Annotated in this window: 210 protein-coding genes, 4 tRNA genes, 1 other RNA gene and 2 pseudogenes (1 of these 217 only partly in view); 69 read left to right on the forward strand and 148 right to left on the reverse strand. The window is 65.4% G+C overall.

The annotated features are described in order from the left end of the window. Positions 1-227: 227 nt before the first annotated feature. The 4 genes from QM590_RS00915 to ftsY all read right to left on the reverse strand — a co-directional run bounded on the left by QM590_RS00915 (position 228) and on the right by ftsY (position 6061). Positions 228-2759 carry a [protein-PII] uridylyltransferase gene (locus QM590_RS00915; RefSeq protein ID WP_269593616.1) on the reverse strand — a complete coding sequence of 844 codons (2532 nt, stop codon included), beginning with the start codon at positions 2757-2759 and terminating at the stop codon, positions 228-230. Continuing rightward, entirely contained in the window at positions 2749-3087 is a 339-nt protein-coding gene (locus tag QM590_RS00920; protein ID WP_019664269.1) for a P-II family nitrogen regulator, read from the reverse strand. The genes QM590_RS00915 and QM590_RS00920 overlap by 11 nt, the downstream gene beginning before the upstream one ends. A gap of 72 nt (positions 3088-3159) precedes the next feature. Beyond that, positions 3160-4449, reverse strand: a complete 1290-nt coding sequence (locus tag QM590_RS00925; protein ID WP_269593726.1) for an ammonium transporter — start codon at positions 4447-4449, stop codon at positions 3160-3162. Between the two features lie 202 nt (positions 4450-4651). Beyond that, complete coding sequence (gene ftsY, locus QM590_RS00930) at positions 4652-6061, reverse strand: signal recognition particle-docking protein FtsY (protein ID WP_411567292.1); 1410 nt, start codon at positions 6059-6061, stop codon at positions 4652-4654. 104 nt (positions 6062-6165) lie between these two features. Here ftsY and QM590_RS00935 point away from each other — a divergent pair, with 104 nt between their 5' ends. Then, positions 6166-6798, forward strand: coding sequence for an MSMEG_1061 family FMN-dependent PPOX-type flavoprotein (locus QM590_RS00935; RefSeq protein WP_269593614.1), 633 nt, complete (start codon positions 6166-6168; stop codon positions 6796-6798). 16 nt (positions 6799-6814) lie between these two features. Here QM590_RS00935 and smc read toward each other — a convergent pair whose 3' ends face one another. From smc to QM590_RS01005, 14 genes are all read right to left on the reverse strand, one after another. Then, the gene (smc, locus tag QM590_RS00940) at positions 6815-10477 is read right to left on the reverse strand and encodes a chromosome segregation protein SMC (protein WP_269593613.1); all 3663 of its coding nucleotides are present in this window, start codon (positions 10475-10477) and stop codon (positions 6815-6817) included. Between the two features lie 60 nt (positions 10478-10537). After that, entirely contained in the window at positions 10538-10813 is a 276-nt protein-coding gene (locus QM590_RS00945) for an acylphosphatase (RefSeq protein ID WP_149405555.1), read from the reverse strand. Then, the gene (locus QM590_RS00950) at positions 10810-11709 is read right to left on the reverse strand and encodes an SMP-30/gluconolactonase/LRE family protein (protein ID WP_269593612.1); all 900 of its coding nucleotides are present in this window, start codon (positions 11707-11709) and stop codon (positions 10810-10812) included. The genes QM590_RS00945 and QM590_RS00950 overlap by 4 nt, the downstream gene beginning before the upstream one ends. After that, positions 11709-12137: an OsmC family protein gene (locus QM590_RS00955; RefSeq protein WP_269593611.1), complete on the reverse strand. Its 429-nt coding sequence runs from the start codon at positions 12135-12137 to the stop codon at positions 11709-11711. Before QM590_RS00955 ends, QM590_RS00950 begins: the two co-directional genes overlap by 1 nt. A 91-nt stretch (positions 12138-12228) precedes the next feature. Then, on the reverse strand, positions 12229-13095 hold the full coding sequence (gene mutM, locus QM590_RS00960) for a bifunctional DNA-formamidopyrimidine glycosylase/DNA-(apurinic or apyrimidinic site) lyase (protein WP_243593391.1): 867 nt from the start codon (positions 13093-13095) through the stop codon (positions 12229-12231). Continuing rightward, positions 13095-13877: a ribonuclease III gene (rnc, locus tag QM590_RS00965; RefSeq protein ID WP_149405658.1), complete on the reverse strand. Its 783-nt coding sequence runs from the start codon at positions 13875-13877 to the stop codon at positions 13095-13097. Before rnc ends, mutM begins: the two co-directional genes overlap by 1 nt. A gap of 26 nt (positions 13878-13903) precedes the next feature. Further along, positions 13904-14086 (reverse strand): 50S ribosomal protein L32, encoded by a 183-nt coding sequence (gene rpmF / locus QM590_RS00970; RefSeq protein ID WP_032397784.1) that lies wholly within the window; start codon positions 14084-14086, stop codon positions 13904-13906. Then, positions 14087-14695, reverse strand: coding sequence for a YceD family protein (locus tag QM590_RS00975; protein WP_176460482.1), 609 nt, complete (start codon positions 14693-14695; stop codon positions 14087-14089). Positions 14696-14786: 91 nt separating this feature from the next. Beyond that, the gene (locus QM590_RS00980) at positions 14787-15578 is read right to left on the reverse strand and encodes a DivIVA domain-containing protein (protein ID WP_094642222.1); all 792 of its coding nucleotides are present in this window, start codon (positions 15576-15578) and stop codon (positions 14787-14789) included. A gap of 119 nt (positions 15579-15697) precedes the next feature. After that, entirely contained in the window at positions 15698-16186 is a 489-nt protein-coding gene (gene coaD / locus QM590_RS00985) for a pantetheine-phosphate adenylyltransferase (RefSeq protein WP_094642224.1), read from the reverse strand. Between the two features lie 36 nt (positions 16187-16222). Next, the gene (gene rsmD / locus QM590_RS00990) at positions 16223-16777 is read right to left on the reverse strand and encodes a 16S rRNA (guanine(966)-N(2))-methyltransferase RsmD (protein WP_149405552.1); all 555 of its coding nucleotides are present in this window, start codon (positions 16775-16777) and stop codon (positions 16223-16225) included. After that, on the reverse strand, positions 16774-20190 hold the full coding sequence (locus tag QM590_RS00995; RefSeq protein ID WP_068049552.1) for a pyruvate carboxylase: 3417 nt from the start codon (positions 20188-20190) through the stop codon (positions 16774-16776). Before QM590_RS00995 ends, rsmD begins: the two co-directional genes overlap by 4 nt. Positions 20191-20376: 186 nt before the next feature. Beyond that, the gene (gene recG / locus QM590_RS01000; protein ID WP_269593609.1) at positions 20377-22653 is read right to left on the reverse strand and encodes an ATP-dependent DNA helicase RecG; all 2277 of its coding nucleotides are present in this window, start codon (positions 22651-22653) and stop codon (positions 20377-20379) included. A 13-nt stretch (positions 22654-22666) separates the two neighbouring features. After that, a complete protein-coding gene (locus QM590_RS01005) occupies positions 22667-24346 on the reverse strand; it encodes a DAK2 domain-containing protein (RefSeq protein WP_269593608.1) in 1680 nt (559 codons plus the stop codon). 276 nt (positions 24347-24622) lie between these two features. Here QM590_RS01005 and rpmB point away from each other — a divergent pair, with 276 nt between their 5' ends. Both rpmB and QM590_RS01015 read left to right on the forward strand, forming a co-directional pair. After that, complete coding sequence (gene rpmB, locus QM590_RS01010) at positions 24623-24814, forward strand: 50S ribosomal protein L28 (protein ID WP_269593607.1); 192 nt, start codon at positions 24623-24625, stop codon at positions 24812-24814. Positions 24815-25033: 219 nt separating this feature from the next. Beyond that, entirely contained in the window at positions 25034-25828 is a 795-nt protein-coding gene (locus QM590_RS01015; RefSeq protein ID WP_269593606.1) for an enoyl-CoA hydratase/isomerase family protein, read from the forward strand. 5 nt (positions 25829-25833) lie between these two features. Here QM590_RS01015 and QM590_RS01020 read toward each other — a convergent pair whose 3' ends face one another. Genes QM590_RS01020 through QM590_RS01030 form a run of 3 tightly spaced genes read right to left on the reverse strand, consistent with a single transcriptional unit; the run spans position 25834 to position 28092 of the window. Further along, a complete protein-coding gene (locus tag QM590_RS01020; protein WP_269593605.1) occupies positions 25834-26526 on the reverse strand; it encodes a uracil-DNA glycosylase in 693 nt (230 codons plus the stop codon). After that, a complete protein-coding gene (locus QM590_RS01025; protein ID WP_094669801.1) occupies positions 26523-27047 on the reverse strand; it encodes a gamma carbonic anhydrase family protein in 525 nt (174 codons plus the stop codon). The genes QM590_RS01020 and QM590_RS01025 overlap by 4 nt, the downstream gene beginning before the upstream one ends. Positions 27048-27084: 37 nt before the next feature. Then, a complete protein-coding gene (locus tag QM590_RS01030) occupies positions 27085-28092 on the reverse strand; it encodes a thiamine-phosphate kinase (protein ID WP_269593725.1) in 1008 nt (335 codons plus the stop codon). 173 nt (positions 28093-28265) lie between these two features. On the opposite strand from QM590_RS01030, the gene QM590_RS01035 reads away from it, so the two are divergent. Further along, a complete protein-coding gene (locus QM590_RS01035; protein ID WP_037189711.1) occupies positions 28266-28514 on the forward strand; it encodes an Lrp/AsnC ligand binding domain-containing protein in 249 nt (82 codons plus the stop codon). Between the two features lie 3 nt (positions 28515-28517). After that, positions 28518-29123 carry a DUF3515 domain-containing protein gene (locus QM590_RS01040; RefSeq protein WP_269593604.1) on the forward strand — a complete coding sequence of 202 codons (606 nt, stop codon included), beginning with the start codon at positions 28518-28520 and terminating at the stop codon, positions 29121-29123. Between the two features lie 18 nt (positions 29124-29141). Here the strand turns inward: QM590_RS01040 and QM590_RS01045 are convergent, their stop codons facing one another. Together QM590_RS01045 and QM590_RS01050 are read right to left on the reverse strand one after the other, a co-directional pair. Beyond that, entirely contained in the window at positions 29142-30248 is a 1107-nt protein-coding gene (locus tag QM590_RS01045; protein WP_269593603.1) for a D-alanine--D-alanine ligase family protein, read from the reverse strand. A gap of 73 nt (positions 30249-30321) precedes the next feature. Next, positions 30322-31320: an NAD(P)H-dependent glycerol-3-phosphate dehydrogenase gene (locus QM590_RS01050; RefSeq protein WP_094642242.1), complete on the reverse strand. Its 999-nt coding sequence runs from the start codon at positions 31318-31320 to the stop codon at positions 30322-30324. 102 nt (positions 31321-31422) lie between these two features. Here QM590_RS01050 and QM590_RS01055 point away from each other — a divergent pair, with 102 nt between their 5' ends. From QM590_RS01055 to QM590_RS01065, 3 genes are all read left to right on the forward strand, one after another. Further along, the gene (locus QM590_RS01055) at positions 31423-32199 is read left to right on the forward strand and encodes a CofC family guanylyltransferase (RefSeq protein ID WP_411741277.1); all 777 of its coding nucleotides are present in this window, start codon (positions 31423-31425) and stop codon (positions 32197-32199) included. A gap of 193 nt (positions 32200-32392) precedes the next feature. Beyond that, positions 32393-34513, forward strand: coding sequence for an RNA degradosome polyphosphate kinase (locus QM590_RS01060; RefSeq protein WP_255183299.1), 2121 nt, complete (start codon positions 32393-32395; stop codon positions 34511-34513). Then, positions 34513-35448 carry an NUDIX hydrolase gene (locus QM590_RS01065; RefSeq protein WP_149405544.1) on the forward strand — a complete coding sequence of 312 codons (936 nt, stop codon included), beginning with the start codon at positions 34513-34515 and terminating at the stop codon, positions 35446-35448. The genes QM590_RS01060 and QM590_RS01065 overlap by 1 nt, the downstream gene beginning before the upstream one ends. 127 nt (positions 35449-35575) lie before the next feature. Here QM590_RS01065 and QM590_RS01070 read toward each other — a convergent pair whose 3' ends face one another. The 3 genes from QM590_RS01070 to leuC form a co-directional block, all read right to left on the reverse strand. Further along, positions 35576-36271 (reverse strand): HU family DNA-binding protein, encoded by a 696-nt coding sequence (locus tag QM590_RS01070; RefSeq protein WP_027496655.1) that lies wholly within the window; start codon positions 36269-36271, stop codon positions 35576-35578. A 149-nt stretch (positions 36272-36420) separates the two neighbouring features. Next, entirely contained in the window at positions 36421-37038 is a 618-nt protein-coding gene (gene leuD, locus QM590_RS01075) for a 3-isopropylmalate dehydratase small subunit (protein WP_269593600.1), read from the reverse strand. A gap of 45 nt (positions 37039-37083) precedes the next feature. After that, positions 37084-38508: a 3-isopropylmalate dehydratase large subunit gene (leuC, locus tag QM590_RS01080; RefSeq protein ID WP_269593599.1), complete on the reverse strand. Its 1425-nt coding sequence runs from the start codon at positions 38506-38508 to the stop codon at positions 37084-37086. Positions 38509-38657: 149 nt separating this feature from the next. Between leuC and QM590_RS01085 the strand changes: the two genes are divergently transcribed. Further along, positions 38658-39386 (forward strand): IclR family transcriptional regulator, encoded by a 729-nt coding sequence (locus tag QM590_RS01085; RefSeq protein ID WP_094688811.1) that lies wholly within the window; start codon positions 38658-38660, stop codon positions 39384-39386. Between the two features lie 114 nt (positions 39387-39500). Then, on the forward strand, positions 39501-39668 hold the full coding sequence (locus QM590_RS01090; RefSeq protein WP_176460484.1) for a DUF5302 domain-containing protein: 168 nt from the start codon (positions 39501-39503) through the stop codon (positions 39666-39668). Positions 39669-39730: 62 nt separating this feature from the next. Here QM590_RS01090 and QM590_RS01095 read toward each other — a convergent pair. Then, positions 39731-39803, reverse strand: a tRNA-Glu gene (locus QM590_RS01095). A gap of 91 nt (positions 39804-39894) precedes the next feature. Continuing rightward, positions 39895-39966 (reverse strand) — tRNA-Gln (locus QM590_RS01100). Between the two features lie 245 nt (positions 39967-40211). Between QM590_RS01100 and QM590_RS01105 the strand changes: the two genes are divergently transcribed. Continuing rightward, positions 40212-41837, forward strand: a complete 1626-nt coding sequence (locus QM590_RS01105; RefSeq protein ID WP_269593598.1) for a bifunctional 3'-5' exonuclease/DNA polymerase — start codon at positions 40212-40214, stop codon at positions 41835-41837. Here the strand turns inward: QM590_RS01105 and QM590_RS01110 are convergent. From QM590_RS01110 to QM590_RS01120, 3 genes and pseudogenes are all read right to left on the reverse strand, one after another. After that, a complete protein-coding gene (locus QM590_RS01110; RefSeq protein ID WP_188078580.1) occupies positions 41795-42799 on the reverse strand; it encodes a YihY/virulence factor BrkB family protein in 1005 nt (334 codons plus the stop codon). The genes QM590_RS01105 and QM590_RS01110 overlap by 43 nt on opposite strands. Before the next feature lie 46 nt (positions 42800-42845). Further along, a complete protein-coding gene (gltX, locus tag QM590_RS01115) occupies positions 42846-44321 on the reverse strand; it encodes a glutamate--tRNA ligase (RefSeq protein WP_269593597.1) in 1476 nt (491 codons plus the stop codon). A 7-nt stretch (positions 44322-44328) separates the two neighbouring features. Beyond that, positions 44329-45100, reverse strand: a pseudogene (locus QM590_RS01120) (fumarylacetoacetate hydrolase family protein). Between the two features lie 130 nt (positions 45101-45230). Here QM590_RS01120 and QM590_RS01125 point away from each other — a divergent pair. Then, positions 45231-46475 carry an MFS transporter gene (locus QM590_RS01125; protein ID WP_188078579.1) on the forward strand — a complete coding sequence of 415 codons (1245 nt, stop codon included), beginning with the start codon at positions 45231-45233 and terminating at the stop codon, positions 46473-46475. A 79-nt stretch (positions 46476-46554) separates the two neighbouring features. On the opposite strand, the gene QM590_RS01130 is transcribed toward QM590_RS01125, so the two are convergent. The 5 genes from QM590_RS01130 to QM590_RS01150 all read right to left on the reverse strand — a co-directional run bounded on the left by QM590_RS01130 (position 46555) and on the right by QM590_RS01150 (position 52913). Further along, complete coding sequence (locus tag QM590_RS01130) at positions 46555-47565, reverse strand: 3-isopropylmalate dehydrogenase (RefSeq protein WP_149405538.1); 1011 nt, start codon at positions 47563-47565, stop codon at positions 46555-46557. Positions 47566-47614: 49 nt separating this feature from the next. Then, positions 47615-49210, reverse strand: coding sequence for a phosphoglycerate dehydrogenase (serA, locus tag QM590_RS01135; protein WP_269593596.1), 1596 nt, complete (start codon positions 49208-49210; stop codon positions 47615-47617). 185 nt (positions 49211-49395) lie between these two features. Continuing rightward, entirely contained in the window at positions 49396-50397 is a 1002-nt protein-coding gene (gene ilvC, locus QM590_RS01140) for a ketol-acid reductoisomerase (protein WP_269593724.1), read from the reverse strand. A 60-nt stretch (positions 50398-50457) separates the two neighbouring features. Next, positions 50458-50961 (reverse strand): acetolactate synthase small subunit, encoded by a 504-nt coding sequence (ilvN, locus tag QM590_RS01145; protein WP_032397758.1) that lies wholly within the window; start codon positions 50959-50961, stop codon positions 50458-50460. Next, on the reverse strand, positions 50958-52913 hold the full coding sequence (locus QM590_RS01150) for an acetolactate synthase large subunit (RefSeq protein ID WP_269593595.1): 1956 nt from the start codon (positions 52911-52913) through the stop codon (positions 50958-50960). Before QM590_RS01150 ends, ilvN begins: the two co-directional genes overlap by 4 nt. A 257-nt stretch (positions 52914-53170) precedes the next feature. Between QM590_RS01150 and QM590_RS01155 the strand changes: the two genes are divergently transcribed. Both QM590_RS01155 and ilvD read left to right on the forward strand, forming a co-directional pair. Further along, entirely contained in the window at positions 53171-53740 is a 570-nt protein-coding gene (locus tag QM590_RS01155; protein ID WP_269593594.1) for a PH domain-containing protein, read from the forward strand. Positions 53741-53800: 60 nt separating this feature from the next. Further along, positions 53801-55642 carry a dihydroxy-acid dehydratase gene (gene ilvD / locus QM590_RS01160; protein WP_094642255.1) on the forward strand — a complete coding sequence of 614 codons (1842 nt, stop codon included), beginning with the start codon at positions 53801-53803 and terminating at the stop codon, positions 55640-55642. Between the two features lie 75 nt (positions 55643-55717). Here ilvD and QM590_RS01165 read toward each other — a convergent pair whose 3' ends face one another. Continuing rightward, the gene (locus tag QM590_RS01165) at positions 55718-56692 is read right to left on the reverse strand and encodes a DoxX family protein (RefSeq protein ID WP_269593593.1); all 975 of its coding nucleotides are present in this window, start codon (positions 56690-56692) and stop codon (positions 55718-55720) included. A gap of 93 nt (positions 56693-56785) precedes the next feature. On the opposite strand from QM590_RS01165, the gene QM590_RS01170 reads away from it, so the two are divergent. Next, positions 56786-57934 carry a PQQ-dependent sugar dehydrogenase gene (locus tag QM590_RS01170; protein ID WP_269593592.1) on the forward strand — a complete coding sequence of 383 codons (1149 nt, stop codon included), beginning with the start codon at positions 56786-56788 and terminating at the stop codon, positions 57932-57934. 61 nt (positions 57935-57995) lie between these two features. Here QM590_RS01170 and gatB read toward each other — a convergent pair whose 3' ends face one another. Further along, positions 57996-59507 carry an Asp-tRNA(Asn)/Glu-tRNA(Gln) amidotransferase subunit GatB gene (gatB, locus tag QM590_RS01175; protein ID WP_269593591.1) on the reverse strand — a complete coding sequence of 504 codons (1512 nt, stop codon included), beginning with the start codon at positions 59505-59507 and terminating at the stop codon, positions 57996-57998. 94 nt (positions 59508-59601) lie between these two features. On the opposite strand from gatB, the gene QM590_RS01180 reads away from it, so the two are divergent. Further along, complete coding sequence (locus tag QM590_RS01180) at positions 59602-60066, forward strand: acyl-CoA thioesterase (RefSeq protein ID WP_262498317.1); 465 nt, start codon at positions 59602-59604, stop codon at positions 60064-60066. Positions 60067-60089: 23 nt separating this feature from the next. Here QM590_RS01180 and QM590_RS01185 read toward each other — a convergent pair whose 3' ends face one another. The 4 genes from QM590_RS01185 to gatC form a co-directional block, all read right to left on the reverse strand. Further along, positions 60090-61121, reverse strand: coding sequence for an ATP-dependent 6-phosphofructokinase (locus QM590_RS01185; RefSeq protein ID WP_094642260.1), 1032 nt, complete (start codon positions 61119-61121; stop codon positions 60090-60092). 127 nt (positions 61122-61248) lie between these two features. Beyond that, positions 61249-62328, reverse strand: a complete 1080-nt coding sequence (locus QM590_RS01190; protein WP_269593590.1) for an alpha/beta hydrolase — start codon at positions 62326-62328, stop codon at positions 61249-61251. 6 nt (positions 62329-62334) lie between these two features. Then, the gene (gene gatA, locus QM590_RS01195; RefSeq protein ID WP_094642261.1) at positions 62335-63807 is read right to left on the reverse strand and encodes an Asp-tRNA(Asn)/Glu-tRNA(Gln) amidotransferase subunit GatA; all 1473 of its coding nucleotides are present in this window, start codon (positions 63805-63807) and stop codon (positions 62335-62337) included. Further along, positions 63804-64103 carry an Asp-tRNA(Asn)/Glu-tRNA(Gln) amidotransferase subunit GatC gene (gene gatC, locus QM590_RS01200; RefSeq protein WP_068045762.1) on the reverse strand — a complete coding sequence of 100 codons (300 nt, stop codon included), beginning with the start codon at positions 64101-64103 and terminating at the stop codon, positions 63804-63806. Before gatC ends, gatA begins: the two co-directional genes overlap by 4 nt. A gap of 307 nt (positions 64104-64410) precedes the next feature. Between gatC and QM590_RS01205 the strand changes: the two genes are divergently transcribed. Next, entirely contained in the window at positions 64411-65061 is a 651-nt protein-coding gene (locus tag QM590_RS01205) for an ACT domain-containing protein (protein ID WP_068045765.1), read from the forward strand. Between the two features lie 57 nt (positions 65062-65118). Here QM590_RS01205 and ligA read toward each other — a convergent pair whose 3' ends face one another. The 10 genes from ligA to QM590_RS01255 form a co-directional block, all read right to left on the reverse strand. Then, a complete protein-coding gene (ligA, locus tag QM590_RS01210) occupies positions 65119-67269 on the reverse strand; it encodes an NAD-dependent DNA ligase LigA (protein WP_269593589.1) in 2151 nt (716 codons plus the stop codon). A gap of 55 nt (positions 67270-67324) precedes the next feature. After that, positions 67325-67507 (reverse strand): hypothetical protein, encoded by a 183-nt coding sequence (locus QM590_RS01215; RefSeq protein ID WP_068045768.1) that lies wholly within the window; start codon positions 67505-67507, stop codon positions 67325-67327. A 64-nt stretch (positions 67508-67571) separates the two neighbouring features. Next, positions 67572-68759 carry a GGDEF domain-containing protein gene (locus QM590_RS01220; RefSeq protein WP_149405530.1) on the reverse strand — a complete coding sequence of 396 codons (1188 nt, stop codon included), beginning with the start codon at positions 68757-68759 and terminating at the stop codon, positions 67572-67574. A gap of 131 nt (positions 68760-68890) precedes the next feature. Next, positions 68891-69910 carry a methionine synthase gene (locus tag QM590_RS01225; RefSeq protein ID WP_269593588.1) on the reverse strand — a complete coding sequence of 340 codons (1020 nt, stop codon included), beginning with the start codon at positions 69908-69910 and terminating at the stop codon, positions 68891-68893. Next, positions 69907-70995, reverse strand: a complete 1089-nt coding sequence (gene mnmA / locus QM590_RS01230) for a tRNA 2-thiouridine(34) synthase MnmA (protein ID WP_269593587.1) — start codon at positions 70993-70995, stop codon at positions 69907-69909. The genes QM590_RS01225 and mnmA overlap by 4 nt, the downstream gene beginning before the upstream one ends. Then, positions 70995-72233: a cysteine desulfurase family protein gene (locus QM590_RS01235; RefSeq protein ID WP_269593586.1), complete on the reverse strand. Its 1239-nt coding sequence runs from the start codon at positions 72231-72233 to the stop codon at positions 70995-70997. The genes mnmA and QM590_RS01235 overlap by 1 nt, the downstream gene beginning before the upstream one ends. An 82-nt stretch (positions 72234-72315) precedes the next feature. Then, on the reverse strand, positions 72316-73206 hold the full coding sequence (locus tag QM590_RS01240; RefSeq protein WP_269593585.1) for a lysophospholipid acyltransferase family protein: 891 nt from the start codon (positions 73204-73206) through the stop codon (positions 72316-72318). Next, a complete protein-coding gene (locus tag QM590_RS01245; protein ID WP_269593584.1) occupies positions 73203-74021 on the reverse strand; it encodes a GNAT family N-acetyltransferase in 819 nt (272 codons plus the stop codon). The genes QM590_RS01240 and QM590_RS01245 overlap by 4 nt, the downstream gene beginning before the upstream one ends. 146 nt (positions 74022-74167) lie before the next feature. After that, complete coding sequence (locus QM590_RS01250) at positions 74168-75124, reverse strand: electron transfer flavoprotein subunit alpha/FixB family protein (RefSeq protein WP_149405527.1); 957 nt, start codon at positions 75122-75124, stop codon at positions 74168-74170. A 42-nt stretch (positions 75125-75166) separates the two neighbouring features. Continuing rightward, positions 75167-75967, reverse strand: coding sequence for an electron transfer flavoprotein subunit beta/FixA family protein (locus QM590_RS01255; RefSeq protein WP_068045787.1), 801 nt, complete (start codon positions 75965-75967; stop codon positions 75167-75169). 170 nt (positions 75968-76137) lie between these two features. Between QM590_RS01255 and QM590_RS01260 the strand changes: the two genes are divergently transcribed. Genes QM590_RS01260 through QM590_RS01270 form a run of 3 tightly spaced genes read left to right on the forward strand, consistent with a single transcriptional unit; the run spans position 76138 to position 79777 of the window. Further along, complete coding sequence (locus tag QM590_RS01260; RefSeq protein WP_269593583.1) at positions 76138-76977, forward strand: class I SAM-dependent methyltransferase; 840 nt, start codon at positions 76138-76140, stop codon at positions 76975-76977. A 23-nt stretch (positions 76978-77000) separates the two neighbouring features. Then, a complete protein-coding gene (locus tag QM590_RS01265; protein ID WP_269593723.1) occupies positions 77001-78533 on the forward strand; it encodes a 1,4-alpha-glucan branching protein domain-containing protein in 1533 nt (510 codons plus the stop codon). Then, a complete protein-coding gene (locus tag QM590_RS01270) occupies positions 78530-79777 on the forward strand; it encodes a glycosyltransferase family 4 protein (protein WP_269593582.1) in 1248 nt (415 codons plus the stop codon). Before QM590_RS01265 ends, QM590_RS01270 begins: the two co-directional genes overlap by 4 nt. Before the next feature lie 11 nt (positions 79778-79788). On the opposite strand, the gene QM590_RS01275 is transcribed toward QM590_RS01270, so the two are convergent. Continuing rightward, positions 79789-80550, reverse strand: coding sequence for an acyltransferase (locus QM590_RS01275; protein WP_068045796.1), 762 nt, complete (start codon positions 80548-80550; stop codon positions 79789-79791). Between the two features lie 149 nt (positions 80551-80699). On the opposite strand from QM590_RS01275, the gene QM590_RS01280 reads away from it, so the two are divergent. Further along, positions 80700-82022 (forward strand): outer membrane protein assembly factor BamB family protein, encoded by a 1323-nt coding sequence (locus QM590_RS01280; protein WP_269593581.1) that lies wholly within the window; start codon positions 80700-80702, stop codon positions 82020-82022. Here QM590_RS01280 and QM590_RS01285 read toward each other — a convergent pair. From QM590_RS01285 to QM590_RS01305, 5 genes are read right to left on the reverse strand one after another with little or no spacing between them, the layout of a single operon-like run. Then, on the reverse strand, positions 82010-83182 hold the full coding sequence (locus QM590_RS01285; protein ID WP_269593580.1) for a THUMP-like domain-containing protein: 1173 nt from the start codon (positions 83180-83182) through the stop codon (positions 82010-82012). The genes QM590_RS01280 and QM590_RS01285 overlap by 13 nt on opposite strands. 40 nt (positions 83183-83222) lie before the next feature. Continuing rightward, entirely contained in the window at positions 83223-84281 is a 1059-nt protein-coding gene (locus QM590_RS01290) for a class I SAM-dependent methyltransferase (RefSeq protein ID WP_269593579.1), read from the reverse strand. Positions 84282-84338: 57 nt separating this feature from the next. After that, positions 84339-85118 (reverse strand): enoyl-CoA hydratase/isomerase family protein, encoded by a 780-nt coding sequence (locus tag QM590_RS01295; RefSeq protein ID WP_068045804.1) that lies wholly within the window; start codon positions 85116-85118, stop codon positions 84339-84341. A 26-nt stretch (positions 85119-85144) separates the two neighbouring features. Further along, positions 85145-85960: an NUDIX hydrolase gene (locus QM590_RS01300; RefSeq protein ID WP_149405520.1), complete on the reverse strand. Its 816-nt coding sequence runs from the start codon at positions 85958-85960 to the stop codon at positions 85145-85147. A 48-nt stretch (positions 85961-86008) separates the two neighbouring features. Further along, a complete protein-coding gene (locus QM590_RS01305) occupies positions 86009-86851 on the reverse strand; it encodes an ABC transporter ATP-binding protein (RefSeq protein ID WP_269593578.1) in 843 nt (280 codons plus the stop codon). Between the two features lie 31 nt (positions 86852-86882). Between QM590_RS01305 and glgX the strand changes: the two genes are divergently transcribed. Then, positions 86883-89048: a glycogen debranching protein GlgX gene (gene glgX, locus QM590_RS01310; RefSeq protein WP_411741266.1), complete on the forward strand. Its 2166-nt coding sequence runs from the start codon at positions 86883-86885 to the stop codon at positions 89046-89048. Here the strand turns inward: glgX and yczE are convergent. From yczE to ctaD, 4 genes and pseudogenes are all read right to left on the reverse strand, one after another. Continuing rightward, positions 89039-89646: pseudogene (gene yczE / locus QM590_RS01315) on the reverse strand (membrane protein YczE); the annotation flags it as partial. The gene glgX and the pseudogene yczE sit on opposite strands and share 10 nt — an antisense overlap. Positions 89647-89711: 65 nt before the next feature. Further along, positions 89712-90518: a peptidyl-tRNA hydrolase gene (locus QM590_RS01320; RefSeq protein ID WP_269593577.1), complete on the reverse strand. Its 807-nt coding sequence runs from the start codon at positions 90516-90518 to the stop codon at positions 89712-89714. Continuing rightward, the gene (serB, locus tag QM590_RS01325; RefSeq protein WP_068045812.1) at positions 90515-91741 is read right to left on the reverse strand and encodes a phosphoserine phosphatase SerB; all 1227 of its coding nucleotides are present in this window, start codon (positions 91739-91741) and stop codon (positions 90515-90517) included. Before serB ends, QM590_RS01320 begins: the two co-directional genes overlap by 4 nt. A gap of 146 nt (positions 91742-91887) precedes the next feature. Then, complete coding sequence (ctaD, locus tag QM590_RS01330; RefSeq protein ID WP_269593576.1) at positions 91888-93678, reverse strand: aa3-type cytochrome oxidase subunit I; 1791 nt, start codon at positions 93676-93678, stop codon at positions 91888-91890. Positions 93679-93980: 302 nt separating this feature from the next. Between ctaD and QM590_RS01335 the strand changes: the two genes are divergently transcribed. From QM590_RS01335 to QM590_RS01350, 4 genes are all read left to right on the forward strand, one after another. Continuing rightward, entirely contained in the window at positions 93981-95066 is a 1086-nt protein-coding gene (locus tag QM590_RS01335) for an ABC transporter substrate-binding protein (protein ID WP_269593575.1), read from the forward strand. A 4-nt stretch (positions 95067-95070) separates the two neighbouring features. Next, positions 95071-95544: an NUDIX hydrolase gene (locus QM590_RS01340; protein ID WP_269593574.1), complete on the forward strand. Its 474-nt coding sequence runs from the start codon at positions 95071-95073 to the stop codon at positions 95542-95544. Between the two features lie 97 nt (positions 95545-95641). Beyond that, positions 95642-96559: an SPFH domain-containing protein gene (locus tag QM590_RS01345; protein ID WP_269593573.1), complete on the forward strand. Its 918-nt coding sequence runs from the start codon at positions 95642-95644 to the stop codon at positions 96557-96559. A 3-nt stretch (positions 96560-96562) separates the two neighbouring features. Then, on the forward strand, positions 96563-96760 hold the full coding sequence (locus QM590_RS01350) for a type II toxin-antitoxin system antitoxin (protein ID WP_037189794.1): 198 nt from the start codon (positions 96563-96565) through the stop codon (positions 96758-96760). 23 nt (positions 96761-96783) lie between these two features. On the opposite strand, the gene nrdF is transcribed toward QM590_RS01350, so the two are convergent. The 7 genes from nrdF to QM590_RS01385 form a co-directional block, all read right to left on the reverse strand. Beyond that, the gene (nrdF, locus tag QM590_RS01355) at positions 96784-97749 is read right to left on the reverse strand and encodes a class 1b ribonucleoside-diphosphate reductase subunit beta (protein WP_008717549.1); all 966 of its coding nucleotides are present in this window, start codon (positions 97747-97749) and stop codon (positions 96784-96786) included. Positions 97750-97909: 160 nt separating this feature from the next. Further along, positions 97910-99130, reverse strand: a complete 1221-nt coding sequence (locus QM590_RS01360) for a DUF2252 domain-containing protein (RefSeq protein WP_269593572.1) — start codon at positions 99128-99130, stop codon at positions 97910-97912. 240 nt (positions 99131-99370) lie between these two features. Next, complete coding sequence (gene nrdE / locus QM590_RS01365; protein ID WP_068045844.1) at positions 99371-101536, reverse strand: class 1b ribonucleoside-diphosphate reductase subunit alpha; 2166 nt, start codon at positions 101534-101536, stop codon at positions 99371-99373. Between the two features lie 36 nt (positions 101537-101572). Further along, positions 101573-102034 carry a class Ib ribonucleoside-diphosphate reductase assembly flavoprotein NrdI gene (gene nrdI, locus QM590_RS01370; protein ID WP_269593571.1) on the reverse strand — a complete coding sequence of 154 codons (462 nt, stop codon included), beginning with the start codon at positions 102032-102034 and terminating at the stop codon, positions 101573-101575. A 24-nt stretch (positions 102035-102058) separates the two neighbouring features. Further along, entirely contained in the window at positions 102059-102292 is a 234-nt protein-coding gene (locus tag QM590_RS01375; RefSeq protein WP_269593570.1) for a redoxin NrdH, read from the reverse strand. Positions 102293-102702: 410 nt separating this feature from the next. Beyond that, complete coding sequence (ykgO, locus tag QM590_RS01380) at positions 102703-102825, reverse strand: type B 50S ribosomal protein L36 (RefSeq protein ID WP_037189801.1); 123 nt, start codon at positions 102823-102825, stop codon at positions 102703-102705. Positions 102826-102866: 41 nt separating this feature from the next. Then, complete coding sequence (locus QM590_RS01385; RefSeq protein WP_149405514.1) at positions 102867-103433, reverse strand: NAD(P)H-dependent oxidoreductase; 567 nt, start codon at positions 103431-103433, stop codon at positions 102867-102869. A gap of 104 nt (positions 103434-103537) precedes the next feature. On the opposite strand from QM590_RS01385, the gene QM590_RS01390 reads away from it, so the two are divergent. Then, the gene (locus tag QM590_RS01390; RefSeq protein WP_094642277.1) at positions 103538-104137 is read left to right on the forward strand and encodes a TetR/AcrR family transcriptional regulator; all 600 of its coding nucleotides are present in this window, start codon (positions 103538-103540) and stop codon (positions 104135-104137) included. 35 nt (positions 104138-104172) lie between these two features. Here QM590_RS01390 and QM590_RS01395 read toward each other — a convergent pair whose 3' ends face one another. Continuing rightward, entirely contained in the window at positions 104173-105003 is an 831-nt protein-coding gene (locus QM590_RS01395; protein WP_411741264.1) for a fructosamine kinase family protein, read from the reverse strand. A 12-nt stretch (positions 105004-105015) separates the two neighbouring features. Here QM590_RS01395 and nadE point away from each other — a divergent pair, with 12 nt between their 5' ends. Continuing rightward, positions 105016-105861, forward strand: a complete 846-nt coding sequence (gene nadE, locus QM590_RS01400; protein WP_149405511.1) for an NAD(+) synthase — start codon at positions 105016-105018, stop codon at positions 105859-105861. 33 nt (positions 105862-105894) lie between these two features. Here nadE and QM590_RS01405 read toward each other — a convergent pair whose 3' ends face one another. Both QM590_RS01405 and moaA read right to left on the reverse strand, forming a co-directional pair. After that, positions 105895-106149 (reverse strand): ubiquitin family protein, encoded by a 255-nt coding sequence (locus QM590_RS01405; RefSeq protein ID WP_269593569.1) that lies wholly within the window; start codon positions 106147-106149, stop codon positions 105895-105897. Continuing rightward, on the reverse strand, positions 106142-107230 hold the full coding sequence (gene moaA, locus QM590_RS01410; protein ID WP_373455156.1) for a GTP 3',8-cyclase MoaA: 1089 nt from the start codon (positions 107228-107230) through the stop codon (positions 106142-106144). Before moaA ends, QM590_RS01405 begins: the two co-directional genes overlap by 8 nt. A 147-nt stretch (positions 107231-107377) precedes the next feature. On the opposite strand from moaA, the gene QM590_RS01415 reads away from it, so the two are divergent. The 3 genes from QM590_RS01415 to QM590_RS01425 are packed head-to-tail and all read left to right on the forward strand — an operon-like array spanning position 107378 to position 109981. Then, positions 107378-108568, forward strand: coding sequence for a molybdopterin molybdotransferase MoeA (locus QM590_RS01415; RefSeq protein ID WP_269593568.1), 1191 nt, complete (start codon positions 107378-107380; stop codon positions 108566-108568). Further along, the gene (moaCB, locus tag QM590_RS01420) at positions 108565-109575 is read left to right on the forward strand and encodes a bifunctional molybdenum cofactor biosynthesis protein MoaC/MoaB (protein ID WP_149405508.1); all 1011 of its coding nucleotides are present in this window, start codon (positions 108565-108567) and stop codon (positions 109573-109575) included. Before QM590_RS01415 ends, moaCB begins: the two co-directional genes overlap by 4 nt. After that, a complete protein-coding gene (locus QM590_RS01425; RefSeq protein WP_269593567.1) occupies positions 109568-109981 on the forward strand; it encodes a molybdenum cofactor biosynthesis protein MoaE in 414 nt (137 codons plus the stop codon). The genes moaCB and QM590_RS01425 overlap by 8 nt, the downstream gene beginning before the upstream one ends. A gap of 4 nt (positions 109982-109985) precedes the next feature. On the opposite strand, the gene QM590_RS01430 is transcribed toward QM590_RS01425, so the two are convergent. Both QM590_RS01430 and QM590_RS01435 read right to left on the reverse strand, forming a co-directional pair. Next, positions 109986-111026 (reverse strand): CobW family GTP-binding protein, encoded by a 1041-nt coding sequence (locus QM590_RS01430; protein WP_269593566.1) that lies wholly within the window; start codon positions 111024-111026, stop codon positions 109986-109988. A gap of 11 nt (positions 111027-111037) precedes the next feature. Next, positions 111038-112105, reverse strand: coding sequence for an N-acetylmuramoyl-L-alanine amidase (locus QM590_RS01435; RefSeq protein ID WP_269593565.1), 1068 nt, complete (start codon positions 112103-112105; stop codon positions 111038-111040). 528 nt (positions 112106-112633) lie between these two features. Between QM590_RS01435 and QM590_RS01440 the strand changes: the two genes are divergently transcribed. After that, positions 112634-112978, forward strand: a complete 345-nt coding sequence (locus QM590_RS01440; RefSeq protein ID WP_037190211.1) for a histone-like nucleoid-structuring protein Lsr2 — start codon at positions 112634-112636, stop codon at positions 112976-112978. Positions 112979-113114: 136 nt separating this feature from the next. Here QM590_RS01440 and QM590_RS01445 read toward each other — a convergent pair. The 19 genes from QM590_RS01445 to prfB all read right to left on the reverse strand — a co-directional run bounded on the left by QM590_RS01445 (position 113115) and on the right by prfB (position 130854). After that, positions 113115-113187, reverse strand: a tRNA-Ala gene (locus tag QM590_RS01445). A 126-nt stretch (positions 113188-113313) separates the two neighbouring features. After that, a complete protein-coding gene (locus QM590_RS01450; protein ID WP_269593564.1) occupies positions 113314-114060 on the reverse strand; it encodes a DsbA family protein in 747 nt (248 codons plus the stop codon). 25 nt (positions 114061-114085) lie between these two features. After that, positions 114086-115243: an MFS transporter gene (locus tag QM590_RS01455; protein WP_094642463.1), complete on the reverse strand. Its 1158-nt coding sequence runs from the start codon at positions 115241-115243 to the stop codon at positions 114086-114088. 77 nt (positions 115244-115320) lie between these two features. Next, complete coding sequence (gene pgm, locus QM590_RS01460; RefSeq protein WP_269593563.1) at positions 115321-116961, reverse strand: phosphoglucomutase (alpha-D-glucose-1,6-bisphosphate-dependent); 1641 nt, start codon at positions 116959-116961, stop codon at positions 115321-115323. 70 nt (positions 116962-117031) lie between these two features. Beyond that, entirely contained in the window at positions 117032-117763 is a 732-nt protein-coding gene (locus QM590_RS01465) for a DUF1295 domain-containing protein (RefSeq protein WP_411741275.1), read from the reverse strand. A 56-nt stretch (positions 117764-117819) separates the two neighbouring features. Continuing rightward, the gene (locus QM590_RS01470) at positions 117820-119145 is read right to left on the reverse strand and encodes an SAM-dependent methyltransferase (protein WP_269593561.1); all 1326 of its coding nucleotides are present in this window, start codon (positions 119143-119145) and stop codon (positions 117820-117822) included. Next, on the reverse strand, positions 119142-120455 hold the full coding sequence (locus tag QM590_RS01475) for an SAM-dependent methyltransferase (protein WP_269593560.1): 1314 nt from the start codon (positions 120453-120455) through the stop codon (positions 119142-119144). The genes QM590_RS01470 and QM590_RS01475 overlap by 4 nt, the downstream gene beginning before the upstream one ends. Further along, a complete protein-coding gene (locus tag QM590_RS01480) occupies positions 120452-121231 on the reverse strand; it encodes a DUF1365 domain-containing protein (RefSeq protein ID WP_269593559.1) in 780 nt (259 codons plus the stop codon). The genes QM590_RS01475 and QM590_RS01480 overlap by 4 nt, the downstream gene beginning before the upstream one ends. Beyond that, positions 121222-122493, reverse strand: a complete 1272-nt coding sequence (locus QM590_RS01485; protein WP_269593558.1) for an NAD(P)/FAD-dependent oxidoreductase — start codon at positions 122491-122493, stop codon at positions 121222-121224. Before QM590_RS01485 ends, QM590_RS01480 begins: the two co-directional genes overlap by 10 nt. Then, complete coding sequence (locus QM590_RS01490) at positions 122490-123149, reverse strand: alpha/beta hydrolase family protein (RefSeq protein WP_269593557.1); 660 nt, start codon at positions 123147-123149, stop codon at positions 122490-122492. The genes QM590_RS01485 and QM590_RS01490 overlap by 4 nt, the downstream gene beginning before the upstream one ends. Positions 123150-123267: 118 nt before the next feature. Continuing rightward, positions 123268-123638, reverse strand: a transfer-messenger RNA (tmRNA) gene (gene ssrA, locus QM590_RS01495). A 65-nt stretch (positions 123639-123703) separates the two neighbouring features. Further along, positions 123704-125164: an SDR family NAD(P)-dependent oxidoreductase gene (locus QM590_RS01500; RefSeq protein WP_269593556.1), complete on the reverse strand. Its 1461-nt coding sequence runs from the start codon at positions 125162-125164 to the stop codon at positions 123704-123706. 31 nt (positions 125165-125195) lie between these two features. Then, entirely contained in the window at positions 125196-126062 is an 867-nt protein-coding gene (locus QM590_RS01505; RefSeq protein WP_502942406.1) for an EamA family transporter, read from the reverse strand. Continuing rightward, positions 126059-126532 carry an SsrA-binding protein SmpB gene (gene smpB / locus QM590_RS01510; protein ID WP_269593555.1) on the reverse strand — a complete coding sequence of 158 codons (474 nt, stop codon included), beginning with the start codon at positions 126530-126532 and terminating at the stop codon, positions 126059-126061. The genes QM590_RS01505 and smpB overlap by 4 nt, the downstream gene beginning before the upstream one ends. Positions 126533-126615: 83 nt before the next feature. Next, complete coding sequence (gene ftsX, locus QM590_RS01515; protein ID WP_068045894.1) at positions 126616-127521, reverse strand: permease-like cell division protein FtsX; 906 nt, start codon at positions 127519-127521, stop codon at positions 126616-126618. Positions 127522-127584: 63 nt separating this feature from the next. Further along, positions 127585-128274, reverse strand: a complete 690-nt coding sequence (gene ftsE, locus QM590_RS01520; protein ID WP_027496574.1) for a cell division ATP-binding protein FtsE — start codon at positions 128272-128274, stop codon at positions 127585-127587. A gap of 86 nt (positions 128275-128360) precedes the next feature. Further along, complete coding sequence (locus QM590_RS01525) at positions 128361-128807, reverse strand: Rv3103c transmembrane domain-containing protein (RefSeq protein WP_269593554.1); 447 nt, start codon at positions 128805-128807, stop codon at positions 128361-128363. Further along, positions 128804-129703: a mechanosensitive ion channel family protein gene (locus QM590_RS01530; RefSeq protein WP_269593553.1), complete on the reverse strand. Its 900-nt coding sequence runs from the start codon at positions 129701-129703 to the stop codon at positions 128804-128806. Before QM590_RS01530 ends, QM590_RS01525 begins: the two co-directional genes overlap by 4 nt. 38 nt (positions 129704-129741) lie before the next feature. Then, positions 129742-130854 carry a peptide chain release factor 2 gene (gene prfB, locus QM590_RS01535; RefSeq protein WP_068045939.1) on the reverse strand — a complete coding sequence of 371 codons (1113 nt, stop codon included), beginning with the start codon at positions 130852-130854 and terminating at the stop codon, positions 129742-129744. Positions 130855-130946: 92 nt separating this feature from the next. Here prfB and QM590_RS01540 point away from each other — a divergent pair, with 92 nt between their 5' ends. Beyond that, on the forward strand, positions 130947-131738 hold the full coding sequence (locus tag QM590_RS01540) for an inositol monophosphatase family protein (protein ID WP_269593552.1): 792 nt from the start codon (positions 130947-130949) through the stop codon (positions 131736-131738). 1 nt (position 131739) lies between these two features. Here the strand turns inward: QM590_RS01540 and QM590_RS01545 are convergent, their stop codons facing one another. After that, positions 131740-132114, reverse strand: a complete 375-nt coding sequence (locus QM590_RS01545; RefSeq protein ID WP_269593551.1) for a DUF1304 domain-containing protein — start codon at positions 132112-132114, stop codon at positions 131740-131742. Between the two features lie 142 nt (positions 132115-132256). Between QM590_RS01545 and QM590_RS01550 the strand changes: the two genes are divergently transcribed. From QM590_RS01550 to QM590_RS01565, 4 genes are all read left to right on the forward strand, one after another. Continuing rightward, entirely contained in the window at positions 132257-133666 is a 1410-nt protein-coding gene (locus QM590_RS01550; RefSeq protein ID WP_149405644.1) for an acyl-CoA dehydrogenase family protein, read from the forward strand. Positions 133667-133711: 45 nt separating this feature from the next. Next, positions 133712-134932, forward strand: coding sequence for an acyl-CoA dehydrogenase family protein (locus tag QM590_RS01555; RefSeq protein ID WP_068045941.1), 1221 nt, complete (start codon positions 133712-133714; stop codon positions 134930-134932). A gap of 185 nt (positions 134933-135117) precedes the next feature. Beyond that, positions 135118-135462 (forward strand): YciI family protein, encoded by a 345-nt coding sequence (locus QM590_RS01560; RefSeq protein ID WP_149405493.1) that lies wholly within the window; start codon positions 135118-135120, stop codon positions 135460-135462. A gap of 31 nt (positions 135463-135493) precedes the next feature. Then, positions 135494-136774: an RNA polymerase sigma factor gene (locus tag QM590_RS01565; protein WP_269593550.1), complete on the forward strand. Its 1281-nt coding sequence runs from the start codon at positions 135494-135496 to the stop codon at positions 136772-136774. Here QM590_RS01565 and QM590_RS01570 read toward each other — a convergent pair. Then, the gene (locus QM590_RS01570; protein ID WP_269593549.1) at positions 136747-137292 is read right to left on the reverse strand and encodes a GNAT family N-acetyltransferase; all 546 of its coding nucleotides are present in this window, start codon (positions 137290-137292) and stop codon (positions 136747-136749) included. The two genes, QM590_RS01565 and QM590_RS01570, sit on opposite strands and share 28 nt — an antisense overlap. A gap of 16 nt (positions 137293-137308) precedes the next feature. On the opposite strand from QM590_RS01570, the gene QM590_RS01575 reads away from it, so the two are divergent. After that, positions 137309-137551 (forward strand): hypothetical protein, encoded by a 243-nt coding sequence (locus QM590_RS01575; RefSeq protein WP_269593548.1) that lies wholly within the window; start codon positions 137309-137311, stop codon positions 137549-137551. A 42-nt stretch (positions 137552-137593) separates the two neighbouring features. Here the strand turns inward: QM590_RS01575 and QM590_RS01580 are convergent, their stop codons facing one another. Continuing rightward, on the reverse strand, positions 137594-138109 hold the full coding sequence (locus QM590_RS01580; protein WP_269593547.1) for a putative immunity protein: 516 nt from the start codon (positions 138107-138109) through the stop codon (positions 137594-137596). A 109-nt stretch (positions 138110-138218) separates the two neighbouring features. Then, a tRNA-Met gene (locus QM590_RS01585) sits at positions 138219-138295 on the reverse strand. 502 nt (positions 138296-138797) lie between these two features. On the opposite strand from QM590_RS01585, the gene QM590_RS01590 reads away from it, so the two are divergent. Further along, complete coding sequence (locus tag QM590_RS01590; RefSeq protein WP_269593546.1) at positions 138798-139361, forward strand: transglycosylase family protein; 564 nt, start codon at positions 138798-138800, stop codon at positions 139359-139361. A 147-nt stretch (positions 139362-139508) separates the two neighbouring features. Here QM590_RS01590 and QM590_RS01595 read toward each other — a convergent pair whose 3' ends face one another. Beyond that, positions 139509-142469 carry a UPF0182 family protein gene (locus QM590_RS01595; protein ID WP_188078571.1) on the reverse strand — a complete coding sequence of 987 codons (2961 nt, stop codon included), beginning with the start codon at positions 142467-142469 and terminating at the stop codon, positions 139509-139511. Between the two features lie 276 nt (positions 142470-142745). Here QM590_RS01595 and QM590_RS01600 point away from each other — a divergent pair, with 276 nt between their 5' ends. After that, positions 142746-143324 (forward strand): PPA1309 family protein, encoded by a 579-nt coding sequence (locus QM590_RS01600; RefSeq protein ID WP_176460511.1) that lies wholly within the window; start codon positions 142746-142748, stop codon positions 143322-143324. Positions 143325-143337: 13 nt separating this feature from the next. Here the strand turns inward: QM590_RS01600 and QM590_RS01605 are convergent, their stop codons facing one another. Beyond that, the gene (locus QM590_RS01605) at positions 143338-144363 is read right to left on the reverse strand and encodes a YlbL family protein (RefSeq protein ID WP_269593545.1); all 1026 of its coding nucleotides are present in this window, start codon (positions 144361-144363) and stop codon (positions 143338-143340) included. A gap of 146 nt (positions 144364-144509) precedes the next feature. Here QM590_RS01605 and QM590_RS01610 point away from each other — a divergent pair, with 146 nt between their 5' ends. From QM590_RS01610 to QM590_RS01620, 3 genes are all read left to right on the forward strand, one after another. Next, positions 144510-145907, forward strand: a complete 1398-nt coding sequence (locus tag QM590_RS01610) for a zinc-dependent metalloprotease (RefSeq protein ID WP_269593544.1) — start codon at positions 144510-144512, stop codon at positions 145905-145907. Positions 145908-146029: 122 nt separating this feature from the next. Further along, on the forward strand, positions 146030-146923 hold the full coding sequence (locus QM590_RS01615; protein WP_269593543.1) for a hypothetical protein: 894 nt from the start codon (positions 146030-146032) through the stop codon (positions 146921-146923). A gap of 91 nt (positions 146924-147014) precedes the next feature. Next, positions 147015-148325, forward strand: coding sequence for an ABC1 kinase family protein (locus tag QM590_RS01620; RefSeq protein WP_269593542.1), 1311 nt, complete (start codon positions 147015-147017; stop codon positions 148323-148325). A 34-nt stretch (positions 148326-148359) separates the two neighbouring features. On the opposite strand, the gene QM590_RS01625 is transcribed toward QM590_RS01620, so the two are convergent. Further along, positions 148360-148680, reverse strand: a complete 321-nt coding sequence (locus tag QM590_RS01625; protein ID WP_068045970.1) for a WhiB family transcriptional regulator — start codon at positions 148678-148680, stop codon at positions 148360-148362. Positions 148681-149284: 604 nt separating this feature from the next. Beyond that, a complete protein-coding gene (locus tag QM590_RS01630; RefSeq protein ID WP_411741263.1) occupies positions 149285-151399 on the reverse strand; it encodes an ATP-dependent DNA helicase UvrD2 in 2115 nt (704 codons plus the stop codon). Between the two features lie 116 nt (positions 151400-151515). Between QM590_RS01630 and QM590_RS01635 the strand changes: the two genes are divergently transcribed. Then, entirely contained in the window at positions 151516-151785 is a 270-nt protein-coding gene (locus QM590_RS01635; protein ID WP_032398313.1) for a mycoredoxin, read from the forward strand. A 7-nt stretch (positions 151786-151792) separates the two neighbouring features. On the opposite strand, the gene nudC is transcribed toward QM590_RS01635, so the two are convergent. Both nudC and QM590_RS01645 read right to left on the reverse strand, forming a co-directional pair. Next, complete coding sequence (gene nudC, locus QM590_RS01640) at positions 151793-152695, reverse strand: NAD(+) diphosphatase (RefSeq protein ID WP_269593540.1); 903 nt, start codon at positions 152693-152695, stop codon at positions 151793-151795. Between the two features lie 24 nt (positions 152696-152719). Further along, a complete protein-coding gene (locus tag QM590_RS01645) occupies positions 152720-153787 on the reverse strand; it encodes a potassium channel family protein (protein WP_094670884.1) in 1068 nt (355 codons plus the stop codon). Positions 153788-153892: 105 nt separating this feature from the next. Between QM590_RS01645 and QM590_RS01650 the strand changes: the two genes are divergently transcribed. Then, positions 153893-154279: a DoxX family protein gene (locus QM590_RS01650; protein ID WP_269593539.1), complete on the forward strand. Its 387-nt coding sequence runs from the start codon at positions 153893-153895 to the stop codon at positions 154277-154279. Here the strand turns inward: QM590_RS01650 and QM590_RS01655 are convergent. From QM590_RS01655 to QM590_RS01670, 4 genes are all read right to left on the reverse strand, one after another. Next, positions 154242-157658, reverse strand: a complete 3417-nt coding sequence (locus QM590_RS01655; RefSeq protein WP_269593538.1) for an ATP-dependent helicase — start codon at positions 157656-157658, stop codon at positions 154242-154244. The genes QM590_RS01650 and QM590_RS01655 overlap by 38 nt on opposite strands. Beyond that, positions 157655-160972, reverse strand: a complete 3318-nt coding sequence (locus QM590_RS01660; RefSeq protein WP_269593537.1) for an ATP-dependent helicase — start codon at positions 160970-160972, stop codon at positions 157655-157657. Before QM590_RS01660 ends, QM590_RS01655 begins: the two co-directional genes overlap by 4 nt. 63 nt (positions 160973-161035) lie before the next feature. After that, positions 161036-161680, reverse strand: a complete 645-nt coding sequence (locus QM590_RS01665; RefSeq protein ID WP_269593536.1) for a response regulator — start codon at positions 161678-161680, stop codon at positions 161036-161038. Beyond that, positions 161677-162798: a histidine kinase gene (locus tag QM590_RS01670; RefSeq protein ID WP_269593535.1), complete on the reverse strand. Its 1122-nt coding sequence runs from the start codon at positions 162796-162798 to the stop codon at positions 161677-161679. Before QM590_RS01670 ends, QM590_RS01665 begins: the two co-directional genes overlap by 4 nt. A gap of 136 nt (positions 162799-162934) precedes the next feature. On the opposite strand from QM590_RS01670, the gene QM590_RS01675 reads away from it, so the two are divergent. The 6 genes from QM590_RS01675 to QM590_RS01700 are packed head-to-tail and all read left to right on the forward strand — an operon-like array spanning position 162935 to position 167819. Continuing rightward, positions 162935-163666, forward strand: coding sequence for an ABC transporter ATP-binding protein (locus QM590_RS01675; RefSeq protein WP_269593534.1), 732 nt, complete (start codon positions 162935-162937; stop codon positions 163664-163666). Then, positions 163663-164439 (forward strand): ABC transporter permease, encoded by a 777-nt coding sequence (locus tag QM590_RS01680; protein ID WP_269593533.1) that lies wholly within the window; start codon positions 163663-163665, stop codon positions 164437-164439. Before QM590_RS01675 ends, QM590_RS01680 begins: the two co-directional genes overlap by 4 nt. A gap of 23 nt (positions 164440-164462) precedes the next feature. Further along, the gene (locus QM590_RS01685) at positions 164463-165239 is read left to right on the forward strand and encodes an alpha/beta hydrolase (protein ID WP_411741262.1); all 777 of its coding nucleotides are present in this window, start codon (positions 164463-164465) and stop codon (positions 165237-165239) included. Then, on the forward strand, positions 165240-165581 hold the full coding sequence (locus QM590_RS01690) for an MGMT family protein (RefSeq protein WP_269593531.1): 342 nt from the start codon (positions 165240-165242) through the stop codon (positions 165579-165581). Continuing rightward, positions 165578-166024, forward strand: coding sequence for a PaaI family thioesterase (locus tag QM590_RS01695; protein ID WP_269593530.1), 447 nt, complete (start codon positions 165578-165580; stop codon positions 166022-166024). The genes QM590_RS01690 and QM590_RS01695 overlap by 4 nt, the downstream gene beginning before the upstream one ends. A 13-nt stretch (positions 166025-166037) precedes the next feature. Further along, positions 166038-167819: an NTP transferase domain-containing protein gene (locus tag QM590_RS01700; protein WP_269593529.1), complete on the forward strand. Its 1782-nt coding sequence runs from the start codon at positions 166038-166040 to the stop codon at positions 167817-167819. Here QM590_RS01700 and QM590_RS01705 read toward each other — a convergent pair. The 6 genes from QM590_RS01705 to QM590_RS01730 all read right to left on the reverse strand — a co-directional run bounded on the left by QM590_RS01705 (position 167773) and on the right by QM590_RS01730 (position 175644). After that, positions 167773-168501, reverse strand: a complete 729-nt coding sequence (locus QM590_RS01705; protein ID WP_269593528.1) for a sirohydrochlorin chelatase — start codon at positions 168499-168501, stop codon at positions 167773-167775. The genes QM590_RS01700 and QM590_RS01705 overlap by 47 nt on opposite strands. Continuing rightward, complete coding sequence (locus QM590_RS01710) at positions 168501-169682, reverse strand: uroporphyrinogen-III synthase (RefSeq protein ID WP_269593719.1); 1182 nt, start codon at positions 169680-169682, stop codon at positions 168501-168503. Before QM590_RS01710 ends, QM590_RS01705 begins: the two co-directional genes overlap by 1 nt. A gap of 20 nt (positions 169683-169702) precedes the next feature. After that, positions 169703-170095 (reverse strand): nitrite reductase small subunit NirD, encoded by a 393-nt coding sequence (nirD, locus tag QM590_RS01715; protein ID WP_094642301.1) that lies wholly within the window; start codon positions 170093-170095, stop codon positions 169703-169705. 121 nt (positions 170096-170216) lie between these two features. Beyond that, a complete protein-coding gene (nirB, locus tag QM590_RS01720) occupies positions 170217-172712 on the reverse strand; it encodes a nitrite reductase large subunit NirB (protein WP_094642302.1) in 2496 nt (831 codons plus the stop codon). Between the two features lie 61 nt (positions 172713-172773). Further along, entirely contained in the window at positions 172774-174165 is a 1392-nt protein-coding gene (locus QM590_RS01725) for a nitrate/nitrite transporter (RefSeq protein WP_094642478.1), read from the reverse strand. A 237-nt stretch (positions 174166-174402) separates the two neighbouring features. Beyond that, positions 174403-175644 carry an MFS transporter gene (locus QM590_RS01730; RefSeq protein ID WP_269593527.1) on the reverse strand — a complete coding sequence of 414 codons (1242 nt, stop codon included), beginning with the start codon at positions 175642-175644 and terminating at the stop codon, positions 174403-174405. 81 nt (positions 175645-175725) lie between these two features. On the opposite strand from QM590_RS01730, the gene QM590_RS01735 reads away from it, so the two are divergent. Next, a complete protein-coding gene (locus QM590_RS01735; RefSeq protein ID WP_037189870.1) occupies positions 175726-176436 on the forward strand; it encodes a FadR/GntR family transcriptional regulator in 711 nt (236 codons plus the stop codon). Here QM590_RS01735 and QM590_RS01740 read toward each other — a convergent pair. The 3 genes from QM590_RS01740 to QM590_RS01750 form a co-directional block, all read right to left on the reverse strand. Next, positions 176426-177280 (reverse strand): TIGR02569 family protein, encoded by an 855-nt coding sequence (locus tag QM590_RS01740; protein WP_037190242.1) that lies wholly within the window; start codon positions 177278-177280, stop codon positions 176426-176428. The genes QM590_RS01735 and QM590_RS01740 overlap by 11 nt on opposite strands. A 60-nt stretch (positions 177281-177340) precedes the next feature. Beyond that, entirely contained in the window at positions 177341-178507 is a 1167-nt protein-coding gene (gene moeZ / locus QM590_RS01745) for an adenylyltransferase/sulfurtransferase MoeZ (protein WP_269593526.1), read from the reverse strand. A 93-nt stretch (positions 178508-178600) separates the two neighbouring features. After that, positions 178601-179584, reverse strand: coding sequence for a DUF3152 domain-containing protein (locus tag QM590_RS01750; protein WP_269593718.1), 984 nt, complete (start codon positions 179582-179584; stop codon positions 178601-178603). 396 nt (positions 179585-179980) lie between these two features. On the opposite strand from QM590_RS01750, the gene fasR reads away from it, so the two are divergent. Then, a complete protein-coding gene (gene fasR / locus QM590_RS01755; RefSeq protein WP_068046045.1) occupies positions 179981-180634 on the forward strand; it encodes an HTH-type transcriptional activator FasR in 654 nt (217 codons plus the stop codon). A gap of 73 nt (positions 180635-180707) precedes the next feature. Here the strand turns inward: fasR and QM590_RS01760 are convergent, their stop codons facing one another. Next, a complete protein-coding gene (locus QM590_RS01760; RefSeq protein ID WP_269593717.1) occupies positions 180708-180935 on the reverse strand; it encodes a DUF3107 domain-containing protein in 228 nt (75 codons plus the stop codon). Positions 180936-181041: 106 nt separating this feature from the next. Next, the gene (locus QM590_RS01765) at positions 181042-181773 is read right to left on the reverse strand and encodes a ferritin-like fold-containing protein (RefSeq protein WP_262498296.1); all 732 of its coding nucleotides are present in this window, start codon (positions 181771-181773) and stop codon (positions 181042-181044) included. 286 nt (positions 181774-182059) lie between these two features. On the opposite strand from QM590_RS01765, the gene QM590_RS01770 reads away from it, so the two are divergent. Then, positions 182060-183733, forward strand: coding sequence for a DEAD/DEAH box helicase (locus QM590_RS01770; protein ID WP_269593716.1), 1674 nt, complete (start codon positions 182060-182062; stop codon positions 183731-183733). Positions 183734-183742: 9 nt separating this feature from the next. After that, on the forward strand, positions 183743-184987 hold the full coding sequence (locus QM590_RS01775) for an Rv3212 family protein (RefSeq protein ID WP_269593525.1): 1245 nt from the start codon (positions 183743-183745) through the stop codon (positions 184985-184987). A gap of 21 nt (positions 184988-185008) precedes the next feature. Here QM590_RS01775 and QM590_RS01780 read toward each other — a convergent pair whose 3' ends face one another. Both QM590_RS01780 and QM590_RS01785 read right to left on the reverse strand, forming a co-directional pair. Further along, the gene (locus QM590_RS01780) at positions 185009-185803 is read right to left on the reverse strand and encodes a ParA family protein (RefSeq protein ID WP_269593524.1); all 795 of its coding nucleotides are present in this window, start codon (positions 185801-185803) and stop codon (positions 185009-185011) included. Positions 185804-185862: 59 nt separating this feature from the next. Continuing rightward, the gene (locus tag QM590_RS01785) at positions 185863-187329 is read right to left on the reverse strand and encodes a DHA2 family efflux MFS transporter permease subunit (protein WP_269593523.1); all 1467 of its coding nucleotides are present in this window, start codon (positions 187327-187329) and stop codon (positions 185863-185865) included. Positions 187330-187510: 181 nt separating this feature from the next. On the opposite strand from QM590_RS01785, the gene QM590_RS01790 reads away from it, so the two are divergent. Together QM590_RS01790 and QM590_RS01795 are read left to right on the forward strand one after the other, a co-directional pair. Beyond that, on the forward strand, positions 187511-188152 hold the full coding sequence (locus tag QM590_RS01790) for an acid phosphatase (RefSeq protein WP_269593522.1): 642 nt from the start codon (positions 187511-187513) through the stop codon (positions 188150-188152). Beyond that, complete coding sequence (locus tag QM590_RS01795) at positions 188149-188625, forward strand: GNAT family N-acetyltransferase (protein WP_149405465.1); 477 nt, start codon at positions 188149-188151, stop codon at positions 188623-188625. The genes QM590_RS01790 and QM590_RS01795 overlap by 4 nt, the downstream gene beginning before the upstream one ends. Positions 188626-188635: 10 nt before the next feature. On the opposite strand, the gene QM590_RS01800 is transcribed toward QM590_RS01795, so the two are convergent. Continuing rightward, the gene (locus QM590_RS01800; protein ID WP_149405464.1) at positions 188636-189064 is read right to left on the reverse strand and encodes a hypothetical protein; all 429 of its coding nucleotides are present in this window, start codon (positions 189062-189064) and stop codon (positions 188636-188638) included. A 93-nt stretch (positions 189065-189157) separates the two neighbouring features. Here QM590_RS01800 and QM590_RS01805 point away from each other — a divergent pair, with 93 nt between their 5' ends. Then, positions 189158-190111 carry a diacylglycerol/lipid kinase family protein gene (locus QM590_RS01805; RefSeq protein ID WP_068045641.1) on the forward strand — a complete coding sequence of 318 codons (954 nt, stop codon included), beginning with the start codon at positions 189158-189160 and terminating at the stop codon, positions 190109-190111. Positions 190112-190376: 265 nt separating this feature from the next. After that, positions 190377-190631: a WhiB family transcriptional regulator gene (locus QM590_RS01810; RefSeq protein ID WP_032366305.1), complete on the forward strand. Its 255-nt coding sequence runs from the start codon at positions 190377-190379 to the stop codon at positions 190629-190631. Positions 190632-190761: 130 nt separating this feature from the next. On the opposite strand, the gene QM590_RS01815 is transcribed toward QM590_RS01810, so the two are convergent. Next, entirely contained in the window at positions 190762-192240 is a 1479-nt protein-coding gene (locus tag QM590_RS01815; RefSeq protein ID WP_068045643.1) for a sensor histidine kinase, read from the reverse strand. Between the two features lie 21 nt (positions 192241-192261). Further along, positions 192262-192477, reverse strand: a complete 216-nt coding sequence (locus QM590_RS01820) for a biotin/lipoyl-binding carrier protein (protein WP_008717734.1) — start codon at positions 192475-192477, stop codon at positions 192262-192264. Between the two features lie 119 nt (positions 192478-192596). On the opposite strand from QM590_RS01820, the gene QM590_RS25910 reads away from it, so the two are divergent. Next, on the forward strand, positions 192597-192671 hold the full coding sequence (locus QM590_RS25910; RefSeq protein WP_370878772.1) for a 50S ribosomal protein bL37: 75 nt from the start codon (positions 192597-192599) through the stop codon (positions 192669-192671). A 76-nt stretch (positions 192672-192747) separates the two neighbouring features. On the opposite strand, the gene rsrA is transcribed toward QM590_RS25910, so the two are convergent. Next, positions 192748-193056: a mycothiol system anti-sigma-R factor gene (gene rsrA, locus QM590_RS01825; RefSeq protein WP_262498294.1), complete on the reverse strand. Its 309-nt coding sequence runs from the start codon at positions 193054-193056 to the stop codon at positions 192748-192750. Further along, positions 193053-193835: a sigma-70 family RNA polymerase sigma factor gene (locus QM590_RS01830; RefSeq protein WP_094642309.1), complete on the reverse strand. Its 783-nt coding sequence runs from the start codon at positions 193833-193835 to the stop codon at positions 193053-193055. The genes rsrA and QM590_RS01830 overlap by 4 nt, the downstream gene beginning before the upstream one ends. Positions 193836-193925: 90 nt before the next feature. On the opposite strand from QM590_RS01830, the gene ybaK reads away from it, so the two are divergent. The 3 genes from ybaK to rsgA are packed head-to-tail and all read left to right on the forward strand — an operon-like array spanning position 193926 to position 196726. After that, a complete protein-coding gene (ybaK, locus tag QM590_RS01835) occupies positions 193926-194417 on the forward strand; it encodes a Cys-tRNA(Pro) deacylase (protein ID WP_269593521.1) in 492 nt (163 codons plus the stop codon). Positions 194418-194423: 6 nt separating this feature from the next. Then, complete coding sequence (gene aroA, locus QM590_RS01840) at positions 194424-195740, forward strand: 3-phosphoshikimate 1-carboxyvinyltransferase (protein WP_269593520.1); 1317 nt, start codon at positions 194424-194426, stop codon at positions 195738-195740. Beyond that, positions 195692-196726, forward strand: a complete 1035-nt coding sequence (rsgA, locus tag QM590_RS01845) for a ribosome small subunit-dependent GTPase A (RefSeq protein WP_269593519.1) — start codon at positions 195692-195694, stop codon at positions 196724-196726. The genes aroA and rsgA overlap by 49 nt, the downstream gene beginning before the upstream one ends. Here the strand turns inward: rsgA and QM590_RS01850 are convergent. Both QM590_RS01850 and QM590_RS01855 read right to left on the reverse strand, forming a co-directional pair. Further along, on the reverse strand, positions 196650-197804 hold the full coding sequence (locus QM590_RS01850; protein ID WP_269593517.1) for a Brp/Blh family beta-carotene 15,15'-dioxygenase: 1155 nt from the start codon (positions 197802-197804) through the stop codon (positions 196650-196652). The two genes, rsgA and QM590_RS01850, sit on opposite strands and share 77 nt — an antisense overlap. A gap of 9 nt (positions 197805-197813) precedes the next feature. Next, a complete protein-coding gene (locus QM590_RS01855) occupies positions 197814-198608 on the reverse strand; it encodes a bacteriorhodopsin-like (protein ID WP_223145633.1) in 795 nt (264 codons plus the stop codon). Positions 198609-198815: 207 nt separating this feature from the next. On the opposite strand from QM590_RS01855, the gene QM590_RS01860 reads away from it, so the two are divergent. Beyond that, positions 198816-199385, forward strand: coding sequence for a TetR/AcrR family transcriptional regulator (locus QM590_RS01860; protein ID WP_269593516.1), 570 nt, complete (start codon positions 198816-198818; stop codon positions 199383-199385). 236 nt (positions 199386-199621) lie between these two features. On the opposite strand, the gene QM590_RS01865 is transcribed toward QM590_RS01860, so the two are convergent. From QM590_RS01865 to QM590_RS01885, 5 genes are all read right to left on the reverse strand, one after another. Next, positions 199622-200872 (reverse strand): fatty acid desaturase family protein, encoded by a 1251-nt coding sequence (locus QM590_RS01865; RefSeq protein ID WP_269593515.1) that lies wholly within the window; start codon positions 200870-200872, stop codon positions 199622-199624. A gap of 123 nt (positions 200873-200995) precedes the next feature. Further along, positions 200996-202297 carry a fatty acid desaturase family protein gene (locus tag QM590_RS01870; RefSeq protein ID WP_149405456.1) on the reverse strand — a complete coding sequence of 434 codons (1302 nt, stop codon included), beginning with the start codon at positions 202295-202297 and terminating at the stop codon, positions 200996-200998. A gap of 108 nt (positions 202298-202405) precedes the next feature. Beyond that, on the reverse strand, positions 202406-203521 hold the full coding sequence (locus QM590_RS01875; RefSeq protein WP_094642485.1) for a ferredoxin reductase: 1116 nt from the start codon (positions 203519-203521) through the stop codon (positions 202406-202408). 124 nt (positions 203522-203645) lie between these two features. Continuing rightward, positions 203646-204170 (reverse strand): DUF6912 family protein, encoded by a 525-nt coding sequence (locus tag QM590_RS01880; protein ID WP_068045663.1) that lies wholly within the window; start codon positions 204168-204170, stop codon positions 203646-203648. 11 nt (positions 204171-204181) lie between these two features. Next, positions 204182-205627 (reverse strand): WS/DGAT/MGAT family O-acyltransferase, encoded by a 1446-nt coding sequence (locus tag QM590_RS01885; RefSeq protein ID WP_269593514.1) that lies wholly within the window; start codon positions 205625-205627, stop codon positions 204182-204184. 185 nt (positions 205628-205812) lie between these two features. Between QM590_RS01885 and QM590_RS01890 the strand changes: the two genes are divergently transcribed. Then, positions 205813-206388: an Rv3235 family protein gene (locus tag QM590_RS01890; protein ID WP_141215337.1), complete on the forward strand. Its 576-nt coding sequence runs from the start codon at positions 205813-205815 to the stop codon at positions 206386-206388. Between the two features lie 37 nt (positions 206389-206425). Here QM590_RS01890 and secA read toward each other — a convergent pair whose 3' ends face one another. The 14 genes from secA to QM590_RS01960 form a co-directional block, all read right to left on the reverse strand. Then, positions 206426-209347: a preprotein translocase subunit SecA gene (gene secA, locus QM590_RS01895; protein WP_269593513.1), complete on the reverse strand. Its 2922-nt coding sequence runs from the start codon at positions 209345-209347 to the stop codon at positions 206426-206428. Between the two features lie 307 nt (positions 209348-209654). Beyond that, positions 209655-210323 (reverse strand): ribosome hibernation-promoting factor, HPF/YfiA family, encoded by a 669-nt coding sequence (gene hpf / locus QM590_RS01900; protein WP_068045673.1) that lies wholly within the window; start codon positions 210321-210323, stop codon positions 209655-209657. 200 nt (positions 210324-210523) lie between these two features. Next, a complete protein-coding gene (locus tag QM590_RS01905) occupies positions 210524-211207 on the reverse strand; it encodes a ComF family protein (RefSeq protein ID WP_269593512.1) in 684 nt (227 codons plus the stop codon). A gap of 47 nt (positions 211208-211254) precedes the next feature. Beyond that, the gene (gene lpqB / locus QM590_RS01910; protein WP_269593511.1) at positions 211255-213033 is read right to left on the reverse strand and encodes an MtrAB system accessory lipoprotein LpqB; all 1779 of its coding nucleotides are present in this window, start codon (positions 213031-213033) and stop codon (positions 211255-211257) included. Continuing rightward, a complete protein-coding gene (gene mtrB, locus QM590_RS01915; RefSeq protein WP_149405450.1) occupies positions 213030-214715 on the reverse strand; it encodes an MtrAB system histidine kinase MtrB in 1686 nt (561 codons plus the stop codon). Before mtrB ends, lpqB begins: the two co-directional genes overlap by 4 nt. After that, positions 214712-215389, reverse strand: a complete 678-nt coding sequence (gene mtrA / locus QM590_RS01920; RefSeq protein WP_027496508.1) for an MtrAB system response regulator MtrA — start codon at positions 215387-215389, stop codon at positions 214712-214714. Before mtrA ends, mtrB begins: the two co-directional genes overlap by 4 nt. A 4-nt stretch (positions 215390-215393) precedes the next feature. Beyond that, a complete protein-coding gene (locus tag QM590_RS01925; protein ID WP_269593510.1) occupies positions 215394-216059 on the reverse strand; it encodes a dTMP kinase in 666 nt (221 codons plus the stop codon). A gap of 11 nt (positions 216060-216070) precedes the next feature. Beyond that, a complete protein-coding gene (ahcY, locus tag QM590_RS01930; protein WP_149405448.1) occupies positions 216071-217555 on the reverse strand; it encodes an adenosylhomocysteinase in 1485 nt (494 codons plus the stop codon). A 124-nt stretch (positions 217556-217679) separates the two neighbouring features. Then, positions 217680-218783, reverse strand: a complete 1104-nt coding sequence (locus QM590_RS01935) for an alkane 1-monooxygenase (RefSeq protein ID WP_149405447.1) — start codon at positions 218781-218783, stop codon at positions 217680-217682. Positions 218784-219052: 269 nt separating this feature from the next. Beyond that, entirely contained in the window at positions 219053-220570 is a 1518-nt protein-coding gene (locus QM590_RS01940) for an amino acid permease (RefSeq protein ID WP_269593509.1), read from the reverse strand. A 159-nt stretch (positions 220571-220729) separates the two neighbouring features. Beyond that, entirely contained in the window at positions 220730-221959 is a 1230-nt protein-coding gene (gene manA, locus QM590_RS01945) for a mannose-6-phosphate isomerase, class I (RefSeq protein ID WP_094642319.1), read from the reverse strand. Continuing rightward, the gene (locus tag QM590_RS01950; RefSeq protein ID WP_068045700.1) at positions 221959-223101 is read right to left on the reverse strand and encodes a tobH protein; all 1143 of its coding nucleotides are present in this window, start codon (positions 223099-223101) and stop codon (positions 221959-221961) included. The genes manA and QM590_RS01950 overlap by 1 nt, the downstream gene beginning before the upstream one ends. A 72-nt stretch (positions 223102-223173) precedes the next feature. Continuing rightward, positions 223174-224556, reverse strand: coding sequence for a phosphomannomutase/phosphoglucomutase (locus tag QM590_RS01955; RefSeq protein WP_269593508.1), 1383 nt, complete (start codon positions 224554-224556; stop codon positions 223174-223176). A gap of 196 nt (positions 224557-224752) precedes the next feature. Further along, entirely contained in the window at positions 224753-225163 is a 411-nt protein-coding gene (locus QM590_RS01960; protein ID WP_176460497.1) for a DUF3499 domain-containing protein, read from the reverse strand. 72 nt (positions 225164-225235) lie between these two features. On the opposite strand from QM590_RS01960, the gene QM590_RS01965 reads away from it, so the two are divergent. Then, positions 225236-225715 carry a metallopeptidase family protein gene (locus QM590_RS01965; RefSeq protein WP_094642321.1) on the forward strand — a complete coding sequence of 160 codons (480 nt, stop codon included), beginning with the start codon at positions 225236-225238 and terminating at the stop codon, positions 225713-225715. Between the two features lie 42 nt (positions 225716-225757). Here QM590_RS01965 and QM590_RS01970 read toward each other — a convergent pair whose 3' ends face one another. Further along, positions 225758-225991, reverse strand: a complete 234-nt coding sequence (locus QM590_RS01970) for a WhiB family transcriptional regulator (RefSeq protein ID WP_027496498.1) — start codon at positions 225989-225991, stop codon at positions 225758-225760. Positions 225992-226723: 732 nt separating this feature from the next. Between QM590_RS01970 and cofD the strand changes: the two genes are divergently transcribed. The 3 genes from cofD to QM590_RS01985 all read left to right on the forward strand — a co-directional run bounded on the left by cofD (position 226724) and on the right by QM590_RS01985 (position 229642). Beyond that, the gene (gene cofD, locus QM590_RS01975) at positions 226724-227698 is read left to right on the forward strand and encodes a 2-phospho-L-lactate transferase (protein ID WP_269593507.1); all 975 of its coding nucleotides are present in this window, start codon (positions 226724-226726) and stop codon (positions 227696-227698) included. Then, entirely contained in the window at positions 227695-229074 is a 1380-nt protein-coding gene (locus QM590_RS01980) for a coenzyme F420-0:L-glutamate ligase (RefSeq protein ID WP_269593506.1), read from the forward strand. The genes cofD and QM590_RS01980 overlap by 4 nt, the downstream gene beginning before the upstream one ends. 106 nt (positions 229075-229180) lie before the next feature. Next, positions 229181-229642 carry an NUDIX hydrolase gene (locus tag QM590_RS01985; RefSeq protein WP_269593715.1) on the forward strand — a complete coding sequence of 154 codons (462 nt, stop codon included), beginning with the start codon at positions 229181-229183 and terminating at the stop codon, positions 229640-229642. Between the two features lie 12 nt (positions 229643-229654). Here the strand turns inward: QM590_RS01985 and manB are convergent, their stop codons facing one another. After that, on the reverse strand, positions 229655-230686 hold the 3' portion of the coding sequence (gene manB / locus QM590_RS01990; RefSeq protein ID WP_068045714.1) for a mannose-1-phosphate guanylyltransferase. 63 nt of this gene lie beyond the right edge of the window; the window shows 1032 of its 1095 coding nt (coding positions 64-1095); the start codon falls outside the window, past its right edge; its stop codon occupies positions 229655-229657.

The following is a 230686-nucleotide window of genomic DNA, read 5'->3' on the forward strand; positions in this document are numbered from 1 at the left end:
CGTGGTTCGAGCAGTGTGGAGCCTGCAGGAACGACGTGGTTCGAGCAGTGTGGAGCCTGCAGGAACGACGTGGTTCGAGCAGTGTGGAGGTCGCTCGAACGGTCGAGAGTGTCGTTTCTGCGTCTGGGACGAATGTAACAAATCGGCATCGGCGGCAGGCCCGGTGGCCGGAAGTTCGTGAATAGTCACCAGCGCGAGTCGGTCTGCTCTCGCATTCCGACCCGCGGTCAGGTGCCTTCGGGCTTTTCCGGGGGCTTGGGTGGTTCCGGGGCAGGCACCACCGCGAGGATCGCGCGCTCGAGGTCCTCGCGAACCGCCCTGCTGTCGGCTCCCGCAAGGTCGATGCAGAAGGAGTCGACCACCGAGCTACCCAGGGTCGAGACGCGGGCCCACCGGATGTCCGATCCTTGCTGTTCGATCGCGCTGGCCAGTCGGCAGAGCAGACCGAGCCGGTCCTCTGCTCGTAGCTCGAGCACCACCTGACCCGGTTCGTTGTCGTCGAACCACAGCACCCGAGGCGGGGCTTGGGCGTAGAGAACCGGGACTGCAGAATCCTCGGAATCGTCGTCGACGGTTTCGGCTCTGGCGTCGCGTTCCTTGGCGTCGAGCACGGCGACGAGGTCGAGTTCGCCGGCCTGGGCTCGGATGATTTCCTGCCGCAGGAGACCGGCCTGTGGCGGGGATCCGAAGAGCGGCGCGACGTCGAACGAGTTGATCGCCGATCCCTCGTGACTTCCGAGGGAGGCCGAAAGAACGCGAAGCGAATGCAGTGCGAGAACTCCCGCGGCGTCGGAGAGCAGCCCGGGTGTGTCGGGGGCGATGACGGTGACGACGAAGGTGTGCAGCCCGTCGGTCGGCGCGATGTCGACATGGACGCCTCCCCGCGACGCGAGTTCGACGTGCGCAGGGTCGAGTGGATCCGGAGAGGGCAGACTCTCCCCCGCCATCACCAATCGGCAACGGCGCACGAGCTCGCGGATGAGCGAGGCCTTCCAATCGCCCCACACCCCCGGTCCGGTGGCGAGCGAATCCGCCTCTGCCAGTGCGTGGAGGAGCTCGAGCAGGATGGTGTCGGCACCGAGAGCGTCGACGACGGCTTGCACGGTTGCGGGGTCGTCGAGGTCGCGTCTGGTAGCGGTCTCCGGCAGCAGCAGGTGGTATCTCACCATCGACGTCAGCAGTGCCACGTCGGACGGCCACAGTCCGAGCCTGTTGCCGATCTGGATGGCCAGATCGGCTCCGACGACGCTGTGGTCGCCGCCGCGTCCCTTGCCGATGTCGTGGATCAGCGCGCCGAGCACCAACAGGTCCGGACGCGCAACTCGGGTGGTCAATGCGCTTGCGTAGGCGGCAGTTTCGACCAGGTGCCGATCGACTGTCCACGTGTGCACGGCATCTCGTGGCGGCAGATCGCGGACCGCACCCCATTCCGGAATGAGCCTGCCCCACAGACCGGTTCGATCGAGAGCTTCGATCGCCGCGATGGCTTTGCGACCCGATCCGAGCAACACGAGCAGATCGTTGAGGGCTTCCTTCGGCCAGGGCTCGCGGAGCTCGGGAGCACTGTCGGACAGTCGGTTCAGGGTCGAGGCCGACATCGGCATTCCGGTCTGCGCCGAGGCGGCGGCGACGCGCATGATCAGGCCGGGGTCCTTGTTGGGTCGAGCGTCGCGGGCGAGAACGACTTCGCCGGCATGTTCGACGACCCCCTCGTCGAGGGGCCGCCGGACCGGAACTCGACGGAGGCGTGAAAGACCCTTTCGAGGAAGCGAATTGCCGGCAGTGCGCAGTCCGACGTCGACCGAGTAGCTGATGGTGCGGGCCGAATCACTCAGTACGCGAGCGAGATCGAAGCGGTCACCGATCCGCAGCGCGGCACCGATCTCGTCGGCATCCTGGGCGCGCAGTTGATCCCGTGCCCGACCGGCTACGCGGTGCAGTTCGGTGCGCACGTCCAACAGACGTCCGTGTGCGAAAGCCAAACCGCCACCGGGCGATTCGGGTCCGAGACCGGGCATGCCGTCGGTCAATTGTGCGATGGAGAGGGCGTCGAGCAACTGAACATCACGCAGCCCTCCGCGGCCGCTCTTGAGATCGGGTTCGGCGCGGTGTGCAATCTCACCGCTGCGCGACCACCGCCCGCGGGTCTGCTCGATCAGCTCGTCGAAGCGCCCTCGAATACCGTTGCGCCACTGGCGACGTACGCCGCCGATGAGGAGGTTGCTCAATTCGACGTCGCCGGCGATGTGCCGCGCCTCGAGCATTCCGAGAGATGCCGTCATGTCGGCCGCCGCCACCTGCAGAGCCTGCGGCACCGTTCGCACGCTGTGGTCGAGCTTGATGTGTGCGTCCCACAACGGGTACCAGAGCTTGTCGGCGACATCGGAGACGATGCGTGGTTCGAGATCGTCGTGCAGCAGTATCAGGTCCAGATCCGAGTACGGCAGCAGTTCGCGTCGAGCAAGACCGCCCACGGCGACGATCGCGAAACCGGAGTCCGGTTTGATCCCGAGCTCTGCACCTTTGGTGGTCAGCCAGAACTCGTGGAGATCGACCAGAGCCTGCCGAAGCGAGGGTGCATCGAGTCGACGATTGCGCGTTCCGCCGTCGAGCAATTGTTTTCTGGCCCGAGCGAGATCTGCTGCAGCATCGCTCGTGCCCTTCGATGCGGAGCCCATGGAGACCGAAGGCCCCGATCCTGACGCTTTCGCGCCAGAACCGGGGCCCACGGCCCGAGACCCTTTGGGGTCAGAGTGCATCAGCGCCACGTTCTCCGGTGCGGACTCGGATGACCGAGTCGACCGGGGAAACCCAGACCTTGCCGTCACCGATCTTGCCGGTGCGTGCAGCCTCGACGATGACCTCGACGACCTTCTCCACAGCGGCGTCGTCGACGACTACCTCGACACGGACCTTCGGGACGAAGTCGACGGAGTACTCCGCACCTCGGTACACCTCGGTGTGGCCCTTCTGGCGGCCGTATCCCTGAACTTCACTGACTGTCATTCCGAGTACGCCGGCCTGCTCCAGCCCCGTCTTGACGTCCTCCAGGGTGAACGGTTTGACGATTGCCGTGATCAGCTTCATTTTTGCTTCCCTTCACAAGACCTCGAGTGCCCGTTGTCGTACGGTGCAGCGTTCACGTCTATCTCTACCTTGTCAGGCGAAATCATATGCAGTCTCAGCGTGCTCGGCTTCGTCGATGCCGTTCGCCTCCTCTTCGTCGGAGACGCGCCAGCCGAGGGGCTTGAGCGCGAACGCGACGACCGCGGTGACGATGGCGGTGAAGACCAGCGCGAACAGTGCGATGACGATCTGCACGACGAGCTGCTTGTAGTCGCCGCCGTAGAACAGGCCGGTCTCGGATGCGAGGAAGCCGATTCCGATCGTTCCCCAGAGTCCTGCGACGAGGTGAACGCCCACGACGTCGAGCGAGTCGTCGTAGCCGAATTTGAACTTCAGTCCGACAGCGAGTGCGGAGAGCACACCGGCGATGACGCCGAGGATCATGGCACCGACCGGCGTCAGTGCGCCTGCGGCCGGAGTGATGGCGACCAGACCGGCGACGATGCCCGAGGCAGCGCCGAGGCTGGTGGCATGACCGTCGCGGATACGCTCGGTGATGAGCCAGCCCACGATCGCCGCTGCCGTGGCGGCGGTGGTGTTGACCCAGGCCACGCCGGCGATGCCGTCGGCGGCGAAGGCGGATCCTGCGTTGAATCCGAACCAGCCGAACCACAGCAGTGCTGCGCCGAGCATGACGAACGGAAGGTTGTGCGGGCGGTAGGCGACCTTGCCGAAGCCTGCGCGCTTGCCGATGATGATCGCCAGAATCAGGCCGGCGATACCGGCGTTGATGTGCACGACCGTGCCACCGGCGAAGTCGATCGGAGCGACGTTGGCTACGAGCCCGCCCTCACCGTCGTCGGTAGTTCCGAAGATCATCGCCGCCAGACCGTTCTCGGATCCGGAGAGCAGTCCGCCGCCCCAGACCATGTGGGCCAGCGGGAAGTACGCGAGGGTGACCCAGATGCCGGCGAAGGCGAGCCAGGTGCCGTACTTGACGCGACCGGCGATCGAGCCGCTGATCAGTGCGACCGTGATGATGGCGAAGGTGACCTGGAATGCCACGTCGATGACGTTGGCGTAGCCCCATGCGCCGGCGATGTAGTTACCGTCGGCATCGGTGATCGAATCCTTGAGTCCGAAGAACTCGAACGGGTTGGCGAAGACACCGCCGATGTCCTGGGTTCCGTAGGACATCGACCATCCCCACAGGAAGTAGATGATCGAGACGACGGCCATTGCTCCGAACGACATCATCATCATGTTCAACACGGACTTCGACTGCGACATACCGCCGTAGAAGAACGCCAAGCCCGGCGTCATCAGCAGTACCAGCGATGCTGCCATCAGCATCCACGCGGCGTTGCCGGAGTTGGCCAACATATCCTCGGGACTCACGTACACCCTCCATTCTCCTGCACACCGGTTGGCGCGCCGTTACGCAAGAAGAGTGGTTTCACGAAGTTTCATCCGTGACACTCGGGTGTTTCGGGCATGTGAACGCATGACCGAATTCTGTTGCAAAAAGGTTTCGTGCTGGCGTTTGTGCTTTTGCCCCGGTTCGGGAACTACCCCCGAGTCGAGATCAACCCAGCAACGCGTCGACGAAGGCACCCGGCTCGAACGGTGCCAGATCGTCGGCACCCTCGCCGAGACCGACGAGCTTGACGGGCACTCCGAGTTCACGCTGCACCTGAAAAACGATGCCACCCTTCGCGGTTCCGTCGAGCTTGGTCAGCACGACTCCCGTGATGTTCACGATTTCGGCGAAGACACGGGCCTGCGTCAGTCCGTTCTGGCCCACGGTTGCGTCGAGAACGAGCAGAACGTCGTCCACGTGGGCCCGCTTCTCGACGACTCGCTTGACCTTGCTCAGTTCGTCCATCAGACCCGATTTGGTGTGCAATCGTCCCGCTGTGTCGATCAGAACCACATCGACACCGTTCTCGATCCCCTTGCTCACCGCGTCGAACGCGACAGCGGCCGGATCCGCGGCCTCCTTGCCGCGAACCACCTCTGCACCCACTCGCTCGGCCCAGGTCTGCAGCTGATCGGCCGCAGCTGCGCGGAACGTGTCGGCGGCACCGAGCAACACCCGCCGCCCGTCCGCGACCAGCACGCGAGCCAGTTTGCCGGTAGTCGTGGTCTTGCCGGTTCCGTTGACCCCCACCACCAGCAACACCGCGGGCGCGCCGTCGTGCGGCAGCGCGCGAATCGAACGATCGAACTCGGGGTGCAGCTGCGCCACGAGGATCTCGCGCAGCAGAGCCCTGGCGTCGGCTTCGGTGCGAATACTGCGCGCCGCCATCTGCTCACGCAGCGTCCGCATGATCTCCGCGGTGGTGGCAGAACCTATATCGGCGATCAGGAGGGTGTCCTCGACCTCTTCCCACGAGTCCTCGTCCAGATCGCCGCCGCCGAGAAGGCCGAGCAGGCTCTTGCCAACCGCCGACTGAGATCGTGCCAGCCGGCCACGGAGACGGTCGAGTCGTCCCTCGGTCGGTTCGATGGTGTCCAAGCGGCGAGGCGCGGGAGCAACGGTGTCGGCCACCGACCGCTCGGGCGCAACGGGATCTTCGACGGTGGCATCGGTTGCCGGGGCCTCCGGCTCGGACACCTCCGGTTCGATCCAGACGGTCTCCGATTCGACCGGTTCAGGCGTGGGTACCACCGGCGGCCGCTCGACCGGCGTGGACTCGACGGGGATGTTCTCGACCGGCTTCGGCTCGGCAGGCTTCGGCACGACCGGCTTCGGCTCGGGCTCGGGGGCCTTCGGGGCAACAGGCTCGGCTGTCGCCGTTCCCTGACTGAACGAAAAGCCGCTGCCCGCGGTGTACCCACCGGATTTGTCCTTGGTGGCCGCGCCCTCGATTCGCGCTGCCTCGTCCGACTTGAGGGACACTCTCCGGCGACGGGAGAGAACCAGCCCGACGACGAGGACGACGAGCAGGACGGCAGCGATCGCCGCGACGATGATCCACGCTTGGTTACTCACGTGGAACATCCTCTCAGGCGATCGCGTCCGTTCGTCACCGGTGGTGCACCGACCGTGAAAATGCGCTTCCCGCCCGCAAGTCCGTGTCGATAACATTCACGGTCATGGAGTGGACCACGGTGCGCGACGCCGCCGAACTGACCGAGATGTTCGGAGAGCCGAGCTTCCGAGCCGCCAACAAGGACCGGCGCACGCTGCACCCTCTGGACGTGCAGTGGCTCGCTACCTCACCGTTCTGCCTCATCGGGACCTCGGACGCGAGCGGGCGATGCGACGTTTCGCCCAAGGGTGATCCGCCCGGGAGCCTGGTGCACGTCCTCGACGACGCCACGATCGCTCTCGCCGAACGGCCGGGCAACCGCCGGATGGACGGCTATCGCAACATCGTCGAGAACCCGTTCGTCGGGCTGAACTTCTTCGTCCCCGGTCGCGGTGACACCCTCCGCGTCAACGGTCGCGCTTCCCTGGTCACCGACGCCCCGTTCTTCGACGAACTGCAGGTCAAGGGCCACCGCCCGATCATGTGTCTGGTCGTCGACATCGAGCAGGTGTTCCATCACTGCGCGAAGGCGTTCATGCGGTCAAAGCTGTGGCAGCCCGAGTCCTGGGATGCCGACGCCATCCCCGACGTCGCGACGCTGACGAAAGCGTTGATTCCTCAGGCTCCCGAAACGGTGGAGGAACTGCGGGAGTACTACGGTCCGTCCTACGCCGAACAGCTCTACCCGAAGCAGTAGCCACGGAGGACGCTGCTCAGGAGACGGTGTCGGATTCAGCGACCGCATCCGGCTCGGTCGGGTCCGGCTGTACTGCGTCCACTGCGACGCGTTCTCGGTTCAATCGCTGCGAGATGACCGTGGTGATTCCGTCGCCGCGCATGCTGACGCCGTACAGCGCGTCGGCCACTTCCATCGTCGGTTTCTGGTGCGTGATGACGATCAACTGCGACTTCTCGCGGAGCTGCTCGAACAGTCCGATCAGTCGACGCAGGTTGGTGTCGTCCAGTGCTGCCTCGACCTCGTCCATGACGTAGAACGGTGACGGTCGGGCGCGGAAGATGGCCACCAGCATGGCCACTGCGGTCAGCGATTTCTCGCCACCGGAGAGCAGCGAGAGCCGCTTGACCTTCTTGCCGGGTGGGCGGGCCTCGACCTCGATTCCGGTGGTGAGCATGTCCGACGGGTCGGTCAGGATCAGTCGTCCTTCGCCGCCGGGGAAAAGTTTGGCGAACACCCCGGTGAATTCTCGTTCGACGTCGAGCCAGGCCTCCGTGAAGACCTGCAGAATCCGTTCGTCGACGTCGGCGACCACGCCGAGCAGGTCCTTGCGCGCGGACTTGACGTCTTCGAGCTGGGTGGACAGGAAGTTGTAGCGCTCCTCGAGGGCGGCGAACTCCTCGAGAGCGAGCGGATTCACCTTGCCGAGTGTCGCGAGGTCACGCTCGGCGCGTTTGGCGCGCTGCTCCTGAGTGGCGCGGTCGAACGGCATCGGAGCCGGTGCCACCACCTGCTCGCCCCGCTCCTTGGCCGCCTCGTACTCGGCCATCTCGAGTTCGGTGGGTGGCAGGGCCACATCGGGCCCGTACTCGGCCACCAGATCGTCGAGGCCGATGCCGTGTTGCTCGAGAATCGTCGTCTCGAGTTGTTCGATCCGCAGCGCGGCCTGGGCGCGGGCCACCTCGTCCCGGTGCACGGCGTCGGTGATCGACGCCAGCTGCCCCTGCAGGGCTCGAACCTGCTCCTTGACCTTGTCGAGTTCGATTGTGCGCGTTGCACGTTCGGCAGAAAGCTCGTCTCGCCTACGGGCAGCGGCTGCCACGACCGTGGCCAACCGCGCAGCGACTTCCTCGCCCGATTCTCCGACCGCCGCCGCCACTGCGGCCGCATGCCGACGCGCCGCGCTCTCACGCTCGGCTCGCGCCCTGGCCTCACGCTCGGCTCGCGCCGCCCGTCGAAGCGAATCCGCCTTGCCGCGCACGGACTGTGCGCGCTCTTCGGCGGTCCGCACGTTCAACCGAGCCTCGACCTCGACGGCACGCACTTCGGTCAGTGCCGCTGCCGCCATCTCCCGTTCCATCGTGGTCGCTGCGTCACTGCTCTCGCCGTCTCCCGCGAAACCCGACTGTTCGTCCTCGGCCGTCCGCAGACTTTCCTCGAGCTCGGCCAGCCGCGCAATCGCTTCTTCTCGGCTGGCCTCGGCAGAGCTACGCTGCGTCGTCAATCGCGCCGACTCGGCATGCGCCGAACGCGCCAGTTGACCCAATCGGCCCAACTGCTCGTACACCGCTGCCATGGCAGCATCGGATTCGTTGAGCGCCGCGAGCGCCTGCTCGGCCGATTCGCGCCGGTCCCGTTGTTCGTCCAACGCTCCCGACAGCGCTGCGTCGAGTTCCTCCGCGCGGCGGACTGCCGCCGCCAACTCCACGGTGGACGTGTCGATGGCCGACTGCACCTCGAGGGTGCTCGGACGACGATCCGAGCCGCCGGTGACCCAGCCGGGTTCGACGACGTCGCCGTCCTTGGTGACCGCGCGCAGATCACCGAAACGGGAGACGAGACGGTGTGCAGCGTCGAGCGATTCGACGGCGACCACACCGTCGAGCAGGGCCGCCATGGCTCCGGCCAACCGGTCCGGATACTCGATCAGGTCCAGCACCCATCGAGCGCCGTCCGGCAGTTCCGGACGTGAAAACGACTGCGCTGCAGCGACACTGCCGTGCACGATGGACGCGCGCCCGCCGTCGGCCGCACGCAGCGCCAGCACGGCATCCCGCGCGGCGTCGAACGATTCGGCGTGTGCGGCATCGGCGGCCGGACCCATGGCCACTGCCACCGCGACCTCGTATCCAGGCTCGACCGTGAGATGGCCGGCGAGCAGGCCGGACAGGCCGTCCTGCTGATTCTCCACCAGCCACCCGGCACCGTCCTTGCGTTCGAGGCCCATCGTGAGCGCCTCGATCCTGGCCTCGAACGACGCGACCCTCTTGCCCGCGATGCGTTCTTCTGCCTGCAGCTCCGTCACTCGGGCGTCGGCATGTCGCAGCGCGGCAACGGCGCGTTCGTAATGGGTGTCGAGGCTCAGTTCACTCGCGTCGAGCGTGCCGATCTGATCCTGCACGCTCTCGAACTCACGCTGAGCCGATTCGCCGCGCTCTCGGGCCTCGTCGATGGCCACCGACAAGCGCGCCACCTCCGAGTCGATCGACTCGACCTTGGTTCGGAAGGTGTCGACTCGGCCGGACAGGCGAGCGAACCCTTCGCGCCGGTCGGCCACCGCGCGTACAGCGGCGAGGTGGGCGCGCTCGGCGGCCGCAGCGGCAGCTTCGCGCTCGGCCAGCTGCTCGCGTGCCGCCTCGAGGGTTTCACGTGCCATCTCGACTGCTTCGACGAGTTCCATCTCTTCTTCGGCGACCCGCTCGGCCTGCGCTTCGAGCTCGTCCGGGTCCTGCCCTCGACCGGTGGATCGAACGGCGTCGAGATGCCGAGCCCGTTCGTGTGCGATGCGCACCGTCGCGTTGACGCGCTCGGCCAGGGCCGACAGGCGGAACCAGGTCTGCCCGGCCGCTTCGGCACTGGGGGTCAGCCGGGCGACGGCCTGCTCGTGTTCGCCGAGTGCCACCGAGCCGGCTTCGAGGGCGTCCTGCACCATCGCGTATTGCTCGCGGGCCGCTTCCTCGTCCTGGGTCTGGTTCGCGAATTCCTCGCGCCTGGCCACCAGATCGTCGGCCACCAGTCGCAATCGGGCATCGCGTAGGTCGGCCTGGACGGTCTGCGCGCGGCGCGCAACCTCGGCCTGCCTGCCGAGAGGCTTGAGTTGGCGGCGCAATTCGGTCGTCAGGTCGGTCAACCGCGCCAGGTTGGCCTGCATCGCGTCGAGCTTGCGGACGGCCTTTTCCTTGCGCTTGCGGTGCTTGAGTACCCCGGCTGCTTCCTCGATGAAGGCTCGCCGGTCCTCGGGCCGCGATTCCAGGATCGCTGCGAGCCGACCCTGCCCCACGATCACGTGCATCTCGCGGCCGATACCGGAGTCGCTGAGCAGTTCCTGGACGTCCATCAAACGGCACGAACTGCCGTTGATCTCGTACTCGCCCGCGCCGTCGCGGAACATACGCCGAGTGATGGAGACCTCGGAGTAATCGATCGGAAGTGCGCCATCGGAATTGTCGATCGTCAGAGTGACCTCTGCGCGGCCCAGCGGGGCCCGCCCCGAGGTGCCCGCGAAGATGACATCTTCCATCTTCCCGCCGCGCAACGCCTTGGCACCCTGTTCACCCATCACCCAGGTCAGGGCATCCACGACATTGGATTTACCCGAGCCGTTGGGGCCGACGACACAGGTGATTCCCGGCTCGAAACGCAGAGTCGTCGCCGAAGCAAAGGACTTGAAGCCCTTCAGCGTCAGACTCTTGAGATACATAGCGTCCGTACTTTACCGGTAGTACGCAGCGATGTGCGCCGAGCCGTCCGCAACGGGCGATCAGCGTTCGACGAAGCCCGTCAGATCCCCGCGGGCGGTGTCCCAACTCTCCACGACGAGCGTGACCGTGCCCGGCGTCCGATCGCCTCGGAGCAAGGCCAGCAGTGCCTCGAGACGCTCACGTGGGCCCTCCGCTATCACCAGGACCCGTCCGTCCGCGTGGTTGGTCGCGTGACCGACCAGTCCGAGTTCGAGGGCGCGCGAGCGCGTCCACCACCGGAACCCGACGCCCTGAACGAGCCCGTGCACCCACGCCGTCAGCCGTTCTTCGCTCACGAGCGAGCCAACTTTCGGACGGTTCCGTCGAAACTGGTGGCGTACAAAGCCGTCTCGTCGAATCCGACCCCGCCGAAGGCTACCGACGAGGTCAGCGGAACACCGGTGGCTATCACGCAGGACGCTCCGGATTCGGGATCGATACGAACTACCCTGCCGGCGAGATTCTGTGCGAGATAGACCGTTCCGTCGTCGCCGACGGTCAGGTCGTCCGACATCGTGAGCGGTCCGACGCCGTCGATGCGAATGCGCTCGGAGGGTCCGGACGGATTGTTCTCGTCGAGCACGGTGAGCGTCGTCTCGAGATCGAACGTGTTGGCCACGTACAACTTTCCGCCGCCGATGCCGATTCCGTTGGCCGTTCCCACGTCCGTACGTACCGTCGACACGGTGCGATCGGTCGCGATCCGGGTCAGTCCTGCGGCAGCACCCAGGTTCCGGGTGGTGAACAGATCGCCGGCCTCCGACCGCGCCAGCCCGTTGGGCATCGCCAGACCCGACGCGTACGTCGACCGAACCCCGGTACCGAGATCGATCGTGTCGACGGTGCCGGTTCGCGTATCGAAAAGCCCTGCTGCAGCGCTGTTTCCGGTCGTGAAATAGAGCGTGTCACCGTCGGTGACCAGTCCACCCGGCGAATCGACGTCGGCAACGAGTGTGCCCCGGTCACCGTTCGGAGCCACGGTACGCAGAGCGTCGGGTCCAATGGGAGAGATCTCGGAGACGATCATCGAACCGCGGCCGTCGAACTCCAGATTCTCGAGCATCCCGAATCCCGACGCCACCGTGCTCACCGACCACGGACTGCAGGTGCTCGACGCCTCCGCGGTGGGAGCCAAAGCGGTCGCCGCGCCGAGGAGCAGACCCGTGACGACCACGGCTGCTCTGGCTTTCATCAGGCGTCCACGTCGATGTCCAGGGTGACAGTCGTGCCGGCCTTCAGGGTTCGGCCTACCGTGCACACCTTGTCGATGGCGCGCTGGACGACCGTGAGCAGACGCTCCTGTGCCTCGGGGTCCATTTCGCTGAGGTCGACCCGAAGAATTTCGTTCAGTTCCGGGTACAGCTCGTTCTCCCGATCTGCGGTACCCGACACCTCGACGGTGGCGGAGTAGTCGTCTCCCAGTCGACGCGAAAGCGGTAGGTCCGAGCTCATCCCGGTGCACGCTGCGAGGGCGATCTTGAGCAGCTCGCCGGGGGTGAAGACGCCGTCGACCGACTCGGACCCGATGAGCACTTCGGCTCCTCGGGAGCTGCGGCCGGTGTAACGACGTGTGCCTGTGCGCTCGACCCAGAGGTTGGTCGGCGTGCTCTGTTCTGCCATGACCGAAATACTAGGCGGGCGGTTCAGGAGTGGAGCCTGCGGAACGACCCGTGCGCACAGGAGTGGAGCCTGCGGAACAATTTGTTCTCTGTCAGCCGCGCACGTGTCGGGGTCGCGGCTGACACGTGGGGCAGCTGAACGACGAGCGGTTCATGAACTTCTCGCGTCTGATCGGGGCTCCGCATCGCGAGCAGGGCAGGCCCTCCTGCCCGTAAGCGTCGAGGGATCGATCGAAGTAGCCGGATTGACCGTTGACGTTCACGTACAGCGCGTCGAACGACGTTCCGCCCTGCGCCAGGGCCTCGCCCATCACCGCGTGCACCGCGGTGAGAAGGCGCCGCAGCGCCGGCCGTGTCAGAGTCTCCGCGATTCGATTGCCGTGGATCTTCGCACGCCACAACGCCTCGTCGGCATAGATGTTGCCAACGCCCGACAGCACGGTCTGATCGAGCAGTGCCCGCTTGATCTCGGTGTGTTTGCCGCGCAACACGTTCACCACCGATTCGGCGTCGAACAGTGGATCGATCGGGTCGCGGGCAATGTGTGCGACCGGTTCGGGTACCTCTGTGCCGTCCACGGTGACGATCGGGGCGAGTGCCCAGCCGCCGAACGTGCGCTGATCCACGAAGCGCAGATCGGTGCCGTCGTCGAGTCGAGCACGAATCCGCAGGTGCTTCTCGTCCGGGGCGGACGGCGGCTGCACCAGCATCTGGCCGCTCATACCCAGATGCACGACGGTCGCGAAATCGCCGGGTTCCATCACCAGCCAGAGGTATTTTCCGCGCCGTCGAGCGGAGGAGATGCGTTGACCGCGCAACTGGCCGATCAGATCGAGACCACCGAGATCGTGACGCCGCACAGCGCGGGGGTGCAAGACCTCCACCGATCGCACCGTCCTACCGACGACATGAGATTCCAGACCGAGTCTGACGACCTCGACCTCGGGCAGTTCCGGCATCAGGAAGGGTCTGGGGCCGACTCGGCTGGAATCGCAGTGTCGTTGTCCGACAACGCATTCCACGCCAGACTGGCAGCCTTCTGTTCGGCTTCCTTCTTCGATCGGCCGATACCGACGCCGCGGGGGAATCCACCGACCAGCACCGTCGCGGTGAATTCCTTGTCGTGATCGGGCCCGGTGGACGAGATTTCGTACGCGGGAACGCCGAGTGCACGTTCGGCGGTCAATTCCTGCAGGCTCGTCTTCCAATCCAGTCCTGCACCGAGCTTGGGAGCCCGATCGAGGAGGCCTGCGAACAACGTCAAAACGACGGTGCGCGCAACGTCGATGCCGTGCTGCAGGTGGATTGCACCGAGCAACGACTCCATGCCGTCGGCAAGGATGCTCGGCTTGTCGCGTCCACCGGTCTGCTCCTCACCTTTGCCCAACAGCAGGTGGCGACCCAGGCCGCCGTCGCCGAGTCCACGCGCGACCTCGGCCAGGGCATGCATGTTGACCACGCTCGCCCTGATCTTGGCCAATTGACCTTCGGACTTCGCGGGGTGCACCGCGTAGAGATGCTCGGTCACAGCAAGACCGAGGACGGAGTCCCCCAGGAACTCGAGACGCTCGTTGGTGGGCAGACCACCGTGCTCGTACGCGAACGATCGGTGCGTCAGAGCCAAAGTCAACAACGGTTCCGACAGAGAGACACCGATAGCGGCGAGGAGCGACTCTCGGTCGTCCCCGCCGCTGGCGGCAGTGGAGCTATTCTTCTGTGAACCGCTGTTGTGCCGATCCACTACTTCGTGTGTCACGTAAGCGGAGATCAGACCGCTGCGACGACCTGGCGGCCCTTGTAGGTGCCGCACGAGGGGCACGCGATGTGGGGCAGAGTCTTCTCGCCACAACCGCGGTTGGGGCACGTCACGAGGGTGGGCGCAGTGGTTTTCCACTGTGCACGACGCGACCTCGTGTTGGAACGCGACATTTTGCGCTTCGGGACAGCCACTTACTTCTCCTCGGCTTCGTTGTTCACAAGTTCTGTGCTCGGTTCTGGATCCACGCCAAATTTGGCTGCAAGACCAGCCCAGCGAGGATCAATTGTATCGTGAGAGTGGCCGGATTCAGCAATCGCCAGGCGAACGCCGCATTCTGGGCACAATCCCTCGCACTCGTCACTGCAGACGGGGTGGAGTGGAAGCTCCAGACCGACCGCGTCGACGATGACGGGTTCGAGGTCTATCAGGTCGTCGGCGATGCGGTGAATCTCGTCCGCATCGGTGGTCTCCTCGGTGATGCTGTTCGGGTAAGCGAACAACTCGGTCAGGTAGACGTCGACGTTGCCACTGACCGGGTCGAGGCACCGTGTGCACTCTCCGGCCGTGGCTGCTCGTACGGAGCCGGTGACGAGAACGCCCTCCGAGACCGCCTGCAACTGCAGATCGAGCGAGACCGGTACACCGGCTTCGATGGCAATGGCATCGAGGCCGATTCGGGAAGGAGCCGGAACCGTCCGCTCGATGGCCTTCGTCGACCCGGGTCGACGACCGAGGTTGAGAATGTCCAGAACGAATCCGTCGTCCAATTCCGGACGGGTCGTTCTCTTGGGCGGGGGCACGGCTGATCTTCCTTACTGTCGGTATGCCTACTGTCGGTAAGCAACCCCACAACGATACGCATACACGCATACGAGGGCAAATTGCTGCCGTTCAGTGGCGGCTGCGACGCCCCTGCTCCGGGCTTCCGTACGCCGATTCACCGTACGGCTCGCTGCCGTATTCCGGTACACCCGAGCCGGTTCGCAGTTGCTGACGCCCACGGCCGACCGAACGGATGGTGCCGCTGAGGAACTCCTCGAACTCTGCCAGTTTGGTGTCGACGTAGACGTCGCACTCGCTGCGCATCCGATCCGATTCGGCGTGCGCGCTGTCGATCACGCGAGCCGACTCGGCGTGGGCCGCCTGAACGACCTCGGTTTCCGACACGAGACGGTTCTGTTCGGCGGTGCCGTCTGCGACCGACCGCTCGTACGACGCCGTACCGGACTCGATCATCCGATCGGCTTCGGTGCGGGCGCGAACGGTCAGTGCCTCGTACTCACGCTGGCCTTCCAGCACCGTGCGCTCTGCTTCTGCCTCGGCATCGGCCACGAGCTGGTCGGCGTGCGCCGACGCCTCGGACACCATGCGATCCGCCTGAGCCTTGGCGTCGGCAAGAATGCGATCGGCCGAATCCCTGGCGTTCTCGACGGTGTCCTGGGCCTCGGCATTGGCGGTGCTCACCGTCTTCTCTGCAGTGGCCCTGGCATCGCCGACGAGCTTGTCGCGATGATCCAGTACGTCCTGGGCGTCGTCCAGCTCGCCGGGGATGGCGTCTCGGACGTCGTCGAGCAGTTCCAGGACGTCGCCGCGAGGGACGACACACCCGGCAGTCATCGGAACGCCGCGCGCCTCCTCGACAATGGCGACGAGCTCGTCGAGCGCCTCGAATACGCGGTACACCGGTTACCCCAATCGTCGAATCTGCCACTGCGCGGTCTTCACTCGCAGTGCTGCGCTACCCAGTCTGCCCGCCGACGCGCGCGTCTGCGCTATACCGGCCCGGTGTGTCGCTCCTCGAACTAGTCTGCCGCCCGCTCGGCGATACGGGCCAGCAGTCGGTCCTGAACGAACGGCGGCAGCATGCCGGTGACGTCTCCCCCGAAGGTCGCGACCTCCTTGATCAACGAACTCGACAGGAAGCTGTGCGCAGGATTCGCCGGAAGAAACAGCGTGTCCACACCGGTCAACGTTCTGTTCATCTGCGCCATCTGCAACTCGTAATCGAAGTCGTTGGCACTGCGCAGACCTTTGACTATCGCCGAAAAGCCTTCTTGCCGAGCATAATCGACCAACAAGCCGTACCACGAACCGATTCTGACGTTGGGCAGATGCTCCGTGGCGACCTCGAGCATCTCGATCCGCTCGTCGATGCTGAACATGCCCTTCTTGCTCTTGTTCACCATCACCGTGACCACCACCTCGTCGAAGGCGGCGGCTGCGCGCTCGAAGATGTCGAGGTGACCGTTGGTCACCGGGTCGAAGGATCCAGGGCAGAGTGCGCCAGTCATGCCCGCGAACCTATCAGCCGATCCCGGGCTCACCCGTCACGCGCGTGCCGCGATCTCGATTCGACTCTCGCCGTACTTCTTCGACTTCTCCGGAACGAGTCCGGTCGGCCATCGGGTCTCCGGCGACCGCGACGAGCGCTCGAGGACGACGACCGCGTCGGGGGTGAGCCATCCCCCGGTGACGAGCCTGTCCAGCAGACCGGCGACGGCAGTGTCGGTGACGGCATACGGCGGGTCGGCCAACACCAGGTCGTACGCCGCATCCGCTGTCCCGGCCAGTACCGAGGCCACCGGGGCACACCGGACCGACGCACCGGGCAGACCCACGGATTCGATGTTCTTTCGCACCACCGCTGCCGCTCGGGCGTCCGACTCGACCAACACCGCCGACGACGCGCCACGCGAGAGTGCCTCGAGCCCCAGTGCCCCCGATCCCGCGAACAGATCCAGCACCGCGGCACCACCCAGTTCCATCCGACTCTCCAGAGAGCTGAACAGCGCCTCGCGCACACGCTCGGAGGTGGGGCGGGTGCCCTGGCCGGGTACCGACAATCGGCGACCGCCCGCGACACCCGCCACGATCCGCGTCATTCGCTGCCGGCCTCTTCGCCCGTCGACCCCCCACCGATGACGACGAGCAGATCGCCGCCCTCCACCTGCTGCACGCCCGAGATCGCCAGACGGGTCACGGTGCCGCCGCGAGGTGCGGTGATCGCGGCCTCCATCTTCATGGCCTCGATCGTGGCGACGGTGTCACCGGCCGAGATCTTCTGTCCCTCTTCGACGGAGAGCGTCACGACACCGGCGAACGGTGCCGGGATATGACCGGAATTCGATCGGTCTGCCTTCTCGACAGTGGGTGCCTCACTCGAGATGGACCGGTCACGCACCGAGACAGGACGCAACTGTCCGTTGAGAATGCACATCACGGTACGCATACCGCGCTCGTCGGGGTCGGAGATCGCCTCGAGACCGATGAGCAGTTCGACGCCCTTCTCCAGTGCCACGCGATGCTCCTCGCCCTGCCGCAGGCCGTAGAAGAACTGATTGGCCGACAGCCGCGTCGTATCGCCGTACTTCTCGCGATGAGCAGCGAGTTCGGCTGTGGGACCGGGGAACAGCAGACGGTTGAGAGTCTCGCGGCGCTGAGCCGACGTTCCGTCGAGGCTCTTCTCGTCCTCCTCGGTGAGTGGTGTCACCGGCTTGCCCTCACCGCGCCCCTCCAGCGCCTTCGTCCGCAACGGTTCCGGCCATCCGCCCGCGGGCGTACCCAGATCACCGCGCAGGAAGCCGATCACCGAATCGGGGATGTCGTAACGACCGGGGTTCTCGGCGAACTCCTCGGCGGACGCGCCTGCACCGACCAGAGCCAGAGCCAGGTCGCCGACGACCTTCGAGCTCGGGGTCACCTTGGTCAGGCGGCCCAACATACGGTCGGCTGCAGCGTAATTGGCCTCGACGGTCTCGAACCGATCACCGAGCCCGAGCGAAATCGCCTGCTGCCGTAGATTCGAGAGCTGTCCACCGGGAATCTCGTGGGTGTAGACGCGACCCGTCGGTGCAGGCAGCCCGGACTCGAACGGCGCGTACACCTTTCGCACGGCTTCCCAGTACGGCTCCAGGTCGCAGACGGCCTGCAGATTCAGACCGGTGTCGCGCTCGGTGTGTGCCGCCGCCGCAACGATCGCAGACAACGCGGGCTGGCTGGTGGTGCCTGCCATCGCCGCACTGGCACCGTCGACGGCGTCCGCCCCGGCCTCCCAAGCCGCAAGGTACGTCGCGAGCTGCCCACCGGGGGTGTCGTGCGTGTGGACGTGCACGGGTAGATCGAAATTCGAGCGCAGCGCCGTCACCAGGGTCTTGGCTGCAGGTGCGCGAAGCAGTCCTGCCATGTCCTTGATCGCGAGCACGTGCGCGCCCGCGTCGACGATCTGCTCGGCCAACTTCAGGTAGTAGTCGAGGGTGTAGAGGTTCTCGTTCGGGTTCGACAGATCACCGGTGTAGCTCAGTGCGACCTCGGCGAGCGCCGTGCCGGTCTCGCGCACGGCATCGATGGCCGGACGCATCTGATCGACGTTGTTGAGCGCGTCGAAGATTCGGAAGATGTCGATGCCGGTGTCGGTGGCCTCTGCAACGAAGCTGCGGGTCACCTTCTCCGGATACGGGGTGTAGCCGACGGTGTTCCTGCCGCGCAGCAACATCTGAATTGCGATGTTGGGCACGGCCTCTCGCAGGCTCGCCAGTCGCTCCCACGGATCCTCGTGCAGGAATCGCAGTGCCACGTCGTAGGTGGCACCGCCCCACGCCTCGATCGAGAGCAACTGCGGCGTCGTGCGCGCCACGTACGGGGCGACGCCGAGCAGTCCGCTCGTCCGCACTCGCGTCGCCAGCAACGACTGATGTGCGTCACGGAACGTGGTGTCGGTGACGCCGAGAGCCTTCTGGTTCCGCAGATCGCGAGCGAAGCCCTCGGGTCCGAGCGCCAGCAGACGCTGCCTCGAACCGTCGGGAATCGGTGCCGAGAAGTCGACCGGGGGAAGCTTGTCGTGCGGGTACACCGGAGACGGACGCTCGCCGTGCGGCTTGTTGACCGTCACATCGGCAAGGTAGGCGAGGATCTTCGTGCCGCGGTCGCCCGAGGATCGCGAGGTGAGCAGTTCGGGGCGCTCCTCGATGAACGAGGTGGTGACGCGACCGGCCGTGAAGTCGGGATCGACCAGAACCGCTTGCAGGAACGGAATGTTCGTGGCCACACCGCGAATCCTGAACTCCGCCAACGCTCGTCGAGCACGGGCCACAGCGGTGTCGAAATCACGGCCGCGGCAGGTGAGCTTGACGAGCATGGAGTCGAAATAGGCCCCGACCTCGGCACCCAACGTGGTTCCGCCGTCGAGACGTACTCCGGCACCGCCCGGCGTGCGGTATGCCGTGATGCGCCCGACGTCCGGACGGAATCCGTTCGCCGGATCCTCGGTGGTGATGCGGCACTGCAGCGCCGCACCGCGCAGCACGATGTTCTCCTGCTGCAGACCCAGATCCGCGAGCGTCTCTCCCGAGGCGATCCGCAGCTGGGACTGCACCAGATCCACATCGGTCACCTCTTCGGTGACGGTGTGCTCCACCTGGATTCGAGGGTTCATCTCGATGAAGACGTGATTGCCGCGGGTGTCGAGCAGGAACTCGACGGTACCGGCACACGAGTACTCGATCTGCTTCGCGAACGCCACGGCATCGGCGCAGATCTTCTCTCGCAATCCTTCGGGCAGATTGGGAGCCGGAGCGAGCTCGATGACCTTCTGATGCCGACGCTGCACACTGCAGTCGCGCTCGAACAGGTGCACCACGTTGCCCTGGCCGTCGGCGAGGATCTGAACCTCGATGTGCCGAGGATCGATCACGGCCTGTTCGAGGAACACCGTCGGATCACCGAAGGCCGATTCCGCCTCGCGCGCAGCAGCTTCGATGGATTCGCGTAGCTGCTCGGGCTCGGCCACCCGGCGCATCCCGCGACCGCCACCACCGGCGACCGCCTTGACGAACAACGGGAACGTCATGGTCTCGGACGCCGCGACCAGCTCGTCCACGTCGGACGACGGTTCCGACGACGCCAGCACCGGCAGTCCTGCGGCTTTGGCTGCCGCGATGGCCCGCGCCTTGTTGCCGGTCAGTTCGAGCACGTCGGCGGACGGGCCGACGAAGGTGATGCCGGCCTCGGCGCACGCTGCGGCCAGATCCGGGTTCTCGGAAAGGAATCCGTACCCGGGGTAGACCGCGTCCGCACCGCTGCGCTTGGCAGCGGCGACGATCTCGTCGACCGAGAGATACGCGCGAACGGGATGACCCTTCTCCCCGATCTGATACGCCTCGTCGGCCTTCGTCCGGTGCACCGAGTTCCGGTCCTCGAACGGGAACACCGCAACGGTCGAGGCCCCGAGTTCGTAGGAGGCGCGGAAGGCGCGGATGGCGATTTCGCCGCGGTTGGCAACCAAAACTTTGGAGAACATTGGCTCAACTTACCCGGCAGAGTGAGCCACCGAGGTGTACTGATCTCACCATTCGAGACGAATTGCTCGAATCGGCCGACTGAAACGGTGCAGTGCACGACGGCCGTTCCTGATCGTTCCCGGCCGTTCCTGCGGGCTCCACTCCTGACTTCCCCGGTCGTTCCTGCAGGCTCCACTCCTGCCCCGTCAGGACTTCTGCAGGTAGTCGACTCGATCCGATCTCCAGGCCGACCGCATCATCGACGCGATGCCGGGATCGTTCGCCAGCGACGGGTCCCGCGCGAACAGCGATCGTGCGCAGTCCTGCGCGTCGGCGATGATGTCCTCGTCGTCGATGAACGAGAGCAGTCGCAACCCGCTGACCGTGCCCGACTGTGCGGCACCGAGAACGTCGCCCTCGCGACGAGTGGCCAGATCCAGCTTGGCCAACTCGAAGCCGTCGTTGGTCGCTGCCACCGCCTCGAGCCGGGCGAAGGAGCCGCCCGCGGGGCTGAGATAGCTGATCATGATGCACAGGCCCTGGTGCCCGCCTCGGCCGATTCGGCCTCGCAACTGATGCAGTTGGCTCACGCCGAATCGGTCCGCGTCCATGATGACCAAGACCGTGGCATTGGGAACGTCCACTCCCACTTCGACCACCGTGGTGCAGACCAGGACGTCGATCTCGCCGGAGTTGAACTCGGACATGGTGATGTCCTTGTCGTCCCCCGACAATCGTCCGTGCAGCAGCCCCACGCGCAGATCGTGCATCGGTCCGGTGGAGAGGGTCTCGTACAGGTCCACCGCTGCAGTCGTCTCGGGGCCGTCCTCCGCGCTCGCGCTCTTCTTCTTCGCAGCGCTCTTCTTCCCGGTCTCGGTGTCCTCGTCGTCGCCGATGCGGGAGCACACCACGTACGCCTGCCGACCTGCTGCCACTTCCTCGCGAATACGCTGCCACGCTCGATCGACCCAGCCCGGTTTGCTCCGGGCGGGCACCACGTTGCTGACGATGGGCGATCTGCCGCGGGGCAGTTCGGTGAGCACCGACGTCTCGAGGTCGCCGAGGGTCGACATCGCGATGGTGCGTGGGATAGGGGTGGCGGTCATCACAAGCAAGTGCGGACTGGTGTTGTCGCGAGCCTTCGCGCGCAACGCATCTCGTTGCTCGACGCCGAACCTGTGCTGCTCGTCGACGACGACCATCGCGAGATCGAGGAACTCCACTCGGTCCTCGATCAGGGCGTGGGTACCGATCACGATGCCTGCATCACCGGTGACCGCATCGAGCAACGCGGACCGCTTGGCCGCAGTGGACATCGAGCCGGTCAACAAGGCGACCTTGGTAGCCAGCTCGTGCGATCCGAGTTCCCCACCGGCTGCGAGGCTTCCGAGCATCGAGCGAATCGAGCGCGCATGTTGGGAGGCGAGCACCTCCGTCGGTGCCAGCAACGCGCACTGGTGTCCAGCGTCGATGACCTGCAGCATCGCCCGCAACGCGACGATCGTCTTACCGGAGCCGACCTCACCCTGCAGCAGCCGCGACATCGGATGTGGTGCCGACAGATCGTGGGCGATCTCGGCCGCGACCTGGTGCTGACCGGCCGTCAACTCGAACGGCAGACGCCGATCGAACTCCGCCGCGATACCGTCGGTGATCGGTGGGCATCGCGCTGCCACCCGGGTGGATGCGTCGCGTCGGCGGTCGGCGAGAACGAGTTGAACGGCGAGCGCCTCGTCGAACTTGAGCCGCTCGCGCGCGGAGTCCTTGTCCTGTGCGGTGTCCGGGAAATGGATCGACCGCAGTGCGGTGTCGATGTCGACGAGACCGCGCTGCGCACGTACCGACTCGGGCAGCGGATCGACCACTGCGTCGAGTTGGTCGAGTACCTGCCGCACGCAGCGCATGAACGTCCAGCTCTCGACGTCCTTCGCGGCCGGGTAGATGGGCACGAATGCTCGATCGAACACCGACATGTCGACCGCTCCGGAGGAATCGACCGAGCCACGAGCGAGTCCGGCCAGGGTGCCGCCGCCGACGATTCGACCTGCGGGCACGACGGCACCGTCGTTGTCGTCGCCACCGAGAATCACGTAGCTGGGGTGCGTGAGATTCCACCGCTTGCCGAAATACTTGACCTTGCCGGAGAACATCCCGCGTCGACCCGGCACCACCACATGCTTGAGCTTGTGCGGACTGAAGAAGGTGGCTTCGATGCGCTGTCCGTCGGCGGCGAGTGTCACCGCGAGGAACTGGCCGTTGCGGTTCTTCATCGACCGCAACGTCGCGGACTCGACCGTCGCGACGATGGTGATGTGCTCGCCCTCGGGCGGCTCCTTCTCTCCCAGCTCCGAACCGTGCGTCATGTAGCGGTGCGGATAGTGCCGGAGCAGATCCTCGACGGTGTGAATACCGAAGACGTCGGCCAGCGGCGTCGCCGCCGCGGCTCCGAGGACGTGATCGAGCCGGTCCACCAACGTTGCCATTGTCCGAGATTCCCTATTCCACTCCGAATTGCACGAGATCCCCCGGCTGCCCACCTGTATAGACCACCACGTCGACTCCGGGGTGTGCGCCCGCCACGTATTCGGCCAACTGATCGCCGAAATCCTCCGACGCCTCGGCACCGACGAGCACTGTCACCATCTCCCCGCCCGTCGCAAGGAGCTGATCGATCAACCGACACCCCGCATCGAGCGGACGAGCGGCGACGATCACCACTTCCTGCCCCGCGAGCCCGATGCAGTCGCCCGGCTCACACGTGCCGACCCACGTCAGCGATCGCTCCCGCGCGATACGCAGAGATCCCCATCTCGTGCCCGCCGCCGCCTCGGACATCGTGAATGCATCGTCGACCGCAGCCCTGGCTGCATCGTGCACCGCGAGCGCGGCCAAACCCTGCACCATGGCCGAGCACGGCAACATCACCACGTCTTTGCCGTCCGCTCGGGCAGCTGCGCCGACGGCAACCAGTTCCTGCGCGGACAACGCGCCGTTCGGCAACACCAACACCTCGCGGTGCTTCATCCCAACGATCGCACGATGCAGCACCGAGGAGTCGATCGCCTCGTCGCACCGCACCACCGTCGCGCCTTCCTGAACGTGGAGATCCGCGGCACCCTCACCGGCCACCAGCGCCAAAATATCGCGACCCACCGACAACGCTGCTTCGTCGTGCGCTCGGGGGCTCACCGCCCCGTCGAACTCGGCGAATCCGAAACACGAGATGCGCACTCCGCGAACATCTCCGGCTGCGATGCCGAGATCGACGGCACTGCCGGGATCGGTGGTGTGCACATGTGCGGACCATGCCCCGGAACCGTCACCGGCGACCACGACAGAATCTCCGATGTCGGCCAGATCCCGTCGAAGTTCCATCGCCCTCGCGTCGTTCGGGCCGTGCACGACGTAGACCACCTCGTACCCGAGAGGGCGACTCGACCCGTGCCCCGACACACTCTCGGGTGCACCGCCGCACTCCGACGACACGTTCGACGCACCGGTCACCGCCCGGCGTTCGTGCTCAAGTGGACGACGGTAACGCCGGCGCGGCGGGGTGCGGCCGATCACCACCTCCACGAGGGCATCCATGATCACCGAGACACCGAGAGCGCCTGCGTCCACCACTCCCGCCTCGCGGAGTTCGGCGAGTTGATCGGTCGTGCTGTCGACAGCCCGAGCGGTGGCCTCGGCTATGTCGACCACCAGCGTCGAGAGGCCGACGTTGGCGTCGTGGGCGGAGGCCTCCCGATCGGCGGCGTCCAGAACGGTGAGCATCGTGCCCTCGACGGGAACGCTCACTGCGGCTGCGACCAGGACTTTCGCGCGTCGCAACATCGCCTGGATCGACACCGTGTCGAGCGGGCCGTCCGCTGAGGCCTCGGCAACAGCGCGCAACAACTGCGACACGATCACTCCCGAGTTGCCCCGCGCGCCCGCGACCGCCCCCACGGCCAGTGCACGCCCGATGGCGCGGGCGTCCGCAGTGGGCCCGGCTGCGCGCATCGACTCCACCGCGGCACGGAAGGTGAACATGAGATTGGTGCCGGTGTCCGAGTCGGGGATGGGGAACACGTTGAGTGCATCGATCTCGTCGCACCGCGCGGTCAAGGAATCGACACAGCGGTAGGCCCACCGTCGTAGGGCCGCCGCATCGATCGATTCGAGAACGTCGACCACGTCGAGCAGCCTCCCCCCGCGTCACATCCGCTACCTGGTCCGAACTCCCTCGCGGACAGTGCCCGAAGCTTAGTCGGGCATGATCGGTGGCGCGCCGTCCGTGAGCCCTCACGCAGCGTCTGCCGTGGCGGTTTGGTGATTGCGGGCCGCGCCGCTATTCTTGCAGGGTTGCCTCGAGGCGATCTTCACGCATTGCAATCCTTGCATCTGCTCGTAGTTCGTTTCGATGTCTTCGACCACATGTATCGATCAACATCTATCAAGGAGTTCGCGACTATGGCTGCCGTCTGCGACGTATGCGCCAAGGGGCCCGGCTTCGGTAAGTCGGTCTCGCACTCGCACCGACGGACCAACCGTCGTTGGAACCCGAATATCCAGACCGTTCACGCTCAGGTTGCGCCTGGTAACTCCAAGCGCATGGACGTGTGCACCTCCTGCTTGAAGGCAGGCAAGGTGGTCCGGGGCTGATTTCGGCCTCGCTCTTCGATTTCCTCCACGGCCTCGACTGCGTGCGAACGACTGTGCCCCGCCTCCGATTTTCGGAGGCGGGGCACAGTCGTTCGTGCATCCGGACCGTTCCGTTCCGTTCTGCTACACAGCCGGTAAGTGCCGGAAGCGGGATCGTGCATCCGTACCGAGGCACCGCGGCCCCACGACGGAATCACGACGTCGGTTAGAGTCCGGAACGTGACTTATTCGGACGCCGACATTTCCAGCAAGGTCCGCATCGAGGACGGTGTACTTCGCATCGTCGTCGCCACCGACGCCGGAGGTGCGTCGCTCGATCTGGAGGGTATCGCCGACGGCACCGCGGCTCTGCGCTCCGCCAACGACGGCACCACCGCGATCGGAAGCGTCCTGCTCATCGGTCGAGGGCCGAATTTCTGCGCAGGTGGCAATGTTCGCGACTTCGCCGGTGCGGCCGATCGCGGTGCCTTCGTGGGTTCTGTCGCCGACACGTTCCACGCCTTCGTTCGTGAATTGGCCGCCGTCACCGTCCCGGTCGTGGCCGGTGTGCACGGTTGGGCTGCCGGTGCAGGAATGAGCCTGGTCTGCCTCACCGACATCGCCATCGGCGGGCCCTCGACCAAGCTTCGCCCCGCGTATCCCTCGATCGGTTTCACTCCGGACGGTGGCATGTCGTGGACACTCCCCCGAATAGTCGGCTCGGGCCGCGCGATGGACATTCTGCTCAACGACTCGATCATCAACGGAGAGGAGGCCGTTCGTCTCGGGATTCTCAGCCGCCTGGTGGGCGACGACATCGTCGACAGCGAGGCCGAGCGCCTGGCGCGAACCCTTGCCGTCGGGCCGACATCGGCGTATCAGGGAGTCAAGACTCTGCTGCGGGCCGCCGAATCGGTCACGCTGACACAGCAGTTGGACGCCGAAGCCTCCTCGATCTCCGCAGCCGCGTCGTCACCTGCCGGACGTGAAGGCGTCGACGCGTTCGTCGAGAAGCGTCGGCCCGACTTCTCCTGATTCGATCACGGCAGCGTCCAGTCGATCGGTTCGTCTCCCCCCTCGACCAACAATTCGTTGACACGGCTGAAAGGCTTGGATCCGAAGAATCCGCGTGACGCGGACAGCGGAGACGGGTGCGCGGATTCGATGTAGGGCACCGATCCGAGCATCGGCTTCAGGCTAGCCGCGTCGCGTCCCCACAGAACGGCGACCAGTCCGGGCGCGTCGGGATTCTCGGCCCGGGCGACGAGTGCACGAATTGCTTGCTCGGTCACCGCTTCCCACCCCTTCTTCCGGTGCGACGCAGCCTGACCCGGCTCTACGGTGAGCACCCTGTTGAGCAACATCACCCCGCGGTCCGCCCAGGGTGTGAGATCACCGTTGCTGGGCGTGGGCAACCCCAGATCGGCCGAGTACTCCTTGAAGATGTTGCTCAGACTGCGCGGTACTGGTCGCACATCCGGGGCAACGGAAAAGCTCAGCCCCACTGCGTGTCCCGGCGTCGGATACGGATCCTGACCGACGATGAGAACGCGAACTCCATCGAAGGGGTGCCGAAAAGCGCGCAGTACGTTCTCGCCGGCGGGGAGGTAATGGCGTCCTGCGGCGAGTTCTGCCCGTAGGAAGTCGCCCATGGCAGCAACATTCGACTCGACCGGAGCAAGGGCGGCCGCCCACCCCGATTCGACGCTCTCGGCGAGCGGACGCGGCGTCACCGATCGATCCGGCGCAGCGCGTCGCGGTAGTACGCGGCATTGGCCGAGTACATCTGCACGTTGATGTCGACATGCCCTTCGGGAACCTGGTACCCCTCGCGAATTTTCGCCGGAACCCCCAGCGCCATGGAGCGTTCGGGAACGACGAACTTGAACGGCACCACTGCGCCTGCCCCTACGATCGAGCCGGCACCGATCTTCGAGCCGTTCAGTACCACCGAGCCCGAGGCGATGAGGCAGTTGTTCCCGATGGTCGCACCCTCGACGTGCGCGTTGTGGCCAAGTACGCAACCGGAACCGATGACCGTTGCGTCGATCGGGGTGCAGTGCACCACGGTCCCGTCCTGCACGTTGGTACCCTCGCCGATCGAAATGGTGCCGTAATCGGCCCGCAGAACGGCAGTGGGCCACACCGACGATCCGGCCGCCAGGGTCACCGCTCCGATGACGACGGCGTCGGGATGGACGTAGGCGTCGGGGTGGATGTCGGGTTCGCGATCACCGAGTGCGTAGATAGCCATCTCTGCAACTTAGCCGACCCGATGGACCCGACCGCGTTCACTCGCCCTCGAAACTCGACCATCCCGATCTACCCGAATGGGGGCGTCCGCCGACCGTCACTCGTGGGCTCTGTCCGTCACCGCCGTGCTGGACACGGCCGATCACCGTCCATCCCCGGGGAACGCCTGCGGTATCGGGGAAGGTGCCGACGAGAGCGTGATCCTCGCCTCCGGTGAGCACCCAGTCCAGCGGATCGTGACCCATCAGTGTTGCGGCCGAACGCACTTCGACCGGGATGTCCAGCAGGTCGGGATCGACGTCCAGCAGAACGCCCGACGCGTCGGCGATGTGGCCGAGATCGGCCAACAAGCCGTCGGAGACGTCGGTGAGCGAGGTCGCACCCGCCTCTGCCGCGTCGATCCCGGCGCGATATGGAGGAACGGGCACTCGGTGCGCGTCCACCACGGCGTCGTGGCCGGTTCTGTCCCTGTTGCCGAGCAGGAGGGCGAGTCCGGCCGCCGACCAGCCGAGCCGTCCCGCGTACGCGATCACATCACCGGCTCGCGCCCCCGATCGAAGAACCGGGGCCCGGCCCTGAAGGTCGCCGAGCGCGGTGATCGAGATCACCAGCTCCGGCGACTGCACCACATCGCCGCCGACGATGGCCGATCCAGCAGCGACCGCCTCGAGCCACATGCCCTCGTTGAGGCCGTCGGTCACGCTCACCGGCGTGTCGGCCGGGCACCCGAGCGAGACGAGAAAACCCGAGCACTGCGCGCCCATTGCGGCGATGTCCGCGCCGTTCTGCGCGATCGACTTGCGGCCGATCTGTATCGGACTCGACCAGTCGAGCCGAAAGTGCCTGCCGTGCACCAACATATCGGTGGACGCCGCGATCCGGCCGTCGGACGCGGCGACGACGGCTGCGTCGTCACCCGGCCCGACGATGGTCGACGGTGGCTGCACACGGTCTGCGATTGCGCGGGCGATCACGTCGAATTCACCGACCTGCGCGACGGTGCGCTCGCTGCCGGTGGACGAGTCGGTGACGGTGTCGTCGATGATGTTCCTCCCTGAGAACGCGGTGCGTGCGCGACGGTCTCACGCGGAGCGCGCGCCGAGCCTGCGGTACCTTTTAGCGGCGGTCGGGACAGTACCGATGCAGCAGGTTACGTGCGAAGAGAACGTAGTCGAACCAACCTACAGTCGAGAAGTCCGGCAGGGGAAAGGGACCACCGATGGTGCAAGCATTCGTTCTCGTTCAGACCGAGGTGGGCCGTGCGACGGCCGTCGCACAGCAGATCGAGGCCGTCGACGGTGTCGTGTCGGCGGAGGCCGTCGTCGGGCCCTACGACGTGATCGCGCGCGCCGACGGTGCCTCCGACGCCGAGATCGCCGAGATCGTCTCGCGCATCCAGAAGGTCGATGCCATCACTCGCACCCTCACCTGCCCCGTGGCCCCGCAGTCGACGACGTCCGTCGGATAGCTCGTGAATTCACCCGACACCGGCAACGACGCCGGCACCGAAGACAGCCCGGCCGAGACCGAGAGCACTCGCGAGCAGCGCCATCCCGCAGTCATCGCCACCGCGATCGCGTTACCGGTCGCGCTGGTAGTCGGAGTTCTGGTTGCCGCCATCGCGGTCAACCGCTCACCCGTCCGCGATCCGGTCGCACTGGGCCCGGTCGACTCCCCCGATGCCGCGAGCGCGCAGTGCACATCCCTGCTCGACGCCTTGCCCGAGAACCTCGGCGACTACACCGGAGCCGAGTTGGCCGACCCGGCCCCGGTCGGAGTCCGCGCGTGGGCCTCGGACGTGGAGAACGCCGAGCCGGTCGTGTTGCGGTGCGGCCTGCCCCGGCCCATCGGGTTCGATGTGGCCGCACCGCTGCAGGTGATCAACGGCGTTCAGTGGTTCGAGGTGTCCGGGGAAGGCGACGGGATCGATGCCAGCACATGGTTCGTCGTCGATCGCGGCGTCTATGTTGCCCTGACGATTCCGGGCGACTCGGGCCCCACCCCGTTGCAGGACGCGTCCTCGGCCGTGTCGGACGCGCTGCCCCAGCAACCTCTCGACCCGGCTCCGTTGCAGTAGCGCTGGGCCGCAACGGCTCTAGCGCAAGCCGGTGCCGCGGGCGAGGGCGGTGTCGATCAGAGTCGCGATGAGCGTCGGGTAGTCGACGCCCGATTCCGCCCACATCTTGGGGTACATCGAGATCGACGTGAACCCGGGCATCGTGTTGATCTCGTTGATGACCGGACCGTTCTCGGTGACGAAGAAATCCACGCGCGCCAGGCCTTGGCAGTCCAACGCCCGAAAGGCCGCGACGGCGAGTTCACGTATGCGGTCGCTGGTAGCGTCGTCGAGTGCCGCCGGGATGTCGAACTCACTGACATCGTCGAGGTACTTGGTGTCGAAGTCGTAGAAAGCATGATCGTCGATGTCCGCGTCGGGAATTCGGATCTCGGCGACGGCGCTCGCGCGTACGGTGCCGTCGGGAAATTCCAGCACCCCGCACTCGACCTCGCGGCCGTGGATCATGCCCTCGACGATCACCTTGGGGTCGTGTTCGCGTGCGATGGCGATCGCGGTGGGTAGTTGGTCCCACGCGGTGATGCGCGAGATTCCGATGGACGATCCACCTCGGGCCGGTTTGACGAATGCGGGCAGGCCGATTCGGTCACGCTCGGCAGCCGTCAGGTCGTCGACCGCGCGTCGGAGTACGACCTGGCGACCGATCGGCAGTCCTTCGGCACCGAGCAGCTTCTTGGTGAATTCCTTGTCCATGCCCGCAGCGCTGGCCAGCACGCCCGGCCCGACGTACGGAACGCCTGCCAGTTCGAGCAGACCCTGCAGCGTGCCGTCCTCGCCGTACGGTCCGTGCAGAACGGGGAACACGACGTCGACGGATGCAAGCACCGTCCCGCCTTCCCCCTCGCCGAGCGCGAGCAGAGCACCGGCGTGGCCGGGGTCGGTACTGAGCGCAAGCGCGGCTCCCGTCTTGTCGACGGTCGGCAGCACCCTGTCGTGAATCGCCAGCGCATCGATGTCGGAGGAGCCGAGTACCCAGGCACCGTCCGCGGTGATCCCCACCGGGACAACCTCGTACTTGGCCGGATCGAGGTTCTGCAGCACGCTACCTGCCGATACACAGGACACGGCATGCTCGCTGCTGCGGCCACCGAAGACGACGGCAACTTTGATGCGGGGAGTACTCACGATGAGAAACCGTACCGTCGCGGCTCATCGAACGCGGATTCGCCCTGTTCGTCGCGAGACCGCGATCACTGCCTCACTCGGGCTTGATACGACGTCCCAGCAGGTGCCCGACCGCATCCGGAACGGACATGCCGCCGTGACACACCCGATGCACCGCGTCGGTCAGTGGCATCTCGACGTCGTAACTCTCGGCGAGCGCTCGCACCGAGGTGCAGGATTTGACGCCCTCGGCCACCTGCCCGTGCGCTGCCTCCTGCGCACTCTCGAGGGAACCACCCGAACCCAGTCGCTCTCCGAACGTGCGATTGCGCGAGAGAGGCGACGAGCAGGTGGCGACCAGGTCGCCCACGCCGGCCAGGCCCGACAGCGTCGACGGCTTGGCACCGAGCGCCACTCCGAGTCGGATGATCTCGGCCAGACCCCTGGTCATGATCGACGCGAGGGTGTTCTCGCCGTATCCGACGCCTGCGGCCATCCCGCAGGCGAGGGCGATGACGTTCTTGCAGGCACCACCGATCTCGGCACCGATGACGTCACTGTTGGTGTAAGGCCTGAAATATCCGGTCGCGCAGGACTTCTGAATCTCGAGGGCTCGCTGGGAGTCGGAGCAGGCGATGACGGTGGCTGCGGGCTGCCCCTCGGCGATCGGGCGCGCAAGGTTCGGCCCGGACAGGCACGCCACCCGGCTGGGATCGGCACCGGTGACCTGAGAGATCACCTGACTCATCCGCATGAGCGTTCCGGTCTCGATTCCCTTCGCCAGGGAGAGCAGCGTTGCCTGCGGCGGGATCGAGTCGGTCCACGCCCCCAGATTGGCCCGCAGACTCTGCGACGGCACGGCGAGAACCACGATGTCGGCTCCGTCGAGGGCACGCACCGGATCACTCGTCGCGCGGATGGACGACGGTAGCTCGATTCCAGGAAGGTAGTCCTTGTTCTCGTGGTCGTCGGTGATGGATGCAGCGAGTTCCTCGCGGCGGGCCCACATGGTGACGTCCGTTCCGGCATCGGCCAACACCTTGGCGAATGCGGTCCCCCACGAACCCGACCCCAATACCGCTGCTCTGCTCATTCCGCCAACCCCTCGCCTACTTCGCCGATGCCCTGTCCACGCGCGCATCACCCTAACTCGCAGACCTGCTCGGGCGGTCGGAGTCGGCACAGATCGGTGACGCTGGCAGGATCGAGCACCATGGGTGCATCACGAGACGACGACGGCGACCGTGTCGTCAGGGTTCTCATCGCGGTGAAGGATCTCACCGCAGCGAAGTCGCGCTTGGCGGCGGAGTTCTCGGCACCCGATCGGACTCGATTGGTGCTCGCGATGCTCAGCGACACCGTTGCGGCCGCCGACGCCGTCTCGGTGGTCGATTCGGTCACGGTGGTCACCCCGGATCCTCTCGTCGCAGAGACGGCCCGGAGGATCGGCGCACTGGTGTTCGACGAACCGGTCCGCGATCCTGCGCTGCAACCGGACCAACGCCTGAACCACGCGTTCGCGGCCGCAGCGCACGTACTGCGTCACTGTGAAGTCGGTGTGGACGCCCGTGGGGACGTCCGTGGGGGCGAGCCTGTCGCCGCGCGCCGCGTCGACATCATCGCGTTGCAAGCAGACCTGCCTGCGATGCGTTCGGCAGAACTCGCGCAGGCCTACGCCAGTGCCCGCCGGGGAGGCAGATCGCTCGTGATCGACCATCACGGCACGGGGACCGCCGCCCTGATCCTCAAGGACTCCCCCGACGAGTTGGCACCACTGTTCGGACGGGACTCCGCGCGTCGCCACACCGTCTCGGGCGCACTGGAACTCGACGGCACCTGGCCGGGTCTTCGACTGGACGTGGACACCGCCGACGACGTCCGCGGAGCGCACCGTCTGGGAGTCGGGCCGGCGACGGCGGCCGTCCTACACTCGCTCGGGTGGAGTGACGAAGCATCGGCGACGACTGCCTGACGGCGCGTACCGCCTTGGGAGTCGAGTGAACGGAGACTCGAGTTCTGCCATCGGAGTTTCACCGACGCCCGGTATGGGGGATGATCGTGCGGTGAGCAAAGACGACGCGCAGTCAGCGAACCAGGATCCTCCGATCGATACCGGAAAGGCCACCGGTTCGGACCCGGCATGGAGCGCTCCGATCGCGGCGACGATGCCGAGTATTCCCTCCGCGCTTCCGGCCGCCACACCGGAATCCGTCGACGCTGCCACCGTGCTCCCCGAAAATCGCTATCTCAACCGGGAATTGAGCTGGCTCGATTTCAACTCGCGCGTTCTCGCACTCGCGGAGGACTCGTCGCTCCCCTTGCTCGAACGGGCGAAGTTCCTCGCGATCTACGCGTCGAATCTCGACGAGTTCTACATGGTTCGGGTTGCGGGCCTCAAGCGCCGTGACGAAACCGGACTGTCGGTCCGCTCCGCCGACGGCATGACCCCACGCGAGCAGCTCGCGGTGATCGGTCAACGCACCCAGGAGCTCGCGCTCAAACATGCGCGAGTACTGCTGGATTCGATCCTGCCCGAGCTCACCGCCGAGGGCATCGCGATCATCCGGTGGTCCGACCTGGACAGCGACGAGCGCTCCCGGCTGTCGGAGTACTTCACCGAGCAGGTCTTCCCGGTTCTCACACCGCTGGCCGTCGACCCGGCCCACCCCTTCCCGTACATCAGCGGGCTGAGCCTGAATCTCGCTGTGACAGTAAAGGATTACTCCACCACCGGTGAGCACTTCGCCCGCGTGAAGGTGCCCGACAACGTCGATCGCTTCGTGCGGGTCAAGCGCGGCGAGGGCAACCACCGCATCGACGCCTTCCTGTCGATGGAGGAGTTGATCTCGGCTCATCTGGACGTGCTCTTCCCCGGCATGGAGGTCGTCGAGTCTCACGCGTTCCGGATCACGCGCAACGCCGATTTCGAGGTCGAGGAAGACCGCGACGAGGATCTCCTCCAGGCACTTGAGCGAGAGCTCGCCCGTAGGCGTTTCGGCTCTCCGGTCCGCCTCGAGATCGCCGACGACATGACCGAGCACATGCTCGAATTGTTGCTTCGCGAACTCGATGTCGATCCAGGCGACGTCATTCAGGTTCCCGGACTGCTCGACCTGTCGTGCCTGTGGCAGGTCTACAGCGTCGACCGCCCCAACCTCAAGGACGCCCCCTTCGTTCCGGCCACCCACCCGGCATTCGGTGAGCGCGAGACCCCCAAGAGCGTCTTCTCCACCCTGCGCGACGGCGATGTCCTGGTCCATCATCCGTACGATTCCTTCTCCACCAGCGTTCAACGCTTCATCGAGCAGGCCGCGGCCGACCCGCAGGTGCTCGCCATCAAGCAGACGCTCTATCGGACCTCGGGAGATTCCCCGATCGTCAACGCGCTCGTCGATGCCGCAGGCGCGGGCAAGCAGGTGGTTGCGCTGGTCGAGATCAAGGCGCGTTTCGACGAACAGGCGAACATCGAGTGGGCACGCAAGCTCGAAAAGGCGGGCGTACACGTGGTGTACGGCCTCGTCGGGCTCAAGACGCACTGCAAGACGTGCCTCGTGGTGCGCCGAGAAGGATCCGTCATTCGCCGGTACTGCCACATCGGTACCGGCAACTACAACCCCAAGACAGCGCGAATCTACGAGGACGTGGGCCTGCTGACGTCGTCGCCCGAAATCGGGGCCGACCTCACCGATCTGTTCAACTCGCTGACCGGATACTCGCGAAAGTCCAAGTACCGCAATCTTCTCGTCGCACCGTACGGAGTTCGGCGCGGCATCGTCGAGCGCATCGAGGCAGAGGTCGAGCACCTCAAGGAGGGCCGCAGCGCCGGAATTCGCCTCAAGGCCAACGCCTTGGTGGACGAGCAGGTCATCGACGCGCTCTACCGAGCATCGATGGCAGGAGTACCGGTGAAGGTGGTGGTGCGCGGAATCTGTGCACTCAAGCCAGGCGTTCCCGGTCTGTCGGAGAACATCGAAGTGCGTTCCATCCTCGGCCGATTCCTCGAACACTCGCGTGTTCTGCACTTCCAGGGTGCGGACGAATTCTGGATCGGCAGCGCAGACATGATGCACCGCAACCTCGATCGCCGAGTCGAGGTGATGGCTCAGGTCAAGGATCCTCGATTGGCGAACCAGCTGAGCGACATCTTCGATTCTGCACTCGACCCCACCACTCGATGCTGGGAGCTGGGACCGGACGGCGGCTGGGTCGCGTCACCGGCTCGGGGTGAGAAAGTTCGTGAGCATCAGGTGGACCTGATGCGCAGTCGGAGGAATCAGGGCTCCTGATGGGCACTTCCGACGGCTCCCCCCGCGCCAACATCTTCGCGGCGGGCTCGATCCTGTGGCGACGCTCACCGAGCGGCGGCTCGGGTGTCGAGGTCGCCTTGGTGCACAGGCCGAAATACGACGACTGGTCGTTCCCCAAGGGAAAGCTCGATCCCGGTGAAACAGCTGTCGACGCAGCAGTCCGAGAGGTCAAGGAGGAGACCGGATTCGACTCGAGACTCGGACGGTCTCTGTCCTACGTCACGTACCCGATTCCGGGGCACCGTCGGGTCAAGAAAGTTCTGTACTGGGCAGCGGAGGTCACCGGGGGCGAGTTCGTCCCCAACGTCGAGGTGGACGAACTGCGCTGGGTAGCGCCCGAGGACGTCGGCCGCGAACTCTCGTATCCCATGGACCACAAGATCCTTCGCCGGTTCGTGGCCAAGCCTGCAGACACCTCCACAGTGCTGTTGGTTCGGCACGGCAGTGCCGGGTCGCGCTCACGGTTCAAGGGTAACGACGTCGACCGTCCACTCGACAGGATCGGACGCCGACAGGCCGAATCCTTGGTGTCGTTGCTTCGGGCCTTCGGCGGCGATGCCGTGTACGCAGCCGACCGTGCTCGGTGTGTGCAGACCGTTGCTCCATTCGCGGAATCGTTGGGGGTGGACATCACTCCCGAGCACCTCTTGTCCGAGGAAGGGTATGCCGACGACCCGCGCAAGGGCCGCCATCGCGCTCGCGACATCGCCGAACTGCCCGGCACCCCCGTTGTCTGCAGCCAGGGAAAAGTGATCCCGGACTTGATGCGTTGGTGGGCCGAGAAGGACGGAATCACGTTGCCGGCCAACAGAAATCGCAAGGGCAGCGTATGGGTGCTCTCACGCCGCGACGGCAGGCTCATCTCGGCCGATCACATCGCCAGTCCGTTGCCCACCCTCGCCGCCGACGGCTGAGCGGCCACACGACAAACAGAAGGCCCCCGACTCGATCTTCGAGTCGGGGGCCTTCTGCCGTTCACAACCTGCCTCACTCACGCTGCCGCTTCAGCGGCTGCGCCTCACGAGTGAAAACCTGCAGGCTCTACTTCTTCGCTGCGCGCTTCGCGGGTGCCTTCTTGGCCGGAGCCTTCTTGGCCGGGGCCTTCTTGGCGACGGTCTTCTTGGCCGCTGTCTTGGCCGGAGCCTTCTTGGCAGGAGCCGTCGTGGTTGCGGCCTTGCGAGCGGTCGTCTTGGCCGGAGCCTTCTTGGCAGCAGCCGTCGTGGTCTTGCGCGCGGTGGTCTTCGCGGGAGCTGCCTTCTTGGCGGCCGTCTTTGCGGGAGCTGCCTTCTTGGCGGCGGTCTTTGCCGGAGCTGCCTTCTTGGCTGCCGCGGTGGTGGCCTTGCGGGCGGTCGTCTTCACCGCTGCCTTCTTGGCGGCCGTCTTCTTCGCTGCCGCAGTCTTCTTGGCCGGAGCTGCAGCCGAACCGCGCTTGACGGCAGGTCCGGTTGCGGGCAACTTCTGTCCACCGGCGATGACGGCCTTGAACTGCGCGCCCGGACGGAATGCCGGAACGTTGGTCGGCTTCACGCGAACGGTCTCACCGGTGCGGGGGTTGCGGGCGACACGCGCTGCGCGACGACGCTGCTCGAACACGCCGAAGCCCGTGATCGTGACACTCTCGCCGCGGTGGACCGCGCGCACGATGGTGTCGACGATGTTCTCGACAGCCTCTGTGGCGCTCCGCCTATCAGACCCCAACTTCTCGGTCAGGGCGTCAATCAGCTCTGCCTTGTTCATGGATTTCCTCCGCTATATGGTGGTCCATCGTCGGACCGACTACTACAACGGTAAACCCCAAGTCGTCAAGAGTCTATGCGCCACGCCAATTTTCATTCCGGTGTCGCGGAATGGTTCACGGCCCCAAAGCGTGTCGGACCGGTGCCAGGTCAGCTTTCGGAGGGTGTCTCGATCCGCGCCGGGAGGGTCAGGGGTTTGTATGAAGGCCTTGACTTTTCGTACTCCGTAATGGCCTCTACCTGGCGTAACGTCAATCCGATGTCGTCGAGACCCTCCAGCAGACGCCACCGCGTGTAGTCGTCAATCGCGAAGCGCACCACCAACGTTCCAGCCGTTACGGTCTTGTCGACGAGGTCGACAATCAATTCCAGACCGGGCTGTTCTTCTAAGGCTTTCCACAGCAATTCGACGTCCGACTGATCGACTTCGGCGGCCAACAGCCCGGCTTTGCCCGAGTTTCCGCGAAAGATATCGGCGAAGCGAGAGGCGATCACAACCCGAAATCCGAAGTCCGAGAGTGCCCAGACGGCATGTTCGCGTGATGATCCCGTACCGAAATCGGGCCCGGCAACGAGCACCGAACCTCGGTTGTAGGGCTCGAGATTCAGGATGAAGTTCGGGTCCGAGCGCCAGGCCGCGAACAACCCGTCCTCGAATCCGGTGCGCGTGACGCGCTTGAGGTAGACCGCGGGGATTATCTGGTCGGTGTCGACGTTGGACCGCCGTAGCGGAACTCCGATACCGGTGTGTCGAGTGAAAGCTTCCATCGAATGTGCTCCTATGCGTTCGATCGATCCGAGCGAGGACGCGCGTTACGCGAGATCCGCCGGAGAGGACAGGGTTCCGCGGATTGCGGTAGCGGCGGCAACCAGAGGCGACACGAGATGAGTGCGACCGCCCTTGCCCTGCCTACCCTCGAAATTCCGGTTGGACGTCGACGCCGATCGCTCGCCCGCCGCCAGCTGATCCGGATTCATTCCCAGGCACATCGAGCAACCGGCCTGACGCCACTCCGCTCCTGCGGCCGTGAAGATCTCACCCAGGCCTTCCTCCTCCGCCTGCGCTCGCACCCGCATGGACCCGGGTACCACCAGCATTCGCACTCCGTCGGCAACCCGATGCCCTTCGAGAACGGACGCGACTGCCCGCAGATCCTCGATTCGACCGTTGGTGCACGAGCCCACGAACACGGTGTCGACAGCGATCTCGCGGATGGGTGTACCCGCTTCCAGGCCCATGTACTGCAAAGCCTTCTGGGCTGCCGCCCGCTCGCTCTCGTCGACCATCGCCTCCGGATCGGGCACCGTATCGCCCAGTGGCGCACCCTGACCCGGATTCGTTCCCCAGGTGACGAACGGCGTCAACGTGCCGGCATCGATGTGGACCTCGTTGTCGAACACTGCATCCGGATCGGTCGCCAGTTCGTCCCACGCCGCCACCGCCGCGTCCCAGTCGGCTCCTCGAGGAGCGTGCGGGCGTCCCTTCAGGTACTCGTACGTGATCTCGTCGGGTGCGATCATGCCTGCCCGTGCACCGGCCTCGATCGACATGTTGCAGATGGTCATTCGCGCTTCCATCGACAGCTTGCGAATGGCCTCACCGCGGTACTCGAGGACGTAGCCCTGGCCACCGCCGGTGCCGATCTGTGCGATGACGGCAAGGATCAGGTCCTTGCTCGTCACACCGGGGGCGAGCTCACCGTCGACGTTGATCGCCATCGTCTTGAAAGGACGCAGCGACAGTGTCTGCGTCGCCATGACGTGCTCGACCTCGCTGGTACCGATGCCCATTGCGATCGAGCCGAAGGCACCGTGCGTCGAGGTGTGGCTGTCTCCGCACACCACGGTCATGCCGGGCTGGGTCAGACCCAACTGCGGCCCGATGATGTGCACGATGCCCTGATCGAGATCGCCCATCGGGTAGAGCCGAACACCGAATTCCTCGCAGTTGCGGCGAAGAGTGTCGACCTGTGTGCGCGAGACCAGATCTGCGATGGGCGCGAAGATGTCGGCCGTCGGGACGTTGTGGTCCTCGGTCGCGATCGTCAGATCCGGACGTCGGAGTCCGCGGCCGGCCAGCCGAAGGCCGTCGAACGCCTGCGGGCTGGTGACCTCGTGCACCAGATGGAGATCGATGTAGATCAGATCCGGCTCACGCGCTCCGCCTTCTCCGCCGCCTCGGACCACCACGTGCTGGTCCCATACCTTCTCCGCCAAAGTCTTCGGTGTTTCGGACATCGCTGTCGCGGACCTCGTCTTCCCTGTCGTCGTCGCGCCGATGAACGGGCTGGTCCACCTCGCGTGATCGTCTCGACATCATGCCCCCGGCACGCACTGAAGATCTCGTAGTTGTGCAATCTCAGCATTCGGGAGGCTAATATCGTTCTATGAGACAGCATAGCCCCAATGGCCTCGTCGACAAATCGAGCGGTATCGGTGTCCTCGACAAGGCGATGACGGTGCTGCACGCGGTGGCGGAGACGCCCTGCAATCTCAACGACCTGTGCGCTCGAACGAGCCTGCCCCGGGCAACGGCCCACCGCCTCGCGGTAGGACTGGAGACCCACCGCCTTCTCGTACGGGATGCCGACGGCCTGTGGCGGACCGGCCCGGGATTGGGAGAGCTTGCGGCGAGCGCATCGGACACCCTGCTCGACGCTGCTGCCTCGGTCCTCCCACGCCTGCGCGAAATCACCGGTGAGAGTGTGCAGATCTATCGGCGCGAAGGGACAGTGCGGGTGTGCGTGGCATCCATGGAGCCGCCGACCGGACTTCGAGACACCGTACTCGTCGGCGCACGTCTGCCGATGACGGCTGGATCGGGTGCCAAAGTCCTTCTCGCATGGGCAGATTCGCAGACACAACGAACAGTTCTGCCGGATGCAGAATTCAGCGAGCGTGTTCTGCTCGAAGTTCGGCGGCGCGGATGGGCACAGAGCGCGGGCGAGCGCGAACCGGGCGTCGCGAGCGTCGCCGCGCCCGTGCGGGACGGCAACGACACTGTGGTGGCGGCGATCTCGGTATCCGGACCGATCGATCGAATCGGACGCAAGCCCGGAGCGCGGTGGGCCGCGGATCTTCTTGCCGCCGCGGACGCTCTGCACAAGCGACTCTGAGGTAAACCGCAGCCCCGTCGGCCCGAGAAAAACGAGCTGATCGAGCTGCGAGAGTGGGGTACCTTCGTCTCGAGCGGCCTACCCGGTCGGTCGACGACTGCGAGGAGTCACCCCATGCCCGAATCCGGCAGTGAAGAACTGAAGAAGAAGTTCCGCGAGGTTCTGGAACAGAAGAACAGCAAGTCCCACAATTCCGTCGAACACAAGGACGGTGGACCGAAGGTCAACAACGTCCACGGTCCGGCCGACCATCAGAAGATGTTCCGCCGCAAGAGCGTCTGAGACGCACGCACCGAAACGACAACACCCTCCCGATCCGCGGATCGAGAGGGTGCTGTCAGTTGTAGCCCCGACGGGATTCGAACCCGCGCTACCGCCTTGAGAGGGCGGCGTCCTAGGCCGCTAGACGACGGGGCCAGGAACTTCACCTGCATTGTGTTCGAGCTTGTACGTGCCGAGCCAGCTTAACTGCCTCGGCCTCGGCGACAAAATCGCCTTCACCTGCTCGCTGGGGTACCAGGACTCGAACCTAGAATGGCGGTACCAGAAACCGCTGTGTTGCCAATTACACCATACCCCAATGGGCTTGAATCGAATTGCTCATCACGATCGATGTGCACTGCGTTTCGAGCCGGGATAGAGACTATCAAAGGTGACTACCCATTCTCCAAATCGGCTGCTCAGAGCCACCGAAACCGCGCCGTGGACGCGTCGGGGGCGGCCGAGGCACCGTCGAGTGGAGACCGGAAGAGCCCCCTCCACACCTCGGCCGACGAGTGGAGCAGACTTGTTCTCCGTGACCGATCGCAGACCCGGCCGAGTCCGATGAAGGTTCTGCTCGTCCCTCAGGGCGAGCAGGCCGTGCTGACCCACCTCGCCGACGACGGCTCGATGCTGAGCGATCCCACCGTGGCCGAGGATCTCATCGCGGCCGTAGCCGAGCTCGAGCGCGACGAACGGCCGAGGTGGGTGTGGGAAGACACGAGCCGTATCTACCCTCGGCTGCTCGAACGAGGAGTCCGCGTACGCCGCTGTCACGATCTCGCACTGGTCGGTGCCATCCTGTCGATGCGGGCCGGCTCGGCGACTGTCCCGTCGGCTCCCGCCGACCTGAGGCCGGGTCTGTTCGACGCGAACCCGAACTCCGATCCGGCGGCGGTTCTCGCCGAGTATCGGCGTCAGCTCCGCGGCGTCGGTGACGATCGCGCACTGCACCTGCTGGCAGCGGCCGAGTCGGCCGGAGGACTGGCCGCAGCGGAGATGACCTTCGACGGGTTGCCGTTCTCGGCGTCGGCGCATCGCCGTCATCTCGAGACGATGCTCGGTACCCGGCCGCTCGATGGATCCCCTCCCCCGGCCCTCGTAGAGCTCGAGAATCAAATCTCCTCGGCGTTCGGCCGACGCGTCAATCCTGCCTCGCCCGTGGAGTTGGTCGCCGCGTTCGCGCGCGTCGGTATCGAACTGACATCGACTCGCGCGCATACCATCCGCGACATCGACCACCCGGCGGTTCCGTTACTGCTGCGGCACCGTGACCTCTCGAAGCTGCATGCCGCGAACGGGTGGGCGTGGCTCGACGCGTGGGTCCGCGACGATCGTTTCCGGCCTGTCTACGTTCCCGGCGCTGTGGTGTCGGGTCGGTGGGCCAGTCGCGGCGGGGGCGGCCTTCAGATCCCGAAACCCCTGCGCGCCAGTGTGATCGCCGATCCCGGCCACACCTTTGTGGCCGCCGACGCCGGCCAGCTCGAACCACGCATCCTCGCGGCGATGTCCGGCGATCCCCGTATGGTCGCCGCGGCAGGCACCGCGGATCTGTACGCACCGGTGGCCGCAGAATCGTTCGACGGCGATCGCAGCCACGCCAAGGTCGCCGTTCTCGGGGTGCTGTACGGCGCAACCTCGGGTGACGCGCGCTCTCTGCTGACGCGACTACGGGCCAAGTTCCCCGGTGCCGTTGCACTGGTGGAGGAGGCCGCCCGCGCCGGTGAACGGGGGGAGGTCGTTCGTTCCTGGCTGGGACGGGCCTGCCCACCGCCCTCGGCGCAGTGGTGGTCCACCGGTGACGCCCATGCGCGTGGCCGGTTCACCCGAAATTTCGTCGTGCAGGCCACCGCCGCCGAGTGGGCGCTGTGTTTGTTGGCCGATCTGCGCGGACGGTTGGCCGGGAGCGGAGCCCGCAGGAGCGACCGGAATTCCGACGAAGGGAGCGGAGCCCGCAGGAGCGACCGGAATTCCGGGAGCGGCAGCGAGTTGGTGTTCTTTCAGCACGACGAAGTGGTGGTGCATTGTGCGATCGCCGAGTCGGGTCGTGTCGCCGAAGCTGTTGCAGAATCGGCGTTGTCGGCCACCCGGCTGATGTTCGGTGACACGGCCGTCCGGTTTCCGATGGAAACCAGAGTCGACCGCTTCTACGGTGCCTCCGCTGCCGGTTCCGAGCTGGATTCGGACTGAGCTCGCGGCGGGTCGACGAACGTCACGTCGATGTCCTCGAACGGCTTGCTGCGTTGCGCTTCTGCCTGCCCGGTGTACGTGAGCTTGTCGCCCTGAGTCAGTTCGACGTCATCGGTGAACGGGGCCAGCAGCGCGCGCGGGAAGAGCCGATCGACGCGAACCACGTTGATCTCGATGCACATCACGATGGACACCGACGTCACGTACAGAAACGCCAGCAGTCCCAGAACGACAGCGAACACACCGTTGGTGACGGTCGCGTTGCTGACGACGTACTTCACGTACACACTGCCGAAGGTCTGCAGCAGCTGCCAGATCAGACCGGCAACGACGGCCCCGGGAAGAACCTGTGGGATCGACACCGACCTCGCGGTGGCGAGCCTGAACGCCACGACGAACACACCGACGTAGAAGAACGTGCCGACCACGAACACCACGAGGCCCGATTCCGGACCGAAATATCCTGCGGCACTGAGCACATTGAGTGCGGTGATGGCCAGGACGGCCAGACCGACCGTGCTCAGCAGACCCAAGCCGCGCACGCGGGCGCGGATGGGATCGGGCCGTAGGTTCTTCGGCACCGTCCACGCCGTGTTCATCGCGTTCTGGAGCGCCACGGCTACCCCGAGCCCGCCGTACAGGGAACCCAGGACACCCACCACCAGACCCACGGTGCCTCCACCGATGCGGTCGGGCCTGCCCAGTTCGTCCCCGATCACCGGGATCTGACCGAGTGCCGAGTTCAGGATCTGTTGCTGCAGTTCCGGGCTACCGGCCAATACGATTCCCAGAACCGTCGAGAACAGCAACAGTGCGGGAAACAGCGAGACGAAGGCGTAGTAGGTGATCAGGGCAGCGAGGTAGCCACCCTGATCGTCGACGAACTTGTACACCACCGCAATGGGGTATCCGAGAACCGGCCGCCTGCGCTGGAGTCGATCCAGTCGATCGGAAAAACTCATTCGAGGCTCTCCCCGAGGACCGGGGTGCGCCGGCGGCCGTGCGCCCTCACGCCACCTGGGCGCGTGCCGCAGCCAGGCGCGCCAAGGTCTTCTCGCGTCCGAGCAATTCCATGGACTCGTACAGCGGTGGGCTGATGTGCGACCCGGTCACTCCCACCCGGATCGGGGCGAAAGCCTTGCGCGGCTTGAGCTCCAGCTTCTCGATCAACACGTCCTTGAGAGTCGCCTCCAGGTCGGCCGTGGTCCAGGTCTGCAACGCCGTCAGTGCCTCGACAGTGGCGTCGAGAACGGGTGCGGCATCGGCACCGAGGTTCTTGGCCGCGGCTGCGGGGTCGATCTCGAAGTCCGCCTCGTCGACGAACAGGAACTTCAACAGTCCCCATGCGTCCGACAGGACGACGATGCGGGTCTGCACCAGATCGGCCGCGACAGCGAAGACCTTCTCGTCGACCGGCTCGGTGAGATGGCCCTGTGCGACGAGGTATTCGCGCAAACGCGCCGCGAAATCCTCCGCTGCCAGCATCCTGATGTGCTCGGCGTTGATCGCGTCGGCTTTCTTCTGATCGAAGCGCGCCGGATTGGAATTGACGGACGAGATCTCGAACGCCGCCACCATCTCGTCGAGCGTGAACACGTCGTGATCGTCCGAGATACCCCATCCGAGAAGCGCGAGGTAGTTCAGCAATCCCTCCGGCACGAAACCACGATCACGGTGGATGAAGAGGTTGGACTCGGGGTCACGCTTGGACAGCTTCTTGTTGCCTTGGCCCATGACGAACGGCAGGTGCCCGAACTCGGGGGTGCGTTCTGCGACACCGATCCGGATCAATGCCTCGTAGAGAGCGAGCTGACGAGGCGTCGACGACAGCAGATCCTCGCCGCGCAGGACGTGGGTGATCTTCATCAATGCGTCGTCGACCGGATTGACCAACGTGTACAACGGAACTCCGTTACCGCGGGTCAAAGCGAAGTCCGGCACCGTCCCCGCCTTGAACGTGGTCTCCCCGCGCACGAGGTCGTTCCATGTCAGATCGTGATCGGGCATCCGCAGTCGCACGACGGCGCCGCGCCCCTCGTCGAGAAATCCCTGTCGCTGCTCCGGCGTCAGATCGCGGTCGAAGTTGTCGTAGCCGAGTTTGGGGTCGCGTCCGGCTGCCTTGTGTCGGGCTTCCACTTCCTCCGGCGTGGAGAAGGACTCGTAGGCCTCCCCGGCGTCGAGCAACTGCTGCACGACGGCGAGGTGCTGGTCGCGACGCAACGACTGACGGTACGGCTCGTACGGGCCACCCACTTCGGGACCCTCGTCCCATTCGAGGCCGAGCCAGCGCAACGCGTCGAGCAGGGCGGCGTAGGACTCCTCGGAGTCGCGTGCGGCGTCGGTGTCCTCGATGCGAAAGACGAAGGTGCCGCCGTGATGCCTGGCGAACGCCCAGTTGAACAGTGCGGTGCGGACCAGGCCGACGTGCGGGGTACCGGTGGGCGACGGGCAGAACCGAACGCGGACATCTGTTGGTGTGGTCATGTTCGCCCTACTTCTTCGCTGCGACGGGGTTGGTGAGGGTACCGATTCCCTCGACGGTGATCGACACGCTGTCTCCGTCGGTGATGGGTCCGACTCCCTCGGGGGTTCCGGTGAGGATGACATCTCCGGGGAGCAGCGTCATCACCGCGGACACCCACTCGATGATCTTCGGAATGTCATGCAGCAGAAGCGAAGTGCGGCTCCGTTGCTTGACTACGCCGTCGACCTCGGTCTTGATCTCGAGATCGGTCGGGTCGAGTGAGGTCTCGATCCACGGCCCGAGCGGACAGAAGGTGTCGTGTCCCTTGGCGCGTCCACTGTCCGTCGTGCTTCTGGTGATCGCGGGCCGAGACGTCGTTGGCGACGGTGTATCCCAGCACCACCTCGTACGCCTTGGCGGCGGGGACGTCCTTGCACGGACGGCCGATGACGATCGCCAGTTCTCCTTCGAAGTGCACTTCGTTCGAGGACGGCGGCAACACGATGGACGCACCGGGGCCGACGATGGAGGTGTTCGGCTTGATGAAGATCACGGGGTCCTTCGGTGCTTCACCGCCCATCTCGGCCACGTGCGCGGCGTAGTTCTTACCGATGGCGATGACCTTGCTGGCGAGGATGGGCGCGAGCAGTCGCACGTCGGCCAGTGGCCACGACCGACCCGTGAACGTGGGTGTGCCGAAAGGATGTTCGGCGATTTCCTTCGCAGTCTGCGAGTCACCCTCACCTTCGATACTCACGAATGCCACACCATCAGGACTTGCAATTCGACCGAGACGCATGTCGGAAGTCTATCGACAAGCGTGGTGTGCACTCCGCCACCGTCCGTTCAGCGCGGTTCGGGCCGGTGTAGGGTCGAGCTTCGGTTCCATATTGCAAGAAACCACGTCCATATATTGAGATGGAGAATTGATGGACGCCACCGCGCAGCTGTCCGACATCGGCGAGTTCAGGCGATGGTTCATGCTTGCCCTCGGCATGCTCGCGCAGACCGCAGGCGCGGTGTTCATCAACGGCGCAGCGTTTCTCATTCCCGCCCTGCACGACGACCGCGGCCTGAGCCTGCCCGCCGCCGGACTCGTCGTCGCCATGCCCACCGTCGGCATCATGTTCACCCTGATCGCCTGGGGTGTGTTGGTCGATCGGATAGGCGAAAGACTGGTTCTCGCAGTCGGGCTCGGCCTGACGGCGCTCGCCGCTGTAGCCGCCGTGTTCACCACGTCCGTTGCTCTGCTGGCAATCCTGCTCCTGCTCGGCGGAATGGCAGCGGCGAGTGCGAACAGCGCCAGCGGACGTGTGGTGGTCGGCTGGTTTCCGCCGCAGCGTCGTGGATTGGCCATGGGAATCAGACAGATGTCGGTACCTCTGGGCGTCGCCATCGCAGCCCTGACCATCCCACCCATCGCCCGGGACCACGGCGTCGGAGCGGCACTGCTCGTACCCGCGGCCGTGTGCGCAACAGCCGCAGTGATGTGTCTGGCGGTCGTCGACCCCCCGCGTCCCAATCGCATCGATGCCGCGGAGCAGGGTCTGCTCGACAATCCGTACCGGGGCAGCAGGCAGCTGTGGCGCATTCACGCCACCTCGATCCTGTTGGTGGTGCCGCAGTACGTGGTCTGGACGTATGCGCTCGTATGGCTGATGACCGACCGAGGATGGACGGCAGCGGCGGCGGGCGTCCTCGTCACGGTGACGCAGATTCTCGGCGCACTGGGCCGGATGAGCGTCGGCGCGTTGTCCGATCGGGTCGGCAGCCGCATGCGGCCCCTCCGGTGGGTCGCGGTGACTGCCGCCGTCAGCATGCTCGGACTCGGAGTGGCCGACTGGTTCGACTCCCCCGTCGCGATCGTCATGCTCGTCGTCGCGTCGGTCGCCACCGTTGCCCCGAACGGGCTTGCCTTCACCGCTGTTGCCGAGATATCAGGACCGTATTGGAGCGGACGCGCCCTCGGCGTGCAGAACACGAGTCAATACGTGTTCGCGTCGGCCGTGCCGCCGGTGTTCGGGGCCCTCGCGGCGGTCAGCTTTCCCGTCGCATTCCTGGTGTCGGCGGTCTTCCCAGCACTCTCCGTGCCGATCGTCCCCGACGATCCACGTCCCGAGAGTCCCGACGAGAAGGCCGACAGTCCCGAAAAGAATTCCGACCGCGCCGGCTGATCCAGCACGGTGGGGATGTCCGGAAACACGAAATGCCACGGTGGCCGGTCGGCCTACCGTGGCATTCGTGTCGGTTCGGCTAGAGGCGAGCGGCGATTCGTGCGCCGATCTCTTTCGTCGACGCAGTCGTGGTTCCACGCTGCGCGAGGTCCGCTGCGACAGCGGCTTCCACTCGCGCCGCTCCCGCCGCGTCGCCGAGATGATCGAGTAGCAACGACACCGACAGGATGGCCGCCGTCGGATCGGCCTTCTGCTGCCCTGCGATGTCGGGAGCGCTGCCGTGCACGGGCTCGAACATGCTCGGATTGGTACCGGTGGCATCGATGTTTCCGCTTGCAGCCAAACCGATTCCACCGGTCACCGCTGCCGAGAGGTCGGTCACGATGTCGCCGAACAGATTGTCGGTGACGATGACATCGAACCGGCCCGGGTCGGTCACGAGGTGAATCATCGCGGCATCGATGTGCTGGTACGCGACCTCGACGTCCGGGAACTCCGTCGCGACCTCGTTCACAGTCCGAGCCCAGAGGCTGCCGGCGAACGTGAGCACGTTGGTCTTGTGCAGCAGCGTCAGGTGCTTGCGCCGTGTCAGAGCCCGCTCGAACCCGTTGCGCACCACCCGCTCGACGCCGTAGCGGGTGTTGACACTGACCTCGGTGGCCACCTCGTGCGGCGTGCCGACGCGAAGCGCTCCACCGTTTCCGGTGTACGGACCTTCGGTGCCCTCACGCACGACCACGACGTCGATCTGCTTGTCACCGGCCAACGGCCCGACCACTCCGGGGTACAGCTTGGCCGGACGCAGATTGATGTGGTGATCGAGCTCGAACCGAGCTCGCAACAACAGTCCACGCTCGAGCACGCCGCTGGGCACCGACGGATCTCCGATGGCTCCCAACAGAATTGCGTCGTGCTCACGCAGTTCCGCCAACACCGAGTCCGGCAGCAGTTCTCCGGTGGCGTTGTAGCGACGAGCACCGAGGTCGTACTCGGTCTTCTCGGCTCCGGGTGCAACCACGTCGAGCACGGCGAGCGCCTCGGTGACGACCTCGGGTCCGATTCCGTCCCCGGCGATGACGGCCAGCTTCATCTCACTCCTCGTGATTGTTCGACTTCGTTCGATCGACTGCGAGCGACGCTCAGGACAGGTCGACCAGCTCGATGGTGGACGCGCCGACCGCCGATGCGATGCTCGCGCTCAGCTCCTCCGGAACGTCCTTGTCGACGCGCAGCAGAATCGTTGCACCGTCGCCCTCGGAGTCCTGGCTCAGGGCGGCGGCCTGGATGTCGATGCCGGCGTCGCCGAGCAGGGTGCCGATCCGGCCGAGGCTGCCGGGCTGATCCGCGTAGTTGACGATAAGGTTCTTGCCCTCGGCACGGAGGTCGAAGTTGCGACCGTTGATGTTGACGATCTTCTCGACCTGCGTGGTACCGGTCAGCGTGCCCGCGACGTTGAGCACAGAACCGTCGCCGTAGACAGCGCGGATGTCGACGACACTGCGGTGGTTCTCGCTCTCGGAGGCTGTGGTGACCTCGGCGGTGACGCCACGCTCCTCGGCCAGCGAGGGGGCGTTGACGAACGTGACCGAGTCCTCGATGACGGCGGAGAAGAGTCCGCGCAGCGCCGAGAGCTTGAGGATCTCGACGTCCTCGGTGGCGAGTTCGCCGCGAACGTCGACCGACAGCGAGGTGGGAAGTTCGGTGGACAGAGCGCCGAGCAGCACACCCTGCTTGCGCACGATCTCGAGCCACGGCGAGACCTCCTCGCCCACGGCACCACCCTTGACGTTGACGGCGTCGGGCACGAATTCGCCTGCGAGAGCGAGTAGTACAGACTTGGCGACGTCGGTGCCCGCGCGATCCTGGGCCTCGGTCGTCGACGCGCCGAGGTGCGGGGTGACGACGACCTGAGGCAGCTCGAACAGCGGGCTGTCGGTGCACGGCTCGGAGGCGTACACGTCGATTCCCGCGGCGAAGACATGGCCACTGGTGATGGCGTCGGCCAGGGCCTGCTCGTCGACCAGTCCACCGCGAGCGGCGTTGACGACGATGACACCGGGCTTGGTCTTGGCGAGGGCTTCCTTGCCGATGATTCCCTTGGTCTCCGGGGTCTTCGGCAGGTGAACCGAGAACATGTCGGCGCGCTCGAGCAGCTCGTCCAGGCTCACCAGCTCGATGCCGAGCTGGGCGGCACGCGCGGCCGAGACGTAGGGGTCGTAGGCGATGACGTGGGTCTCGAATGCGGCCAGACGCTGCGCGAACAGCTGACCGATGCGGCCGAGTCCGACGACGCCGACGGTCTTGCCGAAGATCTCGACACCGTTGAACTTGCTGCGCTTCCACTCGTGCTGACGCAGGGTGGCGTCGGCAGCGGGAATCTGGCGCGCGGCCGACAGCAACAGCGTCACCGCATGCTCGGCAGCGGTGTGAATGTTGGACGTCGGGGCGTTGACGACGAGGACACCGCGCTCGGTGGCTGCAGGTACGTCGACGTTGTCCAGGCCGACACCGGCGCGGGCGACGATCTTGAGCTTGGTTCCGGCGGCCAGAACCTCGGCGTCGACCGTGGTCGCGGAACGCACCAGGATCGCGTCGGCCTCGGGAACCGCGGCGAGCAGCGCGGGGCGATCCGGGCCGTCGACCCAACGGACCTCGACGCCGTCGCCCAATGCCTCGACGGTGGACGGCGCAAGTTTGTCGGCGATCAGAACGACAGGACGGCCTGGCTGGCTCACGTGAAAAACTCCCTATGTCGGTTCGAGACTGTTGTCGATGAAAATTCGGAGCTGGTGCAGCAGAAACAGTTTAGAGGCCGGAGACGTCGAGCTGCGACGCCACCTGGTGCACGCACCGAAGGGCACCCCTACCGATGCAGGGGTGCCCTTCGATCAGCATGCGTGCGAACGTGATTCGATGAGAATCAAGCCGTTTCGGTGATCGGGCGATCGACCCAGCTCATCAGGTCGCGCAGCTTCTTGCCGGTGACCTCGATGGGGTGCTCGGCGTTGGCCTTGCGCAGGCCTTCGAGCTCGGTGTTGCCGTTCTCGACGTTGGCGACCAGGCGACGGGTGAACTCACCCGACTGGATGTCGGCCAGGATGGCCTTCATGCGCTCCTTGGTGCCTGCGTCGATCACGCGCGGGCCCGAGAGGTAGCCACCGAACTCCGCGGTGTCGGACACCGAGTAGTTCATCCGAGCGATGCCGCCCTCGTACATGAGGTCGACGATGAGCTTGAGCTCGTGCAGCACCTCGAAGTACGCCATCTCGGGCGCGTAGCCGGCCTCGACCATGACCTCGAAGCCCGTCTTGACGAGCTCCTCGGTGCCACCGCACAGCACGGCCTGCTCGCCGAAGAGGTCGGTCTCGGTCTCTTCCTTGAACGTGGTCTTGATGACGCCTGCGCGCGTTCCACCGATACCCTTGGCCCAGGACAGGGCCAGTGCCTGACCTTCGCCCTTGGGGTCCTGGTCGATGGCGATGAGCGCGGGAACACCCTTGCCGTCGACGAACTGGCGACGCACGAGGTGGCCGGGGCCCTTGGGTGCGACCATGCCGACGGTGACGAACTCCGGAGCCTTGATCAGGTCGAAGTGGATGTTGAGACCGTGGCCGAAGAACAGCGCGTCGCCGTCCTTCAGGTTGGGCTCGATCTCCTCGGAGAAGATCTTGGCCTGTGCGGTGTCCGGTGCGAGCACCATGATCACTTCGGCCCATTCGGACACCTCGGCGGGAGTGCCGACCTTCAGGCCCTGCTCCTCCGCCTTGGCGCGGGACTTCGAGCCCGCTGCCAGGCCGATGCGCACATCGACACCGGAGTCGCGCAGGCTCAGCGAGTGCGCGTGGCCCTGGCTTCCGTAACCGATCACAGCGACCTTGCGGCCCTGGATGATCGACAGATCAGCATCGTCGTCGTAGAACATCTCGACTGCCACTGTTTGTAACCTTTCCTCTTCGATTTCGCTGAAAATCACGTCCGCCGCTCAGCGCGACGCTGTGATCGATTTCGGTCCACGTCCGACGGCAACGACTCCCGACTGAACTATTTCTCGAATTCCATAGGGGTCCAACATCTTCAACAACGCATCGAGCTTCGAGCGGGTGCCCGTCGCCTCGACCGTCACGGCCTCGGGAGACACGTCGATCACCTTGGCGCGGAACAGGTTCACCGTTTCGATGACCTCACTGCGCACACTGGCGTCGGCGCGGACCTTGATCAGCACCAACTCGCGAGCCACCGAGGAGTCGTCGTCCTGCTCGACGATCTTGATGACGTTGATGAGCTTGTTGAGCTGCTTGGTCACCTGTTCGAGCGGGAATTCGTCGACGGTCACCACGATCGTCATTCGCGAGATCTCGGGAATCTCGGTGCCGCCGACGGCAAGCGAGGAGATGTTGAATCCACGGCGCGAGAACAGCGCGGCGACGCGGGCCAGCACACCTGGCTTGTCCTCGACGAGGACGCTGAGGGTATGGCTCGTGCTCACTTGTCGGTGCCTTTCACGTCGTCGATCTGCGGGTGCGGGGCCTGCTCGCGCTCCATGGCCTCGTCGAGGCCTGGCTCGCTGCCCACGGTCTCGTCCTCGTCGAACAGCGGACGGATTCCGCGGGCGGCCATGATCTCGTCGTTGCCCGTTCCGGCAGCGACCATCGGCCACACCTGCGCGTCGGCTCCGACGATGAAGTCGATGACGACCGGACGATCGTTGATCGCTCGTGCCTGCGCGATCACCGCATCGACGTCCTCGTCCCGCTCGCACCGCAGCCCGACGCAACCGAGCGCCTCGGCGAGCTTCACGAAATCGGGGATGCGGACGGCACCGTGGGTACCGAGATTGGTGTTGGAGTAGCGCTCCTCGTAGAACAGGGTCTGCCACTGGCGGACCATGCCGAGGTTGCCGTTGTTGATGAGGGCGACCTTGATCGGGATGCCCTCGACCGCACAGGTCGCGAGTTCCTGGTTGGTCATCTGGAAGCATCCGTCACCGTCGATGGCCCACACCTCGGCGTCGGGGAGGCCCCTCTTGGCACCCATTGCGGCCGGGACCGCGTACCCCATCGTGCCGAGGCCACCCGAGTTGAGCCACGTGCGCGGCTTCTCGTAGTTGATGAACTGCGCGGCCCACATCTGGTGCTGACCGACGCCGGCGCAGTAGATCGCGTCGGGTCCGGCGAACTTGCCGACCGAGCTGATGACGAACTCCGGGGACATCGATCCGTCGGCCGGGCGGTCGTAGCTCAGCGGGTAGGTCTTGCGGATGCCGTTCAGGTAGACCCACCACTGCTCGAGGTCGAGCGTGGTTCCGGTCGCGCGGTCCGCCCGCAGTGCCTCGATGAGCTCGGTGATGACCTCACGGCAGTCGCCGACGATCGGCACGTCCGCGTAGCGGTTCTTGCCGATCTCGGCCGGGTCGATGTCGGCGTGGATGACCTTGGCATCGGGGGCGAAGGACGAGAGCTGGCCGGTGACTCGGTCGTCGAACCGGGCACCGAGCGTGATCAGCAGATCGCTCCGCTGCAACGCGGCCACCGCGGCGACAGTGCCGTGCATACCCGGCATTCCCAGGTTCTGATTGTGCGAGTCGGGGAACGCGCCGCGAGCCATCAGAGTGGTCACGACCGGAATTCCGGTCAGTTCGGCGAGCTCGAGCAGCTCCGCCGAGGCGTCGGCCTTGATGACGCCGCCGCCCACGTACAGCACCGGCTGCTTGGCGTCGGCGATGTAGCGGGCCGCTTCGCGGACCTGCTTGCCGTGCGGCTTGGTGACCGGACGGTATCCGGGCAGACGCATCTCCGGCGGCCACGAAAACGTGGTCTGCGCCTGCAGCACGTCCTTGGGGATGTCGACGAGCACGGCACCGGGACGGCCGGAGGAGGCGATGTAGAACGCCTCGGCCATGATGCGCGGGATGTCGGCACCGTCGGTGATGAGGAAGTTGTGCTTGGTGACCGGCATCGTGATACCCGAGATGTCGGCTTCCTGGAAGCCGTCCGTCCCGATCAGACTGCGGGCGACCTGACCGGTGATCGCGACGACCGGAACCGAATCCATCTGAGCGTCGGCCAATGGGGTCACGAGGTTGGTCGCGCCGGGACCGGACGTCGCCATGCAGACGCCGACCTTGCCGGTCGCCTGGGCGTAGCCCGTCGCGGCGTGGCCCGCACCCTGCTCGTGGCGCACCAGAATGTGGCGCACCTTCACGGAGTCGAAGAGCGGGTCGTAGACCGGGAGAACCGCGCCACCGGGAATGCCGAATACGGTGTCGACGTCGAGTTCTTCGAGGGCCCGGACGACCGACTGTGCGCCGGTGACCTTCTCCGGTGCGACGTGGCGTCGCGAACCGTTGGTCGCCGCTTCTGCGGACGGGCTGGTCGACGGGCTGGAGGCTGTCCCCGACTTACGGGTCGTGGGCCCTGGGCGTGCGGTTGGTGCGCTCACTGATTGCTTCCTCAGGAATGTGAAATTGCTGGGCGATCTCTGGGCAAGAAAAAACCCCCGTCAGCATGAGCTGTACGAGGGTGGCGCGTCGATGCGAGTTTGAACAACCGGCTCAGGCGTTGACGCGCCGGCCGATTACGAGTATCCAATTCCGCTTCACGCGCTCGACGGTAGGCGCGCGCACAGGGAAGAGTCAAACTCGTCACGACGCAATCCCATTATGTGAGATCGCGTAGATGCAATGCGAAGATGAATGGGTGTCGTCTTCGCAGCAGTCCGAACCACCTCGGCCATCATCCCACACCGCACCCGAGTCACCGAACGGTGCCGAGGGAGCGCAACCATCGAGAACCCAGGTCATTCGAGTCCCGCGCCTCGCGCTCCTCGGCGTCGGCCTGCTGTTGTTCGGCACCGGACTGACTGCCGCCAGCTGGCCCGCGGCCATGGGATGGCTGCTGATCCTGCCGATCGTCGCGGGCATCTGGGTGTTTCGAGTGCGCACGGTCATCTCTCCCGAGGCGATCACGGCTCGACGGTTCGTGGGTTCGGATGTGATCGCGTGGGAATCGGTGGCGGGGCTGCACTTCCCGGATCGCCGCTGGGCGCGGGTGGTCCTGACCGACAAGAGCGAGAAGTCGTTGCCGCTGGTGCGATTCGATCTGCTCCCCCAACTCGCCGTGGCCAGCGGCGGCCGGATCACCGACCCCTATGCCGCTGCAGCAGCCGCGGCCGAAGCCGAAGCCGAGGCCGAAGCTCGAGACCTCGAGGACGGCGAGGACGGCGAGGACCGCGAGAACGGCGACGAACAGGCAGCGAAGGAGCAGTAGTCGGCGGCGAGTAACCTCGTCGATGCGAGAAACCGCTGCAACGAACGAGGACAACGCACTATGCCGCCGCTACGCTCACGGGTCACCACTGTCGGACGCAATGCCGCGGGCGCGCGCTCGCTGTGGCGCGCCACCGGAATGACCGATTCGGATTTCGGAAAGCCCATCGTCGCCATCGCGAACTCGTACACCCAGTTCGTCCCCGGCCACGTGCACCTGAAGAACGTCGGCGAGATCGTCGCCGACGCCGTCCGAGCGGCAGGCGGAGTCCCCCGGGAGTTCCACACCATCGCCGTCGACGACGGGATCGCCATGGGCCACGGCGGCATGCTGTACTCGCTGCCCAGCCGCGAGATCATCGCCGACTCCGTCGAGTACATGGCCAATGCGCACACCGCCGACGCGCTCGTCTGCATATCCAACTGCGACAAGATCACTCCCGGCATGCTCAATGCGGCGATGCGCCTGAACATTCCCGCCGTGTTCGTCTCCGGTGGACCGATGGAGGCGGGCAAGGCCGTGGTCGTCGACGGCGTCGCGCAGGCACCGACCGACCTGATCACCGCAATCTCCGCCAGTGCCAACGACGCCGTGTCCGAGGCAGGCCTCGATGAGGTCGAGCGCAGCGCGTGCCCCACGTGCGGCTCGTGCTCGGGCATGTTCACGGCGAACTCGATGAACTGCCTCACCGAGGCGCTCGGCCTGGCACTGCCCGGCAACGGCTCCACCCTGGCCACTCATCAGGCCCGTCGAGCACTGTTCACGCGTGCCGGCACCACTATCGTCGAGGCCGCTCTGAAGTACTACCGCGACGAGGACGAATCCGTACTCCCCCGCAACATCGCCACTCCGGCCGCGTTCCGCAATGCGATGGCCCTCGACGTGGCGATGGGAGGGTCAACCAATACGGTGCTGCACACCCTCGCCGCCGCACAGGAGGGCGAGGTCGACTTCGACCTCGACACCATCGACGCCATCAGCCGTAAGGTCCCGTGCCTGTCGAAGGTCTCCCCCAATTCCGATTACCACATGGAAGACGTGCACCGCGCAGGCGGAATCCCGGCTCTCCTCGGCGAACTGCGGCGCGCGAACCTGCTCGAAACCGACGTCTCGACCGTGCACACGAAGAGCTTCGACGAGTGGCTCGACACGTGGGACATCCGATCCGGCAAGGCGTCCGCCGAGGCCGTCGAGTTGTTCCACGCCGCCCCGGGCGGAGTCCGCACCGTCGAACCGTTCTCCACGGGAAACCGCTGGTCCTCGCTCGACACCGACGCCGCAGGCGGCTGCATCCGCGATCTCGAACATGCCTACACGGTCGAGGGTGGCCTGGTGGTACTGCGCGGCAACATCGCCGTCGACGGTGCGATCCTCAAGACCGCAGGCATCGACGAGGACCTGTTCTCCTTCCAGGGTCCGGCACTGGTCGTCGAGTCGCAGGAAGAAGCCGTCTCGGCCATCCTGCAGAAGAAGATTCAGCCCGGTGACGTGCTGGTCGTTCGCTACGAGGGCCCCAAGGGCGGTCCGGGCATGCAGGAGATGCTGCACCCGACGGCTTTCCTCAAGGGTGCCGGTCTGGGCAAGGTCTGCGCACTGATCACCGATGGCCGCTTCTCCGGCGGAACGTCGGGACTGTCCATCGGACACATTTCCCCCGAGGCCGCGGCCGGCGGTGTGATCGGACTCGTGGAGAACGGCGACCAGGTCCGGATCGACGTCGCGACCCGCACCCTCGAGATCCTCGTCGACGAGGAGACCCTCGAGACGCGGCGAGCGAAGATGAACGCGTCCGAGCGCCCCTGGCAGCCGGTCGACCGCCAGCGCACGGTCACCACCGCTCTGCGCGCCTACGCGGCGTTGGCGACATCGGCGGACAAGGGTGCAGTTCGCTACGTCCCCTGAGGGTGAAACGCACGTGAGCGGAACGTCGTAGCAGGCTACGAGGTTCCGCTCACGTGGTCGGGACAGCGTCCGGAGTCAGCGAACGACGGGGTTGGCCCCGTTGAGGAAGATCCAGATGCACACGCCCGCGGCGATACCGACGACGAGTGCGAGGAACGAACCGATCCGCGGACGGGTGGCCCATCCGCGTCGGCCGTCGAATGCGATCTTGCCCGGGCCCGTGAGAATGATCGCGGCAGCGGCGAAGCCGAGAACCGTCTCGTACTCCACGCCGCCGGTGCCCGAGAACTGCAGTCCGGGCTCGACGGCTTGCTTGAAGCACCAGGCGTTGATGATCGTGGCCAGCACAGCGGCACCCGCCAGTGGCGTTGCAAGACCCAGGATCAGCAGCGCGCCACCGAGTGTCTCGCCTGCCGCGGCCGCGATCGCGAGGATCTCCGAGTAGCGGAATCCGGAAGTCTCCAGCAGGTTCTGAAATCCGTCGAGGCCAGGGCCGTTCCACAGTCCCACGAGCTTCTGCAGTCCGTGACCGAGAAACACCGCGCCGATGGTGACGCGAAGGACGAACAGGCCCAGGTCAGTGCTGCCGCGGCGCGCGGGAACCTCGACGGTCTCCGTACGAATCTCCGGCTCGGACGCGACTGCTGCTACCGGAGCTGCGGCTGTGGTGGTGCCCAGATACTCGGTGGAGCGATCGGAGTACGCACTCGACGACGTCTTGTCGGAGGCCGACGGGCGATCGGTTGGCGAATCGGCGAAGGCCGACGGGCGATAGGCCTGCATCTTCTCCGTCGGCTGTGCATCGGCCGAGCGTGCATCGGACGAGGACGAGTGCGGAAAGTCGAGTTCGTCGTCGGTTCGCGGCAGTCGGTCCGAACGCTGAGCGCCAAACGCCGTGGTCGGCGCACCCGAGGTGTCGGTGCGGTCGGACGCCGGCGTCTCGGAGGTGGAGCGCGAGGGTGGAATCTTCTCCGTGGGGTTGTCGTACGGGCTCTCGGCCGGTTCGTACGGCGTATCCGGCCGGTTGGGGTCGCGCGGTGTATCGGTCACCTCTCCACACTAGAGCCGATGAGTGCTCCTCACCGACGTTGACGCTCACGGCCGCGTGGCGAGTCTTCCCCGGCGTTCCGTACCGTTCGAAGTATGAAGCCGGTCGGAGCGTCGCCACGAACTGCAACCGCTGCCGTCGTCGCCCTGTCGATGACCGCTGCCCTGCTCGCCGGGTGCGCCCGATTCGACGACTCGAATGCGTCGCCGTTCACTCCTGCGCCGGAGGTGGGCGCGGCCGAACTGGAGCCGACGACCCCCAGCGAGACGACGCCGCCGTCCGATCCCGATGCACCGCCACCGCCGTCCGGTCCGTGTGTCGACCCCGATCCGGCGGTCATCGCGACGTGCCTGGACACCACGGGCGGGCTGGTAGCGCTCCCCGACGGACAGTCGGCGCTGGTTGCCGAGCGTCGCACCGGTCGCATCATGGAGGTCACCGCCGGCCGGACGCCGGTCGAGGTGGCGCGAATCGATGTCGACGGCACCGGCGACGGCGGCCTTCTCGACATCGCGTTGTCTCCGACGTACATCGAGGACGGGTTGCTCTACGCCCTCATCACCACATCCGCGGACACCAGGGTGGTCCGCCTGGCCCAGGGCGATGTACCCAAGGACATCCTGACCGGTATCCCCCGCGGCACGACGGGCAATCGCGGGGCGATCGACTTCTACACGCCGAACGAATTGCTCGTCCTCACCGGCGACAACGGCGATCCGGGTGCGGCGGCCAGCCCGAACTCATTGTCCGGCAAGTTGTTACGGGTGACCTCACTGTCGCCGACAACGAACCCGCCGCGACCGCAGATCGCGCTCAGCGGTATCGGTACGGCGGGCGACGTCTGCACCGACGGCACCGGAAACATCTACGTCACCGACCGCACCGCGCTCGAGGATCGCCTGCAGCGCATCGACTCACTGGGCGCAGTGTTCAACCCGGTGTGGACGTGGCCGGACCGTCCGGGTGTTGCCGGATGCGCAGCGGGAGAAGGTGGCGTGGCGGTTGCACTCACAACGGCCAAAGCTGTTGCAGCACTGACCACGGACGCGAACACCGGAGCTGTCTCGGCCGAACCGACACTGCTGATCCAGGACGAGTACGGCCAGTTGAACGGCGCGACGAGCTCGGCCGATGGACAGATTCTGGTGGGCACCGTCAACAAGAACGGTGCGGAGCCCGGACCCACCGACGACCGCGTCGTCAAAGTGCCGTTCCCCGGCGGCGGCGGAGGCGGTTTCGACTGAACGAGAAACGACCGAGGCCGAGCGCTCGATTGCGCTCGGCCTCGGTCGTTTCCCGTCGTGATCAGGGCTGGCCGCAGGCCTCTAGTACGAGTTCCTTGACGCGAGCGGCATCGGCTTGGCCGCGTGTCGCCTTCATCACCGCACCGACGATGGCCCCGGCGGCCTGAACCTTGCCGCTGCGGATCTTCTCCACCACACCGGGATTCGCTGCGAGCGCCTCGTCCACGGCGGCCTGCAACTTGGTGTCGTCCTTCTCCAGTACGAGATTGCGCGCAGCCATCACCTCTGCAGGCTCACCCTCCCCCGCCAGCACCCCGTCCACGACCTGACGGGCACCGTTGTTGTTGAGCTTGCCGTCCGCGACCAACGCCGCCACCTCGGCGACCTGAGCCGGGGAGATGGACAGATCGGTCAGTTCGACTCCGGCGATGTTGGCCTGCTGCGCCAGGTACGACACCCACCACGACCGCGCCGCCTGCGCCGACGCACCCGCCTCGACCGTCGCCGCGACCAGCTCGAGCGCACCGGAATTCACCAGATCGCGCATCTCCTCGTCGGAGACACCCCACTCCTTCTGAATCCGACCGCGGCGCAACCACGGCAGCTCGGGCAACGTCGTCCGAAGCTCCTCGATCCAGGCCGCGGCGGGAGCGACGGGCGCAAGATCGGGCTCGGGGAAGTAGCGGTAGTCCTCGGCGGTCTCCTTCTTGCGGCCGGCGGTGGTGGTGCCGTCAGACTCCTGGAAGTGCCGAGTCTCCTGCGTCACCTCTCCGCCCGATTCGAGAACCGCTGCCTGACGCCGCATCTCGTACCGAACGGCAACCTCGACGCTCTTGAGCGAGTTGACGTTCTTCGTCTCGGTGCGCGTGCCGAATTCGGTTGCCGTCTTCTCCATCAGAGACACGTTGGCATCGCAGCGCAACGAGCCCTGATCCATCCGCACATCGGACACGTTCAGCGACTTCAACAGGTCGCGCAACGCGGTGACGTACGCCCGTGCGACCTCGGGCGCACGGGCACCGGTTCCGGTGATGGTCTTGGTCACGATCTCCACCAACGGAACCCCGGCACGGTTGTAATCGAGCAGCGAATGCGACGCCCCCTCGATACGGCCGGTCGCACCGCCCACGTGCGTCGACTTACCGGTGTCCTCCTCCATGTGCGCGCGCTCGATCTCGACTCGAAACGTACTGCCGTCGTCGAGCAGCACATCGAGGTAGCCCTCGGTGGCGATGGGCTCGTCGTACTGCGAGATCTGATAGTTCTTCGGCTGATCCGGGTAGAAGTAGTTCTTGCGAGCGAACCGTCCCCACGGGGTGATCGAGCAATTGAGCGCCAGCCCGATCCGAATCGCCGACTCCACCGCAGCCGAGTTCACCACCGGAAGCGCGCCGGGAAGGCTCAGGCACACCGGGCACACCTGGGTGTTCGGCTCGGCGCCGAATTCGGTGGGGCAGCCGCAGAACATCTTGGTCGCCGTGCCCAACTCCACGTGGACCTCCATGCCCAACACGGGGTCGAACTTGGCGAGCACATCGTCGTAATCGATCAGATCGACGGTTGCAGCAGTCATGGTCAGTAGTTTATGCATTGCACACGACGCGCGAGTAACCACGTGCACTCGTTACCGTGCACGGGTGACTCCCCCAGAGAAGCAGACACTGTCCATGACCGTGCTGATGACACCCGACATGGCCAACTTCTCGGGCAACGTCCACGGCGGCACGATTCTCAAGTTCCTGGACCAGGTGGCGTACGCCTGCGCCAGCCGCTACGCGGGGGCCTATGTCGTGACTCTGTCGGTCGATCGCGTCGTGTTTCGCGAACCCATCCACGTCGGAGAACTGGTCACGTTCTCCGCGTCGGTCAACTACACCGGCCGCACCTCCATGGAGGTCGGTATCCGCGTGGAAACCGAGAACATTCAGCGCGGTGAATTGCGCCACACCAACAGCTGCTACTTCACCATGGTCGCGATCGGCGACGACGGCAAGCCGAAGACATTGCCCCAGTTGACGCCGACCACCGAGGTCGGTGCTCAGCGCTTCGAGGCAGCGCGGCGACGGCGCGAACTACGCCGCGAGACCGAGGAACGCGAAGCCGAAATCCAGCAGGCCTCCGGTCGCATCTGACGGCTCACGACGCCACACCGAATTCAGCCGAAGAACGCAGCGGCGTCGTCGTATCGGGTCTGCGGTACCCGCTTGAGTTGCTTGGTGGCCTCGGCCAGAGACACCAGGCCGATCTCGGTGCCGCGCAACGAGACCATCTTGCCGAAGTCTCCCGAATGCGCCGCATCGGTCGCGTTGACGCCGAATCGTGTTGCGAGAACACGGTCGTACGGCGTCGGCGTTCCACCGCGCTGGACATGGCCCAGCACCGTGGTGCGTACTTCCTTGTTGATACGGCGCTCGATCTCGACGCCGAGCTGGTGGGCAACTCCGGTGAATCGAACGTGGCCGAACTCGTCGATTCCGCCGTCGAGAAGCTGCATCGAGCCCTCGATCGGCTTGGCACCCTCGGCGACGACACAGATGAAGTGCGAGTCTCCACGTTGAAAACGCTTGCGCACCAACGTGCACACCTCTTCGACGTCGAACGGCTGCTCTGGAATGAGCGTCATGTGCGAACCGGACGCCAGGCCGGCGTGCAGAGCGATCCACCCCGCGTGCCGACCCATCACCTCGACGAGCATCACGCGCTGATGGGATTCCGCGGTGCTGTGCAGTCGGTCGATCGCATCGGTGGCGATGGTCAGAGCCGTGTCGAAGCCGAATGTGACGTCGGTGCAATCGATGTCGTTGTCGATCGTCTTGGGCACACCGACCACCGGCACACCCTCTTCCGACAACCACGCGGCAGCGGTGAGGGTTCCTTCGCCGCCGATCGGGATCAACACGTCGATGCCGTTGTCCTCGAGAGTCTGCTTGACCCGATCGAGTCCGGCGCGCAACACATCCGGATTGGTGCGGGCGGTGCCGAGCATCGTTCCGCCCTTGGTGAGCAACCGGTCGTTGCGGTCGTCGTTACGCAGTTGCACTCGACGGTCTTCGAGAAGACCTCGCCATCCGTCCTGGAAACCGACGACGGTGGAGCCGTACCGGGCGTCCGCGGTGCGTACGACTGCGCGGATCACCGCATTGAGCCCTGGGCAATCGCCGCCTCCGGTCAGAACTCCGATGCGCATCGATTTTCGCCTCTCTGCTCGCAGGTCCGTGAAGCGGACCCGGTGACGGACGTCAGCCTAATCGGGCGTGGCATGCTGCGCGCGTCGGTACCGTTCGATGCTCACTTCGTCGAGGCGAGGCCGTGCGTCAGTCGAGCAGACCCACACGCTCGCCGAGCCAGTCCATCTCCTGTTCCAGCGCCGGGGCCCAGACCTGCATCGAGTGCCCGCCGGGCAGCTCGCTGTAGTGCACGTCGAGACCCGCGGTCTCTGCGGCCCTGTAGGTTCGCTCGGTCTGCGGCCGGAACTCTTCGTCGTCGGCTCCCACGACGAAGGCACCGGCCGAATCGGGAAAGCTGGTGCGCGAGAGTATGTTCAGCGGCGTCATGCGCTCGAAACGCTCCTCGTTCGCCGGGGTGTCCGTGCCGTATGCTGCTGCAACGGATTCGCTCCTCGTGCCCCGACGTTGCTCGTCCTCACCCGAGATGTCGAGAAAGGTGGGGTACACCGACGGTGCTGTCACCGCCAGCTGTAGCGCGCACGTTCCCCCGTAGGAATACCCGCCGACCGCCCAGGCCCTCGGATCCGAGGACACCCGAAAATTCGACCGAATCCAGTGCGGCACATCGACCGACAAGTACGTCGCGGCATTTCCGAGGTTCGAATCCATGCACATCGGATTCGCCTCGGTGTCACCCAGACCGTCGGCCACCACGACGATCGGAGCCGCACCGCCGTGCCGCGCCGCGAAGGCGTCCATCGTCTGGGCCAGACGACCACCCTCGATCCAGTCGACGACGTGGCCGGGTTGGCCGGTGAGCAGCACCAGCACCGGTAGATCGCTCGCTCCGGCGTCGTACGACGCCGGAACGTAGACGGTGGCGGGCCGCGCGGCGAAGTGCGACACAGTGCCGGGCACGTCCACATCGACCAACCTGCCGGTGCCCTCGGTCACGGCCGGACGGTGGCCCAGCGCCACGGCCACCGTCGGGTATCGAGTGACGGTCAGATTGGTGAGCACCGTCGCCGCCAACAGAAGCGACGCCACGAGCCCGAGAGCGCTCAGCGGACCGAACACCGCTCCCAGTGCTCGGCCTCGCCGGACCCGCAGCACGACAGCGACGGCCAGGACCGACGTCACGACAACGGCCGCCGTCGACGCGAGCACGGGCACTGCACCGGAGAGCAAGGGCAGATGAGCCAGATCGGCAGCCCACCGATGCAGCACCTCGAACTACCTCAGATCGCCGCGAGCGGCCTCGTATGCGGCACCGACGCGGTAGAGCCGCTCGTCCGCGAACGCCGGAGCCATGATCTGCAGACCCACGGGTAGTCCGTCCTCGGTGGCAAGACCCGACGGAACCGACATCGCGCAGTGACCGGCAAGATTGGTCGGCAGCGTGCAGAGGTCGTTGAGGTACATCGCCATCGGGTCGCCGACCTTGTCCCCCAACGGAAATGCCGTCGTCGGGGTCGTCGGCGACACCAGCACGTCGACCTTCTCGTATGCGGCATCGAAGTCACGTGCGATGAGCGTGCGCACCTTCAGAGCAGAGCCGTAGTAGGCGTCGTAATATCCCGCGGAGAGGGCGTACGTCCCGATCATGATGCGACGCTTGACTTCCGGCCCGAACCCCTGCGCGCGCGTGGTGGCCATGACCTGCTCGGCGCTGTGCTTGCCGTCGTCCCCCGCACGCAATCCGTACCGCATGCCATCGAACCGAGCCAGGTTGGACGACACCTCCGACGGAAGGATCAAGTAGTAAGCGGCCAGTGCATGCACGAAGTTGGGGCACGACACCTCGACCACCTCGGCACCGAGTTCGGTGAGTGCGGCGACCGCAGCATCGAACGACGAGATCACACCGGGCTGGTACTTGTCCGAGTGCAATTCCTTCACCACACCGACGCGCACGCCCGTCAGGTCACCACGAGCACCCTCTCGTGCCGCTGCGACGACCGGTCGAACAGCCGTGTCGACCGATGTGGAGTCCCGCGCGTCGTATCCGGCGATGACCTCGTGCAGCAACGCGGTGTCGAGCACGGTCCGACCACACGGGCCACCCTGATCGAGTGACGAGGCACAGGCGATCAGTCCGTAGCGCGAGACGCTGCCGTAGGTCGGCTTGGTTCCCACGGTGCCGGTCAGAGCCGCCGGCTGACGGATCGATCCACCGGTGTCGGTGCCGATGGCCAGCGGGGCCTGGTAAGACGCGAGCGCCGCAGCACTGCCGCCGCCGGAGCCGCCGGGGATCCGAGTGGTGTCCCAGGGGTTCTTCGTCGGACCGTACGCCGAGTTCTCGGTGGACGAGCCCATCGCGAACTCGTCCATGTTGGTCTTGCCCAGCACCGGAATGCCCGCAGCCCGCAGCTTCGTGGTCAGCGTCGCGTCGTAGGGCGACATCCACCCGTCGAGAATCTTCGATCCGGCCGTCGTCGGCATGTCGGTCGTGGTGAACACGTCCTTGAGAGCAAGCGGCACGCCGGCCAGAGCCGAGGCAGGTGCGTCTCCCGCCGACAATCCCGCATCGACGTCGGTCGCTGCTGCGAGTGCCTCGGACCCCGCGACGTGCAGAAATGCGTGCAGGTCACCATCGACCTCGGAGATCCGGTCGAGATGCGCCCGGGTCACCTCGACGGCGCTGATCTCACGCGCGTGGATGCGGGTCGCGAGCTCGGACGCGTCGAGCTTCGTCAGGTCGGTCATTCGCTCTCTCCCAGAATCTGCGGCACCGCGAAACGGCCCTCCTCGGCGTTCGGTGCACCGGACAGCGATTGCTCCGGCGTCAGGCCGGGAACGATCACGTCGGGACGCGTCACGTTCACGATGTCACTGGGGTTGGCCGTCGGCGGAACGTCGTCCGTCGCCACCTCCGCCACTGCCTTGACGTGATGAAGAATCGAATCCAACTGGCCGGCGAACTCGTCGAGTTCGGCGTCGCTGAGAGCCAAGCGCGACAGCCGGGCGAGGTGAGCGACCTCGTCGCGGGAGATGTCTGGCACCGCGTAGACCCCTTTCAGACGTGAGGAGCGGAGCCCGCAGAAGCGGCCCCGTATTCGTGCAGAGCGAACCTCACGGGTTCGCGAACGCGGTCCAGCCTAGTGCGCAGCATTACGCAGGCTTCACTCACGCCTCGTGGCTTGCGTCGAGTGTCGGAATTGTCACGGCCCGCGTTGCGCGACGTACCGGACAGGTCGAAGATGCAAGGATTGCTCGCGCCGGGGTGCACAGTGTTCCCTTCTGCCAGCCAGCAACGACCGCTGACGCTGGGGTGGCCGCAGTACGCCAGAAGTCGAAAGGGAGCGTGACATGTCCTACCTGCTCCGCGTCCAACTGCCGGATCGTCCGGGCAGCCTCGGATCGTTGGCCGTCGCGCTCGGGTCGGTCGGGGCGGACATCCTCTCCCTCGACGTCATCGAACGCGGCGACGGTTATGCGGTCGACGATCTGGTGGTCGACGTTGCTCCGGGTTCGCTGCCGGACACGCTGATCACTGCTGCCGAGAACCTCACCGATGTCCGGGTCGATTCCATCCGCCCGTACACCGGCGTCCTCGACACGCATCGCGAACTGGAACTGATCGATCGGGTCGCCGCGGCGTCCGACGATCGACTGCAGGTGCTCGTCGACGGAGCGCCCCGTGTCCTTCGAGTGGGGTGGAGCACCGTCGTTGCCACCAACGCGCACGGCCCGTTCCGGCTGGTGGGCAGCTCCGGTGCTCCCGAGACTCACGCCGCCGAGCTACCGTGGTTTCCGCTGAACGCCCCCGCTGCTCTGGACTCCGACGCCGAGTGGGTGCCCCAGGTATGGCGCGACATGGACACCAAGATCGCCGCTGCTCCCCTCGGTACCACCGGCACCGTGCTGATGCTGGGCAGGCCGGGCGGCCCGGAGTTCAGGCCCTCGGAGGTCGCCCGCCTCGGCTATCTCGCCGGCATCGTCGCGACGGTACTGAACTGACGCGACTGAACTGACGCGACCGAACCGACGCGACCGAACGGACGCGTCCCGACCCGATCAATCCGCCGAATCGGGTTCTGATTCGGTCGGAGCCACCGCATCGGGTCCCTCGGTCAACAGCAGGGTGAAACCCGCTTCGTCGAGTACCGGCACGCCGAGCTCGATTGCCTTGTCGTGCTTGGACCCCGGAGCCTCGCCGACGACCACGAACGCCGTCTTCTTGGACACCGAACCTGCAGCCTTGCCACCTCGCAACAGAATCGCTTCCTTGGCCTCGTCACGCGAGTAGGACGTCAGCGACCCGGTGACCACGATCGAGAGCCCCTCCAGGTTCCGCTCGATCGACGCATCACGCTCGTCTTCCATCCGCACGCCCGCTGCCTGCCACTTGTCGACGATGGCGCGGTGCCAGTCGACCTCGAACCACTCGGAGACTGCGGCCGCAATGGTGCCGCCCACCCCGTCGACCGCCGAGAGCTCCTCGACCGACGCCGCCCGTATCCGCTCGAGGCTGCCGAACTCCCCTGCCAGTGCCCTGGCTGCCGACGGCCCCACGTGCCGAATGGACAGACTGACCAGCACCCGCCACAGCGGCTGATTCCGTGCGGTGGCCAAGTTGTCGAGCAACTTTCGACCGGTGGCGGACAACGACCCGGATTTGGTGCGAAAGATCGCCGTCTTCATCAAGTCGTCCTCGGTGAGCGAGAACAGATCGCCCTCGTCCTCGATGGCCCCGGTGGCCAACAGGTCGGATGCGGCCTCGTACCCGAGGCCCTCGATGTCGAATCGCTGCCGCTCGGCGACGAAGAACACTCGCTCGCGACGCTGCGCCGGGCAGAACTGCGAGTTGGGGCACCGCAGGTCGGCGTCACCCTCCTTGGCCGGGGCCAGTGGCGTCGAACACTCCGGGCACTCGGTGGGCATGACGAACTCGGTCTCATCGCCGGTCCTGGCGTCGACGACCGGGCCGAGAACCTCCGGAATGACCTCTCCCGCTTTGCGAATGGTCACGGTGTCACCGATCAGAACGCCCTTGCGCTTGACCTCCGAACCGTTGTGCAGCGTCGCCAGCGACACTGTCGACCCGGCCACGAGCACCGGCGTCATGTACGCGAACGGCGTCACTCTGCCCGTCCGGCCCACGCTGACGCGGATGTCGAGCAGCGTCGTGGTGACTTCCTCCGGTGGGTACTTGTACGCGATGGCCCACCGCGGCGCGCGAGACGTCGTCCCCAGTCGACGATGCAGCGACATGTCGTCGATCTTGACGACCAGGCCATCGATCTCGTGTTCGACGTCGTGACGGTGCTGGTCCCAGTAGACGACCTTCTCGACGACTGCGTCGACGCCCTGCACGCGGGTCGTGTGGGTGGAAATGGGCAGCCCCCAGGAGCGAAGCGCCTCGTACGCGTGCCACTGCGACTCCGGGGTGAAACCCACCATGCGACCGAAGCCGTGGCAGATCATTCCCAGACGTCGCTTGGAGGTGACCGCCGGATTCTTCTGTCGCAGCGACCCCGCCGCCGAGTTTCGTGGATTCGCGAACGGGGGCTTGCCCTCTGCCACGAGCGAGGCGTTGAGCGCCTGGAAATCCTCGAGCCGGAAGAAGACCTCGCCGCGCACTTCCAACAACTCCGGCACGGGGTACTGCTCGCTACCCGTCAGAGTGTCCGGGATGTCGTCGATCGTGCGTGCGTTGAGCGTCACGTCCTCACCGGTCCGCCCGTCACCTCGGGTGGCACCGCGCACGAGCGTCCCGTTCTCGTACACCAGATTCAGGGCGACGCCGTCGATCTTGACCTCGCACAGGTACTCCAGATCAGGCCCTGCCTCGGTCTCGACTCTTTTGGCCCAGGCACGCAACTCGTCGTGATCGAACACGTTGTCCAAGCTCAACATTCGTTCGAGATGGTCCACGGCGGTGAATTCCGTTGCGAAGCCTCCCCCGACGAGTTGCGTCGGTGAATCCGCGGTGCGCAGATCCGGGTGTGCTTCTTCCAGCTCGTTCAGCTCACGCAGCAACGCGTCGAACTCGCCGTCGGACACGATCGGGGCGTCGCGCACGTAGTAGCGAAACTGATGACCGCGTACTTCCTCGGCCAGCATCTGCCATCGCTCACGATCGGCCGACGACGCGGCATCGAGTTCGACACCGACGGTCCCTGCGGTCTCGTCGTTTCCTGCGGGCGGTTCGGTCGCTTCTGGCACGTGTCGAAGATTATCCGAACCCACCGACAGAGAAGCACGGGCTGCAGCGCAGCGACTACCGCCCCAGCAGACCCAGCAACAGCGTCGCGGCGATGATCGCCACCGCGCAGACACCGGCGGTCAAGGCGAATCCGGTCACGAAGGAGTCGGCGTAGATTCCGCCGAGCACGGAGGCCATCACCGACAACAGCACTCCGGCAGGCAGTCCACGTCGCTGAGCATCCGATAGCCGATACATCGCACGATCATCGCAGAGGTCCCACCCAGGCACACCGGCGCATCGAGCGACGTGGTGCTATGGCTCAGATCTCGTCGATGACCAAGCTGTTTCCTCCGGACTGCTTGGACCGGTACATCGCCGCGTCCGCCGTACGGGCTGCTCTGCCGACCACGGACTTCCCCACGTCCCACAGAGCCGAATCCTCGCGCAACAACGCCATTCCCACGCTGACGGTGACGGGGATGTCGTCGCGGTGGTCGCAGAGCACCCGAACCGCGTCGAAGCCGAGATCGACCATCCCCCGCGCATCACCGACCATGGCGACGAGGAACTCCTCGCCACCGGTTCGGGCGAGCACTCCGCCCTGATGCCGGACCAAGCGGCGCAGCCGATCGGCGACGCGCACGATCACTTCGTCGCCGCGGCTGTGCCCGAATCGGTCGTTGACGGACTTGAACTTGTCGATGTCGACAACCAGGAATGCCATGGACATGCCCCGCTTGCTGGCCTGATGCCACAGGTCCAGCAGTTCGCTGTCGATGCCGCGCCGGTTGTACACCCCGGTCAGAGGATCGAGAACCGATCGCTTGGCGTCGTTGGACAGCGTCGTCCACGCCACCTGGGCGAACACCGGTACACCGACGGTGGCGAGAAGGAGAACCACGGTGGCCGTCGCCACCGAAGGCCCGTCGATGTATTCGACCTCCCCGTTCATCACTGCCAGGAACACGCGGACGCCGAACCCGATGATGAACGTCGCGGTCCATACCAGGTGCGCCACCAGCAGTCGCGGACTGAGGAAGTAGGTGCAGAACGCTCCCGTGACGGCGAACAACACGGTTCCGATCAAGGACGCGACGGGTGCGTACAGAATCAACACCGAGGTCGTGAGAATGTCCCCGAAGGCCAGAAACGCGACGAAGAACTTCTTTCCGGGCAGCGGACCGAACACGCACCGTGCGGCGACGAACACCTGGGTGACGAGAACGAAGAGAACCCAGCCGATCGCCACACTGCCCTGAGGACCGAGATCGCTGAACAGCATCAGTATCGACGTGACGGCGTACAGCATCGTGGCGGTGCCGAACACGGCACGAATGATCCCGGTCAGCGGACGGGTCGATCTGTGATTGAGGATCCACTCGAAATCGTGCGGAGCCCGATACCAGTCGGAGGTGGCCGCGGCCAGTTTCGCCAGGAGACCTCGGCGGTGCCTGCCGGAACGCCGGAGGGAGGCAACCTCGTCGAAGTCGCGACCACCTGATGCCATTTCCGAACTCCCACGTATTCAACAGACCCCCAACGGCCATGTGAATAGTGTCACACCTGTTCGACGTACTAATAGTAGTGGGCTCGATCGTCCGGAGTCCGCGGTGTTTCACTCCGTCCGGCTGTGTGATCTCACAACGAATCGGGTGAATCTCCGAACGCGGCGGCCACGTCGTGGGCGAGTCCTGTTGCGCGACGGGCCCACTCCGGTGTGCTGCCCGCCAATCCACATGCAGGCGTCACAGAAATCCGGGAGGCGAGAACCGACCTGTCGAAACCGAGTCGGTCGATCAATGTGACACCGGGCTCGGCCAGTTCGCGCCACTGGGGTGGCCGCGCGGGGGCTTCGGACGGAATCAACCCGAGCATCAGTGTCTTGCCGGATTGCAGCAGCTCGCCGACTCCGTCGAAGTCGCTGCGGCGCAGCGCAGTCGCGTCGACGGAAACCGCAACGGCACGCGAACGGCGAAGAAGATCGAAGGGAACGTCGCCGTCGCAGCAATGCACCGCAACGGGAAGGTCTATCGTCTCGATCAGTGAATCCAGCAGGTCGAGAACGTCCGGTTCAGGGACTGCCCGCACCGAATCGAGCCCGGTGATGCCCGTCAGGCTGCCGGCCAGAACGGCTGCGAGACTTGGTTCGTCGAGCTGAACGACGACCTCGACCCCCAGCCGACGCGTCAACTCCGCACAGTGCAGACGCAGCCCTTCGCCGAGAGATTCGGCGAAGTGCCGCAGCGCCCCGCGATCGGTCAGGGCCCGATGCCCGTGCCGAAGTTCGACCTGCGCTGCCATCGTGAACGGACCGGCGGCCTGGACCTTGATGGTGCGGCCACTACCGCGAAGCCCCGAGACCTCCCACAGTTCCTCGAGCACATCGAGGTCCTCGGCCAGGAAGTCGGTTGCCCGGCGGCCCGCGAGCATCGGGCGTGGCACGACGCGATAGCCGGAGGTGCGCACGTCGAGTTCGACGTCGACCATGATGGCTCCGGTGCGCCCGATCATGTCTGCGCCCAGGCCCCGGGCCGGAAGTTCGACGATGTGTGGAAGCTCGGTGAACTCCCCGACGACGACCGCCGCGGCCTCACGAATGTCGGTGCCCGGCCACGAACCGATACCGGTCGCGAGCCCTGAGAAAGCGCTCGGGGTCACTCGCGCTCGGATCGAGTGCCCGAGATGGTCGAGCTGCCGATGACGATGTCACCGTGAATGTCCTTGCGGTACAGCACCGCTGCCTGACCCTTGGCCACACCGGTCAGTGGAGACCGCAGTTGGATCTCCATGCCGTCGCCCGCTGCCTCGGCGACGGCCTCGGTCAGTCCACCGTGCGCGCGAACCTGGACGACGCACTCGATGGGGCCGGTCGGGGCGGTACCTTCGGTCCACACCGCACGGTCACCGCTGATGGCCCAGACGTCGAGCTTCTGCGCGGAGCCGACCATGACCGTGCCACTGTCGGGTTCGATCGACGTCACGTAACGGGGACGGCCGTCGGCGGCCGGTCCTTCCACACCGAGGCCCTTGCGTTGCCCGATGGTGAAGCCGTGAACGCCCTCGTGATCGGCCAGTTCGGCTCCGGTCTCGGAGTCGACGACCTTGCCCGGGCGCACGCCGATGCGCGCGCCCAGGAATGCGCGAGTGTCGCCCGAGGGGATGAAGCAGATGTCGTGACTGTCGGGCTTGTCGGCAACGGCCAACCCTCGCTCGGCAGCTTCCTCGCGAATCTCGGACTTCGGTGTGTCGCCGATGGGGAACATCGCACGCGAGAGCTGTGCCTGGTTCAGTACCGCCAACACGTACGACTGGTCCTTGTCCGCGTCCACGGCGCGTCGCAGGACGCCGTTGTGCAGTTGCGCGTAGTGCCCGGTCGCCACGGCGTCGAAGCCCAGCGCGAGAGCGCGGTCCGCCAGAGCGGAGAACTTGATCTTCTCGTTGCAGCGCAGGCACGGATTCGGGGTCTCGCCCGCGGCATAGGACGCGACGAAGTCGTCGATGACGTCCTCTTTGAAGCGATCGGCGAAATCCCATACGTAGAAGGGAATTCCGAGAACGTCGGCAGCCCGACGAGCGTCACCCGCGTCTTCCTTGGAACAGCAACCACGCGAACCGGTGCGCAGAGCTCCCGGAGCGGTCGACAGAGCCAGGTGCACGCCGACGACGTCGTGGCCCTCGTCCACGGCACGGGCCGCGGCCACGGCCGAGTCGACTCCCCCGCTCATAGCAGCCAGAACACGCATCAGCGATTTCCTCCTCGAGCTCCGACGCCGGCCATTCCGGCGGCGCGAGCACGTTCGACGACCTGCGGCAGAACCGCAAGCACAGTGGTGACGTCCGATTCGGACGAGCCGGCTCCCAGCGAGAACCGCAGTGATCCACGGGCGACGGCCGGATCGCACCCGAGCGCAATCAGTACATGGCTGGCGCTGGCGACGCCTGCGGTACACGCCGAGCCCGTCGAGCATTCTATGCCCGCCGCGTCGAGCAACATCAACAGCGAATCACCCTCGCACCCGGGAAAGGTGAAATGCACGTTCCCGGCCAGCCGGTCGTCGCCTTCCGGACCGTTGAGGATCGCGTCGGGAACGGCGTCTCGGATTCCGGCGATCAACCGATCTCGTAGTGCTCGGAGTTCTGCTCGGTGCCGCGCGGAGTCCTCGACGGTCGAACGCAGCGCAGCCGCCATCGCGACGACGCCTGCAGTGTCCGGAGTGCCCGATCGAACGTCTCGCTCGTGCCCCCCGCCGTGGAAGAGCGGAACACACGGGACCTGGCGGCCGAGCAACAACGCTCCGACGCCCTGGGGTCCGCCGAACTTGTGCGCGGCGATGCTGAGAGCGGACAGGCCGCTCTCGGAGAACCCGACGGGCAGATGCGGCACGGCCTGGACCGCATCGCTGTGCATCGGAACCCCGTATTCGGCGGCCACGGCTGCGAGCTCGGCGATCGGCATGACGGTGCCGATTTCGTTGTTGGCCCACATGATCGTCACCAACGCGGTCTCGTCGGCATGCAGGGCCAGCTCGGCGCGCAGGGCATCCGGGGTGACCCGCCCCTCGGAGTCGACCGGGAGCCACGTGACACTCGCACCGTCGTGTGCGACGAGCCACTCCACGGCGTCGAGTACCGCGTGATGTTCAACCGAGCTGGCGATGATCCTGGTCAGCGCCGCATCGGAGTCTCGACGGGCCGCGAAGATGCCCTTGACGGCGAGGTTGTCACTCTCGGTACCGCCTGAGGTGAAGATCACCTCGGACGGGCGCGCGCCCAGGTCCGCAGCAATCGACTCGCGGGATTCCTCCACCCGACGCCGAGCGGACCGACCGGAGGTGTGCAGCGAGGACGCGTTGCCCACCGTGGCGAACACAGATGTCATCGCCTCGATCGCGCTCGGCAGCATCGGGGTCGTCGCTGCGTGATCGAGGTACACCGGTGGCCGCGGCGGGACGGGAGCAGTCGTACTGCGCACAGAAGGCATAACAGGCTAGACGATACCCGCTGCCGTGACCGCGGACCTACCTGCGCGAGGTGGGTCCGCGGTCACGGTGATCGATACTCGGTCAGGCCGCCGCGACCTTCGGCGGCACCGGGCTGCGTTCGGCCTCGGCCACGACCTCGTGCACAGCGGGGTCGTAGACGTCGTCCCGGCGAATCGCCACCTCGCACCGCCGGGCGAGGTCGCGTCGATCGCCGCCGGGCGCCTCCGGGGCCGTGAACTCCACCTCGGCGCGTAGTCCTCGCAGTCGGAAGATCCGGCCGATGGAGGCACCGATCGTTTCGTCTCCCACGAAGCACGTGGCGGTGGTCTGCTCGCCGGTCCGGTCGATGTAGCGCAGCCGAATCGGTTGTACCCAGGTCTCCGAATCGATCGCGGCCTGCAGCAGCGCCGGCCGTAGCGAGCCGTATGCACGACCACACCAGGTGGTGGCCTCGGGGAAGACGACGACCGACCCGCCTGCGCGGACACGATCGGCAACCTGATCGACGACGCCGGGGAGCTGATGCAGTCGAGCTCGATCGATCGGAAGTACCTTCATGGCCCGCGCCAGGCGACCGAGCAGCGGCCAGTCGATCAGGTCGGCACGCGCCACGAAGGTCGACGGCTGTACCGCGGTGAGCACGACGACGTCGGTCCAGGAGATGTGACCGGCGACGTGCAGTGCACCTGCGGCGGTGCGGGAGCGTTCGCGGTCGGAGCGAGCGTCGAGCACGGTCAGATCGATCCCGATGGCGAACAGCAGAGTGCGAGCACCGATCCGCGTCAGCGAGCGGCGAACCCGCGGGAACGGAACCCCGAGGACGACCAACACCGGCAGCAACCCGAAGGCCACCATCGCCAGTGCGATTCGGAGCGCGAGGACGATTCGTCCCACCGTCGGTGGGTTCTTCGGCAGACAACCGTCACTGCACGGCGACGACGGCATCCACGCGTGCACGATCGGTCGTGTCACCGGACACCCGACTCGAACGTCGTTGCTGCCGAACGTAACCGGTCGAGATAGCGAGTGTTGGCCTCGTGCAGCCCGAGCAATGCGACGAAATCGGCGACACCGAATTCCGGATCGTGAGCCGGCTCACCGCAGATGGAGGCACCGAGCCGGAGGTAGCCGTTCATCAACGGCGGCATCGACGTTCGCTTCGCGGGTTCGATGTCGATCAGATCCACCCCGTCGACCACGACCGGAGCGTACGGCCGGACCCGACGGTCGGGCGGCGTGGCGTGCTTGCCCAACAGGCGGTCTCGAACCCCGCGAACGTTGGCCCCGATCGGATCCCCTGCTGCCGACTGCATGGGCACCGACACGCACCCCATGACCCACTCGTATCCCGTCACATCGAGGTAGTGCAGGATTCCGGCCCACATCAGCCCGAGCACGGACCCAGACCGGTGATCGGGATGAACTGCAGCCCTTCCCATTTCGACGATGTTCATGCCGACTGGATCGAGCGCGGAGATATCGAATTCGGTTGCCGTGTAGTACCCGCCGGCGGACACGGCGGCCTGCGGAGGCAACATGCGGTAGCAGCCGACGAACGTGTCGGTCCACTGGTCACGAACGAGCAGGTGATCACAGAATTCGTCGAACCGATCGGCGTCGAGGCCGTCGGTGTCGGTGGGAATGGAAAACCCCGGCTCGGAAGCGAACACCTCGTAGCGCAGACGCTGCGCGGCGAGTCGGTGCTCCGGGTCGGTGGACAACACCAGCGAGTAACGGTCGGTGGCCGGGACGATCGATGCAGTCGAGCTCATGACGGAAGTGGTCATGAGGTGTGTCTAACGAGCGGGGAAGGCCACCGGGCATCGTCGGGGAAACGTGTCGGAAGAGTTTGTGTGAACAAGGTTGCGCTGCCCGAGACGACAGGCCCCCACCGCGCGAGCGGTGAGGGCCTGTCGTCGAACAGCACTGAAGGCTATCCCTTGTGCTTCTTCACTGCCTCGGTCAGCTGCGGTGCGACGTTGAACAGGTCACCGACGATGCCGTAGTCGGCGATCTCGAAGATCGGCGCTTCCTCGTCCTTGTTGACCGCGACGATCGTCTTCGAGGTCTGCATGCCTGCACGGTGCTGGATGGCTCCGGAGATACCCAGCGCGACGTACAGCTGCGGGGAGACGGTCTTGCCCGTCTGACCCACCTGGAACTGGCCGGGGTAGTAGCCGGAGTCGACAGCGGCGCGCGAGGCACCGACTGCGGCACCGAGCGAGTCGGCCAGACTCTCGACGACGGAGAACTTGTCGGCGCTGCCGACACCACGTCCACCGGACACGACGACCGATGCCTCGGTGAGCTCCGGACGGTCGCCGCCGACGATCGGGTCACGCGAGGTGACCTTGACGGCCCCTTCTTCCTGCGCGGGAACCTCGACGGTTTCGCGGGTGCCCGCTCCGGCCTTCGGCTCGGCCTCGACTGCACCGGGGCGCAGCGAGATGACCGGAACGTCGCCGTTGGCCTTGGCCTCGACGGTGAACGCGCCACCGAAGATGGAGTAGACGGCACTGCCGTCGCCGTTGATTGCGACGACGTCGTTGTGGTAGCCCGAGCCGAGGCGTGCTGCGAGTCGTCCCGCAACTTCCTTACCCTCGATCGTGGCAGCGGTGATGATCGCTGCCGGCGAGACCGACTCCGCGAGTGCCGACAGCACGTCGACCTTCGGGGTGACGAGGAATCCGTCGACCGCGTCGGATTCGGCGGCGTAGATCTTCTCGGCACCGGCTTCGGTGAGTGCGTCGGCGACCTTGTCGGTGGTGCCGACCGGGCCGGTGACGACCGCGGACGGCTCACCCAGCGCACGAGCGGCGGTGATCAGCTCGGTACTGACCTTCTTCAGTGTTCCCTCGACGTGCTCCACGAGCACGAGTACTTCTGCCATGACTTGCTCCTCGTTTGTCTTCGATTGCTCGGTGGGGCGGGATCAGATGATCTTCTGGCCGACGAGGTAGGTGGCGATCTTGTCGCCGCCGTCGCCCTCGTCGGTGAGCCGCTCGCCTGCAGTCTTGGGAGGCTTGGGGGTGGACGACGTGACGGTCGTTCCCGCGTTGTCGACGCCGACGATGCCGTCCTCGACACCGATGTCGGCGAGCGTGATGGTCTGCACCGTCTTCTTCTTCGCGGCCATGATGCCCTTGAAGGACGGGAAGCGCGGTTCGTTGATCTTCTCGGTGACGCTCACGATGGCGGGCAACGCGGCTTCGAGGCCGAAGATGCCCTCGTCGGTCTCCCGCTCGCCGGTGACCTTGCCGTCGGCTACGACGAGCTTGCGCATCTGCGTCAGGGCCGGGATCTGCAGGTATTCGGCGATGATCGCGGGAACGGCACCGGTGCGGCCGTCGGTGGCCTCGTTGCCGGCGATGATGAGATCGGCCGGCTCGTCGTTCTCGAATGCGACGTTGCCGAGCGCTGCGGCCAGCGCGTATCCGGTCTGGATCGCGTCGGAGCCGTGCAGGGTCGGGTCGTTGAGGTGCACTGCGCTGTCTGCACCCATCGACAAGGCCTTGCGAATGGCGTCGGTGGCGCGGTCGGGGCCTGCGGACAGAACCTTCACCTCACCGCCCTGGGCTTCCTTGATGAGCAGTGCTTCTTCGACGGCCCGCTCGTTGATCTCGTCGAGGACGGCGTCGGCAGCCTCGCGATCGAGGGTGTAGTCACCGTCGGTGAGCTTGCGCTCGGACCACGTGTCTGGAACCTGCTTGATCAAAACAACGATGTTCGTCATGGGTCTGCGTCGACCTCCTGGTCATGTTCTGCTGATCGTAAGTGTTCTAACGGTTGGTGCAGTACTGGTTCGTGCAGTTCTACGGTCTGGGACGAGGTTACCTCACCGTAGTTACTCGTGGGTAACTTACCTCCCTGCCTGTCCGACCATACATCTGCACCCCGACTGTTATGGAGACCACGTTGGCTTACCTCCCGCGCGCCTCCACTAACCTTTCGGCGGTGAACGATTCATCGGCTCAGGCACCGGCACCGGAACCACTCCCCCTCACCGGAGAACGCACCGTGCCCGGCATCGCCGAGGAGAACTACTGGTTCCGCCGCCACGAGGTGGTCTACCGCGCACTCGTCGACCGCTGCCGTGACCGAACGGTGCTCGAAGCGGGATCCGGAGAAGGCTACGGAGCCAACATGATTGCCGATGTCGCGTCGAACGTTCTCGGTCTCGACTACGACGCATCAGCCGCCGCACACGTGCATGCCCGCTACCCGAAGGTGACCATGCTGCGTGGCAACCTCGACCGCCTGCCGTTGGCCGATTCCTCGATCGACGTCGTCGTCAATTTCCAGGTGATCGAGCACCTCTGGGACCAAGGTGCGTTCCTCGCCGAGGTGCACCGGGTACTCGCGCCCGGGGGCATTCTGTTGATCAGCACACCGAACCGCATCACGTTCTCGCCCGGCCGTGACACCCCGCTCAATCCCTTCCACACCCGCGAACTCGACGCGGCCGAACTCACCGAACTACTCGTGGACGCTCGGCTCGAGGTCGACGAACTCACCGGGGTCAGGCACGGACGCACTCTGGCCGCCCTCGATGCCAAGCACGGCGGTTCGTTCATCGACGCTCAGATCGAACGAGCACTGGCCGGCGAACCCTGGCCTGCCGAACTCACCGAGGACGTCGCGGCCGTCTCGATCGAGGATTTCGACATCACCGCCGACCGCATCGACGACAGCCTCGACCTGGTCGCCGTTGCCCGCAAGAGCTCGAGCACGGTGATCGGGTGACATCCGGTGCCACCGTGCCGGGCATGTTCTCTCTCGTTCTGCACTCCCACCTGCCGTGGTTGGCCAATCACGGCAGGTGGCCGGTAGGCGAGGAGTGGCTGTATCAGTCCTGGGCCGACTGCTACCTGCCGCTCACCGCGGTGCTCGAGCAACTGGCCGAGGACGGTCACACCGACGTGCTGTCGCTGGGGATCACCCCGGTTCTGGCCGCTCAACTCGACGATCCACACTGTCTGTCCGGAATGCACCACTGGCTCGGGAACTGGCAGCTCAGGGCCCACGAGGCAACAGATCGCGATCTGTCCGTTCGTGAGCACCGAGGTTCTGCCGCTGCGCTCGATCGATTCGAGGCCCGGTGGCGACACGGCGGTTCGGCGGTACTCCGGCCGCTGGTCGACACCGGCACCGTCGAACTGCTGGGCGGGCCGCTGGCGCATCCCTTCCAGCCGCTGCTCGATCCGCGGCTTCGGCAGTTCTCACTGAGCGAAGGTCTGCTCGACGCCCGCGCCCGGTGGGGCACCACGCCCCGGGGCATCTGGGCACCCGAATGCGGATTCACCCCCGGCATGGAGACCGAATACGCCGCCGCCGGGGTCTCGCACTTCATGGTCGACGGGCCCGCGATGCGCGGAGACACCTCCCTCGGCAGGCCGGTCTGGGACTCCGACGTCGTCGCGTTCGGACGCGACCTGCCGGTCAGCTACCGCGTCTGGTCACCGAAGTCCGGCTATCCCGGCCACGGTTCCTATCGAGATTTCCACACCTACGATCACGCGACCGGTCTCAAACCGGCCCGGGTCACCGGCCGCTCGGTCGCGTCGAACGACAAGGCTCCCTACGATCCCGCGCGGGCGGCGGCGACGGTGGACCGTCACGTGGCCGACTTCGTCGATGTGGTTCGTCGGCGCCTGATCTCGGAGTCCGAGCGGATCGGTCGCGACGCCCTCGTCGTCGCGGCATTCGACACCGAGCTGTTCGGGCACTGGTGGCACGAGGGTCCGCAGTGGCTCGGCAAGCTGATGCGCGCGCTTCCCGCCGCAGGCATCACCGTCGGCACGCTCGGCGACGCCCGCGAGCAGGGATACGTCGGAGCGCCACTGGAACTGCAGGATTCGTCGTGGGGATCGGGCAAGGACTGGCGGGTGTGGGCGGGCGACGACGTCGCGGACCTGGTCGCGCTCATTGCCGAGGTCTCTCGGACCGCTCTCGACGCCGTCGATACCGCCCGAGCTGCACAGCGTCGCGCCGGTGGACCCGAACTCCGCAATCGCGTCAACGATCAGATACTGCGTGAGACACTGATGGCCGTGGCCAGCGACTGGGCATTCATGGTCAGCAAGGATTCCGCCGCAGGCTACGCGCGGGAACGGGCACACGTTCACGCACATGCGTTGCGCGAGATCGCTGCCGCGGCCGCGGGTGGGTCACCTGTCCGAGCGGACAAATTGGCTCGGCAGTGGAACCACGCGGACGGGCTGTTTCCTGCGTTGGACGCGCGCCGACTGCCCGGTGCACACGTCGGCGGCGAGAGAGAAAATGCAGGGGGGCGTCGATGAAGATTCTGATGGTGTCGTGGGAGTACCCACCCGTGGTGGTGGGCGGTCTCGGTCGGCACGTTCATCACCTGGCAACCGAACTGGTCCGATGCGGCCACGAGGTCGTGGTGCTGTCGCGTCGACCCACCGGAACCGACGCCGCCACCCACCCGACGTCTCACCACATCGAGGACGGGGTGCTCGTCGTCGCGGTAGCCGAGGACCCCGCTCACTTCGTCTTCGGGGAGGACATGCTCGCATGGACCCTCGCGATGGGGCACGCGATGGTGCGTGCCGGCGTCGCGCTGGGAAAGCCGGGTCTGGGCGACGGCTGGCAACCCGACGTCGTGCATGCGCACGACTGGCTCGTCGCGCACCCGTCGATCGCACTCGCCGAGTTCTACGACGTACCGCTCGTCTCGACCATCCACGCCACCGAGGCCGGCCGCCACAGCGGCTGGATCTCCGGCCCCGTCAACCGTCAGGTGCACTCCGTCGAGTGGTGGCTCGCCAACGATTCCGATGCAGTGATCACCTGCTCGGGGTCGATGAAGGACGAGGTCACCACCCTGTTCGGAGTATCCGAGTCGGCGGTGACGGTGATTCGCAACGGAATCGACCGATCCACCTGGCACTTTCGTCGACGAGAGCCTCGATCGGAGCCGGCCAAGCTGCTCTACGTCGGCCGACTCGAGTACGAGAAGGGCATCCAGGATGCCATCGCGGCCCTGCCCCGCATCCGACGAAGCCACCCGGGCACCACCTTGCACATCGCCGGCGAGGGAACGCAGTTCGCCTGGTTGGCCGGGCTGACGCGCACCCATCGGGTTGCCCGCGCAGTGTCTTTTCTGGGCAATCTCGACCACACCGAACTGCTCGGCTGGCTGCACGGAGCCGACGCCATCGTCCTACCCAGTCGATACGAACCGTTCGGCATCATCGCGCTGGAGGCGGCGGCTGCGGGCACCCCTCTCGTCGCGTCCACCGCAGGCGGTCTGGGTGAAGCCATCGTCGACGGCGTGACCGGCCTGTCCTTCGAGCCCGGCGACGTCGGTGGGCTCGCTGCCGCCGTGCGGCGCGTTCTCGACAACGCAGACGCCGCGCAGGAACGAGCCGTGGCCGCCCGCGACCGGCTCACCGTGGATTTCGACTGGAAACACGTCGCCGAGTCGACGGCCCAGGTCTACCTCGAGGCCAAACGAAAGGTTCGGCATCCGCTGGCCCGCCCGCACATCGCCGAGCGCGCGATCCCCGGCCGTTCCTGAGAACACCGGGGTCAGATCTCTCGCGCCGCCTCGGCCTGTCCGAGCGCCTTCTTACGAGCGATATCCTCCAGCGCAGCAATGTATTTCGCGCGGTCGGCGGCACCGGCCTCCCACGCGTCCTTGCGATTGCGGACGACCTTGGCCGGGGCCCCGACCGCGATGCTGTAATCCGGGATCTCACCCTTGACGACGGCGTGGGCTCCGAGCACGCAGCCCCGCCCGATCCTGGTCTCGCGCAGGATCGTCACCTTGGCGGCGATCCACGTGTCCGGCCCGATCCGCACCGGGCCCTTGACGATTCCCTGATCCTTGATGGGCATGTTCACATCGTCCATCCGATGATCGAAATCGCAGATGTAGCACCAGTCGGCCACCAGCGTCGATGCGCCGATCTCGATGTCGAGGTAGGTGTTGACGACGTTGTCCTTGCCGAACACCACCTTGTCGCCGATCCGCAGCGAGCCCTCGTGGCAGCGAATGGCATTACCGTCGCCGATGTGGACCCAGCGCCCGATCTCGAGACGAGAGAGTTCGGGGGTCGAATGGATCTCGACGTTCTTGCCGAGAAACACCATGCCCCTCAGGATCACGTGCGGATTGGCGAGCTTGAACTTCGCGAGGCGGTAGTACCGCACGAGGTACCACGGCGTGTACGCCTTGTTCGCGAGCACCCAGTCGAGGGACGCACGCGTGAGGAACCGCGCCTGCTCGGTGTCGCGTCGTCTCGACCCGCGCCAGCGTGTCCGCAGCGGCGCGTTCCACATACTCGTCATGGACGTTCACCCTAGTTTCTCGTTCGCCCGCTCTCTGCCGGCACCCTTGCGCGGGCTAGGGTTGCCTGTCGACTGTTGCTCGTCGACGAGACGAACACAGACGCCCCGGCACCACGTCGGGCACGGAAATCAAGACACGGGAGCGATCGATGCGCGGCGTCACGGCCAAGGGCAGGACCGGCAGAAAGGTCACTGCGGTCGCTGCGGCGATAGTCGTGGTGACCGTGAGCGGTTGCAGCGCCGACACCTCGGCCATCGAACCGCTCTCCCCCGATTCGTGGCCCGCAGCGCATGCGAACTCGCACAACAGCGGTTCGACGGCCGTATCGGTGTCGACTCCGCTGTCCCTGGACTGGACGCGCCCCACGGGCGGCACGGTGACCTCTCCGGTGTCCATCGGATCGACGGGCCAGATGTTCGTCACCGCCGCCACCGAATCCGGCTGCAACCTCTTCTCGTTCGAGATCGACTCCGCCCGCAAGCGCTGGTGCAATCGGGTCGGGCCGTCCGTCGTCACTGCAACGCCGACCGTCGATTCGGCCATCAACGTCTACATCGGCGACGACGGCGGCATGAACTCGTACAACGACCACGGGCAACTGCGTTGGCGCACACCGGTGTACGGAGTGCCCAAGTCCGCCCAGTTCCTCGGGGACGGCAGCCTGCTCTCGATCACCCAGATGGGCCAGGTCAGTGTTCTCGATTCGCAGAACGGGCAACTTCGAGTGCCCATTCTGGATCTGGTTCCGACGCCGGATTTCCTGACCGATCCGAACTCCGAGTTTCAGCCGGTGGACACCGGACTCGCCCAGTGCAGCTCGGGTGGATCCGAATGCCCCGTACCCGCAGCACCCGCGGTGGACAGTGCGACCGGAACGATGTACCTGACACTGTGGCGTCCGGGTTCGATTGCACCACAACTCGTTTCGGTGCAGTACGACCGTGACGGCTCTCCCGGACTCGTCGAACGCTGGTCCTCGGACCTGCTGCCCGCCGGAGTCGCGTCGAGTCCGGTGCTGTCCGAGGACGGGTCGACGGTCTACCTGGCCGACGTCGACGGCAGGTTGACCGCGTTCGACACCGCCGATGGGCGACGGAAGTGGACCGAGGGCACCGGGCTCGGCATCGGTGCCAGTCCCTCGATCGCTTCCGACGGCACGATCGTGCCGTCGGGCGGAGACGGCACCCTCATGGGCGTGCGAGACAACGGAGATTCGGCCGAGCGAGTGTGGGTCCGCGACGACATCGAACAGGCAGGCAGCGCAGCCCAATCCGCAGACGGACGCGGCCATACCGTCGTACGCGAGGACGACGGGCTGGCCCTGCTCACGTTCGACGCGGCCACCGGAGAAACGGTGGACGTGCAACCGGTTCCCGACGTCGTCGGCACCACCGTCGGCACGTCCGTCGGCCCGGACGGCCAGGTCGTCACCGCGAGCTACCTCGGCGAGATCTTCACCTACACGGGCTGAGCGACAGCGCCCGGAGCGCAGACGAACGCCACCGCGGACCGTTCGACTCGGGCGATCACCACCGACAACGCCACGGAGCCGCGAAGTTTGAGCCTGGGCCGCAGTATCGCCGGATCCACGTCGACCCCGCGGACGAGAATCTCCACCGAGCCGCAATCCATCCGATTCAGTTGTTGCCGAAGCACTTTCTCCGAGAACTTGGACTGCTCGAGAATTCGAAAGCCGCGCACCCCGGCCGGGACGGTGTCGCCGGTCAGATACGCAATTCTCGGATCGAGTTGCCACAGACCGAATCTGGCTCCGTAGTGCCGAACCAAGCCGGCTCTGACCACCGCCCCGTCAGGATCGACCAGATAGCGGCCGGGGGGCCGAACCGGAATGTCGTCCGACTCCGCATCGGTGAATTCCAGAACACTGCCGTCGGATCGAAGAACCGCTGCCCGGCGCCGAATACCGCGCTCGCTCAACCCCTCCGACCACAGGCACGCTTCTCGTACTCCCCCGTCGAGCGAGACCACCTCGATCTCGCCGGCCCAGTCGAGCGCATCGAAATCCAGGCCGGGCGCACACTTGACGACCAGGTCTCGGCCTCGATAGGCGTCGAACAGATCCGGGAGCGGCGGCTGCAGAGCCGCCGGGTCGTGGCGTCGCCGCCCACCTGCTCGGCGGCCGGGATCGGCAACGACGACGGTCTCACGCGTCGTCGGGGTCAGTGCGTCGGCGCGCAGCAGAGTGGCCTCAGGAACGTTGTGTGCGGCCATCCGAAGCCGAATCGGGTCGAGATCGCTGCCCACCGCCAACTCCGCCGTAGCGACGAGGACGGACAGTTCACTGCCGATCGAACACGTGACATCGTGCACCCGACGCCCCGCGAGTCGAGCGGCCCGCCTCCGCGCGACGAGCGTCGGAGTGGCCTGCTGGACCGCCTCGTCGGTCACCAGCCACCGATCGGAGTCGACCAACTTCACTCGGGCCTTGCGGCGGACCGTGACCGTTTCGATCAGTGCACTCGCGTGGTCCGGGAAGCGAGTGCGCACCGAGGCCGTGTCGCGCACCGACGTTCGAGCGCTGAGCTCGAGATCGTCGACCGCAGCAAGAGCTCCGGCACCGGCCTCGCTTCGTAGGAAGTCGAGGTCGGTGCCGGTGAATTCGTAGCCCACTAGCGGACTCGAGTGCAGAGCCTGCGGCGGTCCGTGCCGATCAAGCGCGAGGGGCGGGCTTGATGCCGGTGATCATCACGTTGTAGAACAGTCCGCGCGGTACCACGTGCTGCAGCACGTTCTCGTCCACCCAGCTCAGTGTCTTCCAACCGCCGAAGGCGAATTTCGCCCAGTTCCATCCCAGCTTGCCCTCGGGTACTGCGGCCTCGAAGGTCCGCACCGGCCAACCGAGCAGAGCGGCGGCGAACTCCTCGGTGTTCGCCTGCACGGACTCGGCACCGGCCGAGAGCGCGATGTGCTCGAGATCGGTGGGATCGAACGTGTGCAGGTCGACGACGGCCTCCAGTGCCGCCGCTCGCGAGGATTCGTCGAGCTCTTCCTGCGGCTTGCGCCAGCTCGCCAGGAACGGAAGTTTGGTCGCGCGGGTGGTCGCCTCCCACGTGATGCGTCCGAGCCACCGTGCGTAGAAGTTGCCGACCGTGGTGGGTTCGCCCGCGAAAACGAAGCGACCGCCCGGCTTGAGTACCCGCAGCACCTCTCGCAGGGACTGTTCGACGTCCGGGATGTGATGGAGGACGGCGTGCCCGACGACGAGATCGAACGTGTTGTCGTCGTACGGAATCGTCTCCGCATCGGCGACCCGGCCGTCGACATCCAGGCCGAGGTGCTCGGCGTTGCGAAGAGCGACCTTGACCATGCCGGGCGAGAGGTCGGTGACCGATCCCTTGTCTGCGATGCCGGCCTGCATCAGGTTGAGCAGGAAGAACCCGGTACCGCAGCCCAGCTCGAGGGCGCGGCCGTACGGAAGTGCGGATTGCGCCGACGCGTCACCGGACACCGCCTGATCGAATCTGCCGCGCGCGTAGTCGATGCATCGCTCGTCGTAGGAGATCGACCACTTGTCGTCGTAGGTTTCGGCTTCCCAGTCGTGATAGAGCACCTGAGCCAGTTTGGTGTCCGACCGTGCGGCCTCTACCTGCTCGGCAGTGGCGTGCGGGTTCGGGGCTGGATCGACCTGGCGGTCATCGGTCTCGGACGACGCCGAAGGCACCGAGTTCGAGATCGATCGATTGACACCGTCGTGGGGGCTTGCAGTCATCAGGCGAGCCTACTATCCGGTAGCTGTGGAACAACTCTGCTCTGCGGGACCGGTGCTTCACCGCCCGGTGAAAGTCGCTTTACCAGGGCCGTCGGCCACGAACGACGTCATGCCGATCGTGCGATCCTCGGTGGCGAACAACGCCGCGAACTGCTGAGCCTCGATCCGAAGACCGGTGGTGAGATCGACGTCGAGCCCCTGATCGATCGACGCCTTCGCCGCTGCGAGCGCTCGCGATGCACCCGTGGTGAACTGCATGGCCCAGGCGCGCGCTGCGTTGTACACCTCGTCCGGTGCCACCACCTCGTCCACCAATCCGATACGCAACGCTTCCTCGGCACCGACGAAGCGGCCGGTGAAGACCATGTCCTTCGCACGGCTCGGGCCGATCAACCGAGCCAGCCGCTGCGTTCCGCCGCCGCCGGGGATGACACCGAGCAGCACCTCGGGGACACCGAACTTGGCGTTGTCGCCGGCGATCCGACGGTCCGCACCCAGTGCAACCTCCAGCCCACCACCGAGTGCGTACCCGGTCACAGCCGCGACCACGGGCTTGGGAATGGTACTGAGCGAGCCGAGGGCCGACTGCAGATCTCCGGCGATCGCGGCCATCTCCGACGCGGACAGCGCCACCATCTCCTTGATGTCGGCACCGGCGGCGAAGACCTTCTCGCCGCCGTAGACGACGACGGCCTTGACGTCGGCATTCACCGTGGCCTCGCGAGCCGCCGCTCGGATCTCGTCCTGCATCTGCCGATCGAGCGCATTCATCGGCGGACGGTCGAGGCGGATGGTGCCGATGCCGTCGGAAACTTCGAGATTCACGAACTCAGCCATGGGCCGAAAGGCTACCGGGCCGAGGCCTAGCGATCCGACCAGGGATGGCGCGTTCCGGCGTAGTACGCGTCGTCGCCGTCGAAGAGCACCCGGACCGTCCCCTCGTCGCGGGTGAGGATCGGCAGAACCGGGGCGATCTCGCGGTCGTGATCGACGACCTGCGCGACGGTGTCGAACCGAGACAGTGCGTCGAGTTGGCTCCAGGTGGGCGGAAGGAGGATGGTGTTCCCCGACCGCCAGTCCGCCAGTGCGTCACCGGTGGACCGCCAGCTCACCGACGCCGCCTCGCTGGTCTCGCCGTCCGCATTCTGTCCTTCGGGAAGCACTGCGACGAAAAACCGGGTGTCGTACCGTCGAGCTTCGCCCACCGGGGTGATCCAGTGCGACCACGGCCGGAGCAGATCCGATCGCAGAACGAGGTCGTGGGCGGTGAGGAATTCGGCGAACGACACCTCACGGCGCTCGAGCCGACCCCGCTCTGCCGCGAACGGAGCCGTATCGGCAACGATCGAATCCGGTGTCGAGCCGGCCAGCAGTACACCGCACTCCTCGAACGTCTCGCGCGCCGCGGCACACACCAAGGCCTGTGCCTTGCCCTCGTCGGTTCCGAAGCGCTCGGCCCACCACGACGGCGGCGGTCCTGCCCAGCGGACGTCAGCTGCCGCGTCCGAGGGGTCGACGCCGCCACCGGGAAACACCGTCATGCCACCCGCGAAGGCCATGCCACCGACACGTTCGAGCAGGAACACCTCGATGTCGGGTCGTGACAGGCCGTCACGAATCAAGATGACCGTCGAGGCGTCCCGGGCCTGTACGTGATCGGCAGCACTGTTCGAGCTCATGAATGGGAACGTACCGCTGCACTGCGCAGCGGAGTCGATCGGTCCGCTCTATCGGCGGTGCGCCCCGGCAGCGCGGGTCCGCCGCGCGAAGAAGCGACCGTCGACGCGATCGAGTGCGATCGACTGACTGAACGCCTCGGTCAGATTCTCTGCGGTGATGACGTCGTCGACCAGTCCCTGCGCCACTACCCCGCCTTCCTTGAGCAGCAACGCGTGACTGAATCCCGGCGGAATCTCTTCCACGTGATGGGTGATCAGCACGGTCGCGGGGGCGTCGGGATCGGCAGCGAGGTCGGTCAGCCGCGCCACCAGTTCCTCGCGTCCACCGAGGTCGAGCCCTGCCGCAGGCTCGTCCAGCAACAGCAGTTCGGGATCGGTCATCAGAGCGCGGGCGATGAGAACGCGCTTTCGTTCGCCTTCCGACAGCGTGCCGTAGGTGCGGGTGGCGAGATGCTCGGCACCGAGGCTCTCGAGCATTTCCACTGCACGCTCGGTGTCGACCGCGTCGTATTTCTCACGCCAGCGCCCCAACACCGAGTAGCCGGCGGACACCACCAGATCGGATACGAGTTCGTCGGCCGGAATGCGCTGCGCCAGCGAGGAGGACGACAGACCGATCCGCGGCCGGAGTTCGGAGACGTCGGCCTTGCCCATGACCTCGCCGAGAACGTGGGCGACACCGGACGTGGGATGGATTTCGGCCGCAGCGATGCGCAGCAGAGACGTCTTTCCGGCACCGTTCGGGCCGAGGACCACCCACCGTTCGTCCAGTTCCACCTTCCAGGTGACGGGTCCCACCAGGGTCGCACCGCCGCGGCGGACGACTACGTCGGTGAAACCTACGAGCAGGTCGGGATCCGGTTCAGACACGACGCCTATCTTCCCGCACATCGACCGCGCATTCACGGCAGGATGTGCACGCGTGTCGCCCAATGACGATCTGCCTCGTAGCTCCCACCGGACCACCGGCGACGAGTCCGCCTCGAACCCGCCCGGATCACCGTTCCCACTGGGTGCCACCGCGTTGCCGACTGGCACGCAATTTGCAGTCCACGCACCCGAGGCCGATGGAGTCGAGGTGTGCCTGATCGATCCGGACGGCGGCGAACGACGGGTGGAACTGAACACCCGGACATTCGGAGTTCGACACGCCTTCGTCCCGGGAGTGCGGCCCGGTGATCGATACGGCTTCCGTGCCCACGGAAGATGGGATCCGCACTCCGGCCGCCGGTTCAACGGTGCCAAGATTCTGCTCGATCCCGCGGCACGCCAGGTGATCGGCGCATTCGGAGACCCGTCGGCGTTGCTCGCCTACGAGGACGACCCGTTCGGTGCGCCCAGTTCTCGCGACTCGCTCGGGCACCTCCCGCTCGGCGTCGTCCGCGCAGCCCCCGATCGCGTCGGCCGTCCCGCTCGCCCCGAGGTGCCGTGGGACCGAACCGTCCTGTACGAGCTGCACGTGGGATCGTTCACGGCCCGCAATCCTGCTGTCCCCCAGCATCTTCGCGGTACGTACCTCGGCCTGGCCGAGCCGGCTGTCCTCGAACATCTCGCTCGCATCGGCATCACGTCGGTCGAATTGCTGCCCGTGCACACCACATTCACCGAACCCGGCGTCCGTGCCAGGGGGATGCGAAACCACTGGGGGTACTCGACGGGTGCGTACTTCGCACCGGATCCGCGCTTCGCCGCCGTTCCCGGTGACGAGGTGGACGAATTTCGCACCATGGTCGACGCGCTGCACACTGCCGGAATCGAGGTGATCCTCGACGTCGTCTACAACCACACGTGCGAATCCGCGATCGACGGCCCCTCCATCAGCTGGCGTGGGCTCGATGCGCCCGGCTACTACCTGCTGGACGGCCGCGGATCGGACGTCGATCTGACCGGCTGTGGCAACACTCTCGATTCCGCGTCGCCCGCGGTCGTGCGGATGGTGTGCGACAGCCTTCGGTACTGGGTCGAGGACATGGGCGTGGACGGGTTCCGATTCGACCTCGCCAGCACTCTCGGCCGACCCGGCGGTTGGCGATTCGATTCTCGCGCACCGTTGTTGACCGCCATCACCACCGATCCTGTACTGGCTCGGGTCAAATTGATCGCCGAGCCGTGGGATGCCACCGGTGCCGGCTATCAGGTCGGCAACTTCGGAGTGGCCTGGTCGGAATGGAACGATCGCTACCGTGACACGGTCCGACGCTTCTGGGCGGGCCAACACGGCGTCCGCGAGTTGGCCTCGCGCCTGGCCGGTTCGGAGGACCTCTTCGCGAGCAGTGGACGCTTGCCATGGGCGTCGATCAACTTCGTCACCGCGCACGACGGGTTCACCGCCCGAGATCTGGTGTCGTACGACCGAAAGCACAACGAGGCCAACGGCGAAGAGAACAGGGACGGTACCGACAACAACTCGTCGGTCAACCACGGAGTAGAGGGTCCGAGCGAGGATCCATCCGTCGCCGAGGCCAGGGCACGCCATGTCCGGGCACTACTGGCAACCCTGACGCTCTCGACCGGAACACCGATGCTCCTTGCCGGCGACGAACTGGGACACAGTCAGGGAGGCAACAACAACGCGTATTGCATCGCCGAGGATGCACCGGCGGCCGACGCCTGGGCCATCGACTGGGACAGTGCCGATCAGAACATGATTCGCTTCGTGGGTCGACTCCTTCGCGTCCGAGCGAGCGCTCCGACACTGCGCCAGCAGGAATTCTTCACCGGCCGCGCGACACCGACCGGCCGACCCGATCTGGTGTGGTTCGATTCCGCCGGAGTCGAATTCGACACGGACCGATGGAACGACGACTCGGTGCGCACCATTCAGGCCTGGGTGGACGGTTCCGACGTCCGCTCCTTCGCCTCCGACGGCGGGCAGGTCGACGATGCCAGCTCGCTCCTCGTTCTCCATTCCGGAGGCCCAGCCGATATCGTTCTGGCGTGCCCGAGTTGGTCGTCGTCTCGGTTCGTTCCGGTTCTCGATTCCTCGAGTGTGGACGGTGTGCCCTCCGATACCACTGCGCTGGAACCGGGTTCGACGATATCGGTGACCGGATCGACGGTCCTCGTGCTGCGCAGCGCAGGCAGGTGAGTCATGAACAGTTGCACGAGCGGACCGACTCCGAGCGCATAGAGAACCGTCCCGACGCCGAGCGTCCCGCCGAGCAACCAACCGGTGAGCACCACCGTGCACTCGATTCCGGTGCGGGTGAGGCGAATCGACCATCCGGTCCTGGCCACCAGACCGGTCATCAGTCCGTCTCGCGGCCCCGGACCCATCCCGGCACCGATGTACAGCGCGGTTGCGAACGCGTTGACCACGATGCCCGACACCATGGCCAGGGTCCTCATCGGCAGCCCGTCCAGGTCCGGCAACATCGCCGACGTCGTGTCCACCGCAACGGCGATCACCACCACGTTGCTCACGGTGCCCAGGCCAGGCCAGGACGTTGCCGTAGCGGGATCCACATCAGCAGTACGGCCGCGCCGGTGATCGCGGTGATGGTTCCGAAGCTGAGCGACAGGTGGCTTTCGAGCCCCTGACGAAAGACGTCCCACGGGTTGACGCCCAGTCCACCGGCGATCATGAACGACATCGACGCCCCGTACAGCCACAGCCCCACGTAGAGGGCAGCCAACCGAGCAGGGAGTCGGCGACCGGCGAGTAGACGACGTGGTGAGGTGAACATGCTTCCAGTCTCGGGGCTACTGGATATGTTCGGCATAGCCACTTGTGCGACAGTGGACCCCAGAGCTACGGAACGGCGATCACGGTCGTCGAACCGGGTGCCACTTCGGTGAAGCCTGCATCCCGTACCGCGACGGCGCGACCGGCGCGAACCTCGCCCAGTGCACGCGTCCACTGTTCCGGGTTCGCGGATCGGACCGAACATTCGAAGCCCGACGCAGCCCATTCGCGGCATTGCGCTGTGCTCATCGCGCCCGCCAGCAGCATGGACGCGTGCCCCACCTGAGCGGCTGCTTTCCCCACCGTCATCGACAGGGAGGCGTCGACCCACAGCACCGGTCCGGCCGATACCGAAGGCTCGTCGTCGGCCGACACATCGGTTCCGCCGATCTGCAGCCGCTTGATCCGAGGATCCAGATCTCCGACCCGACCGGGCACGAACGCACGTGCCGACGCTCCCCCGACGTCGACCGTGACACCAGGAACGTCCTGCGCCGCACGCCACTGCGCACCGCGTGCACGTCGGGCAACCTTCCGGATGCGTGCCGACGTCCATTCGGTGAAGGCCTCGTTCCACGACGCGCCCACGCCCACTCGTGGGTCCAGGCACAACGCAACGGTTGCTCGTGCAGCCGCCTCGAGCAACTCGCTGCGGAGGGGCGGATCGATCTTGGGGATGTGCAGCACCAACGGCATGGCCAGAACCTGTGCCGGATCTGCCGGGTCCTCCGCTCCGCCGTACCCACGAGCGAGCTCGGCGTGCCGCGAGACGAACGTGTTGTCGGGTGAGAATTCCTCGACCGCAGTCTCGGCCGCCACGTCATCCGGTGTGTCGCCGGTAGTGGGATCGCCGGTCACGGGATCGCCGGTCACGGGATGGGGACGCGGCGGACTCCCCCGTCCACTGCGTCCGCGGCTTCGATCTCGTTGCGGGTGACGCCGAGGATGAACAGGACCGCGTCGAGGTACGGATGGGAGATAGCGGTGTCGGCGATCTCTCTCAACGCAGGCTTGGCGTTGAAGGCAACCCCGAGGCCTGCTGCGGTGAGCATGTCGATGTCGTTCGCTCCGTCGCCCACGGCGACGGTCTGCTCCATCGGCACTCCCGACTGCGCCGCGAATTCACGCAGTGCGGTCGCTTTCGCAGCACGATCGACCACTTCTCCGATGACTCGCCCGGTGAGCTTGCCGTCGACGATCTCGAGAGTGTTCGCCTTGACGTAGTCGAGTTCGAGTTCGTGAGCGAGGCCCTCGATGACCTGTCGGAATCCCCCGGACACGACGCCGCAGGCGAAGCCGAGACGCCGGAGGGTGCGGATGGTGGTTCTGGCCCCGGCGGTCAGTTCCAGGCTTTCGCCCACTTCGTCGATGACGGATTCGTCGAGTCCCGCCAACACGGCGACCCGCTGTTCGAGCGACTCCGCGAAGTCGATCTCACCGCGCATGGCAGCTTCGGTGACCGCACGTACCTCGTCCTCGCGTCCCGCGCGAGCAGCCAACATTTCGATGACCTCGCCCTGGACGAGCGTGGAGTCGACGTCGAACACGATCAGTCGCTTGGATCGCCGTGCGATTCCGCCGCGCTGCACGGCGATGTCGACGCCGATTCCGGCGGCGATGGCCGCGAGCCCCGTGCGCAACTGCAGGTCGGCATCCGGCGACGTGTCGGTCGCGGTCACCTGCAGTTCGAGGCCGGTGACGGGATAGTCGGCAATTCCGCGTATGGAATCGATGTTCGCGCCCTGGCGGGCGAGTTCACGGGAGATGGTGCTGAAAGCACGCGCTGTCACGGGTCGTCCCAGAACGACGACGACGTGGGTGGCCAAGCTCTGACCACCGCCACGCGCGGTGTCGATCTCGACATCGACGTGAACGCCGACCGTCGCCATCGCGTCCTCGAGCTCCTCCTGGAGCGCCTCGGGATCGCGCGGGCAGGACAGGAGAACGCCCAGTGTCAATCTGCCGCGGATGACCACCTGCTCGACGTCGAGCAGACTGACGTTGTGCCGTGACAGTGCTGCGAACAGCACCGATGTGACGCCCGGCTTGTCGGGTCCCGTCACCGTCACCAGCACTGCGGTGTCACTCGAAGTCACCGAATCTCCCTTTCGTGCACGGCCCCAGCGGCCGGATAGGTCTTCGTGTCACCTGTCGTGGACGAGCGAGTCCGAACACGCCACGAGATTGTCGCAAGCGAAGAGCCCCACCCGGTAGCCGGGAGGGGCTCTCGCTGCGCTGTGGACTACTTGGGGTCCGGGTCTCCTGACCCTTCGTGATCGCTGGTGGCGATCGGGGCCCGGCGGGCCTGTTCGAGCACTGCGGTGGTCTTACCGCCGTGCGCTCCCGGCCCGACGTGCGCTTCCGCGCGCATCCGCTCGACCATGTGCGGGTAGTGCAACTCGAACGCCGGACGCTCGGAACGGATCCGAGGCAGTTCGGTGAAGTTGTGTCGCGGCGGCGGGCACGAGGTGGCCCATTCCAACGAGTTGCCGTAGCCCCACGGATCGTCGACTGTGACGACCTCGCCGTATCGGTAGGACTTGAACACGTTCCACACGAACGGCAGTGTCGAGGCACCGAGGATGAAAGCACCGACCGTGGAGATGACGTTCAACTCGGTGAACCCGTCCGAGGGAAGGTAATCGGCGTACCGACGCGGCATGCCCTCGTTTCCGAGCCAGTGCTGCACCAGGAACGTGGCGTGGAATCCGAAGAACGTCAGCCAGAAATGCCACTTGCCCAGAGCCTCGTCCATCATCCGGCCCGTCATCTTCGGGAACCAGAAGTAGATGCCGGCGTACGTCGCGAACACCACGGTGCCGAACACCACGTAGTGGAAGTGGGCGACCACGAAGTACGTGTCGGTGACCTGGAAGTCGATGGGCGGCGATGCCAGCAGAACACCGGTCAGACCACCGAAGACGAAGGTGATCAGGAACCCGATCGAGAACAGCATCGGCGTTTCCAGTGTCACCTGGCCTCGCCACATCGTGCCGACCCAGTTGAAGATCTTCACACCGGTGGGCACCGCGATGAGGAACGTCATGAAGGAGAAGAACGGCAGCAGCACAGCGCCGGTGGCGTACATGTGGTGCGCCCACACGGCGATGGAGAGGGCGGCGATCGCGATCGTCGCGTAGATCAGACCCGAGTAGCCGAAGATCGGCTTACGCGAGAAGACGGGGAACACCTCGGAGACGATTCCGAAGAACGGCAGCGCGATGATGTACACCTCGGGGTGGCCGAAGAACCAGAACAGGTGCTGCCACAGCAACACGCCACCGGTGGCCGGATCGAACAGGTGCGCGCCCAGGTGACGGTCGGCCGCCAGGCCGAGCAGCGCCGCCGTCAGCAGCGGGAAGGCCAGCAGGATCAGGATCGACGTCACCAGGATGTTCCAGGTGAAGATCGGCATACGGAACATCGTCATACCGGGGGCGCGCAGGCAGATCACCGTGGTGATCATGTTGACGCCACCGAGGATGGTGCCGAGACCGGCAACGGCCAGACCCATGATCCACAGGTCCGCGCCGACACCCGGCGAGTTCAGAGCCGACGTCAGTGGGGTGTACGCGGTCCAACCGAAGTCCGCTGCGCCACCGGGAGTGATGAACCCGGCCGTGGTGATCAGGGCACCGAACAGGTAGAGCCAGTACGAGAACGCGTTCAACCGTGGGAACGCGACATCGGGGGCACCGATCTGCAGCGGCAGGATGTAGTTGGCGAATCCGAACACGATCGGCGTCGCGTACAGCAGCAGCATGATGGTGCCGTGCATGGTGAACAGCTGGTTGTACTGCTCGTTGGACAGGAACTGCATTCCCGGTATGGCCAACTCGGCGCGCATCAGCAGCGCCATGAGTCCACCGACCAGGAAGAACGCGAACGATGTCGCGATGTACATGATTCCCAACACCTTGGGATCGGTTGTCGTCACCGCTTTGTGCAGGAACGACCCCTTCGGTCCCGTCCGCGGCGGGAACGGCCGAGCAGCATCCACCGCAGGTGCGGGCCTAGGCGCTAGGGCAGTCACAGATCCTCCTGATTGCGCGTCGGACCTCGAACCACGAGGCGACGTCATCTAGTCGTGCGCTCCTCGAATCGTAGACCTTCGGACCGACGCTTGCCGAACCGGTCCTACCGTGTGTCGTATTGGGCCCGATCGGCCGTGCCCGGATCGTGCGATCTGCCTGCGCTGTCGGCCTTTCCGGCGCAGTCGGGGACGCCGCGGGAGTTGCCGATTCCGCACGCTCCGCGGTGCCCGTTCGGGTGTTCTGCGACGGCCGCCTTCCGATACTGTGTGAGACCACCCGACCCGTCGAAGGAAGTCCCGCGTTGCCACTCCATCCACGAGTCCCCCGTTCGTGTGCGCCGCGCAGGATCGGTGCCGTCGCCTCCGTGTGCCTCGCCGCTGCCGTGGCGCTGGTCGGTTGTTCCGACTCCGAGGCGCAGGACGACGCATCCACCATCGTTCGCACCACCACGAACATCGCCGGTGCCGGAGTGGTCGGCAACAACCGGGACACCGCGGGTCTGTGCCCCGCCCTGGCACCACTCGATCCGACCGGTATCGAGGGTGACACCAGACCCGTCGGACATGCCGAGGGCATCAGCGTCCTTCCGGCCGACCCCCAGCGCATCGTCGTGCTCGATGCCGCAGGCCTGGACGCGAGCTGCGCGGTCGGCATCTGGGAGCGCGTCGTCGGGGCGGCCACGATCGACCCCGATTTCCGGGGCGACGGAGACCAACCGCTGTACCTGGGCACCGGACTGGCGTCCGTTCCGTCCGTCGGGCCGGTGGGTTCACCCGACATCGATGCCATCGCCGCCCTCGACCCCGATCTGATCCTCGGTGCCGAGTCGCTCGGATCGACTACCTACGACGAGCTGACAGCCATCGCCCCGACCGTCTTCACCGCAACGGGGCAAGGTTGGAAAGACACCTTTCTGCAGTCCGCGGCGGCGCTCGGTCGCGGCCAGGCGGCATTCGAGGCACTCGCATCGTTCTCCGCCGACGCCGAACGAGTCGGTCGTGAGATCGACGCCACCCAGACTCAGGCGTCCGTCGTCCGATTCGCTGCGGATTCCATCGAGGTGGACGGACCGAACTCGTTCGCGGGCCAGATACTCGAGGAGGTCGGAGTCGGCCGGCCCCAGAGCCAGCGCGACGTCACGTTCTCGGTCGAGTCGGACAACCTCACGCCGGTCGAGGGAGACATCGTCTACGTGCGATTCGCGGGCCCCGACGGCGAGAGCTTCGGGCGCGAGGTGATGGACTCCGATGCGTGGCACGCTCTCGGTTCGGTCACCGACGGTCGGGTCTTCGCCGTCAACGACACGGTGTGGTCGGGCAGCGGCGTCGTCGCGGCACGGGCCGTTCTGGACGACCTGTCCGCCTCCCTGAACGCCTACGTCTCCTGACGCGATGCCGATTCCCGAATTCGTCCGTGCCCTGCGCAGTGTCGTCGGAACGTCGCCGTTGTGGTTGTCCGGTGTCAGCGCAGTCGTTCTCGACGACGACCGGCGCGTGCTGCTGACCCTGCGAGCGGACAACAACACCTGGGCCGTGGTCTCGGGAATTCTCGAACCGGGCGAGGAACCCGCCCCGGCAGCGCTGCGTGAAATCGGCGAGGAAACCGGGGTGGACGCCTCGATCGAGCGCTTGACGAGCGTCGACGTGACGGAGCCGATCACCTACCCCAACGGCGACGTCGCGCAGTATCTGGACATCACGTTCCTCGCTCGATACACCGGCGGCATCCCGCATGTGGCCGACGACGAGAATCTCGACGTTGCCTGGTTCGCACTCGACGAGCTCCCCGAAAACCTCACGGCCACTTCGCGATTGCGAATCGAGAAGGCCACTGCCGACGAGCCGTCGGCGTGGTTCCGGCGCTGACTCCCGACCGCACCGAGGACACAGTTCAACCGAACCTTTCCCCTTTCGATTCGTAATGTGATATCACTTTAATATGACCATCGAGAGGGAGGTTCTCATGTCCGCACCTGCAACCGTCGCCGAGAAGCCGACGGGTACTCCTACCACCACGATCGCCGAGCGCCCGGGATGGGATCTACCCGGCTGGTCGATGCTCGGCATCGGCCTCGCGCTGTTTCTCGGCGGAATCGCCGCGTTCACTGTCGGACTGGTCTTCTCCGTCGTCGGACTGATCGTGACCGGGGTCGTACTGTTCGTCCTCTCACTTCCGGCACTCATGGGCCTGACGCTGGTGCAACCGAATCAGGCTCGCGTTCTTCAGCTCCTCGGGAGTTCGTACAGCGGCACCCTGCGGACGCCGGGGCTGCGCTGGACCAATCCGTTGACGTATCGCAGGGCCATCTCGACGCGAATCCGCAACCACGAGACCGGACAATCCAAGGTCAACGACGCCGACGGCAACCCGATCGAGATCTCCGCCATCGTCGTCTGGCAGGTCGCCGATACCGCACTGGCGTCGTTCCAGGTCGATGACTACGAGGAGTTCGTCGCCGTCCAGACCGAGTCCGCCGTCCGGCACATCGCCGGCAGCTACCCGTACGACGCCGAAGGGCGAATGTCGTTGCGGGAGAACGCCGACGAGATCACCGCCGCCATGTCGGAGGAGGTGCACGCACGGGTACGTTCGGCCGGTGTCGAGGTGATCGAAACCCGAATCAACCGGTTGGCCTACTCCCCGGAGATCGCTCAGGCAATGTTGCGACGGCAGCAGGCAGGCGCGGTCATCGCCGCCCGTCAGCAGATCGTCGAAGGTGCCGTCGGAATGGTGGAGATGGCGCTCGGGAAGCTGGAGGAAAAGCACGTCGTCGAGCTCGACGAGGAGCGCAAGGCCACGATGGTGTCGAATCTGCTCGTGGTGCTGTGCAGCGACCGAGACACGCAACCGGTCGTCAACACCGGATCGCTGTACCAGTGAGCCATGGCCGTCGAGCGTAAGAAGATTCTGCTGCGGTTGGACCCAGCGGTGCACGACGCTCTCGCCCGTTGGGCCTCCGACGAGTTGCGGAGCACCAATGCTCAGATCGAGTTCCTATTGCGCCGCGCTCTGAGCGAGAAGGGCCGAATGCCCAAGGACGCCGAGGACATTCGCCCGCCGGGACGCCCACCGAATTCGTGAGCGTCCCGGCGTGGCGAACGGGCTCAGAAGTCCCAGTCCTCGTCTTCGGTGTTGACGGCCTTGCCGATGACGTACGAGGAACCCGAACCGGAGAAGAAGTCATGGTTCTCGTCGGCGTTGGGTGAGAGCGCCGACAGGATCGCCGGGTTGACGTCCGTCTCGTCCTTGGGGAACAGGCCCTCGTAGCCGAGATTGTTCAGTGCTTTGTTGGCGTTGTAGCGCAGGAACTTCTTGACGTCCTCGGTCAGGCCGATCTCGTCGTAGAGGTCCTGGGTGTACTCGACCTCGTTGTCGTACAACTCGAACAGCAACTCGAAGGTGTAGTTCTTGAGTTCCTCGCGCTGCGCCTCGCTGACCTTCTCGAGACCCTTCTGGTACTTGTATCCGATGTAGTACCCGTGCACGGCCTCGTCGCGGATGATCAGACGGATCAGGTCAGCGGTGTTGGTGAGCTTGGCCCGTGAGGACCAGTACATCGGCAGGTAGAAGCCGGAGTAGAACAGGAACGATTCGAGCAGCGTCGACGCGACCTTGCGCTTGAGCGGATCGTCACCGTGGTAGAAGTTCAGGACGATCTCGGCCTTGCGCTGGAGGTTGACGTTCTCCTCGGACCAGCGGAATGCGTCGTCGATGTCGCGGGTGGAGCTGAGGGTGGAGAAGATGGAACTGTAGCTCTTGGCGTGCACCGACTCCATGAACGCGATGTTGGTGTACACCGCCTCCTCGTGGGGAGTGATGGCATCCGGAATGAGGCTGACGGCGCCGACGGTGCCCTGAATGGTGTCGAGCAGTGTCAATCCGGTGAACACACGCATCGTCAACTGCTTCTCGACGGCGGTCAGCGTTGCCCACGACGGAATGTCGTTGGATACCGGCACCTTCTCCGGCAGCCAGAAATTACTGGTGAGGCGCTCCCACACTTCGGAGTCCTTGTCGTCCTGGACCCGATTCCAGTTGATCGCGGAGACGCGATCGATGAGCTTTACCATGGGTGCCTACCTACAGGTCGATGAGCGAGAACTGGGACGGAACTACGTGAAAAGTCGCTGACACGAACACTACCCGTTGTGTCCGACAAGTCCGGTAGGCACTACAAAGTGTGCCGCGAGTGTTGCCCGCAGAGACGACCCCTACGCCTGCTTCGGTCGGTCACCACCCCACCGAGCACGGGACGGTTCCGGCTTCGATGGCCTCGACCAACTGCGCGTGATCGCGCTCGTTCTGATCGGCGTAGGCGTGGGCGAAAGCCACCATCGCCCGATCGACCTTGTCTCCTCGTCCGAGGTAGTCGGCGATCGCCTCCGCGTCACCACTTCGGGCGTGCGCTCGTGCGAGCACCTCACCGCATGCGGTTGCGAATTCGGTGAGGTACGGCCCGATGATCTCGCCGTCGGGAATGACCTTCATGTCACGGAACTGCCGAACGTAGAAGTTCATGTCCCCCACTGCAGTCCATCCCACGAACATATCGGTGGCACTCTGCAGCATTCGCTGTCCGCTGACCACGCGCGCACCGTGATTGTCGTACCTGCTCGGTTCGAGAAACCGCTCGAACACCGACGGCCCCGCCTGCTTGATCTGCAGGAAGAACGGATCGCCCGTCCGCCGTTCTTCCAGCAGCGCCAGATACACCCGCATCCCTACGCTCCCGACGCCGACCACCTGCCGAACGACGTCGAGAACTCGGAACCTGGACAGCAGACTCCAGATATGGTCGTCCACCGACTCGCTGTAACCGGCGATGACCGCCTGCACCAGTTCGATCTGGGAATCACCCACGTGGGTGCGAAAAGGCGGGTCCTCGCGAATTCGTCGACGCCCGTCCCTCGTCTCGGTGAACTTGCGGGACGCTCCACGGCTGGTACGACGCTCGGCTTTCGTTTCGATGAGTTTCTCGGCGTGGCGGGCGATGCCCGACGAGAAGTGACCGAGCAAACCCGCGACGTCGATGCGGTCGTACCAGATGTCGATCTCCGGGGTCTTCGCGTACGCCCTCATCTTTCTGCAGTACGCTGCTGTCATCGCTGCGACCGCCCGATCGGAGCGCCGCGCATCGACCCCGTTCTCGCGACCGAGAACCACCAGAGACGTCGCCAGCCTCTGGAGATCCCACTCGAACGGGCCCGGCAGCGTTTCGTCGAAGTCGCGGAGATCGAAGTACAGGTTCCGTTCGGGGGTGGCCCACAATCCGAAGTTCAACACGTGGGCATCGCCACACAACTGGACCTCGATGCCGGTGTGCGGAGTCGACGCGAGATCGGCCGCCATCACGGCCGCGGCCCCACGGAAGTAGGTCCACGGCGACGCGGACATGCGGGCGTAGCGGATCGGGAGTAGCTCCGGCACCCGAATGGTGTTCTGTGCCAGCACCGTTTCGAGCGCATCATGGCCACGTGAGGCTGGATCCCACTCGCCCAACCCGCTGCGAGGTACACGCCGTCGGGCGTGTCGACCACGCGACAATTGCTCGGAAGGACGTGCTCCTTCCGAGCAATTGTCACATCGATATCGGATTCGACCTCGTCGCCCGCTTCGGTGTCCATGCCTGATTATGCTCCGCGGCGCACCGCGATATCGCGGTATTCGCCACAGGCCGACCGACCGAGTCGACTACAGCATGCAGGACACGCAACCCTCCACCTCGGTGCCTTCGAGGGCCAACTGGCGCAGGCGGATGTAGTAGAGCGTCTTGATGCCCTTACGCCATGCGTAGATCTGCGCGCGGTTGATGTCACGAGTGGTGGCCGTGTCCTTGAAGAACAGCGTCAGAGACAGGCCCTGATCGACGTGTTGCGTTGCGGCAGCGTAGGTGTCGATGATCTTCTCGTACCCGATCTCGTACGCGTCCTGGTAGAAATCCAGGTTGTCGTTGTCGAGATACGGTGCCGGATAGTAGACGCGGCCGATCTTGCCTTCCTTGCGAATCTCGATCTTCGACGCCACCGGGTGAATCGACGAGGTGGAGTTGTTGATGTACGAGATGGAACCGGTCGGCGGGACGGCTTGCAGATTCTGGTTGTAGATCCCGTACTCCTGCACCGACGCCTTCAACGTCGTCCAATCCGCCTGAGTGGGAACGGATACGCCCGCATCGGCGAACAACTTCGCGACCTTGGGTGTGGCCGGCTCCCAGACCTGATCGGTGTACTTGTCGAAGAATTCACCCGACGCGTACTTGGAGTCCGGGAACCCCTTGAAGTACTGCCCACGAGCCTTGGCCAGCTGATTCGATGCCTGGAGAGCGTGGAACAGCACCGTGTAGAAGTAGATGTTGGTGAAGTCGATGCCCTCGGTCGAGCCGTAGTGAATGCGCTCCCGTGCTAGGTAGCCGTGCAGATTCATCTGCCCGAGGCCGATTGCGTGAGAATCGTTGTTGCCCTGCTCGATCGACGGCACGGAGAAGATGTGCGTCTGATCGGACACTGCGGTGAGTCCGCGAATGGCCACGGCGATGGTCTTACCGAAATCGGGCGAGTCCATCGTCTTGGCGATGTTCAGCGAACCGAGGTTGCACGAGATGTCCTTGCCGACATGACTGTACGAAAGGTCGTCGTTGAACGTGGACGGCGTCGAGACCTGAAGGATCTCCGAGCACAGGTTGGAGTGAGTGATCTTGCCCTTCACCGGGTTCGCGCGATTGACGGTGTCCTCGTACATGATGTACGGGTAACCGGACTCGAACTGCAACTCGGCGAGAGTCTGAAAGAACTCGCGCGACTTGATCTTGGTCTTGCGGATCCGCTTGTCGTCGACCATCTCGTAGTACTTCTCGGAGACGTCGATGTCTGCGAACGGAACTCCGTAGATGCGCTCGACGTCGTACGGCGAGAACAGGTACATGTCCTCGTTCTTCTTGGCCAGCTCGAACGTGATGTCCGGGATGACGATTCCGAGCGAGAGCGTCTTGATCCTGATCTTCTCGTCCGCGTTCTCACGCTTGGTGTCGAGAAACTTGTAGACGTCGGGGTGGTGAGCATGCAGGTAGACCGCGCCCGCGCCCTGACGCGCACCCAGCTGGTTGGCATAGGAGAACGAATCCTCGAGCAGCTTCATGATCGGGATGACACCCGAGGACTGATTCTCGATGCGCTTGATGGGCGCACCGGCCTCGCGAATGTTGCTCAGCAGCAACGCAACTCCGCCACCACGCTTGGACAGCTGCAGGGCCGAGTTGATGGAGCGACCGATGGACTCCATGTTGTCCTCGATACGCAGCAGGAAGCACGAGACGGGCTCGCCGCGCTGCTTCTTGCCGGAGTTGAGGAAGGTGGGCGTCGCGGGCTGGAAGCGGCCTGCGATGATCTCGTCGACCAGATCGGTGGCCAGGGCCTCGTCGCCTGCGGCCAGCGTCAGCGCCACCATGCACACCCGGTCCTCGAACCGCTCGAGGTAACGCTTGCCGTCGAACGTCTTGAGCGTGTACGAGGTGTAGTACTTGAACGCCCCGAGGAACGTGGGGAACCGGAACTTCTTCGAGTACGCGTGGTTGATCAGGAACTTCACGAACTCGCGAGAGTACTGGTCCAGAACCTCGGGCTCGTAGTAGTTCTCCTCGACGAGGTAGTCCAGCTTCTCGTCCAGATCGTGGAAGAACACGGTGTTCTGATTGACGTGCTGCAGGAAGTACTGATTGGCAGCCTCGCGATCCTTCTCGAACTGGATCTCACCGTTGGGCCCGTACAGATTGAGCATCGCGTTGAGCGCGTGGTAGTCCATGTCGCCGTCGCCGCGGACGGTGCTGGGTACGGGTCCTGCGTCGGTGATGGTCGGTGCCACGGCGATGCTCCTACTGGGTATGTGGTGTGTGGTGCTCTAGTGCGTGTGGGCGGCGCGTCGGACTTCACGTTCCCAGAAGTCCTCCAGCCCCTCGCGGACCCGCACTACGTCCTCGGGGGTGCCCATCAATTCGAATCGGTAGAGATACGGAACTGCGCACTTCTGCGAAATGACATCTCCTGCGAAGCAGAACGAGTCACCGAAGTTCGTGTTTCCGGCAGCGATGACAGCTCGGATCAACGACCGATTGTGCTTGTCGTTGAGAAACTTGATCACACGCTTGGGGACGTAGTTGGTGTCGCGCCCGGAGTACGTGACCCCTCCCCCGTACGTCGGCACGATGAGGACGTAGGGAGTGTCGACACGAAAGGTGCCGTCCGGATCACGTAATGGAATGCGAGTCGCGGGAATGTCCAGCTTCGAGACGAAGCGATGAGTGTTCTCGGACGCGCTGGAGAAATAGACCAGTGAGTGGGAGGACTGCGGTTGGAAACTCACCGCTCACTCACTTCCTCGTTCTGTTCAAGCAGCGTTCGCTGCAATGCTCTTGATGCGGTCCGGACGGAAGCCGGACCAGTGATCGTCACCGGCAACGACGACCGGAGCCTGCAGGTAACCGAGAGCCATGACGTAGTCGCGCGCTTCGGGGTCCTGCGAGATGTCGATGACGGAGTACTCGATACCGGCCTTGTCGAGGGCGCGATAGGTGGCATTGCACTGAACGCAGGCGGGCTTGGTGTAAACGGTGATGCTCATGGTGTCCCTCTTTCCGTTGTCGCCATCGGGTGAACCGACGCGACCGATGTGCTCTGCGTGTGGCACCGAGAACATCTCCCGCTCAGGGCGACTTCGACCTGCTCGAACCCATGTGTGCAGGCTCTTCGAGTTGTGGTCTCTCGGTTGGTCAAACACTACACCTAGTGTCCGACATCTGCCTAGAACACGAGATGTTGCGAACAACATGCTTGGTATTCGCTGGTCACGGCGTTGTGAAGCCGCAAGAATCGGAGGACATCGGCGTGTCGCACGTCACATCGCGCGCATGTTGTTCGTCACAGGGAGACCGGGCCGGGTCCATGACGTGTACCGAGAACCGCCGACCCTCCCCACGACACGCCGAAGGGCCCTCGAACTTCTCCGAGGGCCCTTCGGCGATCACGCAGTGGTCAGCGCTGGCGCGCCTTGAACCGCGGTTCCTTCTTGTTGATCACGAACACCGTGCCACGGCGTCGCACCACCTGTGCGCCGGGCTTGTTCTTGAGCGATTTCAAAGAGTTTCTCACCTTCATGCAGCAACCCTACATGAAAACGATTCTCATAACCGAACGGGTCACGCACTCACGAGTTCGTCGGCGGCCTTCACCAGTTCGGCAACGACGTGGCCGATCTCACCGGAGACCTCGGCGTTCTCACGCGGGTGGGCCGAGCCGAACTTGTCGACGGTGCCACCGATGGAGAGCCGAACATCCTCGAGAACCGTTCCGCCGGCGATGCGGACGGCCTTGCTGGTGTCCTCGTGCGCCCACTTGGCTCCGTTGCCACTGGGGGAAGCGCTGATGACGACGACCGGCTTGCCCACCATGGCACCCGCACCGTAGGGGCGCGAAAGCCAGTCGATGGCGTTCTTCAGCACGGCCGGAATGGTGCCGTTGTATTCGGGCGTGACCAGCAACAACGCCGTGGCCTTCTCGGCAGCGGCCCGCAGAGCGAGTGCGCCCTCGGGCACCGATCCCTCGACGTCGATGTCCTCGTTGTAGAAGGGGACATCTCCGAGTCCGTCGTAGACCACTACCTCGGCACCGGCGGGTGCCACGGTGACAGCAGTCTCGGCGATCCGCTTGTTCACCGACTCGGCGCGCAAGCTTCCGACGAGAACGAGTACATGAGCGTCTGACATGAGGTTATTCCTTCGCGAGTTCGGATGACGTGATCGTCGTGTCAATTCCTACCATCCAAACGGACCGTGGTCCATTTATGTTCCCGGCAAGGTAGGCTTCCTCTGTGACCGGCCCCATGCTGCCCATAGCGGGCGAGGACTCCGAACGGTGCGACGCAGCCCGCAACCGTCGCCTTCTCCTCGATGCCGCAACGGATCTGGTGGCGGCCGTCGGAGCCGACGCCATCACCATGGACGCGGTGGCCACCAAGGCCGGAGTGGGCAAGGGCACCGTGTTCCGTCGCTTCGGGAACCGGGCCGGGCTGATGCGTGCGTTGCTCGACCACACCGAGAAGAAACTGCAACACTCGTTCATGTTCGGCGATCCGCCGCTGGGCCCGGGAGCCGACCCGATCGATCGTCTCGTCGCCTTCGGCCGAGCGCGACTGGAATTCGTCAACGTTCAAGGGGAAGTGCTCCGCGCCGCGGAGAGCGCCGACGACGCGCGGTATTCCGCCCCGGCGCACATGGTCAACTTCACCCATGTGCTGTCGCTGCTCCGCGCCGCCGAGGTGGACGGGGATCTCGAATTGCTCGCGTACTGGCTGCTCACACCACTCGAAGCCACCCTGGTCCTCCATCAGTACCGCGATCTGGGAATGCCGATGGATCGCCTTGCCGACGGTTGGGAAGACTTGGTACGCAGGGCAACTCGAGTCCGATAGCCATCGGGGCAACTCGCACTCGGAAGGTCCTGCGCTCAAAGACGGACGACGGCGGCGGCCGCCGCGTGCAGCGCGGTGCCGTACGAGCGGCCGTGACCGGCTGCGTGAACGGCGAGTGGATGCAGCTGATGCAGTGTTGTGCGTTCGCGCCACCCTGCTCGCAACGGCTGCACCGTCTCGTAGCCGCCGACGACGACGTCGAGGTGGGGGCAACCGAACAGCGCCAGCATCGCCAGATCGGTTTCGCGGTGCCCACCGTGCGCCGCCGGATCGATCAGCACCACTCCCGCGTCGGTCCAGAACACGTTGCCGTTCCAGAGATCGCCGTGAATACGACTCGGCGGCTCTGCATCGTCGAAGTCGCCGTCCGCGATGCGTCCACACGCCGATTCGACGATCGACGCCTCCCCCGACGTCACGGTTCCGGCGTCGACCGCGATTCGGAGAAACGGCAACACTCGTTCGGCCGCGTAGAAGGCTCCCCAGGATCGGTGCACCGTACTGCTCATGGGCCGGGATCCGATGAACAGCTGACCCGAGAAGGCGACGCCGTCGGCATCCTCGGGTGGCGCACCGAACCCGGCGGCTCCGGCCGAGTGTGTCGCGGCCAGCGCGCGCCCGAATCGTTCGGCTGCGGCCGGCCTGGGACGGGTTGCAACCAGCCGCTCGAGTTCGATGTACGCCCGGCCGTGCCCGACGACCCCGACGACCGGGGCCCCGGCCTCGCCGAGCCACCCGAGCCCGGTGGCCTCGGCGGCGTAGAAGTCGGGGTGTGCCTGGGGGTTTCGCTTGACGAAGGTATCGGAGGTTCCACTCACGACCACCGACACTACGCACGGCGCGAGATCTGCCCCGGCATTCGTCATTAGGATGACGTGATGGGACACATCAACTCGGAATTGCGCACGGGGATCATGCGCGAGCTGGCCGTGCAGTCGACCATCGACCCGATCACGGAGGTCCGCAGGCGAGTCGACTTCCTCAAGGACTACCTGGCGTCGACGCCTGCCTCGGGGTTCGTGCTCGGCATCAGTGGCGGACAGGACAGCACGCTCACCGGCAAGCTCGCCCAACAGGCTGCGACGGAGCTCCGAGCGGACGGACACGAGGCCGAGTTCGTCGCCGTTCGCCTCCCCTACGGCGTGCAGGCCGACGAGGACGACGCCTCGATCGCGCTGAAGTTCATCGATCCCGACCGCACGGTGACGGTGAACATCAAGGACGCCGCCGACGCCGCAGCGGCCGCGACGGCGGAAGCACTCGGTAGTGCCGGAATCCGAGACTTCGTCCGCGGCAACATCAAGGCTCGCCAGCGCATGGTGGCGCAGTACGCCCTCGCAGGCGAACTCGGCTACGTCGTCGTGGGCACCGATCATGCCGCCGAGGCGATCACCGGCTTCTTCACCAAATTCGGTGACGGCGGCGTCGATCTGACTCCGCTGACCGGCTTGAGCAAGCGCCAGGGCGCGGCACTGCTGCGCGAGCTGGGCGCACCCGAGAGCACTTGGCGCAAGGTTCCCACCGCAGATCTCGAAGACGATCGACCTGCGCTACCCGACGAGGAAGCGCTCGGTGTCACGTACGAGCAGATCGACGACTACCTGGAGGGCAAGGACGTCACCGACGAGGTCGCCGACAAGCTGGAGAAGATGTTCCTCGCAACTCGTCACAAGCGCACGGTGCCCGTTACGCCGTTCGACGATTGGTGGAAGAGAAGCAGCTGAATCGGGCAGCCACGGGTCGGCGGCGGGGTGTGCTCAGCCGCCGGCGAAGGGCGGCAGCACGTCGACCCTGCCGCCGATCACGCGCCCCAGATCGCGGGTGAGATCTTCTCCCACCAGGTACGCCGACACCCTGAGAATCGGCTCCATCGGCGCGCCGTGCCGGGACAGAATCAGCCCTCTCAGATCTGCGAGGGTGGCACCGACCGGCACGGTGAGGTACTCGGACTCGCAGTGCGACGCGTCGACCGCTGCAGCGAAATACCGCACCTCCACCTGGGTGTCACCCACCGATGGCTCCCATGCTGCGGGTGGGAGGCACGAAGCCGTCGGCGTCGATGCCGTGTCCCGCCCACTTGTTCCACATGGCCCCGCGCCATACCGCTGCCAGTTCCTCGTCGGTGGCACCGCCGCGCAGAGCGGCCCGCAGATCGGTTTCGTCGTCGCTGAACAGGCAGGACCGAATCGTTCCTTCTGCAGTGATCCTGGTGCGGTCGCAATCACCGCAGAACGAGCGTGTCACCGACGCGATGATGCCGACGGTGGCGTCGGTGCCGTCGACGCTCCACTCCTCGGCCGGGGCCGAGGGGTCGGCACGCCCCACCTCACGCAGATCGAATTCGGTGGACAGCTCGTCGAGCAAGGTCTGGGCGTCGATCATGTTCGCGCGGGCCCACTCGTGATCGGCGTCGAGCGGCATCTGCTCGATGAATCGAAGTGCCACCCCCTCGTCGAGACACCAGCGCAGCAGATCGACGGCACCGGACAGTGTGTCGCGCATCAGAACGGCATTGACCTTGACCGGTCCGATCCCGGCTCGCTGCGCTGCCCTGATTCCGGCGAGAACGGACGGCAACCGGTCTCGTCGGGTCAGGCGAGCGAAATCTTCGCGGTCGACGGAATCCAGCGAGACGTTCACTCGGGTCAACCCGGCATCGGCCAGGGACCGAGCCCGGTGTTCGAGACCGACGGCGTTGGTGGTCATCGACAGCGGCACACCCTCCGCGGCATCGCGGCACAACCGCAGAATGTCGTCGAGGTCGCGGCGCATCAGCGGTTCACCTCCGGTGAAACGCACATCCCTGATACCCAGCAGCCGCACGGACACCGAGACCACGCGAGCGATCTCGGCCGGCGTCAGCAACGCTGCCGCCGGGATAGCCGGAAGGCCCTCCTCTGGCATGCAGTACGTGCAGCGCAGCGAGCATTTTTCGGTGATCGAGATACGCAGGTCGCGGGCCACCCGGCCGAATCGATCGATCAGGTGTGGCACGTCCGGCCGATCGGACACGGAGTTCACCCCGCCTGCCGCAGAACCCGTGGTGGTGCCGAACGTTGGAATGCCGAGCGAGGTGACACTGTCCACCGTCACCTCGTACCTCGTCTCTGTCGGGAATCACGCCTGTCGTAGATGTGTCTACCCATTATGCCGCAGCCCACACCGAGCGGACGGATCGGCGTGCCTAGGATTGGCACCCATGACGGTTGAGCAGAGGCACGCGATCACTGGATCCGCACGGTGACCGCGGTATCGGTCGAGGAACATGCCACCGCGGTCGAGGGTCTGCTCGCGGCGCTGACAGCGCGAACCGCTCAGCGAATTCCTCTCGACGCCGCGTTGGGCCGCGTCTCGTTCGAGGACGTCCGATCTCCGGTCGATCTGCCACTGTTCCGCAACTCTCAGATGGACGGCTACGCCGTGGATTCTCGATCCGTGGCGACGACCCCGGTGACGCTTCCGGTCTCGACGATCATCGCCGCAGGCCCGACGGAATCTGCAGTTCTCGCGCCGGGCAGCGCCGCCAAGATCATGACCGGTGCCCCCATTCCGGAAGGAGCGGACACCATCGTCCCCGTCGAGGACACCTCGGTACCGACGGCCGGTTCCGTGACGATCGAAAGAAGCCGCGCAGCAGGCGAATTCGTACGTGAACAAGGAAGCGACGTACGCGTCGGGACAATCCTGGTCGAGTCGGGCCGAGTGCTCGAACCCCGCCACATCTCCGTTCTCGCCGCCGTCGGCTTCGGCGAAGTGGACGTTCGCTCGCGCCCTCGCGTGGCCGTGGTGACCACCGGTGCCGAACTGGTCGACGCCGGTTCGACGCTGACGCCCGGTCAGATCTACGACTCGAACGGCATCACCCTCGCCGCACATCTTCGCGCCAGCGGCGCAGAGGTGGTCTCCGTCTCGCGCAGTTCCGACGAGCCGAGCCGCTTTCGCGAGATCCTCGACGCCGCAGCCGAATCGGCCGAGCTGATCATCACCTCCGGCGGAGTGTCGATGGGCGACTTCGAGGTGGTCAAGGACATACTCCGCCCGCTCGGCGGCAACTTCGGATCGGTTCGAATGCAGCCGGGCGGACCGCAGGGCACCACGATGTTCGACGGCGTCCCCGTGCTCAGCTTTCCCGGCAATCCCGTCAGTACGGTCGTCTCGTACATCATGTTCGCGCGCAACATCGTTCGGCGAGCGGCCGGTCTGCCGCCGGTCCTCTCGACCACCGCGGCCCTGCACGAACCGATCGTGTCACCGCCCGGTCGCAGACAACTACTTCGTGGCCGATTACGCGACGACGGTCGGGTCGAGCTCGTCGCCGGCCCCGGCTCCCACCTGGTGGCCGCACTGGCATGGGCCGATGTGCTGATCGATATCGACTCCGAGACAACCGAACTCGCCGCAGGAACCGACGTGGAGGTGTGGCCGCTGTGACCACCGACGCCCAGCCACCCCAGCTGTCTCATCTCGACGATCAGGGCCGCGCCCGCATGGTCGATGTGGCGCACAAGAAGGAAACCTCGCGCACGGCCGTCGCCGCCGGTGAATTCGTCACCACGGCCGAGGTCATCGCGCTCGTGCGCGCGGACGACATGCCCAAGGCCGACGTTCTCGCCACCGCCCGCATCGCCGGCATCTCGGCAGCGAAGCGCACGTCGGAACTGATTCCGCTGTGCCATCAGCTCGCCCTCTCCTCGGTGAAGATCTCGTTCGGATTCACCGAGTCGTCCATCACGGTCGAGGCCACCGCCCGCACCACCGGACGCACCGGGGTGGAGATGGAAGCACTGACCGCGGTCGCCGTCGCCGGCCTGACCCTGCACGACATGGTCAAGGCCGTCGATCCCGGTGCCACCATGAACGGCGTCCGGTTGCTCACCAAAGACGGCGGCAAGCACGGACATTGGCAGCGGGACGACGCAGAGGTCTCCCCCGAGGCTGCGGCTGCGCCGATCTTCGAGTCCTCACGGTCCGCGGCGGTACTGGTGGCCTCCACCGGCGGCGCGAACGGAACTCGACCGGACACCACCGGCCCCACCATCGCGTCCTGGTTGACCGATCGAGGCTTCGCCGTGCGGGGCCCACTGGTGTACGCCGATGCCGAGATCGCTGCGGGGCTGCAGGACGCTCTGCTCGGCGAACCGTCGCTGATCGTCAGCACCGGCGGCACCGGCGTATCCCCCACCGATGCGACCCCCGAGGCGACGGCAGCGCTCCTCGACATCGACATGCCGGGTATCGCCGATGCCATCCGAACCCGCGGGACGTCTGCGACGCCCCACGCGGTGCTCAGCCGCGGCGTCTCGGGTCTGATCGGACGCACACTGATAGTCAACCTGCCGGGCTCACCGGGTGGCGTGAAGGACGGACTCTCCGTTCTCGACCCGCTCCTCGACCATGTGCTCGCCCAGATCGCCGGAGGAGGCCCCCACGATGAGTGAGCTCGTCGCCCGTATCTCGAACGAACCGCTGAGCACTGCCGAAGTAGAAGCAGCAGTGCAGGATTCGCATCACGGTGCAGTCGTGCTGTTCAGTGGAATCGTGCGCGATCACGACGGCGGACATGCGGTGGAGACTCTGGAATACCGCGCCCACCCCGATGCAGAGCGGTTCCTGAGCCGCTGCTGCTCGGAGGTATCGGCAGAGACCGGATTGGCGGTGGCCGCAGTGCATCGCGTCGGCGATCTGCGCGTCGGCGACCTCGCACTCGTAGCGGCCGTCGGCTCGGCTCATCGCGCCGAGGCGTTCGAGGCCTGTGCCAGGCTCGTCGAGCGCATCAAGGCCGAGGTCCCGATCTGGAAGCGTCAGGGATTCGAGGGCGGACGTACCGAGTGGGTCGGGCTCTAAGGAACTAGCCGGTCTCGAGGTAGCGATGGACCGGAAGCATGGCGGAGGCGTCAGCGACGTCGTCCGGTCCTCGCACACAGGCACGCAACCGCTGCTCGACGGCCGACGCATCGAGTTCGGTACCGATCAGCACTAGTGAGGTCTGCTCGGGCTCGCCTCGGGCCCAGGACGCAGCCTCGAATCGAATGTGTCGGCCCACCGTGTGCACGACGAACTTCTGCGGGTAGCCGGCGATGCCGAAATGCACGAATCCCTTGATGCGATAAAGGTTCCCGGAAGGATTCTCCAAAAACTCGATCAACCGACGCGGTTCGACGGGCTCCGCCGTGACGAATTCGGTGTGTGAGTACTGCGCGTGCAGGTGTCGGTCGTGGTCGTGGTCGTGGTTCTCCCGGAGTAGTTCGTCGAACGACAGCTGCACCGCCATTGCCGAATTCACCGAGTGATCCTCGCGTCGGTCGAACAGCAGCAGCGGGTCGACGCGACCGAAGGCCACGGGTACGACGGGCACGTCTCCTACGACCGACTGCACCGTCGACACCACCGCGGAGCGTTCGGACTCGCTCACCGCGTCGGACTTGTTCAACACCACCAGGTCGGCCAACTGCAGGTGCTGGTCGATCTCGGGATGCCGCACGCGGGTCTGCGGGAATTCCACGGCGTCGACGACCCCGACGAGCCCGCCGTAGACGATGAATTCGTTCTCGCTGCCCCGGACCATTCTGATGAGATTGCGGGGTTCGGCCAAGCCGCTGGCCTCCACCACGATCACGTCGATGGCGGACCGACGGTGTGCGAGGGCGTCGAACATCGCGTCCATATCGCTGATGTCGACGGCGCAACAGATGCAACCGTTGCCGAGCGAGACCATCGAATCGACCTGGCCGGCCACGAGCATCGAGTCGATGTTGATCGCCCCGAAGTCGTTGACCACAACACCTATTCGGATACCGGAATCATTGCGCAACAGGTGGTTCAGCAGGGTGGTCTTGCCTGCGCCGAGAAAGCCCGCAACTATCACCACCGGAATTCGTCGACGCGCCACGGCGTCCGAGACTACCGGTCGGCGAGAATCTGCTTCAGCAGGCCTCGAGCGAACGTCGACACACTGCTCACGTTGTCCGGGGTCGCGAGTGCTTCCAGGCCGTCGACGCCCAACGCATTCACGTACGGGGACACGCTCTCGAACAACCTGGACAACGCGCTGCGCCCCTCGTCCGCGGGGCCCGCGCCGCTGGGTGCTGCCGGAGACGCGGTGGTGTCGGTGGTCGCAGTCGCGGCGGGGGCAGCCGCAGGGGTGGTCGCAGCGTCCGTTGGGGTCGAGGGGGTTTCGGCCCCGAGGAGGTAGTCGATGATCCCCGTCGAGATGGCGATCGCATGCTCGAGCTGACCGTCCGAGCTCTCCAACAGAGCTGCGTCGTAGGGGTTGGATCCGTTGCCCATCTCCACGAACACGAGGGGCACCGTGGTCAGCGCAGGACCGGCGACATCGGATCGCTCCTGTATCCCGTTCTCGACCCCCGCGTAGTTCGCCGGCTCGAAGCCTGCGCGCACGTAGGAGTCTCGCATCAGCGTCGACGCCGAACGTCCCCCCTCTGACTGGGCAGCGTCGGCAGCGGCGCTCGGAATCGGCAGAGTGGGCACGATCAGATGGAACCCGCGCCTGTCGGTGTCGGTCGTCGTACTCGTGGAGTCCGCATGGATGCTCACGGCCACGTCGGCTCCGGACTCACTGGCTGCCCTCGCCCTGTCGTCGACGCAGCCACCCCAGCCGGTGTCGTCTGCTCGACTCGTCTTCACCGTCGCACCCAGACTTTCGAGGCTCGATCGGACGAGCTCGCTGACCTTCCAGTTGATCGTGTGCTCGGGCACGCCGTCCAGGGTGGTCATGCCGGTGGTCTGGCAGTCCTTGGTGCCGCCACGTCCGTCGTTCACCTGCCGCTGCAGATTCTCCGAGTGTGCGGTGCCCTGATGACCCGGATCGAGGAACACCGTCTTCCCCGACAACTCCGTGCCTGCGGCGGGTGCCGTGCCGTCCGGTGCTGCCATGGCAGGCGCGGAAACGAGCACCCCGGCACCGAGAATCCCGACGCACATCAGCGCCGTCACTACCGATCTGGTCATCGGTGCAGATTTCATAGCGTCTGGCGCAACGGTGGAACTCGCTGCGCAACTCCCCTTCTCGACCCTCGGACACCGCTGATCCGAGCGGGTCACCGCATTGCGGGGCACCACACGTCACAACAGACACTTGCGCCTCAAGTGAAGCAGATATTGCCGTCGACGCGTATCGGGTGATTTTTCGTTAGTGAAACGAGTGCGTTTCGTGACCGATTCGTTGCCAGAAACATCGAAGCGGAGTGCGCCGGCCGATCGCATTCGATCGAACTCGAACCGACTCGAGGATGGCACTACGTATTCAAACCGGACAGTTCGTCTTTCTCACGGATAACGATGAACAGGATCGCCGAGACAATGCTTCTCACAATCACCTCGTCGGTTTCCCGAGCTGTCGAGGTGATTGTGAGAATTCTGCGAGTCGAGTAACAATTCCCCGACCCACATGGATAAACACATTGTTCAGCCGTATAGTCGCTTCAATTCGATCTGGACATCCCGGCATCATCCCCTGCATCATTGGAGAGCTTCAGCATGGCCAGAAAAGTCTATGTGCAACTAGTCGACGACATCGACGAAAAACCGATCGAATCTGGTGGCGAACACATAACCTATTCGGTCAACGGAGTCAGCTACGAAATCGACCTGAGCGACAAGAACGCGAAGGAATTTCACCGCAAGCTCGACTATTACATCGAGCACTCCACCAAGGTCGGTGGAAAGCGAACGAAGAAGTCGAGCACCCCGGCAACCGGTGCCAAGCGCGACGCCAATCAGACCAAAGCCATCAGAGAATGGGCCAAGGCGAACGGCCACAACATCTCGGCGCGAGGCAGAATCCCCGCCGAGGTCGAGCAGGCATTCGACGCCGCTCACTGAGCCACCACAGCCGAATCGGGCTCCGGTCCGACACCCGAAAGCCGATTCGGCGGTCTCGACACCGAAACACGAAAAAAGCGTCGCCCGAGGGCGACGCTTTTTTTCATTGACCATCTCGGTGAAGCTTGCTTCTCGGTGGAGCTAAGGGGACTCGAACCCCTGACCCCCACACTGCCAGTGTGGTGCGCTACCAGCTGCGCCATAGCCCCGAGTTACTGCGTGCTCCCGCTCATGCGGTTGCTCGAACGAAGTTACACCATCGGCCGCAGCAGCAACAAATCACCTGGTGCGACCGGTACCGAATCCTCCACGACCGACCGCACCGACGCCCGAGATCAGTTGATCGACGCAAGCCATTCCGAATCACCGAGCGCGTCGACAACCTGACCGTCCACGAGGACCCCCGGCGTTCCCCGGGCACCCGACGCCGCCAGTGCGTCCCGTCCGGTGTTCGCATCCGCTACTGCTGCGTCGCGCTGCGCACCGCTGGTGATGCACTCCGTTGCCAGCTCGCTCGCTCCTGCAGATCCGGCGAGTTCGGCGAGTTCGGCATCGGTTCGGTCGGAGTCACCGCCTTCTTCGGGGCGAAATTCCGGGTCGAACAACCCGGCGTGAAATGCCGAGTAGACCCGCGCGTTCTCGGTCGCTGCCACGCAGTGCGACGCCGCGACGGCACGCGTCGAATAGTCACCGGACGCCGACTGTGGATCCAGGAAATTGACCAGGTGGTAATTCACCGAGACGACACCGTCGTCGATTTTCTGAGCCAACTCCTGGCCGTGTTTCACCTCGAGGTCGCCGCAGAACGGGCACATCGGATCCTCGAAGACATCGATGCCCCGCTGCGCTTCAGGACGCGACAGCTGCACCACCCCGTCACCCGGCAACGACAATTCGACCGCCGGATTCTTGACCGTTCCGTAGCCGTCGTTGCGGGGAGCGTCGCTTCCGCTCTGCCACATGATCGCCACCACGATGACGATCACCACTACGACGAATGCGATGCCGCCCAATACGTACGTCATCGTGTTGGAGGTTGCCTCGGGTGTGTGTTTCGTACTCGATATCTTCTTCTGGCTCACACAGCGAATACTACGGTTGCGTGTGTCAGGTGCGCTCGCGCCCGAGCGTGTCCGGAACTCGCGACCACCAGAGTCCGGCCAGGAGAAGCAGCGCTCCTGTCACCGCGAAAGCCGGACCGAACGAGACCTGCTCGACGATCATCCCGGCCACGATCGGGCCGATGACCGCACCGACATCGGAGGCCATCTGGAATGCAGCCAGCACGGGCCCTCCGCGCGCCTTCGATCCGATCACGTCGGCAACCGAGGCCTGCTGGGCGGGGCTCATCAGTCCCGATCCGATTCCGGCGATCAACGACACCACGAGAAACAGCACGGGATCGTGCACGTAGCCCATAACGACGGTTCCCAGGCCGCACACCGCCAACCCACCCACCATGAAGGGCTTGCGACCGCGCACATCGGACAGGCGACCGGCAGTGGTGAGCACCAGTGCATTTCCCACTGCGAACACGGTCAGCGCGATACCGACGAACACCTCGGATCGCTGCATCGCCTCGACGACGAACAACGGCACCAAGGCCACCCGGACACCGAACACTGCCCACCCGTTGGCGAAATTCGACGCCAGCGCGGCTTGATACGACGGAATCCGCAGGGCGGCGAGCAACGACATCGTCGGCGGTGCCGAGCCCTTCTCAGGCTTGACGAGGTCCGAATTGCCCAGGGTGAAATACACGACGGCCGCGGCGATCACGAGAGCCACGGCGTAGATGACGAACGGCACCCGCAGACCGAATCCGACGAGCGCGCCGCCGACGAGTGGACCGCCGATGGTTCCCAACAGGAAGGCGGTCGCATACAGGCCGGAGATACGGCCACGACTGGTCGGAGGACTGATCCTGATCAGCAGTCCCAATGCCGACACCGAGAACATCGTCGAGCCGATGCCGCCCAGTCCGCGAAAGAGCAGCAGCTGCCAGTACGTCTGGGCCAGAGCGCACGCACCGGTGGACACCGCAACGATCAGCAGTCCGATCAAATACACGGGCCGCTCGCCGAGCCGCTGCACCAGAGCGCCACTGGCGGGTGCGAACAGCAACCGCATGAGAGCGAATGCACTGATGACCGCCGACGCCGCGGTGTAGCCGACGCCGAATTCCCGGGCGAACTGTGGCAGAGCGGGCGCGACGATGCCGAATCCGAGCGCGATGACGAACGCCGCGGATACCAGAACCCAGATCTCCGGCGGGAGCTTGCCTCCGGGTTGGAACGCCGGCTCGGGCGTCGAACTGTCGTGATCGGGGGGAGGTGAGTCGGTCACGAGCTCTCGAGTGCGGACGACACCAGTTCACGTGCTGCGGCTTGAACCCGGGCCAGATGCTCCTCGCCTTGGAACGACTCCGCATAAATCTTGTACACGTCCTCGGTTCCGGACGGGCGCGCAGCGAACCAAGCGCTCTCCGTCGTCACCTTCAGTCCACCGAGGGCAGCTCCGATACCCGGAGCCTCGGTCAGCGTTGCCGTGATCGGTTCCCCGGCAAGCTCGGTGGCGGTGATCTGGCTCGGTGAGAGCTTGGCGAGAACGGCCTTCTGCTCGCGGGTGGCCGGCGCGTCGACGCGGGCATACGTCGGATTACCGAACTTCGCGGTGAACTCGCCGTAGCGCTGCGATGGCGTGGACCCGGTGACGGCGGTGATCTCGGACGCCAGCAGCGCGAGGATGATGCCGTCCTTGTCGGTGGTCCAGACTCGGCCGTTGTGACGGAGGAACGACGCGCCTGCGCTCTCCTCGCCGCCGAAACCGAGCTCACCTGCGAGCAGACCCGGAACGAACCACTTGAACCCGACCGGCACCTCGAGGAGTCGGCGACCGAGACCTCCGACGACCCGGTCGATCATCGACGAGCTCACCAACGTCTTGCCCACTGCCGCCGTGGGTGACCAATCGGGTCGGTGCGTGAACAAGTAGTCGATGGCGACGGCGAGGAAGTGATTGGGATTCATCAGGCCACCGTCGGGAGTGACGATGCCGTGCCGATCGGAGTCGGCGTCGTTTCCCGTCGAGATGTCGAAGCGATCGCGGGCAGCGATGAGCGACGCCATCGCGTTCGGCGACGAGCAGTCCATCCTGATCTTGCCATCGGTGTCGAGAGTCATGAAGCGGAATGTGCCGTCCACCAACGGGTTCACCACGGTCAGGTCCAGATTGTGCCGCTCGGCGATGGCATCCCAGTAATCGACACTCGCACCACCCAACGGATCTGCTCCGATGCGCACCCCGGCCGCGCGAACGGCGTCGAGATCCAGCACGTTCGGCAGGTCGTCCACATAGTTGCCGAGGAAGTCGTAGCGCGAGACGCTCCCCGCGAACGCCTGTGCGAGGGTCACCCGCTTGATGCCCGAAATGCCATCGCGCAGAAGCTCGTTCGCTCGAGCGGCGATGACCGATGTGGCATCGCTGTCGGCCGGACCGCCGTGCGGAGGGTTGTACTTGAAGCCGCCGTCCCGGGGCGGATTGTGCGACGGAGTCACCACGATGCCGTCGGCCTGCGCCGACGGGCCTGATTCGTTGTACCGAAGTATGGCGTGACTGACGGCGGGGGTCGGTGTGTATCGGTCCCCCGAATCGACCAGGACGTCGACGTCGTTGGCTGCCAACACTTCCAGAGCCGTCGTCCAGGCGGGCTCGGACAACGCGTGGGTGTCCCGGCCGATGAACAACGGCCCGGTGATGCCTTGTGCCGCGCGGTACTCCACGATCGCCTGCGTCGTCGCGACGATGTGCGCCTCGTTGAACGCCGAATCCAGACTGGACCCTCGATGTCCTGAGGTGCCGAACACCACCTGCTGACTGGGTTCCGACACGTCGGGAACTCGCGAGTAGTACGCCGTCACGAGCTGCGAAAGATCGACCAGATCCTCCGGCAGTGCAGTGGTTCCAGCTCTCTCGTGCGCCACGATGCGCCTCCTCGTTGATCGACGAACCGAAATCCTCGACCAACCCTAGCGCCGCTGCCCCACCCGCGAGCTACTTGCCGGCTCGTTTCGGCGGCCGTGGGAGGAAATAGCTGGTCCGCTGCTGGTATTCGCGATATCCCGGACGCTTTTCCATGCTGCGCTCGAGCAACCGCGCACCGGTGGCGAACACCAGGAAGTACGTCATCGCGATGGGCGACAGCAACGTGAACACTCCGGGCCACGCCGACGCCGAGACGAGAAACAGTCCCCACCAGACCGCCGAATCGCCGAAGTAGTTGGGGTGCCGCGTCCAGGACCACAGACCACGATCCATGACCTTGCCCTTGTTCGACGCGTCGGCCTTGAAGGCCGTCAACTGCGCATCGCCCACTGCCTCGAACGTCCATCCGAGAATCCACACCAGTACACCGAGTACGACCACCGGCAGAACGGATCCGTGGGCGACCGCTGATACCTGCAGCGGCAGGGACACGAACCACAATGCAATCGCCTGCGTCAGGTAGATCTTCCGCAGCGCGTACAGGGTTTCGTTACCGGTGGCCTTGGCGAGCAGTTCGGTGTAGCGCGGATCCTCACCGTGCCCGCGCGAGCGCCGAAAGACGTGCACTGCAAGTCGAAGTCCCCACACAGCGACGAGGACGAGCAGAAGTATTCGACGCCACAATTCGCCTGTTCCGGTCGCAGCCGAGATCAGCGCGATCAGAACGAACCCGCCGCCCCACGTCACGTCCACGACGTTGTGGCGTCCGATGCGCGCGCCGATGAGGGCGGTGACGATCATCAGAAGGGCGGTGCCGCCGAGGCTCGCCAGCGATACGGTGAGGAAATCTGACCAGTTCACCGTTGGCACACCCACACCGGCCGCACCGGTTCCATCTCGGACGGTCCGTTCTCGGACCGAACCGCCAGAATCTGGTCGACGCCCATCCGGTTGTCCCGGAACGCCATTCCGCCGCCGATCAGGTACAGCCGCCACACGCGAGCGACCTCTTCCCCGACCATCGCCACCACATCTTCGAAGCGCGCCTCGAAACGCTCCGTCCAGACGTCGACGGTCCGCACGTAGTGCTCCCGAAGAGCGTGGACGTCGCGAACCTCGAGTCCTGCCTCCTCGATCATCGCGACGGTCCGCCCGACCGGGCGCATGTACATGTCCGGCGCTATGAACGATTCGATGAATGCTCCGCCGCCGGGGTTGTCCCCTTCTCTTCGCGACATCTGCTGAATCAGCACGCGTCCACCCGGCTTGACGTTGGAGTGCAGTGCGGCGGTGTAGGTGGGGTAATTGGCCTCCCCCACATGCTCACCCATCTCGATCGACGCCACCGCGTCGAAGGGCCCGTCCGGAATCTCTCGATAGTCCTGAATTCGAATCTCGACGTTGTCCTGCAGTCCTCGGTCGGCGATTCGCTTGTCGATGAAGGCTTTCTGTTCGCGCGAGATGGTCACTCCGACGACCTGCGCTCCGTACTCCTGAGCGGCGTGCAGGCTCAGGGACCCCCAGCCGCAGCCGACGTCGAGAAAGCGTTGCCCTGCACGCTTGTCGAGGCCGATCTTTCGACAGACGAGGTCGAGTTTGTCGCGCTGGGCATCGTCGAGGGTGTACTCCGGCGAATCCGAGGTCCAGTACGCCGACGAGTACGCCATGTGCGAATCGAGGACCAATTCGTAGAAGTCGTTCGACAGGTCGTAATGGTGGCTGATCGCAGCGCGGTCACGGAGCATCGAATGCAACCGACCCTTCACCGAGGCCTGCGACACGGGCGGAGGTAGTGGGCGACCGAACACTCCGAGGTCCTTGGCCAGTTTCGCCAACCGCACCAGCGACGCCGGCCCCGGTCGGATCGCCGAGAGTCGGCGCGCACGCACCACTCCCCAGACGTGATCCAGGGCCGCGGCGAGATCGCCGTCGACGTCCAGCTCCCCGGTGACGTATGCCTGCGCAGCGCCGAGTTCGCCGGGGCTCCACAGCAATCGACGAAGGGCACTCGGGCTCCGCAACAGCACTCGCGGTGCCGACGCATCTCCTGCTACGGATCCGTCCCACGCCTGCAGCCGAACGGGAAGCGGACCACCCACGAGGGGTTCGATCAATTCGGCAATCCGATGTGCGACACCAACACTGCGATCGGTCCGGTCCACGGAAAGTGTCGAGGCGGTCATCGGTTGTCCCTTCGGTCGAGCACGATCTGCTGAACATCGAGGTACCCGGATCGAAATCCGGCCTCCGAGTAGCACAGGTAGAAGTGCCACATTCGTGCGAACACCTCGTCGAAACCGAGCTCCTCGGCCTCGCTGCGGTATTCACGGAAACGCCTGTCCCACTGAGCGAGGGTGCGCGCGTAGTGATCACCCATCGACAGACGCTCGCGAACCCGAAGGGAGGTGCTCTGCTCGGTCACCTCCTCGATGGCCCGCACGGACGGCAGAAACCCGCCGGGAAATATGTACTTGTGTACCCAGGTGTACGTGTTTCGGGTGGCCAGCATTCGGTCGTGCGGCATCGTGATGGCCTGGAGGGCAACCCGCCCACCCGGCGCGAGCAGCGCGTCGATCGTCTCGAAGTACGTCGCCCAGTACTGATGCCCGACGGCCTCGATCATCTCGACCGACACGATCGCGTCGTACTCGCCGTCGACGAGCCGGTAGTCCAGTAGGTCGATCTGGACCCGTTCACCGTATCCTGCTGCGGCACATCGTTTCTGTGCCAATTCCTGTTGCTCGACCGACAAGGTCACCGAGCGAACGATTGCTCCTCGCGAAGCCGCGCGGATTGCCAGTTCGCCCCACCCGGTGCCGATCTCGAGCACCCTGGTTCCCTCGCCGACGCCCGCCCGGTCCAGTAGACGGTCGATCTTCCGGCGCTGAGCATCGGCGAGCTCTTCGCTGTCGTCGTCGCTTCCCGATGCGGCGAACAACGCACTCGAGTAGGTCATCGTCTCGTCGAGGAAGAGCTCGAAGAGGTCGTTCGACAGGTCGTAGTGGCGCGAGATGTTCGATCGCGTGTTCGTGGTCGTATTCCGCTCGCTCCGTGGAGGTTTGGGGACATAGATCCCTCGGAGGCGCTGCAGGGACTTCGGAATCAGGGACGCCATGCGCCGGGCGAAGACCTCGAGCACAGCAGTGAGGTCCTCGGCCTCCCAGTCTCCGGCCATGTATGCCTCACCGAATCCGATGAGTCCGCTGTCGCCGACCCGTGCTGCGAAGTCGTGTGGTCGACGGACGGTCATCAACGGTGCATCGGCCGAGCCGGCCCCGATGACCTCACCGTCGGGCATCGCGACCCGGACCTGCAATCGCGCGACCGCGCGGCGAAAGAGGAAATCGGCGACGGGTGCGGCAGCCGCAACCTTGACGCCACCGGGGACATGGGCGATCTGAGGCCAGACCCGCGGATCCACCGATGGACGCGGACCGACAGCGGAAGCACGGTACGGGTTCGACACAGAATCGGCCTTCGACACGGTTGTCATCTGCGGGCCCCTTCCTTCTGGAATTCTCGTGCCCCGGGAGGGGCAGGTTTCTGCACGATCTTCAGCCCCCGAGCCCAGAGCCGAATGCCCTGCCAGCGGATCTGTATCACCACTCGCAGCGGCGCACAGGGGATCTCGAGTGCGGTGCGAAGAATCGACCGCGTCGTCACCTCTCGCCGTCGGCCGTCCACGGTCGCCACGAACGGCGGCTGACCGGGCCGTTCGAGGACGATCGACAGCCGGAGTGCCACGTCCGGCTCGGGTAGCCGCATGGAGTATTCGCCGTCGACGTCGTTGAACGGCGAGACGTAGAACTCCTTGGAGGTGCGGGCCGCGCCGCGATGATCGGTGTGCAGCAGATACCGGTATCGCTCGCCGTAGGTGTTGTGGACCTCCGCCACCACGCAGCGGAGGTCTCCGTCGCGATCGTGACACCAGTACACACTCAGTGGGTTGAACGTGTGCCCGAACACCCGCGCGCTGGCCAACATCGTGATCCGTCCGCCGCCCAGGTCGATACCGTTCTCCGCCAGGAACCCGTCGACGTTCTCTCGAATGGTGGCGTCGGGGTCACCGAGATGGTCACGGGCGTCGAACGAGGCCAGCGGTCGCAGCATCCGGGGCAATTCGGGGAGTGCGTCGAGGTCGACGAACCAGCTGTAGCTCTTGTACGAGAACGCGTTTCGGATCGGCGCGCGTCGAACGTGGTCGATTCGAGTGCGATACAACGCCGCCCCGTGTGCGCGGGTGGTCGGCAGAACGGATGTCAGAGCCACGTGGCCCCCACCCGTTGTGCGGCGCGCGCTCCCGACAATGCACCGTCCTCGTGGAATCCCCAGCCATGGTATGCACCGGCGAAGGCCACTGTGTCGGTGTCCAATTCAGGAAGCCGACGCTGCGCTGCAACCGATTCGGGGGTGTACTGCGGGTGTTCGTAGGTCATCTCGTCGAGTACCGCATTCGGGTCGATGCGATCCGCTCCGCCGAGGGTGACCAGCATTCTGCGATCGGTGCCGCCCAGACGCTGCAACCTGGTCAGGTCGTAGCTGACCAGCACTCGGTCGGGTCTGGCGGCGCAGGACGGCAGGTGGTAGTTCCACGACGCTCTCGCCCTGGTGTTCCTCGGCAACACCGACGAATCGGTGTGCAGTTGCGTGTGATTGGTCGAGTACGGCATCGCTCCCAGGATGCTGTGCTCGAGCGCCGTCGGTTCTGCGAGCATCTTCAGCGCGGCACCGGGATGCACGGCGATCACGGCCGCGTCGAACGTGCGCAGGCGGTCGTGGCCGTCGCGGATCTGCACGGAGTCCTCGGACCTGTACACCGCGCGCACCGGGGTTTCGAGCATCACCTCGTCGATGTGCTTCGCAACTCGGCGAACGTATTCGATGGACCCGCCGGTGACGGTGCGCCAGGTGGGAGATCCTGTGACGGTGAGCATTCCGTGGTGGCGGAGAAACGTGAACAGGTAGCGAGCCGGGTAGGCGAGAGCAGTGTCCGGATCGCACGACCACACCGCGGACACCAACGGCGTCATGAAGTGGGATTCGAAGTACGCGGAGAACGAATGATCTGCGAGGAACTGCGCGAGGGTCGTCTCGGACTCCACCGGTTCGGCACTGTCCAGCAGTTCGTTGGCCAGGCGATGAAAACGCTTGACATCGAGCAACATCGAGACGAATCGTGGCTTGAACACCGCGGTGCGCTGCGCGAGGATCCCGCGCATGCCCTGGCCGCCCGAGTATTCGAGTCCGCACCCGTCGCAGCGCACGGACATGCTCATGTCCGAGTCCTGCGTCGGGACGTTCAGTTCGTCGAACAGGCGCAGCAGAGTCGGATAGGTCCGGTCGTTGTGCACGATGAACCCGGTGTCGACGCCGACAGGACCGTCGGGGCCGTCCACGTAATGGGTGTCCGCGTGACCCCCGAGCCGAGAGTCCGCCTCGTACAACGTCACAGACGAGTTCTTCGACAGCGCGTATGCGGCCGTCAGGCCGGCGATACCGCTGCCGATCACCGCGATGCGACGGCGCGTCACGACGGTGTGCCCGTGCAGTCGGCCCGCGCATCGGCAGCGATACCGAGAACGAAGTCACGCGTCGCCCGCGACCAGACCCGCGGATCGCGCAGCATGAAGTGCCCACCCGGAACGGAGAGGTAGCGGGCGTCCGCCCCTCGGGATGCTGCTCGCTCGGTCGCCCGACGCGAGGTTCGCGGATCGGTCCACTTGTCGGCCGTCCCGTGTACGACGAGCAACGCATGCTGCGCGCCGAATCCGTCGGCTTCCGTAACCTCCGGCCACCACGGAGCCAACGCGACGACACCCACGATGAAAGGGTCGTCGATCAGAGCAGCAGCGGTGCGGCCACCCATCGAATGGCCGACTACCGCCACGTGAACGTCGGGGTGCTCGGCGTGTATGCGATCGAGCGCCCACCGCGCATCCTCGACCGGAGACCGCTGGGGGGCGTTCCAACCACGAAACCGATACTGCAGCTGTTGGACCGAAATGCCGCGTGCTCGGCCCGCGCGACGAAGCATCCACGTGAACGGCCACATGCGCAGACCGGCCAGGTGCCAGGGCCTACTGCGCGCCCGGCTCACGTCCTTGCCGCCGCCGAGGACCAACACGACCAGTGCAGGCTCGGAGACTCTTTTCCCGGTCCGCAGAACTGGAGTCGGCTCGTTGCTCATGACCACTATTCGGCACTGCGGTCGCTTCGGGTGGGATGGGTCGAGTCGAGTCGATTGTGACCTGGCCGACAGAGAAAGAAGACCGGGCCGAGAGTGTGTCTCTCGGCCCGGTCTTCTGCGGTGGAGCTGCCGGGAATCGAACCCGGGTCCTCTGCTGCATTGCCAGGGCTTCTCCGTGTGCAGTCCGCTATGCCTCTACTTGGATCTCCCGATCTCGCGAACAAGTCAGGATGACGATCCCAGCCACTGTTTGATGTTCCTCATCATCCCGCGGCCGGATGAATCGGTGAGCCCTCTAGCTGATGCCAGTACCCGGACCGAGGGCGAGCCCGGACTGACAGACACGCAGTCGCTACTTAGGCAGCGAGTGCGTAGTCGCGCTGATTGGAATCGGCGCTTATAAGGTTGCGATGACGCTTACGGTGGTCTCTCGCCTGCACCGACACGCTTCCCCTGACTCAACATACAAAGTCGAAACCGTTCAGCCCCGTATGTTCCCGAACACCGTGTCCGGGCTGTTCAGTGTAACGCCTCTCCCGAGCACATTCATTCCATTAACGGTCGACCCGGCGATCCGTCGTGTTCGACGCGGCATCGTCGTCCACTCGCTGCACGACCGTGCGCAACATTCGACGTGTCATGACCAGGCGTGCCGGCAGCGAGGCGTACCAGACAGCCCGACCGGCAAGACCGCGAGGAAAGAACACCAGCCGCTGCTCGATGGTCGGCTGCTTTGCAGTTCCTCCCACCGTCAGGTCGAGCCAGGCCTCCCCGGGAAGTCGAGTCGAGGACTTGAGCCGAGTGGTGTGTTCGGTGCCCGACGCGGATGCGTCGGGTCCGGTGACGTCGCGACGCCAACCGGTGAGAACGTCGGCGTCGGCCAATCGTTCGAGAGCGGGCCTGATCGCGGTCGACGGTGCCGCGCTTCGGGCGACCCTGGTGTCGGTGTAGACGACCTCCCCTGCCCATGTCGGATCCGAGGGCAACGGATCCGACGGTGCCGCGGTACCGGTGGCGTCGGTCCACCGCGTCTCGACCTCACCGTCGTCGATCTTGCGCAGTGCCAATCGCACGGAGTCGCGGTAGCCGGTCAGGCCGCCGTCCGGACGCGGTACGACGGCGTCGATGTCCATCTCGTGGCCTACGGCGTCGTACTGCAGAGATTCGATGAGCGGCATCGCCAGGCCGCGCGGAATGGGAGTCACCAAACCGATCCAGTGGCCGGCCAGTCGAGGAGTCAGCACCGGGAGAACGATGATTCGACGCTGCCGCAGGCCCGCGACGTCGGCGTAGATGTTCATCATCTCGCCGTACTGCATGACGTCGGGTCCACCGATGTCGAACGTCCTTGATTCGGTGATCGGCGCACTCGCGGCCCCGATCAGGTAGTGCAACACGTCACGAACGGCGATCGGTTGGATGCGGTTGTGTACCCACCGCGGTGTGGTCATCACCGGTAGCCGATTGGTGAGGTGCCGAATCATCTCGAACGACGCCGAACCGGATCCGATCACGACGCCTGCCTGCAGCACGATCGTCGGCACACCCGAGTCGATCAGGATGCGTCCCACCTCGGCTCTCGACTTCAGGTGTGGTGAGAGCTCACCGGTCGGCGGGTGCAGCCCGCCGAGGTAGACGATCCGCCCCACGCCGCATTCCGCTGCTACGGCTGCGACGTTCTCGGCGCTGTCGCGTTCGGTGTCGGCGAAATCCGAGTGACCTGCAGTGCCCATCGAATGCACGAGGTAGTACATGATGTCGACTCCGCTGAGCGCTGCCTTCAACGATTCCCGATCGCTCAGATCGCCCTGAGCGATCTCGACATCGGCCGCCCACGGCACGGAGTCGAGCTTGGCGGGGGTGCGTGCCAGCACGCGGACCGTGTACCCCTCTTCGAGGAGTCGCGGAGCCAGTCGTCCACCCAGGTATCCCGTGGCACCGGTCACCAGAACGCGGGTAGGCCGGGCGTCGTCCTGAACTGCGGGATCGTGGGAGGGCGAATCGTAACCTGTCATAAGCGGAGTCATTACCCCCGCGCGGTGCGGTTCAACCGGAGAGCGCGATCATCGCGATGGCGCCGAGCGCCAACGCCATACCGATCTTCTGCAGAGTGCCGACTCGCTCGCCGAGCATCACCATCGCCAGCAGTACCGTCGCCGCTGGATACAGCGAGGCGATGACACTCACCAGGGAGAGCAGACCACCCTGGTAGGCGTAGATCATCGCAGCGTTGGCGACTACGTCGAGCACGCTGACGAAGGCGGCGAGTTTGAGGACGCTGCCGTGCGGAGGTGAGAAGTGACCGGAGGCAAGGGCCACGGTCCAGACGACCGCGGTCGCCGATGCGCGCGACGCCGCGAGCGGCCACAGCCCACTGCCGTCTCCGATCCGGTGCAGAAAGATGAAGGCGAACGCGAACGTCACCCCCGAACCGACCGTCAACCAGGCGACCGTTCGGGTGAACTTCATCTCTCGACCACCGGCAACCTCACCGGTCACCTCGTCCGGTGATTCTCTGCTGACCAGCACCACGGCCACCAGTGCGACGGCGATACCGACGAACGCGATCACGCCGGGCCGCTCGCCCATCGACAATCCGACCAGCACCGGGATACCGGCGACCAGCACCGCGGTGACCGGCGAGACCACGGCCATCGGTCCGGCGGCGAGGGCCAGGTAGAACCACCACACGGCAACTCCGCCTGCGACACCCGAGGCCAGTCCCCAGAGCATCGCCGGGAGCTCGATGGTGCCGCCGACGAACGGAGCGACGAGCAGAACGATCACCAGCGAGAGCGGGTAGGACACGATGACCACCCGGAGGGCGGCGACCCGGCGGGATGCGACACCGCCGACGAAATCGCTCACCCCGTAGCCGACGGCAGCTACCAGAGCGAGCAGAACAGCGGTCAGCGCATTCCCTTCACGCGACGGCCCAACTCGCGGGTGACCTCGCGTTCGGCGGTGCGCTTGGCCAGCGACTGTCGTTTGTCGTAGTCCTGCTTGCCCTTGGCCAGTGCCAGCTCGACCTTGACCTTGCCGTCGGAGAAGTACATCGACAGCGGCACCAACGTCAGGTTGCCCTCTTTGACCTTGCCTACGAGTCGGTCGATCTCGCGGCGGTGCAACAGGAGTTTGCGGTTGCGCCGCGGCGCGTGGTTGGTCCAGCTACCGAGCGTGTATTCCGCGATGTGCAGTCCGCGTAGCCAGATCTCTCCGTCGTCGACGGTCGCGAAGGCGTCGACCAGCGAGGCCTTGCCGTCACGCAGACTCTTGACCTCGGTTCCGACGAGGGCAACTCCGGCCTCGACGACGTCGAGTATGGAGTAGTTGTGCCGCGCCTTGCGATTGGTCGCGATGGCCTTGCGGCCCTTCTCTCTCACTGCAGGGCCCTTTCTCGAGCGTTCGTCGCGCAGACCGGTTCCACGGGCAACCGCTCCAGCATAGAACCGAACGGCAAGCGAATTTATTCGCGCACGTACAGGCGCAGCGTGATGTAGGCCGTCACCGCGGCCATGCCGACTCCCACCAACGCCAGGAAGGGCGAGACGAGCAGCACGTCACTGTTCGATATCCGGGCCAGGATGTTGGCCTGATACACATCCGACAGAACGTCGTCGATGAACATGTTCTTGGCCGTGAACAAGCCGGCAATGGCAAGTGCGGAGCCGATCAAGGCCGCCACCACCGCCTCGAGCAGGAACGGCAGCTGGGTGTACCAGCGAGTGGCACCGACCAAGCGCATGATGCCCACCTCGGTCCGTCTGGTGAACGCCGCGATCTGAACCATGTTGGCGATCAACAGGATTGCGGCGATCGCCTGCACCGTGGCGATGGCGAATGCAGCGTTGCGCACGCCGTTGAGCACGCTGAACAAGCGCTCCACCAGGTCGCGTTGGTTCAGCACGCTCTGCACGCCGGGTCGATTCTCGAAATTGTCGTTGATCACCCCGAACCGCTCCGGGTCACTCAGACGAACTTTGAACGACGCGGGAAAGCTGTCGGCACTGACCAGTTCGGCCAGCTCGGGCTGGTCCTTGAACACTCGCTCGGTGGCGTCCTTCACCGCATCCTCGCGATTGAGGTACTGCACCGACACCACCGACGGCGTGCTCTCCAGATCCGAGCGCAGGGTGGCGCAGGTGTCCTCGGCGCAATCGGGATCGGTTGCCGAGATGTCGTCGGTGAGGAAGATCTGCACTTCGACCCGATCGAGAAAAATCTGCTGCGTCTTGCCCGCCATCTGCACCACGAGCAGTCCCCCGCCGAACAGGCCGAGAGAAATAGCGGTCGTCAAGATCATGGCGATCGTCATGGTGATGTTGCGGCGAAGTCCGGTGAAGACCTCGCTGAAGATGAAACTTGCGCGCATCGCGGAATCCGAGCCCTTCGATTCGTTCGGTCGTGAAGTCCGATAGGTCCTGGTCGTGTGTCGTCAGCGACCGACGCCGTAGACCCCGCGGGCCTCGTCACGAACGACTCGTCCGTTGTCGAGCTCGACGACGCGTCGGCGCATCGAATCGACGATGTGGTTGTCGTGGGTGGCCATCAGCACCGTGGTTCCGGTGCGGTTGATGCGCTCGAGCAACAGCATGATGTCCTGACTGGTATCCGGATCGAGGTTTCCGGTGGGCTCGTCCGCGAGCAACACGAGCGGACGATTGACGAACGCCCGAGCGATGGCGACTCGCTGCTGTTCACCACCGGACAGCTCGTTGGGCAGACGATCCGACTTGCCGCCGAGTCCCACGAGGTCGAGCACTTCGGGGACGGTGCGCTTGATCATCGAGCGCGGCTTGCCGATCACCTCGAGGGCGAACGCCACGTTCTCCACGACGGTCTTCTGCTGCAGCAGACGAAAGTCCTGGAACACGCAGCCCATGCTCTGCCGCAACCGCGGGACACGACGGGCCGCCAACCTGTTGACATGGAAGTCGGCAACATGGATGTCGCCGGAGGTGGGCGTCTCCTCCTTGAGGAGCAGCCGCATGAACGTCGACTTCCCCGAACCCGACGGGCCGATCAGGAACACGAACTCACCTTTGTCGATGGAGACCGTCACCTTGTCCAGGGCGGGCCTGGTGGAGGTCTTGTAGGACTTGGAGACATTCGAGGTGCTGATCACGGGTCGCCAGTGTAGTCCTTACTCGCCGGTAGCTGCCGGAACCGCTCGGGCGTCGCGGCGAGTCCCGAGAGACGGTAAAGGCCGACTCAGCGCGCGGATGTCGGCGCAGGTTGGCTGGGTATCAGCGACTGGATTGCCGGCGGAATCGGCACGCCGAACGGCGCGGTCGTCGTCGGTGGCACAGTCGTCGTGGTCGCCGGCTGACCGGATCCGTCGACGCTGTCCGATCCATCCGGATCGGTGGTGGCCGTCGGCGTGGGTGTCACCGTGGTGCTCGTGAAACTCGGCTCCGAGGTTTGCGGCTGGATGTACGGGGTGAGCTCGCCCGGATCGACAGCAATTGGTCCCTGAATCTGTTCGCTGTTCCTTTCGGCGATCTCGGCGCTGACCTGGCCGTACCACAGACCTGTGAGCACGAAGCAGATGCCGAACGCCACGGTGGACGTCCGAACGCGACCGTTGATCTTGGCCGGTATACGCCACTGTCGCCAGTTCCGTCGCGGGTGATCGGTTCCGGTCTCCGTCGTGCTCACTGATCCTCCCTCCGGTCTCGTCCCGACGCATCCGGTGCGACCCCGGCCGTACTGACATCGGGAGCAACACTGATGCCCTCGGGGCGTAGTGCGGCAGCCACCCGGACACGAAGTTCTCGTCCCACCTGGAACTGCTTGCCGGGCAATGTTCGCGCAACGAGACGAACGTTGACCTGGCCCACCTCGATGCTCTCCACGCCCATCACGGTCGGTTCGTCGAGCAACAGTGGACGAAGCCGGGTGTCCGCGAACGCGTCGCGGCCGACTGTGCGCAGCAGTGCGTTGACCTGGGTGAGATCCGCGGTGCTCGGCACGGGAACGTCGACGACGGCGCGCGCCCAATCCTTCGACAGATTGATCGCCTTGACGATCTGCCCGTTCGGCACGGTGATGACCTCACCGTCGACGCTACGAACCCGGGTCACGCGCAGCGTCACGTCCTCGACTGTGCCCTCGGCGTCCTCGGCCGAACCGTTGACGGCGATCTGCACGACGTCACCGAATCCGTACTGACGTTCGGTGATGATGAAGAACCCGGCCAGAATGTCCTGCACCACGCGCTGAGCGCCGAAACCGAGTGCCGCGCCGATGACCGTCGCAGGTGCCACGAGCCCGCCGACGCCGAATCCGAAGCGTCGCAGCACCTCGATGGTGACCAGGATGTAGATGAGGGTGACCACGACCCAGGTGATGACCTGAGCCAGAGCGTGCCGATGCTTGGCGGCCTCGGACCGCACGAGTGCATCGCTGTGCTGGTAGTTCTGGTCGATGCGGGCAGTGATCCGCGACCCGGTCCAGGTGACGAAGCGCGCGGCCAGCATTCCGCCGAGGATGTACAGAACGATCCCGAGGGCGTTCAGCTTCAGGTCGGGCGTCGGGTTCAGCCAGGCCGTCATCGGATCGTTGGAGTGGAGCCTGCGCAATGACCGGTCATCTACTGCTCCCCCCGCATTCGCCATCGAATTCCCGATTCCAGGAATCCGTCGATGTCCCCGTCGAGAACAGTAGACGGATTGTTCACCTCGTACTCGGTACGCAAATCTTTCACCATCTGATACGGGTGCAGTACGTACGAGCGCATCTGATTGCCCCAGGAGCTGCCGCCGTCACCCTTGAGCGCGTCCATCTCGGCGCGTTCTTCCTTGCGCTTGACCTCGAGCAGCTTGGCCTGCAGCACTCGCATGGCCGACACCTTGTTCTGCAGCTGCGACTTCTCGTTCTGGCAGGTCACCACGATCCCCGTCGGAATGTGCGTCAACCGAACGGCGGAGTCGGTGGTGTTGACCGACTGCCCACCCGGTCCGGACGAGCGGTACACGTCCACGCGAATGTCGTTCTCGGGGATCTCGATGTGGTCGGTGGTCTCGACGACCGGGAGAACCTCGACCTCGGCGAAGGACGTCTGGCGTCGACCCTGGTTGTCGAACGGACTGATCCGCACGAGCCGGTGTGTGCCCTGCTCCACCGACAACGTGCCGTACGTGTATGGAGCCTTGACCGCGAACGTCGCGCTCTTGATGCCGGCTTCTTCCGCATAGGACGTGTCGTAGACCTCGACGCCGTAGCCGTGCTTCTCGGCCCAGCGGATGTACATGCGCATCAGCATCTCGGCCCAGTCGGCGGCGTCGATTCCGCCTGCACCGGACCGGATGTTGACCAGCGCGTCACGTGCGTCGTACTCACCGGACAGCAGGGTCCGTACTTCCATGGCTGCGATGTCCTCACGGAGCGACGCGCGTTCGGCGTCGGCGTCGGCGGTGGCGGATGCGGCGTCGTCACCTTCCTCACCCTCGGCGAGTTCGTACAACACCGGCATGTCCTCGAGGCGCTGACGGAGCTCTTCGACGCGGCGCAGCTCGGCCTGCGCGTGGGACAGCTGGCTGGTGACCTGCTGAGCGTGTTCCTGGTCGTTCCACAGGTCCGGTGAGGCCGCCTGATGTTCGAGTTCGTCGATGCGTCGCCGCAGTTCCTCGACGTCGAGAACGGACTCGACGGTGGAGAGAGTGGTGTCGAGCTCGGCGAGGTCTGCAGAAACGTCGGGATGCACGAGAGTCAAGGTTACCGGCACGCGAACCCGAACCCGACCGCCCCCGAGCAACACCGGGCACAGTCGGATGTGTCCGTCGTTAGTCTTACGCGGTGACCGACTACTCCGAGGATCTTTCTCTCGCCCTTCGACTCGCCGACGAGGCCGACGCCATCACGCGGCGGCGATTTCTCGCCATGGACCTCTCGGTGGATTCCAAGCCGGATCTGACACCGGTGTCGGACGCGGATCTGGCCGTCGAGACGACGATCCGCGGCGTGCTCGGAGCGCAGCGCCCTGCCGACGCGTTGCTGGGCGAGGAATTCGGCGGCACTGCAACGTTCAGCGGACGCCAGTGGGTCGTCGATCCCATCGACGGCACCAAGAACTTCGTCCGTGGCGTTCCGGTGTGGGCGACGTTGATCGCGCTGCTCGACGACGGAATACCCCGTGTCGGCGTGGTGAGCGCGCCCGCCTTGGGCCGACGGTGGTGGGCCGCACTCGATCTGGGAGCCTGGACGGCATCGGACGGGGGTACCCCGCGCCGGATCGAGGTCTCGAAGGTCGATTCGCTGGCGTCGTCGAGCTTGAGTTTCTCGAGCCTGAGTGGGTGGGCGGAACTCGGCATCAGGGATCGGTTCCTCGATCTGACCGACGCCGTGTGGCGGGTTCGCGGGTACGGCGACTTCTTCTCCTACTGCCTCGTCGCAGAGGGGGCGGTCGACATAGCCGCAGAACCCGAGGTCTCGCTGTGGGACCTGGCCGCACTCGATGTCCTCGTACGCGAAGCCGGAGGCGATTTCACCGCACTCGACGCCACCGCCGGCCCGCACGGTGGCAGCGCCGTGGCCACCAACGGTCTACTGCAACACCAGGTCCTCGCGCACCTGTCACCCAGCGCCTGACTTACGCCTGGAGAACTGCGGCCAGAATCAGCGCGATCAGCGGTGTGATGCCCTGGACGAATGCGGCCCGGAAGTACTTCGCACCGCCGGTCGCCAGAACGATCGCTGCGCCGACGATGCTCGCGCACGCGAAGTAGACGACTGCGTCGCCTGCGGACCCGCCCAACACGAGGCCCACCACGATGCCGACGGCCAGGAACAGGTTGTAGAAGCCCTGATTGAACGCCATCGGCTTCACGACATCGGCGTCGTTCTGACTTGCGACGCCGAACTTGGCCCAGATGGCCGGCTTCGACCACAAGACACTTTCCATGACGAAGATGACGACGTGAAGGGCCGCGGCGATGGCGGCGAAGAACTGGGCGATCGGATGCACGGACGTAGCGTGCCATACCCCTCGTCGCCGGAGGCGACGTTCGGTTCGCCGGCCTCCTGGAAAGGTCAACTTACTCGACAGTAGACAGCTATCTTACTCGGGAGTAAGATCTGTGGAGTCCGTGCCCGACGCCGAGGAACTGGTGATCATGAGCAAGCAAGACAGTGTGGTCGACGCGAAGGCCCCGAAGGTGCCCCGCGATACTTCTGCAGTTGGCCTCAACCCGTTCAAGCGGGATGCGATCGGAACCGCCATGCGCGTTCTGACCGCCATCACCGGATCGGAACTGGCGGAGAAGTACAACCTCCGCCAAACCATCGACCGGGTGACGTACGAAAGCACCAAGACCGGGTTCAAGACCCTCGGCGCTGCCAATCGCACGTTCGCCAAGGTCACCGGTGGCGGCAAGCCCAAGCGTCTCGACGACGGCGCTGCCAAGAACCTGAGCTACTTCGACCTGACGCCGGACGACGAACAGCGCATGATCGTCGAGACGGTCAAGGAGTTCGCCGAGGAGATCCTCCGTCCGGCTGCGTTCGACGCAGACCACAGCGCCTCGTCGCCCGAGGATCTGGTTCGTCGCTCCGCCGAGCTCGGCATCACGCTCATCAACGTTCCCGAGGAGCTCGACGGTGCCGCCAGCGAGCGTGGTGCGGTCACCAACTCTCTCGTCGCCGAGGCCCTCGCCCACGGCGACATGGGCTTGGCACTGCCCATCCTCGCGCCCAGCGGTGTCGCCGTCGCTCTCACCCAGTGGGGCACCGACGCACAGCAGAAGACCTACCTCCCGGCATTCGTCGGCGAGAAGGTGCCGAACGCAGCAGTGGTCGTCAACGAGCCACGCGCACTGTTCGATCCGTACGCGTTGCAGACCAAGGCCGTTCGCTCTCCCAGCGGCTACAAGCTCAACGGAGTCAAGAGCCTCGTGCCCGCTGCCGGCAGCTCCGAGCTGTTCGTCATCGCCGCAGAACTCGAAGGCCGTCCGGCATTCTTCATCGTCGAGTCCGACTCCAAGGGCCTCGTCGTCGAAGCCGACCCGAGCATGGGGTTGCGCGCAGCCGGCCTGGGTCGCCTGATCCTGACCGATGTCGCAGTTCCCGAGTCGGCACTGCTCGGTGACGGTGACGCAGACCAGCGGGCAGCCGAGTACAGCGCTGCCATCGGCCTCGCGCGCCTCGGCTGGGCATCGCTGGCCGTCGGTACGAGCCAGGCCGTACTCGACTACGTCATTCCGTACGTCAACGATCGCGTCGCCTTCGGTGAGCCGATCAGCAATCGCCAGGCCGTGGCATTCATGGTCGCCAACATCGCCATCGAGCTCGACGGCATGCGGTTGGTCACGTTGCGCGGCGCTTCGCGGGCCGAGCAGGGACTGTCGTTCACTCGCGAATCGGCGCTCGCCCGTCGACTCGCCTCCGAGAAGGGCATGCAGATCGGTTCCGACGGCGTGCAGCTGCTCGGCGGTCACGGCTTCACCAAGGAGCACCCGGTCGAGCGTTGGTACCGCGATCTGCGGTCCGTCGGCGTCGCCGAGGGCATCGTTCTCATCTAGCTCGCCGCCCCGAATTTCCATGGCACTCACCCAAGGACATACACGATGATCAATCTTGAACTTCCCAAGAAGCTTCGGGCGCAGGCGAATCAGGCTCATCAGGTCGCTGCCGAGATCTTCCGCCCGATTTCCCGCAAGTACGACCTCGCCGAGCACGAGTATCCGGTGGAACTCGACACCATGGCGTCGATGGTCGAAGGAATGTCCGACGCCGGTGGCGAAATCGGCGGAGCCGCCGGTGGCCGCGAGAAGGACAGCGAGTCGGCCAAGCCCAGCAAGACCGCGAACGCCAACGGCGGGAACATGTCCGCTCTGGTGAACGTGATCGAGACCTGCTGGGGCGACGTCGGCCTCACGCTGTCGATCCCCTACCAGGGACTCGGTAACTCGGCCATTGCCGCGGTGTCCACCGACGAGCAGCTCGAGCGCTTCGGCAAGGTTTGGGCTTCGATGGCTATCACCGAGCCCGGCTTCGGCTCGGACTCCGCAGCTGTCACCACCACCGCCGTCCTCGACGGAGACGAGTGGGTCCTCAACGGCGAGAAGATCTACGTCACCGCCGGCGAGCGTTCCACCCACATCGTGGTGTGGGCAACGGTGGACAAGTCTCTCGGCCGCGCGGCCATCAAATCGTTCGTCGTCCCGCGTGACGCTCCGGGCCTCTCGGTCGCCCGCCTCGAGCACAAGCTGGGCATCAAGGCGTCCGACACCGCAGCCCTGCTGCTCGAGGACTGCCGCATCCCGAAGGACAACCTGCTCGGTACCGCCGAAGTGAACGTCGAAAAGGGCTTCGCCGGCGTCATGCAGACGTTCGACAACACCCGTCCTCTGGTGGCAGGCATGGCGATCGGCGTCGCACGTGCGGCTCTCGAAGAATTGCGTTCCATCCTGGTGGACGCCGGAGTCGACATCTCCTACGAGACGCCCGCCTACAACCAGCACGCGGCGGCCGCGGAGTTCCTGCGCCTCGAAGCGGACTGGGAGGCAGCACATCTGCTCGCACTGCGTGCGGCGTGGATGGCCGACAACAAGGAGCCCAACTCCCTCCAGGCCTCGATGTCCAAGGCCAAGGCCGGTCGCTCGGCAGTCGACATCACCCTCAAGGCAGTCGAATTGGCCGGCACGTACGGCTACTCGGAGCGCCCGCTGCTCGAGAAGTGGAGCCGCGACTCCAAGATTCTCGACATCTTCGAGGGAACGCAGCAGATTCAGCAGCTGATCGTTGCTCGCCGCGTACTGGGAAAGTCGTCGGCAGAACTGAAGTGACACCTGGCTCGTCGTCGAGCCGAGGAGTAACCGCCACAACGGCACCGGACTTTGCGTCCGGTGCCGTTTTTCGTGTGTGAGAAGAAAAATCGGGAGACGGTGTCGATATCGTGGTCTGTCGAACGTCGTCATCGTGTACGGCGACTCGCGCCGCGATACCGAGGTACCGAACCCAGGAGCGCACCATGAAGTACATCCTCTTGATCAACGCAGACACCGCACCCGGAGCAGCACCGGGCTGCAGCAGTGTCGAGGACTGGATGACCTACGAGAAGGAGATGAAGGAGGCGGGCGTTCACGTCTCCGGTCACGCGATGGCCGACCTCACGACAGCCACGGCTGTGCGCGTCGACGCCGCCACCGGAGAACGCAGCGTCACCGACGGCCCGTATGCCGAATCTCATGAGGTTCTCGGTGGCTACGACGTCATCGACGTTCCCGACCTGGACGCTGCACTCGAATGGGCGGCCCGATGCCCGGGCTCCAAGGACGGCGGCACGGTGATCGTACGTCCCCTTGCCGAGTTCTGAACCGCCGAAACCCGACGTACTCGGTTCTCCGGTGACCGATGTCGAGGTTGGTCGAGCGCTCGACTCCTTCTTCCGCGCCGAGCGCTCGATACTGCTCGCCTCGCTGGTGCAGCGGTATCGCGACCTCGACCTCGCCGAAGAAGTCACCTCGGACGCCATCGAATCGGCCCTGAAACACTGGCCGGTCGATGGTGTCCCGGCCAAGCCCGGTGCCTGGTTGCTCACCACTGCCCGGCGGAAGGCAGTCGATCGCTTGCGGCGCGGCCAGACCCTGGCCGCGAGAGTCGGAGTGCTGCAGGCGAATACGGATCGTCGCGAACCGAGTCACCTCAATTCGCTCGACGAGACCCTGCCCGACGATCGACTGCAGTTGTTCTTCACCTGCGCGCACCCTGCCCTTGCCGCCGGTGACCGGCTCGCACTGACTCTTCGATGCCTGGCCGGTCTCACCACCGGTGAGGTCGCCCGGGCTCTGCTCATCCCCCCGGCGACAGCAGCGCAGCGAATAGTGCGAGCCAAGAACAAGATTCGGGCCGCACGGATACCGTTCCGTCTCCCGGGCCCGGACGAGTTGGCAGGCAGGGTCCCGATGGTGCTCGAGGTGATCTATTCGATCTTCACCGAGGGCTATTCTGCGACGTCGGGTGATCACGTCGGACGAATCGATCTCACCGACGAGGCCCTCGGGATGGGCCGACTCCTGTACGCCGCATTGCCGACGGAGTCCGAGGTGATCGGTCTACTGGCGCTGATGTTGCTCGTCGATGCCAGACGCGACGCGCGAACCGGACCGGACGGTGAGATCGTCTTGTTGGCCGACCAAGACCGTCGACTCTGGAATGCCGAGTTCATCGCCGAGGGTAGGGAACTCGTGGTCGAGGCTCTCGGCGGCGGCCGGAGCGGTCCTTACGCTCTACAAGCTGCCATTGCTGCACTGCACGACGAATCACTCGACGCCGACAGCACGGACTGGCCTCAGATAGTTGCCCTGTACGACGTACTCATGACGCGGGCACCGAGCCCCATCGTCGCGCTGAACCGGGCGGTTGCGCTGGCGATGCGCGACGGTCCCGCAGCCGGTCTGCACGAATTAAACCTGCTTGCCGACGAGCCGTCCCTGCGCCGCTATCACCCGTATCCCATGGCGAGAGCAGATCTGCTGCAACGACTCGGCAGGTTCGAAGAGGCGGCAATCGACTATCGACGAGCGTTGGATTTCGCCCGAACCGCACCGGAGAAACGCTTGCTTCGCGGTCGGCTCGCGGAAGTGCGCGCATACCCCGGTCAGGCCGACAGCACCACGTCCACCTGATCTGCAGTCAACGAACGGTCTGAGTACACCAGGCGTACCGCGTCGACATCGGGATTGCCGACGTCGGGTCCACGGGCGATCAACTGCAAGCCCGCGCGCTCGGCCACTCGGGCCGACGCGACGTTGTGTTCGAGGAGGTACGCCACGATCGGCAATTCGGGCTCGGTACGGTGCGCACACTCGACTGCGATCTCACACATCTCCGCGGCGTACCCGTTGCCCTGTGCGTCGGGATGGAGGCGATACCCGAGATTCCAGAAGGTGTTCCGCCGCTTCGAGCATCCGCCGTAGCCACTGATCGTGCGGCTGCCGCGCTCACGAATGATCCACGTGGACAGTCCATCCCGCCGCCACTGCTCCGCCCAGTTCTGCAACATTCGTTCGGTTGCACCGGGATCGGTGTGTCGCAGGCTCGGGAAGTGCGTCCATGACTGCGGGTCGCTGCAGATCGCGTACAGCTCATCGAGATCCGTGCCGACCGGCTCGTCGAGATCGAGACGCGAGGTTCGTGTTCGCACACCATGGATCCTAGGGGTGAAGAAGTCTGGTAGACCGGTGGTACACGATCGAGCGAAGGGTGTCACCGTCATGGCCGAGTGGATCAAGAAGATGGAAGAGAACGCGAAAGGCCTCATCGCCGAGGCAGAGCAGGAACTGACCGCACTCGAAGGTGTGGACACCGTCGACCTCACTGCCGATGATGCGGACGACGAAGGCGGCCCCGCCCCTTCCGAAGCAGTCACCAGTGACGATGCCCGCGAGCAGATCACGGACTGAACTCCCGATACGGACCGGTCGACCGCGACCGTACTGGACGGCTCAACCGTCGAACAACGACCAACAGATACTGTTTCTTCTCTCCTGGTCTTCCAGCACCAGTTTTCGCACGCTGCTCGGGAGCCGGTCGCGCTGCCATTCGAGTTCCTTTAGACCTGCACTCGGCTCCAGGCCGTCACGTGCGGCCGCCCGAGCTGCCTTGATGGCATAGGCGGCCGCTCCGAGGTCGTGTTCGGGTACGTGTGCCACACAGGCTGCCTGCCCCGCGGCGTATGCGGCGAAGCGAGCGCAACCGTGCAGCGGCCGTGCCGCACCCATGGCGTGCCCGCCGAGAGCGCGGGTTGCCATCATCGCGAGCTCGCCGCGCGTCCACGCACGGATACCGTCGATTGCCTCACGCGGCCGCGAGTCGGAAGGTTCGAGCTCCTCGAACAGGTGGAGAACATGTTCCGCACACTCGGCCGCCCAGAGCGCAAGGCTCCGATGGTCGTCATCGGACAGAAGGCCGCCGCGATGCACGGTGATGAGGCGCGGATCTCTGACGGCGGGGAGAATCATGCGAGGCGAACCTTCCGGTATCGAACGTGCAGACTGCGGCCGAGAGTCCGTTCCGGACCCATCAGAGCACGAAAAAAGACCCAGGACATAGGTCCTGGGTCTTCTTCAGTGGTAGCGGGGACAGGATTTGAACCTGCGACCTCTGGGTTATGAGCCCAGCGAGCTACCGAGCTGCTCCACCCCGCGTTGCGTCTACGAAGTTACTCCCGTGCGTACAACCAATGCAAATCACGTGACTTCTCCGCGTCCTCGCGCACCCCGACGGGTGCACCGCGACGCGTCACGGCACGCGTTTATCACGCCGAACACCGCAGAAAATAGTGCTCCGCGTCTCTTTTGGGGCGTGTTTCGAGTCACATAACGTTCGGGTTACGAAGTAGAAACATTAGCGCCACGAGCTGGTCTGAGCTGCGGAAACACCCCCCATCGTCCCAATATGTGGACATCGACCATCCCATTACGGCTCAGTGACGGTGAGCAGATCCTCGACTACCTTCACGGACGGCCCTAAACCGCTGGGCCTGCACCACCCCGCCGCTCCTTTCGCTCTGCCCCGCGGGTGTGGTCCCCAAGACGTACGGGGGCAGAGCCGCGACGATACGAAGCGCCTGGTCACCAACGCCATCCACACCGGCGAGGTGATTGCAGGCCAGTCGCGCCAGTCGAGCGCGGAGAGGATTCACCCCGAATGACCACACTGAACAATGTCGGCAAGCGCGCACTCGGAATGGCCGTCATCGCAGGTGCCGCTGTAGCAATCCCCCTCGGTGTCTCTGCCGGAACCGCCAACGCAGCCCCGAACAACTGGGACGCGGTCGCGCAGTGCGAGAGCGGTGGCAACTGGAGCATCAACACCGGAAACGGCTACTACGGTGGCCTGCAGTTCTCGCAGAGCACCTGGACGGCCAACGGCGGATCCGGATCACCGGCCAACGCATCAAAGGCCGAGCAGATCCGCGTCGCGGAGAACACCCTTCAGACCCAGGGACCGGGCGCATGGCCCGTGTGCGGTCAGCAGCTGAGCAAGGGTGCCTCCGCTCCCGAGCCCGAGGCAGCTCCCGCACCGGCACCGCAGCCGGCTCCCGCACCGGCACCGGCACCGGCCGTGGCTCCCGAGGCCGCAGCGGCCACGCAGGCTGCACAGGGCGCGTTCGACGCAGCGTCCAAGCTTGCCGACCAGTACGGCTTGAGCACGCAGTTCCAGCACTTCGTTGCTGCCAACGCCCCGGTGCTCGCGCCCATCGGACGCTGATCGCCCGGCAGTTCGTCGAACTGCCACTCACCTCGGAGTTGCACCGCTGCACAGCGTGAACGAGCCAGGTGACGAACGACGAAAGAGCCGCCTCACCATTCGGTGAGGCGGCTCTTTCGCTCGGTCAGCAGGCCGTGGCCTCAGCGATCAGTTACCTGCCTGGTTGTAGGTATCGACGGCGGTCTGCAGATCCTCCAACGCAGTACCGAGCTCCGCGAGATTTCCGCTCTGCTGCGCAGTGCGCACGGCCGCGAGTGCCGAATTCAATTCGGACACGGCCGCATCCCTGGTCGTCGAACCACCGGTGGCCGGGGCCGGAGTTGCCGCAGGCGTACCACCGTCGGACGGCGCGGTTTCGGGAACAGCGCCGGGCTGCGTGGTTCCGTCGGTCTCACCGGGTGCGGTGACTGTGCGTCCGGCACCCGCTCCGAACACCTGCTCGATCGCTTCGGGCAGTGTCGCGGCGTACCCGACGCGGCCCTCGTACGAGACCAACACCCGAATCAACTGCGGATAGGCCGACGCCTCGTTGGTACGAGAGGCGTACACCGGTTCCACGTAGATCAATCCGCCGTCGCCGACCGGGAGTGTCAGCAGGTTTCCGAACTCCACGGTGTTCTCACGGCGCACGATACCGAGACTCTCGGACACGTCGGTCGTGGTCGTCATCTGGTTCTGCACCTGATTCGGACCCTGCGTGGATGTATCCGTCGGCAATCTCAACACGGTGATCTTGCCGTAGTTCTCCGGATCGGAATCCGCACTGACGTACGCGCCCAACACCTCTCGGCGGTAACCGACCAACGCACTGGTCAGCTGGAACGACGCCTGATTCTCCTGGTTCGAGATATCGGATGCGACGACGTAGTACGGGGGCTGCTTGGCCGCGGTGTTCTCTGCGGTCGGGTCGGTGGGAACCTCCCAGAACGCGTTGTTGGTGAAGAACTCTCGCGGATCGTTGACGTGGTACTTGGTCAGCAGTTCACGCTGGACCTTGAACAGGTCTTCCGGGTAGCGGAAGTGATCGCGCAGCTCGTCGGACACCTGGTCCTTCGGAATCACGGTTCCCGGGAACACGCCTTCCCATGCCTTGAGCACCGGATCGTTCTCGTCCTGCTCGTAGAGCTTGACGGTGCCGTCGTAGGCATCGACGGTGGCCTTCACCGAATTTCGGATGTACGAGACCTCTCGGCTCGGCAACGCACGTGTCGTCGTCGACTCGATGCTGTCGGCAGTGGCGTCCTCGAGCGACATCCGCTGGGCGTACGGGAAGTTGTCCAACGTGGTGTACCCGTCGATGATCCAGACGAGCTTGCCCTCGACGATCGCCGGGTAGGTCGATCCATCCGTGGTCAACCACGGTGCGACCTTCTGTACGCGGTCGCGGGGGTCACGGTTGAACAGGATCTTCGACTCGTCCCCGATCACGCTCGAGAACAAGATGTTGCGCTCGGCGTACTTGCTGGCGAACACGAGTCGATTGAAGAAGTTACCGACGTCGACGCCTGCGGCACCGGTGTAGGTGTAACTCTTGCTGTCGGTGTCGTACTCGCGGGGCTCGCCGGTGGAACCGACGATCGAGTAGTCCGCGTCGGAGTTGGCGATGACCGGGCCGAAGTAGATGCGCGGCTGATCCAGGTCGCCGGGTCCGTCCTTGCGGATGGTGCCCTCGGAATCGTTCTCGATCCAGTTGACCTGGTAGTTCGGGTAACCACCGCGTCCGCCGCTGGACTCGTCTGCGACGGCCTCGTCGACGGAGTTGGCCGGCGCTGCGACGAAGCCGTTTCCGTGTGTGAACACGGTGTGGCGGTTGATCCAGTCACGCTGGTTCGCGTCGAGCGTCTGCGGTGAGATCTCGCGGGCTGCAACGACGTAGTCGCGCAGGTTGCCGTCCGCATCCGGGTATCGGTCGACGGCCAGCGTGTCGGGGAACCCGTAGAAGTTACGGATCTGACGCTGCTGGGTGAAGGTGGGCGCGAGGATGTTGGGGTCGAGCAAGCGAATGTTGGACATCGTGGCCGACTCGGACGCCACCTCGCCGGGGCTCAAGGCCGCTTCACCGGAATAGTCCCGATAGGTGACCACGTCGTCGTTCAAGCCGTACGCGTCTCGGGTTGCCGCGATGTTCCGCTCGATGTACGTGCTCTCCTTGTCCGCCGCGTTCGGGCGCACCGAGAACTGTTCCATCACCAGCGGCCAGACGGCACCGATGAGGATCGACGACAGCACCAACAAAGCCGTGGCCAACGCCGGGATACGGAGATCACGCAGGAATATCGCTGCGAAGAAGGCGATTGCACAGATGACGGCGATTGCCAGCAGGATCAGTTTGGCCGGCAACACCGCGTTGATGTCGGTGAAGCTGGCACCGGTGAACGTCGGCTCCTTGCGACTGCTCGACAGCAGCGTGTACCGATCGAACCAGTACGCGATGGCCTTCAGCAGGACGAAAGTACCGGCCAGAACCGCGAGTTGAATCCGCGCTGCGCGAGTGAGTGCACCCTCGCGCCCGGCGAGACGAATTCCACCGAACACGTACTGCGTCACCAGGTTCGCGAAGAAGGCAACCAGGATGGCGACGAACAGCCAGTTGAGGATGAACCGGTAGAACGGGAGGTCGAACGAGTAGAAACCGACATCCAGATTGAACTGCGGGTCGGTTATGCCGAAGTCGCCGCCGTGGATGAACAATTGCACGGTCGCCCAATTGGTCTGGGCGATCATGCCGGACAGGAACCCGAACACCACAGGAATTCCGATGCCGAACAGGCGCAGTCGGCTCATCACCGTGGTGCGGTATCGCGCGATCGGATCGTTGGGCCCGGCGACGGGCACGAACACCGGACGGTTGCGGTACGCCACCGCCAGAGCTGCGAACACGATGAGTCCGACAACCAGGGCGACGACGAAGAAGATCACCAACCGCGTCAGCAGAGTGGTGGTGTACACGCCGCGGAAGTCGACTTCGCCGAACCACAACCAATTCGTGTACACGTCGATCAGACGGGGACCGATGAGTAGCAAACCTGCTGCTACCAAGGCCAATACGAGCAAGATCCGGCTGCGCCGCGACAAGGACGGCATACCGGTGGGGGGCCTCATGCCCACGAGCCACACTCCAACTTCGGGCGACGCCGACCGGCGCCGCAGATGACTTCGGCGGCGCACTCGCCGTGCGCCGCATGTCCGTTTCGCCCTACTGTACGTACGTTGATCCTACGGCTGCGACGCCCGTACCGCGGCCACAGCCGACCGCAGGTCAGGAGCCTCGCATCCGAGGAACCATCCGAATGCGAGGATAGTGCGGTGAGCAACGACAGCGACGGACTGCCCGGCCGAGACGATTTCGGTGTCGAGTTCGACCCCGAGACGGGTGGACAGGATGTGGCCGACGCCTTGGCGCGGTGTGCGCGGGAGGTGGCGGACTTCGTCGATGCCGGCGGATGGCACCAGGCACCCCAGATGTTCGCCTTGGTGCCCACAGCCGCACTCGCCGCGGCCGAGCCGGGACTGCTCGACGATTTGGCCGACGGCGCTGCCCTGACTCCGATCCAACAGCATTCGCTACCCGAGGACATCACCGGCGGCTCCCCCGCCCTGGACGAGTTCCTGGCCACCTCCACGTGGCCCGAGGGTGTCGTCGGATGCGCCTTGGTCCAAGAGATCGTAGTTCTTCCCCCAGCAGCCGAATCGACCCTCGACGATGCGTTGATCCCGCTGCTCGCCGATCCCGATGCGGCCGACCAGGCCGCTCGCTCGGCTGCCGAGAACCATCCCGAGAAACGAGATGCTCGGTTGATCGTCGCGGTCCTCAAGGACGGTCCGTCCCTGACTCTTCTGCAGTTGCACCCGGACGAGGACGCCGATCCGTTCGCACCCATCGACCTTCGCATCGCGGAGGACCTGGCCCCCAACGTCGTGCACGGTCTCTACGCCACGTTCGACGCCGTCGACGACGACTAGCGACAGGGCTGGGTCAGCTGCAGGACGGCACGTCGCCGCCGGAGCCGATCGCCTGTAGCGAGTCGATTGCACCGTCCAACGATTCGACACGCACCAGTCTGAGGCCATCGGGGACGTTCTGTTGCGCCTCTCCGCAGTTCGCGTCCGGCACCAGGAACGTGGTGGCTCCGGCTTCACGGGCGGCGATCAGCTTGTACGGAATGCCGCCGATGGGGCCGACCGTGCCTTCGGCGTCGATGGTCCCCGTCCCCGCGACGAACTCTCCGTTGCTCAGCTCACCGGGACTGAGCTTGTCGACCACGGCCAGGCTGAACATCAGTCCGGCCGACGGTCCACCGACGTCGGCAAGGTTGAACGTCACGTCGAACGGCACGTCCGGCTGCTCCTCGGGCGTGACGCCGAGGTATCCCAACGCTTCGTCGTCGGGCCGGGCTTCGAGCACCACCGAATCCGTCCGCGTCGTGCCGTCCCGGACGTACTCGATATCGATGGAATCACCCGGGGCCCTGGAGCTGACCGCCTCGCGAACCGCGGACGCCGTGGACACGGGAGCTCCGTCGACCGAGACGAGCGTGTCCCCCACGTTCAGCACGCCGGCAGCGGGCCCGTCATCGGCCACACTCGCCACCGCGAGCGTCACGGGCAGATCCAGATGATGCAGCGCGGCGAGTTCGGCGCTGGACTCCGACTCCTCGAAGTCCGCCTGATTACCCTCCTGCACTTCTTCCTTCGACATGTCCGGCGGATAGACCTCCTCGCGCGGAACGAGTCCCTGCCTGCCGCTGGCCCAGAAGCCGAGTGCCTCGAACAGATTGAGCTGATCACGCACGGCCACGGTCGTCATGTTCAAGTGGCCCGCGGTTGGGTCGACCTCGGTTCCGTCGATCTGCACCACGGGTACCCCGTCGACGTCACCGAGAGTGTTGTACGTCGGGCCGGGGCCGAGAGCGGCGAACGGAACGGTGACGACCGAGCCCGTGACGCCCAACACCACCACAGGTACCAGCGCAGCGACAAGAGTGGCGATCCTTCGGTTCACTCCGTAGACACTAGATCCGAATACGGTCGACGGTGCAGACCGCCCCTACCGAGTACGTCCGTACCGACTTCTCTCGGCTCGGACTGTTCGCCGTCAGCGTGACGATCAACCACTCTCTCCGTTCGTCGGGCTTGTACCGTTGAGTCATGAGCAATTTTGGTTTCGGTGCCTCCGACGACGACCCGGACAAGAAGAAGGATCCGGACGGCTCGGGCAACCCTGCCGGTTTCGGCTTCGGCGGCGAGGGATTCGACCCCGCACAGCTGGGCCAGATGCTCACCCAGTTCGGCCAGATGCTCAGCGGTATGGGAGCTGCGGGCGGAACCGGTTCGGGGCCGGTGAACTACGACCTGGCCAAACAGCTCGCACGTCAGCAGATGGGCGATTTCAGCCCGGTGTCGGCAGGCGAACGAGAGGCCATCACCGACGCCGCACACCTGGCCGAGCTGTGGCTGGACGGGGCGACGACATTGCCGGCCGGGGCTACGAAGACCGTTGCATGGACGCCGGTCGACTGGCTCGACAACACGATCGACACCTGGAAGCGCTTGTGCGACCCGGTCGCCGAGCAGATCTCGGGCATGTGGACCTCCGGCCTGCCCGCCGAGGCGCAGCAGATGGCAGGTCCGATGATGGGCATGCTGACGCAGATGGGCGGGATGGCGTTCGGCTCGCAGCTCGGTCAGGCACTCGGCCAGCTGTCCAAGGAGGTGCTGACGTCCACCGACATCGGCCTGCCCCTCGGACCGTCGGGAACAGCGGCACTGCTGCCGTCGGCCATCTCGTCGTTCAGTGAGGGACTCGAGCAGCCCGACCGTGAGGTATTGGTGTTCCTCGCCGCGCGTGAAGCCGCCCACCAGCGGCTGTACAGCCACATTCCGTGGTTGCGGCAGCGGGTTCTTGCCACCGTCGAGGAGTACGCGCGCGGGATCCGGATGGACTTCTCGGCCATCGAGGAGGCCGCCGCAGGACTCGACCCGTCCGCGTTGACCGACCCGTCGAAGATCGAGGCGATCCTGCAGCAGGGTGCTTTCGAGCCACAGACGACGCCGGAGCAGAAGCACGCACTCGAGCGTCTCGAGACGCTGCTCGCCCTGGTCGAAGGATGGGTCGAGACAGTGGTTGCAGCAGCTCTGGGCGACCGCCTGCCCGGTGCCGTCGCACTCGGCGAAACGATCAGACGCCGCCGGGCATCGGGAGGCCCCGCCGAACAGACCTTCGCGACGCTGGTCGGCCTGGAACTGCGACCCCGCAAGGTTCGCGAGGCCGCCGAGCTGTGGCGTCAGCTCCTCGCCGCAGCCGACGTCGAGGGACGCGACGGTGTGTGGGCACACCCCGATCTGCTCCCCGACTCCTCGGACCTGGACAACCCCGCCGCGTTCATCGACCGCGTGGTCGGCGGTGGAACGTCGAGCTTCGACGACCCGATCGCGCAGCTCGAGGCGATGGAGGCCAAGGAGCGCGCCGAGGCGGCCGAACGCGCCGCGGAAGGCGACGACGAGGGCACCGACGGAGATCCCGAGAAGGGTTCATCCACACCCTGACCCGTCCGTTTCGCGCCACTTCGATCGAGACCGTCGAACGCCTGCTCGGAGGCACTTCCACCCTGTGGATAACGTGCCCTGAGCGGGCGTTCTTCGTTGTCGGCGCTGTCAGAGTGTGTCTCATGATCACACCGACCGTTCGACTCGATCCCGCAGTGGCAATTCTGCCGCGTCGAGACGGCACCGTTCAGTTGGGCTGGAATCCCGAGACCAGCGTCGTCGTCACGCCACCTCCCGGTGCCGAGCCGGGCTCGATACTCGAAATACTCCGGCTGCTGGCCGCGGGTCATTCCAGACCTCATATCGTCTGTCACGCAATGACATTGGGAATGTCGGCCAATCGGACATCGGCGATGCTCGGCGAACTGGAGGACTCCGGGTTGCTGATGCACGGCACGAGAGAACCCGTGGTGCCCAACGCCTCGCCGCATGCGTCGCAGCGCGGATCGGGGACGGTGAAGACCGTCCACCTCGTGGGGCGGGGTCCGATCTCGGACGCGTTGGCCTCCGGTCTGAGTCGAACCGGTGTCACGGTGAGTCGAACGAGTCTGACTCCGACGCGCTATCCGCACTCGGTGGTGAGATCGTGGAACTACGACGTCGTGGTGCTCGCCGACGATCTGGTTGCCGAACCTCGATTGGTGACCGACCTGGTGCGGCTGCGCATCCCACATCTGCAGGTGCGGCTGCGAGACGGGAAGGGCATCGTCGGTCCTTTCGTGTTGCCCGGTCGAACGAGTTGCCTGCGGTGCGCAGATCTGACGCGATGCGACTTCGAGCCCGAGTGGCCGCATCTTTCCGCTCAACTGCTCGGCACGGTAGGCCAGGCCAGCAGCGCGACGGTGTTGGCCACGGCAGCGTTCGCGTTCGCTCAGTTGGAGAACCTCATCGGCCGTTCCGACGCCGCGCTTCCCGAGACCGCCGACTGCACCATGGAACTGGACTTCGCAGCAACCGGAACCACCGTGCACAAACGCCTGTGGTCCAAGCATCCTCACTGCGATTGCTGGCACTGACCACACGCGCTTGTAGCGAGCTCACCACGACCGATGGGGTCGGCGCAGGGCCGTCCGAGCAATTGTCGGAAGGTTCAGCCATGATGGAGCTGTGTCTGACATACCGCGCCGTGGATCGACTCGTACTGCAAAACTGGCCAGCATTCCCCTCGGGATGGCCGGTCGTGCTGCCATGGGGTTCGGCAAGAAGCTCGCCGGCGGCAATCGTGACGAAATCGATGCGGACATGGCCGCCAAGGCAGCCGAACAGCTCTTCTCCGTCCTCGGGGAGCTCAAGGGCGGTGCCATGAAGCTCGGGCAGATGCTCTCGGTGATGGAAGCGGCCGTTCCGGAGGAGTATTCGGAGCCGTACCGCGAGGCGTTGACCAAACTGCAGGCGCAGGGCCCGCCCATGCCCGCGAAGACCGTGCATCGGGTGTTGGACCAGCAACTCGGAACTGCGTGGCGGTCACGTTTCCTCGATTTCGACGACACTGCGATCGCGTCGGCGAGCATCGGACAGGTGCACCGCGCAACCTGGGCCGACGGACGCGATGTCGCGGTCAAGATCCAGTACCCCGGCGCAGACGACGCATTGCGCTCCGACCTCAAGACGCTGTCGCGGTTCGCGAACCTGTTCAGCACGGTGCTCGCGGGCACGGACGTCAAGCCGGTGCTCGAAGAATTGACGGCCCGTACCGAGGACGAGCTGGATTACCGTATCGAGGCCGCGAATCAACGTGCCTTCAGCAAGGAATTCGCAGGCGATTCACAGTTCGCGATTCCCAAGATCGTCGCCAGTGCTCCCAAAGTCGTTGTCAGCGAATGGATGACGGGCAGGCCGTTGGCCGATGTGATCGCGAACGGGACGGCCGAGGAGCGTAACCGGGCGGGCGAACTGCTCGCGTTGTTCGCATTCGTGTCCCCGGCGCGGGCGAAGTTGCTGCACGCCGACCCGCATCCGGGCAACTTCATGATGCTCGACGACGGACGCATGGGTGTCATCGACTTCGGTGCGTGCGCTCCGATGCCCGACGGTCTCCCGCCCGTCCTGGGTCGTATGGTCTCGCTCGCCCGCGACGAGAAGTTCGACGAGCTCGTGGTGTTGTTCACGGAGAGCGGCTTCGTGGTGCCGGGCCGAACGGTGACAGAGAAGGAGATCGAAGACTATCTGCGTCCCTTCACCGATCCGATTCACACCGAATCGTTCCACTTCACCCGGGCCTGGCTGCAGAAGGCCGCGGGCACCGCTGCAGATTTCAACAGTGCGCAGTTCCGCACCGTTCGTGCACTGAACATGCCTGGGGAATATGTGATGATTTTTCGCGTGCTGGGCGGGCTGGTCGGGATCTGTGCCCAACTCGACGCCTACGCGCCGTACATGGCGATCCTGACCGAGTGGATGCCCGGCTTCACCGACTGATTCGTTCGGCGAAACCGGGCACCGGTCTCGGGCGTCATGCTGCGTTCTTGCGTGGCCGTCCCCGGGGACGCTTGCGGGCGATGACGACACCCTGCTCGAGGATCTCGCCGCCCCAGACGCCCCACGGCTCGGCCCGGTCGAGGGCCGCGCTCAGGCAGGTACGCCGGATGGGGCATTGGGCGCACAGCGCCTTGGCCTGCTCGAGTTCGGCAGGGGTGTCGGCGAACCACATGTCGGGGTTCGCCGCTCGGCAGGGCACTGACAAGGCCAGTTCGACCGATTCGGTCGAATACTGTGCAGCGTAGGCACTTTCGGACTCTGGTCGGCATGTCGTCCGGATCGTGGCGGTTGACACGTCGGTCTCCTCTACTTTTCGTGCGGCGTCGTTATCGGTTCGAGGGGTGATGCGAACCAGTCGGCCTCACGCTCGGATAGAGGAACTACCTGAACGAGAAAGGCCACGGTCCGCGAGTGCGGGTCCGTGGCCTGGTGGGGCTTGTCGAAGCGTCTACCGACAGTGAAGTCGGTGTCTGCTGTCGAGCACGGACGCACGTGGTGCGCGGTGACGTCGGGCTGCCTGAGCAACGGCTTTCGCTCCTGGTGCCAGGGCGACCTGGGCGGAATTCGACACCGAGGCCGCGTATGCGGACTCGTGGATGGGGCCGAAAGCAGAGGAACGAATCCACGTCTGCGCAACAGAGCCTGCGGCTGCGGCATGAGTGCCGAGGGGGGCAACTCCGAAAGGTGCCGTGCCGAGGACAGGGCTGAACGCGACGGTTGCGTGGGCAACGGCGGCGTGCAATGTGTTGATCATTTTCTTCAGCTCCTGTTCTGGTCTCGTCGGCGGATTGGACAGTGCGCGGTCTCCCGCGGCACGTGAAACAGACTAAGCCCCCCGCCGATATCTGCACAAGTTATTTTCTACCTGCGGTTTTGCGGAGATTTTCGGAACCTCCGCGTCACGTGTCCGAGGCTCGCACCACGGTGAGAACTTCTTCGCCGAACCGCTCCAGCTTCTTGGCCCCGATTCCCGGAATCGCGACCAACCCACGCTCGTCCTGCGGTTGCTGCTCCGCGATGGCCGTCAGCGTGTTGTCGCTGAACACCACGTAGGCGGGCACCTTCAGTTCGCGGGACTTGTCCAATCGCCACGACTTCAGCGCGTCGAGCAGAGCGATGTCGACGTTCGACGGACAACTGTCGCATCGACCCAGCATGGTCGCGGACGTGCCGATCAACGGCTTCCCGCACAACCGGCACTTGGGGCCGGACTTCTTGGCAGCGGGCGCGGCGATACGCGAGGCGGGTGAGCCCTCGGGGATCAGACCGTTGAGAAACCTCGACCGCCGCCGCGATTTGCGTCCACCCTCGTTGCGGGCGAGCGCCCAGGACAGATGCAGGTGGACACGGGCGCGGGTGACACCGACGTAGAGCAGCCTGCGTTCCTCCTCGACGGCCGCCTCGTTGTTGGCACTGGGGTCGTTGCCGATCGCGTGCGAGATCGGCAGAGTGCCGTCGGCGAGACCGACGATGAACACCGCGTCCCACTCGAGCCCCTTCGCCGCATGCAGCGACGCGAGGGTCACGCCCTGGACCGTCGGTGGGTGCCGCGCCTCGGCGCGCGCGGCGAGCTCCCCCAACAACTTCTCGAGGGTCAGTTCCGGATCGTGCACCAGAAGTTCTTCGGTGAGCTGCACCAGACCGCCGAGAGAGGCCCACTTCTCGCGGGCCTGTGCACCGGTCGGCTCGGTTGCCGTGAGGCCGAGCGGGGCCAACACCGCTCGCACCAGAGCCGGCAGTCCCTCGCCCGCCTGTGCGCCGTCGGGCAGATCGTCACGGCCGCCTGCCTGCCGCAACGCGTTGACTCCCTGCCGCACCTCGGGCCTGGTGAAGAACCCCTCGCCGCCACGCACCTGGTAGGGGATCTTCAGCTCGGTCAACGCCTGCTCGTGTGCCTCCGACTGTGCGTTGATGCGGTACAGAATCGCGATCTCGGCCGGCTCGACGCCCTTCGAGATCAATCGCTTGACCGCACGCGCCACACCGTCGGCTTCCGCAGGCTCGTCGTCGTACTCGAAGAACTCCGGCTCGGGTCCCGGCTGACGCTGACCGATCAACTGCAGTCGGGTGCCGGCGATGCGACCGCGAGCGGCACCGATCACGCGATTGGCCAGTGACACCACCTCGGGCGTGGAACGGTAGTCGCGCTCGAGCCGAACCACGGTGGCCTCGGGGTACTTCCGTGAGAAGTCGAGGAGATACCGCGGAGATGCCCCGGTGAAGGAATAGATGGTCTGGTTCGCGTCGCCGACGACGGTGAGATCGTCACGCTCGCCCACCCAGGCGTCGAGCACCCGTTGCTGCAACGGAGTGACGTCCTGGTACTCGTCGACGACGAAGCAGCGGTAGCGCTCACGGAACTCGTCGGCCACCGACGAATGTTCTTCCAGCGCAGCGGCCGTGTGCAGCAGGAGGTCGTCGAAGTCGAGCAACATGCCGTCACCTCCGCGCGACTTGAGCTCCTCGTAACCTGCGTACACGGCGGCGACCTTGGTCGCCTCCATCGGAACGTCACGGCGATTGCTCGCCGCGATGCGCGGGTAGTCCTCGGGTGCGATCAGCGATCCCTTGGCCCATTCGATCTCCCCCGCGAGATCTCGGATGGCGTCCGTCGACGTCGACACCCCGGCGCGGTTCGCCGCCTGCGAGACGACGGTGAACTTGCGGTCGAGCAGCTGCCATCCGGTGTCGCCGACCACCTGCGGCCAGAAGTACTTGAGCTGGCGCATGGCCGCGGCGTGAAACGTACGAGCCTGCACCGGAGGACCGTCTCCCCCGACGCCGAGCTCGCGCAGACGGCCACGCATCTCGCCGGCCGCGCGCGCGGTGAACGTGACCGCCAGCACCTGCCCCGAGGACACATGCCCGGCAGAGACGAGGTGGGCGATGCGTCGGGTGATCGTACGTGTCTTTCCCGTGCCCGCACCCGCCAGAACGCAGACCGGGCCACGGGGAGCCAGTACCGCCGCGGATTGCTCCGGATCGAGTCCGGCGGTCATCGCGTCGTCAGCCATGAGGACCATTGTGTCAGTGCGTACCGACAGTTCCACTCGGGGCCGAACCGGGTGGCCGACGGCCGATGCAGGTGTCGGCCGGAACAATCGCGCCTGCGCTCCTGTTGACTGTTCACGTGACCACTACCGAGAACACCCCGCAGACCCCGGCCGCGCTGACCGTCTACTCCACCACGTGGTGCGGTTACTGCCGCAGGCTCAAGACCCAGCTCGACCAGGCCGGAATCGAGTACGCCGAGATCGACATCGAGCAGAACCCGGAGTCGGCCGACTTCGTCGGCAGCGTCAACAACGGCAACCATGTGGTGCCGACCGTGCTCTTCGCCGACGGCTCGACGGCCACGAACCCCACTCTGGCCGAGGTCAAGCGCGCGCTGTCGCTCTGATCGGACGTCAGGCCGTCGCCGCCCACGCCTCGAGCATTCCCCGTGCGATGGAGATCGAGCCCGGCAGAAGCAACCGGGAGGTCGAATCCGATCCCCAGTCGCCCAGCTCTAGCGCGGCGAGAACTTCTGCCCGATCGAACCAGTGGGCCTCGGCGATCTCGCCGTCCTGAAAGTGCAGCGGTTGCTCCGGGTCGGCGACGGCGGAGAACCCGATCATCACCGATCGCGGAAACGGCCACGGTTGGCTGCCCAGATACTCGATACCGGACACGTCCAGGCCCACTTCTTCTCTGATCTCCCGTGTGACACAGGTTTCCAGCGACTCACCGGCCTCGACGAAGCCCGCGAGCACCGAGAAACGACGCTCGGGCCACGCGGGTGCCCGAGCCAGCAACACTCGGTCGCCTCCGTCGTGAACGAGACAGATCACCGCCGGATCGGTACGCGGGAATTCCTCGTGACCGGTGGACGTGCTCGTTCGCGACCAGCCTGCGCTCGACGGAACGGACGGCGCGCCGTCGAGTGAGCTGAAGTGCGCGCTCGCATGCCAATTGAGGATCGCCAGGGCTCCGGTCACCGTCGACAACGCGGCGCTGTCGAGTCGATCGCCGTCGGTGCGCAGGTCGCCGACCGTGCCCGCCACGACCTCCACCCGGCGGGCCCACAGATGCCGATCGCCGTGAATTCCGAGGAACACCGCATCGGCCGTCGGCTCGGTAGCGAGATCCGCGGCAGAGCCGAACACCAGGCCGTTCTCGTCAACCGGGAATCGGCCTCTGCCGTCCACGTTCAGGACGCGAGCAGTCGGCCAACCCGCTGCCAACGCTGCGGTGTCTCGGCGCAGTTCTTCTGCCCTGTTCAGTGGCGATCGGGACAGTCGAGGGGGGTGAGCGAGTTGGAATTTCGGCACGCGCACGACCCTACTTGGCCGTGACTAGTCGCCGACGCGACGGATGTAGAGCAGTCGGTCGGAGGCCTCGACCGCATCGACTTCCGGAGTACCGACTCGGAACAGCTTGCCGCCCCGCACCACCCCGAGAACGATGTCGGTCAGGTGCCGCGGAGACCCGCCCACCTCGTCACGCTCGACTTCGCGCTCCGCGATCGCGAAGCCTGCCTCCGGAGTCAACAGATCCTCGATCATCTCCACGACGGACGGAGTCGACGTGGCGATACCGAGCAGACGTCCCGCGGTCTCGGACGAGACGACAACCGAATCGGCACCGGACTGACGCAGCAGGTGCGTGTTCTCCGCTTCCCTGATGGCTGCGACGATCTTGGCTTTGGGAGCGATCTCTCGGGCGGTCAGAGTCACCAGCACTGCGGTGTCGTCTCGATTGGTCGCCACGATGATCGCCGACGCGTGCTGGGCACCGGTGAGTCTGAGCACGTCGGACTTGGTCGCCGAACCGTGGACCGTGACCAAGCCCATGGCCGATGCGGTGTCGAGCACCATCTGATCGGTGTCGACGACCACGATGTCGGACGCCGACACGCCGTCTCCGAGCATCGCGTCGACTGCGGTACGGCCCTTGGTGCCGAAACCGATGACCACGGTGTGATTGCGCACGCTGCGTCTCCATCGCTGAATTTTGAATGCCTGCCGGGACCGCTCGGTGAGAACCGACAGCGTGGTACCGACCAACAGAATGAGGAATAGGACCCGGAGGGGTGTGATGACCAGGATGTTGACCAGTCGAGCCGACGGGCTCATCGGTGCGATATCGCCGTATCCCGTCGTCGACAGCGACACGGTTGCGTAGTAGAAGGCGTCCAGGAAGGACAATTCGCCGTTCTGGTTGTCGCTGTACCCGTCGCGATCGAGATAGACGACGAACGCCGCCAAGAACAGGATGCCCAGCGCCATCAGAACTCGCTTGTAGATGGCGCGCCACGGACTCGATTCCAGTTCGGGTACCCGGAGCACTCCCACGAGGGCGAAGTCGGGCTTGTCGGTCAGCGCGCCGCTGTCACCCAAGCGCGCTCGCAACCTACCTGCCACGTCGCCCGCCGAGGTACTCACCGATGTCGAGATCATTCACGGCACGCAGCGTAACCCCATGCCAGGCTTCCGTGCCGACGACGCTTGGTGTGGCACGGTATGGGCATGACACAGAGATCGAGTCAGGCAGCCGCACAGCGCCTCGCGGGACTGCTCGCCGGAGCCGGAGTTCTGCACTTCGCCACGCCGAAGTTCTTCGATGCCCAGGTACCGACGGCCTTGCCCGGCTCGGCGCGGACCTACACGCAGGTCTCGGGTGTGGCCGAACTCGCCGTGGCCGCAACGCTGGCCGCACCACGGACTCGTCGACTGGGCGGTGCACTCGCGGCCGCGCTGTTCGTCGTGGTCTTCCCCGCCAACATCAATCTCGCGTGGAAGTACGTACAGAGCCCGAAGACCTCACCGGCTCTCAAAGCAGCGATGATCGCCCGGCTGCCGCTGCAGATTCCGCTGGTCACCGAGGCTCTGAAGGCTCGTCGGAACGCACCGTAGGCTCCGGCTGCTCGGGCCCGACCCGGCCTTCCAGAAGCTGAGCCAATTCCGTTGCGTCCGGCAGGTTCTCGGGCGAAATGGTGTGACCGCTGCGCACGTAGTGGAACGCTGCGCGCACTCGGTCGAGCGGAACCGGTTCGGCGCGCCCGATGGACATCAGCTCGGCCCACGCCAACCGGTAGGCCGCGAGCTGCATCGCTACCGCCCGCTGTTCCGACGCCGTCGGCTCTGCGCCCGTCTTCCAGTCGACGACGGTCCAGCCCCCGTCCGCGTCCGCGAACACGGCGTCGATGCGTCCTCGCAGTACCGTTCCCGCCACGGAGGTCTCGAACGGCACCTCCACTTCGACGGGGCTGCGGAGCGACCAGTCCGATTCGAGAAACGCCTGCTGGAGGGTTTCGAGGTCGACGTCGGCCGAGGCTCCGGTGTCGGCCGAGCCCGGCAGTTCGTCGAGATCGAGCAATCGGGTCGCGCCGAAACGGCGCTCGATCCAGGCGTGAAACGCGGTTCCTCTGCGCGCCAACGGGTTCGGCGGGAACGGCAGAGGCCTGCGCAGGCGTGAGGCCAACGCATCGGGGTCCGCCGCGAGGTCGACCAGCTGCGTCACCGACAGGTTGCCGGGAAGAGCCACGTCCACTCCCGCGACCGATCGTGCGGCCCGCTCGGCCAGCAGAGTGTCGACGTCCGCGGCCCAGTTCTCGGGGTCCTCCCGGGTTCGATCCTGGATACCGTCACGCTCTTCGCTCGGTGTGGCCGAGATATCTGCCAGCGCGCGCAGCACTTCCTGCGCACCGCTCTCGATCGCTCCGCGCCTGGAGCCGAGTGGATCGCGTGGCCAGGACGCGGTGTGCGGCACGGCCCCGAGCGGGTTCGACGCCCCATCCTCCGGGGCGGGTGCCCACTGCTCGATCACCGCGGTGTCGGCGAATTGCTCGATGTGCGTGTGCAACTCGTCAAGAAAATCCGACGGTCCACGCGGCTTCGTGGCGGTCTCGTCCCAGTGATGCGCGGATACCAGCAGCACCCGTTCGGTTCGGGTGAGCGCCACGTAGAACAGTCGGCGATCCTCGGCGAGTCGACGCCTCGCCAGCGCATCCTTGTGACTCTTGACGGCGTCCTCGAGGTCCTTGCGATTGTGGAGTCGGTCGAGTTCGAGGACCGGAACGCCTTCCGCGCCCTCGCCGTCGAGTGCACGGTCACCGCGTAACGACGGCGGCAACTCGGCCATCGCCCCGAGCCAGGTCGAGGATGCGTTCGAGGACGGGAACACGCCCTTCGCCACGTGCGGGACGGCCACCACCTCCCATTCGAGGCCTTTCGCGGAATGGACGGTGAGCACCTGCACACGATGAGGGGCGACGTCGACCTCACCGGGGGCGAGGCCGTCCTCGACCGTCTCCGCAGCGGCCAGGAACGACAGGAATCCGGTGACCGTGGCAGTCGGGTTGTCGGCGTAATCGGCTACCACATGGGCGAATTCGTCGAGATGTTCACGACCGACCGCGCCGTCGGTGCTGATCGGTGTGCGGGCCTGAGCTTCGACGCCGATCCCCATGATCCGTTCTATGTCGCCGACCAATTCCGTCAGCGGCTGACCGATGCGGTCGCGCAGCAGGTGCAGTTCACCTGCCAGGGCGACGATCCGGCGATGCCCCACCTCCGAGTACCGCTCGGCCGGACCTGGATCGGCAATCGCGTCGGCCAGACCGGCCTGCTCCGACTGCTCGCCGGGTAGGGCGCTACCGAGGGCAGCATCGAGTGCCTCCGGGTCGTCGACGCGACCTGCGGTGCCGTAGCCGCCGCGGATCTCGAGTTCTCGGGCGCGCTGCGAGAGTGCCCGCAGATCCGTCGGTCCGATCTGCCACCGAGAGCCGGTGAGGATGCGCATCGCCGAGCTACCGGCAGTGGGGTCGGCTACCAACCGCAGCATCGCGATGATGTCGGCCACCTCGGGAACGTGCAGCAATCCACCGAGCCCCACGACCTCCACCGGCAACCCGCGGCTGCGCAGTACCTCCGCGATCGGCTCGGCGTCGGCGTTGCGGCGCACCAGAACCGCGGCGGTGGGCGGCGTGCGATCCTGTTCGAGGGCAGCGCGGTACTCCCCCGCGATCCGGTCGGCGATCCACTCTCGTTCGCCCACAACGGTATCGGTGACGGCCAGTCGGACATCACCGGGAACCGCACCCGGGCGGGCCCGCAGGGTCGGCACCGGCACCCCGACGCGGCGCAGTGGGTCGGTGATCAGGTTGGCCAGCGTCAATGCCTCGGGCGGATTTCGCCAGCTGGTGAGCAGCTCGAGCCGGGGTGCCGGGCTGCCGTCGGCCTTGGGGAAATCGGTGGCGAACCGAGGCAGGTTTGCTGCCGATGCGCCGCGCCACCCGTAGATCGACTGCATCGGGTCACCGACGGCGGTCAGGGCCAACTGCGGATCGCTGCCGGAACCGAACAGCGACGACAGCAGAACGCGTTGGGCATGCCCGGTGTCCTGGTACTCGTCGAGCAACACGAGCCGGAATCTCTGCCGTTCGGCGATTCCCACCTCGGCATGCTCGGCCGCGACCCGAGCCGCCATCGACATCTGCGAGCCGAAATCCAGTGCACCCTCGCGCCGCAGTGTCTGCGCCAGCCGTTCCACCAACGGCAGCAACCCGATTCGTTGATGTTGCGCGTCGAGGATGTTCAGCAACTCCTTGGTGGGGCCACCACGTTGTCGCGGTCCCGGCCCGAGAGTGTGCACCAACTTCTCCAACTCCACGTGTGCATGGCGCAGATCGTCGGGATCGACCAGATGCTCGGCCAACTGACCGGAGAGTGCGAGTACCGCCTCGGTGACCGACGTGGGGTTGCGGTCGGTGTCCAGGTCGCCGTCCCAGGTGCTGACGACACGGTGGGCCAGCTGCCACAGTTCGGTTTCCGACAACAGAGTCGCGGACGGTTCGATCGGCAGCAGCAAGCCGTGCTCGGTGAGCAGCCGGCCCGCGTAGGAGTGGTAGGTGCTCACTTCCGGCTCGGCACCGAGGATTCGCTCGCGCAGTGCCAGGCTGGGGTCGAGTGCGCGCACCAGATCGGATCCGGCCAGCCGAGCCAGCCGAGCTCTGATCCGAGAGGTCAACTGCTGTGCGGCTTTTCGAGTGAAGGTCAGACCCAGAACCTGGTCGGGGTCGACGAAACCGTTGGCCACCATCCACACCACGCGGGCCGCCATGGTCTCGGTCTTGCCCGCACCTGCCCCCGCGACGACGAGCGTCGGGCCGGGCGGCGCTGCGATCACCGCGGCTTGTTCGTCGGTCGGTGGATGTTTCTGCCCGAGCGCCCGGGCGAGCTCGACCGGCGACACCCGTACCGAACCGGTCCGTGTCTTCGTCGATGTCGTCACTGCTCGGTCACCTGCCTTCCCGTCTCGTGTGCCGGGCAGCTGGACTTGACCGGGCAGTGCCTGCAGCCGTCGTTGATCCGCGCCTCGAACGTGGGTCCCTGCGTCGCCGATGCGGCCTGATGCACGGTGTCTCGCCACTCCTCGAGTTTCTCCGGCGTCGGCACTTGCTGGACGCGCTGCGTTGCCCCGTCCTTGTTGTGGGGCTTGGCCACGAACACCAGCCGCGCTCCGCCGGGCTCGCCCGCAGGCTCGCCCTCGATGGCACCGGCTGCCGCGGCGACCTGGTATGTAGCCAGCTGATGATGGCCCTGGGCATCCTCCTTGGACATCACGGTCTTGGCCGTCTTGACGTCGATGATCACCGGCCGACCGTCCGGATCGTGCTCGAGTCGGTCGATGCGGCCGCGCAACGCCACCGCCGGCTCGTCCTCCGACCGAGCGTCGAGTATGCCGTCGACGCGCACTTCGACTCCGGCCTCGGTGAGCTCGCCTCGACTGCCCTGCAACCAGGTCTCGAAGGTCTCGAGCATCGCCCCGGTTCGGTCGAGTTCGTGCCGTGAGAACCATTGTGATCCGAGATCTACTGCATCCCATGCTGTTTCGAGCGCACGTCGGAGTTGCTCCGGCGGTATCCGGCCGGCCACCGCCTGGACGAGAGTGTGTACGAGCGTGCCGGTGACCGCATGGGTGTTGGTGCCGTCGTTGCCGCCGTGACGTTCGAGCATCCACCGCAGCGGACAGGTGGTGAGTTGTTCCACCGTCGACGGCGACAGCGGCACCGGACCGTCGCCGAGCTGCCACAGCGGCGCGTCGGTGCTCGGCCCTGCCACTCCGAACCACTCGTCGGGATGCGCGCCTCGGACACCGGCGTCGGCGAGAGTGGCCAGATGCCGGGCCGCTCGGGCACGCTTGTCCGGATCCTGTTCGGCGACAATCGGATCGCACACCACACTTCGGAGTTCGGCCACCAGCATGGGCAGCGCCAACACTCGGTGCGCGGTCTCCGGCACGGGGGTCCCGGGTGCGAGATCCGACTCGCCTCCGCCGTCGACGCCGCGTAGTTCGTCCACGAATCGCGATCGGACCAGATCCGCATCTCCGGTACTGGAATCGACGGCTGTCACGAGCAAGGTCGATCGAGCGCGACTGCACGCCACCAGAAACAGCGTGCGCTCCTCGGCCAGCAACGGTGCCGACTTCGACAGTCGCCCGTCGAGCGCCGCTGCTGCATCGACCTTCCCGGATACGAGGTCGACCAGGGTGTCGGTGCCCAGCAGGCTGCCACGTGACCGCAGCCCCGGCCACAGGCCTTCCTGTACCCCGGCGACCGCGACGAGCTCCCATTCCCGACCCGCGGCAGAATGCGCGCTCAGCAGCGTCACCGCGTCGGCCCGAACCGTGGCGCGGTGTGAGTTCAGAGTAGGAATCTCCTGCTGCGCAATGTAATCGAGGAATCCACCGATCTGAGCCCGCGGCAACCTGTCGACGTATGCTGCCGCCGCGTCGAACAGCGCCACCACCGCATCCAGGTCGCGGTCGGCCTGGGCACCGGCCGAGCCACCCCAGGCGGACGCGGTGGACCAACGCCGCTCGAGCCCCGATGCCTGCCACGCCGCCCACAGCACGTCCTCGACACCGCGGCCGGTGCGGGCGAGCGCCCGTGCCTTCCGAATGACACCGAGGGCTCGACGCAACGGAGCGGACTCCACATCCGAGAGTCCGCCGATCCACCCGGCGCTCCCCCGAGCGTCGTCGGTGAGTACGACTCTGAGCAGCTCGGCCGAGTCGCGCTCGCCGCCCGATGCGAGTTCGAGCCTGCGCACGCCCCGGCGCAATCGCCGCAGACCCACCGGATCGGCCCCGCCGATCGGCCCGGAGAGCAGCGCGAGTGCATCTTCACCGTCGAAGCTCGGGTCGGAGATCGCACGCAGCACCAGCAGGAGACCCACGGCCCCGTGCTGGCGATGCAGCGGTAGCTCCGAGGTCGGGGTGATCATCGGCACCCCTGCGCCGTGCAGCGCCCGACGCAACGGTGCGAGGGTGCGCGGCACGGACCGCACCACGATCGCCATCTCGGACCACGGCATGCCGTCGATCAGGTGGGCACGACGCATGGCGTCGGCGATGATCGCCGCCTCCTTGGCAGGCGAGGACACGACGTGCACTCGCGCTGCAGGTTCACCGAAGCGTGCGGTGCCCACCGGTTCGGGACAGCGGTGCCGACCGAGCCCGGGCAACCGTCCGGCGATGATGTCGGTCAGCTCTGCGACCTCGGGCACGGACCGGTGATTGCGAGTGAGCATCACGCGACGCGGCGAATCCACCTCGACCAGGTCGGCCACGAAAGAGGGGTCGGCACCGCGAAAGGTGAACACGGCTTGATCGGGATCCCCGGCGACGACGGTGGATTCGGTGTCGGTTCCGATCAGCCGAACCAGCTGTGCCGCTTGCGGATCGAGGTGCTGCGCGTCGTCGACGACGAGGTGCCGGATTCGGGCGCGTTCGCTGCGCAGCAATTCGGGATCGGTGGCGAACGCCATGAGCGCTGCACCGATCAGCTCGGCGGCGTCCAGACCCGGTGCCGTGGCTCCGGCCGCTTCCACTCCGACGGCACCGCGCAACAACATGGCCTGCTCGTATCCGGCAGCGAACCTCCCGACGGCAACCCACTCGGGTCGGGCGTGTTTGCGACCCAGTTTGACGAGGTCTTCCGGTCCGATCCCGCGTTCGGCGGACCTGAGCATCATGTCTCGCACCGCAGTCACGAATCCCGCGGTGCCCAGTGCCGGACGCAGCCGCTCCGGCCAGTCTCGAGCTCCGTCCTCGAGATCGCCGCGCAGCATCTCGCGCACCACGGCGTCCTGCTCGGCACCGGTCAGCAATCGTGGCGGCGGATTGCCGTACAGCGAGGCCTGCAGCCGCAGCACCGCGAAGGCGTAGGAGTGCACCGTGCGCACCAACGGTTCACGGGTCGCCCGCAGTGCGTGATCGCCGCTGAAGAGACCAGAGGTGATGACCTCGCGGACCGCGGTTGCCGCCCGTTTGGACTGGGTGAGCACCAGCACCGACTCCGGATCACCGGTGACGATGCGCGAGACGGCGTAATCGGCCACGAGCGATGTCTTTCCCGTGCCGGGACCACCCAGGATCTGCCACGGATTCCATCGCGGTGCACCTGTCGCGGCCTCTGCTGCCGAGTCGGGTGTCGAGGACAGCAGCCGCGCTGCCGAGCCGGTCCACTCACGTGCCGGGCGAGCCACCTTGGGCGCACGGACGAGTGTGACCGTCGCGCCGTGTCTGCCGTCCGAACTCATGACACAGATGCAATCACGAGCCACCGACACATCGGCTGCCGCCCGGACCGATCGCCGGCCCGGTCAGTCGAGCAGGCCGTCCCGCAGCGCACGCAGAACTGCGCTCGTTCTGTCGTTCGCACCGAGTTTGAGAATGGCCGACGACATGTGGTTCTTGACGGTTCCCTCGGCCAGATGCAGTGCGTCGGCTATCGATCTGTTGGTGTATCCGCTTGCGACGAGCCGTAGGACGTCGATCTCGCGGGCGGTGAGTGTGTCGGCGACTCCGACGTCGCTCGGGCCGTGTTTCCCTGCCCGAAGAGCGTCCAGCAGTCTTTCGGTGATGGCGGGTTGTGCCAAGGTGCGCCCGGCCGCGAGTTCACGTACGGCACCGCCGAGCCGCTCGAAGGTCACGTCCTTGAGCAGGTAGCCCTTCGCGCCCGCACGCAGCGCCCCGAGCACCAACTCGTCGTCGTCGAACGTCGTCAGAACCAAGACCGGAACCCGAATTCCTCTGTCCTGCAAAGCGCGTAGCGTCCACAGTCCGTCGAACCGCGGCATGCGTAGGTCGAGCAACATCACATCGGGAGGATCGAGTTCGATCGACGCGACCGCAGCGGCACCGTCGTCCGCCTCATCGGTCACCTCGATGTCGGGGGCCAGGTCGAGCAGGCTGCGGATACCCTGCCGAACCAGAGTGTGGTCGTCGACGATCAAGACCCTGATCACGGTGCGGGCACCGTCGCATGGACCGCGAACCCGCGATCGACCGAAAACGTGACCGTGCCGCCCAGTCCTTCGATGCGCTCTCGGATTCCTTGCAGCCCGTGCCCCGGCTCGAAATCGGCCGTCGCCCGGCCGTCGTCGCGCACCGAGACCGACAGCGCACCGGTCGGATCCGCAGTTATCTCTATCCACATCTCGTCGGCATTCGCATGACGAATGGTGTTGGTGATCATCTCCTGCACGCAGCGGACCACAGCCACCGCGCGAGCCTCGTCGACCCTGATCTCGGGGTCGACCGTCAGATGCACAACGGGTTCGGGCAGCTGCGCAACCAGACGATCGAGCGACTCCCCCAGCACCGGAGTCCTGGCGCGCACCTCGCCGACCGTCGACCGAACGTCGCCGAGCAGGTCACGTGCGATGGATTGCGCCCGAAGGACGTGCTCGCGCGCAGGCTCGGGTACCCGGTGGGACGCTACCTCGAGTTCGAGACTCAGTGCGGTGAGCTGATGACCGAGCACGTCGTGCAACTCTCGTGCGATGCGCAATCGCTCGTCGGCACGGGAGGAATCGTCCAACAACGCACTGGCAGTTCGCAGTTCGGCGTGCGCGACCGCCAGTTCCCGACGCAGCCGAGCCTGTCGCAGCTGTGCGGTCACCGACAACGCACTGGCCACCTGCAGCGCCCCGTAGATCGACGTGATCAGCGCGATCTCCGAGATCCGTCCACCCCGGATCGCAACCGACACCCCCACGCAGCAGGTGTACACCGCAACGACGACCGCCACCGAGAGACCGGTCACCCGATACACGGCGAACGTCGAGGTGAACACCAGCAGGATGGGCAACCAACCCGCCGTCGGGGCGGTCAGCACCAGAATCGGTGCCAGTACCACCTGTGCGCCGAAGCACGCGCGCACGAGACGATCCGGCAACCGGTCTTCCCACCACATGCCTGCGGTCTGCACGAGCAGAAAGACCACGAACAGCGCAGCCCAGACCCAGCGGGGAACCGCGAGACCGTCGGCGATCGACCGATCGAAGACGACGAGAGCGCCCATCGCGACCGCGAGCGCAGACACGAACGCACCGGCCAGAACGTCGGGTCCGAGGCGTCTCATTCTGTCGACTTTATCGCCCATTTCGTCCGCACACCCCTGCCGAAAGTCACGATCACCATCGGTGACCATCGGCACCTGTGCGCAGGCCACGGCCGATCTAGCGTCGAGATCGAGACCATCGAGAAGGGAGCATCGGATGGCAGCGATCGACGTTCGAGACATCACCCAGCGGTATCGGGGACGGACCGCCGTGGCAGGCGTGCGCCTCACGGTCGCCGAAGGCGAGACGCACGGCCTGCTCGGGCGCAACGGTGCCGGCAAGACGACCCTGGTCGAAACCGTTGCAGGCCTTCGCAGGCCGAGCTCCGGTGCCGTACGAGTTCTGGGACTCGACCCCTTCACCGACCGCGATCGAGTGCGCTCCGTGCTGGGAGTACAGCTGCAGTCCAACGACCTGCACACCGCGCTCACCGTTGCCGAACTGGTCGATCTGTTCGCCTCCTTCCACCGTCGACCCGCCGATGGAGACGCTCTCGTCCGTGCTGTCGGCCTGCACGAGCACCGCCGGGTGCGCTACGAACGGTTGTCCGGAGGCCAGCAACAACGGTTGTCGGTCGTCCTCGCGCTGATCGGTTCCCCTCGGGTGGTCCTGCTCGACGAGCTCACCACCGGACTCGACCCGGATGCACGACGCACCGTGTGGCGACTGATCGAGGACCTCCGCGCAGACGGTGTCACCATCCTGCTGATCAGCCATCACATGGACGAGGTACACCGCCTGTGCGATCGCATCACCGTCCTCGATAGAGGCTCCGTGGTGGCCACCGGCACACCGGATTCTCTGATCTCCGACGCCGGCCTCGGGGGCGACCACCGAGCCACCCTGGAGGACGCATTCCTGACGCTGACCGAACGGAGCTCGGCATGACCGCACACGAGATCCACGCTGCACCTCGTCCAGGCCTGCGCGCCACCGGCGCGCTCGTGCGGGCCGAAATGCGCATGGTGACCCGGGACACGGCAGGCCTGATCGTTCCCATCGCCCTCCCGGTTCTCGTACTGGTGATGAACGGCTCGGGTACTTCGGCGGAGATCGTCGGACCCGGCACGATCACGGCATTCGATCGGTTCGTACTGCCGCTTGCCCTGACCATGATCATCGCTGTCATCGGAATCGTGAACATGCCGAGCTTTCTTGCGCTCTATCGCAAGTCGGGCGTACTGAAGCGACTGTCGACGACACCGATCCGACCGACGCAGGTACTGGCTGCGCAGGTGATCACCAGCGCCGTCCAAGCGACACTCGCAATCGGCATCGCTCTGTCCACTGCTGCCATGCTCTTCGGAATCACGCCCCCGCACAACCCGATCCTGGTTGCCGCCGTTCTGGCGCTCGGTGCCGCGGCGATGTACTCGCTGGGGATCGTCGTGGCTGCCGTCGCACCCACAGCGAACTCGGCCGTCGCGATAGGCCTGACCCTGTTCCTCGTTCTCGGTGCAGTCGGCGGGCTGTTCGGACCGGTCGCGGATCTGCCCGGTCCGGTTGCGGCCATCGGCGAGGTACTTCCCTTCGGTGCCACCGTCAGTGCGCTGGGATCTGCCTGGGCCGGAACGCCTGTCGACATCGGCGGACCCATCGGACTCGTGGTCACGGTGATCACCGGAACCGCCTGCGCGGTCCGGTTGTTTCGCTGGTCCTAGCGCGATACGGCATAGTGGTCGACGTGACCGAGTTGAATCTGCATACGTTCGGACCCGCAGACGGTCCCGAAATCCTCGCCGTCCACGGTGTCACCGGACACGGTGCCCGGTGGTGGGACCTCGCCGAGAACCACATTCCCGAGGCCAGGATTCTGGCACCCGACCTCATCGGCCATGGGCACTCCCCGGCCACACCGCCCTGGGACATCGACGCGCAGGTCACTGCGCTCAAAGCCGTGCTCGACGCCCATGCGCGTGGACCGGTCGTGGTCCTCGGCCACTCGTACGGCGGCGCGCTGGCCGTGCACCTCGCGCAGAGGTTCCCCGAGGCTGTGCGGGCGCTGATTCTGCTCGATCCCGCGATCGCGTTGCCGCCGGAGGATTTGCTCGAGGTGGCCGAGGCGACCGCGAAATCCCCCGACTACACCGACGCCGACGAGGCGCGCTCGGAGAAGATCCACGGGGCGTGGGCGGATGTGCCCACCGAATTGCTCGATCGTGAGGTAGCCGATCACCTGATCCCCGCCGACGGCGGGAAGGTCGCTTGGCGGATGTCGATTCCGGCCATCATCGCGACGTGGGGTGAGCTCGTTCGTCCGATCGTGGTTCCCGCCGAGAGTGTCCCGACCATCGTGGTGCGGGCCATGCGCGTCGAACCCCCCTATGTCACAGAGGAATTCCTCTCGGCGCTGCGAGACAAGCTCGGTGACAACCTACGAACGGTCGAACTGGACTGCGATCACATGGTCGGCCAGGCCAAGCCGGTCGAGGTCGCCGAGCTGGTGCGATCCCTGCTGTAGATGGCCCCGATCACCGAAGCCCAGGTCGAGAGAGTTCGCGCGTTGGTCGCGTCGATCCCCCCTGGATTCGTGGCCACCTACGGAGACATCGCGGCCGCCGCCGACCTGTCGAGTCCACGCATCGTCGGATGGATCATGCGCACCGATTCCGCCGACGTGCCCTGGCATCGAGTCCTCGGCGCGAGTGGAAGGCCCGCCCCGCACCTGGCCTCGAGACAGCTGGAGACTCTGCGCAGCGAAGGCGTCCCGAACCACGACGGGCGCGTGCCACTGAGCTCGATTCGATTCGACTTCGGGGCGCTCCCACCGCCATCGCCGCCGACCACTAATCTCGGAGAATGAACATCAGGGACGCACTCGAGCAGTTCGATCCACGCCCCACGGCGAAGTTCGCGCTGTCGAAGGCGAGCAGCTTCGTCGCCTCCGCCGGTCTCGTCGTCGACGAGGTCTCGGGCACCAGGGTGGCCGGGCACATCGAGTTGACGGACGAGCACTTCACGCCCTGGGGGGTCGTCCACGGCGGCGTCTACACCACTGCCGTCGAGAGCGCAGCGAGCATCGGTGCCAGCGAGGCGGTCAAGGAGCGCGGTGAATTCGCAGTCGGCGTACACAACGGCACCGACTTTCTCCGCGCCAGCAAGGGCGGCCGCGTCGACGTTGTCGCAGAACCGTTGCAGCAGGGCCGTGTTCAACAACTGTGGCTGGTCACGATCACCGCCTCCGACAGCGGAAAAGTCATAGCACGCGGGCAGGTTCGCCTGCAGAACGTGCCGCTGCCGACATGACGGAGCTCGCAACGTGACGCAACCGGTCTGCGACGCGATCGTCCTCGCCGGCGGTCGAGGGTCGAGGATGGCAGATCCCGAGAACCCCGCTGCGCCGCACGAGGTCGACAAACCTGCCATGACCGTCGGCGGGCGCCGTATGGTCGACATCGCCGTGGATGCGGTAACGATTTGTCGCACAACGATTCTGGTGGGTCCGACCCGTGCCGGAGTGCCCGATCACGTGGTGCAGACTCGCGAGTCCCCCGTGGGCGGCGGCCCGGTCTCTGCACTCGCCGCGGGCCTGCGATCACTCGACGACTGTGCGGAAGGCACCGCGGATCTGGTGGTGGTCATCGCGTCGGATCTGCCCTTTCTCGACGCCGCGACGGTCGAGTCGCTGATCGGTGCCGTATCGCGCTCGCACACCGACGCCGTATTCGCCCGCGACAGTGCCGGTCGTACGCAATTCCTGCTGGGAGTGTGGCGGCACGCCGCGTTGCGTTCCGCGCTGGCACAGCTGGATTCAGTGGAGGGCGCGCCGATGCGCACGATCCTTCCTGCCGATCATCTGGTGATCGCGGTGTCCGGTATCGACGACTGCGACACCCCCGCCGATCTTCTCGCCGCCCGTCTGGCCGCACAGCAGCCGGAGACGCTCGAGGTGAGCGACGCACTCGAACGCGTTCGGAGCCGACTCCCTGCGATGCCGATCCGTCGAATTCCCCTGCAGGACAGTGCCGGCACCGTACTGGCGGAACCGCTTATCTCTCGAACCGCGCTGCCGGCAGTCGACATCTCCGCGATGGACGGCTACGCCGTGTGCGGCACCGATCCGTGGACCCTCCGGTCCGACATCGCGTACGCCGGCACCTCCGACATCGCCCCACTCACCGAAGGAACGGCCGTGCGCATCGCGACGGGCGCAGCCCTTCCGCCCGGAGCGACATCGGTGGTGCGCGACGAGCACATGACCCGCGAGTCCGACGGTTCTGCTCGACGCATGCCGACGGCACCGCAGTCCGACGACACGCGTCGACGCGGTGAGGACTGGCTGCCCGGTACCGAACTCGTCGCAGCCGGCACCCCGATCGATGCGGCCGTACGATCGCTCGCTGCCAGTGCAGAGGTGTTCGAGGTGGCGGTGCGCGGTCCGGTACGCGGACGAGTAGTCATCAGCGGCAACGAGATTCGATCCACCGGGCCACTCGCCCCTGGCGAGACCAGGGACGTGCTCGGGTCGGTGTTGCCGGAGTACCTGGCGCACTGCGGCATCACCGTCGTCGACGTGACGCTGCTCGAGGATTCTGCGACGGGGTTTCGAGACGTGCTGACCCGCACTCGGGACGTGGACGTGATCATCGTCGTCGGGGCGACCGGAGGCGGGGCAGCCGATCAGCTCCGCGCGACCCTCGCAGGCATCGATGCCGAGACCGTCGTCGGGCGAATGCGCGTGCGTCCCGGCGGTTCTCAGATCACCGCGGCGTTGCCCGACGGCACAGTGGTACTCGGCCTACCGGGCAATCCGCTGGCGGCTGTCGGTACCGCGATGCTCGCCGCGCCCGCCATCGTCGATGCCCTGACCGGGAGAACGGTACGGCCACCGCGGATCGGCCTGTTGTCCAATGCTGCCGAGGTTCGATCCTCGACGCCTCGCATAGTCCCGGTCACCGCGGACGGCACACGGTGGCGGGCAGATATCCGGGTCCGCACGGCGCACCTGGCGCACCTCGTCGGCCGCGACGCACTGGCTGTGATCCCGGCCGAGGTCAGCGCCGACGAGCCGGTGACAATTCTTCCGTTGCCGCACCACTAGTTTCACCGAGAGATCGAACACCCTCGCGGTAACGCGCGACCACGAGATCGACGATCGCGGCATGCACTCCGAGCGGTGCACCGACGCCGTCGGCTCCGGCGTCGGCCAGACGGTTGTGAAAGAGGCCGCGCGCCAACAGATACGACGCCACGAACACCCGTGTGTGCCCGGTTTCTCGCAGAGTCGACACCGCGTCGGACACGGTGGGGGTACTCGTGGCGACGTAGCCGATACGGACCGGAACTCGCGTGATATCGGCCAACATCGCCGCCGCGCGCCGGTGTTCTTCCAACGCACGAGCATCGGACGATCCTGCTGCAGCGAGCACGATCGGATCACCCGAGCGCCACCCGGCGTCACGGAGTCGATCGACCATGACTTCCGCCAGTACCGGATCGGGTCCGAGAGCGCGGGTGACGGCGACGGACGTGTGAGCGCTGTCGGCGATCTCTCGCGGCACATCGGTGTGCACGTGGTAGCCCGACGCGAGGAAGGCGGGAACCACGACAGCCGAGCCGGCAGTGTCGCGCAGCACCTCGGCCGGTGACGGCCCGAGTACGTCGACGAATGCCACGCGCGTGGTACCGATCTGCGCCGACACGGCATCGGCGAGTGCGGCGACCATCTCGACACCACGGGGGTTTCGAGTGCCGTGTGCAACCAGAACAAGAGTCGGTGTCATCAGTACTTTCCCCCTTCTACGACGGCCACTCGATCAGCCGGTTCTTCGGAATCGCAGTCCGTTTCGGTCTCGATGTGATCGAGTGCGATGCGATAGCCACGCTTGACCACGGTCTGGATTGCTTTCGGTGCACCCAGCGAGGACCTGAGTCTGGTCATCGCCGTTTCCACCGCGTGGGTGTCGCCCCCTCCGCCGGGCAGGGACGCCAACAGGTCCTCGCGGGAGACGACGCGTCCTGGATTGCGCGCCAATGTCTTCATCAACGCCATGCCTGCTGGGGACACCGGTCGAACTTCACCGTCGACCACCACGCACTTACCGCGGACACTGACCACGTGTCCGCCCGCATGCAGCCGACCGGTGCGCCTCGGTAGTTCTTCGGCGATGTGCCGCGCGAGTGCCCCCAGACGCGCCCGTGTCGGCTGTGTGGTGGCCACGTTCAGCTGTTCGAGGGGCGCGGCCGTCACCGGCCCGACGCACACCGGCAGCACCCTCGATCGCATCGACTGCAGCAAAGGCTCGAGCACGCCGTTCTCGTCGGCGCGCATCAGCATCGACGCCACCGCCGGTGCCGAGGTGAAGCTGAGGGCATCGAGATCACCGACGATGACGGCTTCGATCATGCGGGACATCGGGCTCTGGTCGTCGGGCGCTGTCCAGCGATACACCGGCACCGGCACCACCTCGGCTCCCGCGCAGCGCAACACCTCGCAGAAATCGGGGACCGGCTCCCATTCGGTGGTCGCGCCGTGCAGCTGCACGGCGATGCGTTTGCCCTCCACCCCTTCGGCCAACAGATGTTCGAGTACCTCCGCCGAGGACTCCGAGGCGGGCGACCACTCCTCGCGTAGATCGGCCGCTCGAATGGCTCCTTTCGCCTTCGGACCGCGAGCGAGCAGCCGGGACGCACCGAGTGCCCGCCCCAGTTCTTCTGCCTGCCCCCACCCGTCCGCTGCCTCGACCCAGCCACGAAATCCGATTCCTGTTGTGGCCACGGTTATTTCGGGTGGATCAGCGATGACGGCGGCGGTGACGCGTTCGAGCTCGGCGTCGTCGGCCAGTGGGATGATGCGAATAGCGGGGGCATGCATCACGGTGGCCCCGCGCCGCTCGAGCAGAGTCGCGAACTCCTCGGCCCGACGCGAAGCGGTGATCCCGACGGTGAACCCGACCAGAGGCATTGCAGCCCCTGCAATTTCGCTCACGTAGATCCGCCGCGGACGAGCACGACGCCCTCGACGCAGGAGACCTCGAACGATCCGAGGGTGACCTGCGGGTCATCGAGGCAGCGCCCGTCGGCCAGCGAGAAAACCTGCTTGAGCAGCGGCGATGCGACGGTGGGTTCGCCCCCTCGGTCTCCCACCAGTCCGCGTGACATCACTGCTGCACGCCCGTACGGATCGATGTTGCCCACCGCGAACAGTCGTCCGTCGTCGAGCAGAAACAGCGCCGCCTGGGTGCCGCCTCGCAGGAGCACCGCTACCCCGCGCCCCGGAATCAGCGCGTCGAGCGTGCAGGCCGGGGTCCAATCACGAGCGATGTCGTTCGGTACCGCTGATGGTGACTTCACTGCTGACGAATCGATGACAGTCATGGCGTACCTCCTGATCAGCTATTCCACGTTGCTTGTGTTTCTTGGCCGTTAAGTCGCGATTACTCGTCTGTGCACATGCACTCAGTCTCGTGACCTGCCGGTTGTCAGCTCACGTATCGGCTCACGCGCCCACACGTGGCATTCCCATCAGCACGGGCACCTTGCGCGCGCCGGACTCGTCGAACGCGATGGTGGGGTCGGACTCGTCCGGAGCATTGACGAAGGAGACGAACCGACCGAGCTTCTCGTCGTCTTCGAGCACGCCGGCCCACTCGTCCTTGTAGCCGGCGACGTGGCGTTCCATGTCGGCTTCGAGCTCGGCACCGATGCCGAGACTGTCCTCGCACACGACGGCTCTGAGGTGGTCGAGTCCCCCGTCGAGCGATTCGAGCCACGGTGCCGTGCGCTGCAGCCGGTCGGCTGTACGGACGTAGAACATGAGGTAGCGGTCGATGTAGCTGACCAGGGTGGCATCGTCGAGGTTGGACGCGAGCAACTGCGCGTGCTTGGGCGACTGACCTCCGTTACCGCCTACGTAGAGGTTCCAACCACCCTCGGTCGCGATGATCCCGACGTCCTTGCCGCGGGCCTCGGCGCATTCGCGAGCGCAGCCCGAGACGCCGAACTTGATCTTGTGCGGCGACCGCAGACCTCGATAGCGGTTCTCCAGATCGACGGCCATCCCCACCGAATCCTGGACGCCGTAACGGCACCAACTCGATCCGACGCAGCTCTTGACCGTCCGTAGCGACTTCCCGTACGCCTGGCCCGACTCCATCCCGGCGTCGACGAGGCGCTTCCAGATCGCCGGCAACTGCTCGACGCGGGCACCGAACATGTCGATGCGCTGCCCTCCGGTCACCTTCGTGTAGAGCCCGAAATCGCGAGCAACCTCGCCGATGACGATGAGCTGTTCCGGAGTGCATTCACCGCCCGGCATCCGGGGCACCACCGAGTAGGTGCCGTTCTTCTGGATGTTGGCCAGGAAGTGATCGTTGGTGTCCTGCAACGACGCCTGCTCGCCGTCGAGAATGTGGTCGGAGGACGTAGACGCGAGAATCGACGCGACGACAGGCTTGCAGATGTCGCAGCCGGTTCCCGAGCCGTACTTGGCGATCAGCGACGAGAAGGTGCGGGTGTTCGTGGCCCGGACGATCTCGTACAGCTCGGCCCTGGACTGAGCGAAGTGCTCGCACAACGACTTCGAGAGGACCACACCGGACGCGGCGAGCAACGACTTGATCGAGGGCAGGCATCCGCCACAGGTGGTGCCCGCGGTGGTGCAGCTCTTCACGGCCGCCAGGTCGCAGGCTCCGTCGGCTATCGCCGAGCAGATGGCCCCCTTGCTCACACCGTTGCACGAGCAGATCTCGGCGTCGTCGGGCAGTGCACCGATGCCGACCTGCTCGGCGGCTGGTGAGATCAGAGCGCCCGGATCGCCGGGCAACTCGCGACCGACCAGTGGCCGCAACAGCGAGTACGCGGAGGCGTCGCCCACGAGGATGCCGCCGAGCAGAGTCTTCGCGTCGTCGGTGACGACGAGCTTGGCGTACGTGCCTTTGGGAGCATCGCTGAACACCACTTCGAGAGCGCCCGGCGTTGCCGCCATCGCGTCGCCGAAGCTCGCGACGTCGACGCCCATCAGTTTGAGCTTGGTGGACATGTCGGCACCCGGGAATTGCGCTGCGCCGCCGAGCAATCGGTCGGCCACGACCTCCGCCGTCGAATACCCGGGAGCGACCAGTCCGTAGCACCGACCCTCGACCGCAGCACATTCACCGATCGCGTAGACGGCAGGATCGGAGGTACTGCAGCCGATGTCGACCATGATGCCGCCGCGCTCACCCACCTCGAGGCCACTCTCGCGTGCCAGTCGATCCTGGGGACGCACACCGGCGGAGAACACCAGCAGCGCGGCGTCGATGGTGCTGCCGTCACTCAGTTCGACCGTCAGACCGGCGCTGTCGTTCTCGGAGATCGACGACGTGCCGACTCCCACATGTACGTTCAATCCGAGTTCGGTGACCAGACGCGCCAACAGCGCGCCGCCGCCCTCGTCCACCTGCAGCGGCATCAATCGTGGAGCGAACTCGATGACGTGCGGGGTCATGCCCATCTTCTTCAGCGCATTCGCCGCTTCGAGACCGAGGAGGCCACCGCCGACCACCACACCGACGGCGCCCGGGCCTGCGGCGTCGGCGCGGGCACGGATCTTGTCCAGGTCGTCGAGGGTTCGGTAGACGAAGCACGCGGGCAGGTCGTGTCCGGTGATCGGCGGCACGAACGGGTAGGAGCCGGTGGCGAGGACGAGAGCGTCGTACTCGACCGTGTCCCCCGCCGAGGTCACGACGGTGCGGTGGTCGCGGTCGATGCGATCGGCACGTACTCCGGTGCGCATCTCGACGAGGGTGTCACCGGGATAGTCGTTGCCCGCCAGAGCGAGTTCCTTGTGGTCCCAGGCACCGACGTAGGACGACAGTCCCACCCTGTCGTACGCCGCCAGTGCCTCCTCGCACAGCACAGTGACCTTCCACTCGGCCGCCTCGTCGCGCGCACGCAACGCTTCGACGAATCGGTGTCCGACCATCCCGTGACCTACCACTACCGCGTTCTTCATTGCGGGTCCTTCCGATCTACGTTGCCGTGCAGTGTGTTTCGTTCTCGCCGGTGATGGATCCTCAGACTGCTACCGGCGCGTCGGCGTCGGCGGAGTTGGTCTTGCGCAGGTAGATCGCCCAGGTGACGATCGCGCAGACGATGTAGAAGGCAAGGAACACCCAGAACGCGGTGGTCGCGGATTTCGCGGTGCCCGAGTACGACGCCCGAAGCACCAGGTTGATTCCGACGCCGCCGAGAGCGCCGATCGCGCCGGCGATTCCGATGAGGGCACCGGACATCTTGCGCGACCAGTGCTGCTGCTCGTCGACGGTCATGCCCTGAAGCTGAGCGGATTTCGCAGCGAAGATGGCGGGGATCATCTTGTACACCGATCCGTTTCCGAGGCCCGAGAGCAGGAACAGTGCGATGAATCCGACGACGAAGAGAACCATCACGGTGCCGCTGGCCGCGCCGGGAGTCGAATCGTCCCAGGTACTGGCCGCAACCAGAATCCCGGTGGCGAACGTCATGGCCACGAATGTGTACAGGGTGATCTTGCCGCCACCGATCTTGTCGGCGAGCTTGCCGCCGAACGGACGCGACAGCGATCCCAGCAACGGTCCGATGAACGCGATCTGAGCGGCCTGCAGCGATGCCTGCGCCTGTTGAGCGGGAGTCGCCGGTGCTCCGTCGGTGAGTCCGGCGAGGAAGTTGATCTGCAGGACCTGCCCGAACGCGAAGCTGAAGCCGATGAACGACCCGAACGTGCCGATGTACAGAAAGGCGATCCACCACGAGTCCGAGAACTTCAGCACGTCGATCATGGAGCGTCCGTTGGTCTTCTGGTTGTCCAGGTTGTCCATGTACAGCGCGGCACCGACGGCGGCCAGCGCGATGAAGACGAGATAGACGGCGCACACGATCTCGGGGGCGGTGTTGCCGATGGTGGCGATGACCAACAGGCCGATGAGCTGGATGACGGGCACACCGATGTTGCCGCCGCCCGCATTCAAGCCGAGCGCCCACCCCTTCTCGCGTTGCGGATAGAACGCGTTGATGTTCGTCATCGAGGACGCGAAGTTACCGCCGCCGAGTCCGGCGAACGCCGCAACGATGATGTAGGTGGTGTACGACGCCGGGTTGAGCATGAAGTACATGGTCAGCACGGTGGGGATCAGGAGCACCAGAGCACTGAAGATGGTCCAGTTACGGCCACCGAACTTGGCCGTGGCGAAGGTGTACGGAATGCGCAGGATCGCGCCGACGAGGGTGGGGACGGCCACCAGGAAGAACTTGCCCGCGGCGTCGATGCCGTAGACCGACAACGGCATGAACAGCACCATCACCGACCAGATCGACCAGATCGAGAATCCGACGTGCTCGGCGATGACCGACCAGATCAGATTGCGCTTGGCGATCTGCTTGCCGCCGGCCTCCCAGGCCTCGACGTCCTCGGAATTCCAGTGCGCGATGTGATGGTTGACGGAGACGGGAACTGTTCCGGGTGGAACAGTCGCCGTGGTGGCTGAGCCGGCATCTGCCGAAGCGCTGCGAGAAAGGCTGGTCACGTGTGGCCTCCTGATCGGTGTGTGAACCGAACATAGGAAAGCCATGTTGCCGCGGCGCTGCGCGCGATGACTCGTTGATTAACTTGGTCTCACGTGCCGTCGAGCACCGACGTGAGCTGAAGCGTCAACGGTCGCCGTGCGTCACCAGGTGTCTTCGAGCATCCTCGGTCGGCAGCACAGGAACCCTCCGACCAGCAGAACCGCCACACACCCGGTCAGCAGCACCAACGAGAGTCCCCACCCACCGGACTGCGTGTGCAGCAGCCCGAACAGAATCGGACCGGTCGAGGACACCACGTAACCCAGTCCCTGAGTGAACCCCGACAGCGAGGACGATCCCACCGCGGTACGCGTCCTGAGGTTGATCAGCGTCAGCGACATCGGGAAGGTCATCGTGCCCAGCCCGACCAGGCACACCCACACGACCGTACCGGCGGCAGGCGACCAGTGCAGACCCGAGAAGCCGCCGAAATAGCAGACCGCGGCGACCACCACGAGGCCGAACGGATTACGCACTCGCGCACAGAGAGTCGGTGCGGCCAGCGACGTGACCAAACCCATCGCGCCGAAGGCCGCGACAGAAGCACCGGCCAAGCCTTCTCCGATCCCCGCATCGATCAACAGCGTCGGCAACCAGGTGAGCATGGAGTACGTGATCAGGGAGGTCATTGCGAACATCATCACCATCCCCCACGCCAGCGAGGATCGATGAATTCGGCCGCTCGGTTCCACGCGCACCGCGGCCGATCCGGACTCGGCCGAGACGTCCTTCTCGTCGTGGCCGCGTCGGGCCACCACCACACCGAGCCACGGCAGTGCGGCCGCGACGCCGACCACGGCCCAGATCCCGATGGACACACGCCATCCGTGCGCGTCGGCGATGGGTACCGCGAGCAGCGGCGGGACCATGGTGCTGATCTGCATGACGCAGATGTAGACGGTGCTCACCACAGCGAGACGATCGGAGAAGTACCGCTTGACCAACGGCGGGATGACGACGTTCCCGATTCCCATTCCCGCGAGGGCGATCGCGGACAGGGCGAGCAACGAGGTGGTGTTCGGCGCGAATGCACGGGTGGCCATTCCGATGGTGGTCAGTGCCATGGCCAGCAGCGCAGCTCGCTCGAGACCGGTGCGCTTGGCGAGAAACGGTGTTGCCAGACCGAACACGGCGAACATCGCCGGGGGCAACATTCCGACGACGCCGACAACCGTGTCGCCGAACTCGAGGTCGGTGCCGATCCTGCCGAACAGCGGGCTGATCGAGGTCACTGCCGCCCGCAGCGTCAGTGCTGACAGAACGATTGCGGAGAAGACGAGAATTCGCCCGCGCAGGAGCGAGGTACCGACGGTTCGGGCGGCGGGGACGGTAGGCGCACTCACCGCGTAATCATAGGATGACCGGATCATTGGGTGCAAAGCATTACTATCGACGCTGCAACGTCCCCGGCATGAGGAGCCCACGTGCGGCAGGTCCAGCGATCGAGCCTGATCTCCCAGGTGACGGCTGCGCTGCGCGAGGAGATCACCTCGCAGCGATGGCCGGTGGGTACCCGCATTCCCACGGAACCCGAACTGTGCGAGATGACCGGCACCGGGCGAAACACCGTGCGTGAAGCAGTGCAGGCACTCGTCCACGCAGGCATGGTCGAACGCAGGCAGGGTTCGGGCACATTCGTCATGACGTGCTCCGACCTGGGCGGAACCTTGGGAAAGTACTTCTCGGACGCTCGGCACCGCGACGTCACCGAGCTACGCGAGACACTGGAAGTCACCGCGGCGGCTCTTGCAGCCGACCGACGCGACGACGACGACATCGTCGCCATGCTGAGCGCACTGGCCGATCGCAATGCGGCGTGGTCCGACGAAACGCCGCTGGCGGATGCCGTTCGGATCGACGCACGCCTGCACCGCGCCATCGTCGCGGCCAGCCACAACGCCATCTATCTGGAGTTCTACGATTCACTGCTGCCGGTGATCCACGACGCCATGCGCCACCATGCCATTGAGCACGACGACGACTACATCGACGAACACACCGCACTCGTGGCGGCGGTCATCGACGGTGACGCCGCCCGCGCGATGCATGCCGCTCGGTCTCTGTTCCACGAACTCTCCGAATCACCGGCTCGCGCAGAGGAACTCCCGGCTCGCGCAGCAGAACTCACAGAATGAGGCGCACCAGATCTGCTGTTCGTGCCAAGCCGGGGAAGGCCTCCGACGTCGAACGTGGGTGAAGCGCGTGCACTGCGAGACGAAAGATCAACGCGCGCAACAACATCTGCGGCCATTCCGGTAGATCGTCCCAGCGGCCGACCAGACCGTCGTCGGCGTCACCCCAGGAGAGGGCGTCCACCACGGCCACCCCGGCAGCCCACGGCGCGGGACGCCAGTACGGGGTGATGTCACTGATTCCGGGGGCATCGCTACCGGAGAACAACACCGTTCCGAACAGATCACCGTGCACCAACTGATCAGGCGACTCGACCGGCTTGCGTAGTGTCGCAAGCTGTTTGACCAATTCCAGGCTGCTCTTGCCATCGCTGGACGACGGCTCGGGTGCGCCTGCACCGCGAGCCGAGCGCAGCGGGACCGCCTCCCATGCAGCTCTGTCGGCAGCAACGAACACGTCCACGTCGGCCCACGGCGCCACGGGCGGCTGAACCAGAAATCGGGGTCGCTCGAGTTGCGCGGTCGCCGCGTGCAACCGCATCGACAACGAGATCACCTCGTCGTGACGGGGCTCCGGTTCACCGGCGACGAACGTGTCCGCGCGCCAGCCCGACACGACGTAACGGCCGTCGGTGGAACGCACCGGTCGTGCGAGACGAACCCCGTCCACGGTCAAGGTCTCGCGCACCTTGGCCGACCACGCAGCGCGGGCATGGTCTGCCACCGGAGACAGCACGACGTCGCCCAGACGCCATCCACCGTCCCAGTCCGCGCCGAGAGGTGCAGGCTCGACATCGCGCAGCCCGAACGTAGAGATCACGTGCTGAGGAGGTTCGACAGAGCTCACGAGCGCCACGCTACCGCCGATCGCGGTGCCACTGCGAACGACGCGCACACACGGACCGCATCAGTACATGGGCAGACCGGGATCGATCTGCTTGGCCCACTCCACTATTCCGCCGTGCAGATGGGCGGCGTCCGAGAAACCGGCTGCCACGAGGGCGGAGAGCACCTCGGCGGACCTGATGCCGGTTTTGCAGTAGAGCACGATGGGGATGTGCTGCGGTAGATCCGACATCGCCGCCCCCGACAGGATTCGACCCTTGGGAATCGAGCGCGCACAGTCGATGCGGACGATGTCCCACTCCACCGGCTCACGCACGTCGATGAGGGCGATCTCGCGACCGGACTGCATCATTGCGTGCAGCTCCGCCGGAGTGATCGATTCGCCGGTGGAGTCGGCGGCCGGCACCACTCCGCAGAATGCCTCGTAATCGATCAGCTCGGTGATCGGCGTGCGGGACGGGTCACGAGTCAGACCGACGGTTCGATAGCTCATCGCCAGTGCGTCGTAGATCATCAACCGACCCAGCAACGTCTCGCCGATTCCGGTGATCAGCTTGATCGCCTCGGTGACCATGATCGACCCGATCGACGCGCACAGCACCCCCAGCACCCCACCCTCTGCACACGAGGGCACCATGCCGGGCGGTGGAGCCTCGGGGTACAGGTCGCGATAATTGATACCTGCGTCGCCGGGGGCTCGATCCCAGAACACCGACACCTGCCCCTCGAACCGGTAGATCGAACCCCATACATAAGGGATTCCGACCAGCGCGGCCGCGTCGTTGACGAGGTATCGGGTGGCGAAGTTGTCGGTCCCGTCGAGCACGAGATCGTACTGCCGAAAGAGCTCGAGCGCGTTCGACGAGTCGAGTCGAACACGGTGCAGCGTCACCTCGACGCCGTCGTTGAGTTCGAGAATCGAGTCTCTCGCGCTGTCGGCCTTCGGGCGACCCACGTCGGACCGGCCGTGGATGATCTGCCGTTGCAGGTTCGAGAGTTCGACGTCGTCGAATTCCACGATGCCCAGAGTCCCGACACCGGCGGCCGCGAGGTACAGCAGTGCGGGTGAGCCCAGTCCCCCGGCACCGACGACGAGCACGCGGGCGTTGCGCAGTCGCTTCTGACCGTCGGTTCCCACACTGGGAATGATCAGGTGCCGGCTGTACCGGGCGACGTCCTCGGGCGACAGTTCGCCTGCGGGTTCGACCAGCGGGGGTAGGTGGACCACGACGCAGCGACGCTCCTCGACTCGACACGGCGGCCGGTGACCCGGCGCGACACGTTCGAATCTAATCCCCCGGCCTGTCGGAAACCCAGCCGATCAGCCTCGCGGGTAGGGCCACGGATTGAATCGGCAGGTCTTGCCGTCCATCGGAACGACGCCCGCTGGGTCCAGTCGCGCGATGTCGTCGTTGTTCGTTCCGAATGTCTGCTGCATCATCACCGGAGCGAGCCCACCGTCGGTCTCACACGGTTGGTGCTGCTGGTAGCCGATCGCGTGGCCGACCTCGTGATTGATCTGGTACTGGCGGTACGAGCCGATGTCGCCCTGGAACGAGATCGCCCCACGCACCCACCTCGGCTCGTTGAGCACCACTCGCTCGATGCCGGGGTTGTAGCAGGAGACCTCGAGTTGAATGTCGTAACCGCAGGCCTGCCGGATCGACATCTGCGACGTCAGCGAGATCCTGAAGTCGGGATCGCCCTGATCGATGCGACGGAATCCGAACCGTGTATCGTTGGTCCAACTCTTGGGGTTGGCAAGGGTCTGATCCACCAATCGGCCGAACGACTCGTCGCCGCCGAACCCGACCGTGTCCACGCCGTCCTCGACCTCGACCGTGTAGGTGAACACCCGCTCGGTCCCCTGCCCCACCTGGTCCGTTGTCCCCGGCACGGTGTGCCACGTTCCGGTCCCCTCCACCGCGAACGGACCACCGTCGGGCAGTTCACCCGACGATATCGACGCTGCGAAGTTACCGTCGGCCTGCGGCGGAACGCCGATGATTCCGGTGCCCGACGTCGTATCCGAACTCAAGGTGCCGAATCCAGGATCGGCGTTGGTCGACTGCGCTGCGGTGCCGGTGACGGGGTCACCGGTCCGCACGGCATCGAATACGACGAGCGCGGTCACCACGATCAGAATCGGCACCGCGTACGCCCGCCAGCCGTACGTGGACGCGAACTTTCCGAGCTTGCTCTGCTTCCTGATGTCGCGATCCGGTCGACGACTGCGCAGCTTGACCTCGCGTTGCGTCGGATCCCACTGCGCGCGGAGCGGTTGATGCGATCCGCGACTGCCCACACTGCGTGGGAAATCGTCCGCGCGATCGTCGTAACCGTCGTCGACGCCGTCCGACTGCACACCACCGCCGGTACGCGGCCCGCCTCGGTCAGTCACTCGAACACGATCTCACAATCCTCACCGCCCGCTGCTCGGCACGCCGATACCGGGAATGGAACTATCGGGTTTTCGGTACGAAAACATCGTACGAACAAACCGCTCGACATGTTCCGGTATCGCCCACTTTCCGCAACGGTCCCCCAGGATCCCGTGGGTGCCGGCCGCCACGAGTATCGTTGCCCGTGATCTGCGCTACGAGCGGTCCGAACCGACGGCCACCCGCCGGAAGTTCATGCCGGACCGTTCGTTGTCGAACCAAGACGAGCGCAGCTGTCGACGCGGATGGGAACATAATTGATGACAGATCTCGACGACCGGAGGTCTTCGGACCGGCCGGCCACCACCGGCAATCGGCGCGGCGCACGGCTGCCTCGCGATGCCCGTCGGGCGCAACTGCTCGCTGCGGCGAGTGAGATATTCGTGACCCGTGGGTACCACGCATCCGGAATGGACGAGATCGCCGAATGCGCGGGCGTCAGCAAGCCGGTCCTGTATCAACACTTTCCCGGAAAACTCGAGCTGTACCTGGCGGTGCTGCAGAGTTACGTCGACACCCTGATCGCAGGAGTACGCCAGGCTCTGCGCTCGACCACGGACAACAAGCAACGAGTTCGTGCTGCGGTGCTGGCGTTCTACGACTTCGTCGACACCGACACACAGGGATTCCGCCTGGTCTTCGAATCCGATCTGATGGGCGACCCGCAGGTCAATGCACGCGTCGAGCAGGCAACCGAAGCGTGCGTCGATGCCGTCTTCGACCTCGTTGCCCACGATTCCGGACTCGATCCCTATCGAGCTCGCGTACTGGCCGTAGGCCTGGTCGGTGCCAGTCAGTTCACCGCCCGGTACTGGCTCGAAGCCGACCGGCCGATCTCGAAGGAAGACGCCGTCGACACCACGGTCTCGCTGGCCTGGGGCGGTCTGTCGCACGTTCCCCTGCAGGCACCGTAGCCTCGCAACCCGCAAACTCGACACGCCCCTCACTCGATGCGAGTGAGGGGCGTGTTCTGCGTTCCGAGCAGTCTCAGGCGGTCGCGAATCCGACCTTCCGAGAATCGGACGGACCGATCTCGACGTACGACACCTTGGAAGCCTGAATCAAGAACTTGCGTCCCTTCTCGTCCTCCAACGTCAGCACTCCGTCCTTACCGGCGAAGGCGGTCGATACGAGCGCTTCGACCTCGGCCGGGGACTGCGTGCTGTTCACGACGAGCTCACGGGAACTCTCCGAAACACCGATCTTGACCTCCACGGTCAACCTCCGAACTCTCGACAACTCTGCTCACGCCAGGCTAGTGCAGCGGCGTCGAGCCAGACGCCCGACGCCCTGTGCTGTCAGCGAACACAGTCCTGTGCGGTCAGTCGAGGCCGAGTGAAGACATCCGTTCCGCGTGTTGTTCCTGCATGCGATCGAACAGTGCGACGACACCGTTGAGGTCTCCCGATGCGGTGATGACGAGATCGGTCAGCGACTCACGGCGAGCGAGCACGAACTGCGCCTGGGTGATGGCCTCACCGAGCAGACGACGACCCCACAGCATCAATCGCGCCTTCTCCTGCGAGCTCGCACGAACCCGATCGGACACCTCGTGCACCACGAATTCCGAGTGCCCGGTCTCGGCCAGCACGTCGCGGACGATCTCGGCCACGTCGGGGGCGAGACTGTGCGCGATCTGCCGGTAGAAATCGGCCGCGATGCCGTCACCCACGTACGCCTTGACCAACGACTCCAACCACGTCGACGGCGTCGTCGACTCGTGGTACTCGTCCAGGGCGCGAACGAACGGGTCCATCGAGGCGTAGACGTCGAGACCACGATCGGACAAGGCTCTCTGCAACGTCTCGAAGTGACTCATCTCCGCAGCCGCCATGCTCGCGAGCGCGACGCGACCCTCCATCGACGGAGCCATTCGAGCGTCGTCCGCCAGGCGATAGAACGCGGAGATCTCGCCGTACGCGAGCACCGCGAACAGATCCGGAATACCGGGGTGATCGTGCGCGATCGCCGGCTCGACTCGATCCGACTCGGGCGACTCGACGACAGTGGTGGGTGAAACTGCGGACGACGGCTCCGACGAATGGGCTCCCATGGCTGGCAATCGTAGTCCGGTGCCCGACGCCTCGTCGCGGCGCGCGCTGGACCTACCGTGACCTGCCGACAATGGAGAATTCCGTTCGGCAAGCTACCATGGTGCTCGATCGTCACTCGCGGACCGATGAAACGGACCGAAGAAGCACGCGACGGTCATCGATAATGTGTGCGCACCTGATCCGGGTCGCCTCGACAGCTTCGCCGCAGCGAACATCGCAGTTCGCGGCCGCGCTGAGGCTGACGGCGACATCACATCGGATCGAGGGCATCGACTTCGGCCGGCAATAGGCCTATGCCCTTCCTCGTGCGCACGTTCGACCACGAGGAAGGCCAGTCCCCTGAGCAAGATAGTCATCGACCAAGAATCCGACACCGGCGACACCACGCTGTCGGCGCAGCTGGACGACACGCACGTACCCCCCACGTTCGCCGAACTGAACGTTGACCCCACCATCGTTCGCGCGCTCTCCGAGATGGGAATCGAGCGCACGTTCGCCATCCAGGAGTTGACGCTGCCGCTCGCCATCGCGGGCGACGACCTCATCGGTCAGGCACGCACCGGAATGGGCAAGACGTTCGGCTTCGGGGTGCCCCTGCTGCACCGACTCGCCACGGACAACTCCGGTACCTCCCCGCTCGACGGCACTCCCCGCGCCCTGGTAATCGTGCCGACCCGTGAACTGTGCGTTCAGGTCAGCTCCGACCTCGAGAACGCATCCAAGTACCTCAGCGGCGCGAACGGCCCCGTCAAGGTGCTCTCCATCTACGGTGGCCGTCCGTACGAGGCGCAGATCAGCGCGTTGCAGAACGGCGTCGACGTCGTCGTCGGCACCCCGGGTCGACTGCTCGACCTCGCCAAGCAGAACCACCTGATCCTCGGCAAAGTCGGAGTCCTGGTCCTCGACGAGGCCGACGAGATGCTCGACCTCGGGTTCCTCCCCGACATCGAACGCATCCTCGGCATGGTTCCCGACAAGCGTCAGACGATGCTGTTCTCGGCGACGATGCCCGGCCCCATCATCACTCTGGCCCGGACGTTCCTGACTCAGCCGACGCACATCCGCGCCGAAGAGGCCGAGTCCTCGGCCGTCCACGACCGCACCGCCCAGCACGTCTACCGGGCCCACGCCCTCGACAAGGTCGAGATGGTCGCCAAGGTTCTCAAGGCCGAGGGTCGCGGCGCGACCATGGTGTTCACCCGCACCAAGCGCACCGCCCAGAAGGTCGCCGACGAGCTGGCCGAGCGCGGATACTCGGTCGGTGCCGTGCACGGTGACCTCGGCCAGGTCCAGCGCGAAAAAGCCCTCAAGTCGTTCCGGACGGGCAAGATCGACGTTCTGGTGGCGACCGACGTCGCAGCCCGCGGTATCGACATCGACGACGTCACCCACGTCATCAACTACCAGTGCCCCGAGGACGAGAAGACCTACGTGCACCGCATCGGCCGCACCGGCCGTGCAGGGCGCACCGGCATCGCGGTCACCTTGGTCGACTGGGACGACATCCCCCGTTGGCAGCTGATCGACAAGGCGCTCGATCTCGGCATGCCGGATCCGGTCGAGACCTATTCGAGCTCGCCGCACCTGTTCACCGACCTCGGTATCGCCACCGACGCCACCGGCACGGTACGCAAGGCACCCTCGCGCGCCCCGGAGAAGGCGGACGACGGCGAGGCGACGGCAGCACCTGCGGCCGACGCGTCTTCGGCTACCAAGCCGCGCCGCTCACGCAGTCGGCGTCGCACCCGCGCAGGGCAGGACGGCGACAACACCGCCGCAACCAGCGTTGCGCAGAACGATTCCGCACCGGCAACGAAATCGGTTGCCGAACAGTCGGATACGTCCGATGCGGCGTCCGCGGACACGGTCACCAAGACTGCGCCGCGCCGCCGCAGGCGTCGTCGCCCCAGTGGATCGTCCGCCGACGCCGGACCCTCGACTGCGAGCGCGTCGGAGTAATCTCCCGCCGTGCTGGCTCCAGAACGAAGGACGAGAACCGACCTCCTCGTCGCCGCCGTCATCGCGGTGGTGGTAGTGGTTGCCGCGAGCATCGCCTGGTTCACCGGTGATGCTCGCGGAACCACATCGATCCCGGCCGAGGAGCCGCTGCCTCAGGCCGAGCCCGCGCTCGCGGTGCCCACTGCGCTCACCGAACTGTGGCGTGCGCCGAGTGCAGCGACGGATTCGACGCGAACCCCGCTCCCTGTCGTCACCGGATCCACGGTGGTGACGGCGGACGGGGGCTCCGTCCTCGGCCGCGATCCTCGGTCAGGAGAGCAATCCTGGTCGTACTCGAGAGATCTCCCGCTCTGCTCGGTGGTCTCGTCGTGGAACACCGCGGTCGCGGTCTACCGCGACGACCGCGGTTGCTCTCAGGTGACGGAACTCGACGCGCCGACCGGAGAGCGCAAGGCACAGCGCACTTCCGACGCCGACGATGCGGTCCGCCTGTCCTCCGATGGCACCTACGTGACGTCGAGGGGCGACACTCGCATGGAGCTGTGGCGGTCGGACATGGTGCGCACCCTCGAATACGGTCGAGTCGATGCCCCGGTCAATCCGGGTAGTCAGCCGCGAACCGGGTGCACGCTGCTGTCCTCGGCGTCGACGAACTCGCGGACGGCTGTGCTCGAACAGTGCCCGGGAGAGACCGCTGCCCGATTGTCGCTGATGAATCCTGCACCCAAGGACGCCGGTAAACCTGAGGAGTACGGGTCGACGGTGGTACCTGAACTCGTTCCCCGATCCGACGCACCCACTGCCGGGCAGATCATCGCGATCACGGGCAACGTTGTCGCGCTGCACATTCCAGCGGAGAACGGCGCGCCCGACCGGGTAGGACTCTACGACGACGCGGCCGCGAAACTGTCCGAATTCACTCTCCCGGCCGGCTCCTCCCCTACCCCGGATCTTCCTGCGACGAAGGCAGGTTCGGCTCTCACCTGGTTCACCGGCACGGGGGTCCAGGCGTTCGATTCCAACAACCTGAGCCCTCTCTGGACCGTCCCCGGAGCCCTCGGAAGTGGAGCGGTCATGGCAGGCCGACTCCTGTTACCGGTGCCCGACGGCATCTCGGTGGTCGATCTCTCCACGGGTGTCTCGACGGCCGACATTCCGGTCGACCGAGGCGATTACGACGGCCCGATACAGATGTCGGTGATCGGTGATGTGGTCGTCGAGCAACGCGGTTCCGACGTGGTCGCTCTCGGCTGACCCGCCGGCACGGGCTTCGTTCTACTCCGCCGGATCGTAGGTCTTCAGATCGGCTTTACCGTCCCAGTACGCCAGCAGATTCTCGGCGAGTTCTCGATAAGCCTGTGCGCCCTTGTTCTTTCGTCCCGAGAGTACCGTCGCGCCCGAGGCACTGGCCTCGGCGAAGCGTACGGTCCGCGGAATCGGCGGTGCGAGAACCGGCAACGAGTAGCGGTCCGAGACGTCGCCGAGCACATCCCTGCTGTGCGTGGTGCGGGCGTCGAACAGTGTGGGAAGGGCACCGAGCAGCGTCAGATCGGGGTTGGTGATCTGCTGCACCTCGGACACCGTTCGCAACAACTGCCCGACCCCGCGATGAGCGAGGGTCTCGCACTGCAGGGGCACGAGCACCGACTGTGCGGCAGTGAGGCCGTTGAGGGTCAGCACCCCCAACGACGGCGGACAATCGATGACGACGACATCGAAGTCCTCGAGGATCGGCGCGAGTGCTCGCTTGAGCGCGAACTCGCGACCCGCGCGCATCAGCAGCAGGGCTTCCGCACCTGCGAGATCGATCGTCGCCGGAAGCAGAACGATTCCTTCCGCAGTCTCGATCAGCACGTCCTCGACCTTCGCATCCCCGGTCAGCACCTCGTGCACCGAGGAATCGAGCTTGTCGGGATTGTGTCCGAGGGAGAACGTCAGACAGCCCTGCGGGTCGAGGTCGACCACCAGGACTCGTCGATCGAGAGCATGCAGCGCAGCCGCGAGCGAAGCCACCGTGGTGGTCTTGGCGACGCCGCCCTTCTGATTCGCAACCGCGAGAATTGTCGTCACGGCCCTGATCCTTGCTTACATCGAGCCGATGAGCGAGGGTTCGGCATCTCTCGGGCGCGTCAATGCAGCGAGATCGGTGCCGTGGACCGCTCGGTGACGTGCTTCGTCCGGGGCAGGAAGAAGGCGGGAACGAACGTGACGACGATCAGAACCAACGCGACCATGAAGGTGGTCCCGAAGGCCCTGGCCGAGATGTCGAAGGCCTCGACCTGGCTGGTTGCGGTCAGTGCGGGCTTCTGTTGAGCGGTCAGCACCACCGACATCAGTGCGGTACCTATCGACCCGGCCGCTTGCTGGACGATGTTCATCAACGTCGAGCCGCGCGCAACCGTCTCGTCGGTCAACGTCTGCAGCGCAGCCGTCATGATCGGCATCATCGTCGAACCGAGTCCGAGTCCCATGACGAACAGTGCACCGATGAGCACGGTGTACGAGGTGTCGGTGCCGACCCGAGTGAACACCGCCATCCCTGCGGTGATGAGCACCATCCCCACCAGCACGATCCTGCCGGGACCGAACTTGTCGGCGATCACTCCGGCGATCGGCATCGCGAGCATCGCGCCGATGCCCTGTGGTGCGAGCAGCAGCCCGGCAGTCAACGTCGTTTCTCCACGAAGCAGGAAATAGCTCGGGAACAGCAGACCCGCGCCCATGAAGGCGACCATGAATAGCGTCGTGGTGATCACGGCCACGGTGAGCGACCTGTTCCGGAACAGCCGTAGATCGATCAGGGGATGCTGCACGCGCAGTGCATGGAACACGAACAAGACGATCAACACGAGCCCGACGATGACCGGGACCAGCACCTTCACCGCGAGAACGGTTTCGGTTTCGACGACCGAGGACGCGCCGTAGAGAAACAGTGCGAGGCCGGGCGAGAGCATCAGCATGCCGCGGAAATCGAAGGACTCGGACGGAGTCGGGTTGTCCTTGGGGAAGATCAGCACGGCCGCGATCAGAGCGAGGATGCCGATCGGCAGATTGATGAGGAAGATCCAGTGCCAACTCGCCGCCTCGATCAGCCAGCCTCCGAGGATCGGCCCCGCGATGGGCCCGATGAGCATCGGGACACCGAGCACGGCCATCACGCGCCCGATCCGCTCCGGGCCTGCGGCGCGCGTCATGATCGTCATGCCCAGTGGCATCAGCATGCCTCCGCCGAGGCCCTGCAGCACTCGGAAGACGATGAGCGAGGTGATGTCCCACGCGAAGCTGCACAGCACCGAACCGAGGACGAACAGCACCAGCGCCGTGATGTAGAGGCGCTTGGTTCCGAACCGATCGGCAGCCCACCCCGTCAGCGGTATGACGGTGGCCAGGGCAAGCGTGTAGCCCGTCATCGTCCACGCGGCATTGGCGTAAGTGGTCTCGAAGACGTCGGTGAAGGTCCGGAGCGCGACGCTGACGACGGTGACGTCGAGTATCGACATGATGGCCCCGAGCACGACGACCCCGGCGATCTTCAGCAACGCGCCGTCGAGCTTCTCCGGAGAATCGGGCGACGCGGGCTTCTGTAGGTCGGTCATGGTTCTCCAAGTCGATGAGAAGGAGCTGTGCGGCAAGACGGACAGAGCTGCGTCGCCCATGGCAGTGACGATTCGGAACGAGAGTAACCGGCCGGTAGGTCTGTACTCAATCGACAAATCGGACTCATCCGCAGGTCGACTATGACAAGGGCCACATCGCGAGGGCAGGCATGATCGTTCCATGACCACACACGGCGGCCTCGAGGCAGGCAGAGTCGTTCTACTCCGGCACGGCGAGACCGAATGGGCGCTTGCCGGCAAGCACACCGGTAACACCGATGTCCCCCTCACCAGCGTCGGCGAGCAACAGGCCGTCGAGGCCGGATCGCTGCTCCGATTACTGAACCTGCGCGATCCTCTGGTGATCACGAGCCCGCGAGAGCGCGCACGTCGAACCGCCGAGCTCGCAGGCCTGGAGGTCGATCGGACGTGGGATGCGTTGTCGGAGTGGGACTACGGAGACTACGAAGGCATCACGTCGACGCAGATCCACGAAACTGTGCCGCACTGGACCGTCTGGACGCATCCGTGTCCTGGTGGTGAGTCCATCGGTGACATCGCCGTGCGCGTCGACATGGTGCTCTCGGTCGTCCTGCCGCTGTTGAGCGGCCGCGACGTCGTGTTGGTCGGTCACGGCCACTTCTCGCGCGCACTCATCGCCGGCTGGACAGAGGCCCCCATCACCGAGGGCAAACGCTTCGCCCTCTCGCCCGCCGCGTACTCGTTGCTCGGCTTCGAGCATTCGTTCCGCCAGCTCGTCGCACACAACGTGCACCCGTCGATCCTCACCGCCGCCACGGCACCGAAAGGAAACCCAGGATGATTCGCCGCGCCACCGAGGCCGATGTTCCCGCCGTCACCGCTCTCGTGCACGAACTCGCCGCATACGAGAAGTCGTCCTCGCTGTGCACCGTTCGAGACGAGCAGCTTCGCTCCGCTCTGTTCGGAGCGCAGCCGTCGGTGTTCGCGCACGTCGCCGAGCACGAGGGGACGGTGGTGGGGTGCGCGCTGTGGTTCTTGAACTTCTCCACGTGGGACGGAGTCAACGGAATCTATCTGGAGGATCTCTACGTGCAACCCGCCGCGCGGGGAGAAGGCTTCGGAACTGCACTGCTTGCCGCGTTGGCCGCCGAATGCGTCGATCGGCAGTACACGCGGTTGGCCTGGTCGGTTCTGGACTGGAACACCCCGTCGATCGGCTTCTACCGATCGCTCGGGGCAGAGCCACAGGACGAGTGGACCACGTTCCGCCTGACCGAGGATGCATTGGTCGAGTTGGCCATCCAGGCGCGTTGAAGCGACTACGTCATCGGAAGTCGTCGTCGACGTCGCTGTATTCGGCGGCCATCCACCGAGAGGACGGCGGGCTGAACAGCAAGACGAGCACGCCGACGACCACGACTCCGAGGGCGACGCCGTAGACGGTCTGGTGCGATCCGGTCAACAGCGACCACACGACGGGCAGCAGCAACAGCTGTACGACCGTGGCGATGGATCGTCCCCAGCGTTTTCCGAGGACCAGGGCAACGCCTGCCGCGCCGACTCCGATGCCCAGGACACCGAACCACCCGGCGGTGCCGTACCCGTTGGCCACTGCGTTCTCTCCCTCTCCGGAGAATGCTCGGACGAGTAGGACGATCGCGGCCACCAACGACGCCACGCCCTGCGCCGCGACGAGCGCCCCGGCGGATCGAAACGTGGCCGGCGGGGTCAGGTTCTCGGGTGAGGTGGACACGCGACCAGCCTAGGCAACCGGGAGTGGAGCCTGCGGAACGACCCAGGTGACCGGAGTGGAGCGTGCGGAACGACCCGGTTAGTGTCATTGCTCGTGCGTGCGCTGCTGATCGTCAATCCCAATGCGACTTCTACGACTGCTGCGGCTCGGGATCTGTTGGCTCATGCGTTGTCGAGCCGGGTGCGGGTGACGGTTGCGCAGACGACTCATCGTGATCATGCGTCGGAGCTGGCTCGGGGTGCCCGTGAGGACGGGATGGGTTTGGTGATCGTTCACGGTGGCGACGGGACGGTCAACGAGGTGATCAACGGTTTGCTCGGGGTGCCGTTGCCGACGTCGATGCAGGCGGTGACGATCGGTGCGATTCCGCCGATCGCGGTCGTTCCTGGCGGTAGTGCGAATGTGTTCGCTCGTTCGTTGGGTATCGAGGCGGATCCGGTGGCGGCGACGAATCAGTTGATCGGGCTGCTCGATGCACGGGCGCGGCGGACGATCGGGTTGGGGCACTGCGACAATCGCTGGTTCACCTTCAACGCGGGTATGGGTCTGGATGCCGATGTGTGTCGGGCGATCGATGCCGGTCGTAAGGACGGCAAGCCGGTGTCTGCGACGCGGTATCTGCGGTCGGCTGTGCAGGAGTTCTTCAAGCACAAGCGGCAGCCGGCTCGGTTGACGGTTGAGGTTCCGGGTCGGGATCCGTTCGAGGGAGTCCACTATGCGTTCGTGTCGAATTCGAGTCCGTGGACTTATTTGAACCAGAGGCCGGTGCACACCAATCCGGGTACCGGTTTCGATTCGGGTCTCGGAGTGTTCGGCATGCGCTCGACTGCGCTGTTCCCGACGTTGCGGGTCTCTCGCCAGCTGCTTGCCAAAGGTGCAGAACCGAAGTCTCGCAAGCTGATTCGCATCGACGATGTACCGAGCGTTCGAATTTCCTCGGCAGAACCGGTCGGTTTGCAGATGGACGGCGACTACCTGGGCGAACGCACCGAGGCCGAGTTCTTCTCCACTCCCGACGCGCTGCAGGTGGTTGCGCCGAGCATGTGAGGGGCCGCATGTGCCGAGCCCCACTGAGGCACAGAGCGCACTTTCTGTGAAATCACGAGCGAAATCTGTTCACTCGGGGTACAAAGGAGCGCAGAAGGCTAAAGCGAGCCTAACAGAGTGAGCTTGACCACGGTCACGCGCGTACCCCTTGACTTCACCTGAGTTCGTGAAAGCATTCACAAGCAACAGTGCGGAAACATTGGTTACCCACTCGTGAACAGAAGAGAAACGAAACGGCGCTTCGGCGCCCGGTAAGGAGCAGAGGATGGACTGGCGCCACAAGGCAATTTGTCGCGATGAAGATCCGGAACTATTTTTCCCGGTGGGAAACAGTGGTCCGGCGCTCGCGCAGATCGCCGATGCCAAAGTCGTCTGTACTCGGTGCCCCGTCACCGCTGAATGCCTGTCCTGGGCACTCGAATCCGGCCAGGACGCAGGAGTATGGGGCGCAATGAGTGAAGACGAGCGCCGTGCACTCAAGCGACGCAACGCACGTACGCGCGCACGCAGCTCCGTCTAGGACGCGAAACCAGCACACGCTCGAGGCCCGGTATCCGCTGTAGCGGATACCGGGCTTTCTGCGTTCTACGGGCCTCCAGGATCCCTCTGGCGGTCGAAGAGCCCGTTACGCACTGTTCACCGAACGTGCATCAGGGCCTGGGCACACGCCGTCCCAGAGGAACCCTCAGCATCGCGTCGGTTCCCCCACCCGCCGCGGGATGCAGACCCAGCGATCCGTTCAGCTCCACCGAGACCAGAGTGCGCACGATCTGCAGCCCGAGGCCGTCCGAGCGTTCCAGCGAGAACCCGGTGGGCAAACCGCGCCCGTCGTCGTGGATGACAACATCCAGCCATTTCGCGGATCGGTCGGCTCCGATTCGGACGACACCGGCCGACCCGGCGTCGAATCCATGCTCCATCGCGTTCTGCACCAGCTCTGTGAGCACCATCACCAAGGGCGTCGCGCGTTCGGCCGAGAAGACTCCGAGTTTGCCCTCGCGCACCACTCGCACCCTCGGATTGACCGTGGCGATGTCCAGCATGATCGGCACCAATCGATCGACGATCTCGTCGAGGTCCACTTCCTCGTCCACCGACATCGACAGCATTTCGTGCACGAGTGCAATGGACGTGACTCGGCGGACCGACTCGGACAACGCCGTGCGCGCTTCCTCGTTCTCGAGTCGGCGCGACTGAAGTCGGAGCAGCGCCGCCACCGTCTGCAAGTTGTTCTTCACCCGATGGTGGATCTCCCGAATGGTCGCGTCCTTGCTGAGCAGAGCACGATCGCGGCGCTTGACCTCGGTGACGTCGCGGATCAACACGGCCGCCCCGGCAGACCTTCCGCGCGGCTGCAGGGCCAGCGTGCGCACGAGAACGGTGGCACCGCGGGCATCGACCTCCATCCGGTGTCCCACGTTGCCGTTGAGCGACGACCTGATGTGATCGGCCACTTCCTGCGAGTCGAAAGGGTCGGTGACCAGCGACCGCGTGACCGACGCCAGATCCCGGCCGGACAGCTCGGTCGTCAATCCCATCCGGTGGTACGCCGAGAGGGCGTTGGGACTGGCGTAGTCCACCAGCCCCTCGGTGTCAACGCGAATGAATCCGTCGCCTGCACGGGGGGACGAGTTCACATCGGTGCGCTCTTCGGGGGTGGGAAACGTGCCTTCGCTGATCATCAGACACAGGTCGTCGGCGCATTCTCGATACGCCACCTCGAGGGCACTCGGCGGTCGAAGCTGCGCGGGATTGGTATCGCGGGTCAGCACCGCGATGACGTGCTCTCCGCAACGCACCGGAATGCTCTCGGTTCGCGTCACCACGCCTCCGTGCACGATCTTCCGCTGCTGCAGCGCGACCATCACATCGGGGTGCTCGGATTCGGAGATCGTCGTTCCCACGATGTCGTGAGTGAAGACCGTGGGCGCGGTCGTCGGCCGGCACTGAGCCACACACAGTACGTCGGCAGTCCCACTGGACACGTCGTCCGTGCCGACCCACAGCAGCACATCGGCGAACGACAGGTCGGCCAGCAGCTGCCACTCGCCTACGACGCGTTGGAGATGGTCCACCGCAACACCGGGGAGGTCGGTGTGCTCGGCCAGAAGGTCACTGAGGGTCGACACGAGATCTCACGTGATCGTTGCTCAGGACACGACGGCGATGAGGTCGCCCTGCTGAATGACGTCGCCCACCGCGACGTCCACCGACGTGACCGTCCCTGCGGTCTCGGCCAGCACAGGAATTTCCATCTTCATCGATTCCAGGATCACGAGGGTGTCACCGACCTCGACGGCATCGCCTCGGGCCACGACCACCTGAAACACAGTGGACACCATTTCCGCGCGAACGTCCTCGGACATCGGCGAACCCCTCTCTCACGTCACCACGAACTGCGCTGGACACCCATATGAGACCAGGCCCGTCACAGTAAGCCAATCACACGTGGGAGACTGTAGTGAACAAACGAGAGGAGCCCATCATGGGAAAGCGTGGACGTAAGAAGCGTGCTCGTAAGGGCAACAAGGCCAACCACGGCAAACGTCCCAACAGCTGACGGTTTGCCACAAGCCGCGAGGGGCCGAGAAGCGACTGCTTCTCGGCCCCTCGTCGTTCGTGGGTAGGAGCTGCGACTACTCGGAGTCCGTCTGGCGGATCAGCACGGTTCGTCGAATTTCGACGCTGAGTCGTTCGCGCAACCCGGCCGGTGCCTGGTCTCCCCCGCACTTGCGTGAGATGAGCCGCTTGACCTTCTCTTCGATTCCGTAGGCCTCGAAGCACGATCCGCATTCGTCGATGTGCTTCTGCAGGCGGGATCGGCTCGCTTCGTCGCATTCGTTGTCGAGCATCACCCACACGTCCGCGATCACCGCCGAGCAGTCGAGGCGCTCGAACTGTGCGTCGCCGTCGTTCCCGCTATCGATCTTTCCGGTGCCCGTCACTGGACTACCTCCTGCTCGTGCCGGTCGACTGCGCCGTCCCGGTTGAAACCACGCTCGCGTGCAACCCCTGCCAGCAGGCCCCGCAGCTGCTTGCGTCCGCGGTGCAGACGCGACATCACCGTGCCGATGGGAGTGCCCATGATCTCGGCGATCTCCTTGTACGGGAACCCCTCGACGTCGGCGTAGTACACAGCCATCCGAAATTCTTCGGGAAGAGACTGCAGCGCCGCCTTGATGTCGTCGTCCGGCAACGCGTCCAGAGCCTCGACCTCGGCGGAACGCAGCCCCGTCGACGTGTGTTCGGCGGTGGCGGCGAGCTGCCAGTCACTGATCTCGTCGGTCGGGTACTGAGCGGGCTGACGCTGCTTCTTGCGGTAGGAGTTGATGTAGGTGTTGGTGAGAATTCGGTACAGCCACGCCTTGAGGTTCGTGCCCTCACGGAACGACCGGAAAGCCGAGTAGGCCTTCACGAACGTCTCCTGAACCAGATCCTCGGCGTCGGCGGGGTTGCGCGTCATACGCAGAGCTGCGCCGTAGAGCTGATCGAGCATCGGCAGCGCGTCGCGCTCGAAGCGCTCGGTCAACTGCGCCTCGGTCTCGGCAGCTCTGCGCTCCGCGATCGCCTTCTCATCGTCCACGTCAGCGACGGGATTGCTGGCTTCTGTCACGCTGATCCCTTCGATAGCTTCCACCGCCCAGGCTACCGCGCCCGAAGTCGACTTCTGCGAAGAGATCACCCCCTTCAGCGCGAGGGGACGTCCCGCGGTCAGCACTGCCATTCGTCATTCCTTCCACCTGCATTCGTATCTGTTGTTGCACAACACGGCGTCGTGCCGCCGTGTTCCCGCCCGATCGCTAGAGTCCCGTGAATGGCTGCGTCCACACCTGCTCTCGCGCTGCTCACCGCACGAAAGGTGGCGCACACCGTGCATTCCTACGACCACGACGCACGGGTGCAGTCCTACGGCGAGGAGGCGGCACAGATACTCGTCGAACGACTCGGCGTTCGGCCCGAACAGGTCTTCAAGACTCTCGTCGTCGAACGAGCGGATCGCTCGCTGGCGGTGGCGATCGTCCCGGTGACGACGACGCTCTCGCTCAAGGCCGCCGCCGCCGCGCTGTCCACCAGAAAGATCACGATGGCCGACAGGACTGCCGCCGAGCGCTCCTCCGGGTACGTCTTCGGCGGTATCTCACCTCTCGGCCAACGCAAATCTTTGCCCACCGCGATCGACGTTTCGGCCCTCGGTTTCGAGACGATTCTGTGCAGTGGAGGTCGGCGCGGACTCGAGATCGAACTCGCACCGGCCGATCTCGTCCGGCTCACAGCCGCTACATCCGCGCCCATCGCCGCGCGCTGATCCCGAATGAGAGAAGATGGACGGGTGAGCAATTGGACAGCCCCCGCCGCCGTCGCACCCGTCGACGCGACAGTCACTCTGCCCGGATCGAAGTCGATCACCAATCGCGCACTGATCATCGCCTCGCTCGCCACCGGCTCGTCGACGATCACCGGTGCCCTGCGCAGCCGTGACACCGATCTCATGATCGACGCCCTGACAACCTTGGGCATCGATATCGAGGCTGCGGAGGACGACAGGACGTCGTTGCGGGTGACTCCGGCACCGCTGCGCGGAGGAGCCGTCGACTGCGGGCTGGCAGGTACCGTCATGCGCTTCGTGCCACCCCTGGCTGCGCTCGCCGCAGGCGAAGTGTCGTTCGACGGCGACGAGCAGGCACGTATCCGACCGCTCGACACGATCCTCGACGCTCTGCGCGCGGTGGGGGCCGAGATCGACGGCAGCGCGCTGCCGTTCACGATGCGTGGCACCGGTTCGCTGCGCGGCGGATCGGTCGAGATCGACGCCTCGGGCTCTTCGCAGTTCGTCTCCGGTCTGATGCTCTCCGCTGCGGCCTTCGACGAGGGAATCGAAATCCACCACATCGGCAAGCCCGTTCCGTCGATGCCGCACATCGACATGACCGTGGAGATGTTGCGGCGTGCGGGCGTCCGAGTCGATACCCCCGAGTCCGGTGGTGACGCGAACACCTGGCGGGTGCACCCAGGCCCGGTCGCGCCGATCGACTGGACCATCGAGCCGGACCTGTCCAACGCCACCCCCTTCCTCGCTGCAGCGGTGGTGACGAAAGGCAGAGTGCGCGTGCCGAATTGGCCCGAATCGACCGCTCAGCCCGGCGACGCATTCCGCGAGATACTCACCCTGATGGGCGCTCGAGTCGACCTGACCGCAGGCATCCTGACCGTCGAGGGCCCGAATACGTTGCGCGGCATCGATTTCGATCTCCACGATATCGGCGAACTGACCCCAACGGTCGCGGCGCTCGCCGCACTGGCCGAGGGGCCGTCGATTCTGCGTGGCATCGCCCATCTGCGTGGCCACGAGACCGACCGACTCGCTGCACTGACAACCGAGATCGTCCGACTCGGCGGACGCGCCGTCGAGACCGACGACGGCATCCGAATCGATCCGGCACCGCTGCACGCGGGCGTCTGGCACTCCTACGCCGACCACCGCATGGCGACCGCAGGCGCGATCGTCGGCTTGCGGGTACCCGGGGTCGAGGTGGACGACATCGGCACCACTGCCAAGACGCTCCCCGGCTTCGAAACGCTGTGGGACGCAATGCTGTCCGCATCGACACCGAGCGGGGTCGGCTCCTGACCGCGCGCCGGTACGACGAGTCCGACGTTCGGATCCGACCGGGTAAGAGTTCGCGACCACGGACCAAGACTCGACCCGAACACAACGACGCAGAAGCAGGCATGGTCGTGTCCGTCGACCGCGGCCGATGGGGATGCGTGCTCGACGGTGATCCGGCACGGCCGGTCGTGACGATGCGCGCCCGCGAGCTGGGCCGAACTCCGATCGTGGTGGGAGACGAGGTCGGTATCGTCGGAGATCTGTCGGGCAAGGTCGACACTCTGGCTCGCATCGTGCGCGTGGCCGAGCGGCGGACGGTGTTGCGTCGCACCGCGGACGACACCGACCCGTTCGAGCGCGTCGTGGTGGCCAATGCCGACCGGCTGCTCATCGTCGCCGCGCTCGCCGATCCACCTCCTCGCACCGGCTTCGTCGAACGAGCACTCGTGGCGGCGTACGTCGGCGGACTCGAACCCGTTCTGTGCCTGACCAAGAGCGATCTGGCCGACCCCGAAGAATTCACCGCCGCCTTTGCCGATCTCGACGTACCGGTGGTGCTGGCGGGCCAGTCCGAGGACCTCACGGAGCTGACCTCGATGCTGACGAACTCGGTGACCGCGCTCATCGGACACTCGGGCGTCGGAAAGTCCACGCTCGTCAACCGGCTGGTGCCCGACGCCTATCGCGCCACGGGGGTGGTTTCGGGCGTCGGCAAGGGCCGCCACACCTCGACGCAGTCGGTGGCGCTACCGCTTCCCGGCGGCGGCTGGGTGGTGGACACTCCCGGGATCCGGTCGTTCGGACTGGCGCACATCTCCCCCGAGAACGTCGTCGCAGCGTTCTCCGACCTGGCCGACACGATCGAGAATTGCCCCCGAGGATGCACGCACCTCGGCCCGCCCGCCGATCCCGAGTGCGCGCTCGACACTCTCACCGGCGATGCTGCTCGACGTGTCGCCGCCGTGCGTCTGCTCCTCGAAGCCGTTCGAACGAACGACGCTTGGTAGCTATGGACAGGTAGGGATTCGGCAGCGGTCGAAGTCTGCGTCGGGACTCGGATGGTGACGGTGCGGCAGCCGGTCGTGCGCCGGGCCCGTGCACCTGCCGAGAGGGCACCAAATCGAGCCACCAGACCACCACCATGTGCGGCACGGTGAGCGCGAGCAGGAGGCGAAGCACCTCGGCCACCATCGTCGTCGGATTCGGTGACGCAACGGTGAACCAGCCGAGGGCGAGCACCGCTGTCAACGCCGCCAGCGACGGCACTGCGGAAAGCCGAACCAGCCGCCAGGTCGCCGCGCGCCCCCGACCATCGCCGAGGAGTGCGGCGCAGCCGGGCTCGACCGTCAACAATCGCGCGGTGTGGCGCAGCGCGTGCCAGCAGCCGAACCAGACCGCAAAGGCCACCAACGGTGGTGCCGCCATCCCGAGGGCACCGATGAGTACGACATCGAGCGCCACGGTTCGATGCCCCGACCGCAGGGCGGCGGCCACTGCGACGGACGCCGCAACGCACCACGTCGACACCAGTGCTATCTGAACCGGCGCAAGTGAAATGAGGACGGCCAACTCCGGCGAAACAGCTGTCGCCACTCGAAGGAGCTGATCGCCCGAACGCGCCAACGGCAACACCAGAGCACCGGAGCCCGCTACGACGATCGCAGCAGCCGGAATCCGTCGTGGCAGCCACCCGGTCAGCAACCGGGAGACCTCGAGTTCCCCCATTCCGAAATGCACCGCGCTCAGCAGCACGGCCGCGACCAAGGCGATCGGACCGACCCACTCCAGCAGTGCCCATGCTGCGGCAGCCGCGCCCGCATAGACCGCGGCTACCGCCAGTAGCGGTGTACCCCCGGACAATCGCTTTGCCATCAGATGGTCGATCGCCCCGTGCGGGATCCCTGCGAGGAAAGCCACGCCCGCGACAACCAACGCCACCGGCGCGGTGATGGCGGGCAGCCCGATCAGTTGGCCGCTCGACATCACCACCGTCCCCACCACCAACCACCGCGACCATGTCGCAGCAGTCAGCAGTGGGGCGGAGGTGCTTGTCGTCGAGTCGCCCGATTGTTCAGTGAGACTCACGATCGTGCGCTACGAGCCGTTCTTCCCGGCCGACGCGGGCCGAACTTCGAGCTCATTTTCCCGCGCCGCAAAATCGGGGTCATCGGCGAAGGACTTCAGGCGAGCGATCTTGTAGATCAACAGGCCGTACAGCACCTTGGCGAGGATGTCGGCGATCGAGTATCCAGCCTGCTTCGCAACCCATGCCGTGGCTCCGGTGTCCGAGAAGTACAGCGGAATGATGTACGCGATCGGGTATACACCCCAGGTGGCCAGCAGAAGAATCCTCATCCGACTGACGGTTTGCCGCACTGCCGGGGGCTGCCGGTCGAGCGAACGCGTCAGCTCTACGAAGAGCACGTAGAGGATGTACAGGAACGGGATGGTGGACAGCAATCCGAAGACGTTTCGAATGGTGTTGTCAGCACTGATCTCCCCCGGGTAACCCAGTGCGATCATCAGAGCAGACGCCGGAATCAATCGGTAGAGCAACGAAGCCTGCAGCTTCTTGGCAAGTGCCAGAACGACGATGAGCTCGGTCAGTAGCAGCGGGACCGTGAGCAACCAGTCGACGTAGCGATACCCCTCGTTGAAGGACTCGCCCACCGCCTGAACGTACGTTCCGCGCCCACCCTGGGCGTCGGTGACGAACGCGGACTTGAAGGATTCGAAGATGCGGAAGTAGTGGTACGCAGCAATGCCACACACGATCGCAGAGATAACCAGGGCCTGGCGATACCGCGCAAGCACCCGCGGCTGAGCTGCTAGCAGAAACAGCGAACCGAACAGCTGCGCGGCGATGACCAGGGACAAAAAGTTGTACACCGTGTCGAACTGTGACTGAGTTAGTTCCTCGGGAATCATCTCTCACCTCTGAGCGCGTGATACTTACCGGACGAACTAACCGTACTGTACTGAACTATTAGTTCACTAGTGATTGATCGATCCAGAACTGGTCTTTCTGTACATCAGCTATTTTGGACGCTGCGGCGTATAGTCAGCCGCTTCACACGTGAGGCGAGGTGAACACACATGACATCCGTACAGAAGCTCGAGCAGCTCACGGTGCCCGCCGAACCGCGGGTGGCCCGTACCCGAGCGGACGTCGCGCGTAGCGCTTTGGCGGTTCTCACCCAAGAGGGTTCGGACGCGTTGACCCACGCCCGAGTAGCCGAGATCGCCGGGTACTCCAAGACGACCCTGTACTCACATTGGCCTTCCAAAATCGACCTCGTGCTCGTCGCGCTCGATGCCCTGGGAGACATGCCTCACCACGAGGCCACCGGCGACCTGCGGAGCGACTTGATCGCCGAATTGAAGTTGTTCCGCCACGCAGTGATCGAGCTGCGGCTCGATCGCGTGCTCATCGCCATGGCCCAGTGGGCGAGCGTCGAAACCGTGGGTCGACTGCGGGACGCCATCAACACCAATGCGCAGCGTCCGGTCCGGCAGGTGCTCGAAAAGTCCTTCCAAGGACCACGATTGGAAGCGGCCATCTCCATGCTCGCCGGCGTGGTCGCCTGCCCGTCGCTGATGTTCGACACCGTCCCGAGCGACGACGTCATCGAGGCGGCCGTGGACATGATCGTCCGCAGCGACTGACGGGCCTCCGCGCCGAAAGCCCGCGATGAGACGCAGGTCGACAACCACACCTTGCCGGCGATGATGTCATCGCTTCGATTCACCAGAGGGGCAGGCTGACCCGACAGAACGGGCAACGCCCCCGGAGGGTGTCGTTTCGGTCCGCCTACTGTTCGAGGCCATTCGAACGACCGAAGCCTGGTAGCAACCACCCGCTTCGGGGTCGGTTGCCACCAGGCTCCACTTCGGTGCAGGACTTACGCGGCTTTGCCGACCAGCCTGCGAATTCCCTTGCGCTTCTTCGTTTCTGCGATGGCGGTGCGCAAACCACTACGCTTGCCGGTTTCGGGATCGACGGTGAACAGGCCCGCCGGCGCGTCGGCCCACTTACGCTCGGACGCAGTCTCGGGGGCGTCGTCGCTGGTCGCCCTCAGGTACTTGTTCGGCAGCGACAGCTTCGCGATGGTTCTCCAGGACAGGAAGTACTGGTGAACGATCGAACCGGTCGTGTACGGCAGGTCGTACTTCTCCGCCAGTTCGAGCACCCGAACCTTGATCTCCCGCAGGCGGTTGCTGGGGAGGTCCGGGAACAGGTGGTGCTCGATCTGGTAGCAGAGGTTGCCGCTCATGAACTCCATGACGGGACCGGCATTGAAGTTCGCGCTGCCGAGCATCTGACGCAGGTACCACTGCCCCTGCGTCTCACCCTCCATGTCGGACTTGGTGAACTTCTCCGCACCGTCCGGGAAGTGGCCACAGAAGATGACGGTGTTGGTCCACACGTTGCGGATCATGTTGGCGACGATGTTCGCCGTCAACGTGCTCTTCCAGGCAGGTCCGGTCAGCAACGGGTGCAGGATGTAGTCCTTGCCGATCTGCTTGCCGACCTTCTCGAGAACCTCGCGCCGCTTCTGCTCGAATTCCTCGCGCGGCACTCGACCCTTGGCTACCTTGCCCAATTCGAGGTGCTGGAGCGCCACTCCGTACTCGAAGAACAACTGCAGCAGCAGGTTGTAGACGGGGTTGCCGATGTTGAAGGGCTTCCACCGCTGATCACGGGTGACGCGGAGCAGACCGTAGCCGACGTCGTCGTCCATGCCGAGCACGTTGGTGTACTTGTGGTGGATGTAGTTGTGCGTCTGCTTCCAGTGAGCCGACGGGCCCGTGTTGTCCCACTCCCACGACGTGGAGTGGATCTCAGGGTCGTTCATCCAGTCCCACTGGCCGTGCATGACGTTGTGGCCGAGCTCCATGTTCTCGATGATCTTCGCGACCCCGAGCATGGCGGTGCCGACCAGCCAAGCGGGACGCTTGCGGCTGGCGAAAAGCACGGCCCGGCCACCGATGTCGAGGGATCGCTGCAGGCGGATCGTGTTCTTGACGTACCGGGCGTCGCGTTCGCCGCGGGACGCTTCGATGTCACGTCGGATGGAGTCGAGCTCGTGGCCCAACGCCTCGATGTCGGCATCGGTCAGATGCGCGTATTCTTTGACGTCCGTAATCGCCATGGGATACAACCTCCTGGCAGTCGTGAACACACAGCTCGCGTAATCAGGCCATGTGCAATTCCGTCACCTACCGTATCGTAAGTTACGGTCCCGTAGGTTAGTGGCGGAAATCTGTGTGACGATTCACAACGGAACGCGGTCACCCGAGCGACGCAGGCTCTTGGCCTGACGCTTGGCTTCCTTCTTGGCGTTCCGCAAGCTCACGCGTGCCTCTTGCATTGCCGAACGCAGACCTCGACGCTGCCCGGTGAGCGGATCGATTCTGAGCGCGTGGACGGTAGGCGAATCGCCCTCCCGCCATCGTCGCTCGGACGACGTCTCGGGAGCGTTGTCGGACGTGGCGCGCAACCACGAGTCGGGCAGCGACAGCTTGTGGATGGTCCGCAGCGCCAGCAAGTACTGCTTGCCGAGCGATCCTGTGGTGTACGGCAGATCGTACTTCTCACACAGAGCGTGCACCTTCTCGGCGATCTCCGAGTACCTGTTGCTCGGCAGATCCGGGAACATGTGGTGCTCGATCTGGTAGCAGAGGTTGCCGCTCATGAAGGCCATGACCGGACCGGCCTCGAAATTGGCACTACCCAGCATCTGACGCAGGTACCACTCGGGGCGTGTCTCGGTCTCGAACTGCCCGATCGTGAACTTCTCGGCACCATCGGGGAAGTGACCGCAGAAGATCACCGCGTAGGCCCACAGATTACGGACCAGGTTGGCCGTGGCGTTGGCGGTCAACGTGGATTTCCACGCCGGGCCGGACAGTGCCGGGAACAGGACGAAATCCTTGCCGACCTGCTTGGCGATCTTGCGCGCGAAAGCGCGGCTCGCCGGAGACTTCAGCAGACCCTTCTGGTCCTCGCCGTCCAACTGCTTCTGAGCGTCGTAATCGTGCAGCGCGATGCCCCACTCGAAGGTGGTGGCCAGCACGATGTTGGCAAGCGGCTGAACGAGATTGATCGGCTTCCACGGCTCGTCACGAGTCATGCGCAGAATGCCGAAGCCGATGTCGTCGTCCATGCCGACGATATTGGTGTAGGTGTGGTGCGAGTAGTTGTGGGCTCGCTTCCACTGCTCGGACGGCCCGGTCTGGTCCCACTCCCACGAGGTGGAATGGATCTCCGGATCGTTCATCCAGTCCCATTGCCCGTGCATCACATTGTGACCGAGCTCCATGTTCTCGATGATCTTGGCGACACTGAGCATCGCTGTGCCGGCGATCCAAGCAGGCCGATACTTGCTGCCGAGCAGCACCGCGCGGCCGCCGAGCTCCAGCAACCTCTGCAGTCTGATGGTCCGACGGATGTATGCGGCATCGCGCTCGCCACGGCTGTCTTCGACGTCTCGACGAATCGAATCCAGTTCGCGACCGAACGCTTCCATGTCCGCTTCGCTGAGATGAGCGAACTCTTTGATGTCGGTGATGGCCACCGGGTCCTCCAACAGTTGAGTGCAGTGCCCGAAATATCGGGTTTCGACGTGGGCAACCTACGTAAGCGTAACCGAACAGTCTGAGAAGGCAGTGTGCGAGAAACAGACCTACAGTTCCAATGTGCAGTCGCCCGCAGCTGCGGAAATGCACGTCTGGACGCGGTCGCCCTCGCTGTGTTCCTTACCGGAACGCAGGTCTATGACATGCCCCGAAGTCAACGGCACCACACATGTCTGGCAGATACCCATCCGGCAGCCGAACGGCATCTGAACTCCGACGTTCTCGCCTGCTTCGAGCAGACTGGTCGCGCCGTCGACGGTGGTCTTCTTGTCCGACTTGGAGAACGTGACGGTGCCGCCGGCACCGGAGGTATCGGCGCGCGAGATCTCGAACCGCTCCAGATGAAGCCGGTCCTCGATTCCCTCTCGCTTCCAGGTCTTCTCGATCTCCTCGAGCAGTGCTGCCGGTCCACACGCCCAGGTGTCGCGCGTGCGCCAGTCGGGATAGAGCTCGTCGAGCGAGGCGAGTGCGAACTTGCCGTCCGATCGTGTCAGCTGCACATGCGAGGTGAAGTTCGGATGCGATTTCTCGAGCGCAGCGATCTCGGCCGCGAACATGACTTCGTCCTCGGTCGGTGCCGAGTGGATGTGCACGGTGTCGGGCATGTCACCGTGGCGATCCAAGGCCCGCAGCATCGAGATGATCGGGGTGATGCCGCTACCGGCCGTGACGAACAGGATCTTGTTCGGCGGCGGCACGGGCAGCGCGAAATTGCCCTTCGGGGCGGCCAGCCGAACGATGGTCCCCTGCGGCACACCGCCGACCAGATGCGAGGAGAGGAAGCCTTCCGGCATCGCCTTGACGGTGATGGAGATCAGCTTGTCTTCCCAGTTCGGCGGGGAGGTCAACGAGTACGACCGCCAGTGCCATCGCCCGCCGAGGTGCAACCCGATCCCGATGTACTGGCCGGGTCGGTAGTCGAAATTGAAGCCCCAACCCGGCTGAATCACCAGGGTCACCGCCGTGGCGGTCTCCTTCTCCACTCGCACAATGCGGCCGCGGAGTTCGCGTGCCGACCACAGAGGATTCGCGAGATGAAGGTAGTCGTCGGGCAACAAGGGGGTGGTGATGCGGGTGAAGGCACCACGCACCATGTTCAGTCTCGGACGCTTGGGGGCCGATACTCCGGCCGCCGGAGCCTCCAGCCACTTCTTCAGATCCATCGGGTGTTCCATCCCCTCGATCGAGATACTGAACCGCTTGCGGTCATCGAGGTTACGCTACCGTAGGTTCGGGTTCGGGAACACCTGTGTCGGTGTGAATCGTGTGCGAACGAACACGACGGAATCACAGCAGTTCGAGCAGAAACGACAACTCTTGCGGGGCGTACCACGCGAGCGTGTGATCCTCGGCATCTCCCAGCACGAACTCCGCATCCTCGTCTCCCATGTCCGCGGCATCGACCGCGGCGACGGCCTTGGCGACCGCCGATTCGGCACCTTCGAGATCGACGTGGACCGACGCGACCTGATCCATCCGCAACGGCTCTTTGAGGCGGACGACGGCGTCGTCCAGATCGGGACGCAGAGTGGGATCGTCGACATCGGCCGCGATCACCGCCCTCCGGTACACCACCCCTTCGGCGACTGTCCCCGTGTCGGTCTCGTCGTCGACTGCTGCGGCGATCAAACGCAGAGAGGCCCGGGCGGCCTCCCCCATCGCCACCTCGGAGAGCTCCTCGTCGTCGCCGGACGAATAGGCCTCACGCAGTGTCGGTGTCACCGCGAAGGCCGTGCGCGAGACCGGGCTGAACTCGCCCTCCGCCGACAGCACTTTCAAGAACTCCAGCGTCGCCGGAACGTAGACACGCATGACAGAAGACCTCACACTCTCGATTCGTTACTCGCGTCGACCAACTCTTCCAGCGCCTCGTGCAGAAGCGCCGTGACGACGTCCACATCGGGCATGGCACCTCGATCTGCATTGAGCCCGAAGAACACGTAGCCGTCGTAGGACGTCAGCCCGATGCTCATCGCCTGGTTCTCGAACAGCGGCGACACCGGATACATCTCGAGCATGCGCGCACCGCCCACGTACAGCGGGAACTGTGGTCCGGGGGCATTGGTGACGATCAGATTGAACACCCGCTGGGACAGCCGACTACCCGCTCGCGCGCCCATCGCGTGCAGGCTCGCAGGCGCGAATCCGGAGATGCGCATCAATGTCTGAGCGGTGACGCCGCGACTCTGCTTGGAGTGGGCCTCGGTGGCGTGCGCTATGTGCGAGAGCCGCACCACGGCATTGGATTCACCGACGGGCAGGTCGACGAGAAACGACGAGACCTCGCTGCGATCTTCCTCGGTCGCCTCGACCGGCCGATCGGCCGCATCTCCGAAACCGACCCGATCGGCCGAGACGTACACCGACATGGGCACCATGGCCCGCACCGTGGAGGACGCCGTGACGGGCTCGCCTCGAGAGAGCAACCAATTGCGCAGTGCCCCGGTGACGACAGCGAGCACCACGTCGTTGATCGAGCAGCCGAACCTGTTGTGCACTCTGCGGTAGTCGGCGAGCTCGGTCTTGGCCACCGCGAATCTACGGTTTCGCGAGATCGGGGCGTTCAGCGGACTCGACGGCGCGCTCTGGGTCGCGGTGCGCAGCACGGCCGCGACCTTCGCTGCGGCCCGCAGGGCTCCACCCGCGACACCGGCAGCGCCGTGGACCGCGCCGCGCAGTGCCTCGACGCTCTCCCCCGGACGAACCACCAAGTCGGTGAGAGCATCGATGACCAACGCCGAATCCTTGGGCTCGCGCGCGGGCATCCAGAGTTCCTCGGCCATCGGCGGCGGATTCTTGCTGGCATCGAGTATGACCTGACCGATGTCGAGCGCGTGTTCACCGTCGACCAGCGCCGAGTGAGACTTGGTGAAGACGGCGAAACGATTCTTCGACAACCCCTCGACCAGGTACATCTCCCACAGCGGACGGGTGCGATCGAGTGGGCGCGAGGTCAGCCGCGCGATCAGATCGTGCAGCTGATCGTCCGAACCCGGCTTGGGTAGTGCCGAACGGCGGATGTGGTAGGTGATGTCGAAATCCGCGTCGTCGACCCACACCGGCCTGGCCAGCCCGAAGGCGACCTCACGCACCTTCTGCCGGTACCGGGGAACCAATGCCAGGCGTTGCTCGACCAACGACAGCAGACGGTCGTAGCTGAATCCACTGCGCGGAGTCCGGAAGATGGCGAGCGACCCGAGGTGCATCGGGCTGCTACTGGCCTCGAGAAAATAGAACGACGCATCCTGCGCTGTCAGCCTGGTCGCCATCGCGTGTTACAGTCCCCGTCCTCGCGTGAAGTACGCGCCGATTCCTGTGGCCGAGCGCGCAGTGAGCTCGAACCTAGAGTACGTGGCGGACGAATGTCGGTCTCGGGGTCGTTCGAGGACCGTGTCGCGTGTTGTTCCCGGGATTCGACGGGAACCGAACGCGCGCTCGGACCGTCAATGTCGGTGTGAGCGTCATCGAATCGAACGACCCGCCGCACATCGCGGACACCTCGGCCCCGGGCTCGCAACTCCGCGCCGAACATCATTGCTTTCTCTCGCGTGCCGCTCCGTTCGAGCCGCCGCTCAGCTCCGGTGCCGTGCACACGTGGGATCCAGCGGCGATCACCGATTCGCCGCCCGCCCGACACCGACCCTCCGTGCGCAGCAACCGTTCTCGACGGCGCATCGAGCCTCCCGGCCGGCCGACGGTGCCCGCCGATGCGCGCTCGAGTGCCGACCGGGCGATGCGCATGATGATCGAGGTGATCGATCGTCGACGCAGCGCAGACCAGCTGTCGCCGTTGTTCACCGCCTCGATGATCGACCTGGTGCGGACCATAGTGCGAAACCCACCGCCAGGAAGGCGACTCGGTTTCGCCGCAGTGCGTCGAGTTCATGTGGCGTATCAGTCGGATGTCTCGGCGGAGATCTTCGGCTCGTACACTCGCGGCCCACGTATGTTCGCCTTCGCGGGCCGAATCGAGCTCGCCATCGACCCGCGCCGCCCCGGGTGGACGGTCACGTCGTTGCGAGTGGGGTGAGGGTCGCGTCGCCCCGCGGCGACGCGACCGTCGTGTACTACCTCTTGCGCTTGGAGCGAGCTGCCTTCTTGGGAGCCTTGCTCTGCGTTCTCGCCGCCTCGCGACGTTCGCGGCGGGTGCCCTCGGCCGCGGACTCGCTGCCGGTCGGGGTCGGCCCGGATCGACGAACGGCAGTGCCGCCGCCCTCGGCCGGACCGGAGAAGGTCAGTCTCTGGTATTCCTGGTCGTCGAGACCCTTCGCCCGCAGCGCCGAGGGCACCGCAGGAGCAGTAGGTGCCGGAGCGGTGGGTGCGGGAGCCGTCGGTGCGGGAGCCGTCGGTGCAGGTGCCGTCGGTGCAGGTGCTGCGGCGGGTGCCGCTGCCGGGCGGCCGGAGCCCACCGGAGAGGACAGTCCAGGAGCCACTGCGAGACCTGCAGAGGCTGCCGGACCTGCCGGAGCCGGTGTGGCCTCGACCTGCAGGTTGAACAGGAAGCCGACCGACTCCTCCTTCAGGCCGTCGAGCATGCCCTGGAACATGTCGTAGCCCTCACGCTGGTATTCGACCAGCGGGTCGCGCTGCGCCATCGCGCGCAGGCCGATGCCTTCCTTGAGGTAGTCCATCTCGTAGAGGTGCTCGCGCCACTTGCGGTCGAGAACCGACAGCAGAACTCGACGCTCGAGTTCGCGCATTCCGTTCTCGCCGGCGATACCGTCGATCTCGGCCTCGCGCTTGGCGTACGCCGATCGCGCGTCCTCGAGCAGCGCCTCACGCAATTCGTCGCGGGTCAGGTCGCCCTTCTCGCCGTCCTCGTTCTCGCCGGAGAGGACCTTGTGGTCGATTCCCACCGGGTAGAGAGTCTTCAGCGCGGTCCAGAGCTGTTCCAGATCCCAGTCCTCGACGTAGCCCTCGACGGTGGCACCGTCGACGTAGGCGGTGATCACGTCGGTGATCATGCCCTCGACCTGGCCCTCCATGTCCGCACCTTCGAGGATGCGGCGGCGCTCCTCGTAGATGACGGTGCGCTGCTGGTTCATCACCTCGTCGTACTTGAGAACGTTCTTGCGGATCTCGAAGTTCTGCTGCTCCACCTGCGTCTGAGCACTCTTGATGGCCTTGGACACCATCTTGGCTTCGATCGGGACGTCGTCGGGCAGGTTGAGCCGAGTCATGATCGATTCGAGTGCGCCGCCGTTGAATCGACGCATCAACTCGTCGCCGAGAGAGAGGTAGAAACGCGATTCGCCCGGGTCACCCTGACGACCGGAGCGGCCTCGCAGCTGGTTGTCGATGCGGCGCGAATCGTGCCGTTCGGTACCGAGGACGTACAGCCCACCGGCCTCGCGCACGGTATCGGCATCGGCCTTGACCTGCGCCTTGACCTCTTCCAGCGCAGGCTCCCAGGCGGCCTCGTATTCCTCGGGGGTCTCGACCGGGTCCAAGCCCTGCTTCCGGAGCTTCAGGTCGGCGAGGATGTCCGGGTTGCCGCCGAGCACGACGTCGGTACCACGACCGGCCATGTTGGTCGCGACGGTCACCGCGCCCTGCCGGCCCGCCTCGGCGATGATCGTCGCTTCCTGCTCGTGGAACTTCGCGTTCAACACGTTGTGTGCGACGCCGCGCTTGGTGAACTGCTTCGACAGGTACTCCGAGCGCTCGACGCTCGTCGTGCCGATGAGGACCGGCTGGCCCTTGCCGTGCCGCTCGACGACGTCGTCGACGACCGCGTCGAACTTGGCCTCTTCGGTCTTGTAGATCAGGTCGCCGTTGTCCACTCGAACCATCGGACGGTTCGTCGGAATCGGAATGACGCCCAGACCGTAGATCTGATGGAGCTCGGCGGCCTCGGTCTCGGCGGTACCGGTCATGCCCGAGAGCTTGTCGTAGAGGCGGAAGTAGTTCTGCAGCGTGATCGTGGCCAGAGTCTGGTTCTCGGCCTTGATCTCCACCTTCTCCTTGGCCTCGATCGCCTGGTGCATGCCCTCGTTGTAGCGGCGTCCCACCAGGATGCGGCCGGTGAACTCGTCGACGATGATGACCTCGCCGTCGCGAACGATGTAGTCCTTGTCCTTGGTGTAAAGCTCTTTGGCCTTGATCGCGTTGTTGAGGTAGTTCACCAGCGGTGAGTTGGCGGCCTCGTACAGATTGTCGATGCCGAGCTGATCCTCGACCAGTTCGACGCCTGCCTCGTGCACACCGATGGTCCGCTTGCGGATGTCGACCTCGTAGTGGGTGTCGACCTTGAGCATCGGCGCGATACGGGCGAACTCGCCGTACCACTTGCTCGACGCATCGGCCGGTCCCGAGATGATCAGCGGCGTACGGGCCTCGTCGATGAGGATGGAGTCGACCTCGTCGACGACGGCGAAGTTGTGGCCGCGCTGCACGAGATCGTCGAGCGAGTGCGTCATGTTGTCGCGCAGGTAGTCGAAACCGAACTCGTTGTTGGTGCCGTAAGTGATGTCCGCGGCGTACGCGGCGCGGCGTTCCACCGGGGTCATGCCGGACAGGATCACGTCGACCGAGAGACCGAGGAAGCGGTGCACGCGGCCCATCCACTCCGAGTCGCGCTTGGCGAGGTAGTCGTTGACCGTCACCACGTGCACACCCTCGCCGGAGATGGCATTGAGGTAAGCCGGGAGAACACACGTCAGTGTCTTGCCCTCACCGGTCTTCATCTCGGCGATGTTGCCGAAGTGCAGAGCGGCACCGCCCATGACCTGTACGTCGAAGTGCCGCTGCGACAGCACTCTCCAGGACGCCTCACGGGCCACGGCGAAGGCCTCGGGCAGGAGCTGATCCAGGGTCTCGCCTGCGGAGTACCGCTCCTTGAACTCCGCGGTCTTGCCGCGCAGTTCGTCGTCGGAGAGGCTCTCGACTTCCGAAGACAGGGTCGAGACGTGGTCGGCGATGCTCTTGAGCCGCTTGACCATGCGACCTTCACCGACACGGAGCAGCTTGGAAAACGACAGCGACGGCACGGGCTTTCTCGTCCTCGATCCTCGGTTCACGGGTATTGGTACGAACAACACTGCATACTGCACGAGCTCACGGGTTCGTCACCACGACATCTGCGCGGCGGGTAACCCGAACGCGTCCATGGTAGGCGGTGTCGCTGTGAACCCGGCAGCCCGACTATCGGTCGTCGGAGATCGCCGGTCGGCCATTCGGACAACACCGACACAGCACTGCAGGCTCGACGTGGGGATCGAGTCTCCGGCGTCGAGCCTGCAGCGGTGAAAAGATTTCACGGACGGCGAACGTGTCGAACCGTCCCGATGGGTCCGGTCAGGTGAGTCTGATCAAGCCGTAATCGAAGGCGTGCCGTCGGTACACGACCGAGGGGCGATCGGTTGCGCTGTCGTGGAACAGGAAGAAATCGTGGCCCACGAGTTCCATTTCGTACAGTGCGTCGTCGACGCTCATCGGTGCGGCCGAGTGGGTCTTCGTCCGCACGATGTGCCCCGGGCCGCTCTGGTCGTCCTCGAAGGTGTCGAGTTTCGTGTCGGGGTCGAGTGCCAGCGTGTCGTCCTCGGCGAGTTCGGCAGTGGCCTCGGCGACGGACACGGGCCGCTTCTCGCCGTAGTGAACCTTGCGACGGTCCTTGGTGCGTCGGAGTCTGCTCTCGAGTTTCGACGTCACCGCTTCGAGTGCGGCATAGAAACTGTCGGCGCACGCTTCGGCTCGAACGACCGGGCCCTTGCCCTTCGCGGTGATCTCCACGCGTTGACATGCCTTGGCCTGGCGGCGATTTCGTTCGTGCTGCAGTTCGACGTCGAACAGGTAGATGGAGGGATCGAAGCGCTCGAGGCGAGCCAGTTTCTCGGAGACGTATATCCGGAAGTGATCCGGTATCTCGACGTTGCGGCCCTTGACCACGACGTCCGCATTGCTCTTGGCGGGTTCTTCCGAGGGCTTCTCGTCGAAGAAAACCGAGGCTTGTGAAGGGGTCGTCACGCGTACCTCCCGATATCGGCCACGCCCACTGTTGGACGCGGCAAGTGTGCATGCCGAATGGGGAACCTTCCGGCATCAAAGTCCGGGGCATCACCTCACATCTGGTCCAGTCGGTGCGTGTCCGCGACGTTAGTCGGTCATCGACTCGTGTGCCACCGTTCACCCCGAATTGGTTGTCGGCGTGTCCTTCCCCTCCGCCGTCACGCACTCGCCACCACCAGCGCTCCGGCTACCGGGACTCCGAAATCGGTTAGCACTCTTGCACATTCGGCCAACGTGGCACCTGTGGTGACGACGTCGTCGATCAGCAGAACGGTGAAGTCCGCCGATGGCGTCACGCGTGCGTCGGCGTGCGAACGAGCCAGCCCGACGGCCTCGATCCGCCCTGCCACGTTGTGCTGTCGTTGTCCCGCCGACAGTCCGACCGAATCACGTACTCCACCGGTCATGCGGAGCAACTCGGGAACGAGCACACGCTCGGGTGCCAACTGCTCGGCGGCGATTCGAGCGCATCGCAGAACGGGATCGCCTCCACGAGCCCGCGCAGCACGAGCCCGAGAGGGCGCGCAGATCAGAATCAGCGAACTCAGCTCCGGTGGATCGATCTCACCCGCGTCGCGTAGATATCCGACGGCCTCGGCGAGCGCTCGCCCGAAAGGCCGGGCCACCGACCGCCGACCTCGCTCCTTCAGCGCGATCACACCACTGCGGCGCGGCCCGCTGTACGTACCAAGGGACCAGCAGGGCACACCGGGATCGACTCGTGGCCGAACGGCGACGGGCGGGACGAACAGGGCCAGAGAACACCCTCCGCACCAGTGCTCCCCCGGCACACCGCACCCGGCGCACTCGAGGGGCAGAACCAGATCGAGGAGCGTCCGCATGGATGCGGAGTCTGCCCCGGCCCACCGACAGAGATCTGCGACCGACGTCAGCCGGGCAGAATGGGCACAGCTTTCACGCCGGCCAGACCGGTGACCTCACGCCAGTACCGGTCGCCGACCGGATCGGCGTTGTTGAGGGCGAACACGGCCCGTGCATCGGCCACGTACTCCGTTTCCGGCGAGGCGTCGACCGCCAACACCGGGGTGGTCAGGTTGCGTGACGGCAACGGATCCATCCGGGATCCGTCGACGCTCACCTGGACCACCGGGGAGTCGGTCGCGACCCGCGCGATCACGATGGTGTCGCCGGTACTCCAGTCCAAACTTGTGGCGTCGCTACCGAGTCCGATGGCCACGGCCCTCGGCTCGGTGAGGGAGTACACACCCGAGGGCTCGCGCACCACCGTTGCCACGTACACGACGCCGTCGACGATGAGCGCAGCTCGCACGCCGTCGCGGGCCAGTCGCAGCTCGGTGATCCGGTTGCCGAGTGTCGTGACGGCGGTGGCCTCGACGGGTACCACCGACACCTGGCCGGTGGAGGGATCGCGGGCGGCCCGGATGACGTTGGTGCCGTCGATCACCGCCCAGGCGGCGTTGTCGTCGGCTCCCCAGGTGGGCCGGGTGATCGATTGTCCCTCGGCCACGGGGAACGCGCCGCCGTCGTAGCTGCCGACCATGAGCGTGCTCGACGGCGCAGGGGCGGGCCGTCCGGTGTCCGCGACCCCTGCCACGAGCGTGCCGTCGTTGGACAGGGCCACCGAGCGCAGATTGCGGGCCTGCCCGAAGTACCCGGGAGCGGGAGTGGTCTCCGCCTCGTCGACGCGAAGCAAGGTGCCGGACGCGAGTGCGTGCAATCCGACACTATCGCCGGTACTGCCCAGCGGATCGAACGAGTCGACGCCTGCCGTCGTCCACCCGTCGGGCTTGGTCGTGTCGATCGGTTGACCGTCGGCGAGCAGCACGTACGGCCCGGCGACCTCGGCCGAGGCGAGGGTCCAGATCACTTGCGCAGCAAGCAGTTCACGGTCGCGATCACCCTTGTTCTGCAGGCCGCCGAAGTCGATTCTGATACCACCGAGTCCCACCCCCACCTGTGAGGTCTGACCATCGGCCTTGGTGATGGGCCCGCGAATACTCACGTCGTCGGACAGTTCGTTGCTCACCGCGGCCGACAGTGCGGACTTGGGGCCGTCGATGAGCAGCTGTACGAGCTGGTTGGCGAGCTGGTCCTGCGATCCGCTGGTCCACCGCACATCGGGCACGAGTACGCCACCGAGCGGATCGACGAAGTAGAGCGATCGCTGCTGATAGGTGTTCAGAAACGCGGATCGATCGATGACGACACCGGGGGGCAGTTTCGAGATCCGCCACTGACCGTCCACCCGTGCCATCTCGATCTCGGCGTCGAAGGTGTCCGATCCGGCCTGGTACTCGCCGCCCGAGGCCAGCATCCCGGCCGTCGCCGAGCGGATCGTGAACTGCGCGGTGTCGGGGGTTCGCGGACCGGACAGGGTGTCGATTCGATCCGCCACGACCGTCCGCGCGCCGTCGTCCCAGGTTCCCGACGCCTCCTCGGTGAGAAACTGCCGGGCGGCCTGGTGTCTGTTGGCAGAGACGGCGCTGGCCTCGAAGAAGTCGTCCAGCAGGCGATCGGGCTCACGTCCCGGCTCGGGGGCCGGAGCGCTGGTGGGCACGGCACCGGCGGTCAGGGTGCCGATGGCCTGGGGGCTGGACGACTCGGGAAGGCTGGCGCATCCGCTCACGAGGGCGACGACGAGCACACACATCGCCAGCACCCGGGTGCGACGGCACGAGAAGATCACGTCGCGGGCTCCGACGTGGCTGTCTTGGCTGCGGTGATCGCGGGAATCGGTTGTCCTTGTGCGAACTTCTTGGTGCTGGGTTTGAGGGGCAGTGGGGATCCGATCACCTTGTGCCCGCGCACGAGCGGCAGAGTGAGTCGGAAGCATGCGCCTTCGCCCAGTGCTCCCCACGCCTCGAGCTTACCGTCGTGCAAGCGGGCGTCCTCGACGCTGATCGCCAGCCCCAGGCCGGTGCCTCCGGATCGTCGAACGCGGGAGGGATCCGAGCGCCAGAACCGGTTGAACACCAGCTTCTCTTCGCCTGGTCGCAGACCGACTCCCTGATCGCGCACGACGAATGCGGCCGCGTCGGCGTCCGAGCGCAGCCGCAGCAGGACCGGCTTGCCTTCGCCGTGGTCGAGTGCGTTGGCCAGCAGATTGCGCAGAATCCGTTCCACCCGTCGGGGGTCGACCTCGGCGATGACTGCAGTCTCGGGCATGTCGACGATCACTTCGGTGCCGGTCTCGCGCGCCAGGTGCCGCACGGTCGACACTGCCGCCCGGGCGCACATCCGCAGGTCGAGTTGTTCGGCGGCCAGCTCGGCCACGCCCGCGTCGTGGCGGCTGATCTCGAGCAGGTCACCGAGCAGGGTCTCGAACCGATCGAGCTCGTTGACCAGCAGCTCCGAGGATCGCTTGAGTGCAGGCTCCAGGTCGTCGCTGGCGTCGTGGATGAGGTCTGCGGCCATCCGGACGGTGGTCAGCGGGGTGCGCAGTTCGTGGCTGACGTCGGAGGTGAATCGGCGCTGGAGGTTACCGAATTCCTCGAGCTGGGTGATCTGTTTGGAAAGACTCTCGGCCATCTCGTTGAAGGACATCGCGAGTCTGGCCATGTCGTCCTCGCCGCGGACCGGCATGCGCTCCTTGAGCCTGCCGTCGGCGAACCGCACCGCGATCCTCGACGCCGAACGAATGGGCAGAACCACCTGACGTGCGACGAGCATCGCGATCGCCGCGAGCAGCACCAACAGCACCACTGCGCCGATGAACAACGTGCCGCGTACGAGCGAGAGCGTGCGATCCTCGCTGGCCAACGGAAAGATGAGATAGAGCTGCAGGGCCGAGATGTCGGATCCGGTGGGCGATCCCATGATCAGCGCCGAGCCGGAGTACCCGCCGTCACTGTCGGTCACCGTCGCGTACTGCGAGCTGATCAGGCCCTTCTTGACGAAGTCGCGCAGGCTGTTCGGGATCTGATCGACCGGGCCCACCGAGGCCTCCGCGCGGGTGGCGTCGCCTTCCACGATCAGGACCGGATCGAACGATCCCGCAGACCCGGTGGTCGACGCGGCGTCCAGGTCCTGGTTGGTCAGCGCCGCCCTGGCTCGTTCGAGGCGCGTCGCGAGCCCGCTCGAGTCGTCGGCTCCGGCGAGGTTGCCCTCGACGGTGGTCCGTGAGCGGTCGAGTTCCTCGGTGGCTGCGGACAGCTTCGCTTCGAGCAGCCGATCGGTGATCTGAGAGGTCAGCACGACCCCGAGGATGAGGATGACCACCAGGGACAGGGTCAGCGTCGACACGACGACGCGCAGCTGCAGTGATCGACGCCAGGCATGGCCGAGCGAGGTACTCAGCGAACGAAACCAACGCAGTACGGGAGAGAACTTGCCGTTGATTCGCCGCCGAGAATGGGAAAGACGGATCACGGCGGTCCGGCCTTGTAGCCGACCCCCCTCACGGTCAACACCACCTCGGGGTTCTCCGGATCCTTCTCGACCTTGGCGCGCAGACGCTGCACGTGCACGTTGACCAGCCGGGTGTCGGCCGCGTGGCGGTAGCCCCAGACCTGTTCGAGCAAAACCTCTCGGGTGAACACCTGACGTGGCTTGCGCGCCAGTGCCACCAGCAGATCGAATTCGAGCGGGGTGAGGGAGACGAGTTCGTCACCGCGACTGACCTTGTGGGCGGGCACGTCGATGACGATGTCCGCGATGGACAGCAGTTCGGCGGGTTCGTCCTCGGTCCTGCGCAAGCGCGCACGAACACGAGCGACCAGTTCCTTCGGCTTGAAGGGCTTCATGATGTAGTCGTCCGCACCGGACTCGAGACCCAGTACGACATCGACGGTGTCGGTCTTGGCCGTCAGCATGACGATCGGCACGCCCGAGTCGGCACGCAGGACGCGGCAGACGTCGATGCCGTTCATGCCGGGAAGCATCAGATCCAGCAGCACCAGATCCGGCCGGTTCTCGCGCACGGCCGCCAGTGCTTGGGTACCGTCGCCGACCACGAAAGGCTCGAATCCCTCACCGCGCAACACGATGGTGAGCATCTCCGCCAGAGCCGAATCGTCGTCCACAACCAGAATCCGAGGCTTCATGGTCCTATGGTGTCACTTTCCGAACGCCTGATGGCTGATTGAACATGTCGGCGGCGAGTCGATCGGGATCGACGTCGGCGGTGACGACTCGCCACGGTGACACCCAGTGCGAGGCCGCGAGCCTGCCGTACGCAGCCGAGGTTCGGCTCTGCAGTGAGCCGTCCCTCTCGTAGGCGTCCCGGGTTCGAGCGACGTCCGCACTCTCACGCGCCGCCGCACGCTCGGCGGCGAGCGCCACCGGGACGTCGAGGAGAATCTGGACATCGGGAACGGGCACGGCGAATCGGTCGAATTCGAGCGACCTGATCCATTCGACGGCCTCGCCGTCCGTGGACTGCTCCAGCCGAGCCGCGGTGTAGGCGGCATTGGATGCCACGTACCGATCGAGGAGAACGATATCGTTGTCCGAGAGCAACTTTCGGATCTCGTCGCCCGCGTCCCGGCGATCGAGCGCGAACATCAGAGCCATCGCGTGCACGCTGCCCGCGGTGTCACCGTGCTCGCCGTGCAACGCCTCGGCCGCCAGATCGGCGTGCACCGACCGGCCGTACCGGGGAAACCCGATGCGCTCGACCGACAGGCCCTCACGTTGCCACGCCGAAACGAGCCGACGGGCGAGCGTGTTCTTGCCCGCTCCGTCGACTCCTTCGATGACGAACAGTTTTCCCACTGACGGTGCGGTCAGTAGCGGTAGTGCTCGGGCTTGTACGGGCCCTCGACGTCGACGCCGATGTACTCGGCCTGCTCCTTGGTGAGCTTGGTGATCGAGCCACCGAGCGCTTCGACGTGGATGCGCGCGACCTTCTCGTCCAGGTGCTTGGGCAGGCGGTAGACCTCGTTGTCGTACTCGTCCGGCTTGGTCCACAGTTCGATCTGAGCGATGACCTGGTTGGAGAAGCTGTTGCTCATGACGAACGACGGGTGGCCCGTGGCGTTGCCGAGATTGAGCAGACGGCCCTCGGACAGCACGATGATCGAGTGCCCGTCCTTGAACTGGTACTCGTCGACCTGCGGCTTGATGTTGATCCGCGTGACATCGGGGGCCTTCTCCAGACCGGCCATGTCGATCTCGTTGTCGAAGTGGCCGATGTTGCCCAGGATGGCCTGGTGCTTCATCTTGCGCATGTGCTCGAACGTGATGATCGACAGGTTGCCCGTCGAGGTGATCACGATGTCGGCCTGCTCGATGAACTCCTCGACCGTGCGCACGTCGAAGCCGTCCATGAGCGCCTGCAGGGCGTTGATCGGGTCGGCCTCGGTGACGGTCACACGTGCACCCTGGCCCTTGAGCGCCTCGGCGCAGCCCTTGCCCACGTCGCCGTAGCCACAGACCAGAACGGCCTTGCCACCGATGAGGACGTCGGTGCCGCGGTTGATGCCGTCGATCAGCGAGTGGCGGGTGCCGTACTTGTTGTCGAACTTGCTCTTGGTGACGGAGTCGTTGACGTTGATGGCGGGGAACGTGAGCTCACCCGCAGCTGCGAACTGGTACAGCCGCAGCACGCCGGTGGTGGTCTCCTCGGTGACGCCCTGCACGGACGCGGCAACCTCGGTCCACTTGGACTTCGATGCCTCGAGCGAACGACGCAGCAGGCCGAGGAACACCTTGTACTCGTCCGAATCGTGATCGTCGTCGGTCGGCGGAACCACGCCTGCCTTCTCGAACTGCGCGCCGCGCAGTACCAGCATCGTGGCGTCGCCGCCGTCGTCGAGAATCATGTTGGCGGGCTGATCGGGCCAGGTGAGCATCTGCTCCGCCGCCCACCAGTACTCTTCGAGGCTCTCGCCCTTCCACGCGAACACCGGGACGCCCTTGGGCTCCTCGACGGTGCCGTACGGGCCGACGACGACGGCCGCTGCTGCGTGATCCTGGGTGGAGAAGATGTTGCACGACGCCCACCGCACCTCGGCTCCGAGCGCAACCAACGTCTCGATCAGCACCGCGGTCTGCACGGTCATGTGCAGCGATCCCGAAACTCGCGCTCCCTTGAGCGGCTGTACGTCGGCGTATTCGCGACGCAGCGCGATCAGACCGGGCATCTCGTGCTCGGCGAGCCGAATTTCCTTGCGGCCGAATTCCGCGAGGGACAGGTCCGCGACCTTGAAGTCGATTCCACCGCGGTGTTCCACGGTGAGTGCCGATCCTGACGTAACTGAGGTCGTCATCTTGCCTCTCCTGTTGACTGAGTGTCTGCCGTCCAGGCTATCGGGTCCGCACGCTTCGGGCTCCGACTGCCCGGAAGTGCAGAGGTGGAGCCTGTCGCCTGCGACCGATCGTCGAGAACCCGCGCTATCCGTTTCGTCCGGCTCGCGCCAGGATTCGAGCCCGTTTGCGGGGCAGAATGTTCGCTCGGGTGATATCTCCCTGGTAGTGCGCCAGTACCCGCGGATCCATGACCCGACGCCACAGCGGCGGAATTGCGGCGAGCATCACCATCGAGGCGTAGCCGGCAGGGAGCTGCGGAGCCTCGTCGCAGGAGAGCAGGGTCTGGTAGCGCTTGCCCGGATTGGCGTGGTGGTCACTGTGTCGCTGCAAGTGGTACAGAAATATATTGGTGCAGATCCTGTCGCTGTTCCAGCTGTGGCGGGGCGAGCACCGAACGTATCTGCCGCGATCGTTGGTTTCCCGGAGCAGGGCGTAGTGCTCCACGTAGTTCACCATCTCGAGCAGCACGAATCCGACGACGGCCTGCAACAGCAGGTACGGCGCGATGGACCAGCCGAACACGATCAACAGCGCGCCGAACAGCACCAGACTGAGCAGCCACGTGTGCAGCAGGGCATTGGTCGGGCTTGCGACCGAGCGGCCTTTGCGCCGAAGTCGCTGCGACTCGAGCTTCCATGCGGAGCCGAGGCCCAGAATCGTGCTGCGCGGCACGAAGCTCCACACGCTCTCGCCCAGTCGTGCGCTCGCGGGGTCGTCGGGCGTCGCCACTCGAACGTGGTGTCCGCGATTGTGTTCGACGAAGAAGTGCCCGTACAGCGTCTGAGACAGGGCGATCTTGGCCAGCCACCGCTCGTGCTGCTCGATGCGGTGGCCCAGTTCGTGGGCCGCGTTGATGCCGGTACCTGCCACCAGACCGACTGTGACCGCGAGGCCGATCTTGTCCACCACGCTCAGATCGCCGTACGCCCACATCCAGCAGGCGACGAAGAGCCCGACGAACTGAACGGGCAGGAAGAGGTACGTACACCACCGGTAGTACCGGTCGTTCTGCAGCTTTTCACTGGCCGAAGCGTCCGGATTGTGCCCGTCCTCGCCTGCGATCACGTCGATCACCGGAATGATCACGAAGAACACCAGCACGCCGCTCCACCAGAACAGCGGCATGCCCGTCCAGTAGACCAACTGCGACGGCAGCAATGCCGACGCCGGGGCCAGCAGCCCCAGCATCCATAGATATCGTTTGTTGTCCTGCCAGCGAACCGACCGCTCACTGGCCTTCGAATCCCGCCCCCCGAAAGCGACACCCGAACCCTCCAACGAAGGAATTCGGCCGTCCACACTCACTGTTGCAACACCCTCTCATCGAACTTTTTGAGTCCTCCAAGTCTGTTTTCGAGGGTATAACATTCCAGCGGTTTGATGTGACGCTATCTAAATTGAGCGGAAAGTTCCTGGTCGGAACGTGAGTCGGTGCATCCGCGTCGCCGATGCCGGGGTCAGTTCCCCGACCTGTCGGTACGAGCCTTCTCGGCTTCCCGCAGTCCCATCACCGAGTGCCGCCTGCTGTACACGACGTAGATGACGACACCGGCAGCCATCCAGACCAGGAAGCGCAGCCATGTTTCGACCGACAGGTTCAGCATCAACCACAGGCACGCGAGGACCGCGAGGATCGGCACAAGGGGAACCCAGGGAACGCGGAAACCACGCTCGAGGTCGGGTCGAGTTCGGCGTAGTACCAGAACCCCGGCAGAGACCAGCACGAACGCGAACAGCGTGCCGATGTTCACCATCTCCTCCAGCGTGCCGAGCGGAACGAAAGCGGCGAGCAGGCCGACGATGACACCGACCAGAATCGTCGTTCGGACCGGCGTGCCCTTCTTTCCGGTGTGTGCCAATGCACGCGGCACCAGTCCGTCTCGCGACATCGCGAACAGCACCCGGGTCTGCCCGAGCATCAACACCATCACCACGGTCGTCAGACCGGCGAGTGCGCCGAACGAGATGATGTTCTTGGCCCAGGTCAGTCCGTTGAGCTCGAATGCGGTCGCCAGCGTGGAACTGTCACCGGCCAGATCCGTGTACTTGACCATCCCGGTCAGAACCAGAGTGACGGCCACGTACAGCACGGTGACGATCGCGAGCGACCCGAGGATTCCGCGGGGAAGTGCCTTCTGCGGTTCCTTGGTCTCTTCGGCGGTCGTCGCCACCACGTCGAATCCGATGAATGCGAAAAACACCAGGGACGCCGCGGCCAGCAGTCCGTACCAACCAAATGTGCTGCCTCCCGCGCCGGTGACGTACGAGAGCAGAGATTGATGCAGTCCCTCGCCCGTGGATCCCGGTTCCGACGGCGGAATGTAGGGGTCGTAGTTGGCGACCTTGATGTAGAAGGCTCCGAGTACGACGACGAACAGCACGACGATCACCTTGATCGCGGTGATGACCAGCGACACCCGCGAGGACAACTTGGTGCCCGATGCGATGAGCACCGTCAGGACCACCACGATCAGCAGTGCACCCCAATCGAAGTTCAGTGAACCGATCTCGAGCACCGGAGCGGCCGTACCGAGCAGATCGCCCAGATAGAGCGACCACGCCTTCGCCACCACCGCGGCTGCGAGGCCGAACTCGAGGATGAGATCCCATCCGATGATCCAGGCGATGAACTCACCGAACGCCGCGTACGAGAACGTGTACGCGCTTCCGGCCACGGGCACCGTCGACGCGAACTCCGCGTAACACAGCGCCGCGAGTCCGCAGGCGATGGCCGCGAGCACGAAGGCCAACGACACTGCCGGTCCCGCAACGTTTCCGGCGGTCCGCGCGGTCAGGGTGAAGATGCCGGCACCGACGGCGACGGCGACACCGAACACGGTCAGATCCCAGGATCCGAGTTCTTTCCGGAGCTTGGTGTCCGGTTCGTCGGTGTCCTGGATCGACTGCTCGATCGATTTGGTCCGGAACCAACCCGTCGTGCGTGGGGTCTTCGCGGGCCGGTCTGCTCTGGTCATCGGGTCTCCGTATCGCCACTTCACATCTGTCGACGGATCACCGAACTCATCCGTCACTTCGATTCACTGTGGCATCAGACTATTGCCTCCGGGCGGACCGTTCGCACAATTACGCAGTCCGAAACCGCAAGCGGCGCAACGATGACCGAATTGCCCGATCTACACGCGTCCGACGGAGGCCACGAAGACCTCGGCCTCGCCCGACTCGGCGGTCACGGTGACGGATTCGTCTGCAGCGGGTATCCAGGCAGAGCTGCCCTGCGGCACCGTCAGCCCGAACTGGGTGCCCTTCGTGGCGGCCACGACGGTGCCACTCGTGCACAGCAGGATTCTCGGGCCGGAGCCGGGCACGGCGACCGTCTCCCCCGCCGCCACCGCAGTCCGGCTCAGCGCGAATTCGGGTGCAGGCGTGGAATACAGGTAGGTCGGTCGATCGTCGGCACCCGGGGTGATGGGCGAAAGATCGGCCGGCTCGAAATCCAACACGCGCAGCAGTTCCGGGACATCGACGTGCTTGGGTGTCAGTCCTCCGCGCAACACGTTGTCGGAGTTCGCCATGATCTCCACGCCCGTCCCGCGCAGGTACGCATGCAGGTTTCCGGCGTCGAGGTACAGGCCCTGGCCGGGAGTCAATGTGACCCGATTGAGCAGCAGCGCCGCGAGCACTCCGGCGTCACCGGGATACGACTCCCCCAGCTCGAGCAGAGTTCTGGCCTCGGCGGCGAATCGTCCACCGTCCGAGCGTGCGGGACCGGAAAGATAGTCGATGCACCCCTGGGCGACCGCAGGCAGAATGTCGTCCAATGCCTGCCCCGGCAAAGTGATCCACGAGGTGAACACCGTGCGCAGGCCGGAAGCATCGGGCTGAGCGGCCAGCAGGGTTCGATACCCGCCCAAGGCGGGGACGGCCAACGCGTCGAGCAGTTCGACGGTGTCGGTGGGCCGCCGGAAACCCGCCAACGCCTCGAACTCCGTGAGGGCGACGATCAGTTCGGGCTTGTGGTTCGGATCCCGGTAGTTCCGTACCGGTGAATCGATGGGGACACCGGCGGCGTTCTCGCGAGCGAAGCCTTCACGGGCCTGAGCACTGCTGGGATGCGCCTGCAGAGACAACGGCTCTTCTGCGGCAAGCAGTTTCAACAGATACGGCAGGCGTGACTCGAAGTGCTGCGCGGAGCCGCCCAGGTGAGTGCCCGGATCTCCGTCGATCAGCGTGAGCAGTGGCGTACTGCCGCCCTCGTGCACCACGTGCGCGGAGTCGGCCGGGTGAGCTCCGAGCCAGATCTCGGCCTCGGGATGATCGGACGGCACCGGTCGGCCTTGAATTCGAGCCAGTGCTGTTCGCGAACCCCATGCGTAGGACCGAACCGCGCCTCGCAAGAGCTGCACTAGCTACCGCCCATCAACAGCAGATACGCGGCAGTGGTGTCCAACCGCGTCGCCAACACGGACATCGTGTCGAGCACCGAGAGTCTATCCGGATCCGGTGCCGGTGCGGGGTTGTCGAATTCGGATCTCGCGCGGTCGCCGCCGAACAGCGCTTCACTCGAATCGGCGAGCAACAACTCCGATTCCGGAACACCGGCAATTCGTCGTTCGGTCATCGCCCGATCGGCGTCCGAGGCCACCACGACGACGCGCATCGGCAGCGCCGGTGGCGGCCCGTCGAGCTGCTCGTCGTGAAAGAACGAGTCGAATGTCTGTGGTGTGCGCGACGATTCGACAACCGACGCCCGGATGGACGCGGCAATGACGTCGCCCAACTCCCCCGCACCGACGACGACACCCGCCACCCGCAGCAGCACCTCGCTGCCGTGCCGAGCCACCTCGACTGCGGCAGGACTGGCCCCGGTCAGCACCACCCGCCGACCGTTCAACCCACTGGCGAGGGCCTTGGCCGGATTGTGGAACATCTCGTTGGACGGGCTGTTTCGTACCGCTTCCGCGTCGAGCAGATCCGCAAGTCGAGACAAATTGGGCAGCAACGTCTTCCACGATCCGCCGGCAACCGCCCCGAGTACAGCCACGAAGGCCGCGAGGTAGCGCATCAGAGCATTGTGGTCACGAACTGCGATTCGCGGCGGAAGCCACATGACTCTGGCTCCCCGGACGGCGCGCAAGGGCCCCTCCTCCGGGGCGACCACGACGACTTCGGCCCCACGCCGGGCTGCCGCGTCCACCGACTCGGCCAGTCGCGGATCCCCGGCGTCGTCGCCCGCCACCACCACCACGTCGAGCGGGCCGATCCACGGCGGGGTTCCGGTGCTTCGGACCAGGGGCACCCCCAGGCGATCACCGAGCGCGGCGACGAGCAGGGACGCCGCCCGGCTGCTCCGCCCGTCGCCGGTCACGATCACCACACTTCGGGGACGCAGATCGGCCAACCGCTCCAGGACCGACTCGTCGACCGCGGTCGCGACGGCGCGCACCTGCGCGCCCGCCAGCGCTGCGCTACGCAAGGAGCCCTCACGATCGGCTGCGATGAGAGCATCCGAATCGTCGAGATCGACCAGAGACGACACTGCCGTCATGGCTGCGACACCTCCCCTTACGTCACCCTGCGCGAAACCGCTGTATACCCACTCATGAACCCTCGGTAACCACTATTCCAGTCCGGCGCGAACGATGCTCAATATCTCTGTCGAAAGCGCATCGACGTCCGCTCCGGTGCGTGCTTCGACGTTCAGCCGGAGCAGCGGTTCGGTGTTCGAGGCCCGGAGGTTGAACCAGGCACCGTCGGCAAGATCGACCGTCACCCCATCGAGTCGGTCGATGCCGGCAGTCCGATCGGCGAATGCCGCCAGGACCGCCTCGGTGCGTTCGGCGGCGTCGTCGACGGTCGAGTTGATCTCGCCCGATGCACTGTAGGTCTCGTAGCTGGCCATCATTTCCGACAGCGGACGGTCCTGTGCCCCGAGTGCGGCGAGAACGTGCAGCGCGGCGAGCATGCCCGAGTCTGCACCCCAGAAGTCACGGAAGTAGTAGTGCGCGGAGTGCTCCCCGCCGAAGATCGCCCCGGTGTCGGCCATCTGCTGCTTGATGAAGGAGTGCCCCACTCGGGTACGAACCGGTGTGCCACCGAGCTCGGTGACCAATTCCGGAACCGCGCGTGAGGTGATCAGATTGTGGATGACCACCGCGCCCGGTTCCTTGGCCAGTTCCCGCTCGGCCACCAGGCAGGTGACTGCGGACGGCGAGACCGGGTCGCCCTTCTCGTCGACGACGAAGCACCGATCCGCGTCGCCGTCGAAGGCGAGTCCGATATCGGCACCGGTCTCGACGACGAAACGCTGGAGATCCACCAGGTTCGCCGGATCGAGCGGATTGGCCTCGTGATTGGGAAAGCTGCCGTCGAGCTCGAAGAACAGCGGCTCGATCGTCACCGGCAACGGCCCGAACACCGCGGGCACCGTGTGACCGCCCATTCCGTTTCCGGCGTCGACGGCGATCTTCATGGATCCGATTCCCGACAGATCGACCAGGTCTCGGACGAACTGCGCGTATTCGTCGAGCACATCTCGCGATGTCGCTGTTCCGGACGGCCCGTCGAACTCCGGTACCCCATCCACCAATTCGGCTTTGACCGTGGCCAGGCCGGTGTCCTGGCCCACTGGCTTGGCACCGGCGCGGCAGAGCTTGATCCCGTTGTACTTCGCCGGATTGTGACTGGCGGTGAACATCGCTCCCGGGCAATCGAGCATGCCGGAGGCGAAGTAGAGCTGGTCGGTCGACGCCAGCCCGATGTGCACCACGTCGAGGCCCTGAGCGGTGACGCCGTCGGCGAACGCCCGTGACAGTGCGGGCGAGGAATCACGCATGTCGTGGCCGATGACGACCGAGCGCGCGGCCCCTACCTCGTCGCGAACCAGTCGTGCGAACGATGCACCGACGTCACGCACGAACGCCTCGTCGATCTGTTCACCTACGACGCCACGGACGTCGTATGCCTTGATGACGGCGTTGACGGACTCTGCGGTTCGGGCCACGAAGATTCTCCTGGTGATCGTTCTTGACGACGCCGCACATCGGCGTCGGTAATCGAGCGTCGGTAGCGGTGCGATCCACACCGAGTATCGGCATACCGCAGCTGTCCGTTTCGGTCCTGCTCGTCGAACCTTGCCAGACGGCAGACGGACCGGCCAGTCGGACCGGCGCACACCACACTCGGTGTGCTCGGGCTGCTCAGGACGTGGGGTCGGGAAGAACTCGAAGGTGCCCGCGCCTGCCCGTTCGGACGGCCGGAGCGGATCGGCGTTCGGTGTCGGACGGCCGTGAGCTCGAGCGGTCGGAGCTCTCGCGGTCCTCGGACCGGACGCGATCGCCGCGGCCGGCCTCGCGCACGGCCTCGGCCAGAGCCGTCAGGTCGTCCTCGTCGGGGCTCGACGTCGAGTAGCCACCTTCGTAACGCACCAGTTCCCAGCCCTTGGGAGCGGTGGTGGTCGACGCATGTACCTCGCACAGATCCCAGGAATGCGGTTCGTCGACTGTGGCCAGCGGCCCGACGACCGCGGTGGAATCGGAGTAGACGTATGTGAGCGTCGCAACGGCAGAACGGTTGCAACCAGGCCTGCAGCAGCCACGCAGTGATCTCACGAGTGCAGAGTATCCGGTGGGTGCAACCGACCGAACGACCGACACACCGGACGAGCGCGATAACCTCCCCCTATGCCTCGATTCTCATCCGCGCGCAGGATCACCTCTCGGTCCGTGGCCCGGCACGGACGCGGCGTCCGCGGACCGGTTCTGCCCGAGGACATCCCGGCCAGGCGCTCACGAGCGGAGAAGTTCGACCGGCTGGTGCTCGAAGCGTTCGCGCGGATCGATCATCGATGGCACGAGAAACTCTCGAAGCTCGACATCGCCGTGGACGAGGTACCCAAGATCAGGGCGTTGGACCCGGAATCGGTGACGTGGCCACCCGAGGTGGTGGCAGAGGGTCCGGTACCGCTCTCGCGACTGGTACCAGCAGGCATCGACAAGCGCGGAGAGACGACACGCGCCAGGGTGGTGCTGTTCCGGCGGCCGCTCGAGCGGCGGGCGAAGCACCCGGAGGACTTGGAAGATCTGTTGTTCGAGGTTCTCGTGGAGCAAGTGGCCACGTACCTCGGCATCGACCCCGACGAGGTCGACCCGGCCGGGGTATGAACGATCCGTGCGGTTCCGATCACCGAGACCGAACGAAACCGCTCAGCCGATTCCGCGCTTGAGCCTGCGACGCTCGCGCTCGGACAACCCGCCCCAGATACCGAACCGCTCGTCGTTGGCGAGCGCGTACTCGAGGCACTCGTCCTTGACCTCACAGCCGAGGCAGATGCGCTTCGCCTCGCGGGTGGAGCCACCCTTCTCCGGGAAGAAGGCCTCGGGATCGGTCTGCGCACACAGAGCGCGCTCTTGCCACTGATCCTCGATCTCCTCGAACATCTCGTCGAAACCCGCGACGAGACTGAGGAACGGCTTGGCCGGGGGAACCGACTCGGCGACGAACGGCATCGAGTCGACGTCGGAATCGGAATCGAGTTCTGTGTCGGAGTCCGAGTCCAGTTCGGCGTCGACGACATCGACGTCGTTGTCGGACTCGTCCGTTCGGCCGACGTACGCAGAACCCGCGTCGATCGAGACGCTCGAATCTGCGCCGATGCCGGACTCGGTTTGCGGCGCGTCGTCGACAGCGCTGAGATGTGCAGTGGGTCCGCCCCGCTGATCACGTGTCACGTGCTGGTCATACATCGCTTCCGCCTCCTCACCTGTGGTAGCGCAGATACTTTCGGTCCTCGTGTTCTCGAATACCTTGCCCCGCGCCGATATTCGATCGAGCTGGTCCAACGTGCCGATCCGACTCTCGACCTCTACTCGACGTCCAGTCAGGGACGAACAGGAAGGGAACAAGTGTTCGAAACCAGGTTCGCTGCAATCGAACTCGTGTTGCGAACACCGAATGACATACCTGTGATTAGACACGTCCAGGTGTGTCGCGGTCAAGCCGATCGCGCAAATCCAATACCATCACATGCCCGAAATCGGCGCTCTCCCCGGATCGAAGCCCGTCCCGTGCGTGTCGCATCGGTTCTCCCGGTCACAAACGGTCCCCGCGGACGTCGGCCCACGGGTGGGCGCTCACCCCGCACCACCGCAACCCCATTAGGCTCGCGTGTTGTGAAAGTTACTGTTCTGGTCGGTGGCGTCGGTGGCGCTCGGTTTCTGCAGGGTCTGAAAACCTTGTTCGGCGACGAGCCCGAGCACGAGATCACCGCCGTGGTCAACGTCGGTGACGACGTGTGGATGCACGGTCTTCGCATCTGCCCGGATCTCGACACGTGCATGTACACCCTCGGCGGAGGAATCGACACCGAGCGAGGCTGGGGGCGCATCGCGGAGACCTGGAACGCTCGGGACGAGTTGGCGGCCTACGGTGCCGATCCCGACTGGTTCGGACTCGGCGACCGTGACATCGCCACACACCTGATCCGCAGTCGCATGCTGCGCACCGGCTTTCCGCTGTCCGCCGTCACCGAAGCGCTGTGCAACCGTTGGCAACCCGGAGTTCGGCTCCTGCCCGTCACCGACGACCGCTCCGAGACCCACGTCGTCGTCACCGATCCGGACGACCCGACCGGGGACCAGCAGCGCGCAATTCACTTCCAGGAGTGGTGGGTTCGGTACCGCGCGCAGATCCCGACCCACAGCTTCGCCAACATCGGAGCCGAACAGGCAACTCCGGCACCGGGAGTCGTCGAGGCGATCGCCGAGGCCGACGCCGTCGTCCTCGCTCCGTCCAACCCGGTGGTGAGCGTCGGTGCGATCCTCGCGGTGCCGGGTATCCGCGGGGCGCTTCGCACGACGGCCGCCAAGGTGGTCGGCCTCTCCCCCGTCGTCGACGGTAAGCCGTTGCGCGGCATGGCCGACGAGTGCCTGTCCGTCATCGGAGTGGAGACCACGGCGCAGGCGGTGGGCCGTCACTACGGAAGCCGAAGCGGTACCGGCATTCTCGACGCATGGCTGGTGCACACCACCGATACGGCGGTCGTCGACGGGGTGGACGTGCAGTCGGTTCCGTTGCTGATGACCGACCCCGAGACCACTGCGGTCATGGCCCGAACCGCTCTGCGCGCAGCCGGACTCGACCTGTGACCGACACTCGCGATACCGACTCGCTCCGATCGACACCCGAGGATCACGCTCCGGGCGGCTCGATCGAGATACTGCCGGTGACCGGCCTCCCCGAGTTCCGGCCGGGCGACGATCTGGCCGCGACCGTTGCGGACCGAGCGCCGTGGTTGCGTGACGGAGACATACTGATCGTCACCAGCAAGATCATCTCGAAGGTCGAGGGCCGTCTTGTGCAGGCACCTCGCGATGCGGACGAGCGAGATGCCGCCCGCAGAGTCCTCGTGGAACAGGAAGCCGTGCGCATCGTCGCACGCAAGGGCCGAACCCTCATCACCGAGAACCGACTCGGCATCGTGCAGGCCGCGTCGGGAATCGACGGCTCCAACGTCGACGGAGGCGAACTGGCACTGCTGCCCGAGAACCCCGACGCCAGTGCCGCCGCGCTCCGCACTGCGCTCGGCGCGCTACTGGGCGTGACGGTCGCCGTGGTCGTCACCGACACGATGGGACGGGCGTGGCGGATCGGCCAGACCGACGCCGCCATCGGTGCGGCGGGCCTGGGCGTCGTGCATGCGTATGCCGGAGCCGAGGACGGTCAGGGAAACGAACTCGTGGTCACCGAGGTCGCGATCGCCGACGAGCTCGCGGCCGCAGGCGATCTGGTGAAGGGAAAGCTCGGCGGAGTTCCGATCGCGGTCGTGCGCGGACTGACCCCAGTCGACGACGGTTCCACCGCGGCGACGCTTCTGCGCGGCGGCGAGGACGACCTGTTCTGGCTCGGTACCGCCGAGGCACTCGATCGCGGTCGACGCGAGGCGCTGCTGCGCCGGCGCTCGGTGCGCTCGTTCACCGACGAACCGGTCGATCCCGACGCCGTTCGTGCGGCCGTTGCCGATGCCCTCACCGCCCCGGCCCCGCACCACACCCGTCCGGTTCGATTCGTCTGGGTCAGAACCCCTGCTGTCCGGCGTCGACTGCTCGAGACGATGCGTGAGCAATGGCGAGCCGACCTGGCCGGCGACGGGCTGAGCGAGGAGCGGATCGCCGCGAGATTGAGCCGCGGCGACATCTTGTTCGACGCCCCGGAAATCGTGATCCCGTTCTGCGTGCCCGACGGTGCGCACTCGTACCCCGACGAGAGGCGTCGAACCGCGGAGGACACGATGTTCACCGTGGCTGTCGGTGCGGCCGTGCAGGGGTTGCTCGTCGCCCTCGCGGTGCGTGAACTGGGCAGCTGCTGGATCGGTTCCACCATCTTCGCCGCCGATACCGTGCGCGCCGAACTCGGCCTGCGCGCGGATTGGAAAGCCATGGGAGCCATCGCAATCGGGCATCCCAGCGAATCGCTGACCGTTCGGGATCCGGTGGTTCCCGGGTCGTCACTGGTGGAGCTCTGACGTGTCGGCGTCGACGCCGCCTCATTCGACTCTGTGGAGTTCGGTCGAAGCATCGCTCGATCGATGGGCACCGTCCGATTCGAACGACGAATCGCTCCGGCACACGATGCTGGCGTTTCTCGACAGCAGCCCGGACGCCTGCCTGCGGGCCAACGAGGCCGGCCATTTCACCGCGTCCTCGTTGGTGCTCGACACGTCGGGTACCCATGTGCTGCTGACCCTGCATCCGAAGGTCGGTCGGTGGATTCAGCTCGGCGGGCACTGCGAACCGTCGGACGAGACGGTTGTCGACGCAGCGCTACGGGAGGCCACCGAGGAATCCGGGATCGCCGATCTGACGGTCGACCCGATCATGCTCTCCGCGCACACACATCCGATCACCTGCTCGCTCGGTAAGCCGACGCGGCACCTCGACCTGAGGTTCCTGGTCCGGGCCCCGGACGGAGCGCGAGCAGTCCGCAGCGAGGAATCGACGGATCTGCGCTGGTGGCCGGTCGATGCTCTGCCCGACGACGCGGAGCGCGAGACGATCGACCACCTCGTGTCGCTCGCCGCGCGTCGTCGGTAGGGACCGCCTGGGTCAGACGTCGGTGGAGAAGCGGACTCCACCGTCGGGCAACTTGACGCCGGGCCACACGCGCGCTCCGCGGAGCAACTCGCAGCGGGCCCCGATGTCGGCACCGTCGCCGATGACCGCGTCGCGCACCAGTGCACGGGGTCCGATACGAGCACCGAAGCCGAGAATCGATCGCTCGACGACGGCACCCGCTTCGACGACGGCACCGTCGAACACGACGGCTCCGTCGAGGCGGGCACCCGCTCCGATCTCGGCGCCGCGTCCGACGACGGTTCCACCGATCAGCAGTGCGCCCGGTGCCACTCCCGCGCTCGGATGTACAAGCGATTCGCCGCGGTCCCCGTGCAGCGCAGGCGACGGCGCGATGCCGCGAACCAGATCGGCCGAGCCCTTGACGAAGTCCTCGGGTGTTCCCATGTCGCGCCAGTACGCACTGTCGACGTGTCCGTAGACCTTCTTGCCCTCGGCGAGCAAGGCCGGGAACACTTCTCGCTCCACCGACACCGGACGGCCGGCCGGAATGGATTCGATGATCTCGCGCTTGAAGACGTAGCACCCGGCGTTGATCTGATCGGTCGGCGGATCCTGCGTCTTTTCGAGAAACGCTGTCACTCGGCCGGATTCGTCGGTCGGCACGCAGCCGAACGCGCGCGGGTCGCCGACACGAACCAGGTGCAACGTGACATCGGCATCGGTGTTCCGGTGCGTGTCGAGGACCGCGGTCAGATCGGTGCCGCCCAGGACGTCGCCGTTGAAGACCATGACGTTGTCCGCGCGCAGGCGCGGAAGTACGTTCCTGATGCCGCCACCGGTACCCAGCGGCTCGGTCTCGAAGACGTACTCGAGGTCGATGCCCATCGAGGATCCGTCACCGAAATGCTGCTCGAACACTTCGGCTTTGAACGACGTTCCGAGGACGACGTGCTCGATACCCGCGGCCTTGATGCGCGCCAGCAGGTGCGTGAGGAACGGCAGCCCTGCGGTGGGGAGCATCGGCTTGGGTGCCGAGAGTGTCAGCGGCCGGAGCCGAGTTCC

Origin of the sequence: Rhodococcus sp. IEGM 1372 (genome assembly GCF_030056835.1) — a bacterium.
GTDB lineage: Bacteria > Actinomycetota > Actinomycetes > Mycobacteriales > Mycobacteriaceae > Rhodococcoides.

Bases quoted from the DNA above. Each gene is read 5' to 3' on its own strand.
- QM590_RS00915 (WP_269593616.1), bottom strand. From the start codon at position 2,759: ATGCACTCTGACCCCAAAGGGTCTCGGGCCGTGGGCCCCGGTTCTGGC.
- QM590_RS00920 (WP_019664269.1), bottom strand. From the start codon at position 3,087: ATGAAGCTGATCACGGCAATCGTCAAACCGTTCACCCTGGAGGACGTC.
- QM590_RS00925 (WP_269593726.1), bottom strand. From the start codon at position 4,449: ATGTTGGCCAACTCCGGCAACGCCGCGTGGATGCTGATGGCAGCATCG.
- QM590_RS00935 (WP_269593614.1), top strand. From the start codon at position 6,166: ATGGAGTGGACCACGGTGCGCGACGCCGCCGAACTGACCGAGATGTTC.
- smc (WP_269593613.1), bottom strand. From the start codon at position 10,477: ATGTATCTCAAGAGTCTGACGCTGAAGGGCTTCAAGTCCTTTGCTTCG.
- QM590_RS00950 (WP_269593612.1), bottom strand. From the start codon at position 11,709: ATGAAAGCCAGAGCAGCCGTGGTCGTCACGGGTCTGCTCCTCGGCGCG.
- QM590_RS00955 (WP_269593611.1), bottom strand. From the start codon at position 12,137: ATGGCAGAACAGAGCACGCCGACCAACCTCTGGGTCGAGCGCACAGGC.
- mutM (WP_243593391.1), bottom strand. From the start codon at position 13,095: ATGCCGGAACTGCCCGAGGTCGAGGTCGTCAGACTCGGTCTGGAATCT.
- coaD (WP_094642224.1), bottom strand. From the start codon at position 16,186: ATGACTGGCGCACTCTGCCCTGGATCCTTCGACCCGGTGACCAACGGT.
- rsmD (WP_149405552.1), bottom strand. From the start codon at position 16,777: ATGACGCGGATCGTGGCGGGTGTCGCGGGCGGTCGCCGATTGTCGGTA.
- QM590_RS00995 (WP_068049552.1), bottom strand. From the start codon at position 20,190: ATGTTCTCCAAAGTTTTGGTTGCCAACCGCGGCGAAATCGCCATCCGC.
- recG (WP_269593609.1), bottom strand. From the start codon at position 22,653: ATGGCAACGTTGGTGGACCGGCTCGATCACGTCCTCGGAGCCGCGGCG.
- rpmB (WP_269593607.1), top strand. From the start codon at position 24,623: ATGGCTGCCGTCTGCGACGTATGCGCCAAGGGGCCCGGCTTCGGTAAG.
- QM590_RS01025 (WP_094669801.1), bottom strand. From the start codon at position 27,047: ATGGCTATCTACGCACTCGGTGATCGCGAACCCGACATCCACCCCGAC.
- QM590_RS01035 (WP_037189711.1), top strand. From the start codon at position 28,266: ATGGTGCAAGCATTCGTTCTCGTTCAGACCGAGGTGGGCCGTGCGACG.
- QM590_RS01050 (WP_094642242.1), bottom strand. From the start codon at position 31,320: ATGAGCAGAGCAGCGGTATTGGGGTCGGGTTCGTGGGGGACCGCATTC.
- QM590_RS01060 (WP_255183299.1), top strand. From the start codon at position 32,393: ATGCCGAGTATTCCCTCCGCGCTTCCGGCCGCCACACCGGAATCCGTC.
- QM590_RS01065 (WP_149405544.1), top strand. From the start codon at position 34,513: ATGGGCACTTCCGACGGCTCCCCCCGCGCCAACATCTTCGCGGCGGGC.
- QM590_RS01070 (WP_027496655.1), bottom strand. From the start codon at position 36,271: ATGAACAAGGCAGAGCTGATTGACGCCCTGACCGAGAAGTTGGGGTCT.
- leuD (WP_269593600.1), bottom strand. From the start codon at position 37,038: ATGGAAGCTTTCACTCGACACACCGGTATCGGAGTTCCGCTACGGCGG.
- leuC (WP_269593599.1), bottom strand. From the start codon at position 38,508: ATGTCCGAAACACCGAAGACTTTGGCGGAGAAGGTATGGGACCAGCAC.
- QM590_RS01085 (WP_094688811.1), top strand. From the start codon at position 38,658: ATGAGACAGCATAGCCCCAATGGCCTCGTCGACAAATCGAGCGGTATC.
- QM590_RS01090 (WP_176460484.1), top strand. From the start codon at position 39,501: ATGCCCGAATCCGGCAGTGAAGAACTGAAGAAGAAGTTCCGCGAGGTT.
- QM590_RS01105 (WP_269593598.1), top strand. From the start codon at position 40,212: ATGAAGGTTCTGCTCGTCCCTCAGGGCGAGCAGGCCGTGCTGACCCAC.
- QM590_RS01110 (WP_188078580.1), bottom strand. From the start codon at position 42,799: ATGAGTTTTTCCGATCGACTGGATCGACTCCAGCGCAGGCGGCCGGTT.
- gltX (WP_269593597.1), bottom strand. From the start codon at position 44,321: ATGACCACACCAACAGATGTCCGCGTTCGGTTCTGCCCGTCGCCCACC.
- QM590_RS01125 (WP_188078579.1), top strand. From the start codon at position 45,231: ATGGACGCCACCGCGCAGCTGTCCGACATCGGCGAGTTCAGGCGATGG.
- QM590_RS01130 (WP_149405538.1), bottom strand. From the start codon at position 47,565: ATGAAGCTGGCCGTCATCGCCGGGGACGGAATCGGACCCGAGGTCGTC.
- ilvC (WP_269593724.1), bottom strand. From the start codon at position 50,397: ATGTTCTACGACGACGATGCTGATCTGTCGATCATCCAGGGCCGCAAG.
- ilvD (WP_094642255.1), top strand. From the start codon at position 53,801: ATGCCGCCGCTACGCTCACGGGTCACCACTGTCGGACGCAATGCCGCG.
- QM590_RS01170 (WP_269593592.1), top strand. From the start codon at position 56,786: ATGAAGCCGGTCGGAGCGTCGCCACGAACTGCAACCGCTGCCGTCGTC.
- gatB (WP_269593591.1), bottom strand. From the start codon at position 59,507: ATGACTGCTGCAACCGTCGATCTGATCGATTACGACGATGTGCTCGCC.
- QM590_RS01180 (WP_262498317.1), top strand. From the start codon at position 59,602: ATGACCGTGCTGATGACACCCGACATGGCCAACTTCTCGGGCAACGTC.
- QM590_RS01185 (WP_094642260.1), bottom strand. From the start codon at position 61,121: ATGCGCATCGGAGTTCTGACCGGAGGCGGCGATTGCCCAGGGCTCAAT.
- gatA (WP_094642261.1), bottom strand. From the start codon at position 63,807: ATGACCGACCTGACGAAGCTCGACGCGTCCGAGCTCGCGACCCGCATC.
- QM590_RS01205 (WP_068045765.1), top strand. From the start codon at position 64,411: ATGTCCTACCTGCTCCGCGTCCAACTGCCGGATCGTCCGGGCAGCCTC.
- QM590_RS01215 (WP_068045768.1), bottom strand. From the start codon at position 67,507: ATGTATCGGCTATCGGATGCTCAGCGACGTGGACTGCCTGCCGGAGTG.
- QM590_RS01220 (WP_149405530.1), bottom strand. From the start codon at position 68,759: ATGGCATCAGGTGGTCGCGACTTCGACGAGGTTGCCTCCCTCCGGCGT.
- mnmA (WP_269593587.1), bottom strand. From the start codon at position 70,995: ATGCGTGTTCTGGCTGCTATGAGCGGGGGAGTCGACTCGGCCGTGGCC.
- QM590_RS01235 (WP_269593586.1), bottom strand. From the start codon at position 72,233: ATGCCTTCTGTGCGCAGTACGACTGCTCCCGTCCCGCCGCGGCCACCG.
- QM590_RS01245 (WP_269593584.1), bottom strand. From the start codon at position 74,021: ATGACCACTTCCGTCATGAGCTCGACTGCATCGATCGTCCCGGCCACC.
- QM590_RS01250 (WP_149405527.1), bottom strand. From the start codon at position 75,124: ATGGCAGAAGTACTCGTGCTCGTGGAGCACGTCGAGGGAACACTGAAG.
- QM590_RS01255 (WP_068045787.1), bottom strand. From the start codon at position 75,967: ATGACGAACATCGTTGTTTTGATCAAGCAGGTTCCAGACACGTGGTCC.
- QM590_RS01260 (WP_269593583.1), top strand. From the start codon at position 76,138: ATGGAGACCACGTTGGCTTACCTCCCGCGCGCCTCCACTAACCTTTCG.
- QM590_RS01265 (WP_269593723.1), top strand. From the start codon at position 77,001: ATGTTCTCTCTCGTTCTGCACTCCCACCTGCCGTGGTTGGCCAATCAC.
- QM590_RS01270 (WP_269593582.1), top strand. From the start codon at position 78,530: ATGAAGATTCTGATGGTGTCGTGGGAGTACCCACCCGTGGTGGTGGGC.
- QM590_RS01275 (WP_068045796.1), bottom strand. From the start codon at position 80,550: ATGACGAGTATGTGGAACGCGCCGCTGCGGACACGCTGGCGCGGGTCG.
- QM590_RS01280 (WP_269593581.1), top strand. From the start codon at position 80,700: ATGCGCGGCGTCACGGCCAAGGGCAGGACCGGCAGAAAGGTCACTGCG.
- QM590_RS01290 (WP_269593579.1), bottom strand. From the start codon at position 84,281: ATGACTGCAAGCCCCCACGACGGTGTCAATCGATCGATCTCGAACTCG.
- QM590_RS01295 (WP_068045804.1), bottom strand. From the start codon at position 85,118: ATGGCTGAGTTCGTGAATCTCGAAGTTTCCGACGGCATCGGCACCATC.
- QM590_RS01300 (WP_149405520.1), bottom strand. From the start codon at position 85,960: ATGAGCTCGAACAGTGCTGCCGATCACGTACAGGCCCGGGACGCCTCG.
- QM590_RS01305 (WP_269593578.1), bottom strand. From the start codon at position 86,851: ATGTGCGGGAAGATAGGCGTCGTGTCTGAACCGGATCCCGACCTGCTC.
- QM590_RS01340 (WP_269593574.1), top strand. From the start codon at position 95,071: ATGCCGATTCCCGAATTCGTCCGTGCCCTGCGCAGTGTCGTCGGAACG.
- QM590_RS01345 (WP_269593573.1), top strand. From the start codon at position 95,642: ATGTCCGCACCTGCAACCGTCGCCGAGAAGCCGACGGGTACTCCTACC.
- QM590_RS01350 (WP_037189794.1), top strand. From the start codon at position 96,563: ATGGCCGTCGAGCGTAAGAAGATTCTGCTGCGGTTGGACCCAGCGGTG.
- nrdF (WP_008717549.1), bottom strand. From the start codon at position 97,749: ATGGTAAAGCTCATCGATCGCGTCTCCGCGATCAACTGGAATCGGGTC.
- QM590_RS01375 (WP_269593570.1), bottom strand. From the start codon at position 102,292: ATGAGCATCACCGTTTACACCAAGCCCGCCTGCGTTCAGTGCAATGCC.
- ykgO (WP_037189801.1), bottom strand. From the start codon at position 102,825: ATGAAGGTGAGAAACTCTTTGAAATCGCTCAAGAACAAGCCCGGCGCA.
- QM590_RS01385 (WP_149405514.1), bottom strand. From the start codon at position 103,433: ATGTCAGACGCTCATGTACTCGTTCTCGTCGGAAGCTTGCGCGCCGAG.
- QM590_RS01395 (WP_411741264.1), bottom strand. From the start codon at position 105,003: ATGACGAATGCCGGGGCAGATCTCGCGCCGTGCGTAGTGTCGGTGGTC.
- nadE (WP_149405511.1), top strand. From the start codon at position 105,016: ATGGGACACATCAACTCGGAATTGCGCACGGGGATCATGCGCGAGCTG.
- QM590_RS01425 (WP_269593567.1), top strand. From the start codon at position 109,568: ATGAGTGAGCTCGTCGCCCGTATCTCGAACGAACCGCTGAGCACTGCC.
- QM590_RS01435 (WP_269593565.1), bottom strand. From the start codon at position 112,105: ATGACCAGATCGGTAGTGACGGCGCTGATGTGCGTCGGGATTCTCGGT.
- QM590_RS01440 (WP_037190211.1), top strand. From the start codon at position 112,634: ATGGCCAGAAAAGTCTATGTGCAACTAGTCGACGACATCGACGAAAAA.
- QM590_RS01465 (WP_411741275.1), bottom strand. From the start codon at position 117,763: ATGATCGTCACCGCCCTCATCGGCGCGCGCATCGGACGCCACAACGTC.
- QM590_RS01470 (WP_269593561.1), bottom strand. From the start codon at position 119,145: ATGACCGCCTCGACACTTTCCGTGGACCGGACCGATCGCAGTGTTGGT.
- QM590_RS01475 (WP_269593560.1), bottom strand. From the start codon at position 120,455: ATGACAACCGTGTCGAAGGCCGATTCTGTGTCGAACCCGTACCGTGCT.
- QM590_RS01490 (WP_269593557.1), bottom strand. From the start codon at position 123,149: ATGAGCAACGAGCCGACTCCAGTTCTGCGGACCGGGAAAAGAGTCTCC.
- QM590_RS01500 (WP_269593556.1), bottom strand. From the start codon at position 125,164: ATGACAGGTTACGATTCGCCCTCCCACGATCCCGCAGTTCAGGACGAC.
- ftsX (WP_068045894.1), bottom strand. From the start codon at position 127,521: ATGCGCGCAAGTTTCATCTTCAGCGAGGTCTTCACCGGACTTCGCCGC.
- QM590_RS01530 (WP_269593553.1), bottom strand. From the start codon at position 129,703: ATGACGGCCTGGCTGAACCCGACGCCCGACCTGAAGCTGAACGCCCTC.
- QM590_RS01555 (WP_068045941.1), top strand. From the start codon at position 133,712: ATGATCAATCTTGAACTTCCCAAGAAGCTTCGGGCGCAGGCGAATCAG.
- QM590_RS01560 (WP_149405493.1), top strand. From the start codon at position 135,118: ATGAAGTACATCCTCTTGATCAACGCAGACACCGCACCCGGAGCAGCA.
- QM590_RS01580 (WP_269593547.1), bottom strand. From the start codon at position 138,109: ATGATTCTCCCCGCCGTCAGAGATCCGCGCCTCATCACCGTGCATCGC.
- QM590_RS01590 (WP_269593546.1), top strand. From the start codon at position 138,798: ATGACCACACTGAACAATGTCGGCAAGCGCGCACTCGGAATGGCCGTC.
- QM590_RS01610 (WP_269593544.1), top strand. From the start codon at position 144,510: ATGAGCAATTTTGGTTTCGGTGCCTCCGACGACGACCCGGACAAGAAG.
- QM590_RS01615 (WP_269593543.1), top strand. From the start codon at position 146,030: ATGATCACACCGACCGTTCGACTCGATCCCGCAGTGGCAATTCTGCCG.
- QM590_RS01630 (WP_411741263.1), bottom strand. From the start codon at position 151,399: ATGGCTGACGACGCGATGACCGCCGGACTCGATCCGGAGCAATCCGCG.
- QM590_RS01650 (WP_269593539.1), top strand. From the start codon at position 153,893: ATGACACAGAGATCGAGTCAGGCAGCCGCACAGCGCCTCGCGGGACTG.
- QM590_RS01660 (WP_269593537.1), bottom strand. From the start codon at position 160,972: ATGAGTTCGGACGGCAGACACGGCGCGACGGTCACACTCGTCCGTGCG.
- QM590_RS01670 (WP_269593535.1), bottom strand. From the start codon at position 162,798: ATGAGACGCCTCGGACCCGACGTTCTGGCCGGTGCGTTCGTGTCTGCG.
- QM590_RS01675 (WP_269593534.1), top strand. From the start codon at position 162,935: ATGGCAGCGATCGACGTTCGAGACATCACCCAGCGGTATCGGGGACGG.
- QM590_RS01680 (WP_269593533.1), top strand. From the start codon at position 163,663: ATGACCGCACACGAGATCCACGCTGCACCTCGTCCAGGCCTGCGCGCC.
- QM590_RS01690 (WP_269593531.1), top strand. From the start codon at position 165,240: ATGGCCCCGATCACCGAAGCCCAGGTCGAGAGAGTTCGCGCGTTGGTC.
- QM590_RS01695 (WP_269593530.1), top strand. From the start codon at position 165,578: ATGAACATCAGGGACGCACTCGAGCAGTTCGATCCACGCCCCACGGCG.
- QM590_RS01705 (WP_269593528.1), bottom strand. From the start codon at position 168,501: ATGACACCGACTCTTGTTCTGGTTGCACACGGCACTCGAAACCCCCGT.
- QM590_RS01710 (WP_269593719.1), bottom strand. From the start codon at position 169,682: ATGCCTCTGGTCGGGTTCACCGTCGGGATCACCGCTTCGCGTCGGGCC.
- nirD (WP_094642301.1), bottom strand. From the start codon at position 170,095: ATGACTGTCATCGATTCGTCAGCAGTGAAGTCACCATCAGCGGTACCG.
- nirB (WP_094642302.1), bottom strand. From the start codon at position 172,712: ATGAAGAACGCGGTAGTGGTAGGTCACGGGATGGTCGGACACCGATTC.
- fasR (WP_068046045.1), top strand. From the start codon at position 179,981: ATGACAGATCTCGACGACCGGAGGTCTTCGGACCGGCCGGCCACCACC.
- QM590_RS01765 (WP_262498296.1), bottom strand. From the start codon at position 181,773: ATGGGAGCCCATTCGTCGGAGCCGTCGTCCGCAGTTTCACCCACCACT.
- QM590_RS01785 (WP_269593523.1), bottom strand. From the start codon at position 187,329: ATGACCGACCTACAGAAGCCCGCGTCGCCCGATTCTCCGGAGAAGCTC.
- QM590_RS01790 (WP_269593522.1), top strand. From the start codon at position 187,511: ATGACCACACACGGCGGCCTCGAGGCAGGCAGAGTCGTTCTACTCCGG.
- QM590_RS01795 (WP_149405465.1), top strand. From the start codon at position 188,149: ATGATTCGCCGCGCCACCGAGGCCGATGTTCCCGCCGTCACCGCTCTC.
- QM590_RS01810 (WP_032366305.1), top strand. From the start codon at position 190,377: ATGGACTGGCGCCACAAGGCAATTTGTCGCGATGAAGATCCGGAACTA.
- QM590_RS01820 (WP_008717734.1), bottom strand. From the start codon at position 192,477: ATGTCCGAGGACGTTCGCGCGGAAATGGTGTCCACTGTGTTTCAGGTG.
- QM590_RS01830 (WP_094642309.1), bottom strand. From the start codon at position 193,835: ATGGCAGTGCTGACCGCGGGACGTCCCCTCGCGCTGAAGGGGGTGATC.
- ybaK (WP_269593521.1), top strand. From the start codon at position 193,926: ATGGCTGCGTCCACACCTGCTCTCGCGCTGCTCACCGCACGAAAGGTG.
- aroA (WP_269593520.1), top strand. From the start codon at position 194,424: ATGAGAGAAGATGGACGGGTGAGCAATTGGACAGCCCCCGCCGCCGTC.
- QM590_RS01860 (WP_269593516.1), top strand. From the start codon at position 198,816: ATGACATCCGTACAGAAGCTCGAGCAGCTCACGGTGCCCGCCGAACCG.
- QM590_RS01865 (WP_269593515.1), bottom strand. From the start codon at position 200,872: ATGGCGATTACGGACGTCAAAGAATACGCGCATCTGACCGATGCCGAC.
- QM590_RS01875 (WP_094642485.1), bottom strand. From the start codon at position 203,521: ATGGATCTGAAGAAGTGGCTGGAGGCTCCGGCGGCCGGAGTATCGGCC.
- QM590_RS01880 (WP_068045663.1), bottom strand. From the start codon at position 204,170: ATGCGTGTCTACGTTCCGGCGACGCTGGAGTTCTTGAAAGTGCTGTCG.
- QM590_RS01885 (WP_269593514.1), bottom strand. From the start codon at position 205,627: ATGGCGACCAGGCTGACAGCGCAGGATGCGTCGTTCTATTTTCTCGAG.
- QM590_RS01905 (WP_269593512.1), bottom strand. From the start codon at position 211,207: ATGCGGACGCTCCTCGATCTGGTTCTGCCCCTCGAGTGCGCCGGGTGC.
- mtrA (WP_027496508.1), bottom strand. From the start codon at position 215,389: ATGAAGCCTCGGATTCTGGTTGTGGACGACGATTCGGCTCTGGCGGAG.
- ahcY (WP_149405448.1), bottom strand. From the start codon at position 217,555: ATGACGACCTCAGTTACGTCAGGATCGGCACTCACCGTGGAACACCGC.
- QM590_RS01935 (WP_149405447.1), bottom strand. From the start codon at position 218,783: ATGCTGGGGCTGCTGGCCCCGGCGTCGGCATTGCTGCCGTCGCAGTTG.
- QM590_RS01940 (WP_269593509.1), bottom strand. From the start codon at position 220,570: ATGACCAGAGCAGACCGGCCCGCGAAGACCCCACGCACGACGGGTTGG.
- QM590_RS01950 (WP_068045700.1), bottom strand. From the start codon at position 223,101: ATGACGGCAGTGTCGTCTCTGGTCGATCTCGACGATTCGGATGCTCTC.
- QM590_RS01965 (WP_094642321.1), top strand. From the start codon at position 225,236: ATGCCTCGATTCTCATCCGCGCGCAGGATCACCTCTCGGTCCGTGGCC.
- QM590_RS01970 (WP_027496498.1), bottom strand. From the start codon at position 225,991: ATGTTCGAGGAGATCGAGGATCAGTGGCAAGAGCGCGCTCTGTGTGCG.
- QM590_RS01985 (WP_269593715.1), top strand. From the start codon at position 229,181: ATGCTGGCGTTTCTCGACAGCAGCCCGGACGCCTGCCTGCGGGCCAAC.